This window comes from Streptomonospora sp. PA3 (assembly GCF_009728995.1).
Classification (GTDB): domain Bacteria; phylum Actinomycetota; class Actinomycetes; order Streptosporangiales; family Streptosporangiaceae; genus Streptomonospora.
The window spans coordinates 77,257-306,722 of the sequence record NZ_VTZW01000016.1; the positions used below are offsets into that span (position 1 = coordinate 77,257).

The 229,466-nt window shown below is 73.8% G+C and carries 198 protein-coding genes (2 of these 198 only partly in view); 88 read left to right on the forward strand and 110 right to left on the reverse strand.

Annotation, left to right across the window (positions count from 1 at the left end; genetic code table 11):
* The 4 genes from FZ103_RS16860 to FZ103_RS16875 form a co-directional block, all read right to left on the reverse strand.
* Window positions 1-107, reverse strand: the start of a protein-coding gene (locus FZ103_RS16860) for an ATP/GTP-binding protein (RefSeq protein ID WP_156002920.1). Its footprint begins 484 nt before the window's first position; the window shows 107 of its 591 coding nt (coding positions 1-107); the start codon lies at window positions 105-107; the stop codon falls past the left edge of the window.
* Between the two features lie 34 nt (window positions 108-141).
* Complete coding sequence (locus tag FZ103_RS25605; RefSeq protein ID WP_343233574.1) at window positions 142-633, reverse strand: DUF742 domain-containing protein; 492 nt, start codon at window positions 631-633, stop codon at window positions 142-144.
* A gap of 20 nt (window positions 634-653) precedes the next feature.
* Window positions 654-1,055 carry a roadblock/LC7 domain-containing protein gene (locus FZ103_RS16870; RefSeq protein WP_040275589.1) on the reverse strand — a complete coding sequence of 134 codons (402 nt, stop codon included), beginning with the start codon at window positions 1,053-1,055 and terminating at the stop codon, window positions 654-656.
* A gap of 214 nt (window positions 1,056-1,269) precedes the next feature.
* A complete protein-coding gene (locus tag FZ103_RS16875) occupies window positions 1,270-4,650 on the reverse strand; it encodes a nitrate- and nitrite sensing domain-containing protein (protein WP_343233575.1) in 3,381 nt (1,126 codons plus the stop codon).
* 591 nt (window positions 4,651-5,241) lie between these two features.
* On the opposite strand from FZ103_RS16875, the gene FZ103_RS16880 reads away from it, so the two are divergent.
* Window positions 5,242-6,399 carry a M15 family metallopeptidase gene (locus FZ103_RS16880; protein ID WP_156002468.1) on the forward strand — a complete coding sequence of 386 codons (1,158 nt, stop codon included), beginning with the start codon at window positions 5,242-5,244 and terminating at the stop codon, window positions 6,397-6,399.
* A 78-nt stretch (window positions 6,400-6,477) separates the two neighbouring features.
* Here the strand turns inward: FZ103_RS16880 and FZ103_RS16885 are convergent, their stop codons facing one another.
* From FZ103_RS16885 to FZ103_RS16910, 6 genes are all read right to left on the reverse strand, one after another.
* On the reverse strand, window positions 6,478-7,158 hold the full coding sequence (locus FZ103_RS16885; RefSeq protein ID WP_156002469.1) for a hypothetical protein: 681 nt from the start codon (window positions 7,156-7,158) through the stop codon (window positions 6,478-6,480).
* A gap of 238 nt (window positions 7,159-7,396) precedes the next feature.
* Window positions 7,397-8,419, reverse strand: a complete 1,023-nt coding sequence (locus FZ103_RS16890; RefSeq protein WP_156002470.1) for a LacI family DNA-binding transcriptional regulator — start codon at window positions 8,417-8,419, stop codon at window positions 7,397-7,399.
* A 68-nt stretch (window positions 8,420-8,487) separates the two neighbouring features.
* A complete protein-coding gene (locus FZ103_RS16895; protein WP_186356526.1) occupies window positions 8,488-9,873 on the reverse strand; it encodes a GH1 family beta-glucosidase in 1,386 nt (461 codons plus the stop codon).
* Between the two features lie 65 nt (window positions 9,874-9,938).
* Window positions 9,939-10,763 carry a carbohydrate ABC transporter permease gene (locus FZ103_RS16900; RefSeq protein ID WP_156002471.1) on the reverse strand — a complete coding sequence of 275 codons (825 nt, stop codon included), beginning with the start codon at window positions 10,761-10,763 and terminating at the stop codon, window positions 9,939-9,941.
* 92 nt (window positions 10,764-10,855) lie between these two features.
* The gene (locus FZ103_RS16905) at window positions 10,856-11,752 is read right to left on the reverse strand and encodes a carbohydrate ABC transporter permease (protein WP_156002924.1); all 897 of its coding nucleotides are present in this window, start codon (window positions 11,750-11,752) and stop codon (window positions 10,856-10,858) included.
* A 253-nt stretch (window positions 11,753-12,005) separates the two neighbouring features.
* On the reverse strand, window positions 12,006-13,295 hold the full coding sequence (locus FZ103_RS16910; RefSeq protein ID WP_255430078.1) for an extracellular solute-binding protein: 1,290 nt from the start codon (window positions 13,293-13,295) through the stop codon (window positions 12,006-12,008).
* A gap of 593 nt (window positions 13,296-13,888) precedes the next feature.
* On the opposite strand from FZ103_RS16910, the gene FZ103_RS16915 reads away from it, so the two are divergent.
* Entirely contained in the window at window positions 13,889-14,908 is a 1,020-nt protein-coding gene (locus tag FZ103_RS16915; protein ID WP_186356431.1) for a hypothetical protein, read from the forward strand.
* 7 nt (window positions 14,909-14,915) lie between these two features.
* Here FZ103_RS16915 and FZ103_RS16920 read toward each other — a convergent pair whose 3' ends face one another.
* A complete protein-coding gene (locus FZ103_RS16920; protein WP_156002472.1) occupies window positions 14,916-15,080 on the reverse strand; it encodes a hypothetical protein in 165 nt (54 codons plus the stop codon).
* 565 nt (window positions 15,081-15,645) lie between these two features.
* Between FZ103_RS16920 and FZ103_RS16925 the strand changes: the two genes are divergently transcribed.
* The 4 genes from FZ103_RS16925 (at window position 15,646) to FZ103_RS16940 (ending at window position 21,480) form a co-directional block, all read left to right on the forward strand.
* Entirely contained in the window at window positions 15,646-16,743 is a 1,098-nt protein-coding gene (locus tag FZ103_RS16925; protein ID WP_255430079.1) for a DUF3558 domain-containing protein, read from the forward strand.
* Window positions 16,744-17,232: 489 nt separating this feature from the next.
* A complete protein-coding gene (locus tag FZ103_RS16930; RefSeq protein ID WP_255430080.1) occupies window positions 17,233-18,828 on the forward strand; it encodes a polysaccharide deacetylase family protein in 1,596 nt (531 codons plus the stop codon).
* 313 nt (window positions 18,829-19,141) lie between these two features.
* Complete coding sequence (locus FZ103_RS16935; RefSeq protein ID WP_156002474.1) at window positions 19,142-19,753, forward strand: DUF6461 domain-containing protein; 612 nt, start codon at window positions 19,142-19,144, stop codon at window positions 19,751-19,753.
* A 233-nt stretch (window positions 19,754-19,986) separates the two neighbouring features.
* The gene (locus FZ103_RS16940; RefSeq protein ID WP_156002475.1) at window positions 19,987-21,480 is read left to right on the forward strand and encodes a polysaccharide deacetylase family protein; all 1,494 of its coding nucleotides are present in this window, start codon (window positions 19,987-19,989) and stop codon (window positions 21,478-21,480) included.
* Between the two features lie 64 nt (window positions 21,481-21,544).
* Here FZ103_RS16940 and FZ103_RS16945 read toward each other — a convergent pair whose 3' ends face one another.
* The 3 genes from FZ103_RS16945 to FZ103_RS16955 form a co-directional block, all read right to left on the reverse strand.
* On the reverse strand, window positions 21,545-22,672 hold the full coding sequence (locus FZ103_RS16945) for a quinone-dependent dihydroorotate dehydrogenase (protein WP_186356432.1): 1,128 nt from the start codon (window positions 22,670-22,672) through the stop codon (window positions 21,545-21,547).
* 104 nt (window positions 22,673-22,776) lie between these two features.
* Complete coding sequence (locus FZ103_RS16950; RefSeq protein ID WP_186356433.1) at window positions 22,777-23,706, reverse strand: PAC2 family protein; 930 nt, start codon at window positions 23,704-23,706, stop codon at window positions 22,777-22,779.
* Between the two features lie 433 nt (window positions 23,707-24,139).
* Window positions 24,140-25,900, reverse strand: coding sequence for an ABC-ATPase domain-containing protein (locus FZ103_RS16955; protein WP_156002476.1), 1,761 nt, complete (start codon window positions 25,898-25,900; stop codon window positions 24,140-24,142).
* Window positions 25,901-26,295: 395 nt separating this feature from the next.
* On the opposite strand from FZ103_RS16955, the gene FZ103_RS16960 reads away from it, so the two are divergent.
* Window positions 26,296-27,735 (forward strand): potassium transporter TrkG, encoded by a 1,440-nt coding sequence (locus FZ103_RS16960; RefSeq protein ID WP_156002477.1) that lies wholly within the window; start codon window positions 26,296-26,298, stop codon window positions 27,733-27,735.
* A 176-nt stretch (window positions 27,736-27,911) separates the two neighbouring features.
* Window positions 27,912-29,486: a protein kinase gene (locus FZ103_RS25180; protein WP_255430081.1), complete on the forward strand. Its 1,575-nt coding sequence runs from the start codon at window positions 27,912-27,914 to the stop codon at window positions 29,484-29,486.
* A gap of 15 nt (window positions 29,487-29,501) precedes the next feature.
* On the opposite strand, the gene FZ103_RS16970 is transcribed toward FZ103_RS25180, so the two are convergent.
* The gene (locus FZ103_RS16970; RefSeq protein WP_156002478.1) at window positions 29,502-29,951 is read right to left on the reverse strand and encodes an Lrp/AsnC family transcriptional regulator; all 450 of its coding nucleotides are present in this window, start codon (window positions 29,949-29,951) and stop codon (window positions 29,502-29,504) included.
* Between the two features lie 134 nt (window positions 29,952-30,085).
* Between FZ103_RS16970 and FZ103_RS16975 the strand changes: the two genes are divergently transcribed.
* The 3 genes from FZ103_RS16975 to FZ103_RS16985 are packed head-to-tail and all read left to right on the forward strand — an operon-like array spanning window position 30,086 to window position 33,734.
* A complete protein-coding gene (locus tag FZ103_RS16975) occupies window positions 30,086-31,216 on the forward strand; it encodes a thiamine pyrophosphate-dependent enzyme (RefSeq protein ID WP_156002479.1) in 1,131 nt (376 codons plus the stop codon).
* The gene (locus FZ103_RS16980) at window positions 31,216-32,253 is read left to right on the forward strand and encodes an alpha-ketoacid dehydrogenase subunit beta (RefSeq protein WP_156002480.1); all 1,038 of its coding nucleotides are present in this window, start codon (window positions 31,216-31,218) and stop codon (window positions 32,251-32,253) included. The genes FZ103_RS16975 and FZ103_RS16980 overlap by 1 nt, the downstream gene beginning before the upstream one ends.
* On the forward strand, window positions 32,250-33,734 hold the full coding sequence (locus FZ103_RS16985; RefSeq protein ID WP_156002481.1) for a dihydrolipoamide acetyltransferase family protein: 1,485 nt from the start codon (window positions 32,250-32,252) through the stop codon (window positions 33,732-33,734). Before FZ103_RS16980 ends, FZ103_RS16985 begins: the two co-directional genes overlap by 4 nt.
* Before the next feature lie 106 nt (window positions 33,735-33,840).
* Here FZ103_RS16985 and FZ103_RS16990 read toward each other — a convergent pair whose 3' ends face one another.
* The 3 genes from FZ103_RS16990 to FZ103_RS17000 all read right to left on the reverse strand — a co-directional run bounded on the left by FZ103_RS16990 (window position 33,841) and on the right by FZ103_RS17000 (window position 37,560).
* A complete protein-coding gene (locus FZ103_RS16990; protein WP_186356434.1) occupies window positions 33,841-34,848 on the reverse strand; it encodes a hypothetical protein in 1,008 nt (335 codons plus the stop codon).
* Between the two features lie 508 nt (window positions 34,849-35,356).
* The gene (gene kynU / locus FZ103_RS16995) at window positions 35,357-36,592 is read right to left on the reverse strand and encodes a kynureninase (protein WP_156002482.1); all 1,236 of its coding nucleotides are present in this window, start codon (window positions 36,590-36,592) and stop codon (window positions 35,357-35,359) included.
* Window positions 36,593-36,666: 74 nt separating this feature from the next.
* Entirely contained in the window at window positions 36,667-37,560 is an 894-nt protein-coding gene (locus tag FZ103_RS17000; RefSeq protein ID WP_156002483.1) for a tryptophan 2,3-dioxygenase, read from the reverse strand.
* Window positions 37,561-37,787: 227 nt separating this feature from the next.
* On the opposite strand from FZ103_RS17000, the gene FZ103_RS17005 reads away from it, so the two are divergent.
* Entirely contained in the window at window positions 37,788-38,219 is a 432-nt protein-coding gene (locus FZ103_RS17005; protein ID WP_255430112.1) for an Lrp/AsnC family transcriptional regulator, read from the forward strand.
* A 31-nt stretch (window positions 38,220-38,250) separates the two neighbouring features.
* Here FZ103_RS17005 and FZ103_RS17010 read toward each other — a convergent pair whose 3' ends face one another.
* The 6 genes from FZ103_RS17010 to FZ103_RS17035 form a co-directional block, all read right to left on the reverse strand.
* On the reverse strand, window positions 38,251-39,876 hold the full coding sequence (locus FZ103_RS17010) for a hypothetical protein (RefSeq protein WP_186356435.1): 1,626 nt from the start codon (window positions 39,874-39,876) through the stop codon (window positions 38,251-38,253).
* Window positions 39,873-40,736 carry an ABC transporter ATP-binding protein gene (locus FZ103_RS17015; protein WP_156002485.1) on the reverse strand — a complete coding sequence of 288 codons (864 nt, stop codon included), beginning with the start codon at window positions 40,734-40,736 and terminating at the stop codon, window positions 39,873-39,875. Before FZ103_RS17015 ends, FZ103_RS17010 begins: the two co-directional genes overlap by 4 nt.
* Before the next feature lie 35 nt (window positions 40,737-40,771).
* Window positions 40,772-41,383, reverse strand: a complete 612-nt coding sequence (locus tag FZ103_RS17020; RefSeq protein ID WP_255430082.1) for a TetR family transcriptional regulator — start codon at window positions 41,381-41,383, stop codon at window positions 40,772-40,774.
* Between the two features lie 75 nt (window positions 41,384-41,458).
* A complete protein-coding gene (locus FZ103_RS17025) occupies window positions 41,459-42,214 on the reverse strand; it encodes an ABC transporter permease (RefSeq protein ID WP_255430083.1) in 756 nt (251 codons plus the stop codon).
* A 62-nt stretch (window positions 42,215-42,276) separates the two neighbouring features.
* Entirely contained in the window at window positions 42,277-43,233 is a 957-nt protein-coding gene (locus FZ103_RS17030; protein WP_186356436.1) for an ATP-binding cassette domain-containing protein, read from the reverse strand.
* Window positions 43,234-43,358: 125 nt separating this feature from the next.
* Complete coding sequence (locus tag FZ103_RS17035) at window positions 43,359-43,970, reverse strand: PadR family transcriptional regulator (RefSeq protein ID WP_156002488.1); 612 nt, start codon at window positions 43,968-43,970, stop codon at window positions 43,359-43,361.
* 189 nt (window positions 43,971-44,159) lie between these two features.
* Between FZ103_RS17035 and FZ103_RS17040 the strand changes: the two genes are divergently transcribed.
* Window positions 44,160-44,651, forward strand: a complete 492-nt coding sequence (locus FZ103_RS17040) for a hypothetical protein (protein ID WP_156002489.1) — start codon at window positions 44,160-44,162, stop codon at window positions 44,649-44,651.
* Window positions 44,641-45,285, forward strand: a complete 645-nt coding sequence (locus tag FZ103_RS17045) for a class F sortase (protein ID WP_343233576.1) — start codon at window positions 44,641-44,643, stop codon at window positions 45,283-45,285. The genes FZ103_RS17040 and FZ103_RS17045 overlap by 11 nt, the downstream gene beginning before the upstream one ends.
* Before the next feature lie 285 nt (window positions 45,286-45,570).
* Here the strand turns inward: FZ103_RS17045 and FZ103_RS17050 are convergent, their stop codons facing one another.
* A complete protein-coding gene (locus FZ103_RS17050) occupies window positions 45,571-46,254 on the reverse strand; it encodes a PhzF family phenazine biosynthesis protein (protein ID WP_156002490.1) in 684 nt (227 codons plus the stop codon).
* A 296-nt stretch (window positions 46,255-46,550) separates the two neighbouring features.
* Between FZ103_RS17050 and FZ103_RS17055 the strand changes: the two genes are divergently transcribed.
* Window positions 46,551-46,961, forward strand: coding sequence for a VOC family protein (locus tag FZ103_RS17055; protein ID WP_186356437.1), 411 nt, complete (start codon window positions 46,551-46,553; stop codon window positions 46,959-46,961).
* A 51-nt stretch (window positions 46,962-47,012) separates the two neighbouring features.
* Here the strand turns inward: FZ103_RS17055 and FZ103_RS17060 are convergent, their stop codons facing one another.
* Window positions 47,013-47,783 (reverse strand): DeoR/GlpR family DNA-binding transcription regulator, encoded by a 771-nt coding sequence (locus FZ103_RS17060; RefSeq protein WP_156002491.1) that lies wholly within the window; start codon window positions 47,781-47,783, stop codon window positions 47,013-47,015.
* Between the two features lie 300 nt (window positions 47,784-48,083).
* Between FZ103_RS17060 and FZ103_RS17065 the strand changes: the two genes are divergently transcribed.
* Window positions 48,084-48,857 carry a glycerophosphodiester phosphodiesterase gene (locus FZ103_RS17065; protein WP_156002492.1) on the forward strand — a complete coding sequence of 258 codons (774 nt, stop codon included), beginning with the start codon at window positions 48,084-48,086 and terminating at the stop codon, window positions 48,855-48,857.
* Window positions 48,858-49,106: 249 nt separating this feature from the next.
* Complete coding sequence (locus FZ103_RS17070; protein ID WP_255430084.1) at window positions 49,107-49,727, forward strand: TetR/AcrR family transcriptional regulator; 621 nt, start codon at window positions 49,107-49,109, stop codon at window positions 49,725-49,727.
* Between the two features lie 14 nt (window positions 49,728-49,741).
* On the opposite strand, the gene FZ103_RS17075 is transcribed toward FZ103_RS17070, so the two are convergent.
* From FZ103_RS17075 to FZ103_RS17100, 6 genes are all read right to left on the reverse strand, one after another.
* Window positions 49,742-50,935 (reverse strand): FAD-dependent monooxygenase, encoded by a 1,194-nt coding sequence (locus FZ103_RS17075; protein ID WP_156002494.1) that lies wholly within the window; start codon window positions 50,933-50,935, stop codon window positions 49,742-49,744.
* Window positions 50,932-51,549: a TetR/AcrR family transcriptional regulator gene (locus FZ103_RS17080; protein ID WP_156002495.1), complete on the reverse strand. Its 618-nt coding sequence runs from the start codon at window positions 51,547-51,549 to the stop codon at window positions 50,932-50,934. Before FZ103_RS17080 ends, FZ103_RS17075 begins: the two co-directional genes overlap by 4 nt.
* A 193-nt stretch (window positions 51,550-51,742) precedes the next feature.
* The gene (locus FZ103_RS17085) at window positions 51,743-52,402 is read right to left on the reverse strand and encodes a response regulator transcription factor (RefSeq protein ID WP_186356438.1); all 660 of its coding nucleotides are present in this window, start codon (window positions 52,400-52,402) and stop codon (window positions 51,743-51,745) included.
* Window positions 52,399-53,895 carry a HAMP domain-containing sensor histidine kinase gene (locus FZ103_RS17090; protein ID WP_255430085.1) on the reverse strand — a complete coding sequence of 499 codons (1,497 nt, stop codon included), beginning with the start codon at window positions 53,893-53,895 and terminating at the stop codon, window positions 52,399-52,401. Before FZ103_RS17090 ends, FZ103_RS17085 begins: the two co-directional genes overlap by 4 nt.
* Window positions 53,882-54,211, reverse strand: a complete 330-nt coding sequence (locus tag FZ103_RS17095; protein ID WP_156002496.1) for a hypothetical protein — start codon at window positions 54,209-54,211, stop codon at window positions 53,882-53,884. Before FZ103_RS17095 ends, FZ103_RS17090 begins: the two co-directional genes overlap by 14 nt.
* Before the next feature lie 221 nt (window positions 54,212-54,432).
* The gene (locus tag FZ103_RS17100) at window positions 54,433-54,993 is read right to left on the reverse strand and encodes an ATP-binding protein (RefSeq protein ID WP_156002497.1); all 561 of its coding nucleotides are present in this window, start codon (window positions 54,991-54,993) and stop codon (window positions 54,433-54,435) included.
* Between the two features lie 486 nt (window positions 54,994-55,479).
* On the opposite strand from FZ103_RS17100, the gene FZ103_RS17105 reads away from it, so the two are divergent.
* From FZ103_RS17105 to xylA, 4 genes are all read left to right on the forward strand, one after another.
* Complete coding sequence (locus FZ103_RS17105; protein WP_156002498.1) at window positions 55,480-55,716, forward strand: DUF397 domain-containing protein; 237 nt, start codon at window positions 55,480-55,482, stop codon at window positions 55,714-55,716.
* A 748-nt stretch (window positions 55,717-56,464) separates the two neighbouring features.
* The gene (locus FZ103_RS17110; RefSeq protein ID WP_156002499.1) at window positions 56,465-57,373 is read left to right on the forward strand and encodes a helix-turn-helix transcriptional regulator; all 909 of its coding nucleotides are present in this window, start codon (window positions 56,465-56,467) and stop codon (window positions 57,371-57,373) included.
* A gap of 318 nt (window positions 57,374-57,691) precedes the next feature.
* Window positions 57,692-59,083: a xylulokinase gene (xylB, locus tag FZ103_RS17115; RefSeq protein ID WP_156002500.1), complete on the forward strand. Its 1,392-nt coding sequence runs from the start codon at window positions 57,692-57,694 to the stop codon at window positions 59,081-59,083.
* 71 nt (window positions 59,084-59,154) lie between these two features.
* Window positions 59,155-60,312 carry a xylose isomerase gene (gene xylA / locus FZ103_RS17120; RefSeq protein ID WP_156002501.1) on the forward strand — a complete coding sequence of 386 codons (1,158 nt, stop codon included), beginning with the start codon at window positions 59,155-59,157 and terminating at the stop codon, window positions 60,310-60,312.
* 94 nt (window positions 60,313-60,406) lie between these two features.
* Here xylA and FZ103_RS17125 read toward each other — a convergent pair whose 3' ends face one another.
* Together FZ103_RS17125 and FZ103_RS17130 are read right to left on the reverse strand one after the other, a co-directional pair.
* Window positions 60,407-61,579, reverse strand: coding sequence for an NAD(P)/FAD-dependent oxidoreductase (locus FZ103_RS17125; RefSeq protein WP_156002502.1), 1,173 nt, complete (start codon window positions 61,577-61,579; stop codon window positions 60,407-60,409).
* A complete protein-coding gene (locus FZ103_RS17130; RefSeq protein ID WP_156002503.1) occupies window positions 61,576-61,908 on the reverse strand; it encodes a bifunctional 3-phenylpropionate/cinnamic acid dioxygenase ferredoxin subunit in 333 nt (110 codons plus the stop codon). Before FZ103_RS17130 ends, FZ103_RS17125 begins: the two co-directional genes overlap by 4 nt.
* 362 nt (window positions 61,909-62,270) lie before the next feature.
* Between FZ103_RS17130 and FZ103_RS17135 the strand changes: the two genes are divergently transcribed.
* Genes FZ103_RS17135 through FZ103_RS17145 form a run of 3 tightly spaced genes read left to right on the forward strand, consistent with a single transcriptional unit; the run spans window position 62,271 to window position 67,133 of the window.
* Complete coding sequence (locus FZ103_RS17135; RefSeq protein ID WP_156002504.1) at window positions 62,271-64,766, forward strand: FAD-dependent oxidoreductase; 2,496 nt, start codon at window positions 62,271-62,273, stop codon at window positions 64,764-64,766.
* 34 nt (window positions 64,767-64,800) lie between these two features.
* Window positions 64,801-65,988, forward strand: a complete 1,188-nt coding sequence (gene solA, locus FZ103_RS17140) for an N-methyl-L-tryptophan oxidase (protein WP_156002505.1) — start codon at window positions 64,801-64,803, stop codon at window positions 65,986-65,988.
* Window positions 65,985-67,133, forward strand: coding sequence for an aromatic ring-hydroxylating dioxygenase subunit alpha (locus FZ103_RS17145; RefSeq protein ID WP_156002506.1), 1,149 nt, complete (start codon window positions 65,985-65,987; stop codon window positions 67,131-67,133). Before solA ends, FZ103_RS17145 begins: the two co-directional genes overlap by 4 nt.
* A gap of 49 nt (window positions 67,134-67,182) precedes the next feature.
* On the opposite strand, the gene FZ103_RS17150 is transcribed toward FZ103_RS17145, so the two are convergent.
* Window positions 67,183-68,118 carry a fumarylacetoacetate hydrolase family protein gene (locus FZ103_RS17150; RefSeq protein WP_186356439.1) on the reverse strand — a complete coding sequence of 312 codons (936 nt, stop codon included), beginning with the start codon at window positions 68,116-68,118 and terminating at the stop codon, window positions 67,183-67,185.
* Window positions 68,119-68,385: 267 nt separating this feature from the next.
* The gene (locus FZ103_RS17155) at window positions 68,386-69,195 is read right to left on the reverse strand and encodes an IclR family transcriptional regulator (RefSeq protein ID WP_186356440.1); all 810 of its coding nucleotides are present in this window, start codon (window positions 69,193-69,195) and stop codon (window positions 68,386-68,388) included.
* A gap of 230 nt (window positions 69,196-69,425) precedes the next feature.
* Between FZ103_RS17155 and FZ103_RS17160 the strand changes: the two genes are divergently transcribed.
* Both FZ103_RS17160 and FZ103_RS17165 read left to right on the forward strand, forming a co-directional pair.
* Window positions 69,426-71,162, forward strand: a complete 1,737-nt coding sequence (locus FZ103_RS17160) for an IlvD/Edd family dehydratase (protein ID WP_156002509.1) — start codon at window positions 69,426-69,428, stop codon at window positions 71,160-71,162.
* A gap of 505 nt (window positions 71,163-71,667) precedes the next feature.
* On the forward strand, window positions 71,668-72,438 hold the full coding sequence (locus FZ103_RS17165; protein WP_156002510.1) for an IclR family transcriptional regulator: 771 nt from the start codon (window positions 71,668-71,670) through the stop codon (window positions 72,436-72,438).
* An 88-nt stretch (window positions 72,439-72,526) separates the two neighbouring features.
* Here the strand turns inward: FZ103_RS17165 and FZ103_RS17170 are convergent, their stop codons facing one another.
* Entirely contained in the window at window positions 72,527-73,930 is a 1,404-nt protein-coding gene (locus FZ103_RS17170) for a GntP family permease (RefSeq protein WP_156002511.1), read from the reverse strand.
* A 362-nt stretch (window positions 73,931-74,292) separates the two neighbouring features.
* Between FZ103_RS17170 and FZ103_RS17175 the strand changes: the two genes are divergently transcribed.
* The 3 genes from FZ103_RS17175 (at window position 74,293) to FZ103_RS17185 (ending at window position 77,829) form a co-directional block, all read left to right on the forward strand.
* The gene (locus FZ103_RS17175; RefSeq protein ID WP_156002512.1) at window positions 74,293-75,279 is read left to right on the forward strand and encodes a U32 family peptidase; all 987 of its coding nucleotides are present in this window, start codon (window positions 74,293-74,295) and stop codon (window positions 75,277-75,279) included.
* Between the two features lie 177 nt (window positions 75,280-75,456).
* Window positions 75,457-76,935 carry an aldehyde dehydrogenase (NADP(+)) gene (locus tag FZ103_RS17180; RefSeq protein ID WP_156002513.1) on the forward strand — a complete coding sequence of 493 codons (1,479 nt, stop codon included), beginning with the start codon at window positions 75,457-75,459 and terminating at the stop codon, window positions 76,933-76,935.
* Window positions 76,936-77,103: 168 nt separating this feature from the next.
* A complete protein-coding gene (locus FZ103_RS17185) occupies window positions 77,104-77,829 on the forward strand; it encodes a tyrosine-protein phosphatase (protein ID WP_156002514.1) in 726 nt (241 codons plus the stop codon).
* A 75-nt stretch (window positions 77,830-77,904) separates the two neighbouring features.
* On the opposite strand, the gene FZ103_RS26085 is transcribed toward FZ103_RS17185, so the two are convergent.
* Both FZ103_RS26085 and FZ103_RS17195 read right to left on the reverse strand, forming a co-directional pair.
* A complete protein-coding gene (locus FZ103_RS26085) occupies window positions 77,905-78,654 on the reverse strand; it encodes an IclR family transcriptional regulator (RefSeq protein ID WP_186356441.1) in 750 nt (249 codons plus the stop codon).
* 13 nt (window positions 78,655-78,667) lie between these two features.
* On the reverse strand, window positions 78,668-79,717 hold the full coding sequence (locus tag FZ103_RS17195; protein ID WP_343233577.1) for a sugar kinase: 1,050 nt from the start codon (window positions 79,715-79,717) through the stop codon (window positions 78,668-78,670).
* A 129-nt stretch (window positions 79,718-79,846) separates the two neighbouring features.
* Between FZ103_RS17195 and FZ103_RS17200 the strand changes: the two genes are divergently transcribed.
* From FZ103_RS17200 to FZ103_RS17210, 3 genes are all read left to right on the forward strand, one after another.
* Window positions 79,847-81,118, forward strand: coding sequence for an amidohydrolase/deacetylase family metallohydrolase (locus FZ103_RS17200; protein ID WP_156002515.1), 1,272 nt, complete (start codon window positions 79,847-79,849; stop codon window positions 81,116-81,118).
* Between the two features lie 334 nt (window positions 81,119-81,452).
* Complete coding sequence (locus tag FZ103_RS17205; protein WP_156002516.1) at window positions 81,453-82,784, forward strand: alanine racemase; 1,332 nt, start codon at window positions 81,453-81,455, stop codon at window positions 82,782-82,784.
* 80 nt (window positions 82,785-82,864) lie between these two features.
* Window positions 82,865-83,251 carry a RidA family protein gene (locus FZ103_RS17210; RefSeq protein WP_156002517.1) on the forward strand — a complete coding sequence of 129 codons (387 nt, stop codon included), beginning with the start codon at window positions 82,865-82,867 and terminating at the stop codon, window positions 83,249-83,251.
* 84 nt (window positions 83,252-83,335) lie between these two features.
* Here the strand turns inward: FZ103_RS17210 and FZ103_RS17215 are convergent, their stop codons facing one another.
* Window positions 83,336-83,569, reverse strand: coding sequence for a hypothetical protein (locus tag FZ103_RS17215; protein WP_156002518.1), 234 nt, complete (start codon window positions 83,567-83,569; stop codon window positions 83,336-83,338).
* 276 nt (window positions 83,570-83,845) lie between these two features.
* Between FZ103_RS17215 and FZ103_RS17220 the strand changes: the two genes are divergently transcribed.
* Window positions 83,846-85,384 carry a sodium:solute symporter family protein gene (locus FZ103_RS17220; RefSeq protein ID WP_156002519.1) on the forward strand — a complete coding sequence of 513 codons (1,539 nt, stop codon included), beginning with the start codon at window positions 83,846-83,848 and terminating at the stop codon, window positions 85,382-85,384.
* A gap of 207 nt (window positions 85,385-85,591) precedes the next feature.
* On the opposite strand, the gene FZ103_RS17225 is transcribed toward FZ103_RS17220, so the two are convergent.
* From FZ103_RS17225 to FZ103_RS17235, 3 genes are all read right to left on the reverse strand, one after another.
* On the reverse strand, window positions 85,592-86,560 hold the full coding sequence (locus FZ103_RS17225) for an FkbM family methyltransferase (RefSeq protein ID WP_156002520.1): 969 nt from the start codon (window positions 86,558-86,560) through the stop codon (window positions 85,592-85,594).
* A 129-nt stretch (window positions 86,561-86,689) separates the two neighbouring features.
* Window positions 86,690-86,923 carry a hypothetical protein gene (locus FZ103_RS17230; protein ID WP_156002521.1) on the reverse strand — a complete coding sequence of 78 codons (234 nt, stop codon included), beginning with the start codon at window positions 86,921-86,923 and terminating at the stop codon, window positions 86,690-86,692.
* Window positions 86,924-87,061: 138 nt separating this feature from the next.
* Window positions 87,062-88,003 carry a cyclopropane-fatty-acyl-phospholipid synthase family protein gene (locus FZ103_RS17235; protein WP_156002522.1) on the reverse strand — a complete coding sequence of 314 codons (942 nt, stop codon included), beginning with the start codon at window positions 88,001-88,003 and terminating at the stop codon, window positions 87,062-87,064.
* A 277-nt stretch (window positions 88,004-88,280) separates the two neighbouring features.
* On the opposite strand from FZ103_RS17235, the gene FZ103_RS17240 reads away from it, so the two are divergent.
* Window positions 88,281-89,711, forward strand: coding sequence for a YcaO-like family protein (locus FZ103_RS17240; protein WP_255430086.1), 1,431 nt, complete (start codon window positions 88,281-88,283; stop codon window positions 89,709-89,711).
* 105 nt (window positions 89,712-89,816) lie between these two features.
* Here FZ103_RS17240 and FZ103_RS17245 read toward each other — a convergent pair whose 3' ends face one another.
* The gene (locus FZ103_RS17245) at window positions 89,817-90,650 is read right to left on the reverse strand and encodes a DeoR/GlpR family DNA-binding transcription regulator (RefSeq protein ID WP_156002523.1); all 834 of its coding nucleotides are present in this window, start codon (window positions 90,648-90,650) and stop codon (window positions 89,817-89,819) included.
* Window positions 90,651-91,275: 625 nt separating this feature from the next.
* Here FZ103_RS17245 and FZ103_RS17250 point away from each other — a divergent pair.
* The 6 genes from FZ103_RS17250 to FZ103_RS17275 all read left to right on the forward strand — a co-directional run bounded on the left by FZ103_RS17250 (window position 91,276) and on the right by FZ103_RS17275 (window position 99,583).
* A complete protein-coding gene (locus FZ103_RS17250; RefSeq protein ID WP_186356442.1) occupies window positions 91,276-92,958 on the forward strand; it encodes a sodium:solute symporter family protein in 1,683 nt (560 codons plus the stop codon).
* A 49-nt stretch (window positions 92,959-93,007) separates the two neighbouring features.
* Window positions 93,008-93,283 (forward strand): hypothetical protein, encoded by a 276-nt coding sequence (locus tag FZ103_RS17255; protein ID WP_156002525.1) that lies wholly within the window; start codon window positions 93,008-93,010, stop codon window positions 93,281-93,283.
* Window positions 93,284-93,549: 266 nt separating this feature from the next.
* Window positions 93,550-96,813, forward strand: a complete 3,264-nt coding sequence (gene fdh, locus FZ103_RS17260) for a formate dehydrogenase (RefSeq protein WP_156002526.1) — start codon at window positions 93,550-93,552, stop codon at window positions 96,811-96,813.
* An 81-nt stretch (window positions 96,814-96,894) separates the two neighbouring features.
* Window positions 96,895-97,755: a 4Fe-4S dicluster domain-containing protein gene (locus FZ103_RS17265; RefSeq protein ID WP_255430116.1), complete on the forward strand. Its 861-nt coding sequence runs from the start codon at window positions 96,895-96,897 to the stop codon at window positions 97,753-97,755.
* Complete coding sequence (nrfD, locus tag FZ103_RS17270; RefSeq protein ID WP_156002528.1) at window positions 97,752-98,828, forward strand: NrfD/PsrC family molybdoenzyme membrane anchor subunit; 1,077 nt, start codon at window positions 97,752-97,754, stop codon at window positions 98,826-98,828. Before FZ103_RS17265 ends, nrfD begins: the two co-directional genes overlap by 4 nt.
* A gap of 164 nt (window positions 98,829-98,992) precedes the next feature.
* Window positions 98,993-99,583, forward strand: a complete 591-nt coding sequence (locus FZ103_RS17275; RefSeq protein WP_186356443.1) for a dihydrofolate reductase family protein — start codon at window positions 98,993-98,995, stop codon at window positions 99,581-99,583.
* A 144-nt stretch (window positions 99,584-99,727) separates the two neighbouring features.
* Here the strand turns inward: FZ103_RS17275 and FZ103_RS17280 are convergent, their stop codons facing one another.
* The 9 genes from FZ103_RS17280 to FZ103_RS17320 all read right to left on the reverse strand — a co-directional run bounded on the left by FZ103_RS17280 (window position 99,728) and on the right by FZ103_RS17320 (window position 109,326).
* Window positions 99,728-101,170, reverse strand: a complete 1,443-nt coding sequence (locus FZ103_RS17280) for an NADH-quinone oxidoreductase subunit N (RefSeq protein WP_156002529.1) — start codon at window positions 101,168-101,170, stop codon at window positions 99,728-99,730.
* A 14-nt stretch (window positions 101,171-101,184) separates the two neighbouring features.
* Window positions 101,185-102,714: an NADH-quinone oxidoreductase subunit M gene (locus tag FZ103_RS17285; protein ID WP_186356444.1), complete on the reverse strand. Its 1,530-nt coding sequence runs from the start codon at window positions 102,712-102,714 to the stop codon at window positions 101,185-101,187.
* A gap of 72 nt (window positions 102,715-102,786) precedes the next feature.
* Window positions 102,787-104,667, reverse strand: a complete 1,881-nt coding sequence (locus tag FZ103_RS17290) for a proton-conducting transporter membrane subunit (protein ID WP_156002530.1) — start codon at window positions 104,665-104,667, stop codon at window positions 102,787-102,789.
* 4 nt (window positions 104,668-104,671) lie between these two features.
* Window positions 104,672-104,974 carry an NADH-quinone oxidoreductase subunit K gene (locus FZ103_RS17295; RefSeq protein ID WP_156002531.1) on the reverse strand — a complete coding sequence of 101 codons (303 nt, stop codon included), beginning with the start codon at window positions 104,972-104,974 and terminating at the stop codon, window positions 104,672-104,674.
* A complete protein-coding gene (locus FZ103_RS17300; RefSeq protein WP_156002532.1) occupies window positions 104,974-105,537 on the reverse strand; it encodes an NADH-quinone oxidoreductase subunit J in 564 nt (187 codons plus the stop codon). Before FZ103_RS17300 ends, FZ103_RS17295 begins: the two co-directional genes overlap by 1 nt.
* Before the next feature lie 5 nt (window positions 105,538-105,542).
* Window positions 105,543-106,484 (reverse strand): NADH-quinone oxidoreductase subunit H, encoded by a 942-nt coding sequence (locus FZ103_RS17305; RefSeq protein ID WP_156002533.1) that lies wholly within the window; start codon window positions 106,482-106,484, stop codon window positions 105,543-105,545.
* A complete protein-coding gene (locus FZ103_RS17310; protein WP_156002534.1) occupies window positions 106,477-107,991 on the reverse strand; it encodes a hypothetical protein in 1,515 nt (504 codons plus the stop codon). The genes FZ103_RS17305 and FZ103_RS17310 overlap by 8 nt, the downstream gene beginning before the upstream one ends.
* Window positions 107,982-108,332, reverse strand: a complete 351-nt coding sequence (locus FZ103_RS17315) for an NADH-quinone oxidoreductase subunit A (RefSeq protein ID WP_186356446.1) — start codon at window positions 108,330-108,332, stop codon at window positions 107,982-107,984. The genes FZ103_RS17310 and FZ103_RS17315 overlap by 10 nt, the downstream gene beginning before the upstream one ends.
* A 535-nt stretch (window positions 108,333-108,867) precedes the next feature.
* A complete protein-coding gene (locus tag FZ103_RS17320) occupies window positions 108,868-109,326 on the reverse strand; it encodes a hypothetical protein (RefSeq protein ID WP_222936778.1) in 459 nt (152 codons plus the stop codon).
* A 158-nt stretch (window positions 109,327-109,484) separates the two neighbouring features.
* Here FZ103_RS17320 and FZ103_RS17325 point away from each other — a divergent pair, with 158 nt between their 5' ends.
* Window positions 109,485-110,417, forward strand: coding sequence for a polysaccharide pyruvyl transferase family protein (locus FZ103_RS17325; protein ID WP_156002536.1), 933 nt, complete (start codon window positions 109,485-109,487; stop codon window positions 110,415-110,417).
* Window positions 110,418-110,581: 164 nt separating this feature from the next.
* Entirely contained in the window at window positions 110,582-111,607 is a 1,026-nt protein-coding gene (locus FZ103_RS17330; RefSeq protein WP_156002537.1) for an SDR family oxidoreductase, read from the forward strand.
* A 218-nt stretch (window positions 111,608-111,825) separates the two neighbouring features.
* Here FZ103_RS17330 and FZ103_RS17335 read toward each other — a convergent pair whose 3' ends face one another.
* Window positions 111,826-112,677 (reverse strand): nucleotidyl transferase AbiEii/AbiGii toxin family protein, encoded by an 852-nt coding sequence (locus FZ103_RS17335; protein WP_156002538.1) that lies wholly within the window; start codon window positions 112,675-112,677, stop codon window positions 111,826-111,828.
* Window positions 112,670-113,503, reverse strand: coding sequence for a hypothetical protein (locus FZ103_RS17340; RefSeq protein ID WP_156002539.1), 834 nt, complete (start codon window positions 113,501-113,503; stop codon window positions 112,670-112,672). Before FZ103_RS17340 ends, FZ103_RS17335 begins: the two co-directional genes overlap by 8 nt.
* Before the next feature lie 307 nt (window positions 113,504-113,810).
* Between FZ103_RS17340 and FZ103_RS17345 the strand changes: the two genes are divergently transcribed.
* Together FZ103_RS17345 and FZ103_RS17350 are read left to right on the forward strand one after the other, a co-directional pair.
* Complete coding sequence (locus tag FZ103_RS17345) at window positions 113,811-114,656, forward strand: type IV toxin-antitoxin system AbiEi family antitoxin domain-containing protein (protein ID WP_156002540.1); 846 nt, start codon at window positions 113,811-113,813, stop codon at window positions 114,654-114,656.
* A complete protein-coding gene (locus FZ103_RS17350; protein ID WP_156002541.1) occupies window positions 114,649-115,767 on the forward strand; it encodes a nucleotidyl transferase AbiEii/AbiGii toxin family protein in 1,119 nt (372 codons plus the stop codon). Before FZ103_RS17345 ends, FZ103_RS17350 begins: the two co-directional genes overlap by 8 nt.
* On the opposite strand, the gene FZ103_RS17355 is transcribed toward FZ103_RS17350, so the two are convergent.
* Together FZ103_RS17355 and FZ103_RS17360 are read right to left on the reverse strand one after the other, a co-directional pair.
* Window positions 115,731-116,807, reverse strand: a complete 1,077-nt coding sequence (locus tag FZ103_RS17355; protein ID WP_156002542.1) for a nucleotidyl transferase AbiEii/AbiGii toxin family protein — start codon at window positions 116,805-116,807, stop codon at window positions 115,731-115,733. The two genes, FZ103_RS17350 and FZ103_RS17355, sit on opposite strands and share 37 nt — an antisense overlap.
* A complete protein-coding gene (locus FZ103_RS17360) occupies window positions 116,804-117,652 on the reverse strand; it encodes a type IV toxin-antitoxin system AbiEi family antitoxin domain-containing protein (protein WP_156002543.1) in 849 nt (282 codons plus the stop codon). Before FZ103_RS17360 ends, FZ103_RS17355 begins: the two co-directional genes overlap by 4 nt.
* A gap of 332 nt (window positions 117,653-117,984) precedes the next feature.
* Here FZ103_RS17360 and FZ103_RS17365 point away from each other — a divergent pair, with 332 nt between their 5' ends.
* A complete protein-coding gene (locus tag FZ103_RS17365; protein WP_156002544.1) occupies window positions 117,985-119,085 on the forward strand; it encodes a hypothetical protein in 1,101 nt (366 codons plus the stop codon).
* Entirely contained in the window at window positions 119,066-120,550 is a 1,485-nt protein-coding gene (locus tag FZ103_RS17370; RefSeq protein ID WP_156002545.1) for a glycosyltransferase family 4 protein, read from the forward strand. Before FZ103_RS17365 ends, FZ103_RS17370 begins: the two co-directional genes overlap by 20 nt.
* 168 nt (window positions 120,551-120,718) lie before the next feature.
* On the opposite strand, the gene FZ103_RS17375 is transcribed toward FZ103_RS17370, so the two are convergent.
* From FZ103_RS17375 to FZ103_RS17420, 10 genes are all read right to left on the reverse strand, one after another.
* Entirely contained in the window at window positions 120,719-121,153 is a 435-nt protein-coding gene (locus FZ103_RS17375; RefSeq protein WP_156002546.1) for a DUF4913 domain-containing protein, read from the reverse strand.
* A 110-nt stretch (window positions 121,154-121,263) separates the two neighbouring features.
* Window positions 121,264-122,814, reverse strand: coding sequence for a hypothetical protein (locus tag FZ103_RS17380; protein WP_156002547.1), 1,551 nt, complete (start codon window positions 122,812-122,814; stop codon window positions 121,264-121,266).
* A gap of 191 nt (window positions 122,815-123,005) precedes the next feature.
* A complete protein-coding gene (locus FZ103_RS17385; protein WP_156002548.1) occupies window positions 123,006-124,826 on the reverse strand; it encodes a type IV secretory system conjugative DNA transfer family protein in 1,821 nt (606 codons plus the stop codon).
* A 5-nt stretch (window positions 124,827-124,831) separates the two neighbouring features.
* Window positions 124,832-126,463, reverse strand: coding sequence for a hypothetical protein (locus FZ103_RS17390; protein WP_255430090.1), 1,632 nt, complete (start codon window positions 126,461-126,463; stop codon window positions 124,832-124,834).
* Window positions 126,464-126,489: 26 nt separating this feature from the next.
* Window positions 126,490-127,953: an SCO6880 family protein gene (locus tag FZ103_RS17395; RefSeq protein WP_156002549.1), complete on the reverse strand. Its 1,464-nt coding sequence runs from the start codon at window positions 127,951-127,953 to the stop codon at window positions 126,490-126,492.
* A gap of 50 nt (window positions 127,954-128,003) precedes the next feature.
* Window positions 128,004-130,331 carry a hypothetical protein gene (locus tag FZ103_RS17400; RefSeq protein WP_156002550.1) on the reverse strand — a complete coding sequence of 776 codons (2,328 nt, stop codon included), beginning with the start codon at window positions 130,329-130,331 and terminating at the stop codon, window positions 128,004-128,006.
* A gap of 68 nt (window positions 130,332-130,399) precedes the next feature.
* Complete coding sequence (locus tag FZ103_RS17405; protein WP_156002551.1) at window positions 130,400-130,831, reverse strand: pilin; 432 nt, start codon at window positions 130,829-130,831, stop codon at window positions 130,400-130,402.
* A 70-nt stretch (window positions 130,832-130,901) separates the two neighbouring features.
* Window positions 130,902-131,303: a hypothetical protein gene (locus FZ103_RS17410; protein ID WP_186356447.1), complete on the reverse strand. Its 402-nt coding sequence runs from the start codon at window positions 131,301-131,303 to the stop codon at window positions 130,902-130,904.
* Between the two features lie 135 nt (window positions 131,304-131,438).
* On the reverse strand, window positions 131,439-131,780 hold the full coding sequence (locus tag FZ103_RS25620) for a hypothetical protein (RefSeq protein ID WP_255430091.1): 342 nt from the start codon (window positions 131,778-131,780) through the stop codon (window positions 131,439-131,441).
* The gene (locus tag FZ103_RS17420) at window positions 131,777-132,325 is read right to left on the reverse strand and encodes a hypothetical protein (protein ID WP_343233578.1); all 549 of its coding nucleotides are present in this window, start codon (window positions 132,323-132,325) and stop codon (window positions 131,777-131,779) included. Before FZ103_RS17420 ends, FZ103_RS25620 begins: the two co-directional genes overlap by 4 nt.
* Before the next feature lie 427 nt (window positions 132,326-132,752).
* Between FZ103_RS17420 and FZ103_RS17425 the strand changes: the two genes are divergently transcribed.
* The 6 genes from FZ103_RS17425 to FZ103_RS17450 all read left to right on the forward strand — a co-directional run bounded on the left by FZ103_RS17425 (window position 132,753) and on the right by FZ103_RS17450 (window position 137,093).
* On the forward strand, window positions 132,753-133,346 hold the full coding sequence (locus tag FZ103_RS17425) for a hypothetical protein (protein ID WP_156002552.1): 594 nt from the start codon (window positions 132,753-132,755) through the stop codon (window positions 133,344-133,346).
* Window positions 133,346-134,695 (forward strand): NlpC/P60 family protein, encoded by a 1,350-nt coding sequence (locus tag FZ103_RS17430; protein ID WP_156002553.1) that lies wholly within the window; start codon window positions 133,346-133,348, stop codon window positions 134,693-134,695. The genes FZ103_RS17425 and FZ103_RS17430 overlap by 1 nt, the downstream gene beginning before the upstream one ends.
* A 54-nt stretch (window positions 134,696-134,749) precedes the next feature.
* A complete protein-coding gene (locus FZ103_RS17435) occupies window positions 134,750-135,349 on the forward strand; it encodes a hypothetical protein (protein ID WP_156002554.1) in 600 nt (199 codons plus the stop codon).
* A 100-nt stretch (window positions 135,350-135,449) separates the two neighbouring features.
* Window positions 135,450-136,001, forward strand: coding sequence for a hypothetical protein (locus FZ103_RS17440; protein WP_156002555.1), 552 nt, complete (start codon window positions 135,450-135,452; stop codon window positions 135,999-136,001).
* A 71-nt stretch (window positions 136,002-136,072) separates the two neighbouring features.
* A complete protein-coding gene (locus FZ103_RS17445; RefSeq protein ID WP_156002556.1) occupies window positions 136,073-136,528 on the forward strand; it encodes a hypothetical protein in 456 nt (151 codons plus the stop codon).
* A 97-nt stretch (window positions 136,529-136,625) separates the two neighbouring features.
* A complete protein-coding gene (locus FZ103_RS17450) occupies window positions 136,626-137,093 on the forward strand; it encodes a hypothetical protein (protein ID WP_156002557.1) in 468 nt (155 codons plus the stop codon).
* A gap of 197 nt (window positions 137,094-137,290) precedes the next feature.
* Here FZ103_RS17450 and FZ103_RS17455 read toward each other — a convergent pair whose 3' ends face one another.
* From FZ103_RS17455 to FZ103_RS17475, 5 genes are read right to left on the reverse strand one after another with little or no spacing between them, the layout of a single operon-like run.
* Window positions 137,291-140,179, reverse strand: a complete 2,889-nt coding sequence (locus FZ103_RS17455; RefSeq protein WP_156002558.1) for a hypothetical protein — start codon at window positions 140,177-140,179, stop codon at window positions 137,291-137,293.
* Window positions 140,180-140,196: 17 nt separating this feature from the next.
* Window positions 140,197-142,446: a transglutaminase-like domain-containing protein gene (locus FZ103_RS17460; RefSeq protein WP_156002559.1), complete on the reverse strand. Its 2,250-nt coding sequence runs from the start codon at window positions 142,444-142,446 to the stop codon at window positions 140,197-140,199.
* Window positions 142,434-143,579, reverse strand: a complete 1,146-nt coding sequence (locus FZ103_RS17465; protein WP_156002560.1) for a DUF58 domain-containing protein — start codon at window positions 143,577-143,579, stop codon at window positions 142,434-142,436. The genes FZ103_RS17460 and FZ103_RS17465 overlap by 13 nt, the downstream gene beginning before the upstream one ends.
* Window positions 143,579-144,592: a MoxR family ATPase gene (locus FZ103_RS17470; protein ID WP_343233579.1), complete on the reverse strand. Its 1,014-nt coding sequence runs from the start codon at window positions 144,590-144,592 to the stop codon at window positions 143,579-143,581. Before FZ103_RS17470 ends, FZ103_RS17465 begins: the two co-directional genes overlap by 1 nt.
* A gap of 43 nt (window positions 144,593-144,635) precedes the next feature.
* Window positions 144,636-146,858 (reverse strand): fibronectin type III domain-containing protein, encoded by a 2,223-nt coding sequence (locus FZ103_RS17475; protein WP_156002561.1) that lies wholly within the window; start codon window positions 146,856-146,858, stop codon window positions 144,636-144,638.
* 389 nt (window positions 146,859-147,247) lie between these two features.
* On the opposite strand from FZ103_RS17475, the gene FZ103_RS17480 reads away from it, so the two are divergent.
* The 3 genes from FZ103_RS17480 to FZ103_RS17490 all read left to right on the forward strand — a co-directional run bounded on the left by FZ103_RS17480 (window position 147,248) and on the right by FZ103_RS17490 (window position 151,023).
* A complete protein-coding gene (locus FZ103_RS17480; RefSeq protein WP_186356449.1) occupies window positions 147,248-149,074 on the forward strand; it encodes a glycoside hydrolase family 15 protein in 1,827 nt (608 codons plus the stop codon).
* 135 nt (window positions 149,075-149,209) lie between these two features.
* Complete coding sequence (locus tag FZ103_RS17485; protein ID WP_186356450.1) at window positions 149,210-150,184, forward strand: ATP-binding cassette domain-containing protein; 975 nt, start codon at window positions 149,210-149,212, stop codon at window positions 150,182-150,184.
* Entirely contained in the window at window positions 150,181-151,023 is an 843-nt protein-coding gene (locus tag FZ103_RS17490) for an ABC transporter permease (protein WP_343233580.1), read from the forward strand. The genes FZ103_RS17485 and FZ103_RS17490 overlap by 4 nt, the downstream gene beginning before the upstream one ends.
* A gap of 62 nt (window positions 151,024-151,085) precedes the next feature.
* Here the strand turns inward: FZ103_RS17490 and FZ103_RS17495 are convergent, their stop codons facing one another.
* The 3 genes from FZ103_RS17495 to FZ103_RS17505 all read right to left on the reverse strand — a co-directional run bounded on the left by FZ103_RS17495 (window position 151,086) and on the right by FZ103_RS17505 (window position 154,909).
* On the reverse strand, window positions 151,086-152,381 hold the full coding sequence (locus tag FZ103_RS17495; RefSeq protein ID WP_156002562.1) for an alpha/beta hydrolase: 1,296 nt from the start codon (window positions 152,379-152,381) through the stop codon (window positions 151,086-151,088).
* A gap of 94 nt (window positions 152,382-152,475) precedes the next feature.
* The gene (locus FZ103_RS17500; protein ID WP_186356451.1) at window positions 152,476-153,162 is read right to left on the reverse strand and encodes a response regulator transcription factor; all 687 of its coding nucleotides are present in this window, start codon (window positions 153,160-153,162) and stop codon (window positions 152,476-152,478) included.
* A gap of 88 nt (window positions 153,163-153,250) precedes the next feature.
* Window positions 153,251-154,909 (reverse strand): histidine kinase, encoded by a 1,659-nt coding sequence (locus FZ103_RS17505; protein WP_156002563.1) that lies wholly within the window; start codon window positions 154,907-154,909, stop codon window positions 153,251-153,253.
* A 189-nt stretch (window positions 154,910-155,098) separates the two neighbouring features.
* Here FZ103_RS17505 and FZ103_RS17510 point away from each other — a divergent pair, with 189 nt between their 5' ends.
* Window positions 155,099-156,058 (forward strand): ATP-binding cassette domain-containing protein, encoded by a 960-nt coding sequence (locus FZ103_RS17510; protein ID WP_186356452.1) that lies wholly within the window; start codon window positions 155,099-155,101, stop codon window positions 156,056-156,058.
* Window positions 156,059-156,060: 2 nt separating this feature from the next.
* Window positions 156,061-156,852 (forward strand): ABC transporter permease, encoded by a 792-nt coding sequence (locus FZ103_RS17515; protein ID WP_156002564.1) that lies wholly within the window; start codon window positions 156,061-156,063, stop codon window positions 156,850-156,852.
* Window positions 156,853-157,058: 206 nt separating this feature from the next.
* On the opposite strand, the gene FZ103_RS17520 is transcribed toward FZ103_RS17515, so the two are convergent.
* The 3 genes from FZ103_RS17520 to FZ103_RS17530 all read right to left on the reverse strand — a co-directional run bounded on the left by FZ103_RS17520 (window position 157,059) and on the right by FZ103_RS17530 (window position 160,771).
* The gene (locus FZ103_RS17520; protein ID WP_156002565.1) at window positions 157,059-157,718 is read right to left on the reverse strand and encodes a response regulator transcription factor; all 660 of its coding nucleotides are present in this window, start codon (window positions 157,716-157,718) and stop codon (window positions 157,059-157,061) included.
* Window positions 157,719-157,791: 73 nt separating this feature from the next.
* Window positions 157,792-159,432 carry a sensor histidine kinase gene (locus tag FZ103_RS17525; RefSeq protein WP_156002566.1) on the reverse strand — a complete coding sequence of 547 codons (1,641 nt, stop codon included), beginning with the start codon at window positions 159,430-159,432 and terminating at the stop codon, window positions 157,792-157,794.
* A gap of 97 nt (window positions 159,433-159,529) precedes the next feature.
* Window positions 159,530-160,771: a phosphatidylserine/phosphatidylglycerophosphate/cardiolipin synthase family protein gene (locus tag FZ103_RS17530; RefSeq protein ID WP_156002567.1), complete on the reverse strand. Its 1,242-nt coding sequence runs from the start codon at window positions 160,769-160,771 to the stop codon at window positions 159,530-159,532.
* Between the two features lie 322 nt (window positions 160,772-161,093).
* Here FZ103_RS17530 and FZ103_RS17535 point away from each other — a divergent pair, with 322 nt between their 5' ends.
* From FZ103_RS17535 to FZ103_RS17580, 10 genes are all read left to right on the forward strand, one after another.
* The gene (locus FZ103_RS17535; RefSeq protein WP_156002568.1) at window positions 161,094-161,921 is read left to right on the forward strand and encodes an SAM-dependent methyltransferase; all 828 of its coding nucleotides are present in this window, start codon (window positions 161,094-161,096) and stop codon (window positions 161,919-161,921) included.
* A gap of 148 nt (window positions 161,922-162,069) precedes the next feature.
* Entirely contained in the window at window positions 162,070-163,290 is a 1,221-nt protein-coding gene (locus tag FZ103_RS17540) for an MFS transporter (RefSeq protein ID WP_156002569.1), read from the forward strand.
* A 113-nt stretch (window positions 163,291-163,403) separates the two neighbouring features.
* On the forward strand, window positions 163,404-164,153 hold the full coding sequence (locus FZ103_RS17545; RefSeq protein WP_156002570.1) for a PIG-L deacetylase family protein: 750 nt from the start codon (window positions 163,404-163,406) through the stop codon (window positions 164,151-164,153).
* Between the two features lie 106 nt (window positions 164,154-164,259).
* Window positions 164,260-164,796 carry a YbhB/YbcL family Raf kinase inhibitor-like protein gene (locus FZ103_RS17550; RefSeq protein ID WP_186356453.1) on the forward strand — a complete coding sequence of 179 codons (537 nt, stop codon included), beginning with the start codon at window positions 164,260-164,262 and terminating at the stop codon, window positions 164,794-164,796.
* 117 nt (window positions 164,797-164,913) lie between these two features.
* The gene (locus tag FZ103_RS17555; protein WP_156002572.1) at window positions 164,914-165,555 is read left to right on the forward strand and encodes an HAD family phosphatase; all 642 of its coding nucleotides are present in this window, start codon (window positions 164,914-164,916) and stop codon (window positions 165,553-165,555) included.
* 314 nt (window positions 165,556-165,869) lie between these two features.
* Complete coding sequence (locus tag FZ103_RS17560; RefSeq protein ID WP_156002948.1) at window positions 165,870-166,880, forward strand: ATP-grasp domain-containing protein; 1,011 nt, start codon at window positions 165,870-165,872, stop codon at window positions 166,878-166,880.
* Window positions 166,877-167,803: an inositol monophosphatase family protein gene (locus FZ103_RS17565; protein ID WP_394350114.1), complete on the forward strand. Its 927-nt coding sequence runs from the start codon at window positions 166,877-166,879 to the stop codon at window positions 167,801-167,803. The genes FZ103_RS17560 and FZ103_RS17565 overlap by 4 nt, the downstream gene beginning before the upstream one ends.
* Window positions 167,804-167,806: 3 nt before the next feature.
* On the forward strand, window positions 167,807-168,235 hold the full coding sequence (locus FZ103_RS17570; RefSeq protein WP_156002573.1) for a DUF1707 domain-containing protein: 429 nt from the start codon (window positions 167,807-167,809) through the stop codon (window positions 168,233-168,235).
* A 152-nt stretch (window positions 168,236-168,387) separates the two neighbouring features.
* Window positions 168,388-168,816, forward strand: a complete 429-nt coding sequence (locus FZ103_RS17575) for a DUF1707 domain-containing protein (RefSeq protein WP_156002574.1) — start codon at window positions 168,388-168,390, stop codon at window positions 168,814-168,816.
* A gap of 33 nt (window positions 168,817-168,849) precedes the next feature.
* A complete protein-coding gene (locus FZ103_RS17580) occupies window positions 168,850-169,296 on the forward strand; it encodes a DUF1707 domain-containing protein (RefSeq protein ID WP_156002575.1) in 447 nt (148 codons plus the stop codon).
* A gap of 38 nt (window positions 169,297-169,334) precedes the next feature.
* On the opposite strand, the gene FZ103_RS17585 is transcribed toward FZ103_RS17580, so the two are convergent.
* Complete coding sequence (locus tag FZ103_RS17585) at window positions 169,335-169,832, reverse strand: DUF3145 domain-containing protein (RefSeq protein WP_186356454.1); 498 nt, start codon at window positions 169,830-169,832, stop codon at window positions 169,335-169,337.
* 219 nt (window positions 169,833-170,051) lie between these two features.
* Here FZ103_RS17585 and FZ103_RS17590 point away from each other — a divergent pair, with 219 nt between their 5' ends.
* The 5 genes from FZ103_RS17590 (at window position 170,052) to FZ103_RS17610 (ending at window position 175,947) form a co-directional block, all read left to right on the forward strand.
* Window positions 170,052-170,759, forward strand: coding sequence for a sigma-70 family RNA polymerase sigma factor (locus tag FZ103_RS17590; RefSeq protein WP_186356455.1), 708 nt, complete (start codon window positions 170,052-170,054; stop codon window positions 170,757-170,759).
* Window positions 170,756-171,274, forward strand: coding sequence for a hypothetical protein (locus FZ103_RS17595; RefSeq protein ID WP_156002577.1), 519 nt, complete (start codon window positions 170,756-170,758; stop codon window positions 171,272-171,274). Before FZ103_RS17590 ends, FZ103_RS17595 begins: the two co-directional genes overlap by 4 nt.
* A gap of 978 nt (window positions 171,275-172,252) precedes the next feature.
* Complete coding sequence (locus FZ103_RS17600) at window positions 172,253-174,874, forward strand: CHAT domain-containing protein (RefSeq protein WP_156002578.1); 2,622 nt, start codon at window positions 172,253-172,255, stop codon at window positions 174,872-174,874.
* Between the two features lie 71 nt (window positions 174,875-174,945).
* The gene (locus tag FZ103_RS17605; protein ID WP_156002579.1) at window positions 174,946-175,377 is read left to right on the forward strand and encodes a DUF2203 domain-containing protein; all 432 of its coding nucleotides are present in this window, start codon (window positions 174,946-174,948) and stop codon (window positions 175,375-175,377) included.
* A 90-nt stretch (window positions 175,378-175,467) separates the two neighbouring features.
* Window positions 175,468-175,947 carry a DUF5709 domain-containing protein gene (locus FZ103_RS17610; protein ID WP_156002580.1) on the forward strand — a complete coding sequence of 160 codons (480 nt, stop codon included), beginning with the start codon at window positions 175,468-175,470 and terminating at the stop codon, window positions 175,945-175,947.
* Window positions 175,948-176,083: 136 nt separating this feature from the next.
* Here the strand turns inward: FZ103_RS17610 and FZ103_RS17615 are convergent, their stop codons facing one another.
* The 5 genes from FZ103_RS17615 to FZ103_RS17635 all read right to left on the reverse strand — a co-directional run bounded on the left by FZ103_RS17615 (window position 176,084) and on the right by FZ103_RS17635 (window position 180,167).
* Window positions 176,084-176,737 carry an MBL fold metallo-hydrolase gene (locus FZ103_RS17615; RefSeq protein ID WP_186356456.1) on the reverse strand — a complete coding sequence of 218 codons (654 nt, stop codon included), beginning with the start codon at window positions 176,735-176,737 and terminating at the stop codon, window positions 176,084-176,086.
* A gap of 8 nt (window positions 176,738-176,745) precedes the next feature.
* Window positions 176,746-177,600 (reverse strand): enoyl-CoA hydratase-related protein, encoded by an 855-nt coding sequence (locus FZ103_RS17620; RefSeq protein ID WP_156002582.1) that lies wholly within the window; start codon window positions 177,598-177,600, stop codon window positions 176,746-176,748.
* Window positions 177,601-177,748: 148 nt separating this feature from the next.
* On the reverse strand, window positions 177,749-178,234 hold the full coding sequence (locus FZ103_RS17625) for a peroxiredoxin (RefSeq protein ID WP_186356457.1): 486 nt from the start codon (window positions 178,232-178,234) through the stop codon (window positions 177,749-177,751).
* 72 nt (window positions 178,235-178,306) lie between these two features.
* Window positions 178,307-179,446, reverse strand: a complete 1,140-nt coding sequence (locus tag FZ103_RS17630; RefSeq protein ID WP_343233581.1) for a nucleotide pyrophosphatase/phosphodiesterase family protein — start codon at window positions 179,444-179,446, stop codon at window positions 178,307-178,309.
* Window positions 179,447-179,573: 127 nt separating this feature from the next.
* Window positions 179,574-180,167 carry a DUF5998 family protein gene (locus tag FZ103_RS17635; RefSeq protein WP_156002583.1) on the reverse strand — a complete coding sequence of 198 codons (594 nt, stop codon included), beginning with the start codon at window positions 180,165-180,167 and terminating at the stop codon, window positions 179,574-179,576.
* Window positions 180,168-180,294: 127 nt separating this feature from the next.
* Between FZ103_RS17635 and FZ103_RS24925 the strand changes: the two genes are divergently transcribed.
* The gene (locus FZ103_RS24925; protein WP_186356458.1) at window positions 180,295-180,462 is read left to right on the forward strand and encodes a hypothetical protein; all 168 of its coding nucleotides are present in this window, start codon (window positions 180,295-180,297) and stop codon (window positions 180,460-180,462) included.
* 74 nt (window positions 180,463-180,536) lie between these two features.
* Here the strand turns inward: FZ103_RS24925 and FZ103_RS17640 are convergent, their stop codons facing one another.
* Window positions 180,537-183,260, reverse strand: a complete 2,724-nt coding sequence (locus FZ103_RS17640) for a bifunctional GNAT family N-acetyltransferase/acetate--CoA ligase family protein (RefSeq protein WP_186356459.1) — start codon at window positions 183,258-183,260, stop codon at window positions 180,537-180,539.
* A 230-nt stretch (window positions 183,261-183,490) separates the two neighbouring features.
* On the opposite strand from FZ103_RS17640, the gene FZ103_RS17645 reads away from it, so the two are divergent.
* Window positions 183,491-184,375 (forward strand): sugar kinase, encoded by an 885-nt coding sequence (locus FZ103_RS17645; RefSeq protein WP_394350121.1) that lies wholly within the window; start codon window positions 183,491-183,493, stop codon window positions 184,373-184,375.
* 37 nt (window positions 184,376-184,412) lie between these two features.
* Here FZ103_RS17645 and FZ103_RS17650 read toward each other — a convergent pair whose 3' ends face one another.
* The 8 genes from FZ103_RS17650 to mbhE all read right to left on the reverse strand — a co-directional run bounded on the left by FZ103_RS17650 (window position 184,413) and on the right by mbhE (window position 193,012).
* Window positions 184,413-186,608, reverse strand: a complete 2,196-nt coding sequence (locus FZ103_RS17650) for a RecQ family ATP-dependent DNA helicase (RefSeq protein ID WP_156002587.1) — start codon at window positions 186,606-186,608, stop codon at window positions 184,413-184,415.
* A gap of 70 nt (window positions 186,609-186,678) precedes the next feature.
* Entirely contained in the window at window positions 186,679-187,053 is a 375-nt protein-coding gene (mnhG, locus tag FZ103_RS17655) for a monovalent cation/H(+) antiporter subunit G (protein ID WP_156002589.1), read from the reverse strand.
* Window positions 187,040-187,318 (reverse strand): monovalent cation/H+ antiporter complex subunit F, encoded by a 279-nt coding sequence (locus FZ103_RS17660; RefSeq protein ID WP_186356460.1) that lies wholly within the window; start codon window positions 187,316-187,318, stop codon window positions 187,040-187,042. The genes mnhG and FZ103_RS17660 overlap by 14 nt, the downstream gene beginning before the upstream one ends.
* Window positions 187,315-187,944 (reverse strand): Na+/H+ antiporter subunit E, encoded by a 630-nt coding sequence (locus FZ103_RS17665; protein WP_156002591.1) that lies wholly within the window; start codon window positions 187,942-187,944, stop codon window positions 187,315-187,317. Before FZ103_RS17665 ends, FZ103_RS17660 begins: the two co-directional genes overlap by 4 nt.
* Window positions 187,941-189,467, reverse strand: coding sequence for a Na+/H+ antiporter subunit D (locus FZ103_RS17670; RefSeq protein ID WP_186356461.1), 1,527 nt, complete (start codon window positions 189,465-189,467; stop codon window positions 187,941-187,943). Before FZ103_RS17670 ends, FZ103_RS17665 begins: the two co-directional genes overlap by 4 nt.
* On the reverse strand, window positions 189,464-189,838 hold the full coding sequence (locus tag FZ103_RS17675; protein ID WP_343233582.1) for an NADH-quinone oxidoreductase subunit K: 375 nt from the start codon (window positions 189,836-189,838) through the stop codon (window positions 189,464-189,466). The genes FZ103_RS17670 and FZ103_RS17675 overlap by 4 nt, the downstream gene beginning before the upstream one ends.
* A complete protein-coding gene (locus FZ103_RS17680) occupies window positions 189,835-190,470 on the reverse strand; it encodes an MnhB domain-containing protein (RefSeq protein ID WP_156002593.1) in 636 nt (211 codons plus the stop codon). Before FZ103_RS17680 ends, FZ103_RS17675 begins: the two co-directional genes overlap by 4 nt.
* Window positions 190,460-193,012 carry a hydrogen gas-evolving membrane-bound hydrogenase subunit E gene (gene mbhE, locus FZ103_RS17685; RefSeq protein WP_255430092.1) on the reverse strand — a complete coding sequence of 851 codons (2,553 nt, stop codon included), beginning with the start codon at window positions 193,010-193,012 and terminating at the stop codon, window positions 190,460-190,462. Before mbhE ends, FZ103_RS17680 begins: the two co-directional genes overlap by 11 nt.
* A gap of 783 nt (window positions 193,013-193,795) precedes the next feature.
* Here mbhE and FZ103_RS17690 point away from each other — a divergent pair.
* The 4 genes from FZ103_RS17690 (at window position 193,796) to FZ103_RS17705 (ending at window position 198,562) form a co-directional block, all read left to right on the forward strand.
* The gene (locus tag FZ103_RS17690; protein ID WP_156002595.1) at window positions 193,796-196,288 is read left to right on the forward strand and encodes a DNA topoisomerase (ATP-hydrolyzing) subunit A; all 2,493 of its coding nucleotides are present in this window, start codon (window positions 193,796-193,798) and stop codon (window positions 196,286-196,288) included.
* A gap of 126 nt (window positions 196,289-196,414) precedes the next feature.
* Window positions 196,415-196,918: a carbonic anhydrase gene (locus FZ103_RS17695; protein WP_186356462.1), complete on the forward strand. Its 504-nt coding sequence runs from the start codon at window positions 196,415-196,417 to the stop codon at window positions 196,916-196,918.
* 82 nt (window positions 196,919-197,000) lie between these two features.
* Window positions 197,001-197,327 (forward strand): tetratricopeptide repeat protein, encoded by a 327-nt coding sequence (locus FZ103_RS17700; protein WP_186356463.1) that lies wholly within the window; start codon window positions 197,001-197,003, stop codon window positions 197,325-197,327.
* 110 nt (window positions 197,328-197,437) lie between these two features.
* Window positions 197,438-198,562 carry a PLP-dependent cysteine synthase family protein gene (locus tag FZ103_RS17705; RefSeq protein ID WP_156002597.1) on the forward strand — a complete coding sequence of 375 codons (1,125 nt, stop codon included), beginning with the start codon at window positions 197,438-197,440 and terminating at the stop codon, window positions 198,560-198,562.
* A 39-nt stretch (window positions 198,563-198,601) separates the two neighbouring features.
* Here the strand turns inward: FZ103_RS17705 and FZ103_RS17710 are convergent, their stop codons facing one another.
* Complete coding sequence (locus tag FZ103_RS17710) at window positions 198,602-200,707, reverse strand: DNA topoisomerase IV subunit B (protein ID WP_186356464.1); 2,106 nt, start codon at window positions 200,705-200,707, stop codon at window positions 198,602-198,604.
* A gap of 675 nt (window positions 200,708-201,382) precedes the next feature.
* On the opposite strand from FZ103_RS17710, the gene FZ103_RS17715 reads away from it, so the two are divergent.
* Window positions 201,383-201,613: a hypothetical protein gene (locus FZ103_RS17715; RefSeq protein WP_186356465.1), complete on the forward strand. Its 231-nt coding sequence runs from the start codon at window positions 201,383-201,385 to the stop codon at window positions 201,611-201,613.
* Window positions 201,614-201,740: 127 nt separating this feature from the next.
* Here FZ103_RS17715 and FZ103_RS25625 read toward each other — a convergent pair whose 3' ends face one another.
* Window positions 201,741-202,568, reverse strand: a complete 828-nt coding sequence (locus FZ103_RS25625; RefSeq protein ID WP_186356466.1) for a GNAT family N-acetyltransferase — start codon at window positions 202,566-202,568, stop codon at window positions 201,741-201,743.
* Window positions 202,569-202,840: 272 nt separating this feature from the next.
* On the opposite strand from FZ103_RS25625, the gene yaaA reads away from it, so the two are divergent.
* Complete coding sequence (gene yaaA, locus FZ103_RS17725) at window positions 202,841-203,638, forward strand: peroxide stress protein YaaA (protein WP_156002601.1); 798 nt, start codon at window positions 202,841-202,843, stop codon at window positions 203,636-203,638.
* An 846-nt stretch (window positions 203,639-204,484) separates the two neighbouring features.
* Here the strand turns inward: yaaA and FZ103_RS17730 are convergent.
* Complete coding sequence (locus FZ103_RS17730) at window positions 204,485-206,182, reverse strand: RNA polymerase sigma factor (RefSeq protein WP_343233602.1); 1,698 nt, start codon at window positions 206,180-206,182, stop codon at window positions 204,485-204,487.
* A 414-nt stretch (window positions 206,183-206,596) separates the two neighbouring features.
* Window positions 206,597-208,648 (reverse strand): SpoIIE family protein phosphatase, encoded by a 2,052-nt coding sequence (locus FZ103_RS17735; protein ID WP_156002962.1) that lies wholly within the window; start codon window positions 208,646-208,648, stop codon window positions 206,597-206,599.
* 663 nt (window positions 208,649-209,311) lie between these two features.
* Here FZ103_RS17735 and FZ103_RS17740 point away from each other — a divergent pair.
* Window positions 209,312-209,569 (forward strand): hypothetical protein, encoded by a 258-nt coding sequence (locus tag FZ103_RS17740; RefSeq protein WP_156002603.1) that lies wholly within the window; start codon window positions 209,312-209,314, stop codon window positions 209,567-209,569.
* A 233-nt stretch (window positions 209,570-209,802) separates the two neighbouring features.
* Window positions 209,803-211,350 (forward strand): hypothetical protein, encoded by a 1,548-nt coding sequence (locus tag FZ103_RS17745; RefSeq protein ID WP_156002963.1) that lies wholly within the window; start codon window positions 209,803-209,805, stop codon window positions 211,348-211,350.
* 103 nt (window positions 211,351-211,453) lie between these two features.
* Here FZ103_RS17745 and FZ103_RS17750 read toward each other — a convergent pair whose 3' ends face one another.
* From FZ103_RS17750 to FZ103_RS17765, 4 genes are all read right to left on the reverse strand, one after another.
* Window positions 211,454-212,236 carry a tyrosine-protein phosphatase gene (locus FZ103_RS17750; protein ID WP_186356468.1) on the reverse strand — a complete coding sequence of 261 codons (783 nt, stop codon included), beginning with the start codon at window positions 212,234-212,236 and terminating at the stop codon, window positions 211,454-211,456.
* 292 nt (window positions 212,237-212,528) lie between these two features.
* On the reverse strand, window positions 212,529-213,242 hold the full coding sequence (locus FZ103_RS17755) for a nucleotidyltransferase family protein (protein WP_156002605.1): 714 nt from the start codon (window positions 213,240-213,242) through the stop codon (window positions 212,529-212,531).
* 98 nt (window positions 213,243-213,340) lie between these two features.
* Window positions 213,341-215,773 carry an AAA family ATPase gene (locus FZ103_RS17760; RefSeq protein ID WP_156002607.1) on the reverse strand — a complete coding sequence of 811 codons (2,433 nt, stop codon included), beginning with the start codon at window positions 215,771-215,773 and terminating at the stop codon, window positions 213,341-213,343.
* Window positions 215,774-215,878: 105 nt separating this feature from the next.
* Window positions 215,879-216,547: a ribonuclease HII gene (locus FZ103_RS17765; protein ID WP_186356531.1), complete on the reverse strand. Its 669-nt coding sequence runs from the start codon at window positions 216,545-216,547 to the stop codon at window positions 215,879-215,881.
* Between the two features lie 470 nt (window positions 216,548-217,017).
* On the opposite strand from FZ103_RS17765, the gene FZ103_RS17770 reads away from it, so the two are divergent.
* From FZ103_RS17770 to FZ103_RS17780, 3 genes are all read left to right on the forward strand, one after another.
* Window positions 217,018-217,497, forward strand: a complete 480-nt coding sequence (locus tag FZ103_RS17770) for a histidine kinase (protein WP_156002609.1) — start codon at window positions 217,018-217,020, stop codon at window positions 217,495-217,497.
* A 73-nt stretch (window positions 217,498-217,570) separates the two neighbouring features.
* Window positions 217,571-218,212: a hypothetical protein gene (locus FZ103_RS17775; RefSeq protein ID WP_156002611.1), complete on the forward strand. Its 642-nt coding sequence runs from the start codon at window positions 217,571-217,573 to the stop codon at window positions 218,210-218,212.
* Between the two features lie 256 nt (window positions 218,213-218,468).
* Window positions 218,469-218,660: a hypothetical protein gene (locus FZ103_RS17780; protein ID WP_156002613.1), complete on the forward strand. Its 192-nt coding sequence runs from the start codon at window positions 218,469-218,471 to the stop codon at window positions 218,658-218,660.
* A gap of 125 nt (window positions 218,661-218,785) precedes the next feature.
* On the opposite strand, the gene FZ103_RS17785 is transcribed toward FZ103_RS17780, so the two are convergent.
* The 3 genes from FZ103_RS17785 to FZ103_RS17795 all read right to left on the reverse strand — a co-directional run bounded on the left by FZ103_RS17785 (window position 218,786) and on the right by FZ103_RS17795 (window position 223,154).
* Entirely contained in the window at window positions 218,786-220,228 is a 1,443-nt protein-coding gene (locus tag FZ103_RS17785) for an SPFH domain-containing protein (RefSeq protein ID WP_156002615.1), read from the reverse strand.
* Entirely contained in the window at window positions 220,225-222,024 is a 1,800-nt protein-coding gene (locus FZ103_RS17790) for an SPFH domain-containing protein (RefSeq protein WP_156002617.1), read from the reverse strand. The genes FZ103_RS17785 and FZ103_RS17790 overlap by 4 nt, the downstream gene beginning before the upstream one ends.
* 212 nt (window positions 222,025-222,236) lie before the next feature.
* Window positions 222,237-223,154, reverse strand: coding sequence for a LysR family transcriptional regulator (locus FZ103_RS17795; RefSeq protein WP_343233583.1), 918 nt, complete (start codon window positions 223,152-223,154; stop codon window positions 222,237-222,239).
* Between the two features lie 60 nt (window positions 223,155-223,214).
* Between FZ103_RS17795 and FZ103_RS17800 the strand changes: the two genes are divergently transcribed.
* The 3 genes from FZ103_RS17800 (at window position 223,215) to FZ103_RS17810 (ending at window position 225,674) form a co-directional block, all read left to right on the forward strand.
* Window positions 223,215-224,486, forward strand: coding sequence for an MFS transporter (locus FZ103_RS17800; RefSeq protein WP_156002619.1), 1,272 nt, complete (start codon window positions 223,215-223,217; stop codon window positions 224,484-224,486).
* A gap of 112 nt (window positions 224,487-224,598) precedes the next feature.
* Window positions 224,599-225,237: an NAD(P)-dependent oxidoreductase gene (locus FZ103_RS17805; RefSeq protein WP_156002621.1), complete on the forward strand. Its 639-nt coding sequence runs from the start codon at window positions 224,599-224,601 to the stop codon at window positions 225,235-225,237.
* Between the two features lie 125 nt (window positions 225,238-225,362).
* Window positions 225,363-225,674, forward strand: coding sequence for a hypothetical protein (locus FZ103_RS17810; RefSeq protein WP_156002623.1), 312 nt, complete (start codon window positions 225,363-225,365; stop codon window positions 225,672-225,674).
* 78 nt (window positions 225,675-225,752) lie between these two features.
* Here the strand turns inward: FZ103_RS17810 and FZ103_RS17815 are convergent, their stop codons facing one another.
* From FZ103_RS17815 to FZ103_RS17835, 6 genes are all read right to left on the reverse strand, one after another.
* Window positions 225,753-226,181: a CBS domain-containing protein gene (locus FZ103_RS17815; RefSeq protein WP_156002625.1), complete on the reverse strand. Its 429-nt coding sequence runs from the start codon at window positions 226,179-226,181 to the stop codon at window positions 225,753-225,755.
* 137 nt (window positions 226,182-226,318) lie between these two features.
* Entirely contained in the window at window positions 226,319-227,506 is a 1,188-nt protein-coding gene (locus FZ103_RS17820) for a beta-1,3-glucanase family protein (RefSeq protein ID WP_156002627.1), read from the reverse strand.
* Window positions 227,507-227,809: 303 nt separating this feature from the next.
* On the reverse strand, window positions 227,810-227,932 hold the full coding sequence (locus tag FZ103_RS25630) for a hypothetical protein (RefSeq protein ID WP_255430093.1): 123 nt from the start codon (window positions 227,930-227,932) through the stop codon (window positions 227,810-227,812).
* Window positions 227,929-228,354: a cytotoxic translational repressor of toxin-antitoxin stability system gene (locus FZ103_RS25635; protein WP_186356469.1), complete on the reverse strand. Its 426-nt coding sequence runs from the start codon at window positions 228,352-228,354 to the stop codon at window positions 227,929-227,931. Before FZ103_RS25635 ends, FZ103_RS25630 begins: the two co-directional genes overlap by 4 nt.
* Window positions 228,351-228,767 (reverse strand): prevent-host-death protein, encoded by a 417-nt coding sequence (locus FZ103_RS17830; RefSeq protein ID WP_156002630.1) that lies wholly within the window; start codon window positions 228,765-228,767, stop codon window positions 228,351-228,353. The genes FZ103_RS25635 and FZ103_RS17830 overlap by 4 nt, the downstream gene beginning before the upstream one ends.
* A 164-nt stretch (window positions 228,768-228,931) precedes the next feature.
* A protein-coding gene (locus tag FZ103_RS17835; protein ID WP_156002633.1) for a vitamin B12-dependent ribonucleotide reductase crosses the window boundary here: on the reverse strand, window positions 228,932-229,466 show its 3' portion. 2,303 nt of this gene lie beyond the right edge of the window; 535 of the gene's 2,838 nt are visible here — the last part of the coding sequence; the start codon falls outside the window, past its right edge; it ends in the stop codon at window positions 228,932-228,934.

Here is a 229,466-nt window from a genome sequence, read left to right on the forward strand (position 1 = left end):
GTCATGACCGCCTCGGTAGTCAGCGGCACGATCTCGGAGACGGAGCCGACGAACGTCGTCTTGCCTACACCGAAGCCTCCGGCGACGACGATCTTGACCGACGTCATCGCACTCGCCGCGGCACCGCCCTCGTCGGCCGCGCTAGAGCTTGCGAAGTCCACTGAGCACCCTTTCAAGAAGGTTGGCGTTGGGCCGACTGTCGGTGTTGATCGACGACCTGATCTGCAGCAGTCCCTGTTCGGACATGTCCGCCACGAGCACCCGCGCTACACCGAGCGGGATGCGCAGCAGCGCCGAGATCTCGGCCACGGAACGCCATTCGCGGCACAGGTCGCTGATGGCCTGGCACTCGGGGGTGAGGGTCCCCGATTCGCTGCGCGCCGTGTCCGTCGAGGAGATCAGCGTCTCCAGCGGCAGCTGGGACTTGGGCTTGGTGCGCCCCTTGGTCACAGCGTAGGGGCGGACCAGCGAACTGGGGGAACTGTTGGCCGCCGCCTGGTGGTCGGCGTTGTTCTGGGTTGGTCGTGGAAGATCCGCGCCGCCCGGGCCGACCGCCGGCGGCCTGGGGGCGCCGGCGGGCTGCTGCCCGAACCACGAGGCGCTCCCGGCATCTCGACTGTGAGGTGCCACCACTTCCTCCTGTCGGTGGTGGTTCAGTGGATTCCCGAGGTACGCGCCGCCGGAGTCAGCGCACGCCCCGCCCGTTCGACGAGCAGGGTCATCTCGTAGGCGACCAGGCCGAGGTCGCATTCGGCCGCCGCGAGGACGGCCAGGCAGGAGCCGTCGCTGATCGACATGATCAGCAGCAGCCCGCGTTCCATCTCCACGACCGTCTGCGCGACGGCACCGCCTTCGAAGACCCGGGACGCGCCCTGGGTCAGGCTCGACAGTCCGGAGGCGATGGCGGCCAGCTGATCGGCTCGGTCGGCGGGGAACCCGGTCGAGGAGGCGAGTGGGAGCCCGTCGGAAGAGACGACGATCGCGTGCGCGACATCCGGCACCCGATTTGCGAAGTCAGTGATCAGCCAGTTGAGCTCGTTCACCGGTTGATTCATCTGCTCTCCTGTCCGTTTCGGCCGGGGGATCGACCGCGGCCCGCGGGCCTCTCGTCGGCCGAAGGGGCTCCTGTAGTGACCTTATTCGGTTGCTTGCTGCTGATCGTCACGGGAGGTGCGGATGATGCTAATCCATCGCTGTTCCGTGATATGTCAGGACCCCGCCCCGGTGGTCCGCGGCGAGACGGAGCGCGCCTTACCGTGCCCGCACTGATCACTGGTTCTCCTCGTTCGGCGAATCGCCGATCTGGTTGCGGCCTTCGCGGATCCCGCGCTGGAAGTTCGAGAAGCGGTTTCGGACCCGGTCTGCGGAGCGGGTCGGGACCTGCTTGACGTTCTCCGGCGTGGGAGCCGTTCCGGGCACAAGGTTTGCCTTAGGAACGCGTTTTGGCAAGCCCGAAGAGGTCAATCCGCCCGCGATGGGCTCGGCGGCGGTCTGCGCCGCCTGCCAACCGCGGTCGGCCTCCGATCGCCAGTCGTCCTCGGTGCTGTAGGACTGCGGAGCAGCGGTGTCGGGGGCGTTGGGAGGCTGGTGAGCGCCCTGGGCGCCCTGGTCCTGCTGCATGTGCTGGTCACCCCGGTGCTGCCCCGAGGAGCCGTTGGCGCCCGCCGCCTCGGCCGCGCCGTAACGCGGCGCCGGGCCGTCCGAGTGGCGCTGCTGGAGCCGCTCGGTGCGACCGCCGCGATCGCCTCCGGCGCCCGAATCGGCGCCGAAGCGGGGCAGGGGTCCGGTCTCGGGCTCGGTCGCGGGTCCCCCGCTGCGGCGGCGGAACCAGTTGGACTCTATGGCGTCGAAGATCGGCAGGGTCTCCGAGCCGCTCTCGGGCGAGGGCGGAACGACGGTGTTCTGCCCCGCGCCGGCGCCTCCGTAGCGCCGGGAGAGATAGGCGGTGGAACCGTGGCCCTCGCGGTTCTCGGGCTCGTTCCACTCCGGCCGGCCCGTCTCGGCGCGGGACGGCTGCTGGCGGGAGTCCTCGGGCTGCCCCGTGTAGGGCGGGTGCTGGCCGTTGGCCCCGTTGGCCCAGCCGGCGTCGGCCGGGCCCGACTGCGACGCCCAGGGGTTCGCCGGTTCGGCGGGCAGGGCGAAGGACTGCGTGGGTGTGTCGTGGTCCTGCGCAGGGGAGGCCGGCGGCTGCGGGTTGGGCCGCTGCTCGCGCCAGCGGCGGGTGTCCCAGGCGTCCCACTGCGGCGCGCCGCTGTGGTGGTCGGCGCGCGGCGGCTCGGCTGGCTGGGGCGGCGCCGGGGGCTGCGGCGGGGCGGCGGGCGGCTGCTCGGGAGCGGCCGGGGGCTGCGGCGGCCGGCTGGGCTCGGACTGGGCGGGAGGCAGGTTCCATCCGCTGCCCGCCCACAGGTCCTCGCCGCTGGGCGGGTGCTCGTCGGCGGGCGCGGCCGCGGCGGGCTGGGGGCCGGTGCGGTTGACGCCCGGCTCGCGCTTGGGCAGCTGGGGCTGGGCGGTGTCGCGCCGCTCGCCCCAGACGGAGGGCTCGGGCGGGGCCGGGTTGGCCGCGAACGCGGCGGCGGCTTCGGCGTAGGTGTCGGGCGTGCCCGGGGCCTCCAGGGCCTGCTGCGGCTCCACCGGCGTGATGAGCAGGTCGGGCGGGAAGAGGGCGGTGGCGGTGATGCCGCCGTTGTGGGCCTCGTCCAGGCGCACCCGGATGCCGTGGCGGGCGGCCAGGCGGCTGACCACGAACAAGCCCATGCGGCGGGAGACGCCGACGTCGATGACCGGGGGCTCGGCGAGCCGCTCGTTGATGGCGCGGATCTCCTCGGGCGGCATGCCGATACCGCTGTCGGTGACCTCCACGCGCACGCCGCCGTCCTCCAGGACCTGGGCGGTGACGGCGACCGGGGACTCGCTGGAGGAGAAGGCGGTGGCGTTCTCGACCAGCTCGGCTATGAGGTGGATGACGTCGTTGACCGGGCGGCCCAGCACGGAGATGTGCGAGGGGGCGCGCACGTTGATGCGCTCGTACTCCTCGACCTCGGAGATGGCGCCGCGCAGCACGTCGACCAGCGGCACCGGCTGGGCCCACTTGCGGGTGTTGTCCTGGCCGGAGAGGACCAGCAGGTTCTCGTTGTTGCGCCGCATGCGTGTGGCCAGGTGGTCCAGCTGGAACAGGTCGGAGAGCCGCTCGGAGTCCTGCTCGCCCTGCTCCAGGCCGTCGATCAGGCGCAGCTGGCGTTCCACCAGGGTCTGGCTGCGCCGGGAGAGGTTGACGAACATCGCGTTGACGTTGCTGCGCAGCGCCGCCTCGTCGGAGGCCAGGCGCAGCGCCACGCGGTGGACCTCGTCGAAGGAGCGGGCGACCTCGCCGATCTCGTCGCGGGAGCCCACCTCGATCGGGGCCACCTCGACCTCGCCGGCGGCCGCACTGGACTCCTGCATCCGTGAGATCGCACCGGGCAGGTCCTCCTCGGCGATGCGCAGCGCGCCCTCCCGCAGCGACCGCAGGGGGCGCACCAGGGAGCGCACCACCAGCGACGTCAGCGTGAAGACGGAGATGAGGACGGCCAGGACCAGGATCGATTCGAGGATGGCCCGGTTCAGCGCGCTGGAGCGCAGGGACTCGGCCTGGGCGCGAACGGAGGAGGCCAGGTTCGACTCGATCTCGTTCATCTTGTCCAGGACGACGCCGACGACCTCCTGGTACTCCTGGGGCCTGTCGCCCTCGGTCAGGCCGCTGAGCTGCTGGTCGTCCCGGGCGCGCATGAGGATGCGCAGCCGGGTGGTGGCCATCTGGCTGACCTCCGCGCCGACGAAGGTCTCCTCATACATCTGGCGCTGCTCGGGGGCGGCGTTGTTGCGGAAGTTCTCGCGCTCGTTCTCGAAGGTCGCGCGGCTGTCCTCGATCTCGGAGCGGATGCCCTCGGACATGCTGCCGCGGATGAGCGAGTGCAGCATCAGGGCGCCCTCGTAGGAGAGCTGGTCGCGCGCCTTGGCCACGCCGGTCAGCGCGCGCACGCTGGAGCGCAGCTCGGTGTCGCGCGTGCCCTCGGCGATGGTCTGGCTGAAGTCGGAGAGGGAGTCGAGGACCTGGGAGTACTTGCCGACCATCGGCAGGACGGTCAACCGGGTGTCCTGCACCTCTCCGCGCACCCGCTCCAGGTGGCCGAGGTCGCTCTGCATGTCCTTCAGGCGGAGCGCCGCCAGGTCGCTGCCGGGGTCGCCCAGGCCGTCGATGAGGTTCTGCACCTGCTGCTGGGCCTGGCGGCTCTCCTTGATCTGCTCCTGCAGGGCCGCCAGCGCCTCTTCGGAGCGCTCTTCAAAGTTGGGGTCGTCAGCGATGTAGGCGGCGGCCAGCATGCGCTCGCGGCCCAGCTCGGTCGACAGGTCGACGACGGCCTCGCCCAGCGCGGCGGCCTCCTCGATCCGGTCGTGGGTGACCGTGTTGACGATGCTCTCCGAGATCCGCAGCCCGCCCAGGACCAGAGCGACCGCGGTGGGGATCACGATGAGCGCGATCAACCGGGGGCGCACGCGCCATTCGCGCGGTGCCCACCAGCGCCGCCTGGCCTCCGCCGGCGCGGCGGCGCGGTCGGCCTGCGGCACGCCGGGGGCGGCGCCGCCTCCATCATCTGTCGCTCGTGTCGACACGGACCCTCGCAACCCTTTCGTGTTCACCGCCTCAACCGCCGGATTCCTGATCCCTGTGAGCGGTGCCGGATCCCAATGCGGCCGAAGGGCCTGGATGATTCCGGACGAGCCTGATCGGGCCAACCGCGCGCGGCGGTTCAACGCGGACTAGAGTGGGGATCCGCGTCCGGGCGCGCCCTCAGGGGGAATGAAGAGGCGTTGTGCACCATAAACCAAAAATGGTGCACGTGAGGTTGATAGCGTATCAATCGGCGCAGATGCCAGACCTCCTGCAGACGGTCCCCTACGGCTCCGACCGCGCTGCCCGGCCGCCCCACAGCGCTCTAACCTGGCCGGGCCTTCCTCACCTGCACCGGCAGGGCGGCGTTTCCGGTCTTCCGCAATCCCCCAGATAACTTTTTGGACACACCCCCGACGTTCGGTGAATCGACCACCGCGTCATGTCATCGTTCCTGGTGAGCACCGCGATGTCGGGGGGAGCCACGCGTGCGGCCGGGCCATCAGCACACAGCGGGACGGCGGGGTCGCCGCCGCGGCGGCACCGCGCGGGCGCGGCGGCCGGATCCGGTCGGCACGCGCCCCGGACACCGGATGGCCGGTGCGCTGTGCGTGCTGGTGTGCGCGGGAGCGGTGGCGGTCACCCCCTCCGGAGCCGCCGTGCGCGACCCCGGTCCGCAGGACGCCTACGAGGAGTCCGCGGCCCGGCTCGCGGCCCGCCTGGCCGGCGTGCGCGCCCGCCTGGACGGCCTCTACGCCCGCGCCGACGAGAAGATCCTCGACTACGCCGCGGCCGCCGAGCGACTGGAGGACGCCGAGGAGGAGAGCCGGTCGGCCGCGCTGGCGGCCGAACGCGCCCGCGAGGACGCCGAGGACGCCCGCGAGCAGGCCGCCGACTACGCCGCCGCCGCCTACATGGGCGCCGATCTCAGCGCGGCGCTGGCCTGGGGCTCGGCCGAGGGGCCGCAGGAGGTGCTGGACCGCGGCGCCGGCCTGGCCCTGATCGGCCACCGGCGCGGCAGCGCGGTCCAGGTCGCCGGCGCCGCGCTGAGCGCCGCCGACACCCTCAGCGAGCGCGCCGAGGCGGCCGAGGAGGAGGTCCGCGGCGCCGCCGACGATGCCGCCGACGCCAAGGAGGCCGCGCTGGAGGCCGTCGCCGAGCAGGAGGACGCCCTGGCCGACATCACCGCCGAGCAGTCGCGCGTCGAGCGGAGGCTGGCGCGGGCGCGCGGGGGCATCGGGGCGTCGGAGCAGGAGCGCGATCAGGCACTGGAGCAGGCCGAGACGGCGGCCGGTTCCCCTCGGCCGGGCGGCGCGCACTCCGCCGGGGAGGCGGCCGGCGCCTGCACCGCCTCGGGCGCCGGCGCCCACCCCAACGGGCGCATTCCCGCCTCGGCCCTGTGCCCGCTCCCCCAGGCCGGCGAGATGCTGCGCCCCGACGCCGCGGCCGACTTCATCCGGCTCGACGACGCCTTCCGCGACCGGTTCGGGCGCCCGATGTGCGTGACCGACTCCTACCGGTCCTACCCCGAGCAGGTCCGGCTCTTCCGGGAGAAGGCGGCCGGCATGGCGGCGAGCCCGGGCACCAGCGCCCACGGCCGCGGGACCGCGGTGGACCTGTGCGGCGGGGTCAACCGCCACGGGTCGGCGGAGTACACGTGGATGGCGGCCAACGCCCCCCGCTACGGGTGGCGCAACCCTCCGTGGGCGCAGGGCGGGTTCGAGCCCTGGCACTGGGAGTACACGCGCTGAGCGCTGCGCGCCGGTCTTGCGAACCCCGGCCGGATGCGGACACGGGTGCGGCGCGGCGACCGCGCAAGCGGCGCCTGCTCAGGCGCCCGCGCCCACGCGCAGCTCGAACTCGCCCAGGCGGCCGCCGTCGATGTAGAGCTCCTCGCCGCGCTCCAGCGGCCGGGTGCCCGCCGGCAGCGCGGCGGCGGCGAACCCCTCGCGCATGCTCTCGGCCCAGCCCAGGTCGCCGTCCAGCTCGGCGCGCGCCAGCGCGCTGTCCTCGACGGCGGCCTCCACGACCAGCGGCGAACCGTCGAACTCGTCGTGGGTGACGATGGCCGGTCCCAGGCTCAGTGACACCGGGCTGCCCTCGGGGGTGCGCCACAGGCACGCCGGGGTGTAGCCGGCGTGCCGGCCGTGTCCCCCGAACAGGGCCAGCACGCCGACCGTCGCGGTCAGGGCCGTCGCACCCGACGGCAGCACGACGCCGTCGTCGGTCCCGCGCACCAGCCGGGGATCCAGGCTGGTGCGCTCCCCCTCGACGCTGGCCGGCACCGGCCGCTCCGGGCGCACGGGCGCGCACAGCCGGGTCTCGAACTCCACGATGATCTCCACGGGAGAGGCCAGCGCCTTGTGGTAGGCGTCGGCGAGGCGGTCGCGGCTCTGCTCCAGCAGCTCGGGGACGCTCTGCGCGCCCGGGTAGCCGAAGACGCAGCCGTCGTCGACGACGCCGGAGCGCTCCTCGCCCCCGCTCGGCGAAAGGTAGGTGACCCACCGCATCGAATGCTCCCCTCCCGGCGGCCCGCTGGACCGTTCGGCCCGTTTCCTCCCGGCCTCACGCTATCCCGGCGGCAGGGGTCGCCCGTCCACACGCGCGCGCCCGCGGGGCCGCCCGCGGGCCCTCGATGCCCGGATTCCGTCCTCCGCCGCCGATCTCGTACCCGTGGTCACTGTGAGCGTTCACAAGTGACCACGGGTACAAGATCGTCGCCGCTGGGGCGACGAGTCCCGCCGCGCCCTAGCCGGACTCGCGGACGACCAGGTGGGTGTCGAGGACCTGCTCGCTGAAGTCGGCCTCGCCGGGGATGGCGACGTCGGCGAGGATGCGCGCCATCTCCCCGCCCATGCGCTCGGTGGGCTGGTGCACGCTGCTCAGCGACGGGTCGCTGTGGGAGGCGAAGGAGGAGTTGTCGTAGCCGATGACGGCCACGTCGTCGGGCACCCGCCGGCCCGAGTCGCGCAGCACCTTCAGCGCCGCCAGCGCCATGGGGTCGGAGGCGACGAACACCCCGTCCACGTCGGGCGCGGACTCCAGCAGCCGGCGCATGGCGGCCTCGCCGCTCTCGTAGCTGAAGTCGCCGCGGACGATCTGCGTCGGCGGCGTGGGCAGGCCGCTTTCGCGCATGGCCGCGAGGTAGCCCTCCAGCCGGTCCTCGCCCGCGACCATGTCCGGCGGTCCGGCCACCGTGGCGATGCAGCGCCGCCCCGTGTCGACGAGTCGGCGGGTCGCGGTGCGCGCCCCGCCGACGTTGTCGATGTCGACATAGTGGATGGGGTGGCTCGTCTGCCACGACGGCCGGCCGCCGATCACGCACGGCACCCCCGCCTCGGCCAGCCGGTCCGGCAGGGGGTCGTCGGCGTGCAGCGAGACCAGCAGCACGCCGTCGACGTGGTGGGCGGTCAGGTAGTCGCCGAGCCTGCCGTACTCGTCGGCGGAGCGCACCGTGGTCAGCAGCAGCTGCAGGTCGCGCTCGTTGAGCGTGGCGCTGACGCCCCGCACGACGTGGGCGAAGAACGGCTGGGCGAAAAGGCGGTCGTTGGGTTCGGGCACAACCAGGGCGACCGTGTCCGTGCGCCGGGTGACCAGGGTGCGCGCCGCGTGGTTGGGAACGTAGCCCAGCTCGGCGATCGCCGTGCGCACGGCCTCGCGTGTAGCCGGGCTGACCTGGTCCGACCCGTTGATGACGCGCGAAACGGTGCCCCGCCCGACTCCGGCGCGCATGGCCACCATCTCCAGCGTCGGCCGCCGGACCCCACTCATCGCAACACCTTCCCCGATCCCCGCAGCGGTGGGCGCGGTCGGCGCCCCTCCCAGCATTACATCCCCAATTACCTGGGCAGACCACCCTTGCGCACAACGTCGGCGTACCACCGCCCGCTGTCCTTCACGCGGCGGCGCTGGGTCTCGTAATCGACGTGCACGACACCGAAGCGCTGGGAGTAGCCCCACGCCCACTCGAAATTGTCCAGCAGGGACCAGACGAAGTAGCCCCGCATGGGCACACCCGCCTTCAGCGCCTCGTGCACGATACGCAGGTGGGCGTCGATGTAGGCCACCCGGTCGGGGTCGTGGACCCGGTCGTCGGCGCTGATCTCGTCGTCGTAGGCGGCGCCGTTCTCGTGGACATACATCGGCACGCCGGGGCACTCCGCCGCCAGGCGCACGAGGACCTCGTACATCCCCGTGGCGTCGATCTCCCAGCCGATGCTGGTGCGCGGCAGGCCCTGGCTGACGAAGACGACGTCGTCGCAGCCGACGAAGGCGCCGCTGTCGCCGCCGCTCTCGATGCGGGAGGGGTCCACCCCATCGGCCGTGGCCGAGACCCAGTGGGGGGTGTAGTAGTTGACCCCGAGGTAGTCCAGCGGGGCCGAGATGAGCTCCAGGTCGCCGTCGCGGACGAACCCGAAGTCGCTGATGTCGGCAAGGTCCTCGAGCATGTCGGCCGGGTAGCGCCCCTGGAACAGCGGTCCGGTGAAGATCCGGTTGCGCACCCCGTCGGCGCGGCGGGCCACCGCGACGTCGGCCGGCGAGGTGGTGTAGGGCCGCAGCGTGGTCTGGTTGAGGGTCAGCCCGACACGGCTCTCGCCGCCGCCCTCGCGCAGCACCCCCGCGGCCAGGCCGTGGCCCAGCAGCAGGTGGTGGGCCGCGGCGAGCGCGGCGGCGGGCTCGCGCCGGCCCGGCGCGTGGACCCCGTCGGCGTAGCCGAGGAACGCCACGCACCAGGGTTCGTTGAGCGTCGTCCAGTCGCTGACGCGGTCGCCGAACGCGTCGCGCAGCACCTGGGCGAACTCCGCGAAGCGGAAGGCGGTGTCGCGCGCGGGCCAGCCGCCCTTGTCCTCCAGGGCCTGGGGCAGGTCCCAGTGGTAGAGGGTGGGCCAGGGGGTGATGCCGGCTTCCAGGAGGCCGTCCAGCAGCCGGTCGTAGAAGTCGAGCCCGGCCCGATTCACGGCGCCGCCGCCCTCGGGCAGGACGCGCGGCCAGGCGATGGAGAACCGGTAGTCGCCGATTCCCAGCTCGCGCATGATGTCGATGTCCTCGGCGTAGCGCCGGTAGTGGTCGACAGCGGGCTCTCCGGTGTCGCCGTTGCGCACTTTTCCGGGGGTCGCCGAGAAGGTGTCCCAGATGCTGGGTCCGCGGCCGTCGGCGGTGGTGGCCCCCTCGATCTGGAACGACGCCGTGGACGCGCCCCAGATGAAGCCCTCGGGGAATCGGATCGCGGGTTCGGTGCCGGGGTCGGTGTCGGTTGCCGGATCGACGACGGTGGACACGTGTGATTGGGTCACGCTTTGATCGCACCTTCCATGATGCGCCCGACCAGCTGGCGGCCGAACACGAAGAAAATGATCAACAAGGGGAGAGTCGCGAAGGTCGCGCCGGTGAACATCAGGGCGAAGTCGCGCGCGAAGGCGGACTGGTTGAGCTGCTGGATGGAGAACTGCACCGTGGGGTTCTCCGGTGTCAGCACCGCGAGCGCCCAGATGAACTCGTTCCAGGTCTGCATGAAGGTCAGCAGCCCCAGCACCACCATGGCCGGCCGCAGCGCCGGCAGCACGACGCTCCAGTAGATCCGGAAGGTGGAGCACCCGTCGATGCGGGCCGCCTCCATGAGGTCGTCGGGGATGGTCTGCAGCACGTACTGGCGCATCATGAACACGCCGAAGCCGCTGACCATGAACGGCACGATCACCGCCGGCAGTTCGCCGCGCCAGCCGATCCAGTCCATCAGGATCAGCAGGGGCACCAGCCCGATCTGGACCGGCACCGCCATGGTGATGACGACGGCGACGGTGAAGAACGCACGGCCCTTGAACCGCAGCTTGGCCAGGGCGAAGCCGGCCAGTGAGCAGAAGAACACGACCGAGACCGCCACCGTGGTCGAGGCGATGATCGAGTTCATCATGCCGGTCATGAAGTTGGCGGAGGTGTTCTCGAAGAGCCGGCCGACGTTGTTCAGGAAGTTGCCGCCGGGCACCAGGACGGGCGGGAACTGGGAGGCGGCGGTGGTGGTGCGCGTGGCGACGACGAACATCCACCACAGCGGGAAGACCGACAGGACGAACGTCAGGATCAGCGCGAAGTAGGTCAGCGGTGTCGCCTGGCGCATGCGGCGCAGGCTGCCGCCGGGGCGCCCGCGGGCCGGGCGGCGGCGGTGCCCGGGAGGCCTCGGGGGCGCGGGCGGCTGGGTGGTGGTCGCTGTCATTGCGCCCCCCTGATCCGGCTGGTGAGCCATACGTTGATCAGCCCCATGAACACCACGAGCAGGAAGAGCACCCACGAGACCGCGGCGGCGTAGCCGAAGTTCTGGTAGTTGAACGTCTCCTGGAAGACGAGCATCATCACGGTCTGGAACTGGCCCTGGTTGCCGCCGGCATAGCCCAGGCTCGCGGCGAAAATCGTGGGCTCGGTGAAGAGCTGCATCTGGCCGATGGTGGAGATGATGACGGTGAAGATGATGGTCGGGCGCAGCAGCGGAATGGTGATCTGCACGAACTGCCGCATGCGCGAGGCCCCGTCGAGGTCGGCGGCCTCGTAGACGTCCTTGGGGATCGACTGCATCGCCGCCAGGTAGATCAGCGCGTTGTAGCCGGTCCAGCGCCAGTCGATCATCACCGCGATGGCGGTCCAGGACCAGTAGCGGTCGCCGCGCCAGGCGATGGGATCGAGCCCGATCGCGGTCAGCATCTGGTTGATCAGGCCGAACTGCTCGCCGCCGAAGACCGTGCTGAAGACGATGGCCAGCGCGGCGATGGAGGTGATGTAGGGCAGGATCAGCGTCATCCGGAACACGTTGGCGAAGCGGATCCGGCGGTTGAGCGTGTCCGCCAGCAGCAGGGCCAGCAGGAGCTGGGGGATCACCGCGATGACGAAGATGCCCAGCGTGTTGTAGAGCGCGTTCCAGAATTTCTCGTCGCCGACGAGGCGGACGTAGTTGTCGAGGCCGGCGAAGCCCTCGTTGCCGCCGATGAGGCTCCAGTCGTGCAGGGAGACCCAGACGGTGTAGAGCAGCGGGAACAGCCCGAAGACGCCGAAGAGCAGGAAGAACGGGGCGATGAACAGGTAGGGCGAGGTGCGGATGTCGAGCCTGCTCAACATCTGGCTGCGGCGCGCACGCGCACGCTCCCGCGGGTCGGGAGGACGCGTGCCGGTGCCGTCCGCTCCCCGGCTGGGCGAAGGCGGGGCGCCGTGCTGCACGGACGTCACGTCGCGCTCCTTTCGAATGTCCGGTCGAGGCAGGGTGTGGCTGGTGTGAGCGGGTGGTGCCAGCGTGAAAGGCGGCCCGGCCTGGCGGTGACCGCTCGCGTGGTCACCGCCGGAGGGGAGAGGCCGGGCCGCCGGGTCGGAAGGGTCAGCCTTCGCCGGTGGCGCGCTTGACTTCCTCCAGGGCGGTGTTCCAGCCCTCGTCAGGCGACGCCTGGCCCTGCTCCACGGACTCCAGCGCGGCGCGGAACGCGTCGTCGATGGCCTGGGTGTCGGGACCGTAGTAGACGGGCTCCAGCTCCAGCGCGGTCTCGCTGTAGATCTCGCCCACCGGAGCGTCGTTGAAGTAGGGCCGGGTGAACTCGGTCACCTTCGGGTCCTGCAGCGCCTCGGGGTTGGACGGCAGCACGTTCGCCTCCTCCCAGGCGCTGAGCTGGCCCTCCTTGCTGGTGAGGAACTTCGCCAGCTCGATGGCCATCTCCTGGTTCTCGCCCTGGGCCGGGACCGACAGGAACGAGCCGCCCCAGTTGCCGCCCTCGCCGGGGACGTCGGCGACGTTCCACTGGCCGTTGCCCTCGTCGCCCGCGGTGGACTCGATGTGGCCGAGCATCCACGCGGGGCAGGGCAGGGTGGCGAAGGAGTTGCTCTGGATGCCGGCGTTCCACTCCTCCGACCAGATGGGCAGGCTCGCCGACAGGCCGGCGTCGGCCATCGCGGTCACGGTGTCGTAGGACTCGCGGGTGCTGTCGGTCTGCTCGATGACCAGGTCGCCCTGGCGGTTCTGGTACGGCGCGCCGCCGTGCTGGGCCATCACCGCGCGGAAGTAGGGCTGGATGGTGGAGACGAAGGCGGCGCCGGTCTCGGCCTCCATGAACTTCTCGCCCGTGGAGATGAAGCCCTCCCAGTCGGGCCAGAGCTCGGCGACCTCGGCGGGCTCGGTGGGCAGGTCCGCCTCCTCGAAGAGCGGCACGTTGTAGCACATGCCCATGGACCCGATGTCGGTGCCCAGGCCCAGCAGCTGGCCGTCGGCGCCGTGGCCCTGATCCCACTTCCAGGGCAGGAAGTCCTGCTCCAGCTCGGCGCCGCCGTGGTCGTTGAGGTCCACGAACTGGTCGGGCTGGGCGTAGAACTGGGCGACGTTGGCCTCCTCGACCATCACGACGTCACCCGCGCCGCTGCCCGCGGCGATGTTCTGCTGCAGCTGCTGGGTGTAGTTCGCCACGTCGGTCACGTTTCGCTCTTCGACCGTGACGTTGGGGTGCTCCTCCTCGAACTGCTTGATGCGGGCGTCGTAGCCCGGGACCCCGAAGGTGTCCAGGACGAGATTGATCTGGCCGTCGCCGGATTCTCCGCCGCCGCCGCATGCCGTGGCGAGGAGCAGGGCTCCGCCGCCGATCATCGCGGTGGCCACATTGGCACCGCGCCTGCGCTTGAACATTCTGCGACCCCTTACGTCACACGAGGATTCAAAACCGACTGCGTCCCCGTACCCCCTTTTGGGAGCGCTCCCATAAGAGAATCGGCTCACACTCCCGCAGTCAATGCCCGGACATCACGAAGAAACCCAACCGTTACCGGAAGCGGGCCCCGCAGGCCCCATGCGCCCCTTGCGCCCCATGGGCACCAGCGCGGACACAGCCGGATACGCCCTGGTGACCTGGGGTTTCACAGCACCGTCGGCGGGCGCCCGATCACGCGCCGCCGCCGCGGCGGCGCGGCCGGCCACACATCCCATCCCCCCACGCCCACACCGTGTGACGGATGCCCCGCTCGGGATGCCGGGGGCGCGGCGCGTTGGCCGCCGCGGCCGGTCGCGGCGTTCATAGAATCGATGCGCGGCCCAAGAACGGGCGATCAATTGGCAAACTGGACTAGGTACCCTAATCTGCGACAGGTCAAACACCTGCCTGCTCGCGGGCGCTCGGTGTGCCCCCGCCCCCCGCCACGCGGCCGCGCCCGAGCACGCCACGCACCCGACCGAGAGCGCGCGCCCCCGCCCGATGGCGCAGCGCCAGCCGAGGAGCGACCCACGTGGAGTCCGAACGATCCGACCGTGCGAACGACTTCGCCGACTTCTGGGCGCCCGACCCCCCGTGCCGCCGCCGCCTCGACGACCCCGACGCGCCGCGGCACCGCCTGTCGTCCGCGCTCGCGGCCGCCGCCGTCCTGGCCGCGTGCTCGCTGGTGCCCGGCTCGGCCGGCAGCGCCGCACCGCTCCCGGCCGACCCCAGCCTCTCCGAGCTTCGCGACCGCTCGGAGGCTCTGAGCGATGAGTACCGAGGCGAGCTGCGCGACATGGAGGCCGTGATCGCCGCCGCGGAAGAGGCCGAGGAGCGGGCCGACAACACGCGCGAGCAGGTCGAGGAGGCCCAGAAGCAGGTGCGCCAGTTGGCGGTGGCCAGTTACACCGGCGGCGGCATCGACCCCGCACTGGCGATGTTCGTCGAGGACGACCCGCAGGCCATCATCGACCAGGCGCAGCTGGTCGGCCACCTGTCGGCCACCAACGAGGACAAGGTCGACCAGCTCGAACAGGCCATCGAGCGCGACGAGAAGGCGCAGGCCAACGCCGAAGAGAAGCTGGAGGCCGTCGAGAAGGACCTCGAAGAGCTGGAGAGCCGGCGCGCCGAGGTCCAGGAGATGATCGCCGACTACCCGGTGCAGGAGATGCAGGGCCCCTACAACATCACGCCCCGCACCGAGCAGATGCGCGATCTGGTGATCGAGAAGTTCGGCGAGAGCCCCTCCACCGGCGGTGTGGGCTGCTACCGCCCCAACGGCGGTTGGGTCGTGGGCCAGCACCCGCTGGGCCGCGCCTGCGACTTCATGCTCGACGCCAACGGCCAGATGCCCTCACAGGAGCAGATCGACCGCGGCTGGCGGATCGCCAAGTGGGCGCGCAAGAACGCCGAGCGGCTGGGGATCATGTACGTGATCTACCGCCAGCAGATCTGGGACATCCGCCGCGGGGGCGAGGGCTGGCGCCCGATGGAGGACCGCGGCAGCATCACCCAGAACCACTACGACCACGTGCACGTCTCGATGTTCTAGGGGCGCTTCAGCCTCCGGTCAGCACCGGGGCGTAGAGCACCGACACGCAGCCGCCGAGCAGCATCAGCACCGAGACGATCGCCAGCACGAACACGATCCAGGCCGGTGCCCCGTATCCGCGGCGCCGCGGCTCGGCGGGCGGTGTGGGGCCTGCGGGGTCCGAGGAGGGCATGGCGGGCCTTCCCGCCCCGTGCCGCGCGGGCGCCGGGGCTGTGCCGGTGATCGGGCGAGGTGCTCTCCACGGTAGTCCGCCCCGTCCCGCCGCGCAGGGGGCCGCCCCGCTCGGCGGTTGCGATCGGGCAACGGTGACGCCCGCCCGGCGCGGTGGGGGCACGGCCCGCGCCGTCCGCATCCGGCCGCCGCGGGGCCGGTATCGGACACACGCCCCAGAGCAGGACACGAAACGGCACGTTCCTACCACGAAACGGTGACGATCCGCGGCCGACCGTCCCCCGCCGCCCGGGGCGCGGGCACACTCGGAGGTTAGGATGCGAACCCCGGCCCCTGGACCCGCGCCCCGCCACCCGCGGGAGCGGTCGGCCGCGCTACGGCCGGGGCCGCGGACCACCCGTGCCACCGGCGCGGTCACCACCGGCTCCCGGGATCCGTTCCGAAAGCCGCGCGCGTTCCCCGGCGGCCGCCCCGGCGACCTGGGGCGGCCGCGCGGTGGTGGAACCAGAAGCGCGCCGACGCGCGTCTGAGGGAGCGTTTCGAATTCAGCTGGCGCGAGGGGAGTCATGAGCGACAACGGGCCCTACACACAGCCTCCGCAGTTTCCGGAGGGCGAGGGCGGCTCGGGCGGGCAGCAGCCGCCTTACGGGGGCGGCTACGGCCAGCCCGGACCCGAGCAGGGGGCGCCCGGCCAGCCCTACGGGGGCGGGCCCTATCAGCCGCCGCAGCAGCCCTACCAGCACCAGGGCGGCCCCTACGGCGATCCCTCGGGCGGCCAGCCCGGCTACGGTCCCCCCGGCTACGGCCCCCAGCAGCCCGGCGCCCCCGGCCCTCAGTTCCAGCAGCCGCCCGAGCAGCAGATGTTCGCCGGGGGCGGCCAGCCGCCCTACGGCCCCGGCCCCGGCGGCCCGATGGACCCCGGCTACCCGCCCCCCAAGAAGAGCAACGCCGGACTGTTCGTCGTCATCGGCGGCGGCGCGGTCATCGTCGTCCTGGTGATCGCCGTGCTCGTGGTGCTGCTGCGCAACCCGGCCGAGCAGCCGCCCGTCACCGACCCCACGCACGAGCCCGACGAGACCACGGCGCCCCCGGACGAGCCGAGCGAGGACTCCGGCGAGGAGCAGCAGCAGGCCGACAGCGGCCCGCCCTACGCGCTGCCCGAGGAGCCCTGCTCGGCCATCCCCGAGGACATGCTCGCCGAGTACGGCATCCAGGACGGGAGCAAGAACCTCACCGACTCCTCCTCGTCCTGCAACTGGTACGTCGACGGCGAGGGCGAGACCTACGGCGGGTTCTCGGTCACCTACCAGACCCCCTACGCCGGCTCGGACTCCGTCGAGGGCGCCAAGGAGGAGTTCCAGTCGAACCTGGACTACGCCACCGACGAGGGCAACAGCTACAGCGAGCTGGAGGTCCACAACGAGGAGGAGGCCGACCTCGGCGACGAGGCCGTGCTGGTCTTCTCCACCGAGGTGGTGCTGACCACACAGGACTCGGTGGCCACCATGCTGATCCGCAAGGGCAACATGAACATCGAGGTCCGCTACTCGCTGTCCCCCGGCCTCAACGCCGACAAGGACACCCCGGCGCCGCTGGAGTTCTCCGACGTCGAGTCGATGATGCACGACTTCGGTGAGGAGGCGCTGACCCCCATCGGGGGCTGACGCCGCCCGCGGGGCGCAGCGAAGCACAAGCACAGCAGGGAGGGGGCGGCCCGCGGGCCGCCCCCTCCTTCGCGTGCGTGCGCCCGCACCCGGGCCGCAGGACCGCCGCGGGACCCCGGCGAAACCGGATGTGCGACACACACCGCCGATCCGTGCGCGCCGCGCTCGCGGCTGCAATCATGATCCGGGCCGTCATGGCGCCCGGGGCCTCCCCTGCTCCGCGGGATCTCCCCGGCACCCCCGGCACTCCGACGAGGTCCCGCCGCCCCGCGCACCCCACCCTCGCCCGCGGGCGCCTGTTGGCGAACCTTGTGCGGATGTTGGCCGCGTCATGACGTTTCGTGTCGCCTGACCGGCTGCTTCGCGGATTACCCTCGACCGATGATGGACCGTGTCCGAATCGATATGTCATCCGCGGAAACTGCGCGGATTCCCAGGGCGACAGATCCACCGGCACCCGACATCAGACCCGTGAAGGACGCGCACCCGTTGAAGCACCAGCCCGATGGCTCGCATTCATCAACCCGCCCGCGATCCGGGGAGGCGCTGCGCAGCCGCGCGGCGGCTCTGCGCGCAGCCTCGGCCGCAGCCGCGCTGGCGCTACTGGCGCTCACCGCCTGCTCCGGCGGCGAAGCGGACCCGGCGTCGGCGGGTGCCTCCGCATCTCCATCGCCCTCGCCCGCGCCCACACGCGCCACAGGCAAGCGGGACGAGCTGACAGTCGTCGACACCGCCCACATCCCCGGTCTCAAGGAGCAGACCTCCACCGAGAAGCTGGAGGGAGGTGTCGAGGCCGAGCTGTCGTATCCGCGGATCCCCAAGGCCGGCCCGTTCGCCGACCGGCTCGCCGAGATCACCGAGCAGGAGGCCCGGGACTTCGCGGGCGTCGAGAAGGGGGCGAAGTCCTACTCGGTCGACTGGCAGGTCAGCGCGGCCGGCGGCAACGTCCTGGGCGTGCGCCTCATCCAGCGCGAGAAGGACGACGACGGCGAGCGCACCGGCTACTCCACCTACTGGTACAACACCGAGTCCGGACGCACGTCCTACTCCACCGAACTGCTGGCCGGCCAGCGGCAGCTGGAGAAGTTCGATCGCATGGTCAAGAAGCGGCTGAAGGACACCGGCTCCGTCGACACCGCGTCGCTGCACCCCATCGCCGAACTCTACGACTCCATCGGTTTCAATCCCGACGGCGACATGGTGGTGGAGTTCGACGAGGGCGAGATCGCCCCGGCGAAGAAGGGCCGCGTCCGCGCCGTCGTACCCAAGAAGCAGGTGGAGCCGCTGCTGTCGCCGTTCGGGCAGCGGGCGCAGAAGGCCGCGGTGACGGTCACGCCCGAGTTCGCGATCGACACCGCCGCCAGCGCGCCCAAGGACGGCCCGCCCGAGGGAAGCGTGCCGGGCACCTTCGCCACCGCCGGCGACGACGTCGACTGCCACGATCCCGACTCCAAGTGCATCGCGCTGACCTTCGACGACGGTCCGGGCGCCCGGACACCGGAGCTGCTGGACGCGCTGGCCGAGCACGACGCCAAGGCGACGTTCTTTTTGACCGGCGGCCCGGTGCGCGAGCACCCCGAAACCGTGCGGCGCGAGTACGCCGAGGGCCACGAGCTGGCCAACCACACGGTCCACCACCCGGACCTGACCTCGCTGGGCCACGACGCCGTCGCCGAGGAGCTGGAGACCGTCACCGAGCTCGTGCGGCGCGAGACGGGCTACAGCATGGATCTGATGCGCCCGCCCTACGGCGCCACCGACGGCGGCGTCGCCGAGGTCACCGAGAAGCTGGGCCAGGCGCAGATCCTGTGGAGCATCGACACCAACGACTGGCGCGACCACGACGCGGGGCTGGTCAGCGACCGCGCCGTCGAGCGCGCCCGGCCAGGGTCCATCGTGCTGATGCACGACATCCACGGCACCACCGTCGACGCCGTGCCCGAGATCCTCAAGCGGCTGAGCGACAAGGGTTACACCATGGTCACGGTGTCGCAACTGCTCGGCGAGACCGAGCCCGGCAGGAAGTACCTCAACGGCCATCCGAAGCAGCCCGAGGCCTCGCCCTCGGCCGGCCCGTCGGACTGATACACCGGCGTGAGCTGGGCGCCCGCCGCCGCGGGCGGCTGCTCGGCGGCGTCGCCGACCGCGATTGGGCGCGGGGTGTCCCCGGTGCGGGGCACCCCGCGCTCGCGCGTAGGCTGGTGCGCCGTGGCACAGGGATGCCCCTGGGAAAGCCGACGAGGCCGGTTACCCGCACAGGGGCTGCCGAACCGTCCCGCCTTGTCCTCAACCGGCCCGCTTGACAAGCCGCCGTGGGGGAACGCGAAGGTTGAGGCGGTCGTTCCCGACGACGTGAGCAGCCACCACAGCGTGCCCCGTGGACGTGAAGGGAATTCCGATGGCCGTTGCGTTGGCCCGTGACTACGCCTGGTTGCGGGAGACTCAGCCGGACCTCGCCGAAGCCTACTGCCTCTCCTACGTCCGAGGCCTGAGCAAGGCCGCCGCCCTGGGCCGGCTCGGCGTCGCCGAGCGCGACCTGCGCTGCCTGCCCATCGCCGAAGCCGTCGAAGCCGCCCTGTGCTGCTCGGAGGACCGCCCCCCGATGACGGTCCACGCGCTGTCCGTGGGCGGCTGGACCGTCATCGTCGAGCCCACCGGCTGCCGGGCGACCCGGCCGGAGTGCTACCGCGCGCTCTCGGCCGAGACCGAACTGGTGTCGGTGCGGGTGCTGATGGACCACCGCTACGAGTTCCGCTGGGTGATCGACGGCGTGCTGCAGACGTTCTTCGACGCCCGCACCCCGCAGGTGCGCCGCGGCACCCGCCCCGACGCGCTGGAGGCGCAGATGAGCGCCGTGGGCCTGGGCGGCACGGTCGGCGAGACCGATCCCGGGGCCGCAGTGCTGGCGCTCGCCGACAGGGTGACGGGTGTGCGCATCCGCTCCTCCCACCTGGCAGGCCCCCTGCTGGGCGCCGAACTCGACTCGGCACTGCCCTTGGCGCCGCGCTGACCCGCAACAGCGCCGGCGGGCGAACCGGCGCAGGGCCGACGCCCCAGCCGCCGCCGCGTTGACCTGCCGCGATCGCTGACCTGTTCCGGACACCTCGCGCGTCGCCGTTCTTCCCGGCCGCCCGATGGCCTACGTTGCTGGCATACGCGCCGACGCGGCCCGGGCCCGGCGGGGACGCCAGCGACCGCCCGGACCGCCGCGGCGCTTCCGGCAACGTGGAAGGAACCCGGGCGATGCCTCCAGCCGCTGTCGGAGCCGCGCCGACGAGCAGGCCCGCCCGCGGCCGACTGCTGGTCTGCGCCGCCGCGCTGGCCGCGGCGGCCGGCTGCAACGCACTGGCGCCGCCCGCCGCCCTGCCCACCGCGTTCACCTCCTTCGCCGCCGACAACGTGCCCGGCCTCGCCGAGCACCGCTTCGGCGCCGGCCTCAGCGGCGACGGGTTCACGGTGCGCGCGTCGGTGCCCGAGATCCCCGGTGCCCGCCCGCTCACCGAGCGCCTCACCCGGATCGTCGAGCGCGAGGCCGCCGACTTCCGCAGCGCCTATGACGAGGCCGAGCGGCTGGAGGTCGACTGGGAGCTGACCGCCGCGGGCCGGGGCGTCGTCGGCGTGCGGCTGATCCGCACCGAGGTCGACCACCGCGGCCGCCACGACGCCTACTCCACCTACTACTACGACGCCGGCACCGGTCACACCGCCTACTCCACCGAGCTGCTGGCCGGCGACGCCGCGCTGCGCGAGCTGGACCGGCTCGTCGCCGCGGCCCTGGAGCGCACCGGTGCCGACCCGTCCGGGATCCACCCGGGATACCGGCTCTACGACTCCATCGGCTTCAACCGCGGCGGCGATCTCGTCGTGGAGTTCGACGCGGGGCGGGCCGCGCCCGTCGGCGAGGGCCGCGTCGCCGCCGTGGTCGCCGCCGCCGACGCCCGGCCGCTGCTGTCGGAACTGGGTGAACGGGTGCGGGGCGCCTCGGGCCTGGAGCCCCACGCGTTCTCGGTGGAGGCCCCCGACCAGGACGCCGCTCCGCAGAGCCCGGACATCCCCGGCTCCTCCCCCGGGGGCGGCGACCACGAGTGCGGGGCCGAGACCACCTGCGTGGCCCTCACCTTCGACGACGGGCCGAGCGAGCAGACCGCGCGGGTGCTGGAGGTGCTGGCCGAGCACGACGCCACGGCCACGTTCTTCCTGTCGGGCAACGAGATACGCAACCGGCCCGCGCTGGTGGGCCGCGCGTGGGCGGCGGGCCACGGCATCGGCAGCCACGGCGAGACCCACGAGTCGTTCACGAAGCTGACCCCCGCGGAGATCGACGCCGAACTCGACACCGTCGACGCGCTGATCCGCCGCGAGACCGGCACGGCGGTCGGCATCCTGCGGCCGCCGTTCGGCCGCACCGGCGCGAAGGTCGCCGAGGTCGCCGCCGAGCACGGCCAGGCCCAGATCGTCTGGGACACCGACTCCGAGGACTGGACCGGGATCGGCGCCGCGGAGATCGCCGCCAACGTCACCGACTACACCCCGCCCAACGGCCTGGTGCTGATGCACGACGGCGAGCGGGCCACGGTAGAGGCGCTGCCGCGGATCCTGGAGCACTTCGAGGAGCGGGGCTGGACCACGGTGACCGTCTCCGACCTGCTCGGCGACATCGAGCCGGGCGGGCTCTACTACACCGCGGACCCGGTGGCCAACGCCGAGTGCATCCGCCTGGAGGGCTGCCCGCTGTGAACGCGGCGGCCCGGCCCGGCCGCCCGGACACCCCCGGCCGCGTCGGCGGCGCCCTCGCGCGGGGTCACCGGGACGGGGCGGCGGGCAGCGGCGCGTCGGCGCCCACCGCGTCGGCGACCGAAGCGTAGCCGGCCGCGCGCACCAGCCGCGCAAGTCCGCGGTGCATGCGGTGCGGCCACAGGGGGCCGCCGTAGACCAGGCCGGTGTAGCCCTGGACGAGGGTGGCCCCGGCGCGGATGCGCGCCCAGGCGTCCTCGGGTGTGGAGATCCCGCCGACCGCGATGAGCAGCAGCCGGTCCCCGGCGCGGGCGCGCAGCCGGCGCAGCACCTCCAGGGACCGCCGCCGCAGCGGTGCTCCGGACAGACCGCCGGCTCCGGCCGCCGCGATCTCGTCGGCGGGGCTGCGCAGGCCCTCGCGCGAGATCGTGGTGTTGGTGGCGACGACGCCGTCCAGGCCGAGCTCGACGGCGAGGTCGGCGACGGCGTCGACGTCCTCGTCGGCGAGATCGGGGGCGATCTTGACCAGGAGCGGCAGCGTGCCGCGGCCGGCGCCGTCGAGGGCGGTTCGGACCTCGCGCAGCAGCGGACGCAGCCGCTCCACCGCCTGCAGGTCGCGCAGTCCGGGGGTGTTGGGCGAGCTGACGTTGACCACCAGGTAGTCGGCGAAGGGGGCCAGCCGGCGGGCGCTCTCGGCGTAGTCGGCCGCCGCCTCGGCCTCGGGGACGGCCTTGGTCTTGCCGATGTTGGCGCCGATCACCGGGCGCTCGCCGCCGCGCCGGGTGCGCAGCGCCCGCAGGTGGTCGGCGGCGACGACCGAGCCGTGGTTGTTGAACCCCATGCGGTTGACGATCGCGGAGTCGGCGGTGAGCCGGAACAGGCGGGGCCGGGGGTTGCCGGGCTGGGGGTGGGCGGTCACGGTGCCGACCTCGACGTGGCCGAAGCCCAGCGCCGTCAGGCCCGGCACACCCTCGGCGTTCTTGTCGAAGCCGGCCGCCAGCCCCAGCGGGCCCGGCAGCTCCCGGCCGAAGGCCCGCACGGCCAGCTCCGGGCGGCGCGGGGCCAGCACAGCGCGCGCGGCCTCGCAGGCGCCGGGCACGGCGGCGAGGCCGCGCAGGGCGCCGAAGCTGATCCGGTGGATGGACTCGGCGTCGGTGCGCCGCAGCACTGCGGAGAAGAGGAACTGGTAGAGCACGGGCCTTCCGGGTTCGTCAGCGGTGGTGGGTCCGGGCCCCGCCGGGCCCGGACGCTCGGATGCGGGCGGCCTCAGCGGACGCGGGCCCGCCGGATGGGGCGGCCTCAGCCCTCGCCGCGCTCGCGGTCGGCGAGGAACCGCTCCAGTTCGGCGCCGAGCTCGTCGGCGGTGGGCAGGTCGGTACCGTCCTCGCCGAACAGCGGGCGCTCGGCGCCGGATTCGCCGGCGCTCTCGCGGGCCGCCATGAAGTCGTCGTACTGCTGCTCCAGGTTGGCGACGACGCGCTGGACCTCCTCGGAGGCCTGGACCTGCTGCTCGATCTCGCCGTCGGTCTCGCGGGCCGCCTCCTCCAGCCGGCCGCCGGGCAGCGCGAGCCCGGTGGCGCCGGAGACGAACTCCAGCGCGGCGATCGCGGCCCGGGGGTACTCCGACTGGGCGAGATAGCTGGGCACGTGCACCGCGTAGCCGAGCGCGTCGTGCCCGGACTCCCCCAGCCGGAACTCCAGCAGGGCGGCGGCGCTGGCGGGCACGTTGACGCGGCCGATCCAGGGGGTGTGGCCCGACACCAGCTCGGCGCGGGTGGCGTGGGCGGTGGCGGTGGTGGGCCGGGTGTGCGGCACGGCCATCGGGATGCCCTGCACGCCGACGGTGAGGTCGATCGAGAGGTGCTCGACGAGATCGCGCACCGCCTCCGCGAAGGCCTCCCACTCGTGGTCGGGTTCGAGCCCGTACAGCAGCAGGAACGGCGTGCCCTCGGTGTCGTGCATGCGATACAGCGACAGCTTGGGCGGGGAGTACTCGGTGTAGGCGTTCTCGACGAAGGTCAGCACGGGTCGGCGGGCGCGGTAGTCGAGGAGCCGGTCGACGTCGAAGGCGGCGATCTCCTCGGCTTCGAACGCGGCGAACAGCGCCTCTGCGGCCTGGCGGCCGACGCTGCCGGCGTCCACGAACCCGTCGAGAACGACCAGCATCGCCCTCCCGGCGGCTTCCTCGGCGCCGGGTCGGAGCTGGTAGAGGTCAGCGTGGTCACGCACCTGGAAGGGTCTCCATTCGCACACGGATGGCGGGGTGGCCGGCGCGCGGCTGCTTCCTGCGCGCACGGATGCGCTGCCCAGAATAGTCGAGCGCGAGCGGCTCGCCCGCGATGCCCGGTCGCGCACCGGCAAGCGGGAAACGAGCGACTGAGCGAGGATGGAAGACGGCGCCTCCAAGCACCCCGCAGGACCACGGGAAACCCGAGCCACTACGTGCCGTTGACGAAGTCGGGTACCACAGAGGTTGCGGCAATGGGGCTGAAATGCGCGAAGCGCCCGCTACGCGAGACGCACCCATTGCCGCAGCCCCGAGGGTGGCCGCCCCCAGTGGTCCCCGGTGGGTTCTTGGAAAACCGCGCCCCCGCCGTTCCTGAACACGGCCCAAGCGAGGAGGGAAGTCGGCGCCCCAAAGCGCCCCGCAGGCCTGCGGGAGTCAGCCCGAGCGCAGGACGCGCAGGGTGCGCAGCCGGTTGAGCGCCGCGGCGATCTCCTGGCGCCGCGGCAGGACGTAGTCGCCCGCGTAGCCGCGGCCCAGCGCCGTCACCCCGTCGTCGCCCAGCCGCTCCTCCAGGGCGTCCAGGGCCTGGGTCAGCGTCCTGCCGCCGCCCAGCAGGCCGTCCTCGGCGAGCAGGCGCATGGCCAGGCCCACACCGATGATCTGGCCGGGGTCGACCAGCTGGGCGAGGTTGCGCACGTCGATCTCGTTCTCGCCGAAGGTGAGCACGTCCATGTCGCGGCGCTTGATGCGGGAGCGGCCGCGGGCGGTGGCGTCCACCGAGCGGGCGTCGATCACGCGGTCGGCGGGCGCGGCGAAGTCGGCGTCGGTGCGTTCGGAGGCCAGTTCGCGGGCGCGCTCGGTCACGTCGTAGGGGCGGTACCCGTCGAGCATGATCACCTGGTCGGCGACGTCGAAGTAGTCGCCGCTGCCGCCCATGACCAGTACCGTCGAGACGCCGTGGTCGCGCCGCAGCGGGCGGACGAGGTCGACGAAGGGCGTCAGCGGCTCCCGGTCGCCGTGCACCAGGCGCTGCATCCGGGCGTCGCGGATCATCAGGTTGGTGGCCGTGGTGTCCTCGTCGATGAGCAGTGTCCGCGACCCGGCTTCCAGCGCCTCGGCGATGTTGGCGGCCTGTGAGGTGGAGCCCGAGGCGTTCTCGGTGGAGAAGTCGGAGGTGTCGGCGCCGGTGGGCAGGTTGCGCACGAACGCGCTGATGTCGGTGCGCTCGACCTGGCGGCCCTCCTCGGCGCGGATCTTGACCGCGTCGGCGCGCGAGACCACGAATTCGCGGCCGTCGCCGGGCACGTGGTCGTAGACGCCACGCTCCAGGGCGTGCAGCAGGGTGGACTTGCCGTGGAAGCCGCCGCCGACGATGAGGGTGATGCCCTCGGGGATACCCAGGCCGCTGACCTCGCCGGCGTGGGGCAGCTCGACGGTGGCGCGCAGGGTCTCCGGCGACCGGAAGGGGACGGCGCTGCCCTGCATGGGCAGGTCGCTGACGCCGCTGCGGCGCGGCAGCACCGACCCGTCGGCGACGAAGGCCACCAGGCCCAGCTCGGCCAGCTTGCCGCGCAGCGCGCAGGTGTCCTCGACGGTGTCGGCGAAGGCGGTGGCCTCGGCGTCGTCCAGCGAGGGCCAGCGCAGCGCGTCGACCATGTCGGGCAGCCGCTCGCACAGTTCGCGCTCGGCGGTGCGGCCGTCGATGCGGCGGCCGTGGCCGGGCATCTCGATGCCCAGTCGCAGCAGCACCTCGCCGTCGCGGATCTGGCAGGCGGCGCGGTCCAGGACCTCCTGGCCCCCGGAGTCGATGCGCAGCCGCGCGCCCTTGAGCTCGCGGTAGGCGCGGCGCACCAGGTAGTCGGCGGTGGCCCGGCGGCGCACCGGCGCGTGCCAGGCGGAGTCGGGCAACTCGGCGACCTCGGCGGGGATGCGCACGGCCACGCGGGACGGCGGCGCGAAGGGGTCGGACTGCACCCGCTCCACGGTGAGCGTGAAGTCGGGGAAGCTCCAGTCGCCGGTGAGGGACTTGTAGCGGCCGTAGGAGGAGCCGTCCATCCGGCGCAGCTCCTCGGCCAGCCGGGCGTCGTCGCGGCGACCGCGGATCTCGGGCTGCTCGCGGTGGCCGCCCGGCCCGCCGCGCCGCTCCGGTCGTCCTGAGCCCTGGCGGCGCTCCCTGCCCCCGTACCGTCCAGGCATCGGTCGGATCCCTCCTGCGTCCGTCGTCTCTGCTCGCTGCTGCGGGCCCTCCGCGCGTCCGGGCCGAGCCGGTCGCCCGCCCCGCCGCGGTCCGGCCGGCAGCGGACCGCTACCCCGGCGGTACGGCCCGCATCCGTGCCGGGCGGGCCTGTGCCCGACACCACGCCGATCGGCCACCCGGGCGTCGGCCGCCCCGCTGCGGGAGTGGTTGAGTGTGCTCTGGGGTGCCCGCGGGCCACCGGCCGGCTCGCGGCGCGCGCCGGCGGTCGGGGCCGCCCGCCAACCCTAACGCCCAGGTGGCGGCACACGGCCGCCCGGCGCCGAAGCCGCGGCCGCCGCGCCGCCCGGCGAGGGGACGGCGCCTCGCAGGAGAACGAGGGAAAGCACGTGGAACGTTGGTAGAGCACAGGTCCGAGGCCGGAGACCGGTCGCGGTGGTCGCGGTTGGCGCGCTGGCGGCGCCGCCGGGCCGCGGCGCTGCGGCCGCGGCTGCGCCGACTGGTCTCGTGGGGCAAGCCGCCGCAGCTGACCGCGGGCGCCTTCGGCGTCACCATCGCGCTGGGCACCGCGCTGCTGTGGCTGCCGGCCTCGACTGCGGAGGGGGTCGCCCCCGCGTTCGTCACGGCCCTGTTCACCGCCACCTCGGCGGTGTGCGTGACCGGACTGATCGTGGTCGACACCCCGGGCTACTGGTCGGGGTTCGGCGAGGGTCTCGTCCTCGCCCTGATCCAGGTCGGCGGGCTGGGGATCATGTCCCTGGCGACGGTGCTGAGCCTGCTGGTCACCCGCAGGCTGAGGCTGGCGATGCAGGTGCGCGCGGGCTCGGAGACCCGCAGCCTGACGCTGGGCGAGGTGCGCCAGCTGGTCACGGGGATCGTGCTGGTCAGCGCCGCCTGCGAGGCGGTGCTGGCGGCGGTGCTCAGCGTGCGGCTGTGGGCGGGCTACGGCGAACCGGCGGGCCGGGCACTCCACCTCGGCGTCTTCCACGCGGTCTCGGCCTTCAACAACGCGGGGTTCGCGCTGTACTCCGACAGCCTCGAACGCTTCGCCACCGACCCGTGGATCACGGTGCCCGTCGCCGTCGGCGTCGTCGCGGGCGGCCTCGGCTTCCCGGTGTGGGTGGAGCTGTGGCGCCACGCCCGCCGCAGGCGGGAGCAGCACCACTGGTCCCTGCACGCCAAGCTCACCCTGGCGACCACGGCGGTCCTGCTGGTCGTCGGGTTCGCGGCCTTCCTGCTGCTGGAGTGGGACAATCCCAAGACCATGGGCCCGCTGGACGTGCCGGGCAAGCTGCTCACCGCCTTCTTCCAGGCGGTCATGCCGCGCACCGCCGGGTTCAACACGCTGCCGTTCGGCGACATGCACAGCCAGACCCTGTTCGTCACCGACATGCTGATGTTCGTGGGCGGCGGGAGCGCGGGCACGGCCGGGGGAATCAAGGTGACCACCTTCGCCCTGCTGGCATTCATCATCTACACCAACATCCGCGGCGAGTCGAGCGTGCACATCGCGGGCCGGCGCCTGAGCACGGGAGTGGCCGAGCAGGCCATCACGGTGCTGACGCTGGCCATCGGCCTGGTGTTCCTCTCCACCTTCTGCCTGCTCGTACTCACCACTTTCGCGCTGGACCGGATCCTCTTCGAGGCGGTCTCGGCGTTCTCCACCGTGGGTCTGTCGACGGGCATCACCGCCGACCTGCCCCCGGCCGGCGAGCTGATCCTGGTCTTCCTGATGTTCACCGGTCGCATCGGGCCCATCACCCTGGCCTCGGCGCTGGCGCTGCGCACCAGGGTGCGCCGGTTCGAGCTGCCCGACGAGCGCCCGATCGTGGGCTGAGGACTCGGACGATTCAGGCGTCCCGCGGGCATCGATCGCATAACGGCGGGTTTCCCACCGAACCGGTGGCGACCGGTATACGTCATATGCTCGGCGGGCACGCGGCGGCGGGGGCACGTGCCGCCGACGGCGGTGGCAGAGCAGCACGAGGGGGACCGATGCCGGCAGGCCGGCCATTGCACGCAGGCGATCCCAGTACCGTCGGCGCCTACCGGCTGACCGGCAGGCTCGGCCACGGCGGGCAGGGCGTGGTCTACCTGGGCACCGCGCCCGGCGGTACCGAGGTGGCGGTGAAGGTGCTCAGCGCCGAGTGGGCGCAGGACCCCGGCTTCCGGCGGAGGTTCGAGCGCGAGGCGCAGGCCGCGCAGCGGGTGGCCTCCTTCTGCACGGCCCAGGTGCTCGACGCCGCCTTCGACGTCGCCCAGCCCTACATCGTCAGCGAGTACGTGGCGGGGCCCTCCCTCAAGGAGGAGGTCGAGGCCGCGGGCCCGCGGTCGGGCAGCGAGCTGCACCGGCTGGCCGTGGCGACCGCGACGGCGCTGGTGGCGGTGCACGAGGCGGGGATCGTCCACCGCGACTTCAAACCGGCCAACGTGCTGATGGCGGCGGAGGGGCCGCGCGTCATCGACTTCGGGATCGCCCAGACCGGCGACGCCACCGTCGCCCAGACCCAGTCGGCGATCGGCACGCCCGGCTACATGGCGCCCGAGCAGATCGCCGGCGAGCCGGTGAGCCCGGCCACCGACGTCTTCTCCTGGGGTGCGGTGATGGTGTTCGCGGCGACCGGGCGCGCCCCCTTCCCCGGCGACTCGCCGCACGCCGTCGCCCACCGGGTCATGACGGCCGAGCCAGACCTGGCCGGCATGGCCGAGCCCTGGCTCTCCATCGCCCAGCGGTGCCTGGCCAAGGATCCGGCGCAGCGGCCCGCCTCCGACGAGCTGCTGATGCGGCTGCTGGGCCGGCGCGATCCCGCGGGCGAAGCCACCGATCCCGGCGCGCCGACCGTGCACGCCGGAGCCGGGGGACCGCACGCGCGGACCGCCCTGCAGGCCGCCGCTCCCCTGGCGGGCGGTGCGGCCGCCACCGCGCCGGAGGGGCCGCCCGCCTCCGGAGCCGAGACCGGCGGCGCCGGCCGGTCGGCCCGCGGGCGCCTGGCCGTGATCGGCGCGGGGGTGGCGCTGCTGCTGGTCCTGGGCGCGGGCGGCTACGCCGCGTGGGCGACGCGCTCCCCCGGCCCCGATCCCTCCGCCCACGACGCCGACCCGCCCGCCGGCGTGGCCGTGGGAGAGAGCCCGTCGCCGTCGGACCCGCCCGCCGGCCCGTCGCCGAGCGCGCGGCCGAGCCCCTCGGCGGCGGCCCAGGCCCAGGCGCAGCTGAAGGTGTCGCCGTCGCCCTCCCCGTCGGCCTCGCCCTCGGCGGAGGAGGACAAGGTCGTCTTCTCCGCCCCCTTCGCCGGGCACTGGGTGGGCCGGGGCACGTTCCCGGACGGGACCGAGCGCGGCTACGACCTGGTCATCGAGCAGGGCAGCGCGACCGCCGGCCTCACCACCACCGACGGGGCCTGCACCTGGAGCTTCACCCTCTTCCGGACCAACAACAAGGGCGGCTTCGACGGATCGATGACCACCGGTCCCGGCTGCGGCCCGCACAAGGGCGGCGGATTCTGGATCGACGGCGGCCGGCTGGTGGTCATGCTGTGGGGCGAAGAGGGCAACTTCAAGTCGCACTTCTTCTGGCTGGACCGCGCCTGAGGCGCGCGGCGCCGCTCAGGCGGGTCCGCGCAGGGCGGGCTCGTCGAGGATGAACATAGTCTGGGTGCTGCGGACCTCGGGGATCCGCTGCAGGCGCTCCAGCACGAACGTGCGCAGGGCGGCGGCGTCGGCGACGCGCACCAGCAGCAGCAGGTCGACGTCGCCGGAGACGAGCGCGGCGTGGTCGACCTCGGGGATGTCGCTGAGGTAGTCGCGGAAGCGCTCCCAGGAGTGCTGCTCGATGCGCACCGACACGTAGGCCGCCAGGCCGTTGCCGTACTTCTCGTGGTCGATGACCGCCGTGAAGCCCCGGATGACGCCGTTGGAGCGCAGCCGGTCGAGCCGGGCGTAGGCGTTGGCGCGCGAGATGTGCGCCTGTTCGGCCACCGCGCGGATGGACATGCGGCCGTCGGCCCGCAGCAGGTCGATGATGGCGTGGTCGACGTCGTCCAGGGCCGCAGCCATGTGTCTCACCTCACACCGGGGCAGGTGCCGCCCGGCGAGACGAATCCGTCCGCACGGCCCGATCGGCCGACAATCCGTCTCCGTTGGGCGGCGCTTTATGGACATTATGCGGCATTCGGCCGCATATTCAGACCATGACGACCAGCGACGCACCGCCCGTTGCGGCTCCTTTCCTGCCCTCGCTGGAGCCCATCCGGCTCATCGACGAGGAGGGCCGCCGCACCGCGGACTCCGCGCGGGGCGGATTCGACCTTCCCGGCCCCGACACGCTGCTGGCGCTGCTGCGCGCCATGGTCGTCGGGCGCCGCTTCGACGCCCAGGCCGGTGCGCTGGCCAAGCAGGGCCGGCTGGCGGTCTACCCCTCCAGCCGCGGCCAGGAGGCCTGCCAGGTCGGCGGCGTCCTCGCCCTCGCCGAGCAGGACTGGCTGTTTCCCACCTACCGCGACTGCGTCTCCCTGGTCACCCGCGGCGTCGACCCGGTCGAGGTGCTGACCCTGCTGCGCGGCGACTGGCACTGCGGCTACGACCCCAAGACGCACCGCTGCGCGCCGCAGTGCACGCCCCTGGCGACCAACGCCTCGCACGCGGTCGGATTGACCTACGCCGCCCGCCGCAAGGGCTCCGACACCGCGGCACTGGTGCTGATGGGCGACGGCGCGACCAGCGAGGGCGACGCCCACGAGGCCTACAACTTCGCGGCGGTGTGGAACGCGCCGGTCGTCTTCCTGGTCCAGAACAACCAGTGGGCGATCAGCGTGCCGCTGCACCGGCAGACGGCGGCGCCGACGCTCGCGCACAAGGCCGTCGGCTACGGCATGCGCGGCTACCACGTCGACGGCAACGACGCCGCCGCAGTGCACGCGGTCGTCTCCCGCGCGCTGGCCGCGGCCCGCGCCGGCGGCGGCCCCGCGCTGATCGAGGCGCGCACCTACCGGATGGAGCCCCACACCAACTCCGACGCACCCCAGCGCTACCGCGACGACGCCGAGGTGGAGCACTGGCGGCGCCGCGACCCGCTGGCGCGGCTGGAGGCGCTGCTGCGCAGCGAGGACCGCATCGACGACGCGCGGATGGCGGAGTTCGGCGCCCGGGCCGACCGGCTGGCCGAATCGGTGCGCGAGCGCCTCGCCCGACCGCCCCGGCGCGCGGCCGACGAGCTGTTCGCCCACGTCTACGCCGAGCCCACCCCGCAGCTGCGCCGCCAGCGCGAGGCGGTGCGTGCCGCCCGGGCCCGCGCCGACCACGTCGGGAACGGAGGCCGGTGATGGCGCGCGTGACCCTGGCCCAGGCGCTCAACCAGGCGCTGCGCGACTCCCTGGCCGCCGACCCCGAGGTGGTCGTCTACGGCGAGGACGTCGGCCCGCTGGGCGGGGTGTTCCGGGTGACCGACGGCCTCTTCGCCGAGTTCGGCGAGGACCGCTGCTTCGACTCACCGCTGGCCGAGTCGGGGATCGCCGGCACAGCGGTGGGCATGGCCATGTACGGCCGCCGGCCCGTGGTGGAGATGCAGTTCGACGCCTTCGCCTACCCCGCCTTCCAGCAGGTGGTCTCGCACGTGGCGAAGATGCGCAACCGCACCCGCGGCAACGTGGAGCTCCCGCTTGTCATCCGCATCCCCTACGGCGGCGGCATCGGCGCCGTGGAGCACCACGGCGACTCCTCGGAGGCCTATTACGCGCACACTCCGGGGCTGCGGGTGGTCACCCCCGCCACCGTGGCCGACGGCTACTCCATGCTGCGCGAGGCCGTGGAGTCCCCCGACCCGGTGGTGTTCCTGGAGCCCAAGCGCCGCTACTGGTCGAGCGAGGACGTCGAACTGCCCGTGCGCACCGCTCCGATGGACCGCGCGGTCGTGCGGCGCGAGGGCGGGGACCTGACGGTGATCGCCTACGGCCCCACGGTCGACACCGCGCTGCTGGCCGCCGAGGCGGCCGCCGAGGAGGGCTACGACGCCGAGGTGGTCGACCTGCGCAGCCTTTCGCCCTTCGACGACGAGACGGTGACCGCGTCGGTGCGCCGCACCGGCCGCGCGCTGGTCGTCCACGAGGCGCCGGGGTTCGCCGGCTACGGCGGCGAGGTGGCCGCGCGCGTCACCGAGCAGTGCTTCCACTACCTGGAGGCGCCGGTGCTGCGGGTGTGCGGCCTGGACATCCCCTACCCGCCGCCGCACCTGGAGGAGCATCACCTGCCCGGCGTGGACCGCATCCTCGACGCGATCGACCGGCTGCAGTGGGAGTCGGCGTGGGTTCCCGACACCCGGCCGGTGCAGGCGCCCCAGGCGCGTGCGGGGGTGGGAGCATGAGCGGGCCGGACGGCACTCCGGTGCGCAGCTTCCTGCTGCCGGACCTGGGCGAGGGGCTGGCCGACGCCGAGATCGTGGCGTGGCTGGTCGACGTGGGCGACGCGGTGGCGGTGGACCAGCCGGTGGCCGAGGTCGAGACCGCCAAGGCGGCGGTGCAGGTGCCCTGCCCCTTCGCCGGAACCGTCGCCGCGCTGCACGGATCGCCGGGTGACACCGTGGCCGTGGGGTCCCCCCTGGTAAGCGTGCGCACCGCGGCCGAGGAGCCCGGCGCCGCCGGCGCCGACGCGCCCCGCGAGAGCGCTGCCGCCGCGGAGGCCCGCGGCGGACCGCCGCCCGAGGCCCGGGCCGTGCCGGAGGCGTCCGGATCCAACGGCGCCGCCGGATCGGGAGCGGTCCTGGTGGGTTTCGGCACGCGCCCCGAAGGCCCGTCCCGCCGTCGCCCCCCACGGCGGGACGCCGTGCAGGAGGGGCCGCGGACAACGGCGTCCGCGGCGCCTCCTCCACGTTCTGCGCACCCGCCGGCCGGGCCCGGCCGCAAGGCGCCGGTGGTCTCGCCGCTGGTGCGCCGCATCGCGCGCCAGCACGGCATCGACGCCGCCGCGCTGGCCGGCAGCGGCGAAGGCGGGCTGGTGCTGCGGCGCGACGTGGAGGCGGCCGTCGCCGCGGCCGGCGCGCCCGCGGACGCCGCGCCCGCGGACGCCGCGCCCGCGAACGCCGGGCCCGCCGGTGCCGCTGACACGCAGCCTGCGGGTCCGCGCGGCGGTGGTGACTCCGGCGGGTCCAACGCCGACGGCGAGCGCATCGCCCTGTCGGCTCCGCATCGGGAGATGGCCCGGCGAATGGCCAGGTCCCGGCGGGAGATCCCCGAGGCGACGGTGTGGGTCGACGCCGACGCCACCGGCCTGCTGGAGCTGCGTTCGGCGCTGAACGAGGCCGATCCCCAGCGGCCGGTGAGCATCCTGGCGCTGCTGGCCCGCTTCTGCGTCCTGGGGCTGGCCCGCCACCCCGCGTTGAACTCCCGCTTCGATCCCGAGCGCGAGGAGCTGGTCCGACCGCGCGGTGTGGACCTGGGCTTCGCCGCGCAGACGCAGCGCGGGCTCGTCGTGCCGGTGGTGCGGGCCGCCCACACGCTGACCACCAGGCAGCTGGCCGCCGAGCTCGGCGCGCTCACCGAGCGCGCCCGCGCGGGCTCGCTGGCCCCCGCGGAGCTGGCCGGCGGCACCTTCACGGTGAACAACTACGGGGTCTTCGGCGTCGACGGGGCCGCGGCGGTCATCAACCACCCCGAGTCGGCGATCGCGGGCATGGGCCGCATCGTCGAGCGGGCCTGGGCCAGTGGCGGGGAACTCGCGGTGCGCCCGGTCACCGAGCTGACGCTGGCCTTCGATCACCGGGTCTGCGACGGCGCGGAGGCGGGCGCGTTCCTGCGCTTCGTCGCCGACTGCGTGGAACGCCCGGCGCTCCTGCTCGGCGACATGTGAGCCGGCCGCAGACGACGCGGCGGCCGCGCCCCCGCATGCCGGTTTCGGCATACGGGGGCGCGGCCGCGGGAGCCGGGAGGTCCGGATCCGGGTTGCCCGGCCCGGGTTACTCCTGGCCGCCGCGCGGGGAACCGCGCTCCCGCACGGCGCGGGCCGCACGCTCCCAGTAACCGCCGGCGGCCGACTTCGCCTCGGCCCAGGAGCCGGGGATGCGCTCACGCACGCTCTGCACGGTCTCGCGCATGCCCGCGGCGCTCAGCAGGGAGGACGAGCGGTGGGCGCCCGCGTAGTCCACGGCGCGGCTGCGCCGCGCGAACAGCAGGGCGACCAGCAGCGCGGGCACGATGGCCAGGGTGAGCACCCCGGCCGCCAGGGGCAGGTCGTTGCCCGCCAGCGAGATGCCGGAGACGTCGTTGGCCGCGGTCTCGGCGGTCAGGCCCTTGCCGGAGCCGCCGTCGCCGCTGTCGCCGCCCGAGGCGGCGCCGGACTGCCCGTCCTCGGCGGCCTGCTCGCTCTGCGAGCCGTCGTCGGCGGAGTCCTCGGCCTTCTGCTGCGCGGACTTCTCGTCCTCGCCGCCGTCCGCGCTCTCCTCGGATGCGGCCTGCTCGGAGGAGTCCTGCTCGGAGGACTCCTCCGGCTGCTGCTTCTGGTCACCGCCGTCCTTGGCGGAGGCGGGGACCGGCTGGACGGCCTCGCCGTCGCAGACCTCCGAGCCGCTCATGGGCTGGGGCGCGCCGGGCGTGCCCGCGCCGTCGCCCCACTCGGTGATGTAGTACTCGACGTCGATGTGGCCCTGGCCGCTGGCGACGGTGTAGCTGGAGTCGTTCCAGCTCGATCCGACGAGCTCGGCGAAGGTCTTGCCGTCGAGGTCGAGGAGGACGTCGCAGTTCTCGGCCGGGAAGCCGGGCCCGCGGTCGCCGATGAAGAACTCCGCCTTCTTGCCGTTGTACTCGACGTATCCCTCGGTGCCCAGGGGCCAGCTCGGGCTGGCCGCCATGCCCTTCTGCATGGGCTTGCCCGAAGCGGGAGCGCCTGTGTCGCCGTTGATGCCGGAACCGTCGTCCCAGAAGTAGGACGCCTTTACTTCGCCATACTGGATGGGGTCAGAACTCATAAGAAACGCAAACCCAATTCGACAGAGCAGGACCGAGCGAGGCCGCTCAGGCACGGCGGGACCGGCCTTGCGGACATGCCGGTGGCAGGGGCGTCCGAAGGCAGGGAGTGCCTGGTGGGGTCTCCTGACTGGATGGCCAGGAGCGGCGGGATCGCTGGCCGCCGTCGAAGGACGGCGCACCGGGGCAGGCGCTGGATGCGCGGCCCAGCCCGCAAGAGGTCGGGGGCCTCTCTTCCCCGGGGTCAGATTCCGGGGCTCGGCATCGGCTGACCTGAAAGGTAATGAGCAGGTCACGAACCGATCACGAAGGACTGTAGCCCACGAAAAAGTCAAACGCCACAAGCGCAAGCGTAAAACCGCAGATCAGAGCGGGTGCCGCAGCCGCCTGCGCGATACGGAACCCCCATGTGCGCTGGTTTCTCGGACTTTAAACAGCAAAAAATATGGCACCCGTCACAGTTAGACGGGTGCCGGATCCGGGGAGCCCTTCGCGGACGCGGCGCAGCGGTCAGGTCACCGCTCGTGCCACGGCAAAGCGTGGGTCACGCCACTCCCCGCTGTGAACCACGTCCACCAGGGCGGTGGCCGCGTCGAAGACGTCGGCATAGCGCAGGTAAAGCGGCGCGAACCCGAACCGCAGGATGTCGGGCGCGCGGAAATCGCCCACCACGCCGCGCTCGATCAGCGCCTGGACCATCGCATAGCCCTGTGGATGGCGCAGCGACACCTGGCTGCCGCGCCGCTCGGCCGCGCGGGGAGTCGCCAACTCCAATCCGGCGGGCTCGGTCAGCTCGATGAACAGCTCGGTCAGGGCCAGGCTCTTCGCGCGCAGCAGGTCCAGGTCCACCTCCTGCCACAGTTCCAGCGACGCGTCCAGCGCGGCCGCGGCCACCACCGGCTGGGAGCCGCTGAGGAACCGGCTGGCGCCTTCGGCGGGTGCGTAGCCGTCGGCGAAGTCGAACGGGCGGGCGTGGCCGTGCCAGCCGGTCAGGGGCTGGCGCGCGGCGGCGTGGTGGCGTGCGGCGGCGAAGATGAACGCCGGCGCGCCCGGCCCGGCGTTGAGGTACTTGTAGGTGCAGCCCACGGCGAAGTCGGCGCCGCAGTCGGCCAGGCGCACGGGCAGCGCGCCGACGCTGTGGCACAGGTCCCACACCACCAGCGCGCCGTTTGCGTGGGCCAGTCGAGTGATCTCCGCCATGTCGCGCAGGGCCCCGGTGCGGTAGTCGACATGGCTGAGCAGCGCGACGGCGACGTCGCCCGCCGCCAGCGCGCCGGCCAGCGCGGCCCGGTTGTCGGCGTCGACCCGGCGCTCGACCGCGCCCATGATTTCGGTCACACCCTCGGTGATGTAGAGGTCGGTGGGAAAATTGCCCGCCTCCCCCAGCACGACGTCGCGCCCGGGATTCAGCCGCAGCGCCGCGACCAGCGTCTTGAACAGGTTGGCGGAGGTGCCGTCGCCCACGACCACCTCGTGGGGCGCGGCACCCACCAGTGGGGCGAGGCGGGCGCCGAGCGTGCGCGGCTTTTCCCACCAGCCGGCCTCGTTCCAGCTCGCGATGAGCCGCCGGCCCCATTCGTGCTCGACGGTCTGGGCGATGCGGCCCGGCGTCTGCGCCGGAAGGGCCCCGAGCGAGTTGCCGTCGAGGTAGACGAGGCCCTCGGGCAGCAGGAACCGTCCGCGGAAGGAGCCCAGCGGGTCCTCGTCGTCGCGGCGGACGCAGTCGGGTCGGGTGACGGATGTCATGTGTGCAGCCTTCCAGAGCCGGACGGAGGATGTGCGAGGCGGGCCGCCGACGGTCCTTCCCGCCGCCGGCGCCCTCAGACTCCGTTGCGCAGCGACCACAGTTCGGGGAACACGTCCTGCTCGGCGTTTCGGGCCAGCCAGTCCAGCCCGCTGGAGCCGCCCGTGCCGGGCTTGGCGCCGATGGTCCGCTTCACCGCGATCAGGTGCAGCTGCCGCCAGCGCGTGACGCGCTCGGCGGTGTCCAGCAGTGCCTCGGCCAGCAGCAGCAGGTCGTTGTCCGGGCGGTCGTCGGCGTAGACCTCGGCCCAGGCGCGCTCCACGCGGGGGTCGGGCCGGTAGGGGCGGCGCCAGTCGCGCTCGGCCGCCTCGTCGGGAACCGGCAGACCGCGGCGGTGCAGCAGCCGCAGTGCCGCGTCGTAGAGCCCGGGTTCGGCCAGCGTGCGCTCCAGTTCGGCGTGGAGTGCGGGCAGCCCGCGATGCGCCCGGGCCATCCCCGCGGACTTGTTGCCCAGCAGGAACTCCAGCTGCCGGTAACCGATCGACTGCACCCCTGAGGCCACGCCCAGCGCGTCGCGGAACCGCGCGAACTCGGTGGGGGTCAGCGTGGACAGCAGCGCCCACGACTCGTTGAGCACGTCCTGGGCTCCGGTGCCGCGGCGCAGCGCCGCCAGGGCCGCCGCGGTGTCGCCGGCCTCCAGGGCGTCCCGGGCGGCCCTCCAGTGGCGGCGGATCAGGTCGAACAGCAGCTCCATCACCTGCGAGCCGATGATGAAGGAGTACTCGGCCGGCTCGCCGGTGCGCGGCTGCTGGAGGCTCAGCAGCGTCTCGGCGCGCACGTAGTCGGCGTAAGCGTGCTCCTGATGCTCCTCACCGCCGAGCACCGGGCAGGTCTGCGGTGCGCCGGCGTCCTCCGCCGACCCGTCTCGGGCCGCGGTACGCCCGTGGTCGTAGGACGCGGTCGTCGCCATCGTTCTCGCACCTCACTTGTACGTCTCCGGGTGATCGCCTTCAGCATGCGCCAGGTGATGCCGCATACTGAATGGCCGGTGCTTGCCGATCAGCCCGCCATGCTTAACATCTGCAACGGATGCACCGTGGCGGGTTCACGGACGCAAAGTGTGCGATCTTGGCCCGGACATGGGTTTCGCGTGGCCTCCGCCCGCCCCGGGCGCGGCCCGAAAGGAGGACGGCCGTGCTGGACTCCGTCGACCGGCGGATCCTCGCCGAACTGCAGGACGACGCCCGGCTGTCCTACAACGAGCTGTCGCGCCGGGTGAACCTGTCGGCGCCCGCGGTGGCCGAGCGCGTACGGCGGCTCCAGGACTCCGGCGTGATCACCGGATACCACGCCCACGTCGATCCGGCCGCCGCCGGGCTGCCGGTGACCGCGCTGGTGCGCATGGAGTGCTTCGGCCCTTTGTGCCTGCTGCGCGACGAGCAGGCCATGGAGATGCCCGAGATCCTGCAGCTGCACCGCGTCACCGGCGACGCCTGCTGCGTGCTGCTGGTCGCGGTGGCCTCCATGGCCCACTTCGAGAAGATCATCGACCGGCTGGCCGAACACGGCCGCCCCTCCAGCACGATGGTGCTCTCCAGCGCCCACACCTGGCGGCCCGTGCGCCCGTGACCGCGCCGGGCACCGCGGGCGCCGGAGGGGATCAGCCCCCCGAACCCAGCCGCCGGAAGGTGCGGCGGACCAGCCAGGCACCGGCGAGCGCGGCCTCTGCCAGGCCCGCGGCCAGGCCCGCCGGCCAGGGGGCGGCGCCGTAGCCCGGCAGCACGGCCACCGGCCAGAACAGCGGGAGCGGCGCCGCCGCCCACACCGCCCGTGCGGGCAGCCACCACACCGCGACCGGAAGCAGCGTGAAGACCGCACCGGCGGCCTTGATCAGCACCAGGGCCGCGACCTTGGACGGGGCGAAGGCGGTGGTGGCCAGCACGAGCAGCGGCGCCTGGAGCGCGGCCAGCGCCAGGGCCGCCACCAGCGCGGGCACCCGGTCGGCCGGGACTTCGCCCGCCAGCCCCGACAGCGGAACCGCCGCGGCCAGTCCCGCACCCGCCGCCGCCCCGGCCGCCGCCAGCCGGTAGGCCAGGTAGCGGCCCAGACCCAGCGGCGAGACGCGCAGCAGCGGCAGCGTGCCGTCGTCTGCGTCCTCGACCGTGCGCAGGGCGGCGATGGCGCCGATCATCAGCGGCACGTGCAGCACCACCAGCGCGGCCAGCAGCACCGGGCCGATGGCGCCGGCGTCCAGCCCGTAGCGGTCGGCCAGGAAGCCGCGCGCCGGCGGATAGCCCCAGCGCAGCAGCAACGCCACTACGGCCGGCCCCAGCAGCATCGCGCTCAGCATCGGATCCCGCAGCAGACCGCGCAGGTCGATGCGGGCCAGGCCCGCGACCGCCCCGCCGCGCGGCCGGGCGGTCGCGGCCCCTGCTCGGGCGGGCGCACCCGCGCGCGGCACCCCCGCAGGGACCGCGTCCGGCACCGCGGGGTTGGGCGCGGTGTTCGCCGCCGCCCGACCCGGTTCCCCGGCGGGCGGCGCCGCCGTCTCGGGCGCCACCGCCCGGCAGGCGAGGAGGACGGCGCCCGCCGCGCAGGCGAGCAGGTACAGCGCCGCCGGCGCCAGCACCCAGAACCCGGGCGCGGCGTGCGGCAGCAGCCCGGCACGGATCAGCTCGGCGCCGCCCGTCGTGGGCACGGCGAACAGCAGCGGGTGCTCCACGGCGCCGGAGACGCGCGCCGCCGGTGCCGCCACCAGCGGCGCGACCAGCGGCAGCCGGGTGAACAGCACGCCGACCCCCTGCGCACCGCCGCAGGCCGCCAGCGCCAGTGCCACCAGCAGCAGCGACAGCAGCGACACCCCCAGCAACGCCGGCGGCAGCGCCGCGAGCGCGGCGGCCGAGCGCTCCCGCGCGGCCGCGAGGGTCAGCGGGACGGCCATCCCCGCGGAAAGCGCGGTCAGCACCGCCGTCCTGGCCGTGATGTACTCGATCGGCCGCAGCGGGGTCACCGCCAGCAGCGCACGGCCGCCCTCGGCCCGCTCGAAGAGCACCAGCACGACCGCGAAGAGCACTCCGAATCCGGCCGTGTCGACGATCAGCAGGTGGACCGCCGCCGTCGGCGCCCAGGCGGCCGGGACCGCGGCGAGGACCGCGGTCCACAGCACAGCGAGCGCCGCCGCGGCGGCCGGCACCCCGTGGCGCAGCTGCACCCGCCACTCCAGGGCCGGCGCCGCTACCGCGCGCGGCGCAGCGGTGCGGCGCCGGGCCGCGCGAACGCCGGTCACAGCCGGGACCGGGTGACAGTGGCGAACACGTCGTCCAGCGACGCCTCGCGCGTGTGCACCGTCTCGACCGCGCCGCGGGCGAGCAGGTCGGCCAGCCGGGAATCGGCGGCGAGCCGGTCCAGGGGCAGCTCGGCGGAGTCCAGCCGCCCGCCGATGCGGTACTCCACCCGCACGCCGGGCCGCCCGTAGCGGAGCTTGAAGGCGCGCGGCGAATCCACCGCCGCGATGCGCCCGCCCACGACGAAGGCGACCCGGTCGCACAGCCGGTCGGCGGTGGCCATGTCGTGGGTCGTCAGGAACACGGTGGCGCCCCGGCGCGCCTGGTCGCGGATCACCTCGCGCAGGGCGGCGGCGTGCACGGGGTCCTGGCCGCCGGTGGGCTCGTCCAGAAACAGCAGGTCGGGCCGGTGGATCAGGGCCCGGGCCAGGTTGAGTCGCATGCGCATGCCCTTGGAGAAGCCGTCGACGCGCCGGTCGGCGACCGCGCCGAGGTCCACCAGGTCCAGCAGTTCGCCCACGGGCAGCGCCGGGCGGCGGTACAGCCGGGCGACGGCGGCGAGGTTCTCCGCGGCGGTGAGCTTGCCGAACGCGGCCGGAAGCTCGAAGCCCACGCCGATCCGCTCGTAGTACTCCGCTCCCCAGGCGTGCAGCGGGCGGCCGAACACGCTCGCGCTGCCTCCGTAGCCGCGCAGCAGGCGGGTGAGGACCCGCTGCACCGTCGACTTGCCCGCGCCGCTGGGGCCGAGGAAGCCGAACACCTCGCCGGAGGCGACGGTGAAGGTCATCCCGGCCACGGCGTCGGACTCGGCGCCGCGGTAGCGCACCCGCAGGTCCGCCGCGTCGATCACCGGTCGGTCCATGTCAGTCCGCCTCTCCGGGCGCCGCCGCCCGCGGCTCAGCGCAGCTCCGTGCGCAGATGGTCGAACGCCTCGTCGACGATCGCGGGCAGGTCGCCGCGGCCGCCGTCGCGCTCCCAGGCGGTGATGGCCGTGGTCAGCACGGCCAGGCACGCCGCAGCGACGACGCGGACCCGCATCGGCGCCTCGGCCGAATCGCCGGTGCCCGCCAGCGCCCGCTCCAGCAGGGCCTGGGTGCCCAGCAGCTGCTCCCACAGCCGTGCCCGCAGCGGCGGCGCGCTGAGCACCAGCCGCACCCGAGCCAGCAGCGCGTCGCGGTCGGCGGCGTAGACGGCGGCCAGCCCCTCCCCCACGGCGTTGCGCACCCGCTCGATGAGGTCCTCCGACTCCGGACGCCTGCGCAGCGCCTCCTCCAGCAGGGGGTCGTACTCGTCGCCGAGCACGACGTCCTCCTTGGTGGGGAAGTACCGGAAGAAGGTGGTGTGCGAGACGCCCGCGGCCGCGGCGATCCGGGCGACGGTGGTGGCCTCGTAGCCCTGTTCGCCGAACAGCCGCAGCGCCTCCTGCTGGATCCGCGCGCGGGTGCGCGCCTTCTTCAGCTCCCGCCAGTCGCCGCCCATGCCCGCCTCCGCGATGTTAGTCGCTAACATGTTAGCGGCTAACACGGAAGAGCGGTACCCGCGCGCCGATCGCCCGGTGGCCGCATCGCCCTCGCTTCGCGCGCTTCAGGCCGCCAGGCGGCGCATGAGGCGGGTGCCCAGCGCGAGGGCGACGACTGCCACGGCGAGAGCCACGCCGGAGCCGAGCAGCACCGAGGGGTCGCCGAAGTCGCCGGCGAAGAGTGCGCGCTCGGCGTCGACCACGTGGCTCAGTGGGTTGATGCGCGAGAGGGTGTACAGCCAGGTCGGCGCCAGCTCCATCGGCAGCAGGATGCCGGACAGCAGGATCAGCGGCATGGTCGTCGTCTGCAGGATGGCCGGGAAGACGAACTCCTGCTTCACCGACATCGCCAGCATGTACGACAGCGTGCCCAGGCCCACGCCCATGACCAGCAGCACCAGCAGCCCCGCGGCCGCGCCCAGCGGCGACACCCGCAGCCCGAAGGGGATGACGAGCAGCAGGATGGCCGTCGACTGGACGAGCAGGATCGCGATGTCGCGCATGACCCGCCCCAGGAGCAGGGCGACGCGGCTCACGGGGGCGGCCAGCAGCCGCTCGTGGGCGCCGCTGCGCAGTTCGGGCAGCAGGCCGAAGCCCGCGAAGGAGGTGCCGAACAGCGCGAGCATCGCCAGCACACCGGGCACGAACCAGTCCAGCGAGTTCCGGCCCATCGCGCCGGGCATGCCCGACAGCAGCGGCGCGAACAGCGCGAGGTAGAGCACCGGCTGGAGCAGGCTGAAGCCCAGGCCGGTGACCGGATTGTGCAGGGTGGGGCGCAGCTGCCGGAGGAAAACCAGCCAGGTGTCGCGCAGCAGGGGCATCACGGGCGTTCCTTTCGGGGCATGGGAGGCGGGTGCGGTCGGCGCGGGGGCGGGGCCGGGGCTCATCGGTCGCTCTCGCGCAGGCTGCGCCCGGTCAGGGTGAGGAAGACGTCGTCCAGCGAGGGGCGGTGCACCTGCACGGTGCGCAACTCCAGTCCGCGGGCGTCGACGGCGCGCAGGACCTCGGGCAGGACCGCGTCGCCGCGCTCGACGCGCATCCGCACCGCGGCGCCCGCGGTGTCCACCGAGTGCGCCGAGGGCACCGCCTCGACGACGGCCGCCGCGGCGCGGGCGTCCTCCTCCGAGGCGGTCTCCAGGAGCACCAGGTCGCCCGACACCTTGCCCTTGAGCTCGTCGGGCGTGCCGTCGGCGATGACCGATCCGTGGTCGATGACGATCACGCGCTCGGCGACGTCGTCGGCCTCGTCCAGGTAGTGGGTGGTGAGCACGATGGTGGTTGCGTATGCCTCGCGCAGCCGGGCGATGTGCGCCCAGAGGTTGGCGCGGCTGTGCGGGTCGAGGCCGGTGGAGGGCTCGTCGAGGAAGAGCAGTTCGGGCCGGTGGATCAGGCCCATGGCGATGTCCAGCCGCCGCTGCTGGCCTCCGGAGAGGTGGGCGGCCTCGCGCCGGTCCAGCCCTTCCAGCTCCAGCTCGGCCATCAGCTCATCCGCGCGCGAGCGCGCCTCGGCCTTGCCCAAGCCGTAGAGCCGGCCCTGGTTGACCAGCTCGTCGCCGACGTACTGGCCCGCTCCCGCGGCGTGGCCCTGGCCGACGTAGCCGATGCGCCGCCGCACGCCGCGCGGGTCGGCGACCACGTCGCGCCCCGCGACGACGGCGCTGCCGGAGGTGGGCAGCAGCAGCGTGGTCAGCATGCGCAGGGTGGTGGACTTGCCGGCTCCGTTTGGCCCCAGAAACGCGACGAGCTCACCCGCCTCCACGTCGAGGTCGAGGCAGCGCACCGCCTCGACGGGGCCGGATTTGGTGGTGAACGTCCGTGCGAGGTCACGGGTGTGGATCACGGTATTCCCTGGGATCGATCCGGTAATCAAATTTGAACACTGTCCATCATCGCGGCCCGGCACACTGCGGTCAAACGGGATTTTCGCGGCGGTCCCGCCTCCGGCCCGGGCGGCGGGGCGCCCGCTCAGCGCTGCGCCGACTCGATCGGGCCGGGCTCGCCGAAGGCCGTCCACTCCTCCTCGCCGGCCATGGTGTAAGCGCCGTTCTCCAGGCGTGCGACCAGTTCGCGGGTGTAGCCCACCGCCGCGTCCCCGGCCACGATCCAGGACCGGAACAGCTCCCATACGTGCTCCGGTTTGTCATCGGAGGCGGGCCCGTCCCCCAGCATCGACCGGAGGTTCTGCTGCTCGGCTTCGAGCCGGGCGAGGCGGAACCGCAGCAGTCTGATCACCCGGTCCCGGGGCTGGCACGTCAGGAACGCGATTCCGGAGCCGAAGAACTCCGGCTTGGCGGAGGCGTCCGACAGTGCCTTGTTCAATAGGCGGACGAACTCGTCCTCGCCGCTCTCGGTCAGCTCGAACAGGGTGCGCTCCGGCCCTTCGCCGCTCTCCTCGACCCCGGCGCTGCGCAGCATCCCGTTCTTCAGCAGCTGGCGGAGCGCGTGGTAGACCGATCCGGGCTTGACGTTGGCCCACTGCTCGGCGCCCCAGCTCAGCAGTTCGCGCCGCACCTGGTAGCCGTGCGCCCGACCGGAGAAGCGCACCACTCCCAGCACCAGCAACCGCGTCGCCGACATCACCACTCCGCCCTGCTCGCCGCATCGCCTCGGTTCGAGGGTAGACCGCTCCCCAGACGGCGGGCGTGTGCGGCCGTTTCCCGTGGAATCGAAAGGCAGCAATCCGCCGACACTCACAACGGTGCGTGACGATACCTCACCTAATGTGACAACGTGCAGGTATCCGACGTGCGGCGAGGGGAACACGACATGCGACTCCTGGTGACGACCGGCCTCGCGGCGAGCGCGCTCGCGCTGGGCGCCGCACCCGCGGCGGCCGCAGCCGAGATCGAGATCATCCCTGCCACGGCCGCTCCCGGCGACTCCATCACTCTGCGCGCCTCGTGCGAGGGCCCGGCCGAACGGCTGGAGTTCACCTCCCAGGCGTTCCAGGGCGTACCCTCGGCCGACCTCGTCGACGCCGAAGGGGCCGTGCCCGTCGTGGTGGCACCGGGTACGCCTCCGGGCGTCTACAGCGTGCTGGGCGAGTGCGTCGGCGGCACCGCCGCCGAGACACGCGAAGGCGAGTTCACGGTGGTGCGCGGACCGCTCACACCGACTCCGCTGGGGGCACCCCAGACCGGGGGCGGCGGCGCCGAGCCGGGATTGCGCCCTCCGCTGCTCGCCGCGGCCGGGGCGGGGCTGCTGGCTCTGGGCGGCGCGGCGGCCGCCGCGAGCGGGCTGACCCGCCGTGCACGCTAGAACAGCCGCGCACGGACTGGTCTGCGCGCTCGCCGCGGCGGCGCTGCTGCTGTCGGTCCCGGCGGCGTCGGCGCTCACCCGCTCCGCCGGCGGAGCCGAACCTGCGCCGGCGCCTCCCGCGCCCGCGCCGCTGCAGCACGCGCCCGGCCCGCAGGCGCCCGGCGATGCCACGCCCGCCGCGGAGCCGGCGCCGGTGCGGATCGCAGCCGAGGCCATCGGCCTGCGGGCGCAGGTGGTCCCGATCGGACTCGACCGCGACGGCACCCTGGACGAACCGCCGCTGGAGCGCACGCGGGTGGCGGGCTGGTACCGGGGCGGCGCCGTCCCCGGCGAGCCGGGTCCGGCCGTGATCGTCGGCCACCGCGACACCCGCGCCGGGCCGTCGGTGTTCCACCGGCTGGGCGAACTGGTGCCCGGCGACACCGTGCGCATCGGGCGCGCCGACGGCTCGACCGCGCTGTTCCGGGTGCGGCGCACCGAGCGGGTGGACAAGGACCGCTTCCCCGCCGCGGAGGTCTACGGCGCCCTGGACCGCGCCGCCCTGCGGCTGGTCACCTGCGCGGAGCCCTTCGACCCCGCATCGGGGCACTACGAGCGCAACCTGATCGTCTACGGGCGCCTGGTGCGCGGCTGAGAACGGAGGCGCTTCGCGCCACGTACTTATCCAGAGCCAGCTTGCCGCCGAGCGGAGGTGCACCAGTGCTTCGGAGACCCGCCACCGGTGGCACGGCTCCACCTGGGAAGAACTTCGTGCGCTCGGCGGCAAGCAAGCAGGTGACGCGCAGCGTCTCCGTTGGGGCGGTGGCGGGCTGACGGGCGGGCGGACCGCGCTTCGCGGGGCGCACCCATTGCCGCAGCCTCGATGGTGACCGCCCCGGGTGGTACCCGGTGGGTTCCTGCATGGAGTGCGATCAACGATTTAGGGCAGGCGGTACTCGCGGGTGTCCAGCAGTGCGCAGCGCCCGCCGACCTCGACGGTTCCCTCTGGCCCGGGGCGCACGTCGATGCGCGAGCCGACGCCCTGGTGGACCGTCAGCGGGCGGCCGAGCTGCTGCCCCAGCCGCAGCGCCGCAGCGCCGGTGGCCTCGTCCTCGGCGATGCCCATCTCGTCGGGGAACACCCGGACCCGCACGTGCCCGGCCGCCTCGTCCTGCCAGGCCCACACGTGCAGGTCGACGCCCTTCTCGCCGCCCTGGAGGGCGTCCACCTCCGCCGGGGAGGCCAGCTGGCGGGTGTCGAAGACCGGCGCGAGGCCGGGGTCGGCGCGGATCCACACGCGCTCGCCCTCGGCCCAGGTGGGGACCGGTCCCGCCGGCGGGTTCAGCACGCCGGCCGGCGAGCCCTGCTCGGCCAGCAGCCACGCCGTCCCCACGAGCGGGTGGCCGGCCAGCGGCAGCTCGATCGCGGGCGTATGGATGCGCAGGCGCGCGCCGTCGGGCTCCTCCACGAAGACGGTCTCGGCGAAGCCGAGGTCGGCGGCGATGCGCTGCCGGGTGCTGTCGGGCAGTCCGGGCGCCTCCAGGAAGACCCCCAGTCCGTTGCCGCCGGTTCCGCCGTCTCCCAGGAAGACGGTGACGACGTGCAGTGTGGTGCTCGCGCTCATGGCGGCCACTCTGCCAGGGCCTGGCGGCGGCGGGCACCCGGCCCGTTGTTGACGCGGTCTTGATGTGGGGGGACTCACAGCGTGCCGCCGGCGGCCGCGCGCAGGCCCGCGAATCCCACCGCAGCGGCCTTGTGCGCCGGCGCCCTCTCGGACGCGCCGCAGCAGAGCCCGATCCGTCCCGTTAAGCGTGCATTAACAAGTCCTTGCAGACCCCGGTGACCCGCGTATTCTCAAGAATCGTGCTAACGCTGTTCCCTCCCCGCAGACGGACACTGGACCGCCGGAAAGAGGTCTCCGTGCCTCGAGTGACCGGGCTCGCGCACATCACCCTGTCGGTGCGCGACCGCGACGCCAGCATCGAGTTCTACCGCACCGTCCTCGGGTTCAAGGAGTACAAGACCCGCGACGGCAAGCAATGGCTGCTCACCGAGTGTCGGCACCCCTCGGGGGTCGTCCTGGGCTTCATCCAGCACAGGGACCAGTTCAAGGCGACCTTCGACCACCGACGGACGGGCATGGACCATGTGTCCTTCCAGGTCAGCAGCCTCGGCGAGCTCGACTACTGGGAAGAGCGGCTCACCGACCTCGACATCGACCACTCGCCTGTCGTGCACTCCGACAACGGCTCCATGATCCAGTTCTCCGATCCCGACGGCATCCAGCTGGAGCTGTTCTGCCCGGCCGAGCTGGGCAGCGACGAGGCCTGAGCCGCCACACGGCTCCGCACGGCCGCAGGCGGTCGGCTCCCCGTCCCGCGCTCACTCCGGGGAGACCAACTCCAGCCGCACGTCCTGGGCCCGGATCTCGTCGGCCGCCGACTGCGGCAGCCGGTCGTCGGTGATGATCAGATCGAACTCCTCCAGGCGCGCCACCCGGAACGTCCCGAACTTGCCGTACTTCGTGCTGTCCACGGTGAGCACGCTCTTGGAGGCCACGCGCAGCAGCTGCTGCTTGGCCACCACCTTCGCCTCCGAGGGCGTCGTGGAACCCCGTTCCACATCCCAGGAGCTGCTGGCGACGAACGCGATGTCGACGTTGACCTTGCTCAGAAAGTCGGCGGTGAACTGCCCCACCGAGGAGTGATCGGCGTGGGAGACGAGGCCGCCGGTGTGGATGAGTTCGATGTTGGGATACTCCATCAGGTGGCCGACCACGTTGAAGTCGTTGGTGACCACCGTCAGTCCGACCTTCTCGGTGAGCATCGGGACCATCTGCAGCGACGTGGTGCCCGCGTCGAGGAAGATGGTGAAGTTCTCCCGCACCAGCTGGGCCGCCGCACGGGTGATCGCGCGCTTGGCCGGGACCTCCAGTTGGGCCTTGGCCAGGTAGGAGGGCTCGCTCTTGAGCCGGGCGGCGAGGCGGACTCCGCCGGTGACCGAGAGCACCTTGCCGTCGTTCTCCAGCGCCTGGATGTCGCGCCGCACCGTCATGTGCGAGACGGACAGCATCGAGGTGAGCTCGTTGATGCTCAGCACGTGCCGTTCCTGCAGGAGCTTGAGGATGTGCTCGCGGCGCTGGTCGGGGATCATCTTTCGCCTTCGCCAGTCGTGGACGGGACGCGTCGTCCGCAGCGGCGGACACGCGGGCTTACCACAGAAGTCTCCCAGTCCGCCAGAGCGCGGCGCAGCCCGCCCCGCGTGTTGGGCGCGGGGCACCCGGCGCGGTGGGCGGCCGTCCGGCTCCTGGTCGGACGCCCGCGATGTGTTCGCGGTACAGCCGAATCGATTCGGCCGGAGCGAGTCGGCCCACGTAAGCGCGCCCGCTTTGGCACCGTGGACCTAGTCCGGCGGACGTCCGCCGCCGGCACCACGGGGCCTGGGGGCTGATCCATGACGCTGGCGACCGCCCTGCGGGGCGATACATCCCGCTTCCGCGAGAACACGCTGCCCGCGATCCGCTCGGCCATCGCGGCCGGCGCCGACGCGCTCGCCGTCGACCTGTGCACGACGTCCGACGGCCACGTCGTCGTGGTCCGCGAACGCGGCTTGGAGGACGACCGCGCACTGACGCGCCACGGGCGCCGCCCCGCCCTGGCCGAGCTCGCGGCGCTGGACACCGACGTGGAGCAGCGCGTTCCCACGTTCATGGAGGTGCTGGCCGAGGCCGCCACGGGGGTGGCGCACTGCTCGCTGCTGTGCGAGGTCGCCGACGTCGAGACCGCGGTGGCGGCCGATGCCGTGGTCGGCGAGCACGGCATGGGCGAACGCGTGTGCTACACGGGCACGGTCGACACGCTGCGCGCGGCGCGCGCGAAACTGCCCCACGTGCGGATGGCGCTGTCCTGGGCACAGCCCGACCTGCCGGCGCCCGACGTCTGGGAGGACGTGCGGCCCGAGGTCTACGGCACCGACTACCGTCTGCTCACCCGGGAGCTGGTGCTGGAGATCCAGCGCCACGGCTACGCCGTCGCCGCCTGGACGGTCGACGACTTCCCGGAAATGGTGCGGGTGGCGGGAATGGGGGTGGACTCCATCGTCACCTCCAACATCGGAGAACTGGTGAACCTGACCCGCTACAAGGACCCGTCGAGCGATACCGGACCGGAGGAAATCCCGCGCCCGACTCCGGAGCGCGGCGGCGGCCTGCACTCGAAAGAGAATTGAATTCACTTCATTTCGGTTCCGGTGCAGAGCCGCGGGCACACCGTTTTCCCGCCTACGCGTCCAGCCGAAACACGCGGCCCCCTCGCTCCCCGCGCGTCACCGCCCACCGCCCGCGACCGGGACTCTCCGCGTAGCGGATTTTCTCTGAAACGTCCCCGGAATGTCGCTATCCTCGAATAGGCCGATGGCGCGTTCGTCGGCGCACCCCTCGACTACGCCCCGCCCGGGGCCGGCGATGCAGAGATGATCATGACGGCGGACCTTTCCCATCCCGAAGCGCAGACCTTCGATCGCGCGCTCAGCACGGCGGCGGGCGTGCTCGCCCGCCGCGGACTGCACGGATTGAACACGGCCTCCGTCGCGCAAGAGGTCGCCGCCGCAACCGGACTCGATCCCGCCGCCTTCCGCAGAGCCTTTCCCACCCGGCTCGACCTGGCCTACGCGATCGCGCTGCACTCGGCGCACGCGCTGGTGCGCGACCAGCTCGCCGACGACGGGCCCGGCACCCCTCAGGAGCGGATGGAGCGCCTGGTGCGGCGCCACATCCGGCACTGCCGCGATCACCGCACCGAAGAGGACGTGCGCCGCACCGTGCTGCCCGCGCTGCGCGCCGTCCATCCCGGCCGCCACCGCGAGCTCGCCGACGTCCGCCTGGCCTACCGCGAGCACCTGCGCGGGCTCATCGCCGAGGGCGCCGAGCAGGGCGTCTTCCCGGTCTCCAGCGCCGGCGCCGCGGCCGCGACCGTGCTGGAGGCCCTGGAGTCGGTGGTGAGCTGGTACGACCCCGACGACGGCCTGTCCGAGGCCGAGCTCGGCGACGTCTACACCGACCTGATCATCCACCACCACCTCGGCAGTCCGCGGGCCTGACCCGCGCAACCCCGTCAGCCGCGGCGGCCGCTTCGCGCCGCCGAGGGCTTGGGCAGCACGACGGGCTTGCCGGTGAGCGAGCCGGCGATGTAGCGGTCCACCCCGGGCACCACCGACAGGCGCAGCGCGACCCGCCGCACCCACAGCATCCAGCGGGTGTCGGGCAGGAAGACGCGCGCCCCCCTGCGCCCCACGTGCTGCTTCTCGTCGGCCACCGGGTGCCATTCGCGCTCGTAGCGGCGCAGCGCGGCCTCGACCGTCTCCTCGGCGGCGAGCGCCTCGGCCAGCACATGGGCCCCGGCGACCGCCAGCGAGGCGCCCATCCCCGCCAGCAGCGAGACCGCCTGGCAGGAGTCGCCGAGCAGGGTGACGCGGCCGCGGCTCCACTCGGGCATGCGGATCTGGGAGACCTGGTCGTAGTAGATCTCGTCGGCGGGCGGGCAGGCCTCCAGCGCCCGCGGGACGACCCAGCCCAGCGAACCGTAGACCTCGCGCAGCGTGGTCTGGATGTCGGCGGGAGGGGTGGGATCGGGCGTGCGGTGGACGGCGAACGCGGCCACCCGCCCGCCGCGCAGCGCGTAGAAGCCCATCAGCCGGTCCACGCTGTCGGTGAGCCGGAACCCCTCGCCGATCTCGGCGCGCACCCGCGAGTCGGTGAAGACGTAGGCGGCGGTGTGGAACCCGAGGTAGCGGATGAAGCGCTCCTCGTCGCCGAAGACCATCGCGCGCACCCGGGAGTGGATGCCGTCGGCGCCCACGAGGAGGTCGGCCTCCAGCTCGCTGCCGTCGGTCAGCCGCAGCCCCACCCCGTCGGAGCGGTTGTCGATCGCCTCGATGCTGGTGGAATAGCGCAGGTCGACGCGGTCTGAGAGCTGCTCGCGCAGCCCCTGCTCCAGGTCGGGCCGCATGATGCTGAACAGGCGGCCACCCACGGCACGGGCGAACTTGTCGTAGTCCAGACCGGCGCGCTTGCGCCCCTTGGCGTCGACGTAGGCGGCCTCGTCCACACGATGGCTGAGTTCGTGCAGGCGCGGCAGGACGCCCATGGCCTCCGCGGCGTCGTAGCCGGGGCCGAAGAAGTCGATCATGTAGCCCTGGGGCCGCGGACCGGGCGCCTTCTCCAGCACGACCACCTCGAAACCGAGGACGTCGAGGCGCTGGGCGAGGGCGAGCCCGGCGATACCGGCTCCGCAGACGGCGATTCTCATGACGGTTCACCTGTGCCTTCCGTGTGGTCGTTGCCGCGCCCGCCGGCGGCGGGCGCGAGGATGCGGCCCAGGACCGGCGCGACGTCGGCTCCCGTCGTCCCGGGGCTCAGCGGCCGGTGCAGCAGCACTCCGTCGATCGCGGCCGCCAGCACCGCGGCCGTCGTCTCCGGGTCGGCGGTGCCGTGGCGGGCCAGCCGATCGGCCAGTCGCGCCCGGAAATGGGCCAGCAGCGCCGAGATCTCCTCCCGCAGGGCGCTGTCGCGGGTCGAGGCCAGATAGGTCTCGACGAACAGCAGCGACGCCGGATCCAGACCCGTGTGCGCGTCCAGTTCGCCGAGCACCGCCTCCAGCGCGTGCTGCGGAGTGGCGGCTCCGTCGAGCAGTTCGGGGATTCGGGCCAGGTAGTCGCGCATGGCGCCGATGGCCGCCTCGGAGAGCAGCGCCTGCACCGAGGAGAAGTGGTAGTGCACCAGCCCCGGGGTGACGCCGGCGCGCTCGGCGAGCATGCGGGTGCTGACCGCCGTCCAGCCGTGCTCGGCGATGAGCTCGCAGGCCACGGCGAGCAGTCTGCGGCGCACTTCGCGGCCGCGCTGCGCTGTGGTGGGTCGGGCCATGGATCCTCCTGCCGGCCCGAAAGCGGGCCGCTTGGTCCGCCGCGTGCGCCGGCGGGCCGGCGTGCCCATCTGCTGGGCAGTCGCTCTGGTCGATCGTATTGGTCGTTCGCCCAAAAAGTACCACACACGTCGGCCCCGCGCCGCGGGGTTTCGACGGGGAACGGCGCGCCGGGGCGGTGCGGCCCCGGCGGTCTCACCCGGACAGGCGGTATCCCATCCCGCGCACCGTCTCGATGCGCTCGGCGCCGAGCTTCTTGCGCAGGGCGCGGATGTAGACGTCGACGACGTTGGAGCCGGGGTCGTAGTCGTAGCCCCACACGTGGGAGAGGATCTGCTGGCGCGAGAGCACCTGGTCGCGGTGCCGCAGCAGCAGCTCCAGCAGCGCGAACTCGCGGGCGGTGAGATCGGCGGTGCCCCGGTCGGTGGCCGCCCGGCGGGTGCGCAGGTCCAGGGTGAGCCCGCCCGCGGAGAGCGAGGACGGCTCCGGGCCCCGGTCGGTGCGGATGCGCAGCCGGACGCGGGCGAGCAGCTCCTCGAAGCGGAAGGGCTTGGTCATGTAGTCGTCGGCGCCGTTCTCCAGTCCGCTGACGGTGTCGTCGACCCCGTCGCGCGCGGTCAGGAAGATCACCGGAAGCCGCGCGCCTTTGGCTCGCACCTTCCGCAGCACGGTGAAGCCGTCCTCGTCGGGTAGCCCGATGTCGAGCACCATGAGGTCGAACTCTCCGGTGAGGGCGTAGCCGACCGCGTCGGCGCCGGTGTCGACGACCGTCACCGCGTAGCCGTTGGCGCTGAGTCCTTTGCGCACGAACGCGGCGATGCGGTCTTCGTCCTCGGCGATGAGGATCCGGCTCACGGGTGCTCCCTCCTCGGGCCGGCGGGCAGCGTCAGGGTGAACACCGCCCCCTGGCCGGGGGCCGAGTGCACGGCGGCCCGGCCGTGGTGCGCATCGGCGATGGCGCGCACGATGGCCAGGCCCAGCCCCGCGCCCGGCCTGCCCGCCGAGGCCGAGCCGCGGGAGAAGCGCTCGAAGATCCGCTCGTGCTCCTCCGGGGGGATACCCGGTCCCGAATCGGCGACCCACAGGGTGGCCGAGCCGTCGGGCGACATCGCCGAGCCGATGCGGATCGTGTCGCCGGGTCGGGTGTGCCGCACGGCGTTGGAGGCGAGCTGGACCATGGCCTGGGTGATCAGCTGGGGATCGGCCAGGACGGCGCCCTCGGCGACGTGCTCCAGGCGCCAGTCTCGCTCGCCCAGCGCCCGCACCTTGGCCTCGATGTCGCCGGTCAGCTCGGCGAGCCAGACCTCCTCGGGCCGGACGAAGTCGGGGCGCTGCGCCTTGGCCAGCAGCAGCAGGTCCTCGACGATGCGCGCCATGCGGTCCAGCTCGTCGGTGACCAGCCGCACCACCTCGCGCCGCTCGTCGGGGTCGTCGCCCATCAGCTCCAGGTGGCCGCGCACGATGGTGATGGGGGTGCGCAGTTCGTGGCCCGCGTCGTCGACGAACCGGCGCTGGGTGGAGAACGCCTGCTCCAGCCGGTCGAGCATGCCGTTGAACTGCTCGGCCAGGGCCGCGATGTCGTCGTTGCCGGTGACCTCGATGCGCCGGGTGAGGTCCTCTTCGCTGATCTGTGCGGCCGCCTGGCGCACGAGCCGGACGGGGGCGAGGATGCGGCCGGCGACCCACCAGGCGGCCGCGCCCGCGAGCACCAGGCCCGCCGTGCTGACCAGGAGCAGCGTGCGCATGGTGCGGTGCACGCCGGCCATCTCGGGTTCGACGAAGTAGCCGATGACGAACCAGCCCCCGGGGCTGCCGGAGCCCGCGCGCGGCTCCACGCGGATCTTGTGCCAGCGCAGCGGCCCGGCGGGGGTCTGCTCCTGCCCGCTGCCCGCTCGGGTGGTGAGGATGCGGGCGCGCAGCCGGTCGTCGGCGGAGACGTCGTAGTGCGGTTCCTGCGCCTGCCGGACGCGGCCGGTGGCGGCGCCCGCGCCGGGCGCCTCGTCGACGTGGCCGAAGATGATCTCGTCGGCGTCGGGGTGCTGGTCGATGATGTGGGCGCGCAGCGCGCTGTGCACGTCGGCGATCGGCTCCCCGCTCCGGCGGTCGTGGCCCTTGGCGGCGAAGCGGTGGAACTCGTCGATCTCCTGGGCCAGGGCCGTGTCGATGCGCGCGTGGGCGTCGCTGCGCAGGGTCTGCCAGGTCACCAGGTTCACCAGCGCGAGCACGCCGAACATCAGCAGCACCACCCAGACCATGATGCGCAGGCGGGCGGGCATGCTCCGCCGGGGAGCGGGAGGGGGCACGACGGGGATGGGGGCGGTGTCGCGGGTCGCGTCAGTCGTCGTCATCGCCGTCCGCGCCGTCGTCGTCATCGCCTGCGTCGTCGCCGTCGTCCGCGTCGTCGTCACCGGCTCCGTCGTCGCCGTCGTCACCGGTGACGGGCGAGGGCGGCGCCACGACCCCGCCCGACGGCGAGGGCCGGGGCCCGGTGCTCTGCGCGGGGCCGGGCGAGGACGGGGCGGTGTCGGGGGACTCGCCGATGGTGACTCGTTCGGCCGGCGGCGAGGAGGCCTCCTCCCGGCCCCAGGCCCAGGCGAACGCCGCGCCCACGAGCACGGCAAGCACGACGGCGGCGATCGCGGCGGTCCGGTACAGCGGGTTCATGGCTTTGAGACTGCCTGATCGGCGCGGCGAGCGACATGAAACGCGGATGAGAATCCGCTCATCTGCGCCGCGGCGCATTCGGCCGCGCGGCCGAATGCGCCGGAGGCGCGCCCGCACGCGCCGTGTTGGCGGGAGCGGGCGGCAAAAGAAGCGGGCGCCGCCGCCGAGACCGGCGGCGGCGCCCTATCCGGAAGGGCGAGGGGTTGATCGGGTGGTGCCCCTCAGGGCGCGTCGGGAATGGAGAACGCCGCCCAGACCACCTTTCCCTGCCCGTCGAGGATGTTCCAGCCCCAGTCGGAGCTGTAGGAGTCGATGAGGCGCAGGCCGCGCCCGCCTTCGCCGAAGCCCTCGGGCTCGCCCATCACCGGCGCCACCAGGCTCGGGTCGAAGACCATGCAGGTGAGTTCCCCGTCGCCGCGGACCATCCCGAACTGGATCGACCACTCCGAGAGCATCGCGGTCTCCACCGGCGCGGCGTGCCGGCAGGCGTTGGTGACCAGCTCCGAGACGACCAGGCGCAAGTCGCAGGAGAGGCGCTCCAGCCCCCAGTCCTCCAGCACGCCGGCGGCGAAGTCGCGGGCCCTTTTGACCGACGCGGGGTGGAAGCCCAGCCCGCACACCGCGGTGATGGGCCGGATGAAGTGGTCCCCTACGGGCAGCGGCGCCAGGGACAGGCCTTGCCATCCCCCCGGCACGTCGCCGACACGGGCCGACGGAACTCGGCCGCTCCCGGACTCCAGGAAGAGGCCACCGGCTCTGAAGTGGGCAGAGTGCGCAGTCATCGCGCTCCTTGCGCTGTCGGGCTCGCACCGTACGGGTCCACTTGCATCCTTCTCGGTCGTCGCTTACAGACGTAAGCACGAATGCATGTGCAAAACGCAGTCTAGTGAGAAGAACGCCGCGTGTCCCCCCCGTAGTCCTTCGTTATGAAAACTTAAGCGAACCACACGAACGCCTGTACGTCCCACCCTGCGCATTCATCACGTCTGTGCAGCACACAGCATCGCACCTGACCGCTACAGCGAATGCCTCCGTTCAGCAGGGGAAGCGGAGACCCGAATCCGACTCGGTGGTTGCGGACGAAGGTCCCCATACGCGCATAGTGGAGCGAAACGCCCCATCATGGACTCTTTGCCGGTTATCGCCGCAGTTAACATGGTTTACTGACGCAAGCACCCCTGCAAGCACATATGCACGTGCATCATGTAGTCTGCGCGCGAGTCGCGGATGATCTTGGTATCGCGACAGGACCGAAAGAGAGAGCACAGATGCAGCAGACCTACAACGGCATCCCCGCCAGCAGTCTCAGGGGCGCCGTGTGGCGCAAGTCCGAGCTCAGCAACCCGAGCGGCAACTGCGTGGAGGTCGCCCGCCTTCCCGACGGCGCGATCGCGATGCGCAACTCGCGCCACCCCCACGGTCCCGCTCTGATCTACACGCCGGCGGAGATGACTGCCTTCGTCCGCGGAGCCAAGCAGGGCGAGTTCGATCACCTGCTCGACTGAGACGCCTGCGAGCGTAGGCGGCCCGGCGCGGGTGGCCCGCAGCGCGACCGGATCCGAGGATGGGACGGTCCGCGCTCCCAGAACCGCCCCCGCCCCACATTGACCCCCGTGACGCCTCCGGGGATGGCCGGGCCGGCCTGGACCCCTCCAGCGGACACCGCTCCCTCCGCCTCCCACTCTCGACGGCGACGCCCCGCAACCCCGCCTCCTCCCCGGCGAAGACGTCTGCGCCCCCTCCCGTCACTCCCCGCCGCCCCAACGGAGACGCTGCGCGCACCTGCCCGCCCGTCACCCGCCGCCGCCCCAACGGAGACGCTCCGCGCACCTGCCCGCCCGTCACCCGCCGCCGCCCCAACGGAGACGCTCCGCGTCACCTGTCTGTTTCTTCGCACTCCCGATGACCTTTCGCGCGCGCACGCGCGCGAGGGAGTGGCGAGCGCTTCCGGTGGTAACAGCGCAATCAGCGGCCCTCGCGCATATCTTCACGGAAATCCGTGGCTCTTTCGGCAATGGCATCGCAATTCAATGGATTCTGCGGCAACAGACCCCCATCGGCCCGGCAGGCCGCCGCTCCGGCGCATGCCGGCGGGCCGCCGAGATCATCACGGATCCGTCTTCGCCTGCTCACAGCGTGTGCACCTAACAGCGTTCGGTGACGATACCGAGCGTGCACGGCCTTCTGCGGCAATTGCCGTAAGGGCCGCTATTCTGATTCACTGGCTCGGTCAGCTGCTCTCGGAGGGGCAAAATGGAGATAGCGCGGCCGGATGAGGACACTCCTCCCGCGAATGTACTCGCCCAGTCCCGGGGCGGGCCCACTGTGTTGCGCATCCTGCTCGGGACCCAGTTGCGGCGGCTGCGCACGGCCAAGGGCATCAGCCGCGAGGACGCCGGCTACGAGATCCGCGCGTCGCACGCCAAGATCAGCCGGCTGGAACTGGGTCAGGTCAGCTTCAAGGAGCGCGACGTCGCCGACCTGCTCTCCCTCTACGGCGTCGAGGACCCCGAGGAGCGGAGCACGTTGCTCTCCCTGGCGCGCCAGGCCAACAACCCCGGCTGGTGGCACAAGTACAGCGACGTCCTGCCCAGCTGGTTCGAGGTCTACGTCGGCCTGGAAGAGGCCGCCTCGATCATCCGCACTTATGAACTGCAGTTCGTGCCGGGCCTGCTGCAGGCCGAGGAGTACGCCCGCGCAGTGATCATGCTGGGGCACGGCAACGCCCCCGTCGACGAGATCGACCGCCGGGTGCATCTGCGCATGACCCGCCAGGAGCGCCTGACCGGCCCCAACGCCCCGCGGCTGTGGGCCGTGGTGGACGAGGCCGCACTGCGCCGACCGCTGGGCGGCACCCACGCCATGCGCGCGCAGCTGGAGCACCTCATCGAGATGGCCACGCTGCCCAACGTCACACTGCAGATCGTGCCTTTCGCGCGAGGCGGGCACGCCGCGGCGGGCGGCCCGTTCAGCATCCTGCGGTTCACCGGCGCCGACCTGCCCGACGTCGTCTACCTGGAGCAGCTGACCAGCTCGGTCTACTTCGACAAGCCCGAGGAGACCGACCACTATATGGCGGTCATGGACCGGCTCTGCCTGGAGGCCGCCCCGGCCTCGGAGACGCCCCGCTACCTGCGGCGCATCCTCGACGACCTCGGCTGACGCCGCCTTTCGGCGGAGGGATGCCGGGCGCCCCGCCCAGGGCAGGCCCTCCGCCGCTCGGCGCGCCCGGTGCCGCCCGCAGCGCGGCGGCGGCCGACACCGTCCTCGGGCTCGCGCCTCGTGGCGGCGACGCCCCACGGCCGCCTCGGCGCGGCCGGTCACCAGCGTCTTTCTTCTCATGACGGGATTGACTTCTAGTTAGTCCGGAGACCAAACTAATCCCACCGCGGTGTGCGCCGGTTCCCATGCCGACCCAGCGCGCAGACCCCTTCCCCCATCCCGATCACCCCAGATCACGACGCGCTTGGAGGTCCGACGATGCTGGTCGCGGGAGTGGACTCGTCCACCCAGGGCACCAAGATCATGGTGCGCGACGCGGAGACCGGACTGCTGGTGCGCAACGCCAAGGCGTCCCACCCCGACGGCACCGAGATCGACCCGCGGCACTGGTGGGACGCCCTGATGCAGGCCTGCGGCGACGGCCTGCTGGACGGTGTCGCCGCCATCGGCGTCGGCGCCCAGCAGCACGGCATGGTCGCCCTCGACGGCGCCGGAGAGGTCGTGCGCCCGGCCCTGCTGTGGAACGACACCCGATCCGCCGGCGCCGCCCAGGACCTCATCCGCGAACTCGGCGGCCCGGCCGAATGGGCGCAGGCGGTCGGCAGCGTCCCCGTGGCCAGCCTGACCGTCACCAAGCTGCGCTGGCTGGCCGAGCACGAGCCCGACAACGCCGCCCGGACCCAACAGGTCATGCTCCCCCACGACTGGCTGACCTGGCGGCTGCGCGGCGGTACCGACCCCGTCACCGACCGCGGCGACGCCTCGGGCACCGGCTACTTCGACACCGCGCAGGGCACCTACCGCCCCGACCTGCTGCGCATGGCGTTCGGCCGGGACCTGAGCGTGCCCCGCGTGGCCCGGCCCGCGGAGAACGCCGGTCCGGTGCAGGTGCCGGGCCTGCCCGAGATCGGCGCCGTCGCACCGGGTACCGGCGACAACATGGCCGCGGCCCTGGGACTGGAGGCCCGCCCCGGCGACGTCGTCGTGTCGCTGGGGACCTCGGGCACCGCCTTCGCGGTCTCCGACAAGCCCGTCGCCGACGCCTCCGGTCTGGTGACCGGGTTCGCCGACGCCACCGGCCGGTTCCTGCCGCTGGTGGCCACCCTGAACGCGGCCCGCGTCCTCGACGCCGGCGCGCGGATGCTCGGCGTCGACCTGGAGGAGTTCGGCCGCCTGGCCCTCTCGGCGCCCGCCGGTGCCGAAGGGCTGACGCTGCTGCCCTACCTCGACGGCGAGCGCACCCCCAACCTGCCCGACGCGACCGGCCGCCTCGACGGCATGACGCGGGCCAACCTCCACCCCGCCGCCATAGCCCGCGCGTTCGTCGAGGGCATGCTGTGCGGGCTGGCCGACGCCGTGGACGCGCTGACCGCCCAGGACGTGCCCGTCCACCGCGTGCTGCTGATCGGCGGCGCCGCCCGCTCGGCGGCGGTGCGCACGATCGCGCCCCAGATCCTGGGCCGGCCGGTCGTCGTGCCCCCACCGGGCGAATACGTCGCCGACGGCGCGGCGCGCCAGGCCGCCTGGGTGCTCGCGGGCACCCCCGAGCCGCCGGAGTGGTCCGGGCCCGGCAGCGCGGAGGTCTACGAGGCCGACCCCACTCCGGACGTGCGCGAGCGCTACGCCCGCGCGCGCTCCGCCGTCGCCTGACCGGCGCCGGCGAAGACCCGCTACGGGGACCGGATCCGCTCCCCGAGCCGATATTGAGCGAGGACTCGACAATGAACGACTACCAGCCCGTCCGCGAGGACAAGTTCACCTTCGGCCTGTGGACGGTGGGGTGGCGCGGCGTCAACACCTTCGGCGAGCCGGTGCGCCCGGTGCTGGACGCCGTCGACGCCGTCCGCCGCCTCTCCGACCTGGGTGCCTACGGGATCACCTTCCACGACGACGACCTCATCCCGCCCGGCAGCGGCGCCTCGGCCCGCGACCAGATCCTCAAGCGCTTCCGCGGCGCCCTGGAGGACACCGGTCTGGCGGTGCCGATGGTCACCACCAACCTGTTCGCCCACCCGGTGTTCCGCGACGGCGGGTTCACCTCCAACAGCCGCGACGTGCGCCGCTACGCCATCCGCAAGGTCATCCGCAACATCGACCTGGCGGCGGAGATGGGCGCGCAGACCTACGTGTGCTGGAACGGCCAGGACGGCGCCGAGTCCGAGGCCGGCAAGGACGACCGCGCCCAGCTCGATCGGCTGCGGGAGGCCATGAACATCCTCTGCGCCTACGTGCGCGAGCAGGGCTACGATATGCGGTTCGCGCTGGAGCCCAAGCCCAACGAGCCGCGCGGCGACGTTCTGCTGCCGACCGTGGGCCACGCGCTGGCGTTCATCAACGAGCTCGACCACCCCGAGATGGTGGGAGTCAACCCCGAGGTCGGCCACGAGCAGATGGCCGGGCTGAACTTCGCCCACGGCGTCGCCCAGGCGCTGTGGCACGGCAAGCTCTACCACATCGACCTCAACGGGCAGCGGGGCGTGAAGTTCGACCAGGACCTGCGCTTCGGCGCCGGCGACCTGAGGGAGGCGTTCTTCCTCGTCGACCTGCTGGAGAACGCCGGATACACCGGGTCGCGGCAGTTCGACTTCAAGCCGCCGCGGACCGAGGACATGGAGGGCGTGTGGGCCTCGGCCGCGGGCTGCATGCGCAACTACCTGATCCTGCGGGAGAAGTCCAAGGCGTTCCGCGCCGACCCCGAGGTGCAGGCGGCCCTGGAGGCCTCGCGCGTGGGTGAGCTGTCGGTGCCCACGCTCGCCCAGGGCGAGTCGCTCTCCGACCTGATGTCGGAGGAGCTGGACCTGGCTTCGGCGGGCGAGCGCGGCTACCACTTCGAACGCCTGGACCAGCTGGCGCTGGACCACCTGATGGGCGTGCGCTGACCGACACCGCTCCCCGACCCCCCGCCGCCGCCGGCCGGGTCTCCCCCTCCGGCCGGCGGCGGCCTCCCCTGCGTACGCAGCTCCGGGCGGCGGCTTACACCGGGGCCGCCGCCCGGCCAATCCCGCGGCGCAGCCGAGTGAACGTTCGCGGCCGGTTCACGGCCGCCGCGGCGGTCGGCTCGCCGCCGCGTTCGTAGACCGCCGCGAACGAGCGCTCGGCGAACGATCCCTCCACGATCCGCACCTCGTCGCCCGGCCGGACCTCTCCGGCGAACTGCAGGCGCATCCCGTACTGGTCGGACCAGAAATAGGGAGTGCGCCGGTACTCGCGGACGGTGCGCCCGGCGAGCAGGTTGGCGGCCGCCACAACCGGCTGCTCGGTCGCGCTGGTCCAGTGCTCGGCCCGCGCGCTCGCGCCGTCGGCTCCGCGCAGCCGCGCCACGTCGCCTACGGCGGCGACTCCTCCGGCGGCGGTGAGCAGGCCGGTGTCGCAGACGACGCCGTCGTCCAGCTCCAGGCCCGAGCCGCGCAGCCAGTCGGTGTTGGGCCGTGCTCCGATGCCCATGACCACCACGTCGGCCTGCACGACGGTGCCGTCGGCGAGTTCGACGCCGGTGACCCTTTCGCGCCCGCGCAGGCCGCGGACGGGGACGCCGCACAGCAGCCGTACGCCGTTGTCGGCGTGCAGTCCGGCGCATGCGCCGGCGACCTGCGGGCCCAGCACGGGCTCCAGCGGCGTGCCGAGGGCCTCGACGACGGTCGTCTCCAGACCCAGCGCCGAACAGGCCGAGGCGATCTCGGCGCCGATGAACGAGCCGCCGATGACGGCCACCGCCGGCGCGCCGGCGGTGAGGTCGGCACGCAGCGCGTCGGCGTCGGCCAGGCTGCGCAGGACGTGGACCCCGGCCATCCCGGCGCTGCCCGGAAGCCGCCTGGGCGCGGCGCCGGTGGCGGCCACGACCGCATCGGCGGCGACCTCGGTGCCGTCGGAGAGCGCGACGGCGCGCCGGGTCCGGTCGAGGCCGACGGCGCGCACGCCCAGCCGCCAGTCGATCTCCAGGCGTGCCTCGTCGTCGGCGTCGAGCAGGGCGATGTCGGCGGCCCCGACCTTGCCCAGCAGGTACTCCTTGGACAGCGGCGGGCGGTCGTAGGGCGGGCGGGCCTCGTCGCCGACGACGGTCAGGCGCCCCTCGAAGCCCTGGTCGCGCAGCGCGCGTGCGGTCTCCAGGCCGGCCAGGGACGCGCCGACCACCGCCACGGCCCTCATGCCGCGCCCTCGGCGACGCGTTCGGCGGCGGTGGCGTGGATGTAGACGCCGCCGTCGTCGGCCACCGTGACCGGGTAGGTGCGCACCGGGCGCTTGGCGGGCAGGCAGCTGGGTTCTCCGGTGCGCAGGTCGAAGGCCGACTCATGCAGCGGGCATTCGATGAAGCAGCCCTCCAGCCAGCCGTCGGAGAGCGATGCGTTCTGGTGGGTGCAGGTGTCGTCGACGGCGTAGATCTCGCCGTCGGCGTTGAACAGCGCGATGGGAACGTCGGCCATCACCCGCAGCGACTCCCCCTGGGGCAGGTCTTCCAGGTGGCAGGCATAGATCATGGCGAGCTCCTCCTCTCGGTGCGGACGAAGATGTGCTGTTCTGCTCTGCCGCGCCGGCGCGCGCAGGCCGAGGTGGCAAGCGATGGGATCCGCGGCGCAGGAACCCGCTGCAGACGACCCTGAAGATCAAATGTCCCCTAATGCGCAACGGAGCGCCTATCACGCAACAGTCTCGACCGCCCTCCCAGGCGCCGTCAAGGCCTCAGAAAATCCCTACTGATCAGCAACTTCCGCGAAATATTGATTAACGCTCGGGTGCTTGACGCGGGGGTCCCACCGGTTCCAGCCTGTTGAACATCACGCAGTTCGGTGCATGATGCGCAACCTGCTTTCGCCTGGTCGCCCGCCGCTAAGGGGAGCCCATGAGTACCGCCGCCGCTGCCGGACCACCGCCCCGCACCCGTTCCGCCCCGCACCCGCGCGTCGTCGTCATCGGCGCGGGAATCGTCGGCTGCGCCCTGGCCGACGAGCTCACCAGCCGGGGGTGGACCGATGTCACCGTCCTCGAACAGGGTCCGCTCTTCGCCACCGGCGGGTCCAGCTCGCACGCGCCGGGCCTGGTGTTCTCCACCAACCCGTCCAGGACCATGAGCGCCTTCGCCACCTACACCGTGGCCAAGTACTCGCGGCTGGAGCTGGACGGCCGGTGGTGCTTCCGCGCCGTGGGCGGGCTGGAGGTGGCCACCGCGCCCGAGCGCCTGCACGACCTCCGGCGCAAGCTGGGCCTGGCGCGCTCCTGGGGTATCCGCGCCGAGCTGGTGGGCCCCGAGGAGTGCGCGCGGATGTGGCCGATGCTGGACGCCGACCGGGTCCTGGGGGGTCTGCACACCCCCGACGACGGGCTGGCCAAGGCGGTGCGCGCAGGCGAGGCCCAGGCCCGCGCGGCCATGGCCCGCGGCGCGGTCTTCCTGGACCACCACACCGTCGTGGGCATCGACCGCGACGGCGGCCGCGTGCGGGGCGTGGTGACCGACCGCGGCACCTTCCCCGCCGACATCGCGGTCTCGGCCGCCGGGTTCTGGGGTCCGGCCATCGGGCGCATGGCCGGGGTCGAGGTCCCGCTGCTGCCGATGGCCCACCAGTACGCCTACACCGCTCCCGTCGAGGGCGTGGACAACCCGCCCGATCTGGAGGCCCGCCGCCCGCTACTGCGCCACCAGGACCGCGACCTCTACTTCCGCGAGCACGGCGACCGCATCGGGATCGGCTCCTACGCCCACCGCCCGATGCCGGTGCGCCTGGACGACATCGCCGAGCCGGGTGCCGAGGCGGCCGCACCGATGCCGTCGATGCTGGAGTTCACCGCCGCCGACTTCGAACCGAGCTGGCGCGACAGCGTCGAGCTGCTGCCGGAGCTGGCCGAGTCCAAGGTCGAGGAGGGCTTCAACGGCGTCTTCTCCTTCACGCCCGACGGCATGCCGCTGCTGGGCGAGTCGCGGCGGCTGCGCGGCTTCTGGCTGGCCGAGGCCGTCTGGGTCACCCACTCGGCGGGCGCGGCCAAGGCGGTGGCCGAGTGGATGACGCAGGGCCGCACCACCACCGACGTCCACGAGTGCGACGTGCACCGGTTCGAGGAGGCCCAGCTCTCGCCCGCCTACGTCGCCGACCGCGGCAGGCAGAGCTTCGTCGAGGTCTACGACGTCGTCCACCCGCAGCAGCCCATGGAGCACCCGCGCCCGCTGCGCACCGCCCCCTTCTACCAGCGCCAGCGCGAGCTGGAGGCGTTCTTCCTGGAGGGCGGCGGCTGGGAGCGGCCGCACTGGTACGGAGCCAACGCGCCCCTGGTGCGCCCCGAGGACGAGGCGGCGGTGGGCGACGCCTGGGCCGGCCGCTACCACTCGCCGATCGTCTGCGCCGAGGCCCGCGCCACCCGCGAGGGCGTCGCGCTGTACGACATGACGCCCCTGAAGCGCCTGGAGGTCAGCGGACCCGGCGCGCTGGAGTTCCTGCAGCGCATGACGACCAACCAGCTCGACCGCAAGCCCGGTTCGGTCGCCTACACGCTGCTGCTGGACCCCGGCGGCGGGGTGCGCAGCGACTTGACGGTGACCCGGCTGGACGAGGACTCCTTCCAGGTCGGGGTCAGCAGCAACCTGGACGTGGACTGGCTCACCGCCCACCTGCCCGGCGACGGCTCGGTCGTGCTGCGCGAGACGACACCGGGCACCTGCTGCATCGGCGTGTGGGGGCCGCTGGCCCGCGACCTGGTGCAACCGCTGAGCGGCGACGACCTCTCCCACGAGGGCTTCGGGTTCTTCAAGGCCCGGCGCGTCCACATCGGCCACGTGCCGGTGCTCGCGCTGCGGGTCTCCTACGTCGGCGAACTGGGCTGGGAGCTCTACACCGGTGCCGATCTGGGCCTGCGGCTGTGGGACACGCTGTGGGAGGCCGGCAGCGGCCTCGGCGCGGTCGCGGCCGGGCGCGGCGCCTTCAACAGCCTGCGGCTGGAGAAGGGCTACCGGCTGGCCGGCACCGACATGACCACCGAGCACGATCCCTACGAGGCCGGCCTGGGCTTCGCCGTGCGGCTGGACAAGGGCGACTTCGTCGGCCGGGACGCCGCCGCGGCCGCCGCCGAGCGCGAGCCGCGGCGCCGGCTGAGCTGCCTGACCCTGGACGATCCGGCCCACGCCGTCATGGGCCGCGAGCCCGTACTGGTCGGCGGGGTACCGGCCGGCTACGTCACCAGCGCCGCCTACAGCACCACGCTCGGCCGCACGATCGCCTACGCCTGGCTGCCCGCCGAGGCCGCCCGCCCCGGCACCGCGGTGCGGGTGGAGTACTTCGGCGAAGCGCTGGCCGCCACCGTGGCGACCGAGCCCCTGGTCGACCCCGAAATGGCCCGCATCCGCCGCTGAGGCCGTGTTCCGCCGCCCCGAGGAGGCACCGACCATGGACCGCTCCTACGACGCCGCCGTCATCGGACTCGGCGCGATGGGCAGCGCCGCCGCCTACCACCTGGCCGCGCGCGGGCAGCGCGTGCTCGGCCTGGAGCGCTTCGGCCCCGCCCACGACCGGGGATCCAGCCACGGCGGGTCCCGCATCATCCGCCAGGCCTACTTCGAGCACCCCGACTACGTCCCGCTGCTGCTGCGCGCCTACGAACTGTGGGAAGCGCTGGAGCACGACTCCGGCGCGGACCTGCTGACGTGCACCGGCGCACTGATGATCGGCCGGCCCGAGTCCCGCACCGTCGCCGGCAGCCGGGCCTCGGCCCGGCGGTGGGGGCTGCCGCACGAGATGCTGGACGCCGCGGAGATCCGCCGGCGCTACCCCACTCTGGCGCCGCGCCCCGACGAGGTCGCCCTGTACGAGGCGCGCGGCGGGTTCGTCCGGCCCGAGGCGGCGGTGGCCGCGCACATCGGCCTGGCCGAGCGCGCAGGGGCCGACCTGCGCTTCGGCGAACCCGCCGAGACCTGGACCGCGCTTCCCGGCGGCGACGGGGTGCGCATCACCACCGCCGACGGCGCCTACACCGCCGGCCGGCTGGTGGTGTGCCCGGGTGCCTGGGCTCCGCGGCTGCTGGCCGACCTGGGCGTGGCCTTCACCGTCGAGCGCCAGGTGCAGTACTGGTTCGCGCCGCGCGGCGGTACCGCGCCCTTCGCGCCCGAGCGCCACCCGGTCTATGTCTGGGAGGACCCGCCCGGCGTGCAGATCTACGGCTTCCCCGCCTACGAGGGGCCCGAGGGCGGGGTCAAGACCGCGTTCTTCCGGCGCGGCCGCCCCTGCACGCCCGAGACCCTGGACCGCGCGATCCACCCCGAGGAGATCGCGGCCATCACCGCCCACCTGGAGCAGCGCGTGCCCGATCTGCCCGGCCGGTTCCTGCGCGGCGCCGCCTGCATGTACACCACCACCGCCGACGAGCATTTCGTGGTCGCCGTCCACCCCGAGCACCCCCAGGTGACCGTGGCCTGCGGATTCTCCGGGCACGGCTTCAAGTTCACCCCGGTGATCGGGGAGATCGCCGCCGACCTGGCGATGACGGGGACGACCGCGCATCCCATCGGCCTGTTCGACCCGCGGCCGCGGCGGGCCGCGGCCGAGCGCCCCGCGGCCCGGCAGGAGGTGCCCCGATGACCGCGACCGATCCGAGCACCGCCGCTGCCGCGCCCGCCGAACTGCTGGCCACCCTGCCCGGCCGCTACTACACCGATCCCGCGGTGTTCGCCCGGGAGCAGGAGCGCATCTTCGAGGCCCGGTGGTTCTGCGCGGTGCGCAGCGCCGACCTGGCCCGGCCGGGCGCCTTCCGCACGGCCGCGGTGGGCAGGGAGAGCGTGCTCGTCTGCCGCAACCGCTCCGGCGAGGTGCGGGCGTTCCTCAACGTGTGCCGGCACCGCGGCGCGCGGCTGTGCACGGCCGAGTCCGGCGAGGTGCGGCGCTCGCTGCAGTGCCCCTACCACGCCTGGACCTACGACCTGGACGGGCGCCTGGCCGCCGCGCCCAACATGGCCGACATGCCCGGCGTCGACCGCCGGGAGCGCGGCCTGATCGGGGTGCACGTCGCCGAGTGGCTGGGCTATGTGTGGGTGTGCCTGGCCGACGATCCGCCGTCGTTCGAGGAGACGGTGCGGCAGGCGGTGGCGGCCCGCCTCGGCGACGAGCACGCCGTGGAGCGCTACGGCGTCGCAGAGCTGGCCCTGGGCAGGCGCGTCTCCTACGACGTGGCCGCCAACTGGAAGCTGGTCATCGAGAACTTCATGGAGTGCTACCACTGCGGCACCATCCACCCCGAGCTGACCGACGTGCTCCCGGAGTTCGCCGAGGGGTACGCGGCCCAGTACTACGTGGGCCACGGCGCGGAGTTCGGCGAAGGCGTCGCCGGGTTCACCGTCGACGGCGGCGCCGGGTTCGGCCGCCTCGACGGGCTCGCCGAGGAGCAGGACCGGCGCTACTACGCCGTCACGGTGCCGCCGCAGGTGTTCGTGAACCTGGTGCCCGACCACGTGATCGTGCACCGGATGTTCCCGCTGGCGCCCGACCGCACCCTGATCGAATGCGACTGGCTCTACAGCCCCGACGTGGTGTACTCGGGCGTCGACCTGTCGCGCTCGGTGGAGCTGTTCGACCGCGTCAACCGCCAGGACTTCGCCGCCTGCGAGCGCTGCCAGCCGGCGATGTCCTCGCGCGCCTACCGGGACGGGGGCGTACTGGTGCCCGTCGAGCACCACATCGCCGCGTTCCACACCTGGGTCGGCGAGCTGCTGGGCGAGGCGGTGCCCTGAGCGGCGGAAGCGGGGGCGGGGCGGCGGCCCGGCAGAAGACCGCCGCCCCTTACTCCGGCGCCGGAACGCCGGGGTGGCGCAGGGCCGGGCGGGTGCGGGAGTCGACCAGCCAGTCCAGGGCGCGCTGTCCGCGCACCACCGTGTTGCGCAGGGCGCCGACGCCGGTGATCGCGATGTCCACGACGTCGCCCTCCTGCAGCGTGAAGTCCATCCCGGGCACGATCCCGGTCCCGGTGGCCAGCACGGCGCCGTCGGGGAAGGGGTAGCAGTCGAACAGCCAGGACACCAGTTCCTCGGGCTTGCGCCGCAGAGCGGCCAGGGCGACTTCGCCCGAGAACGCCTCGTCGCCGCCGCGCAGCACGCTCATCCGCACGTGGCCGGCGCTCAGGTCGCCCGCCTCCCAGGCGGGGACGATGAAGGCGCTCAGCGCGCAGCCGCCCGCGTAGATCTTGGCCTGGGGGAGGTAGAGGGCGTTCTCGCCCTCGATGGAGCGGGAGCTGACGTCGTCGCAGATCCCGTATCCCACGATTTCGCCGTGGGCGTTGGCGTAGAGGGCGAGCTCGGGTTCGGGCACGTCCAGGCTGGAGTCGGCGCGGATGCCGATCGGCTCGCCGTCGGTGACCACCCGCCAGGCCACCGACTTGAAGAACAGCTCGGGGCGGACGGCGCCGTAGACGCGGTCGTAGAGGTCGGCGCTGTCGCTCTCCTCGCCGCGGGCCTGGCGGGAGCGCTCGTAGGTCACGCCGCCGGCCCACACCTCCGTGCCGCCGTCGATCGGGGGCAGCGGGGTCGTCTCGTCCAGCCGTGCGGCGGGCCGCTGCTCCGCGGCGGCCGCGGCCAGCTCCCGGATCTCGCTCAGCGGCCGGCGCAGCAGGTCGGCCATGTCGCGCACCCCCGGGAGCGGACGCACCGCGCCCTCCTCTTCGTCGCCGAGCCCCACGCGCACGCGTCCCTCGGCGTCGGCGAAACGGAGAATCCCGCCCACTGTTCGCATCCTTCCCTCGCGCTTCGTTCAACATGTAGAACGACGAACTCTATGTTGAACGTAGCATCGAACAGGCCCCCGCGTACATCGCCGCGGGGCAGGGATTTGACCTGCGCCACAGTCGCGGCTTAACGTCCCTTTCATCATGCTGACTATCGTTCCACGGACTGAACGCAGGAGGCCGGGGCGCTGCCGGGCCCGGTCCCGGCGCGGACCGCGCCGGTGACGGAGCCCGTCGCGCGCAGCAGGCGGCGGACCGGTGCCGCGCTAGCGGATCTCGGGCGCACCCAGCCGGGCGCCGAGGTCGCGGGCGAGGTCGCGCAGCCGCTGCGCGCGCTCTCGGCGCCGGTCGGCCGCGGCGCCGGTGGCCGGCCCGGTGAAGCTGACGGCCGCCGCCTGCCCGCGGGCGGCGGTGCCGGGGACCGTCGCCGCCAGGCACAGCAGGCCCTCCAGCGTCTCCTCCGCGTCCAGGGCGTAGCCGCGCTCGCGGACGGCGGCGAGGTCCCGCCGCAGTTCCGCGGGCTCGGTGATGGAGTTGGCGGTCAGGCGGGGCAGCGGACCCGACGCCTCCAGTCGCAGGGCCAGCTCCTGCGGCGGCAGCTCGGCCAGCATGGCCTTGCCCGTGGCGGTGGTCGTGGCGGGCAGCGGGCGGCCGATCTGCGAGGCCAGCACCACCGGGTGCCGGCCGTCGCGCCGGGCGAGGTAGACGACCTCCAGGCCGCTCTCGCCCAGGACCGCCAACTGCACCGTCTCCTCCCGGGAGCCGCCGTGCTCGCGGCAGACGTCGTGGAACTCGCGGACGATGTCGACGCCGGCCAGATAGGCCTCGGCGTAGCCGACGAGGCGGCGGCCCAGCCCGAACCCCTCGGGCGTGCGGCGCAGCATCCCCGCCTCCACCAGCGCGTTGCAGATGTTGGAGACCGAGGACTTGGCCAGACCCAGGTCGCGGGCCAGCTCCGCCAGCGAGGCCGCCTGGCCGCGCCGCTCGGCGAGCAGGTCGAGGATGGCCGCCGCCCGCGTCACCGCCGGCGCCAGCGAGCGGTCGCGCCGCTCCGCCGTCCCGTTCTCCACCCGCACACCGGCCTCCCGGATCCGTCCGCTCGCCGGGGCGGCACCCGCCGTTCCACCACCCCGCTCCGGATTCAACATACTGAACGGCACGCCCGGGCGCACACCGCGCCGCCGCACAGCGCGCCCCGCTGCGCGCTCCCCCGCCAGGCGGCCGCGCCCGGCCGCGGGCGCCCCCGTCCACCGGTCCCCCCGCCGGTCTCCCCCGTCCGCCACGACACCGCAGAGGAGTGCCAGCAATGACCAGCACCGAGGAGAACGGATCGGCCCGACGCAGCACGCACTGGTTCGGTGCGCGCGGCCGGTCGGGGATGCTCTACCGGTCCTGGATGCGCAACCAGGGATTCAGCGACGAGGTCTTCGACGGCCGCCCGGTCATCGGGATCGCCGTCTCCGGATCGGAGCTGGCGCCCTGCAACGCCCACCTGACCCGCATCGCCGAGTCGGTCAAACGCGGCGTGTGGCAGGCCGGCGGCTTCCCGCTGGAGTTCCCCGTCATGGCCCTCGGCGAGACCGTGCTGCGGCCCACCGCCATGCTCTACCGCAACCTGCTGGCCATGGAGGCCGAGGAGCTGATGCGCGCCAACCCCCTGGACGGGGTCGTGCTGCTCTCCGGCTGCGACAAGACCACCCCCGGCCTGCTGATGGCCGCGGCCAGCACCGACCTGCCCGCGCTGATGATCACCGGCGGGCCGATGCTCAACGGCAAGTTCCGCGGCGAGGACATCGGCTCGGGCACCCACGTGTGGAAGTTCGAGGAGGAGGTGCGGGCCGGGCGCATGACCGAGGCGGACTGCGCCTTCGCCGAGTCGTGCATGTCGCGCTCCAACGGCCACTGCATGACGATGGGCACCGCCTCCACCATGGCCTGCATGGCCGAAGCGCTGGGCATGCAGCCGCCCTACGCCGCCACCTGGCCGGCGGTGGACGCCCGCCGCTACGCGGCCGCCCAGCGCTCGGGGCGGCGCATCGTGGAGATGGTCGAGCAGGACGTGCGGCCCTCCTCGATCATGACCCGCGAGGCGTTCGAGAACGCGATCCGCGTCAACGCCGCCATCGGCGGGTCCACCAACGCCGTGATCCACCTGCTGGCGATCGCCGGGCGGCTGGGCGTGGAGCTGAGCCTGGACGACTTCGACACGCTTGCGCGGGATGTGCCCACGCTGCTGGACCTGATGCCCAGCGGCCGGTTCCTGATGGAGGACTTCTGCTATGCGGGCGGCCTGCCCGCCGTGGTCGCCGAGCTGGGCGACCTGCTGCACACCGACGCGCCCACGGTCACCGGCGAGCCCATCGGCGCGGCCGCGCGCACGGCCGAGTGCCACGACCGCGAGGTCATCCGCTCCATCGACGACCCCTTCCAGCCGGCGGGGACCGGCACCGCGGTGCTGCGCGGCAACCTCGCCCCCTCCGGCGCGGTGGTCAAGCAGTCGGCGGCCAGCCCGCACCTGCTCGTACACCGCGGGCGGGCGCGGGTCTTCGAGTCGCCCGAGGAGTACTACGCGGTGGCCGAGGACCCCGACCTCGACGTCGACGCCGACACCGTGCTGGTGCTGCGCAACTGCGGCCCGGCCGGCTACCCGGGCATGCCCGAGGTCAGCAACGTCGCCCTGCCGTCCAAGCTGCTGGCCCAGGGGGTGAGCGACATGGTGCGCATCTGCGACGGGCGCATGTCGGGCACCGCCTACGGCACCGTGGTGCTGCACACCGCGCCCGAGGCCGCCGTCGGCGGGCCGCTGGCGCTGGTGCGCGACGGCGACGAGATCAGCCTCGACGTCCCGGCGCGCTCGCTGACGCTGCACGTCGACGACGCCGAACTGGAGCGCCGACGCGCGGAGTGGACACCGCCGCGGCCGCACTCCGACCGCGGGTGGGTCCGGCTCTACTGCGAGCGCGTGCTGCAGGCAGACCGCGGCGCCGACCTGGACTTCCTCGTCGGATCCAGCGGCCACGAGGTCCCGCGCGAGTCGCACTAGGTCGTGTTCGAAAGGCGGGGGGTCGCCCGCTTTCCAGGAACCCACCGAGTACCACCTGGGGCGGCCACCCACGGGGTTGCGGCAATGGGCGCGGACCGCGTAGCGCGCTCGCAGCTTGCCGCCGAGCGCACGCTGAACGTGTCAGGTGGAGCCGCCACCGGTGGCGGGCCTCCGAAACAAAGGTGCACCGCCGCTCGGCGGCAAGCCGGCTCTGAATGAGTACGTGGCGCGAAGCGCCTCCGTTGGGGCGGTGGCGGGTGACGGGCGGGATTCGCGCATCACAGCCCCATTGCCGCAACCGCTGTGGTGACCGGCTTTTTGAACACGACGTAGCCCCGGGCGGGTCGCCGGCGGAGCCGCGGGCTCCCGGGCCTTCCCGGTCGGCGTGTGCGCGGTGGCTGACGACGCCGCGTACCCCCGGCGTGCGGGACCGCGCTCGCGCCCGCGCGGCCACCGGCCGGTAGCCTTGGGCACGTTCCGAGTGCTCAGGGAGGACCCCACGCCCATGGCCCGCCGCACACCCGCCCTCCTGCGCGCCCTGGACATCCTGGAACTGTTCACCGACGGGCGGGAATCGGTCAGCGCGCCGGAGGTCGTCGAGGAGCTGGACCTGCCCCGCACCACGGTGCACGAGCTCCTGCACACCCTCGTCGACCGGCAGTACCTCAGCGCCCACCCCGAGATCCCCGGCCGCTACCGGCTCGGACTGCAGTTGTTCCGGCTGGGCAGCGCCTACGCCGAGGGCCTGGACACCGCGCGCACCGGCCAGCAGATCGCCCGCGAGCTGGTGGCGGCCTGCAACGAGACCTCGCATGTGGCGGTCCTCGACGACGTCTCCATCGTCTACATCGCCAAGGTCGACAGCTCGCATGCGGTGCGCATGGTCTCCACGCTGGGCGGGCGCATCCCGGCCCACTGCACCGCGCTGGGCAAGGTGCTGCTTTCGGCGCTGCCCGAGCACGAGCTGCGCGCGCGGTTCGCGCGGACGCCGCCCGAGCCGATGACGCCGCGCAGCATCACCGACCTGCCCGCGCTGCTGGAGGAGCTGGCGCGGGTGCGGGAGGCGGGCACGGCGGTGGAGATCTGCGAGTCCAACCCCGACGTGTGCTGCGTGGCGGCGCCCGTACGCGACCGCACCGATCAGGTGGTGGCGGCGGTGAGCGTCTCGGTGCCGCTGCACCGCTGGTCCGACGAGCGCCGCACGGAGCTGGAGGAGCTGGTGGCCGAAGGCGCGCGCCGCTTCTCGGCGGCCCTGGGCGGACGCGCCCGCACCTGAGCCCCGACACGCCGCGGGGCTCCCGCGCGCCCCTGTGCGCGAGAGCCCCGGTCGGCGCCGGTGAGCGGACCGGCGGGCGTCCCCGGCGTCAGAACACCAGTGCCGACCCGGCGTAGAGCAGGCACACCAGCGCGAAGGCCATCACGCCCACGGCGGTGGCCTGGACCGTCCAGGTGCGCAGGGTGGTCTTGGTGTCCATCTCCAAAAAGCCGCGCACCAGCCAGAAGCCGGAGTCGTTGACGTGGGAGAGCACGATCCCGCCGGCGCACATGGCCAGCACGATCAGCGCCAGCTCGAACTGGTTGTGCCCTCCGGCCGCCTCCACGGCCGGGGCCAGCAGGCCGGCCGCGGTCGTCGTCGCCACCGTGGCCGACCCCTGGGCGACACGCATCACCACGGCGATCAGGAACGCGGCGACGAGCAGCGGCAGCCCCATCGCGTCCAGCCCGTCGGCCAGCGCGTCGCCGATCTTGCTCTCGGCCATGACGGTGCCGAACATGCCGCCGGCGCCGGTGAGCAGGATGATCGTGCAGACGGGCGCCAGCGCCCGGTCGATGAGGCGCTCCAGCGACGCCCCGTCGTTGCGGCGCCGCCAGCCCAGCAGGTACAGCGCGGCCAGGACGGTGATCAGCAGCGCCGCCGGGGTCTCGCCGAGGGCCTGCAGCGACTGAACCCACAGCGCCTTCTTTGCGACGGCTCCCGCCGCGGCGAGGGTCTCCAGTCCGGTGTTGACGAAGATCAGCACGACCGGGAGCAGCAGCAGGAACAGCAGCACCGGCATGCGGGGCGGCGCGGGGCGGTCCTCGGCGGCGTCCTCGTCGGCGCCGGGAGCACCCAGCAGCGCGGGGACGGGCACGAAGTGGCGGGCGCCCAGCCATCGGCCGAGCAGGTAGCCGCTGACATACCAGGACGGCAGCGCCACCAGCAGGCCGGTGAGCACCACGACGCCCATGTCCGCGCCGACCAGTTGGGTGGCGGCCACGGGGCCTGGGTGCGGCGGCAGCAGCGCGTGCATGGCCAGGAACGCGCCGGTGGCGGGCAGGGCCGCCAGCAGGACCGAACCGCCCATGCGCCGGGCGACCGAGAAGATGATCGGCAGCATCACCACGAAGGCGGCGTCCAGGAAGATCGGGAAGCCGAAGAGCAGCGACGCGACGCTCAGCGCCAGCGGCGCCCGCCGCTCGCCGAAGAGGCGGGTGAGGCCGTCGCAGAGCACCTGCGCGCCGCCGGAGACCTCGATGAGCCGGCCGAGGATCGCGCCGAATCCGATCAGCAGCACGACTTCGCCGAGTGTGGAGCCCAGGCCGCCGATGAGCAGCGGTACGAGTTCGCCGGGAGGGGTTCCGGTGGCCAGCGCGGTCGCGGCGCTGACGAGGATCAGCGCGAGGACGGCGTGCAGGCGCACCCTGATGATCAAAAAGAGCAGGGTGGCGATGGAGAGCACGGCGATGGCCAGCAGCCACGCCATGGGGAGGTTCGCAGTGTCTGCCATGGATGGGGACCTGTTCGAGGGCTGGTGACAGGGAGGCGGCGCGCCGCGGGGCCGGGGCGGCCGCGGGGGTCCGGGGGCACGGGGGCACCGCCGGTCGCGGGAGGCGTCTCCAGGACGCCCCGTTCGATATTTCGTACGATGTCTGTTATTTCGTCACCTTAGAGTCGGCGTGTGCACCAGGTCAACCCGGGGGGTGGCGTGGCTCACGGCATGCCCCCTCCCGGCGGCCGCCGTTGACCGGCTCGGACCGGGCTCGTAGAGTTCGCGAGACGAAATAGAGAACGACGTTCGAAATACAGAACACGACTCCGCAGCACGGGCCGCGCACCGTAGCCGCGGACCCCGAACCCGTGAGGACCCCCATGACCGATTCCGCGCCGCCTGCGGCAGACGGCCGCCGGGCGCTCGACGCCCTGGGCCTGCCCGGGATCGACGCCGAACCGCCCGCCTCCCCGCTGGCCTTCCCCGACGGGGGCGCCTGGCGCCTGGAGATCCCCAGCGTCGAAGGACCCCGCGTGCTGAACGCGGTGCTGAACGCCGCCGACGAGTGGGACGTGCCCGTCCACCGCGTCTCCCAGGGGTCGGGCGTGGGCATGCTGACCGACGGCGAGATCACCGAGATGGTCCAGGCGTGCGCACAGGCCGGCATCGAGCTGTGCCTGTTCGCCCGCCCCGGCGCGAACTGGGACATCGGCGCGGCCCGCGACAGCGCGGCCGGGTCGGTCTCCTCCCGCAGCCGGGGCACCGCCCAGCTCGCGGCGGGGGTGGCCGAGGCCGAGCGCGCCGCGGCGCTGGGCGTCCGCAGCCTGCTCGTGGCCGACGAGGGCCTGCTGTGGGTGCTGCACAGCATGCGTTCCCGCGGCGATCTGCCCGCCGACCTCCAGCTCAAGGTCTCGGTGATGGCCGGACCGGTCAACCCGGCGGCCCTGGCGGTCCAGGAGCACCTGGGCGCCGACACGGTCAACGTGCCCTCCGATCTGACTCTTCACCAGCTGGCGGAGCTGCGCGCGGCCAGCCCGGTGACCCTGGACTTCTATGTCGAGGCGCCGGACAACGTCGGCGGGTTCGTCCGCCATCACGAGATCGCCGGGATCGTCCGCGCGGCGGCGCCGGTCTACGTCAAGTTCGGGCTGCGCAACGCACCCGACGTCTACCCGTCGGGCGAGCAGCTCGGCGCGGTGGCGGCGGCCTCGGCCCGCGAGCGCGTCCGGCGCGCGCGCCTGGGTCTGGACGTGCTCGCGCGCACGCCGGAGGCGCCGCCGATGTCTCCCCTGGGCCGGCGCGAACAGCCGCAGGCCGCGCGCTTCACCCCGCCCGGCTTCTCCGGGGGGCGCGGTGCCTCCGCCTGAGGCGGCCGCGGCCGAATGGGGGCGGCATGGTGGGGAAGGGGATGCGCGTGTCCGCTCGGCGGTCCGCGCCCGCACGTCGCGAGCGGCCCGGCCGGCCCGGTGCCGGCAGGTCGCCCACGTGGTAGGACAAGAGCGGAAAGCGCTTACTGACCGCACGCCAACGCGAGGAAGCAGACGATGACCCAGACCGGTATTCGCGACACCACCGAGGCGGAGCTGGACCGCGTCCTGGAGTCGGCGGCGCAGGCCGCCGAGTCCTTCGGTGCGCTGCCGCCGAGCAGGCGCGCCGCCATGCTGCGCGCCGTCGGCGACGCCGTCGACGCCGCGGCCGCGGAACTCGTCCCCGTCGCCCAGCGCGAGAGCCGCCTGCCCGAGGCCCGGCTCAAGGGGGAGCTGGCCCGCACCACCTTCCAGCTGCGGCTGTTCGCCGATGTGCTGGAGGACGGCGGCTACCTGGAGGCCACCATCGACCACCCCGACCCCGACTGGCCGGTGGGCCCCCGCCCCGACCTGCGCCGCATCCTGGAGCCGCTGGGCCCGGTGGTGGTCTTCGGCGCCAGCAACTTCCCCTTCGCCTTCAGCGTCATCGGCGGCGACAGCGCCTCCGCCCTGGCCGGGGGCAACCCCGTCGTCGTCAAGGCCCACCCCGGCCACCCGGAGCTTTCGGTGCGCACCGGGGAGATCGTCGCCGCCGCGCTGCGGCAGGCGGGTGCGCCCGAGGGCGTCTTCGCCGTCGTGCTGGGCCAGGAGACCGGGCGCCGCGCGGTGCTGCACCCGCTGACCCGCGCGGTCGGGTTCACCGGCTCGATCCCGGGCGGGCGGGCGCTGCACGACCTGGCCGCCGGCCGGCCCGACCCCATCCCCTTCTACGGGGAGCTGGGCAGTCTCAACCCCGTCTTCGTGACCCGCGAGGCCGCGGGCGCGCGCCGCGACGAGATCCTCGGCGGCTACGTCGACTCCTTCACCTTGGGCACCGGACAGTTCTGCACCAAGCCGGGCGTGCTGCTGCTGCCGGAGGACACCGCGATCGACTCCCTGGTCGAGGCCGTGCGGGGACGGGCGGGGGCGCCGATGCTCAACGAGCGGATCGAGAGCGGGTTCGCCGACGGCTACCGAGCGCTGGCCGACCACGACGCCGTCGAGGTGCTCGTGGAGGGCGGCCCGCAGGAGGCCGACGGCCGGACGGTGTGGACTCCGTCGCTCGTGCGCACCACGGCCAAGCGGTTCCTGGAGCACTCCGCGGAGCTGCTGGAGGAGCGATTCGGCCCGGTGTCGCTGGTGGTCTCCTACTCCGACCCGGACGAGGCGCTCAACGTCGCCGACGTCCTGCCGGGCCAGCTCACCGCCACGGTCCACGGCGAGGAGGCCGACGAGCAGGCGGGCCCGCTGCTGGACCGCCTGCGCCGCCGCGCGGGCCGCGTACTGTGGAACGGCTGGCCCACCGGGGTTTCGGTCACCCACGCCATGCACCACGGCGGTCCGTACCCCGCCACGACGTCGGTCCTGCACACCTCGGTCGGCAGCACCGCCATCCGCCGCTTCCTGCGCCCGGTCTGCTACCAGCAGGTCCCCCAGCACCACCTGCCCGAGGCCCTGCGCGACGGCAACCCGCTCGGCATCCCCCGCCGAGTCGACGGAGAGCTCCGGCTGCCCTGACGATCCCCCGAAGGGCAGGCGCGGCCGCACCCGGAACTCCCCGGGCGCGGCCGCGGCCCTTCCCCGCGCCCGCCTCGGCCGCGGCCTTCCAGCAGCGCGGCTGCCCCGGCCCCGCCTCCCCCGTCAACGCGGTTGCGGGCGCCGGAGCGTCCGCGCGATGCTGCGCGCATGCACGACGCCAGGCGGGTCGACTGGGACGGGTTCCACAACGCGCGGGACCTCGGAGGGCTGCCCACGCTCTGCGGCGGCACCACGCGGTTCGGCTCCCTCTTCCGGGCGGCGGCCCCGGGCTTCGCCACCGCCGAGGGCTGGCGGCAGGCCCGCGAGGCCGGGATCCGCACCGTCGTGGACCTGCGCCGCCCCGACGAGATCCGGCAGCTCGCCGCCGCTCCCCCACCCGGCGTGGACCGCGTGGAGGTGGACCTCGACGACGCCGCCGACACCGCGTTCTGGGACCGGGTCCGCGCCGCCGGGGCGGCTCCGTCCAATCCCCTCTACTACCGGCTCTTCCTGGAGCACAAGGCCGAGCGCTGCGCCGCCGCGGCCACCGCGCTCGCCCGTGCCGCGCCCGGCGGCGTGCTGTTCCACTGCGCGGCCGGGCGCGACCGCACCGGGCTGGTCGCCATTCTGCTGCTGGCGCTGGCCGGGGTCGGATCCGAGGCGATCGCCGACGACTACGAGCAGTCGACTGCGGGGCTGCGTCCGCTGCACGCCGCGCTGGGGCGCGCGGACGACGCGCCCGCGATCGCGGCGGCGCTCGCCGAGCGCGGCACCACACCGCGCGAGACCGTCCTGGACGTCCGCTCCGGGATCGACGCCCCGAGCTGTCTGCGCGGCGGCGGGATGGCCGAGGCCGACATCGCGGCGCTGCGGTCCCGGCTGTCGGCCGGATGACGGGCCGAGCACGGGCGATACGGGGGCGCGGAGCCCACGATGACCGCGGGCGGGAGGTCGGCGCGGAGCACGGCCTCAGCCTCTGCCGCTCCACCCCAGTTCCTCGCTGATCGCGGCGGCGGTCTGCAGCAGGCCGGGGACGAGGTCGAGCAGCTGCGCGCGGTCGAGGACCAGGTTGGGGGCCGAGACCGAGACCGCCGCGGTGGCCGTGCCGGAGGCGTCGCGGACCGGGGCGGCGATGCAGTGGATGAACTCCTCGTGCTCGAAGTCGTCGAGCGCCCATCCCCGCTCGGCGACCTCGGCGAGGTCGGCGGCCAGCTCCTCGCGGGTCGTGCGGGTGCTGGGGGTGCAGCGGTCGTAGGGGGGCTCACCCAGCAGCACGTCCCGCTCCTCCTGGGGCATCCCGGCCAGCACCGCCTTGCCCACGCCCGTGGCGTGCAGCGGGGCCGGGGCGCCGATCCGGGAGTACATGCGCACCGCGTGCCGCGACTCCACCTTGTCCAGATAGACCATGGCGCGGCCTTCGCGCGCCGCCAGGTGGACGGTGTGCCCGCAGGCCGCGCCGAGGTCGCGGATGTGGCCGGCGGCGGCGGCGCGGATGTCGAGCCCTTCGAGCGCGACCTGCGCGAGGCTGGTCATGCGCGGCCCGATCCGGTAGCGGCCGTCGTCCATGCGCCGTACGAAGTGCTCCTCCTCCAGCGTGCGCAGCAGGCGCAGCGACGTGGTGCGGTGCACGTCCAGCCGCCGCCCCAGTTCGCTGATTGTGGCCGGCCCGGAGGCCAGCTCGACCAGGATCTGCAGGGCGCGCTCCACACTGCTGGACACCGTGGCCGCCTCCTTACTCGTCGGCTCGCGCTTGCGCCGCCCGCGCGGCGCCGGCCCGCCCGCCGGGCCGCCGGGACCGCGCTCCGCCGCCCCGGGAGGACCCGTCGGCGGTGTCCGTGCGCGGCGGGATGTCGGCGGGCACCCGCAGCGCCGCCCCCGCCAGCCGAGCGCCTTCGGCCAGGCACTCCGGCACCTGTGCGCCGGTCAGCAGCCCATGCAGCACGCCCGCCGCGAACGCGTCGCCCGCGCCGGTGGGCTCGACGACGGCGACCTCGGGCGCGGGCTGGAACCAGCTTTCGCTCCCGCGGAAGGCCGTGGCGCCGCGGGCCCCCTGTTTGACGACCACCAGGTCGGGGCCGTCGGCCAGGATTCCGCGGACGTCACCGGGGTCGGCGGCGCCCCACAGCGCAGCCGCCTCGTCCAGTCCGCAGAAGACGATATCGGCGCGCCGGGCCGCCTGCAGCACCAGCTCCGCCTCAGCGGGCCCGTGCAGGGCGGGCCGGTAGTTGACGTCGAAGCTGCGCAGGGTGCCGGGTACCGCGCCGTCGAGCAGGCCGTCCACCAGGTCGCGGCAGTCCGCCGAGAGCACGGCGGTGATCCCGGTGGTGTGCACCAGCCGGGGCTTCTCGGCGCGGACCCGCGCGGCGTCGGTGCCGCACAGGGCCGAGGCGGCCGAGCCGGTGCGGTAGTAGCGCACGCGTGTGCCTCCGGCGCCGTCGGACTCCTTGACGTAGAGGCCGGTGGGGCGGGCCGGATCGGTGCGCGCCTCGCAGCGCACCCCTTCGGCCGAGAGCCGCGCCAGCACGTGGCGGCCGAACGCGTCGTCGCCCACCGCGCTGTGCCAGGCCACCCGGTGCCCGGCCCGCGCCAGGTAGACGGCGACGTTGGACTCGGCGCCCCCGATCTCCAGCCGGAAGGCGGGCGCGGCGCCCCGGGCATCGACACTGCCGGGCTCGGGCGCAGCCGGATCGGGCACCAGCAGCGCCATGGTCTCGCCGACGCACACCACCTCGGCCCCGCCGCCGGGGGCGGCCTCCGCACCCGGCCCGTCCTCACTGCTCACGCGGGACCTCCCCGTCCGCTCCGACTCGGCGGCGTATTGACCGTTGTCTCGCCGGAATGCTAAGCACTTGCTGACACATACGCAACAGTGCTGCACACAGTGCAGCACGATACGTCTCGGAGGCCCGGAATGTGGGACCTGCTGGTGCGCGGGGGCCGCGTCGTCGACCCCGCCTCCGGGCTGGACGCGGTCGCCGACGTCGCCGTGCGCGACGGGCGCATCGCCGAGGTGCGGCCGCACGAGCGCGGTGCGGGCCTTGCGGCCGAGGATGCCGCCGAGGTCGCCGACGCCGCCGGCCGCCTGGTCACCCCCGGCCTGGTCGACCTGCACACCCACGTCTGGCACGGGGCCACCTACTGGGGCCTCGACCCCGATCCGATCGCCTGGCGGACCGGGGTCACCACCTGGGTCGACGCCGGATCCGCCGGCGCCTACAGCATGGACGGCCTGCGGCGCTTCGCGGCCGAGCTCGCACGGGTGCGCGTGCACGCGCTGATCAACGTGTCGGCGCTGGGGCTGGTGGCCGAGACCGGCGAGCACCACAACCTGGACAACCTGGACGTCGACACCGCGGTCGCCGTCGCCGCGCGCCACGGCGGGTTCGTCCGCGGAGTCAAGGCCCGCATCGACGCCCGCACGGTCGGCCGGCACGGCCTGGAGCCGCTGCGCCGCGCCGCCGCGCTCGCCCGCCGCCTGGATCGCCCCCTGATGGTGCACGTGGGCTACGGCCCGCCGACGATCGCCGACATCGCACCGCTGCTGGCCGAGGGCGACATCCTCACCCACTGCGCCTCGGGCTGCCCCACCGACCTGGTCGCCGACGGGCGCCTCACCGCCCCGGCGCGCCGAGCCCTCGACGCCGGCGCCGTCTTCGACCTCGGCCACGGCTCGGGGGCGCTGGCCTTCGACGTGCTGGAGGCGGAACTGGCCGAGGGGGTGCGCCCGGTCGCCTCCTCCGACCTGCACGCGCGCTCGGTGCACGGGCCGGCCTTCGACCTGCCGACCGTGATGGCCAAGCTCGTGGCCGCGGGCGCCGGCCTGCCCGAGGCGATCGCGGCCGCCACCGTGCGCCCCGCCCGCGCCCTCGGCCTCGACGCGGGCACGCTGGCGCCCGGAGCGGCCGCCGACATCGCCGTCTTCGATGCCGAAGAGGGCCGCTTCCCGGTCGTCGACGTGCACGGCAGCGTGCGCGAGTCGCCCGTGCGCCTGACCAACACGGCCACCTACGTGGACGGCCGCCTGCTCCCACCGTGCGCCGCCGAGCCCCCGCCGCCGTGGATCCCGCTCAGCGGCTCCCAGCGCCGCGCCGAGGAGGACCGCGTCGGCGCCACCCGCTCCGCGGTCCGCCGCCTGGAGTCCCCCGAGGACTTCGACGAGCCGTTCCCCCGGGCGGGCTCATGAGGGCCGCGACCCGGCTGCGGCCGTGCGCGAACCCGCGGAGGCGGCCCCGCCCTCCGGCAGGGCGGCGAGCCGCCCGCCGGGCGGCGCGGGGGAGCCGCCGCCCACCGGAGACCCCGCGCGCCGCAAGCCCGCTTCGGCACCGCCGGGCGCACGGCGCACCGCCGCACCGGGCCCGTCCACCGGGCACCCGCCCCTCGCCCGCCCCCGGCATCCGCCGCGCGATCGGCTCGCCGATTCCGCGGGCACACCCACGCACGCCCGATCACCTCGCCGCGAAGGGAGGGAGCGGCCGCCGTCCCCGCACCGCCGGACCGGCCGGCGCGCCGCGCACCCGATGACCGACCCCGCATCCGCTTCCGCGCCGCCGAGCGGTCCGGCCTCGGCCCTGGCCGGCTCCGGACTGCCCGCCGAGGCGCTGGCCGCGCTCGACGCCGAACCGGTCGAGGCCCGCTCCCTGCCCGAGAGCCCGACCAGCGCGGCCCGCGTCCGCGCCGCCGGGCTGCACCGCGCCGACCTGTGGCTGCCCGCGGTGGTGCTGCACGAAGACGCGCTGCGCCACAACCTGGACCGCTTCGCCCGCTGGTGCGCCGAGCACGGCGCCGACCTGGCCCCGCACGGCAAGACGACGATGTCCCCGCACCTGTGGTCGGCGCAGCTGGACCGCGGCGCCTGGGGACTGACCGCCGCCACCGCGGCCCAGGCCCGCGTCATGCGCCGGTTCGGGGCGGACCGGGTCGTGATCGCCAACGAGGTGGTCGAGCCGGGCCAGCTCGCCTGGCTCGCCGACGCACTGGCCGACCCCGGTTTCACCCCCGTGTGCCTGGTCGACTCCGTGGCAGGCGTGGAGGCGATGGAGGCCGCGCTGTCGGCGGCGCCGCGCCCGCTGCCGGTGCTGCTGGAGCTGGGGGTGGCCGGACGCCGCACCGGGGTCCGCGACCCAAAGGACGCGCTCGCCCTCGCCCGCCGGGTGGCCGGCAGCACACGCCTGCGACTCGCGGGGGTCGAGGGCTTCGAGGGCGTGTTCCCCCAGCGCCGCGACGGCGACGCGCCCGAGCGCGCCCGCGCGTGGCTGGCGGCCCTCGCCGCGTTCGCGGCCCGCGCCGACCGCGAAGGGCTGTTCGCCGACGCCGATGAGGTGATCGTCACCGCGGGCGGCAGCTCCTACCCGGACCTGGCGGCCGAGGCGCTGGCGTCGCTGCCCGAGCTGTCCCGCCCGCTGCGGCCGGTAGTCCGCTCGGGCTGCTACCTCACCCACGACGACCTGTTCATGGAGCGCGCCTCCCCGCTGCGCAGCGGCGCCGACCCCGATCCGCTGCGGCCGGCGCTGACCTGCTACGCCCGCGTGCTGTCGTGCCCGGAGCCGGGCCGGGCGCTGGTGGGCGCCGGAAAGCGCGACGCCTCCTTCGACATCGACCTGCCCCGCGTCCGCGCGGTGCTGCGCGAGGGCGAGCGCATGCCGGTGGAGGGCGGGGTGCGCGTGGTCGAACTCAACGACCACCACGCCTTCCTGGACGTGGACGCGACCGCGGGCCGGGCGGCGCCGCGAGTCGGCGACGTGGTGGAGCTGGGCCTGTCCCACCCCTGCACCGTCTTCGACAAGTGGCCGCTGATCCCGGTGCTCGACGCCCACGACCGGGTCGTCGACGCCGTCCGCACCCTGTTCTGACCCGCGCGTGCCGGTCGCGGGCACCGCCCGGCGGCCGGTCCGCGCCGCCCGCATCCCGACGAGAGAAAGGTCCATCAGCCATGGCCAAGCGAGTGATCCACGCACCCGAGGCCGCCCCTCCCGGCGGCCCCTACTCCCACGCCGTCGTCGCCGGCGACTTCGTCTTCCTTGCCGGGGCGACCCCGCACCGCCGGGACCGCTCCGTGGTCGAGGGGCCCTTCGCCGAGCAGGCCCGCGCCACCTTCGACAACCTCGCCGCGGTCGCCGCGGCGTCGGGGGCGAGTCTGGCCGACGCGGTGCGGGTCGGCGTCTACCTGCGCGACCTGGGCGACTTCGCCGAGATGAACGAACTGTTCGCCGAGTACTTCGGCAGCGAGCCGCCGGCCCGCACCACGCTCCAGGCCGACCTGCCCGGTTTCGCCATCGAGGTCGACGCGGTGCTCTACCGGCCCGCCGAGTCGTCCTAGCCGCCTCGTGCCGAGCGCTCGGCCGCCCCGCCCCGCCTTTGCAGCCCGCGGGGCGGCGGCGGGGCGGACGGGGGCCTCGGCGCGCTAGCTCCAGGTGTCGGGGTGGAACAGTGCGGCGGCGACCAGCAGAAGCAGGCACACGGCCGTGAAGCGGGTGCTGCCGTGCACGAACGCCCGCGTTCGGGGGTTCCCGCGCAGGCTCGTCCGTCTCGGCACGATCCCGGGCTTGATCACCACCGCGGTGAACAGCGCTGCGAAGACCACCAGCAGCACGATCAGGAATATCCGCTCGGCGTCCACGACGGTGCTCCGTTCCACGTCGGCTCCCCGTAACCGCGGGCTGCGGCGCGGGGCCTCGCACCGCCAGACGCACCCGCCGGGGCCCCGGTTCCCTCGGAGCCGATCCGCGGCGGCACCCGCCGCTTGCACCCCGATCCCGCCGTCCCACCGACGCACCACCGTCCCCCTGCGATGCGGGACGCCCTACCGGGCCTTCCCGGTGCGGTCTTGCACCGCAGCACGCCGCGTCCGCGCGGCTTCCCTGACCCCCTTCCCCGGCCGCCGCGGCCGGGCTTCCGGCAACGGAGACAGACCATGAACGACGGCAGTCCCGTATACCTCATCGCCTTCATCGGCGCCCTCGTCGTCATGCTGGGCATCGGCGTGTGGGTCGCCCGCCGCACCAGCAGCGGCGAGGACTTCCTGCTGGCCGGGCGCAAGCTCGGCACTCCCCTCCTGATGGGCACGACCCTGGCCACCCTGGTCGGCACCGGCTCCAGCCTCGGCGCGGTGGGCTTCGCCTACGAGAACGGCTGGGCCGGCGCCCTCTACGGCATCGGCGGCGCCGCCGGGGTCATCGGCCTGATCTGGCTCTTCTCCGATGTGCGCCGGCACGGCTTCATGACCTTCGCCGAGGAGCTGAGCTTCTACTTCGGCGCCAACCGCCTGATCAAGGGCGTGGTGTCGATCATCATGCTGCTGGCGTCGGTGGGGTGGCTCGGCGCGCACATCATGGGCGGGGCGCTCTACCTGTCCTACCTCACCGGCATGGAGCCCACCCTCGCCAAGATCGTCGTCGCGCTCGGCTTCGGGCTCTACACCGTCATCGGCGGCTACCTCGCCGTGGTGGTGACCGACGCGCTGCAGGGCACGATCCTGTTCGTCGGCTTCACGGTGCTGGCCGCGGTCGCCTTCGTGCAGGCCGGCGGGTTCAGCGGAATCGAACAGGGCGCGTCCGCGGAGGCGACCTCCATGCTGGGGATCGAGGGCCTGGGTGTGCTGCCCGCCATCTCGCTGGCGCTGGTCATCGCGGTCGGGGTGCTCGCCACCCCGTCCTACCGCCAGCGCATCTACTCGGCGGCCGACGTGGGCACTGTGCGGCGCAGCTTCGGGCTGGCCGCGCTGCTGTTCGCCGTCTTCGCCGTGCTGCCGGCCGTCGCGGGACTGGCGGCGCACGCCATCGAGCCCGGCCTGGAGAACCCGGACACCGCCTTCCCCATGCTGGCGACCACGGTGTTCCCCGTGTGGCTGGGCGCGTTCCTGCTGATCGCGGGCCTGTCTGCGACGATGTCCTCCGGCGACTCCGACGCGGTCGCGGGGGTGACGATCCTGCTGCGCGACGTGGTGCAGCTGGTCACCGGCCGGCTGCCGCAGGCCGAGCACATGGTGCGCTACTCGCGGATCGCGCTGGTGTGCGTGCTCGCTCTGGCGCTGGCGGGGGCGCTGATCGCCGACACCATCATCGAGTACATCACCATGATGATCTCGACGGTGCTCACCGGCCTGCTGGTGGCCTCGCTGCTGGGCAAGTTCTGGCGGCGGTCGACCTGGCAGGGCGGGCTGGCCGCCATGATCGGCGGTTCGGCGACGTCGCTGGCGGTGCAGAACATCGCGGCCTGGACGGAGTTCTGGGGCAACCCGGTGATCCCGTCGCTGGTGGTGGCGCTGGCGGCCGGGGTGCTGGTCAGCCTGGTCACACCGCGGTCCACCGTCACCCGCGAGGAGGCGCTGCGCCTGCTGGCCGAGGAGCGCGCCGCCCTGGACGTGGGCACGCACCTGCGCGCGGCCGACACCGCCGGCGCCGACGCGGCTGACGGCGGCGCCGAGACGGAGCCGCCGGGGCCGCGGACCTAGCCGGTCCGCGGTTGAGAACGGCGGGGGCGCCGCTTCCCGGGAACCCGCCGGGTACCGCCTTCTTGAACACGACGTAGCCGCCCGGCGCACGCCGCTGCAGCGCCCTCGCCGGTCTCGCAGGCGGGGGCGTGAGCGCGGCCGCGGCGTCGGGGGCGTCGGCTGGGGATGGAGTGCCGCGTCCGGCGGCGGGGGCCGCCACCGCTCGAACTATTCGGGCAGCGAGTCCGCGCGCACCATCACGCAGTCGAACTCCAGCACGCGCCCGGTGGCCTGCTCGCGGGTCACCGGGAACATGCCGGTGATCTCGAAGCCGTCGTCCTCGTAGACGGTGATCGCCTCCTGCATTCGGGGCATGCCCTCGTAGATCTGCATGAGGGCGACCTCGGACTGCAGGCCCACGAGATCGGCGGTGCGCGCGCCCGCGCCGGCGAAGGCTTCGAGGTCGTAGCCCTGGGTGTCGAGCTTGAGGTAGGGGCGGGGATCGTCGATGCCCTTGAGCGCCTCGTCCATGACCGCGTCGAGCCGGCGCACGGCGATCTCCTCGGCGGCGGTCTTGCGGAACCGCTTGTAGCGCCGGGTGCCGAACTCGCTGGGCCCTAGCAGCGAACTCATCGATCCCTGCACCACGTTGATGGTGTCGACGCGCTCCTCGCGGCCCAGCGCGCAGGGGTAGACCCACCAGTCGGGATCGTCGGCGGCGGCTTCGCGGAGCTTCTCGGCGATGGCGGAGACCGGCTCGAAGGAGACGATCCGCCCGGTGTAGCCGTGCTTGCGCAGCCGGCGCGCGTACTGCCCGACGTTGGCCCCCACGTCGAAGACGCAGTTGACCCGGTAGTCCCGCAGCAGCGACGCCACATGCCGTTCGGCCAGGTAGTCGTGTGCGGCCTTGTGCATGTGCCATTCGCCCTCGGCGTCCTGGTCGTCGGCGACCAGCAGGTGGGAGTCGGGCCCGAAGGGCACCACGCGCCGCGGCCTGCGGGCGGACTTGCCGATCGCCCGGGACAGCGCTTTGGCGAAGGGGTCTCTGTTGCGGCTGACCAGCCAGGAGGTGGGACCGATGCGGGAGACGCGGTAGGCGTCGCGGCGCGACAGCAGCGCGGTTCCCGGTTCGAGGTTGCGCACGTGGATGTTGGCCCTGGGGAGAGCGTCGAGAATGCGTCGCTTCAGCGTTGGCATGCTTCCCAGCGTACTCTCAGCGTATTCTCAGGAAATAAAAAAGCTCGGGAAATCCGCTGGTCCCGCTGGAGCACCGCACGCACACCCCGGTCCGGCGGCGGGGCGCTTCGCCGCGGTCGGGCGCCATGCTCACGCGGTGTCCGGCCACAGCACCCGCCACAGGAGGACCACGAGCATCACCGCCGCCGTGACGCGGTAGATCCACAGCACGATCGGGCCCATGCGCGGCATCCGCTCCACCGCGCGGCGGTGCGTCCGGTGCAGCACCAGCTTCGGCTTGACCACCACTGCGGTCAGACCGGCGACGAACGGCAGCAACAGCAGGTTCATGGGGTCGGTGAGCTCGTTGGTGAGCGCGTCCATCACGGGTTCTCCGTTCGTGTCAGATGTATCGGGGCGTGACACGAGCGTTCTGCCGGACATAGACGCGTGCGCCCCGCCGCCGGTTCCGCCGGGGCCGCCGACATCCGCGCGCCGGCGGGCGCGCCGCTGCCGCCGGGCTCACGGCGGCGTGTGCTCGGGGGCGCGGGCCAGTACCGCGGCCACCGGCTGATCGGCGGCCTCGGGGCGGCGCACACCGGTGAACCCCGCATCGCGCAACCGCTGCGCCGCCTCCTCGGGCGTCCAGGTGGTGATTCCGGCACGGGCCATGCGCCAGCGCGCCAGCGCCTGGCCGAGAGGGTCGCGCTGCGCGGCGGTGCCGTCCTGGAGCACGGTCGCGGCGATGAGCGTGCCGCCGGGGCGCAGCGCCGCGCGCAACCGCGGCAGCGCCTCCAGCGCGGCCTCCGGTTCGAGCACCGCCAGCGGCAGCCACGCCAGGTCGTACTCCGCGGAGCCGGCGATCCCGGCGGCGTCCGCGCACTGCACCCGGACCCGTCCGCCCAGACCGCCGCTGGCGATGCGCTCGGCGGCGAGGCCGAGGACGTGCGGGTCGCGGTCCAGACCGACCGCGCTGGAGCCGGGGACGCGCACGGCCACCGTCGCGGCGATCGCGGCGGTGCCGGTGCCGATGTCGAGAAAACGCAGTCCCGGCGAGGCGAGCAGCTCTCGCAGACCGGAGTCGGCACCGGCCAGGGCGTCCAGCAGCGCGGCGAAGCGCCGGCCGGACTCGTCGCCCTCCTCGCGCAGTTCGGCGTCGCTGTGGGATCCGGTCGGCGCGGGCAGCCCTTCGGCCGCGTCGGCGGCCCAGCGCAGCATGCGGCCGATCCGGCCGGACAGCCCGGCCCCGCCGGCGCCGCGCCCCCGGCTCAGCGCCCGGTACTCCGGGAGCAGCCGCCAGGCGCCCTCGGCCTGCTCGGCGAATCCGGCGGCGGCCAGGGCCGCGCCCAGTTCGGGGTCGAGCGGGTCGCCGGTGTCTGCGGCGCGGGCGAGCGCCGCCAGCACCCACGCACCGCGGAGCAGGTCGTCGACGCGGCCGGCGGTATCGGCGTCGGTGGAGGACATGCCGGGAGTCTGCCATGCCCGCTACCGCTCGGCCGCCTGATCCCGGGGCCGGCCGACGGGTGCGGCAAAGATCGCCGGATCCGGCCAAAGGGGTGACACTGCGACCCGGTTCAGCTACAAAAGGTTGACATTGAGGCTGAATCGGTCTCAATCGCCGAACACTCTGTGGAGTCGAACATGGCCTGTGTTGCTTACGAGTGGAACGTCACCCTCGACCACGCCGACGACCTCGACGACGCCGTACGGGAGCTCGACGAGGCCGCGGAAGAGTAGTCCCTTGCCGCGGTCCGAATGGATCGCCGCGCCCGTCCGGCCGGTGGGCAGCCGACCGGGCGGGCGCGGGGAGCCCGGCCCGGAGTGGGCCGGAGCCGGCGAGCGCGAGCTGCCGCTGGCCGGCGCCGAGCGGCAGGCCCTCGCCGACATCGCGGCCCTGGGCTGGCGGGCGCGCCACCGTATCCTGGACGCCGATCAGCCCACCGCGGCCCAGTGCGAGCTGCGCTACGGCGACGGCTCCGAGGTCCCCTACGGTCTGGGCGCCGGCAAGGGCCCCTTGGCCGCGGCGCGGGTGGGCGCGCACTTCGAGGCCCTGGAGCACGCGCTGAGCGGCCCGGTGTCCCTCGACGGGCTGGCCGTCGCGTGCCGCCGCGCCGCCGAGCTGACCGGCGGGCCGTTCCGGTCGGACCGCGCGGTCAGCGGCCTGGCCGCCCGGCCCGACGCGCGCGTGGCCTGCCTGGACTACGAGCCGCTGGACGGCGGGGCGCCGTTCGCCGCCCCGCTGTACCTGTGGGCGCCCTGGTATCCGGTCTCCACAGCGGCCATGGCGCGGCGGCGCGCGGCGCTGGGCGACACCGCCGCCTACCGCCCGCTGGTCGCCTACACCGTCAACACCGGCTGCGCCATCGGCGCCACGGCCGAGGAGGCGCTGCTGCACGCGCTCAACGAGTGGGCCGAGCGCGACGCCTTCTCCCTGTTCCTGCTGTGCTCGGTCTACGACCGCGGACCCATGCCGGGGCGCATCGACCCCGCAGCGCTGCCGGACTCCTCGGCGGGCCTGCTGGGACGCGCCCGCGACCTGGTGGGCGCCGACGTCGCGCTGCTGGACCTCACCACCGACCTGGGCATCCCCGTGGTCATGGCCTACTGCCCCGGCCTGGGCGGCGGTTCCGCGCGCTACTACGCCTTGGGCGCCTCGCTGTCGGGCCGGATCGCCGTCGAACGGGCGCTCACCGAGTTCGTCCAGGGCGAGCTGCTGGCCCGGGTGGTCGCCGACCGGGCGGCGCGCGGCACCCCTGCGCAGCCGCGGCGGGGCGAGCACCCCTCCTTCGACGAGGTGGTGGCCGAGCACGACACCGCATCGGCGGTGCGCGAGCGGCTGAGCGGGCACCCGCGGCTGCTCGCCTGCGCCCAGCTGGACTTCGCCGACCGCGTCGCCGAGGCCGCGCCGGTCGGGCCGCCGGGCGAGGCGGTGCCCGAGGGCACCGGCGTGGCCGCACAGCGCGCGGCGGCGGTGGAGCGGATCGCGGCCGCCGGCCACCGCGTCGGCTTCCACACGCTGCGCCGCCTGGAACTGGGCACCACCCTGGTACAGGTGCAGTGCCCCGGGCTGGAGCGCTTCCACCAGGTGACCAACGGTCATGTGGCACTGCCGGGGACGCGGGGCCGCGCCCACCGCCGCCGCGGTCGGCCGACCGGCGCCGCCGCGGACTGAGCCCTCGGCTCCGCGCGGCCCCCGCCCGGGGCGGTCTGCGGCTCCGACCGCGGCGAGCCGCGCGGACGGCGACCCGGCGAGGTTCTCCTCCCCGGCGGAGGAGCCTTACCCCCGGCGGCTCGGCGGGACCGGCCCCGCCCCGCCCGGCGCCGGGCCGTCGCCGGCGGGCTCGTCGGCGATGACCAGTCCGCCCACCCGCTCGGAGAGCAGCCGGCGGGCCTCCTCGCCCAAGCCGGAGTCGGTGACGAGCACGTCGCAGCGCTCCAGCGGCGCGATGGTGCTCAGGCCGACCGTCGCCCACTTGGTGTGGTCGGCCACGACCACCAGCTTGCGTGCGGCCTCCACCAGCGCCTGGTCGGTCTCGCCCTCCATGAGGTTGGGGGTGGTCAGCCCGGCCCGGTCGTCCATGCCGTGCACGCCCAGCAGGAGCGTGTCCAGGTGCAGGCTGCGCACCGCGGCGACGGCCAGCGGGCCCACGAGCGCGTCGGAGGGGGTGCGGAACCCGCCGGTCAGCACGACGGTGTGGTCGGAGCGCGCGGAGCGGTAGAAGACGTCGGCCACGCGCAGGCAGTTGGTGACGACCGTCAGGCCGGGGACGTCGCACAGGTGGTGGGCGACCGCGCAGGTGGTGGTGCCCGCGGACAGGCCGATGGCGCTGTCGGGCTCGACCAGCCGGGCGGCGGCGCGGGCGATGGCCTGCTTCTCGGCCTCCTGGCGGGTGGAGTTGGCCTCGAATCCGGGTTCCTCGGTGCTGTGCCGGTGGGGGGCCACGGCGCCGCCGTGGACCTTGCGCACCAGGCCGCGCGCCTCCAGCGTGTCGAGGTCGCGCCGCACCGTCATGTCGGAGACGTCGAGGCTCTCGACGAGCTCGGTGACGCGGACTCCGCCGGATCTCCGCACCTGTTCGATGATCAGTGCCTGTCGCTGCGCGGCCAGCATGCGTCCCCCGTCGCGAGCGGGTCGCACGGCCCGCCGGCGCGGGTCCGGACCGCCCGCGGCGCACCGCGGAGCCGCACGACCGTGTTGGAAAGTGTTCGGATAATAGCGACATACCGCACATCCGTGTCAAGACACCGACCGGCCAGTCGGACCGTTCGCCCTTGCTCCCGCCCTGCTGGGGATGCGTGTGCCCAGGACCGCAGGGGCGTGTCAAATCGGGGTTGCGGAACGGCCCGTGGGACGCTTGACACACCCGGGGCCGCGCAGGAGAGTCGCACCGAATGTGCGTTGATGTTCGATTTCGTGAGAAATTGACGCAGTACCGGTAGTACCCCGCACGACAAAACGCAGAGGGATCGGGGTAGGGGCCCGGTCGTCCATCCGTCCCGCTCCACCGCAGCGGCGAGGCGGGCGCCGGCCGCGACACCGCGCCCCGCCCGCGCCCGCGGCCGCCGGTGGCTCGCGGGCACCGCCCCCGATGCCGTGCAGCGCACCGCCCGCGGTGCCGGACGGGGGCGCCGGGCGCCGAAGCGCCGCCCGGCGCCCCGGGCCGGTCCGCGGCCGGTGCGCTCGCGGCAGCAACCCCCATTGGGAGGACCATCGTGTTCAGAGAGGACTGGCCGAAGTGATCGCCCTAGCACAAGAGCAACTGCGGCTGGACGCCAATGCCCTCGACTACGGCCTGCTCGCGCTGTACTTCGTGTTCGTGCTGGGCATCGGCTTCCTCGCCAAGCGCTCGGTCTCGACCAGCCTTGACTTCTTCCTGTCCGGGCGGTCCCTGCCGGCCTGGGTGACGGGTCTGGCCTTCATCGCGGCCAACCTGGGCGCCATCGAGATCATCGGCATGTCGGCCAACGGCGCCCGCTACGGCATGGCGACCATGCACTACTTCTGGGTCGGCGCCGTACCGGCGATGCTGTTCCTGGGCCTGGTGATGATGCCGTTCTACTACGGCTCCAAGGTCCGCAGCGTCCCCGAGTTCATGAACCGCCGCTTCGGCAAGGCGGCCCACCTGGTCAACGGCATCAGCTTCGCCGTCGCCCAGATCCTGATCGCCGGCATCAACCTGTTCCTGCTCGCCACCATCGTCGACGCGCTGCTGGGCTGGCCGCTGTGGCTGTCGCTGGTGGTCGCCGCCGCCATCGTGCTCAGCTACATCACGCTGGGCGGGCTCTCCGCGGCCATCTACAACGAGGTGCTGCAGTTCTTCGTCATCGTGGCCGCGCTGCTGCCCCTGACCCTGGCCGGGCTGAACCGCGTCGGCGGCTGGTCGGGCCTGGTCGACGAGCTCTCCCAGACGGACCTGGGCGCGGAGCAGGCCTCGACGTGGCCGGGCAACGCGCTCACCGGCTTCGAGAGCGACATCCTCAGCGTGTTCGGCATCGTCTTCGGCCTGGGTTTCGTCCTGGCCTTCGGCTACTGGACGACCAACTTCGTCGAGGTGCAGCGCGCCATGGCGTCCAAGAGCATGTCGGCGGCCATGCGCACCCCCATCATCGGCGCCTTCCCGAAGCTGTTGATCCCCTTCATCGTCGTCATCCCCGGCATGATCGCGGGTGTGACCGCCTCGGAGATGGTCGCGCTCAAGGCCGGGGAGAACACCAACGTCACCTACAACGACGCCATCCTGCTGCTCATGCGCGACCTGCTGCCCAACGGCCTGCTCGGCATCGCGCTCGCCGGGCTGCTGGCGTCGTTCATGGCGGGCATGGCGGCCAACCTCAGCTCGTTCAACACGGTGTTCACCTACGACATCTGGCAGTCCTACATCGTGAAGGACCGGCCCGACAGCTACTACCTGAACATGGGCCGCTGGGTGACCATGGGCGCCACCGTGGCGGCCGTGGGCACCGCCTACATCGCCTCGGGCTACTCCAACCTGATGGACTACCTGCAGCAGCTGTTCTCGTTCTTCAACGCACCGCTGTTCGCGACGTTCATCCTCGGCATGTACTGGAAGCGGATGACCCCGCACGCGGGCTGGAGCGGCCTGGTCTGCGGCACCGCCGCGGCGATCGTGGTGTTCGTCCTGGGCGAGACCGGCGTGCTCGGCCTGTCGGCCCAGGGAGCGAGCTTCGTCGGCGCCGGCGCGGCCTTCGTGGTGGACATCATCGTCAGCGTCGTGGTCACCATGTTCACCCGGCCCAAGCCCGACTCCGAGCTCGTGGGACTGGTGCACTCGCTGACCCCGCGCGAGCAGCGCCGCCCCTCGCACAGCGGCGAGGACGCGGGCTGGTACCGCCGTCCGGCGCTGCTCGCGGCCATCGTCGCGGTGATCACCATCGCCCTGAACATCATCTTCGCCTGACCGGACGAAGGGCAGAGATGCGCAGAAACGCTGCCAAGGAGGCAATCCGATGAGTGCTGACAGCCCCGGAGGGGGAGGGCGCCAACGCGCCAAGGCCTTCGACGTCCGGACGATCATCGCGCTGCTGTTCGTCATCTACGGCGCGGTCCTGGTCGTGATGGGCTTCGTGCAGCCCGCCGACGAGGCCAGGCAGGCGGGCACCAACCTGAACCTGTGGTCGGGCCTGGGCATGCTCGCCTTCAGCGCGGCGATGGGCGGCTGGGTGCTGCTCAAACCGCTGAAGGTGCCGGAGAACCAGGAAGGCGGGCAGGGACCGCAGAGCTGACCCCGCCGCCCCCTCGCCGGGCGCCCCGGCGCCCGAGCCGACCCCGCCGCCGCCCGGCGGCCGACCGCTCCAGCGGAACCGGCCGCCGGGCGGCTTTTTCGCGCCCGTCGGGCACCCGCACCGGCCGCCCGACGGGTGCTGCCGGCGCCTATGGGCGGTGTTTGCCTCCCGAGGGGCGGGGTAGCGGCCGGTCGCCCCAACGAGCACGGCGGTCGCATCCGCGTGCCCGTCGGCCCGACCAGTGCGTTGCAAGCAGAGGAGAGGCGATGGGCGTTCGCACGCTGATCGAGTCATGGCCGGTCTACCGGCAGCTGACCGGAGACGACCGATCCGGCCGCGGTGCAGCGGCCAAGTCCGCGGGCAGCCACAAGCTGCGGGCGCGTACGGCCGAGGCCGACCGGGTCGTGAAGTCGGTCTGCCCCTACTGCGCGGTCGGCTGCGCGCAGAACATCTACGTCCGCGACGAGCAGATCGTGCAGATCGAGGGCGACCCCGACTCGCCCGTCAACCGGGGCCGGCTGTGCCCCAAGGGCTCGGCCAGTATGCAGCTCACCACGGGGTCCTCGCGTGAGCACCAGGTGCTGTACCGGCCCCCGCACGCCTCCGACTGGCAGGAGATCGACCTGTGGGAGGCCATGCACATGGTCGCCGACCGGGTGCTGGAGGCCCGCCGCGAGGGCTGGCAGGAGGAAGAGAACGGGGCACGGACCTCGCGAACCATGGGCATCGCCAGCCTCGGCGGCGCCGTGCTGGACAACGAGGAGAACTACCTCATCAAGAAGCTGCTGACCGCGCTGGGCGTGGTGCAGATCGACAACCAGGCGCGGGTGTGCCACAGCTCGACCGTGGCGGGGCTGGGCACCTCGTTCGGCCGCGGCGGCGCCACCACGTTCATGCAGGACCAGCAGAACGCCGACTGCATCGTCATCGAGGGCTCCAACTACGCCGAGGCCCACCCCGTCGGGTTCCAGTGGGTCATGGAGGCCAAGGCCCGCGGCGCCGTGGTCATCCACGTCGACCCGCACTTCAGCCGCACCAGCGCACTGGCCGACATGCACGTGCCCATCCGCGCCGGCACCGACATCGCCTTCCTCGGCGCCATCATCAACCGCGTCATCAACGAGGAGAAGTACTTCAAGGAGTACCTGCTCAACTTCACCAACGCGGCCACCATCGTCAACGAGGAGTTCCGCGACACCGAGGACCTCGACGGGCTGTTCTCCGGCTTCGACGAGGACGCCCGCACCTACGAGGTGAGCAGGTGGCGCTACGAGGGCGCCGACATCGCGCCGGCCTCCGGCAAGCGCGACCAGCTCTTCGAGGAGCGCGTCTCCAAGGAGCACGAGCGCTCGCGCCACAGCTGGGGCGGAGCCCGCCCCGAGCAGCAGGGCTCGGGCGGCGCACCGGTGGGCGGCACTCCCGAAGTCGACCCCACGCTCGAGCATCCGCGGTGCGTGCTCCAGATCCTCAAGCGCCACTACTCCCGCTACACCCCGGAGATGGTCGAGCAGATCTGCGGGATCCCCCAGGACGTCTTCAACCGGGTGGCCGACCACCTGATCGAGAACTCCGGGCGCGACCGCACCTCGGTGTTCTGCTACGCGGTGGGCTGGACCCAGCACACCGTGGGCGCCCAGTACATCCGCACGGCCTCGATCCTGCAGCTGCTGCTGGGCAACATCGGCCGGCCGGGCGGGGGCATCCAGGCGCTGCGCGGCCACGCCAGCATCCAGGGCTCCAGCGACGTGCCCACCCTGTTCAACCTGCTGCCGGGCTACATCCCCATGCCCCACGTGCACGCGGAGGAGACGCTCGACGACTTCATCATCGGCGACGCCGCGGTCAAGGGCTTCTGGTCGAACATGGACGCCTACCTCATCAGCCTGCTCAAGGCCTGGTGGGGGGACCACGCCACCGAGGACAACGAGTACGCCTTCCAGTACCTGCCGCGCATCAGCGGCTCGCACAGCACCTACGACACCGTCATGGAGCAGCTGCGCGGTGTGTGCAAGGGCTACTTCCTGATGGGCGAGAACCCCGCGGTGGGATCGGCCAACGCCCGCGCGCAGCGGCTGGGCATGGCCAACCTGGACTGGCTGGTGGTGCGCGACTTCTCCCAGATCGAAAGCGCGACCTGGTGGAAGGACGGGCCGGAGATCGAGTCGGGCGAGATGCGCACCGAGGACATCGGCACCGAGGTGTTCTTCTTCCCCGCGGCCGCCCACACCGAGAAGTCGGGCACGTTCACCAACACCAACCGGATGCTGCAGTGGCACCAGAAGGCGGTGAACCCCCGGGGCGACGCCCGCAGCGACCTGTGGTTCATGTACCACCTGGGCCGCATCATCAAGGAGAAGCTGGCCGGCTCCACCGACCCGCGCGACCGCCCCGTTCTCCATCTGACCTGGGACTACCCGCTGGAGGAGGGCGACGAGCCCGACGCGGCCGCCGTGCTGGCCGAGATCAACGGCTACGGGCCCGACGGCGAGCACCTCGACGACTACACCCAGCTGAAGAACGACGGCTCGACCAGCTGCGGCTGCTGGATCTACTGCGGCGTCTACGCCGAGGGCGTCAACCAGGCCGCCCGCCGCAAGCCGCACACCGAGCAGGACTGGGTCGGCTCGGAGTGGGCGTGGGCCTGGCCCAGCAACCGGCGCGTCCTCTACAACCGTGCCTCGGCCGACGCCGACGGCGTCCCGTGGAGCGACCGCAAGGCGCTGGTGTGGTGGGACGAGGAGCAGCAGAAGTGGACCGGGCACGACGTCCCCGACTTCGAGGCCGACAAGCGCCCCGACTACGTGCCGCCGAAGGACGCGTCGGGGGTGGAGGCGCTCAGCGGCACCGACGCCTTCATCATGCAGGGCGACGGCAAGGGGTGGCTCTACGCCCCGGCCGGGCTGGCCGACGGGCCCATGCCGACCCACTACGAGCCGCAGGACTCGCCGTTCGAGAACCTGCTCTACGGCCACGGCCGCAACCCGGTCCGCCTGGTCTACCCGCACCCGGAGAACCGATACCACCCCGATCCCGGAACGCCGCAGGCGTCGGTGTTCCCCTACGTGGCGACCACCTACCGGCTCACCGAGCACTTCACCGCGGGCGGGATGAGCCGGTGGACGCCCTATCTGGCCGAGCTGCAGCCGGAGTTCTTCTGCGAGGTCTCTCCCGAGCTGGCCCGCGAGCGCGGCCTGACCCACGGCGACTGGGCCACCATCGTCTCGGCACGCAACGCGATCGAGGCGCGGGTGCTGGTCACCGACCGCATGGTGCCGCTGCGGGTGCACGACCGCACCGTGCACCAGATCGGCATGCCCTACCACTGGGGCCCCAACGGCTACAGCACGGGCGACGCCTTCAACGAACTCTCCTCGATCGCGCTCGACCCCAACGTGCACATCCAGGAGGTCAAGGCGCTGACAGTGGACATCCGCCCGGGGCGGCGCCCGCGCGGGCCGGCTCGCCGCGAGCTGGTCCTGGAGTACCAGGGGTGCGCCGGCATCGACGACCGGACCGGAACGGAGGTGTGAGCGATGGCCTTGGACGAGCAGTCCGGTGTGCGCACGGGCGTGCCCGAGAGCGCCGCGGGGCCCGAGGACGACCGCCCGCGCATGGGCTTCTTCACCGACACCAGCGTGTGCATCGGCTGCAAGGCCTGCGAGGTCGCCTGCAAGGAATGGAACATGGTGCCCGAGGACGGGCTCGACTTCACGGCCATGTCCTTCGACAACAGCGGCGGGCTGGGCGCCGACACCTGGCGCCACGTGGCCTTCATCGAGCAGCGGGCGCCCCTGGGCGCGCAGGAGACGAACGTGGGCCGGCCTCCGGGCACGCCCGACCCGGTCGATCTGGGCATGCCCTCCTTCGAACTGCCGGGCTCGGCGACCGGCGAGGACGAGCGCGGCGAGTTCCGCTGGCTGATGTCCTCCGACGTGTGCAAGCACTGCACGCACGCCGCCTGCCTGGACGTGTGCCCCACCGGATCGCTGTTTCGCACCGAGTACGGGACGGTGGTGGTGCAGGAGGACATCTGCAACGGGTGCGGCTACTGCGTGCCCGCCTGCCCCTACGGCGTGATCGACCAGCGCAAGGACGACGGCCGGGTGTGGAAGTGCACGCTGTGCTACGACCGGCTCGGCGAGGGGATGGAGCCGGCGTGCGCCAAGGCGTGCCCGACCGACTCCATCCAGTACGGCGACCTGGACGAACTGCGCGAGCGGGCCGACGAGCGGCTGCGCAGCCTGCACGAGGCCGGCATCGAGTCCGCGCAGCTCTACGGCCGCGACCCCGACGACGGGGTCGGCGGCGACGGCGCGTTCTTCCTGCTGCTGGACGAGCCCGAGGTCTACGGGCTGCCGCCGGACCCGGTGGTGACCACCCGCGACCTGCCGTCGATGTGGCGCCACGCGGGCGTCGCGGCGGCGGCGCTGCTGGCCGGAATCACCGCGACGTTCATCGGGGGGCGGCGTTGAGCACATCGGACGTGACCAAAGAGGGCATCCGCGGCGCCAAGCCCGACCGCGAGGCGATCACCGGCGCGGTCTCGACCCTGGACGGCCACCGGCCCGAGCGGCCGACCGCGCGCCGGCCCGGCGGCGGCGCCGAGTTCCGCTCCTATTACAACCAGCCGGTGCTCAACCAGATCACCTGGGAGCCGCTCGACATCGCCGGCTACCTGTTCCTGGGCGGCCTGGCCGGCGCGTCCTCGGTCCTGGCGGCCGGCGCCGACCTGACGGGGCGCCCGGATCTGGCCCGGCCGCTGCGCTACACCGCGCTCGCGGCCGTCTCCGGCTCGGTCGCGGCGCTCGTCCACGATCTGGGCCGCCCGGAGCGGTTCGTGAACATGCTGCGGGTCATGAAGTGGACCTCGCCGATGAGCGTGGGCTCCTGGATCCTGGCGGGCTACGGACCGCTGGCGGGCGCGGCGGCGGTCTCGCAGGCCACCGGGGTGCTGCCGGGGCTGGGCCGCCTGGCCGGGCTGGGCGCCGGCGCGCTCGGCCCGGCCGTGGCCGCCTACACCGCGCCGCTGATCTGCAACACCGCGGTGCCCGCCTGGCACGACGGCTACCGCGAGATGCCGTTCGTGTTCGTGGGCTCGGGCGCGGCGGCGGCCGGCGGCATGGGCATGATCGCGGCGCCCGTGGCCCAGGCGGGCCCGGCCCGGCGCGCGGGCATCGCCGGCGCGGTGCTGGAGAACGCCGCCGTGACGGTGCTGGAGAAGCGCATGGGCATGGTCGCCGAGCCCTACAAGGAAGGGCGCGGCGGCATGCTGATGCGCGCCGCCAAGGCGCTGACCATCACAGGAGCGGTGGGCGCGCTGGCGGGCGGCCGCAGCCGGACGGTATCGGCGATCGCGGGCGCGGCCCTGGTGGCCGGATCGGCCTGCACCCGGTTCGGGATCTTCAAGGCGGGCCAGCAGTCGGCGGCCGATCCCAAGTACACCGTGATCCCGCAGCGGCAGCGCCTGCGCGACCGGGAGGCGGCCGAACAGGACGGCGCCGGCGGCCCCGCGCCGAGCGGGCAGGACGCCTCGACCGACTCCTGACCTGCTGTTTCGACCGCCCCGGGCCTACCGCGCGCCCGGGGCGGTCTGCTGTGCGCACGGGCCGCCGCAAGGACGTTTCGGGAAATCCCGCGCGGCGGCGATGAGTTCTTGTGGCCGCCGCGGTCTAAGCTCCCAGAAACACCGACAGGTTGGGAGCAGGGATCGTGCGCATCGTACTCAGCGACTTCATGAGCCTCGACGGCGTCGTGCAGGCACCCGGCGGCGCCGAGGAGGACACCGACGGCGGTTTCGCCCACGGCGGCTGGTCCATGCCCTACTTCGACGCCGACGCCATGGGCTCCTTCATCGGCGGCGCCATGGAGACCACCACCGGGCTGCTCTTCGGCCGCCGCACCTGGCAGATCATGGCCGACGCCTGGCCCGAGCGCGCGGGCGACCCGTTCGCCGACCACATGAACTCGGTCCCCAAGTACGTCGCCTCCCGGACGCTGACCTCCGCGGACATGCGGTGGAACTCCACCCTGCTGCCCGCCGACGACGTCTTCGGCGCCGTCGACCGGCTGCGCAAGGAGGGCGAGGGCGACATCCACGTGATGGGCAGTTCGGACTTCGCCCGGCAGCTCGTGGCGCGCGACCTCGTCGACGAGTACCGGGTGATGATCGAGCCGATCCTGCTGGGCGGCGGCAAGCGGATCTTCCCCGACGACGGCCGGGCGCGCCCGCTGCGCCTGGTCTCCACCCAGACCGCGTCCACCGGGGTGCTGCTGTGCACCTACCGGCCCGCGGGCGAGTAGCCCGTCGCGGCGGACGGCTCGGCCGGGGCGGACGGCGGCCCCGGCCCTGGCCGTCTGCTCTGGGACGATCCCCGCGATCCGTTCCGGATTCGGTGAAAGTCCCCGTGGCGGGCTGAGCCGCGGGCGGTGCTCCCCGCCCGCGGCTCAGCCAGCCAGTGCCCCGCTGGCCAGCCAGTCCAGGACCGGGCCCGCCGCCACGCCCAGCACCAGGGTCAGAGCCGCCGCGCAGACCGCCACGGCCGTACTCCACCGCCCGGCCGCGCCCAGGGCGGCGCCCGCGACCTCGTCCGCCTCGTCGTCCCCGCCCGCGGGGCGGAACAGCGGCAGGATCCAGCGCAGGTAGTAGAACAGGCTGGCCACGGTCATCACGGCGGCCAGCACCACCAGCCACACCATCCCGGCGTCGAAGGCGGCGGTGAACACGGTGAGCTTGCCGACGAACACCGCGGTCGGCGGGGTGCCGACCAGGCCGAGCAGGCACACCACCAGGCTGAGCGCGAGCCAGGGGCGGCGGCCGAACAGCCCGCGCCACTGGGCGAGCCGCCGCGCCTCGGGCAGAGCGCACACCGCGGCGAACGCGCCGATGTTGGTGACGGTGTAGGCCATCAGGTAGTACAGCAGTCCCGGCAGCGCCTCCTGGGCCCGGCCGTAGGCCGCCACGGCCATCAGCAGGAACCCCACCTGGCCGATGGTGGAGTAGGCGAGCAGCCGCCGGACGCCGTCCTGGCCGAAGGCGGCGAGGTTGCCCAGCACCATGGTGGCCGCCGCCGCGGCGGCCACCAGCAGCGACCAGTTCCCCGCCGCCTCCAGCGGGAGCCCGGCCCCGATCCGGTAGGCCGCCACCAGGGCGCCGATCTTGGGCACGGTGGTGATGAACGCCGCGACGGGCGCGGGCGCGCCCTCGGTCGCATCAGGCACCCAGAAGTGCGCGGGGACCGCGCCGGCCTTGAACAGCAGCGCCGCCAGCACCGCGATCGCGCCCGCGCCCGCGGCCGCACGCGGTGCCTCGACCAGTCCCACGGCCAGCAGCGGATACCCGGTGGCGCCGCCCGCGGCCAGCAGCACCGTGGTCCCGCCCAGCAGTACCACGCTGAACAGGGCGCCCATGAGGAAGTACTTCAGGCCCGCCTCGGTGCCGGGGGCGTCCTTGGCGAAGGCCACCATGGCATAGAGCGGGATGCTCGCCAGCAGGTAGCCCATCGCCAGCACGAGCAGCCCGTTCGCGCCGGCCAGCACCAGCGAGCCCGCGGCCGCCAGCAGCAGCAGGACATAGGCCTCGGTCTCGCGGCGGTCGCCGGCGAGGCCGTCGGAGCCGGCCAGCAGCACCAGGCCCGTGGCGACCAGAACGGCGGCGCGTGCGGCGTGCAGTCCGATGTCGACGGCGTAGGAACCCGACGCGGCGGTGTGGGCCGGGCCGGCGGCATCGGCGGCGGTGGCCGCCAGCCCTGCGGCGACGGCGGCGAGCGCGAGCGCGCGCACGACCCACTGCCTGCGGCGCGGCAGCCAACTGCCCAGCAGCAGGCCGGCGACCGCGGCGAAGGCCAGGGCGGCCTCCGGCAGCAGGGACGTCATCGTCGTGGTGGTCATGGCCGCTCCCCCGCTTACCGCAGCACCAGTTCGGCCACCGCGGCGGCCGCCGGCGCGACGACGTCGAGCAGGGTGCGCGGCAGCACCCCGATGAGCACGGACAGCACCAGCAGCGGTACGATCGCCGCGCTCTCCGCGGGGCGCAGATCCCCGAAGGCGGTACCCGGAGGCAGGCGCCGGCGGCCCAGCAGCAGCCGCTGCATCGCGCGCAGCAGCAGCGCGGCGGTGATGAGGATGCCGGGCAGCGCGAAGGCGGTGGGAATCGGGGCCAGACCCAGGCCGCCGGTGAACACCTGGAACTCGGCGATGAAGCCGGACAGTCCCGGCAGCCCCAGCGAACCGAACGCGGCCACCGCCAGCACGGCGGCGAAACGCGGGGCGGCCCCCGCCAGTCCGCTGTAGGCGCCCATGTCGTAGACCCCGCCGCGCGCGTGCAGGACCCCCGCGAGCAGGAACAGGGCACCGGTGAGCAGGCCGTGGCTGACCAGTTGCACCGCGGCCCCGCTGACGGCGAGTTGGGCCGCCTGCGGCGCGGTTCCCGCCGCCGCCGTGCCGGCGGCGCCCAGGCCCAGCACCACATAGCCCATGTGGTTGACCGAGGTGTAGGCGACCATGCGCTTGAAGTCGTGCTGGGCCAGGGCCACCAGCGCGCCGTAGAGGACCGAGGCGGCGCCGAGGGCGGCGATGCCCGGCGCCCACGCGCGCCAGGCATCCGGAAGGATCGGCAGTGCGATGCGCGCGAAGCCGTAGGCGCCCATCTTCAGCAGCACCCCCGCCAGGATCGCCGATCCGGCGGCGGGCGCGTCGGTGTGCGCGGGCGGCAGCCAGGTGTGGAACGGCGCGAGGGGCGTCTTCACCGCCAGACCGACGCCGATGGCCAGCAGCACGGCCCCGCCCGCGACCGCGCGGCCGTCCAACGGGGTCTGGCCCGCCAGCTCGACCATGTCGAAGGTGTGCGGGTCCGCGGCGAGGTAGAGGCCGATGAACCCCACCAGCAGTGCCAGCGAGCCGACGAAGGTGTAGAGGAAGAACCGCAGCGCCGAGCGCGCGGGGTCGCCGTGGCCCCATCCGGCGATGACGAAGTACATCAGCGCGATGGACAGGTCGAAGAAGACGAAGAACAGCAGCAGGTCCAAGGCGGCGAACAGGCCGGTCGAAACCGTCTGCAGCGCCAGGAACAGGGCCGCGTAGCCGCGCGGCCGCTCTTGGCGCGCCCGCAGCGAGTACACCGCGCAGGCCAGGAACAGCACGGCGGTCATCGCGATCAGCGGGAGGGAGAGCCCGTCGACGCCGATGTGGTAGCCGGAGCCGATGCTGGGGATCCACTCCAGGTCGGTCTCGTAGGCGAGCGGCCCGGCGAACCCGGGCGCGCCCTCACCCGAGCCGCGTCCGCCCGTGTAGCCGCTCCACAGCACGCCGACCAGCACCAACTCGACGCCTGCGGCGGCGACCCAGGTGGTCTGCACGGCCCGGGGGGTGAGCCGGGGCAGCGCGATCAGCACACCTGCGGCCAGCAGCGGTAGGAAGACGACGACGGAAAGCACGGATCACCTCGGCAGCATGTTCGCGGTCACGGCCGGAAACGGCCCGAAGGGGCGCGGGCGCCACACCATGGCTCACATCACCGCACTTGCGACGACGAAGACCAGCGCGGCCGCGGCGAGGACGGCGACCGCCTGGGCGTAGTACTGGTGGAGCAGCCCGGTCTGGGGGCGGCGCGCCTGCGCGCCCAGGTTCCGGACGCCGGCGGCGAGCGCCGTGACGGCCGCGTCGACCGCCGGTTCCACACGCCGGCCCAGCGCACCGGCCAGGAGCGGGACGCCGGCCGCGGCCCCCGTGACAGCGCGGTCCAGCACCCGGTCGTCGAAGGCCGCCAGGCCCCGTGCCGCCGCGAGCACCGGTACCGCGACGGCCGCCCGCGCCGCCCGCTCCAGGCCGAGCCACGCGCGCAGCGCGCGCACGCCCCGCCGCTCCGCCGCGGGAACGCCGCGCCGGGTGCCGGCCAGTGCCACAGCGCCGAGCACGGCCACCGCGATCAGCGCGGACAGGGCCATCTGCACGGGGCCGGGAGCGGGCGCGTTCGGGTGGCCGAGCATGACCGCCCACCAGTGGTGGACGCTCGGCAGCGCCAGCGCGCCCAGGACCGCCGCGGCGGCGGCGAGCCCGACCAGGGGCAGCCGCACGGCGGCGCCGACGCCCGGGGCCGCGGTGGAGGAGGCGGACGCCTCGTGCCGCGCCGAGGGCGCCGGGCGGCCCCACGCCGCTGCCAGCGCAACCCCCGCATACCCCGCGGCCAGCGCCGATGCGGCGAGCCCCGCGGTGTGCAGTCCGGGCAGGTGCGCGGCCGCCAGCACCAGGTCCTTGGCCGCCCACAGCGACAGCGGCGGGATGCCGCCGAGCGCGAGCGCGCCGATGGCGAAGCAGGCCCCCGCCACCGGGTGCCTGCGTGCGGCGCCGCGCAGCCGCCCGAGGTCCTGCGTGCCCAGCCGGACCAGCCAGACGCCGGCGACCAGGAACAGCAGGCTCTTGGCGGCGGCGTGCGCGGCGAACTGGGCGGCTCCGCCCGACACGCCGCCGACTCCGGCGGCGAGCACGACGAAACCGAGCTGGGCGCTGGTCGATGCGGCCAGCAGTTGCTTGAGGTCGCGTTGGGCGCAGGCCACCGCACCCATCACCAGGGCGGTCAGCGCGCCGAGGTAGGCGGCGGCGCCGGCGGCCCAGCCCGCCGCCGCGAGCGCCGGCTGGACGCGTAGCAGCAGGTACCCGCCGGCGGCCACCATCGTCGCCGAGTGCAGCAGCGCCGAGACGGGGCTGGGACCGTCCATCGCGCGCGAGAGCCAGAACGCGAAGGGAAGCTGGGCGGACTTGCCCGCGGCCGCGACCAGCAGCCCGCCGGCGGCCACGTGGTCCCAGGGTGCGCTCAGCCCGGCGAGCTCGCTCAGGTCCAGGTTGTGTGCGCCGCCGGCCAGCGCGGCTCCGGCGGCGGCGTACATACCCAGATCGGCGGTGCGGGTGGTGAGGAACGCGACGGCCGCCGAGGATCCGGTGCGCGGTTCGCGCCAGTGGAAGGCGATCAGGCCGTAGGAGACGGCCCCCATGACCTCCCAGGCCATGAGCAGGGTGAGCAGGTCGGTGGCCATGACGGTGGCGAGCATGGCCGCGGCGAAGACGAGCAGCAGCCCGTAGTAACGGGAGCGGCCGCCTTCGCCCTCGCGCTCGCCCCAGGAGAAGACGGCCACGGCGGCGAAGACGGCCGCCAGGGTGCAGACCCCGACCGCGGCCAGGCCGTCCACGGCCAGCCCGAACCCGATGCCGGGCAGTCCCGGCGCCGTCGCCGCCAGCCGGTGCAGGACCGCCGGCACCGCGACGGCGGCCAGGACGGCGGCGACCGCGACCGCGGCGGGCGCGGCGGCCCGTTCCGCCCGGTTCCCTCCCGTCAGCACCAGCGCGCCCGCGGCGGCGGGCAGGCCGACGAGGATCCAGATCAGCGCGTCCATCGGCTCAGCCCCGCAGATCGCCGGCGGAGTCGGTCACGTCCACGTCGCGGGCGCGGAAGATCGCGATCGCCGCCGCGAAGCCCATGGCCATCTCCACGGCCATGGCGAGCATCGCGACCAGCACGAGCACCTGCCCGTCGGGCAGCTGCGGCGAGGTGTGGAACCAGACGGCCGCGGCGGCGACCATGACCGCGTTGATCATCAGCTCCAGGCCCATCATGACCATGACGACGGACTGCTGGCTCAGCGCACCGTAGAGGCCGACGGCCAGCAGCGCGGCGGCCAGCAGCAGAAACGCTTCGAGCATCACCGGCCCACACCCCCGCGGATCGGATCGTCGGGCCGGCCGCGCAGGTCGTCGCCGTAGCGGTCGTAGCGGCCGCGGCCGGTGGCCAGCACCACCCCGGCGACCATGGTCGCGAACAGGACCAGGCCGGCGACCATCATCACCATCATGTGCCCGCCCATGATCGCCTTGCCGAGCTGCAGCGTGGGATCGGCGGGCGGCGGCGGGGCGGGCTCGCGCGGCCAGGGGACCAGCAGCGCGCCCGCGGCCAGGACGCAGAAGACCGCGCCGGAGATCGCCAGGGCGCCCTTGTTGTTGTGCACCATGGTCATCGGCATGAGCCCGGCCGGGTTCATCATGAACATGATCATGAAGACGGCCATCACCACCATCTCCATGGTCATCATCAGCACGATCAGCACGCCGAGGTAGGCCAGGTCCAGCAGCAGCACCGGCACGGCGGTGAAGACGAAGGACGCCAGCAGCGCGAAGGTCGCCCGCGCCATGGAGTCCACCCGGAACACCGCGACGGCGGCGGCGACCGCGGCCAGCGCGCAGACGACGAAGACGGCCCACTCTGCCATGGCGATCACATCCAGCCGGCGACGACGAACACGGACACCGCCAGCGCCTGCAGCAGCACCAGCGGGAGGAGCACCACCCAGCCCACCTCGGCGAAGCGGTCCATGCGCACCGCCGGCAGCCGGCTTCCGGCCCACACCAGCAGCGCGAGGACCGCGGCGGCCTTGACCGCGGACCACAGCCAGCCGGGCAGCAGGGGGCCGGAGCCCCCGCCGAGGAACAGCGGCACGGCCATCGCCGCGGCGGCGGCCAGCATCAGGTGGCGCCCGGCCAGCAGCACCAGCCGGTCGGCTCCGGTCGGCTCGGCGGCGGCTCCGCCGGCGATGTCGGCGCCCAGCGGCTGGTCGAAGGGCGGCCAGAAGGACATCGCCAGCGTCGAGACCAGGTAGACGGCGAAGGCGACGGGCATCACGAGGGCGAACCACAGCCCCTGCTGGGCGGCGGCGATCTCGCCGACCCGCAGTGATCCGGCGCCCAGCGCCGCGGTGGTCAGGGCGAACATGTGCGGCAGCTCGTAGGAGAGGCCCTGGATGAGGAACCGGTATCCCCCGACCAGCCCCCAGACCGAGTTCGCGCCCCAGCCGGCCGTCCACACCCCGGCCCACAGCAGGACCTCCATGGCGTTGAACCACACGACGCCGATGGACAGGTCGGTGACCGACCGCCCGCCCAGGGGCACGACCAGTGCGGCCATCACCGCCGCCACGGGCACCGTGGCGACGCCCAGGCGCCGCAGCAGGGTGTCGGCCCCGGGGACCGTGCGCGGGCGGCGCAGCAGCAGCCCGGCGGCCTCGCGCGCCGGTGCGGTCAGCGCCGCGGCCGCCGGGGCGCCGGAAGCGCGGGCCGCCAGAACCGCGGATCCGGCCGCCGCGGCGTAGGCCAGCGCGGCCAGGAGCATCGGGGCGGCGAGCAGGCCCCACCAGTGCACGTAGTCGGCGGAGTCAGTCATGAGCGGCCTCGGGCAGGTAGGCGGCGAGGGCCTCCACGTCGGGGTCGAACGAGGCGACGATGAGCCGTACGGCGGCCAGGTCCTGCCCGACGAGCATGCCGGGCAGCACCGCCAATGCGGCCCGCGCGCATTCGGCGCGCTCCCGGCCCAGGCGCGGCAGGGGCCCGGCGGGCGCGGGGGTGCCGTCGGCGGTCTCGGGCAGCAGCACGGCGGCGATCTCGTCGAGCCACCGGGAGACGCGCGCCGCCACGTCGCCGCGCAGGCGCTCGGGCGGGCCGGCGGACGGGTCGTGCGGGAGGCCGGCCGGCGCCGGTCCGAGGCCGCGCAGCGACCACCAGAGCAGCCGCGACCCGCGCACCCGCCGCAGCCAGCGGGTGAACCGCGGCCGCCCGGCCGCCGGGGCGGCGGGCACGAGCAGTGTGTCGCGCAGCAGGCGCCCGGTCCCTGCGGCGGCCGGCCAGCCGGCGACGTCGAGGAACCGCTGGAGCGAGTCGGCGGCCGCGGCCGCGCGGAACCGCAGGGCGGCGGGGCCGGGGACCTCGTGGGCGTCGTCGTCCCAGTACACGGCGACGTCTTCGGGCGCGAGCGGCAGCGTGGAGACGTCGGCCTCCTGGACCACGTCGCCCTGCACGGTCAGCGCCGCGGTCAGTCCGCAGGGCCAGTCCGCCTGCACGGGGCCGATGGCGATGTGGAGCCGGTCCAGCCGCAGGCCGTCGCGGTCGTCCCCGCGGTCGGTCATCGTCATCCCGCCGGGAAGCTCCATGCCGCCGTGGTCGTGGCCGCCGTGGCCGCCCTCGTCCTGGCCGCCGCCCTCGTGGTCGTCGTGACCGCCGCCTTGGTGGCCGTCCTCGTGGTCGTCGTGGCCGGCGCCCTGGTGGCCGTCGTTGCCGCCGCCTTCCCGGCCGCCCTCGTGGTCGTGGTGGCCGGCGCCCTGGTGGCCGTCATGGCCCAAGCCGCCGTCGCCGTGCGAGCGTTCGCCGCCGTCCTCGCCGCTGCCGCCGGCACCGCCCCGGTCGGACTCCCCCTGTGAGCCGCGCGGGCCCTGCCCGCCGCGCCGCTCGTGCTCGTCCGGACCGTCCTGAGCGTCCTGTTCATCCTGCCCGTCCTGCTCTTCCTGCCCGTCCTGCTCTTCCTGCGCGTGGTCCTCGCCGCCGGCGGCCGCGGGTCGGGTCTGCGCCGACCGGCGCTGGGCGGGCAGGTCCAGCAGCACGGAGCGCGCTTCGTCGATGCGGGCGGCGGCCTCCTCGGCCGAGCGGACCCGGACGCGTGCACGCGGCTCGCCGAACTGGTCCCAGACGCGCTCCGCCGCCTCGTCGACGCCCGATCCCTCGGGCCCGCACACCACCAGGGTGTCGGCCTCGCCAGGGCTCAGCGCGCGGCGCAGGCCGCGTTCGCGCAGCACCCGCTCCACGGCCAGGCGCGAGCCGGTACCGCCCACCGCCGCCACCACCAGCGGCCTGGGCGGCGACACCCGCGCCAGCCACCGCGCGACGCCCGTCAGGTCCACCGGAAGGCCCCCTCCCGCCATGCGTAGACGACGGCGACCAGCAGCACGGCCAGGAAGCCGAACATCTCGGCGACGGCGTGCACCCCCTTCTCCGCGACGACGAGCACCCACGGGTACATGAAGACCATCTCCATGTCGAAGGCGAGGAAGAGCAGCGTCACCGCGTACCAGCGCACGTGGAAGCGGGAGACCGGGTGCTCGGTGACGGGCACGCCGGCCATGTAGGGCTCGCGCGACAGCGGTCCGCCCCCGATCCGTACCGCGGCGGCGGCCCCGTAGACGCCGAGCACACCGGCCGCGGCGATCGCGAACAACGCGAGCGCGGGCCAGAAGGAGTCCACCGGGCGCACCTCCCGTCGGTTCGGCGGTCCGTCTCGACACACGCGGCCGGGGGGCCGGCCGCTCCCGTGCGCCAGTCGCCGCTAACCGCGTTCGGCCCCGTTTATCCCCCCGACCGCGGCCGGCTGCGTCCTGATTATGAACGGCCGGGGCGCCGCTTCCCAGGAACCCACCGGGTACCCCCCGGGGCGGGTACCACCGAGGCTGCGGCAATGGGCGCGGTTCGCGAAGCGTGTCTGGCAGCTTGCCGCCGAGCGGCGGTGCAGGTTTCGCTGGGGCCGGTCACCGGCTGTGGGCTCCGACTGAAGGGCGCGGCGTGCGCTCGGCGGCAAGCTGGCGCACAGCGCTACGCGCATCACAGCCCCATTGCCGCAGCAGACCCCCTCGCCAACCGTGGGCGCAGAATGTGGGCCAAACCCCCTCGCCAACCGTGGGCGCAGAATGTGGGCCAAACCCCCTCGCCAACCGTGGGCGCAGAGCGTGGGCCAAACCCCCTCGCCAACCGTGGGGTTTCGGCCGGGCCGGTATGTCCCGGGCTCACTCCAGATCGCGGTGCTCCTCGATGCGCCGGGCGAGGCTCATCTCGACCGCCGCGACCAGCAGGTACACCAGCGAGGCGGCGAAGCCGCCCACCACCCAGCCCGCGGTCGGGGGGATCACCAGCGCGACGAGCGCCGCGGCGCCCACCGCGGAGAGGATCGAGCCGAAGTTCAGCGAACTGCCGAGGGCGATGACCTTCGTGGCCTCGTCCTCCCGCAGCGACCTGCGGTACATCCGCGTCGCGAGGGCCTCGACGGCCGCGAAGCTCAAGGCGGCGCCCAGCATGAAGAGGAACACCTGGCCGGCGCCCGGGCTGCCGTTGATCGCCGTCAGTACCGCCAGCGCTCCCGTGATCATCACCGAGTACCCGTAGGCCCCGGAGTTGTTGCGCAGCGCCAATCGCAGTTCGCGCAGCAGCAGGACGCTGTTGTCGTCGGACTTCCGCTGTGCGGCCACCGTGTCCCTCCCCCTGGGTCCCCGCCTGCCGTGGATCCGGCCAGCCTAGAAGAGACGCCCCCGCAGGCACCGCATTCGGACGCCCGGCCGCGGCCCGCGCCCCGGAGCGGTCGCAACCGGCACATCTACCTTGCCGCCGCGTGGGTAGCAGGGCGGCCATGCGAGCACTGGTTACAGGCTGGTTCGGTTTCCTGCACGGCGAGGCGACCGCCGGCGACGTGGGCGCGGCGGCCACCGTCAGCGCCGCCCTGGACGAGGCGGGCGTGCCCCACGACATCGGCCGCAGCCCCAACACCCGCATCGACGGCCCGGTCCTGGACGACCTGGACCCCGAGGACTACGACCGACTGATCTTCGTCTGCGGACCGGCCCACGGGTGGCAGGTGCGCGAGCTGCACACGCGCTTCGCGCACTGCCACCGGACCGCGGTGGGGGTCTCGGTCGTCGACCCGGCCGACGACGCGGTGCGCGGCTTCCACACCGTGATCGCGCGCGACGGTCCTGTTCCCGCCCCGCGGCCCGACCTGGCGGCCGCGGCACCCCTGGGCCCGGCGGTGCCAGTGGTCGGCGTGGCCCGGGCGCCCGACCAGCCCGAGTACGGCGGCCGGCGGGACCACGACCTCCTGCACGGCGAGCTCGAACGCTGGCTGACGGCCAAGGACTGCGCCCGGGTGCCGCTGGACACCCGGCTGGACGTCGCCGAATGGGGGCACTGCGCCACCTACCCCCAGTTCGACGCCCTGGTCCGCCGCGTGGACCTGGTCGTCACGACCCGGCTGCACGGCCTGGTCCTGGCGCTGCGCAACGGCGTGCCCGCCATCGCCGTCGATCCCGTCGCCGGAGGCGCCAAGGTGAGTGCGCAGGCGCGGGCCCTGGGATGGCCTGCGGTGGCGGTGCGCGACGCGGACGGCGATACCGCCGCGTTCCGCGACCGGCTGGACGCACTGTGGGACTGGTGCCGCTCCCCGGCCGCCCGGGCCCGGACGGGGTGGGCGGCGGCGACCGCGCGCGAGCGCGCGCCGCTGATCGACGACCTGCTCGCGTCCCTGCCCCGCAGCGGCACGCTGTCGGAGTCGCTGCAGGGCGTGTGACCGCCCGGCGCGCCTTCCGGCATAGCCGGCCGCGCGCCGGGTAGCGGCCGCAGGCAGCAGGCGCCGCGGCGCACGGCGGGCGCGCCTGGGCGGGGCCGGCGCACGCCCGCCGCGGTCGGCGGCGGCCCGAGAGGACCGCGACGACGAGCGAGGGGTAGACGGCGATGGCTGAGCGATCCAGGGTCGTGGTGATCACCGGGGCGAGCGGCGGCGTCGGCCGCGCGACCGCCCGGGAGTTCGCTGCGCGCGGCGACCGGGTGGCGCTGCTGGCCCGCGGCGAGGAGGGACTCGCCGGCGCCGCCGAGGACGTCCGCCAAGCGGGCGGCACCCCGTTGGAGATCCCCGTCGACGTGGCCGACTTCCAGGCCGTGGACGCCGCGGCCGAGCGCGTCGAGAACGAGCTCGGCCCGATCGACGTGTGGGTCAACGACGCCTTCACCGGCGTGTTCGCTCCCGTCAGCGAGATCGGGCCCGAGGAGTTCCGCCGCGTGACCGAGGTGACCTACCTGGGCTATGTGTACGGCACCAAGGCCGCGCTGGCGCGGATGCTGCCCCGCGACCGCGGCGCGATCGTCCAGGTCGGGTCGGCGCTGGCCTACCGCGGCATCCCGCTGCAGTCGGCCTACTGCGCCGCCAAGCACGCGATCCTGGGGTTCCACGAGTCGCTGCGCACCGAACTGCTGCACGACGGGGCCGGGGTGGCGACCACGATGGTGCAGCTGCCCGCGGTCAACACCCCGCAGTTCGAGTGGGTGCGCTCGCGGCTGCCCCGGCACGCCCAGCCGGTGCCGCCGATCTACCAGCCGGAGGTCGCCGCGCGCGCCATCGTCCGCGCCGCCGACCGTCCGCGGCCGCGCGAGTACTGGGTCGGCGGGGGCGCGGTGCAGACGATCCTGGGCAACCGACTCGCTCCGGGCGTGCTCGACCGCATGCTCGCCCGCTCGGGATACGCCTCGCAGCAGGTCGACAAGCCCTACCCCAGGGGCCGGATGGACAACCTGTGGGAGCCCGCCGACAAGTCCGGGGAGCACGACTTCGGGGCGCATGGCTCCTTCGACGAACGCGGCCGGGCGGTGAGCGTCCAGCAATGGGCCTCGCGGCGCAGCGGCCGCCTCACCGCGGCGGCGATCACCACCGGCGCCGCCGCAGCCACCGCGACCTGGCGCCTGCTGCGCAGGAGGCGGGGGTAGGGCCGCGCCCGCGGGGCCGCTGCGGGCACCGGGCCGTGCGGCACGGCGCGCCGATCAAGGGGAGGGCGGCACCGATCATCTGCTTCGGCCGGGGTTGCGGCCCTCGGTCGGGCCGTCGGTGCGATTGGCGGCCGAGCGGGGCGAGGGCCGCACAACCGCATCGGCCCGCGACCCCGACCCCCTCCCCGGAACCGCCCCATGCGGATGGTCCAACGCCGTCATATCCGCCCCCACCCGCTGCGCCGCACCCGCGCCAGACCGCTCCCCCGCACGCGCCACCCACCGCCCGCGCCGCGGATCCCAATCGGCCTGCGGCGCCTCCGCCCCCAGCAGCGGATCCAAAAACCGCTGCGCAGCCGGAACAGCCGTCTCCAACGACTTGTAAGCCAACCCCGGAGGGCGTGGGTCTCGGGGCCCTCCCAGGGCACGCGGTCGGCGATGAAGAGCAGGTCCACCAGGTCCTGAGGCCGGACGGAAGGGCCGCCCTGCCAGAACCGGCTGAAGATGCCCGACACCTTGTGGCCGAGCGTGTCGGCGAGGGAGATCATCCGCAGCTTGGGGTTCTCCCGCGGGTGACCCGAGGCGTGGATGTGCCGGGGGAAGTCCGCGATCTCCGGCGGCCTGCGCAGCGGGCGCCCTTCTGGAAGGAGTGTGTCGGTGTCGATGTTCATCAGCTCGATGTCGCCGCAGAACACGGTGTGGCCGATGCGCGCCCATCCGTAGGGCTCGTAGGCCTCGGTGTCGTGAGGGACGAAGCGGAGGTGGTCGCCGTAATCGCGTTCCATCGCGCTGTTGTAGTCGGCCACGTTCTGCGCGACCGAGCCGGCCGATGTGCGGACGAGGTCGACATCGGCGGTCGAGCGCGCGTCGGGCCAGCGCGCCAGAGCGGTCTGCCCGCCCTTGATCATCCACGTGTCCGGTTGGGCGTCGAAGAGGCGGACCATGACCCGCTGGAGCACCCATTGCTGCATTTCCGCCTCGTGCGTGGTGCCCCGCTGGCGGGCGTGCTCCCGGACCCGGTCGTTGAGCTCCCGCCAGAAGGGGGCGAAGGAGCCGCCGCCGTCAGCCATCCGCTTCCGCCCTTCCGACGATCTGCGCGGCGACCTGCCGCGCGAAGCCCGGGTCGCGGACCAGCACCGCCTCAACGGCGCCGTTGCGGGCGCGGGTCAGCCCGCGTCTGACCTCCTCGACCCGGTCGGGCCGGCGAAGCGACGCGTATCCGCGACGGTTGCGCGGCGGCAGCGCCGAGGCGGGCAGTCCGCCGAGGAGGTGCTCCGCGAACGAGGGACCGTCCGGAGGCAGGTCGTAGAGCGCGGCGTCGGGGGCCAGATCGGCGTAGAGGGTGCCCAGGTCGACAAGGTCCCGGCGCGCCGCGTCGGCCACGACCCGGCCCACCTCCTCAGCGGCCGTTCGGCTGCGCACGAGGTCGACGATGGTGCGGTGCGGCGCGGTGACCGGGATGCCGTCGCTGATGACGACGTCCTCGGGGCCGAGTGCGGCCCGATGCACCGCCACGGCGCGCGGTGTCTCCAGATCCGCGTCGCCCGGTGCGGTGAACGAGAGGGTCGCACCGGCCATCGCCCCCAGGCCGAGGAAGCGGGCCGCGGAGTGGTGCGAGAGGACGGCGTCGTCGTGCGCCGCGGAGGGCCGCTCCCAGGCGAAGTCGCCCGGTCGCAACGCGAGCCAGGCGGCCCGCATCGAGGCTCGCTGGAACGAGAGCGGGGAGACCGCGAGCTGGTACACGGACCAGTCGTGCTCCCATATCAGGCCGGCGTCGGCGAGGCGGCCGAGATCGGCCGGGCCTGCCCCCGCCCGCTCCGCCTGCGCCGCGGTGAGGAGCCCTTGCTGAGCGCCCGCCGCCACCGAAACGTGGTAAAAGGATTCTGCCCAGGTCACCGCCACACCCTAATCGCCGGAACGCGGAATCGCGGAAGCACCCGGATGATTGCCGGAGCATAGGCCGGCGGGCGCGCCGCCCCCGCTGGGACGCGAACCTCCGCTGTGCCGCCCGGTGAATGCGGGGGCACCCGACCGCGAACGGAGTGAAGGCTATCTGCCGCTTACGCGAGAACATGAGAATGGAACGACCCGCCTCACCTATTCGTATTTCCGGATTGTGTGAATATTATCCATGCCGAGAAATCAGTGGGCAGCGGCCGCTGAATCGGCGTGACACCCCTTCGCGACGAGGAAGTCATCCCTGATGAACCCGCAAGTATCGATGTCCGCGTTCAAGGCGCTCTCGGAGGCCGCCGCGCGGCAGAGCGGCCTGGTCACCGCCGGCCAGGCTCGGCGCATCGGGATAAGCTCCGCGGAACGCGACGCCCTGGTCGACGCCGGCCTGCTGATCCGCCCGGGCTGGTCCGTCTACCAGGTCGTCGGCACCGAGTCCGCGCCCTGGTACATGTACAAGTACGCGGCGTGGCTGGCTCTGGACGAGGACGCCTTCGCCTGGGAGCGGCCCTCGGCTCCGGGCGAGGACGCCGTCGTCTCCCACGAGACCGCCTGCGAGGCGCTCGGTATCACCGGCCCCGCTTCGCGGGAGCTGGTGTTCACCGCGCCGGACCCGCGGAGCGCCCCGCCGGGAGTGCGCGTGCGCAGGGCCGTGCTCGGCGCCGACGAGATCCAGGTGGTCGGGCGGTTGCCGGTGACCACCCCCCACCGCACGCTGGTCGACCTGGTCCGGGACTGGAACGACGCGGACGACCTGCGCCGCGCCTTCTCCGACGCGGTCCGCAAGGACCTCGTCGACCTCCTCCGCCTGCACCTCGACCTGGTGCCGCTGGCCGACGAGTACGGCTTCCCGGCAGAGGGCGGGCGGTTCGTGGACTACTTCCTCACCCGCGTCGGGATCGCCTCGCTCCCGCTCCGCAATCTGGTCGGCTACGTCGAGCTCAAGTGGCCGCAACGGGTCGCGGCGGTGCGGACGGCGCTGACGGAGGGGCTGCGGGAAGCGGGCGATCCCGGCGGCGCCCTCCTCGCCGAGGACGAGGCGTTCGGCCGCGAGATCGCGGCGCAGGTGGTCGGGCGGGCCGCGGCCGATGAGTGACGCGTTCGATCCGGCGGAGGAGTTCTGGCGGGCGCTGCAGGACAGCGCACGGGACGCGGCCGAGGCCAACGGCACATCGCCGTCGGAGGAGATCACCGACCACGTCTACAACCGGCTGATCGCGCGCGTCTTCACCGCCGGGGCCGACGGCTGGATGACCGACGGCGGCCGCTCCCTGGTCCTCCGCTATCCCGGATCCCGGACTACGACGGACCTCGACGTATCCTCCACCGCGGAGGGCGGCAGGGACCGGGTGGTCGCCGACTTCCTCCGAGCAGCGAGCACCGACCTCGGCGACTTCGTGCGGTTCGAGGTCGCCTCGACCGAGACGTTCACGACTCCGCCGGGGGCGCAGGTGGACTTCGCCGTCACCTGCGGAGGCAAACCGGTCGACGGCATCAGCGTCGACATCGTCCTCTCCCCTCCGCTTTCCGGCGCTCCCGATACGCGACCGCTGCCTCCGCCGCTGGTCAGCGTCGGTACCGCGGTACGGGACCCCGGGGTTCGGGTGCGTCCCCTGCTGGACCAGATGGCCAACAAGATCGGCGGACTGTTCATCCACTGGGACGGTCTGCCCCCGACCCGGGCCAAGGACTTGGCGGACATCCTCCTCATGGCCGCCAACGAGGACTTCTCCGGCCGCGAGCTGCACCGGGCCACGCACACGGAGTTCGCCCGCATCAGAGAGCGCGGGAACATCCTGCACGTCCCGCCGCGGTTCGAGGTCCCCGACGCATCGTGGGAGCAGCGCTACGCCAAGGCGGTCTCACGCGTTCCGGGCTGCCCCCAGCGGACGCTGGACGAAGCGCTTCCGGTGGCGCGGGCCTTGCTCGATCCGCTGCTGCGGGCGGATCCGCCCGATGCCGACTGGGACCACCGGCGCGGCCGGTGGGTCGGCCCGGCGGAGGACGCCACACGCGCGGCCCCGAGGGCGCAATGGCGCTCGGGCGCCGACGTGGTCGCCCTGGACACGCCCTCACCAGGGCTCCCCCGTCCCGCCTCCCCCCGTCCCGAAGGGCTTCCCGAAGCGGCGGAGCGGCACCGCCCGCCCCGCCGGCCCCAGGATCCGCCGCGTCAGCCGGGCGACCCGCCGCGTCGGCCCCGCCGCTGAGCGGAGCCGAGGCCCTCGGTCGGGCCGTCGGTGCGATTGGCGGCCGAGCGGGGCGAGGGCCGCACAACCGCATCGGCCCGCGACCCCGACCCCCTCCCCGGAACCGCCCCATGCGGATGGTCCAACGCCGTCATATCCGCCCCCACCCGCTGCGCCGCACCCGCGCCAGACCGCTCCCCCGCACGCGCCACCCACCGCCCGCGCCGCGGATCCCAATCGGCCTGCGGCGCCTCCGCCCCCAGCAGCGGATCCAAAAACCGCTGCGCAGCCGGAACAGCCGTCTCCAACGACTTGTAAGCCAACCCCGGATGCTCCGGCATCCGCAACCGACCGTACTCGGCGCGCTGGTAGGCGACCTCCTCTTGCAGGATGGCGTGCATGTCCGGCCCGTCCAGGTGCAGCCGATCGGCGAGGAACAGGGTGTCGACCATGTCCTGCACGCGAAACGGCGGAGCGCCGTCCCGGGACATCATGTGCATCCCGGTGATCTTGTGCAGCAGCACGTCCCGCGGGTCCAGCATGCGCAGGGTCGGGTTCTCCCGCGCGTCGCCCGACGCGTGGATGTGCTCGGGGAAGGGGACGTTCTTCAGCGGCTTCCACCGCGGACGGCGATCGGGTAGCGCCGCGTCGGTCTGCACCTCCATCAGTGGCCTGTCGCCGAGGTAGGCGGTGTGCAGCAACCGCGCTGCCCTGCCGGTGTCCATGATGCTGTTGTCGATCTCGCCGGGCACGAAGCGCAGGTGGTCGCCGTAGTCCTGCTCCAGCGCGGTGTTGTAGCGCTCGGCCATGACCGCGGCGGGGACCTCGTCGGTGGCGGAGAGGTCCACGTCGCCGGTCGCGCGGGCGTCGGGCCAGTGCGCCAGCTGGATCTGGCCGCCTTTGACGGTCCAGGCATCGGGCTGGGTGTCGAAGAGGCGGACCATGACGCGCTGGAGCACCCACTGCCGCAGTTCGTCCTGCGGCGAGGTGCCGCGGGTCCGCGCGTGCTCGCGCACCCGCTCGTTCAGGTCGCGCCAGAATGAGGAAAAGGTGTCGGTCATCGGCGGTCACTCCGAGCGGTGATCTCCGCGGCGATGCCGCGGACGAGGTCGGGATCGCGGGCGAGCACCGCGGCGTCGGAGTCCGCCGCGCGCTCGGCGGCCGCCGCTCGCAGCAGGTCCTCCACTTCGGCCACCCGGGAGGGGAAACGGAGCCGTGCCAGTCCGCGCGCGTTTCGCTGCGAGAGCGAGGAAAGGGGCACGGAGTCGGCGGCCTCGCCCAGGAAGTGGTCGACGAAGGCTGCTCCGTCGGCGGCGAAGCCGAACCGCTCCGCCAGTGGGGCGAGATCGGTGTGCAGGGCCCCGATGTCCACCAGGTCGCCTCGGAGCGCGGCGAGCAGCACGCCGCCGACCTCGTCGTGGGCGGTCCCACCGCGGATCAGGTCGAGGACGGTGCGGTGGGCGGTGGTGACCGGAACCCCCGATTCGCGGGTGACTTCGTCGGGGGCGAGGGGCGCGGCGCGCACCGTGGTGCCCGCCGGCGCCGCCCGCTCCTCGGGTGCGGTGAAGACCAGGCCCGCTTGCGATGGGGCCCCCAGGCGCAGCAGCCGCGCCGCCGAGTGGTGGGAGAGCACGGCGTCCTCGTGCGGTGCCGCGGGGCGCTCCCAGGCGAAGCGGTCCGGGGAGAGAGCCAGCCAGGCGGCATAGGGGTGAGCGGCGATCGGGTCGGGCTGGCCGGCCGACAGTTGGAAGACCGCTGTGTCGATTTCGAGGACCAGCCCGGATTCACCGAAGCGGTCGAGGGCGGCTGCGGGCACGCCCACCCGAGCCGCCTGGGCGGCCGTGACGAAACCGAGCTGACGCGCAGCTACGGCGGTCAACTCATAGTAGGACGTTTCCCAATTCATTTCTCCAGAATAATGGTGGCGGCTGGGCGGCCGGAAGCGGTGGGCTCGTGATACCGCATACTCGCATTCGCTGACTTCCGGTCGGCGGGCGGACCGCCGGCGGGAACCCTGAGAACACTTTCACACGAGAATCCGACCCACCTTTTCACGTTCGGCGACATGGGCCGCACTCGCCGATTCCGTGGAACCCGGACGCGGTCGCAGGCGTCGAATTGACCGGGAGGCGCACCGCGTTTTCACTCCGCTCGATCCTGCGCTTGGGACGCGGGAAGGAAAAATGCGCACCGCCGGATGCCGTGCTTTCGAATGCCGCACGAAGAAACAGAGGGAGTATGACCACCGAGACCGACCTCACCGAGAGCCACCGCAGGCTCTACTCGGCGTCGGCCCGCATGCTGCTGGCGCAGGTCGACCCGGTCTGGCGCGGAGACTTCTGGCCGCCGGAACGCGCCCGTTCCTGGCGCGAGCTGGAGACGCGCCTGGCCGCCGTTCCGACCGGGGCCGGGAAGCCGCCCGACCCCGTCGATCCCGCCTGCCGACTCGCCTCCCGGCGCACCCCCGCGGACGGCCCGATCGGCTTCGCCGCGGCGGTCCGCGCGTGGGAGGCGCGACTCGACACGGACCCCGGACCGGGCCGCACCTATGACGGGGCCCCGTCCGGCCGGGGCGTGGTCCTCGACGCCGCCTGGCAGAGCGCGGTACTGGAGCTGCTGGCCGAACTCGGCCGGCGCGTGGCGCCCGGCCGCCCCGGCTATACCGTTGCGCAGGACGCCGCAGGGCTCGCCCAAGCGGTGCTGGAGACGGCCGAGGCCCTCCGGGCCCCGCTCACCGCCGTGGGGATCGGCGCGAACGCCGCCGGCTCCCCGCGACCGCCGGACGGTGAGCCCGAGCCCGCGCCCGGGGACGAGGTGACCGAGGCGGACCACTCCGGACTGCGCGAGGCGGCCCGGGCGGCGCTGCGCACGGTACCCAGCCGCGCCGACGCCGAGCGGGGCGACTTCTCGATCCGGGTCGCGGTCTGCGACGCCGCCGCCGACCTGGCCCGGATCGACAGGGGTGAGGACGCCCCGGCGTGGCGGGAGGCGTTCGCGGGAGTCGATCCGGCCCGGCATCTCGTCCGCGCCTACCACTGGGGTCCCGGCGAGCAACGACCGCTGCCCTTCGCTGAGCGCGCCGATGAGCTGCGTGTCCTCCAGGCGGACTACCCCCCGCCGCGGCTTCTCGATCCGCAGGATCCGCCGCCCGATGTGCTCGGGGAGAGCGGCGGTCGCGCCGCGCTCTCCCCCGAGACCGCCCTCGTCGCCGCCGAACTGCTGGAGGAGTTGGCCGCCCGGCTGGCACCCGGAACCCGCGTCGGCACCATGCACTTCGCCGCCTATCCGCTCCACCTGTTCCTGAGAGGACGGTTCCAGCGTGCCTTCACTGCCGACTGACGGCGGCTTGGGAGCGGGAACGCCGCTGGAGGTCCTGGTGGTGTCCGACGTCAGCGGCCGTGCCAGCAACGCGGGCGGAGTCCCGGTCGCCGCCGGTGCGCTCACCGAGGCCCTCGCCGGACTGCCCGACGCCAACGTCACACTGCTCACCGCCGGGGACACCGAGCCGCACGGCGACGCGCGCATAGTGAGCGTCCCCCGCGACCCCGACATCAGATGGGCGTCGCAGCAGCTCCAGGAGATGCCTCCCAACAGCGCTCCGGAGGATGTTCCGGGGATGCCCTCGCGGGCGGAGTGGCGACCGGACATCGTCATCGGGCACTCGCGGTTCTCCGGGCCGGCCGCACTCGCCGTCCGGAAGCACTGGTACCCGGAGGCGAAGCTCTGCCACGTCGTGCACATGCCCGTCCAGCGCTACGCCGAGATCCAGGGGCGTCCGAAGGAGGTGCAGGAGACGCTGGTCGGGCTGGAGCGGGCGGTGCTGGCCGAGGCCGACCTCGCCGTGGGCGTCGGCAAGCTGCTCACCGACGTCGGCCGCGCCATGGCGGCGGAGAACCCGCGCCAGCCGGCCTTCCACGAGCTGCTGCCGGGCTCGGACGTCTCCGGACCCGCGGTCCGACCGCCCCTCGGCGACACGTTCAACATCCTGTTCACCGGAAGGGTCAACGACGACATCAAGGGCTACGACCATCTGCTGGATGTGGTCAGCGAACTGCGGGACCGCGGCTTCGACGTCCGACTGCGCGTACGCGGCGTCCCGGAGCCCTACGTCGATGCGGAGCGCCGGCGCGCCGCCGACCGATTGGGGGAGGCGGGGGTCGCCGTCATCCTTCCCTACACCTCCGACCTCGCCGAACTGGCCGAGGACTACGCGGTATCGCACGCCGCCGTCCTGCCGTCGCTGATCGAGGGCTTCGGCCTGGTCGCCCTGGATGCCGCAAAAGCCGGCCTGGTGACCAAGTCCGCCCGCGAATCCGGTGTCGCGGAACTCTTCCTCGACACCCGGGTCCCGGGAGCCGAACACATAGGCCGCTCGTTCGTCGTACCCGATCTCGGACTCGACCGGGGAGCGCGGGTCGCGGTCTGGGTGGAGGACCTCATCCACACGATCCGCAACTACGAGGAGGATTCGGCCGCCGCGGCACGGTTGGGAGCCGAACTGCGGAACAACTACACCTGGCCCTATGCCGCCGTCGGGATGGCCAGGGCGGTCCGCAACCTCGCTCACGACCCGCACGCGCACACCGTGCAGGGACCGAAGGGGGTCCTGCTCGACGGGGACGGGCGGCGGCTGCTCCCGCCGGGAGCGCACGGCGCCGCCCCCGGCCGGGGTTTCGACGGCGTGGACTTCCCACGCGGGCTCGCCGACTCGCCCGGCCCGCAGGCGAGGGGCGCAGGGGCGGCCGCACCGAAGAGCGGCGCCCGGTGGCCGCCCGGTCAGCAGCCCCACCGCCGGGGCAGATGAGCCGGCCCCGATCCGCCCCGCGGCACACCGCCGCGGGGCGGTCGGCCGTCGCGGTCGGCGGCGCAGGCGGCCTTGCGCGTCCGCTGCCTCGGAAGCCGGCCGGTCGGCTGCGGCCGGCCGCGGCCGCAGCCCAGGGGACGCCGCCCCGGGCGCGGCCGGGGCCCGGGATCACCACTCGTTTTCGAACCAGCCCTCCGGGGCCGGGTCGGCCGGGAGGGGGCGGGGGTCCTGGTGGCGGCGGGAGGTGCATTCGCGGAAAGGGCCGGAATCGGCCAGCAGGAACGACATCTGGTAGTCCAGGTGGTCGCGGTACCACACCGCCATTCCCGTCCCCGGTTCCCAGCGCAGCACCTCCCAGGCGTGCCACAGGGCGTGGAAGCGCGAAACCGCCTCGGGGTGGCGCCACCATTCCTTGCACCACCGGAACTGCCCGCCTTCGGCCCGGGTGTACATGGGCAGGAACCGGTAGGTGACGAACTCCTCGACGTTGCGGAACACCGGGGTGTGCTGCGTGGTGCCGGATTCGGGATAGGCGTCGTATTCGCGTTCTCCGCCGTTTCCGGCGGTCGGCGTGTCCGCGGTGGTCTCGGGGGTGGTGGTCATCGTTGCCGTCCTTTCGCTGTCTTTCTGCCGTGCCGGCCGGCGCTTGGCCGCTCCGCCGCTTCGCTGATCTCCTGCCGCACCGCCTACCGCTGCGCTGCTCTGCCGCGCCGTCACATCGACCGCGAGCCGGTGCGCTCCTTCGTCTGCTCGTTCGCGCGCCGGTTGGCGCGGTACTTGCCGCCCAGCGTCGCCAGGCCCGCCGGCGGGTCGAGGGCCCCCTCCTGCGCGAAGTCCGCGGTCGTGAAATCCCGGTGGCCCGGCAGCTCGCCGGCCTCGACCGCCTCCACCAGGCCGGACGCCGGGTGGGCGGCCGCCGTCGTGTCGGCGGCGAGGACGACGGCGCCCTCCCGGGCGCGCTCGTCCTGCTGGGACCGGACGGGCGGCTCCTCTCCCCCGCCCGTGTCGCCGTCGGCGACGACAAGGCGGGAGCCGGGGTCGAACGGGTGACCGGTGGAGGCCCGGGAGATCGCGGTGTAGGCCGGGACCGGGTGCTCGCCCTGCTCCAGCCGCCGCCGGTACTCCTCGTCCAGTTCGGGGTTGGCCGCGGCCAGGTGCTCGCCGAAGCTGTTCAGGGCCTCCTCCGCCTCGTCGGCGTAGCGCATCGCCCGCTCTTGGCCGCGCAAGGCGTTGAAGCTCCACGACTCCACCAGGTCGCGGATCTGGCGGTCGTCGCGGTCCCGCAGCGCCTGCGGGTTCTCCAGCACCCGCTCCCAGGCCTCGGGCAGGGTGAGCGGGCGGCCGTCCTCATGGCCGCGGGCGGGGTCGTCGGCGTGCACCATGGCGGCCTCGACCGCGCTGATGCGGTCCAGCTCCCCCGACTGCAGGTCGTGGTGGTCGACGGCCAGCGCCTGGCCGATGACGTTGCGCCGGTAGCTTTCGTAGACCAGCGGCTCCCACCGGGCGAGGAGCCCCTCGATCGCCCGGCGCACGTCCGCGGACTCGCGCTCCAGTGACGCGATGGCGCTCAGCCACGCGCCGTTGAGCATGGCCCGCTCCTCGTCGCCGGGCGGGGTCGCCGGGTCCCAGGCGGCGAAGCGCGCCCAGGAGCCCTGCGCGGGCTCGCCGGCGTCCACGCCCGACCTGGCGGCGATGTCGGGGTTGGCCGCCGCGTGGCGCCAGGCGTCGGCGAAGTCGCCGTCGAACCCGAGGGTTTCGGTCCACTCCCGGCTCACCCGGTCGATCAGCTCGTCTTGGCGCTTGGGCAGCGCCAGCGCGGCCGCCACGTCGGTGTGCTCGATCGAGGCGAGCACCCGGTCGACGGCTCCGTCGCCGCCGGGTCCGGCGATCCCGCGCCGGACGTCGTCGGGGGTGTCGGGGTTGGCCGCGATGGCCGCCTTGACGCGTCCCGTCAGCTCGCGGTCGCCGGCGTGGTCGCGGGCGGTGCGCGCGATCCGGACGTCGCGGTTGTTGGCGGGGGTGCGGTTGGTCGGGTGCACGACCCGGTTGCCCTCTTCCGCGTTCTTGGCCGCCCGGTTGCGGCGTGCCCGCGCCAGCACGGCGCCGGCCACCATCACACCCTGCCCGGTCAGCCGCACCGCCTTGCGGCTGGTGCGGGAATTGGCGCGCAGGAACGCCATGAGGGACTCCATGACGGCCTCGCCGATGGCCGAGGGCGTCTGGTGGAGCTGGTCGGCGACCGAGCCGCCCACACTCCCGCGCACGTCGGTACTGTCGAATCGCGGCTGCCGCTGACCGGAGTCTCCTCGGTCGGGGGCCCGGTCGGGTCCGCGATCCGGGGCCCGGTCCGCGGACCGCTGTTCCTCACTCATGCTCTGCTCCACTCCTCTCGGCGGCCGCCGCGTGCGGCGCGGCGAATGCGCCGCCCGCTGCGGGCGGACCCGCCAGCCACGGCCTATGCGTCCTTGCTGTCGACGGCGGCGTACCTGCGCTGGGCGCCCTCGGTCACCGAGGACTCGGCCCGGGCGATCTCAGCACTGATCGCCCCGGCGTCGGGGCCCGTGTACCAGGGGCACATCTTCAGCAGCGTCGCCTGGGCCGCGGTGGCGAACATCAGCGCCTCGCCCTTGCCGATGCGGCGGATGTCGGCGCCCTCCATGACCTCCTGGCGGCGCAGCTGCACCGAGTGGTTGCCCTTGCCGTCGCCGTAGCTGAAGGAGGTCGTGGACACGTCGTGCTGCCCGATGAGCTTGGACAGCGCCTCCACGATCTTCTGGTCGTCCAGGCCGGCGCCGAAGAGCTTGACGGTGGCGGCCGACCACATGGCCTCCATCCCGTTCTCCGTCCAGACACGCACGCCCTGGCGGTAGCTCTGCAGGATGGTGACGGGCACGATCCCCCGGGACCCCAGGTGGGAGTAGAGGTCGGGCAGGTCGGCGATCTTGCAGATGTTGGCGGCCTCGTCGAGGACCGCGACCAGCGGCGGGTCCAGGCGGCCGCCCATGCCCTCCGAGGCCTCCTCGGCGGTGATGAAAACGGCGTCGGTCATCGCGGCGATGAGCGGGGCGGAGGCCGCGCGCGACTTGCTCAGCAGGTGCAGCGTCTGCCGGGAGCGCACGAACTCCCGCGGGTCGAACTCGTCCATGCCGGTGTCCGCCGGCGGGGTCACCCACTCCATGATCTCGGGGTCGTCCAGGCAGCGGGCGGCGGTCCGCGCGGTGGTGAAGATGCCGTCGCGGGTCTCGCTGACGATGTTCTGCGTCTCGCGCAGCGCCTCGGCGTAGGCGGTGAACCCGTGGTCGAACAGGATCTCGATGGGACGCGGCTGCTTGGCGTCGTGCAGCCACTCCCCCACCCGGGCCAGCGACTCCCCGGACAGCGCAGCGGCCAGCATGAGCTGGGACAGCAGCGCCTTGGCGGCCGGGCCCCACATGTCCTTCTTGGAATCGTCGTCGTCGATGGTCAGCACGAAGTGGCTGGCCAGGCGGTAGGCGTCCTCGACCGTGCGCACATGGCGCAGCGGGTTCCACCAGAACTCCTGCTTCTGGTGGGTGATGTGCTGGGGGTCGAACAGCCACACGCGCTCGCCGGTGCGCTGCTCCCGCAGCGCCGCCGTCGCCGACCACACGTCGCCCTTGTTGCTGGTCGCCAGGGCGGGCCCGGGGGCGTTGAGGACGTAGGGGATGGCCAGCGCCGTGGTCTTGCCGGCCCGCGGCGCCATGTAGGCCAGGACCGTGTCCTCCCAGGACGCGAACAGCCTGGGTCCGGACCGCCCGTTGGGCATCTTCACCTCGCCCAGCGTGAGCCCGACGTCGCGCTCCCCGAGCGCCTTGTGCGGGCCGCTGAGCGTGGTCTTGCGCAGCCGCAGCGCCTTCTGCGCGGCCGCGGGGCGCGACAGCTCGCCCACGTCCTCGTTGCCGACGTTCAGCACCGCGACCGGGTCGCCCTCGCTGCCCAGCCGCGTGCGCAGCGCCACCAGGCCCCTCCGGCCGGCCCAGCCCAGACCCGCGGCCATGGCGGCGCAGAACGCCGCGACCACGGGCGTGGGCGTGCCCGGCCAGGCCCTGGCGGTATCACCGGTGACCAGCCACAGCACCCACCGGGCGCTAAACGGCGCGACCTCCCCGGGGGTGACCAGCGCGGCCAGCCACGCCGCCACCCACACCAGCCCCACGAGCCCGACCACGCCCCACAGCGCGAGCACCACCAGCAGCGGGGGTGTCCCCGCCGCCATGGCGCCGCCGCGCGGCTGGAACTTGTCCGACTGCCATGCCATGCCTCTCATACCCTGTTCACCGCCTGATCGGTGTCGTAGAGGTGGAACTCGTCGCCTGTGAGGGTCATCTGCACCGGAATGCCCAGCCGCTCGGCACCGGTCTTGATCAGATAGCGGCCCCGCCCCGGGTGCAGGGTGCCGGGCTGCCAGGAGTCCGGGGAGGACCAGGAGGACACCAGGCCCTGCTCCGGTTCGGTCAGCGGGGTGATCTGGTTGACCCGCGACAGCTCCCGCGGCGGCAGACCGGCCAGGATGGTGATGGCCGAGCGGTCCACGAACCCGCGCGCCTTGGCCCGGTCCTCCTCGTTGGCCAGCGCCTCCAGGTCGCTGAGGGAGTGGGTGACCATCACCGAGGCCATGCCCTTGCTGCGGTTGAGCCGGGTGAGCGAGTCGGCGTACTCGACCAGGCCGGGTGCTCCGCGCAGCGCCCGCCACAGCTCGTCCATCACCCCGATGTAGGAGCGCGGGGCCATCACGCCCTGCTCGGCGAGCATCCCCAGCGCGTCGACCATGCCGAACCCGTAGCTCCAGGTGCACAGCATCGCCGCGGTAAGCAGCTTGTCGCCGGCCGCCCCGACCCGCGAGATGTCCACGCTGATGCCCGGCGCGTTGAGGTCGACGGGGTTGGTCGTGGGTCCGTCGAACACGCCCGCGAGCGAGCCCGTGCACAGCAGACGCAGGGTGAAGACCAGGTCGTCGACGCGCTCGTCGTAGCGGTCGCCGGAGCCGCCGGCGCGGGCCAGCGCGCGCAGTCCGTCGGGCCCTTCCTCGATGACCCGCAGCACGTCGGGCACGGTGGGCTGCACGCCCGCGCCCAGCCGCTCGTCGAGCAGGTCCACCGCCGCGCCGAGCACGACCTCCTCGGCGTTGCTGATGCGGTCCTCGCGCACCAGCGTGCACAGCGCCATCAGCAGCGAGATCCGGCGCGAGCGCACCTCCCAGCGCAGCTGGGCGCGCTCGTCGGGGCCCAGCAGCTCCAGCGACGACCCCAGGGGGCCGGAGTCCAGCGGGTTGATGCGGTCCATGCCGCGGCCGATCTCGACGACCTGGCCGCCGAGGTAGCGGATGAGGTTGGTGTAGTCGGGCTTGGTGTCACCCAGCACGATGGCGCGGGTGCCGAACGCCACGGCGCCGGTCACCAGGCGTTTGACCAGGGTGGACTTGCCGGTTCCGGGCTGGCCGAGCACGAAGCAGCCGGGGTTGGTGACCAGGCCCGCGCGCAGCCACGCCAGCGGGTCCAGGCACACGACCTCGCCGGAGAGCAGGTCGCGTCCGATGGGCGTGCCCACCGACGGCGGCTTGCTGCTGGTCACGAACGGGAACAGGCCGCAGGCCTGGGCGGTGGTGGCCTGGTACTCGGGCACGTGCGGGATGTTGACCGAGCCGCCGCCGTCGCGGTGCGCCCAGCCCATCGTCGGAGGCAGCGGGCCCAGGCCGGCGTCGTCGGCTCCCTCCTCACCGGCCGAGCGGCCGCGCCGGCGCCCGCGGTCGGGGTGGGAGGCACCGCGCGCCGCGGCACGCTGCGCCCGGTGCTCGCTCTTCAGCCGCGCGCGCCGCCGGCGGCGTTCGGCCCGGCCGCCGGGTCCGGGCGGGGCGATCGGCTGCTCGGTCGCAGCGGTGTCGGTGCTGGTTGCCATCGGCTGTCTCCTGGCTCTCGGCTCGTTCAGTTGCGCTGCGCGAGGTAGGGCGGGCAGACCCCGAGCGGCAGGGTGGTGGCGAAGGCGACGTCCTGGCTGCCCCACGCGCGCCGCAGGCGGATGCGGGAGGTCTCGGCCGAGGACTCGGTGTGGGAGACGGCGCGGTCGAGCTCGTCGGGGTCCTCGACGGTGACGGAGGCGTAGAGGCTCATCTGCACGAGTCCCGCGCCGAGCGTCTCCTCCTGGGCGGCCTGGCGGGCGTAGGCGAGGTCCTGGCTGTCGCGGGCGCTGACGCGGTGGCGCAGCCGGGCCGACATCTCGCTCTTGTACTGCGCAGCGGTGTTCTGCCCCTCCAGCGCCCGCGCCGCCGAGGAGGCGGGCCAGTGGCGGAACAGCAGCGTGGTGCGCTTGGTCCAGCGCGTGGGTGTGAGCAGCTGGGACAGGACGGTGCTGGTGACGTGGGTGCGCGGCGCCTGCTGCCAGATCCAGGCCACGCTGGTGCCGCTGTCGTGGATGTAGCGGTCGTGCAGCGTTTCGGCGGCGATGGGGCCCGCCTCGGACCAGTCGCCGGTCGCGATCGCGCCGCCGGACTCCAGCGCCTGCGCGACGGCGCCGCGTGCGGCGGGGTCGTAGGCGCTGCGAACCGTCGCGACGATCTCCTCGGGCCGGGCGCGGCCGATGACGCTGACGCCGCAGCCGCCGAGCCCGTTCTCGATCTGGTTGAGGAGGTTGTTCAGCTCGGCGGCCGCCTCCAGCCGCCCCTTGGGCGGCGTCGGGAACCTGCGCGGGTCGAAGGTGATCGATATGCGGGTCTCCACCTGGGCGCTGACGGCGGGGGCCAGTGAGACGAGCTCGCCCAGGATGCGGCGCGCCGCCTGCGGAGACTGCGGGTCGACCGACGCGGCGACGTGGTCGCGCAGGGTGTCGCCGGGGTCGGGGCTGGACTCCACGGTGACCGAGATCCAGGGGACCCAGGGCATGTAGCCGAACCCGGCCAGCCAGTTGTGCCAGTTGGCCACCCAGGTGTCGACGTCGCCGCTCTCGGCCAGCCACACCGAGTTGGAGGAGACCTTCAGGGTGGCGGTCATGTGCCCCAGCCGCCTGTTCCAGGCGATGCCGAATCGGCCGCCGCGGCCGTCCTCGGCGGAGAGCAGCGTGATGGGCGCCAGCACCCCCGGCAGCTGGAAGGCGCGCGGGTGCTCGACCAGGACGCCGGCGCGGTAGCGGGTGCGTCCGCGCACGGTGGCCCACCACCACCGCAGCCGGGTGAGGACGAACCCGAGCAGCGAGGTGCCCTGGACCGGCACGAGCGCGATGCCGAAGACCACCACGAGCGGAGGCACCAGGTAGGCGGCGTAGCGCTGGTCGAAGAAGGCCACCAGCATGAGCACGATGAGGCAGCCCATCAGGATCATGGTGGGGGTGAAGCCCAGCCCCAGCAGGCCGATGCTGCGCTTGCGGCGCCACCCGCCGTAGGTCCGCAGTGTCATGTGTCCCGTCCTCGGTGTGGATCGTGCGTGTCCTGTGTCGGCGGTCCGCGCTACAGCGCCCCGGACGGGGGCTGGTCGGCGTCGGTTCCGGCGGCACCGTCGGCGACGGTGCCGGAGCCGGGGTCGGTGGAGGCCGGCGCGTCTGCGGCCGGCGCGGAGTTCGGCGGGGCGGATACGGGTACCGCGGCGCCGGAGGGGCCCGCCGGGCCGGGCGCGCCCGCCGAGCCGGAGCCGGCTTCGCCGGGCTGGGCCGCTCCCGAGGGCGTCGGCGCCGCCGTGGACGTGGGCGCCGCGGCGGACGAGCCGCCGGAGGGGGTGGCAGGGGTGCCGCCCGCGGACGCCGTCACCGCCGACCCGTGGCCGGGGGTCCCCGCGCCTGATGGCGTGGGAGCGCCGCCGCCGGATCCGGCTCCGCCGCTGTAGGAGGCCGACTGGACATTCTGGCCGGGTCGGCCGGCACCCGAGGGGGTCGGCGCGCCCCCCGTCGAGCCGGGGGCCGCCGTACCGCCGGGTTGGCCGGCACCCGAGGGGGTGGCGGCCGTGGTCGGGACCGAGGCACCGCCGGAGTAGGTGCCGCCCGCGGAGGCCGTCGACGCCGATCCGGTTCCGCCGCTGTAGGACGCGGACTGGACGTTGTGGCCCGGCTGGCCGGCGCCCGAAGGTGTGGGCACCGCCTGCCCGCCCGAGTCACCCGAACCGCCGCTCTGCAGGTCGCCGCTGCCACCCGCGGCGACCGGCGTCGCCGAGAACTGGCCCGGCTGGCCGGCACCCGAAGGCGTGGGCACCGCCTGCCCGCCCGAGTCACCCGAACCGCCGCTCTGCAGGTCGCCGCTGCCACCCGCGGCGACCGGCGTCGCCGAGAACTGGCCCGGCTGGCCGGCACCGGAGGGGGTGGCCGCCGTGGAGGCGGAATCGGTGACCCCCGTTCCGCCGGCGCCGGGCACGGAGCCCGTCGCCATCGCGGCACCGCTGGGGCTTCCCGTCCCGCCCGCTGTGCTCACCGTGCCCGAGGCCCCCGCGGCCCCCGACGCGCCGCCGCCGGACCCGCCCGAGTGGGACACGGAGGCGACCGACGCGCCGCCGGCCGTCGTCGCGCCGGCGCCGGAGGGCAGTGCGGACTCACCGGACCCGCTCTGCCCCTGGCTGTCCGTGCCCGGATTGTCCTGCGCCGAGTCGTACCGGCCCTGGCCGGCCTGTGAGTCCGAGCCGGTGTCGCCCGCGCCGCCGGGAGCGGAGCCGCCGCTGCCGCCTCCGGTTCCGCCGCCCGCTCCGGCGGTCTCCATCCCTGCTCCGCCCGCGCCGGCTCCGGCGCTGACCGCGGTCGTCGCGGCGCCCGTGGCGAGTCCTCCTCCGCCGCCTCCGCCCCCGGTCGTGGAGGCGGCGGAGACGGTGGAGGCCGAGGGCAGCGACTGGTCGACGGAGGCGGCGCGGGTTCCGGCGCCGTGGGAGGCCGTGCTCGCTCCGAAGATCCCGCCACCGGTGGAGCCCGGGACGCCCGACGACTGCCCTCCGCCGGACGCGGCGCCCGCACCGGCACCGGCGCCGAAGGCCATCGCCCCGCCGGTGAGCTTGGTGGCCATGCTGCCCAGCAGGCTCCACAGCATCGGCAGCGCACCGGTGGCCATGAGGATCACCGCCACGCCCACGAAGTACTGGAAGGTGCCGTCGGGGTCGTTCTCGGTCTCGGAGAAGAAGATGAACCCCAGCGCGTAGATGAGCACGATGACCGGCTTGTACAGAATGGAGCCGATCAGCCAGCCCATGATCTTGGAGAAGATGTTGGTGCCGGGTCCGGGCAGCATCGCCGCACCCGCGGCCAGCGGCAGCACGGCGGCGCAGATGTAGACGACGCCCTGGGTGTAGAAGAGCGCGACGATCTGGATGACCGCGCCGACGACCACGGCGATGCCGACGAGCACGCTCAGCAGCAGGCGGAAGGGGTTGCCGCCCTCGCCGTCGGTGACTCCCCCGATCGCGGGCGGCTCGGAGAGCTTTTCGCCCAGGTCGCTGCTGAAACTCCGCGCGACACCGGTGTCGAGCAGGTAGAGGGCCAGGGAGTCGCAGAAGTCGACGAGGGCCTGGATGATGAAGACCCCTGCGAATGTGGTGAACACCAGCACCAGCAGCGCTTTGACGGTGTCCATCATCGGATCCACCCGCCGATGCCACAGCAGGCGGACGGCCGCCACCAGCAGGCCGGCGGTGGCCAGCAGGGTGACCAGGGGGAAGACCAGGTCCTGGAAGCTGGAGATGCCGGTGCTCTGGGCGAGGTCGTCGTTGTTGTCCACCGCCGGGTTGTCCCAGAGGATGTCGAAGATTCCCCCGATGGCGGGCTGGATCAGCTCGCCGACGTCTTGTGAGATCTGCTCAAGGGACATGGCACTTCCTGCTCAGGGCTCGGTGCGGGTGCTGGGAAGGGAGTTGCGGGGAGGCGGGCGCGGGCGGATCAGACCCGCACGTCTTCGCCGCCACCACCGCCGTCGTCGCCGCCGTTTCCATCGCCGCTGCCACCGTCGCCGCCGTTGCCGGGAGGATCCGGGGCCTGTTCGCGCGTGTACTCGACCCACCTGGTCTGACCGTCGCCGCCTTCGGCGCCGCCCCCCTGGAGCAGCAGCGCGATGATCGGGGCGGCGACCATCAGCAGCACGATGCCCAGGAGCACCCACGGCAGCTCGCCCATGCCGCGCGCGGCGATCCACGGGTCGCCGGTGAAGTTGGCCTGCACCATCTTCCCGGCGATGATCAGCAATGCGATTACCGCGATCGCGGCGCCCAGGCCCATGACCCAGCCGAGGATCGTGTTTCCGCACGGGACCCACTGGTCCGCGCCCTCCTGGCAGGCGCGTGCGGCCAGCGTGTGGACCGGTCGGTCGTTCATGGCATCACCTGAGCGCTCGGCGGTGCGGAGGTGTCGGAGGCTTGCTGTACGGGGGTCTGGGCGCGCGGCATCAGACGGTCCCGGTGAATTCGGGATCGGGTTCGTAGGTCGGCATCGGGACGGGCCCGTCATCGCGGGCCGGCGGGCTCAGCAGCATCATGACCACCGAGACGGCGACGAGCATGAGGAAGATCCCCATGAACGTCCACAGCAGGCCGCCCACGCCTTCTGCGGCGAGATCCGAGCGGCCGCTCTTGCCGACGACCATCTTCCCGGCGCAGTAGAGGACGCCGATGATCCCGATGACCGCGACGATGCCGCGGCCCCAGGCGAACATCTGGTCCAGGGCCGGCAGCACCTGGCTGGGCAGCTGCGGCTGCGGGTTCCAGGTCAGCGGCAGCGGGGCAGCGGCCTCGACCGCTCGCTGGGCGGCTTGGTGGACCGCGATGGAGGTGTGCAGCAGGGCGTTCACGCCGTCCTCCGCGCTGGTTGCAGTGGGTCAGGGCCGACGGCGGGGCGCACGGCCGCCGGCGCGGGCGTCATCGCACGTACCGGTGCACGCGCGTGATCACCGGGTCCGGCCGGTCGCCGTGCCCCGTCGCGCGGGTCATGCCTCCGCGGCCGGCAGCAGCAGGGTGATCGCCGGAATCGCGATGAGCATCAGGGAGATCCCCAGAATCGTCCAGACAAGACCGCCGACGCCTTCGGCCGCCAGGTCGGACCGGCCGAACTTGCCCACGGCCATCTTTCCGGCGCAGAACAGCACGCCGATGACCCCGATGACGACGACGACCCCCCTTCCCCACATGAAGAGGGTGTCGATGGAGTTCATCGCGCCCGAGGGGATCTGGATTCCCTCTCCCCAGTCATAGCCCTTCAACGGGGTGTTGGTCAGCGGAATCATGGCCACCGACTGCGCCTTCACATAACCCGCCAGCAAAAGGTTCATACCTCTACTCCTCGCTCCTGCGTGCCCATAACCGGGAAACCACTCGTTGTGCACGCCGACCGGATCCTGGACAGCGCCCGCTCGACCTTCTTCGGCAGGTCGACCCTTGCGACGTCGGCGGCGTCGGCGTAGCGGATTCCGGCCGCGAACGGCAGCCGGACGATCTCGCCGACCCTGTCCTCGATCAGCCGGAGCCGGGCCGCGGCCTCGCGGGGTTCGGGCCCCGACCCGTCCGCGACGACCACCAGGCAGGCGATCGCCGCACCGGACTCGGCGACGCCCGTCACCGCCTCGACCGCCCGCGCCGACGCGGGTGCGCTGTCACGCGCCACCAGCACCAGCGGTCGGCCGAACGTCTCGATGCGCCGCGTTCCGGACTCGTAGCCGCCCAGGTCCCACGGCGTGCCCAGCAGCGCCGCCAGCGTCGTGGCGCCGGCTCCGCCGTGGCAGCCCAGGACGACCGCGTCCACCGCCGGCGCCTCTGCCGCCGGTGCGCCGCGGGCGCCGGGCTCGCGGCCCAGTCGCCGACCGAGTTCCACGGCCACGTCGCTCCCCTTTCGTTCCGGCCGCTGTTCGCGGGTCTCCTGAGATCACCTGCGACGGATTCCTGCTCCCGTCGTCATCCGCGATAGACGGACCCCCGCTTTCCGCGGTTCCGCTTTTCCGAGAAATTTTTTCGAGCCGACGCCCACCTGCGTGAATCCCGACTACCCGTTCTCCGCGCGGACGCACGCGCGCGCGACAGACGCAGCGGATCGGCGGACGGTTCCCGTGAATCCATCGAAATCCGTGTCCGGCTGCGGACACCTTTCCGCGGAACCCGGCCCGCCCTTCCGGGGGTCCGATGTGTCCGCGAAACCGGATCCGGAAGAACGGCTGCGCGAATTCGGCGGCCGACCACTCCGGACAAGGAAAACGAAGAACGCGCACCGTTTTTCGCACACCCGTGAGAAGTGCGGCAGAAAGGCGACCGTGAACGACGTCAACCAGAGTTCCCGGCGGATCGCGCTCGCCGCGGCCGCGGTGATCGTCATCGTGCTCGGCGCCGGCTTCGCCGTGACCCGGCTGACCTCCGGCGGGGCGGAACCCGCGGCCCCCGGCGGCGCGGACGGGGGCGCCGCCGGCCAGGGAGGCGGCGCAGGCGGGTTCGACGTGACCGCGCTGCTGCCCGATTCCGAGGGCGAACTGCAGGAGGCCGCCGGGGTCGCGCGCGAGTTCGCCACCGCCTACTTCGGCGGCGGCGCCGACCGGACCGCGCGGCTGGAGGAGCTGGCCGTGCCGGGCTATGCCGATGCGCTGGCGCAGGAGGGTGCGGCTCCGCCGGTCCAGGGCGAGCCGGTCCCGCCGGTCGCCACCGGCGGGACCGAGGCCGAGGTGCGGGCGGAGGTCACCGGCATCCGCGACCTGGCGAAAGGCAGCGTCACCTACGTGGTCCGCGCCGACGTCGCCGTTCCGGGCGGCGCCGAGCACCGCTTCGAGTACGCGGCCACGCTCGCCGAGGAGGGCGGCGACTGGCGGGTGAGCGGCTTCTACGACGCGGCGCTGGGCGATTCCGGGGCGCGCTGATGGGCGCGACCGATCGGCGGGCGCACACGGGGCGGGGCCGGCAACGCGCGGCGGGGCTCGGACGGGCTCTGCGCGCCGGGCTCGCCGGACGGCGCCGGGTGCGGCTGAGCGACATCGGCCGCAGCACGCTGTCCTACAGCCTGGGCGCGAGCCTGTTCATGGGCTCGGCCCTGGTCGTCGTCAGCGGCCCGGAGATCTTCGACTACCTGGGGTTCGGGGGCGGTGCGGGCGGCGGCTGCTCGACGTCGCTGGGCGGCTACACCGGCGAGGCCTCCGACGACTCCATCCCGGAGAACTTCCTAAAGCACGCGCGCGAGGCGGGCGACAAGTTCAACGTCCCCTGGGAGTACGTGGCCGGCCTGTCCTGGCGCGAGACCAACCACGGGCGCATCCCCGACAACGCCACCTACCCCGGACTCGGCCGGTTGCCGACGGGCATCGTCTACGGCACGGCCAATCCCGCCGGCGCGGCCGGTCCCCTCCAGTTCGGCATCAAGCACCCCGACACCGGCAAGACCGGAGGGCCGCTGGGCGACGCCCAGAACACCTGGGGCGGCGAGGCCGACCAGCCCGCGTCCGAGCGCACCGCTCCGCCGGGCAGCAACGGCCAGTGGTTCGGCATCGACGGCAACGGCGACGGACGGGTCAACGTCTGGGACCCCGCCGACGCCGTGCACTCGGCCGCGGGCTTCCTCCGCCACTTCATGGACCGCGGCCACAGCATCGAGTGGGCCGTCGGCCGCTACCACGGCTCCGGGGCGGGCGGCGCCTACCAGCAGGCGGTCAGCGCGAAGGCGGCGCAGTACCGCGGCGGCGACTTCACCGTCGCACCGCCCAACGGCACCCAGACCGACTGCTCCGACGGCGCCCTGAACGGCACGGCGATCGAGAAGGTGCTGCAGTACGCCCGCAACCAGCGCGGCAAGCCCTACATCTGGGGCGGGATCGGGCCAACCGGCTACGACTGCTCGGGCCTGCTCTGGCAGGCCTACAAGGCCGCAGGGCTGCCGCAGCGCTACGTCGACCACCGCTGGACGACGAACACCATGTACACGATGTCCGCCGCCAAGGAGGTGACCTGGGACTCGGTCCGCCCCGGCGACATGATCCTGACCGGCCGCAACAGCGCCGGCATGCCGACCCACGTGTCCATGGTCACCGCACTGCGCGACGGGCGGCCGATGGTGATCGAGGCCTACAGCTCCAGCGTCGCCCGTTCGGCCCAGATCCACGAGCACGAGTACGACTCCGGCGTGTGGAGCCAACCGGAGTTCCGCAGGATCATCCGCGTCAGCCACCTGTTCCCCGCCGACGACTCCGCCGAGGAGGACCCCGTTGACCAGGCGTGAACGCGATCCCCGGCCGCCGCGGCACCCCGCCGCCCAACGATCCCGGGAGGCAGCGTGAGAACCCCCTTCCTCAGTCGCGATCGGCTGGCGGTGGCCATGATCGTGGCCCTGCTCGCCCTGGTGGCGGCCTTCGCGGCCACCAGGATCGGCGGCGAGCCGCAGGCGGGCGCGCCGCGGCCCCAGGAGTCGGGCGGTGCCGCGGCGCCGATGAGCGCGCTGATGCCCGTATCCGATCGGGAGTTCCGGCGGGCGGTGGAGGCGGCCGCCGAGCACGGTCGCCTGATGGGCACCTTCGACCCCGCCGGAGGCGGGGAGGCCTACTTCGACCGGCTGCGTACCACGGCCGACACCGCCTACGCCGGCAATCTGGACGTCGAGGGCGCGGCGGCGTTCAGCGTGCACCGCCGGCTGGCCGAGCACGGCCGGCCGACCGAGGGCAGGGCCCGGGCCCGGGTCGCGCCGATGGTCAGCGCCGAGGCGGTCACCGTCGAGCTCGCGCTCACCGCCGAAGCGGCGGGAGGAGGCGGGGGCGGCGAGGTGCTGGAGCTGGGCACCTACCACGTCTCGCTGCGCCGCGACGGCGGCGACTGGCTCGTCATGGGGGTCAGCGACACCGCGGACATCGACGCGATGCGCGGCGAAGGGCTGATCTGAGGTGGCCGCGCAACGGCGTGCCCGCACCCGGCGGCGGCCGCGCGGATCGGACGCCGGCCGGGCCTCGCTGGGGGCCGGCCTCACCCTCGGATTCGCCGCGGTGTTCGCGACCGCGGTCGGCGTCCAGGCGGTCGACAGCTACGGGGCGGGCGCCGGCGGCGGTTCCTACGGCGACCGCGCCGAGCAGGTCGGCTACAGGGCGGGGGACATCGAGCCCGGCGGCGCCCTGGTCGACTGCGGCGCGGCGGGCCGGGTCACCGAGCTGACCTGCCGCGGCTACAAGGCCACGCTCGCGGCCTTCCCCGTGTTCGACAAGCCGGGCTGGCGGGGCTGCTACCGGGCCGGGCCACCCGACCACGGCACCGGCATGGCCTGCGACTTCATGACCAACGTCGCCGGCAGCAGCGGCACCGCCCGGCAGAACGCGGTCGGGTTCGAGCTGTCGCGCTGGCTGATGCGCAACCACCAGCGGATGGGCGTGAAGTACGTGATCTGGCACCAGCGGATCTGGGAGCCGACGGACGGCGACCCGGTCTGCGTGGACGAGACCGACGCCGACTCCTTCGCGCAGAGCTGCTGGCACCTGATGGAGGACCGCGGCAGCAACACTCAGAACCACTACGACCACGTGCACGTTTCCTTCCGCTACTGACGGCGCCGCCAAGCCCCTCCGGCACACCGGAGGTCCCCCTGCACGACGAGACACGAAGGAAAGGAGGACCCATGCCCATTCCATTCCTCGCCGCCGCCGGAATAGCCATCGGCGGGGCGATCGCGGGCGCGGTCACCGACAAGGCGGTCGACTGGGCCGCCGAGGAGATGACCGATGACGACGAGGAGCAGCAGGAGCAGTCCGCCGATTCGGGCGGCGAGAACTCGATCATGGACGCTCTGGGCAGCTGGGGGCCCCTCGGGGCCGTCGCCGGGCTGCTCGTGGCCGCGATCCAGGCACTGGCCGACGCCGACGACCAGAGCCGGGGGGACGTCCGCTACGCCGGGCGGGACATGAGCCTGAACGGGCCGGCGAACACCCCGGAGAGAAAGCCCGACGTCCACTACGTCGGCAACGAGCTCGGCCACGGCGCGATGATCCCGGACGGCTTCAGCCCCGTGACGGCCGCCTACTCCGGCGACGACAAGGGGCTGGCGCTGCAGGAAGCCCAAGTCCAGACCCTCTGACCGGCGACCGCGTGGTCGAAAGGAGACGTTCCCGCGGCGATCGGCGCAGCCGGCCGCGGCCAGACAAGTCCACGAGGAAGGCCATGAGGAGATCCGCATGGTGACACCCGCGCAGTCAGCGCCCAACATTCTCGACGAGTTGAACCAGCCTTACCGGAACCCGCGCTACGACCGCGAGTACGACAACGCCTTCCCGGCGGTGAGCAACACCGACGGGTCCATCGTGCAGGCCGACACGGTGAACTCCGATTTCTCCGGGAACATCGTCCAGGTCAAGAAGGGCGGCAACAAGGACAAGGGAAACGACGACAGCAACGGCAACAACGACGACCGCAGGAACAACGGCAACACCTACCGGTTCGACAACGACCTCGAATACCAGGACGGCCGGGGCCAAGGCCAGGGCCAGGGTGCCGCCGGCGGCGGGTTGGAGCTGACCTGGGGCAACCCCCTGGGTCTCGTGGGCCAGCTGATGGAGATGTCCTCCGGCCCGGGCGGCGGACCGGAAACGCCCACGGACTCGCCGAGCGGCCACCGCACCGTGCGCGTGGGCAGGAGGCGCTGATCCGCCCATAGCAGCGATCGCCGGCCCCGGCCCGGGGCACACCGCCCGCCAGGCGGACCGCGTCCCGGGCCGGGGCCTTCGCGCGGGTACCGGTGGGCACGGCGGCGACGCCGCTGCGGACCCCTCCTGCGGCCGCCGCCGGGGCCGCGGCCCGCGAGCAGCGGCGGGCGCGGCGGGCGCCGAAGCCGCGAGCAGACTCAGACGTCGCTCGCCCGCTGCGTGCAGACGTTCTCGGACGGCGCCACCTCGTCCACGCTGAGGACCGCCATGACGGTGAAGCAGTAGTCGAACGAGGGGTTGAGTCCGGTGATCGTGATCCGCGTGGACAGCCGCTCCCCTTCGGCGAGCGTGGAGGGCGCGGTGCCCACCGGTCCACCGACCACGTGGTATGAGGCGCGGCCCGAGGTGTTGTCGGTCCAGGCCAGGCTGACGGTGTCGCCCTCGTCCGCGACGATCCGCACGCCCGTGGGCGCCAGCGCCGGGTTCTCCGACGCATGCGGAGGAAGGGACGGCGGTACCGGCGACGACTCGCGGTCCCGGGGCTGCGCGGTGGGATCCGGCGCGGCCTGACCGCCGGGCGTACCCGAGCTCATCCACCACGCCACTCCCAGTGCGGTCCCGCCCACGATGGCGACGGCGATGCCTGCGGCGAGCACGGCCGTGACGAGCACCCGGGCGAAGGCGAAGCGGTCGCCGCCGGAGGACTCTCCGTTCGGCGGAGCCTCGGGATGGCGGGGGCCGCCGCCGTCTCCCCCGTGGTCCGGACCGCCGTCCGGCGCCGCGGGCATCGCGGTTTCGGCGCCGTGATGCCGCGCGGGGGCCTCGGGCAAGCCGCCGGCGGCGCCCGAAGCGGCGGGCCCGGTGCCGCCGGATCGGTCCCCGCCTTCGGCCCCGAACCCGGCGACGGGGGGATCCTGCGCAGTCCCGTTCGCTCCCGCGCCCGGTGGGTCCGCGGTGGCCCCGCCGGGCTCGCGGACCGGAGCTGTCGCGTCGGCGGGTCCGAAGCCCCCGGCCGCGACGCGACCGGAACCGGTGGAGTCCGCGCCGAACCCGTCGCCGGCACCGCCCGATCCGCCGGACGGCGACTCGCCGGCCCCTTCGCCGTCGGCGGCACCGGAGACATCCGCCGCGCCACCGCCTCGCGCGTCCGGCTCCGGGACCGCATCCGCGGCGGCCTCGGCCTCACCGCCGAGAGGACCGCCCCAAGGCGGCTCGCCCGGCCGGACTCCGCCTTCCGCAGCGGCGCCCTCGCGGACCTCGGACTGCGGCGGCGCCTGTCCGGCGTTCGCGGCCGGGCCCTCTTCGGCACCCGCGGCGGCGGGGCCCGCCACGCCCTCCTCCGACGACGGCGCTCCCCCCGCGGCCACCGCCGGTTCCTCGGCTCCGGCGGTGCCGGACCCGCCCGGCGCCGTCCACGCCGCTCCGGCATCGCCCGCGGACGCTCCGCTCGGCCGGTTCCACCAGGCGTCCGCGAAGGGGTCGGCCGAGGTGTTCCCGTCGTCGGCCGCGGCGGCCGAACGGTCCGCGAAGGCGGTCGGTTCGGCGCTCCGGCCGGTCCTCTGCGGCTCGGCGTCGGCGACCGGGGCGTGCGCGGGTTCGGCCGGGAACGCTTCCTCATCCCGCGCCCGCACGTCCGGATCACTTGGGAGGACCCGGGCGTCCTGCCGGGGCGCAGCACCGCCCGCCGGTTCCACAGCCCCGGGTTCTCCGGCGGTATCGGCGGGAGCTTCCGGCTCCGGCCGCCCGGCCGCCGAACCGGGCGCCGCGCCGCCCTCGGGAGCCTCGGGCCCAACGCCGCCGTCCACCGCGCGGACAGGCCAGGGGTCCCCGGCGCCGACCTCCTCCGCCGCACCGTCTTCGAGGTCCCGGCCCGCAAGACCTCGATCGGGCCGCGCCTCGTGCGCATCCGGTACGGGAGCCGCCGTGTCCGATTCCTCGGCCCACCCGGCTCCGGAGTCCGAGGCGCCCACGTGCCCCCCGGACTCGCCCGACCCGGCCGCCTGATCCGGCTCCGCGGCGACGGCCGCGGCGTCCGCGGCACCGTTCTCGGCGCCGGCGTCCGGCGCGGGCGCTCCGCTGCTCTCGGGCCGCGTCCGAGGCTCGCGGGCGGAGGCCGCATCCGGCTCCGGCCCCGCCTCGTCCCGATGGGCCACACCCGCAGCCTCCTCCGGTGCGGTGCGCGGTGCGACCGCCGGCTCGGCGTGTGCGGGCTCGCGGGCTCCCCGCTCATGGTCCGCAGCGCCGCCCCCGCCGCCGTCCGCATCCCCCGCATCCCCCGCGGGCCCGGCAGGCGCGTCGGCCGCGGCATCCCCGCCCGGCTCCCCGGAGCCGCCCGGCGCCGCGCGCCCGACCGCGGCCTCGAGCGCGCGGGCGAACGCGCGGGCGTCGGCCGGTCGCTGCGCCGGATCCTCGGCCAGCGCGGTTTCCAGCAGATCGACGAGCGCAGGCGGCGTCCCGGCGGGCGCGGGGCCCGGAGGAACGGCCCCCCGCAGGCGTTCGCGGGAGGCGTCCGCTCCGGAGTCCGGACCGTCCTCGTCGCCGCCGGAGCCGTGCGGCGGGCGGCCCGTCAGCAGGGTCCACAGCGCCGCCGCCAGGAGGTAGACGTCCGAGCGGGGCGACTGGCGGCCGCCGGCGAAGGCCTCGGGCGCCGTTTCCGCCGCCGGGCGCGCGTCGGGCACCAGCGGCGGGAACGGCGCCCCCTCCGGCTGCCCGGCGGCCCTGCCGGAAGCGAGTTCGGCGCCGGCCCCCCGCAGCAGCAGCCGGTGGAGACCGATGTCGCCGTGGACCATGCCCGCCTCGTGCAGCGGCTCCAGCTCGGCGGCGATCTCCAGGCCCACGGCGGCGACGCGCTCCGGGGCGAGCGGCCCCTCCCGCTCGACCAGGGCCGCGTAGGAGTCCGGCGGCTCCTCGCGCCACAGCGCGTACGGGGACTCGGCGCCGCTGCCGTCCTCGTGCAGCACACGCACCAGGACGGCCTCGCCGGTCCGCTCGGACCGCGCATGGTAGAGCCGCCAGCGCTCGGTCTCGCGCAGGAGACCGGTGATGCGGTAGCCCGGCACCTCCGGCGCGGACTCGTCGGCCGCCATCGTCTGCCCCTCCTTCTCTACCACTCGCGCCAGAACAGCGGTCGCGGATCCAGCCACCAACTCCAGCGCCGCGTCCTCGGCTGCCCCGCGCGCAGGTCCCGCACGTATTCGCGCACCTCGGCGGCGGCCCGTCCGGCCCGCTCCTTGGACACGCTCCGCGTCGGGCCGAAGGCGAGGTCGTTGACGCAGCGGTGCAGCGAGCGCAGCCGGCGCATGCCGCCCTGTTTCGGGTCCGCGCCCGCGGCCGCCCGGATCACCGTGGTGACCGTGCTGCCGGAGACGCCGCCGGTGCCCGCCAGCCGCAGGTTCTCGCGCAGCTCTCGCCACGCGCCCAGGACCGTCTCGACGGGCGGGCGCCCGGCCGCCAGGCGCCGGCGCGAGCGGAGTGTCCGCAGGAGGAGGACGAGCAGGACCGCGCCCGCCGCGCCCGCCGCCGCCGCTCCGGGCGCGAGCCACACGCGGGCCGGGTCGCCGCCTTGCCGGGCGGCCGCATCGGCCGCGGGAGCCCAGTCCGCACCGTCCGGTCGGCCGACCGAGTGCAGACCGCTGTCCTGGGCCCCGACGGCGGCCGGCTCTTCGGGATCCCCGCCCTCTTCGCGGCCGCCCGGCGTGACGTCGAAGGGCACCCACCCGACTCCGGAGAAGTAGACCTCGCCCCAGGCGATGGCGTCGCCGGTGGTCACGGTGGCGGTGCCGTCCTCGCCGCGCCCGCCGGGCCCGAAGCCGACGACGACGCGGCTGGGCAGTCCGGCCGCGCGGGCCAGGACGGCGAAAGCGCTGGCGAACTGCTCGGAGGTGCCGCCTCCGCCCTGCCTGCCGGGTTCGACCAGCAGGCGCCGCAGGTCGGCGAGCCCGTGACCGCTGGGCGCCCGGGGATCGAAGGTGTAGCCGGTGCGGAGATAGCGCGCCAGCCGCACGGCGTGGTCGTAGGGTTCTCCGTCGGCGGAGGCCTGCGCCGCTATGCCGATGATCTCCTCCGGCACGTCCTCGGGCAGGCGGCGGTACTGGTCGAACGCCGCCGACCGGGGCACGTCGCGCCCGGTCAGCGTGCCGGCGCGCCACTGGGCGACGTCGCCGCTGACCGTGTAGGCGAGCCCTTCGGCGCCGTCGCGCGCGAGCACCGCGGTCCCCGACGCGGCGTCGAACGCCGCTCCCGGCGCGTCCAGCGACCGGGGCGCGCCGACGACGGGCAGCCAGGGGCCCGGCAGGCCGGTGAGGGTGATGCCGACCTCCTGGCGGGTGGCGTGCGGCGGGGCCGGGTCGGGGGCGGGCAGCACGCGGCCGGTGGTGCGGTAGCGGCTCTCGGGCAGCCAGGTGGTGCCGGTGAAGTCGGCCAGGGCCACCCAGCGCAGCACGTTGGCGCGGTTGCTCTCGACCTCCAGCAGCGGGGTGTCGGGGTGCGCCGCCCAGACGGACAGGTAGCCCAGCGGGTTGGGCGCGGCCTCGGGCACCGCATGCGGGCGCAGCCCGGCGCGCGGGTCGAGCGGCCGCGCCTGCCAGGTCGCGAACACGGCGGGCGCGGCGGTTGCGGCGATGGCGCACACCGCGACGCACGCGCCCGCGCGCAGCGCCCAGCGGCCGGCGCCTCCGCCCCGGCCGGTGCGCGCCGGCGCCGCTTCGGCGGAGAACCCGGGTGCGGCGACGGTGCCGGGGACCGCGGCCGCCGAGGAGACCGCGAGCAGCAGCCCCGCCGAAGCGGCGAGCAGGGCGGCGGCCCACAGCGCGGCGGAGGCCGAGGCGCTCAGCGCGGTGCCGCCGGTCAGCAGCAGCACCCCGGGCAGCAGCGCGGTCAGCGGCCGGCCGGTGGACCAGGCGACGGCGGCGACGGCCCCGCCCAGCCAGGTCGCCAGGGCGGGCAGCAGCAGCGTGTCCACCATGACCGGCAGCGGCGGCACGCTGCCGAGGATGCGCGCGCCGGCGTTGGGCAGCGCGGCCAGGACGTCGGCGAGCGGGTCCCCCCGGGTGCCCGGCGCCGCCAGCGCCAGCAGGAGGGTTCCCGCCAGGGCCGCGGCGGCGCCGGTGAGCAGCGCGGCGGAGTGCGAGAGCCGCCGGAGCAGCAGCAGGGTCAGCACGACCGCCGCCGGCGCCCAGGGCACCAGGGCCAGGGCGGCTCCCAGCGGCGAGGCGTAGCCGGGCGCGGCGGCGACGGCTCCGGCCGCGCAGGCCGCGGCCGCGGCTCCCGCGCCCGCCCGCAACAGGGCGCGCGAGCGTCCCCGGTCCCCGGCCCAGACCAGGTCGGCGGAACGGCGCAGCGTCAGCGTGTCCATGGCGCCTCGTTCCACGCCGCGCGGAACTCCGCCGCCGACCGCGCCACCACCGGGGCCACGCCGGCGACCGGTTCGGGGGCGGGCGCCGGGCCGACCTGGGCGGCTACGCGGCGGTGCGCCGTCTCGCCGGCGGCCGCGAACGGGCGCAGGTCGGCCGCCGACAGCCGCGACCCGATCAGCACGGCGGCGCCGCCGACCGGTCCGTCGCCCAGGGCGCGCACCCGTGCGGGCAGGTCCGCGCCCGGCACGGGGACGGCCGCCGCGAGGAGGTCGAGCATGGCGGACAGGCCGAGCCTGCCGTGGGCCGCGGCACCGCTGGCGAGCGTGAGGGTGCAGGAGACCCGATGGTGCAGCGCGGTGGCCGCGACGCAGGCGGCGGCCTCGGCGGCGGCGTCCAGGCCTTCGGCGTCCTGGGTCTCCGCGCGGTCGTCGAGCAGCACCACCAGGCGGGTCTGGGAGGTGTCGGAGTACTGGCGCACCAGCAGCCGGCCGGCGCGCGCCGTGCGGCGCCAGTGCACGTGGCGGATGTCGTCGCCGGGGGTGTAGTCGCGCAGGCCGCGGAACGTCTGCGTGCCGCTGCGGCCGTTGTCCAGGCCGCCCTCGGGTGCGGTCTCGGCGCCGGCGGGCAGCGCCCGCAGCCGCTCCCAGCGCGGGTGCACGCACAGCCGGCGGGTGCCGCCCGCGCTCGCACCGGCCGAGGCCAGACCGAGCGGGTCGGTGCCGCTTACCTGCAGCGGCCCGAGTTCGATCACGCCGCGGCGGGCCGGGGTGAGGCGGTAGCCGGCGCGCAGGGCGGAACCTCCGCGGGCCGGTGCGGCGGCGCCGAGGTCGAGCCGGCCGGAGCCGGAGTCCTGGCCGATCCGCTCGGTGAGCAGCACCGGTCCGCGCATCCGGTCGGCCTCGACGACCACGGACACCTCGACGTCGTCGCCGGGTGCGGCGCGCTCGACGGGCACCGCCCGGTGCGCCCGGACGCCGGCGGGCCGGCGCCACAGGGCCACCAGCGCCGCCCAGGCGACGGCGGCCGCGGCCAGCGCGCCCAGCAGCACCAGGGCACGGTACTGCAGCAGTGCGCCCGCGGCCACCAGCACCAGCGCGGCCGCGGCGACGGTCCATCCCCGCTGAGTGGGCATCAGCCGCCCACCACAGCATCGGGCTGGGGAGCGGCGACCTGCCGCAGCACCTCGGCGAGCAATTCCGCCGGGTCGGCGCCGCCGACCTGCGCTTCGGGGGTGAGCACGAGGCGGTGCGCCCACACCGGCGCGGCCAGGCGCTCGACGTCCTCGGGGATGACGTAGGCGCGCCCGAGCGCGAGCGCGAGATGGCGGGCGGCGTGGGCCAGGGCGGCGGTGGCGCGGGGCGACAGGCCCAGGCGCAGCCGCGGGTGGCGGCGCGTGGCTTCGGCGACGGCGCGGATGTAGGCGTAGACGGCGTCTGCGACGTGCACCCGCTCGCCCGCCGCGCGCAGCCGCTCCAGCCCGGCGGCGTCGGCGGCGGGCCGCAGGGTGTCCGGGTCGGGCAGGCCGGTGCGCCGCATGATCGCGATTTCGGCCTCCTCGTCCGGGTAGCCCAGCGACAGCCGCATCAGGAACCTGTCGAGCTGCGCCTCGGGCAGGGGGTAGGTGCCGTCGAACTCCACCGGGTTCTGCGTGGCCACGATCAGGAACGGGTCGGGGGCGACGTAGCGGACCCCGTCGACGGTGACGAGGCGCTCCTCCATGACCTCCAGCAGCGCCGCCTGGGTCTTGGGCGCTGCGCGGTTGATCTCGTCGGCGACGACGACGTTGGCGAAGACCGGTCCGGGCTGGAAGTCGAAGTGGCCGCTGGACTGGTTGAACACGTTGACACCGGTGAGGTCGGCCGGCAGCAGGTCGGGGGTGAACTGCACGCGGCGGTGCTCACCGCCGACGGACGCGGCGAGCGCCCTCGCCAGCCGGGTCTTGCCCACACCGGGGACGTCCTCCAGCAGCAGGTGCCCCTGGCACAGCAGTGCCACGACGGCCATGCGCACGGTGTCGGCGCCGCCGAGGACCGCCGATCCGGCGGTGTTGGCCAGCGCGGTGATCGCGGCGGCGTGCTCGGATGCCTCGGCCGAGGAGAGCGTGCCGCGGCCTGCGGTGTCGTCGGTGCTCGTGGTGGTGGTCACTGGCTCGTCCCTCGGTCGTTCGTCCGGTCTGCTCCGACCGGTGTCAGCTGGCTCGGCAGGCGGATCTGCCCTGGTCGTCGGGTGTGCTCGGCAGGCTGGTGTTGCCTTGGGAGTCGACGGCGCGCACCGCGAAGGCGTTGCAGCCGCCGGCGTCGCCGTAGACGGTGCTGAGGTAGGGCTCGCCGCCGACGGTCACCGGTTCCCCCGCGGGCACGCTCCGCTCCTCCAGCCCGGGTGCGGACGGTTCGACGACGTACTCGGCGGCGCCCTCCACGGGGCTCCAGTAGACGTTGACGCCGCCCTGCTCGGTGACCGCGGACCAGACGTCCTCGGGCCCGTCCAGGAACGGCAGGGCGACGGGTGCGGCCTCCGACGGCGCCCCGCGTACGCCGTCCTCGCCGCGGGCGGCGACGGAGAAGGTGTAGGTCTGCCCCGCGGCCAGCCCGGTGAGCTCGATATCGGTGCCGTCGGTGGAGCGCACGACCACGCCGCCGGCCGCCGACTCGGCGGAGACGACGTAGTCGCGGGCGTCGGGGACCGCGTCCCAGTCGAGTTCGGCGGTGTGCGCGCCGGTGGCTTCGGCGGAGACCCCCTCGGGGGCGGGCGGCGCGTCGCCGACGGCGACCTCGGGCGAGGCGGCGGCCGCGCTGTAGCCGTAGGCGTTGACGGCCTGGACCTCGAACCGGTAGGGGCCCTCGTCCTCCAGTCCGGGCAGCAGCACGCTGGTCCGGTCTCCGGGCACGGTGGTGCTGCCGTCCTCCCAGCTGACGACGTACTCGGTGACGGGCGCGGCGGAGTAGGACGGCTGCCAGGAGACCGTCACGCCGTCCTCGTCCACCGATGCCGACACGGGGACCGGCGCGCCGGGCGGCGTGCCCGCGGAGGTCTGGCCGCTGTCCTGGTAGGCGCCGCCGAGCGGGTCGGTTCCGGCGCCGCCGGGATCGGCCGGGGCGGCGGGGGGCGCCGACGGCTCGGGCAGCGCCGGACCGGTGCCGGGCTCGGGCTCGGTGCCGGGGTCGACGTCGGGGGGCGGCGGCGCCGGTCCGCCCTGGCCCTGGCCCTGCCCCTGCTGCGGCGGGCCGGTGCCCGGGTCCCCGGCTCCGGCGCCGCCGTCGCCGTCGCCGGGTGCGGGCGAGGCGGCGGGGCCGCCCGGTCCGGGCGGCGCGCCGGTGTCGACCTCGGAGGGCGCGCCCGAGGGGCCGATGACCAGGGCGGTACCGGACTCGGGTGCGTTGACGAACAGGAAGCCTTCGCGCACCTCCAGGCCGAGCGGGCCGGCGGCGTCCTCCAGCTTGATCGACTCGGCTTCAGTGCCGTCGGACTCGAACACCCGCACCCGGCCGCCGTCTCCGGGCAGGTACACGCGTCCCTCGTAGGGCACGGCGACGCCGGAGCCGACGTCGCCGGCGTCGAGCACGCTCGGCGTGCCGCCGTCGTGCGGGCCGGGCAGGGCCAGCACGCGGCCGGCGCCGGGCAGGGTGACGGCGACCAGGTCGCCCGGTGTGCGCGGCGGCAGTGCGGCGTCGGCGAGGTCGACCGGGGACTCGGTTTCGGCGGTCTCGCCGTGGCGTACCTCGACGATGGTGTCGTCGGAGCGGTTGGCGATCAGGGGGCCCTGGTCGCGCACCGTCATGGCGAACTCGTCGCCCGGGTCGGCGACCTCGGCGGTCTCGACGGAGCGCGCGCTGCCCTCGCCGACCCGGATCCCGGTGACAGTGCCCTGGCTGGGCGAGCCGACCCACAGGGTGCCGTTCGCGTCGAACCTGCCGCCCGCCAGGGGGGCGGGCAGTTTCAGCGCCTCGCCGGTGGCGGTGAGCGTCGCCGGGTCCACCGCGCGGACCTCGCCGGCCTCGCGGTCGACGATGACGCCGCGGCCGCCGTCGAGCGCCACCGTGAGATCTGCTTGTGGGCTCAGGTCGGCGCGGCCGGAGAACGCGAGCGTGGCCAGGTCGATGGAGGTCATGCGGCCGGTGTCGAGGTCGTGCAGGATGAGGTGGTCGTCGGTCTGGGTGATGCGCACGTCGTGCCCGGCGGACTCGGGCACCCTGGTGACGAGGTCGACCCGCCCGTCGTGCGGGTTGGTGCGGGCCACCTGGCCTTCGGGGCTGTTCCACAGCCATACGTTGCCGTCGGCGAGCCGTACCGCCTGGCCGAGGGCTCCGGCGCCCAGCAGGGTGCACCCGAGAGCGGCCGCCAGCGCCAGCGCCGTCCCGGCGAACGCGGACCGCCGCGCCAGTGCCCATGCCGCGATGATGCGCCTGCGCACGGTCTCACATTCCCCTTCCCGGTTCGCGCCCCCGCAGTGGTCGCGGCCGCGCCGTCGGGCGGCGCGGTCGGCGGGAAATTCGACCCGATAGTACGGAGAATCCGGCCGCCGCGCACCCGGAGCGGGAGGCCCGGAGCCCGCCGCGGGGTCCGCCGATCCGCCCGCTGTGCCGCGGACGACCGCCCCTACGACGGCCGATCGCGGGGTACGGTTCCGCTCTCCGGGGCAGCGGGCCCGGGTGAGGGGTGGAGGAGGTGGCCGGTACCGGCCGCCCCCGCTGCGGGCCGCGCGCACGGGTGCCGCCGGGCACGCTAGGCGGCCGGGTCTGGGGGGAATGCTGGTGTTGGAAGGCCGCGACGCCGAAGAACCATGGAAGGAGGATCGCCCGAGTGCCACTTCGCATCGAGGACTATGCGTTGATCGGCGACACCCAGACCGCGGCGCTGATCGGCAACAACGGGAGCGTCGACTGGCTGTGCCTGCCGCGCTTCGACTCCGGTTCCTGCTTCGCCGAACTGCTGGGCGAGCCCTCCAACGGCTACTGGAGCATCGCCCCGACCGGCGATCACCGGCTGCTGGGGCGCCGCTACCGCCCCGACAGCCTGGTGCTGGAGACCGAGTTCGGCACCGACGACGGAGCCGTGCGCATCACCGACTGCATGCCGGTCCGCGACGAGCACCCCGACCTCGTCCGCCGCGTCGAAGGGCTGCGGGGCCGGGTCAGGATGCGCTCGGAGGCGCTCGTGCGGCCCGACTACGGCGACATCGTCCCCTGGACCCGCAAGTACGGGCGCCGCCTGCACTACGTCGCCGGGCCCGACACCCTCTACCTGGACTCCGATGTGGAGTTCGACCTCGGCGACCACAGCTGCCCCCGGACGGAGTTCACCGTCGGCGAGGGCGAGCACGTCGACTTCCGCCTCGCGTGGGTCTCCTCGCGGGCGCCCGCGCCCGAGCGCGTCGACGTCGGCCGAGCCATCGAACGCACCGACGCCTGGTGGCGCGAGTGGGCCGAGCGCTGCCATTACCGGGGCCCCTACCGCGACCAGGTGGTGCGCTCGCTGATCACTCTCAAAGCACTCACCTTCTCCCCCAGCGGCGGCACGGTCGCTGCGCCCACCACCTCCCTGCCCGAGCACCTGGGCGGGGTGCGCAACTGGGACTACCGCTTCTGCTGGATCCGCGACGCCACGTTCACCCTGCTGGCGCTGATGAACTCCGGCTACGACGAAGAGGCCGCCGAGTGGCGCGAGTGGGTGCTGCGCGCGGTGGCCGGCGAGCCCGCGCAGATGCGGATCATGTACGGCATCGAAGGCGAGCGGCGCCTGCCCGAGATGGAGCTGGACTGGCTGGCGGGCTATGCCGGCTCGCGCCCGGTGCGCATCGGCAACCAGGCGTCGCGGCACTGGCAGCTGGACGTCTACGGCGAACTGATGGACGCGCTGCACCAGGCCCGCCTCACCGGTATCCCGCCCGACGAGTCCGCCTGGGAGCTGCAGCGCGCGCTCATGGAGTTCCTGGAGAAGCACTGGCGCGATCCCGACCACGGGATCTGGGAGGTGCGCGGGCCGCCGCGGCAGTTCACCCACTCCAAGATGATGGCCTGGACCGCCGCCGACCGCGCCGTCAAGGCGGTCGAGGAGTTCGGCCTGGAGGGCCCGGTCGACCGGTGGCGGCGGCTGCGCCAGGAGATCTCCGACGACGTGTGCGAGAAGGGCTTCGATTCCCGGCGCGGCGCGTTCACGCAGTACTACGGCTCCTCGTCGCTGGATGCGTCGCTGCTGCTGATGTCCACGGTGGGGTTCCTGCCGGCCGACGACGAGCGGATGACGGGAACGGTCAAGGCGATCCGCGCCGAACTGGAGCAGGACGGGTTCGTGCAGCGCTACTCCATGGGCAGTCAGAGCCGCGAGGTCGACGCGCTGCCGCCGGGCGAGGGCGCGTTCCTGCCGTGCTCGTTCTGGCTGGCCGACAATCTGATCATGCAGGGCCGCGTCGACGAGGGGCGCGAGCTGTTCGAGCGGATGCTGGACCTGTGCAACGACGTGGGACTGCTCTCCGAGGAGTACTCCCTGTCGACCGGACGGCTGCTCGGCAACTACCCGCAGGCGCTCTCCCACATCGCGCTGGTCAACACCGCCATCCACCTTCAGCACCCCGACGGGCCCATCGAGCAGCGCGCCGAGTCCCGGCCGGCCGACTCCGAGTGGGAGTGAGCCGGCCGCGGGCCGCCGGCGGCCCGCGGGTATGCCGTTGGGCATAGCCGGGCGGCGACGAACCGCCGATGCGCTCGCGGGGTGAGCGCGCCTAGCGTCGCTTGTCGCAGGACGACACCGACGAGAGGCGCGAGTGTGCTGACGGTACGCCATCTGACCAAGCGCTACGGCGGGACGACCGCCGTCGACGACCTCACCTTCGAGGTCCCGCCCGGCCGGGTGACCGGGTTCCTCGGGCCCAACGGAGCGGGCAAGTCGACCACGATGCGGGTGCTGCTGGGCCTGGACCGGCCGACCTGCGGGGAGGCCCTGGTCGGCGGCCGCCCCTACGCAGCGATCCCCGAGCCGGCGCGCGAAGTCGGCGCGCTGCTGGACGCCTCGGCGGTGCATCCCGGACGCAGCGCCCGCGCACACCTGCTCGCCCTGGCGCGCGGCAGCGGGGTGGCGCGCACACGCGTCGCGGAGGTGCTGGAGGCGGTGGGGCTGGCGGAGGCGGCCCGCAAGCGCATCGGCGGGTTCTCGCTGGGAATGCGCCAGCGGCTGGGCATCGCCGGCGCGCTGCTGGGCGATCCCGCGGCCCTGGTGTTCGACGAACCGGTCAACGGGCTGGACATGGACGGTGTGCTGTGGGTGCGCAGGCTGGTGCGCGACCTCGCCGGCGAGGGCCGCACCGTCTTCGTCTCCAGCCACCTGATGAGCGAGATGCAGCTGGTGGCCGACCACCTGGTGGTCGTCGCCGCCGGGCGGCTGCTGGTCGACGCGCCGATGGACGAGGTGATCGCGGCGTGGTCGCACACGCGGACCGCGGTGCGCACGCCCGACGCCGCCCTGCTGGCGGAGCGGTTGGGCGCGGCGCGCGCCGGCGGGGACCGCGCCCCGGAGGTGGAGGTGGAACCCGGCGCGGGCGGCGAGCTGCTGGTCCGCGGCCTCACGCCCGAACAGGTGGGCGACGTCGCCCACGCCGCCGGGGTGCGGGTGCACACCCTCTACCGCGAGGAGGCGTCGCTGGAGCGGGCCTACCTCGAACTCACCGAGACCGCCGAGGAGTTCGCGGCCGGGGCGAGCGACCGCCCCGGCCGCGCCACCGCGGCAGCGAAGGAGCACGCGTGATCGCCGCATCCCCACCTCCCGCCCGGACCGCCGCCCATGCCCCGGTTCCGGCGCCGTCGACGCCCCGGGTGCTGGCCCGGGCCCTGGCCATGGAGTGGACCAAGCTCGCCTCGCTGCGCTCGACCTGGTGGTGCCTGGGCCTGGGCGCGGCCGGGATGGCGGCCTTCGCGCTGCTGATGGGCGTCTCCACGGCCGACCGGTTCGCCGAGGACCCCGTCGCCGCCGGCGAGTTCTCCTACGCGCGGCTGACCTCCCAGGGCGTGTTCTACCTGGTCCAGTTCGCGGTGCTCACGCTCGCGGCGCTGGCGGCGACCGGCGAGTACGCCACCCGCGCCATCACCACGACGCTGCAGGCGGTGCCCAGGCGGGGCGTGGTCCTCGCGGCGCGCTCCGCGGTCGCCGCCGGCCTGGCCTTCGCGGCGGGCGCGGGCATGACGGCGCTGGGTATCGGGGTGCTGTGGGGCGTCGTCGGGTCCTACGCGCCGCTGGATGCCGGCTACGCGCTGGGCACGGTGCTGGGTGCGGGGGCGTGCATGGCGGTGCTGGCCGTACTGTTCGTCGGGTTGGGGACCGCGATGCGCGGCACGGCCGGCACCATCGGCGCCGGCTTCCTGCTGCTGCTGGGGATTCCGCTGGTGCTTCAGCTCAGCGGGCTGCAGGAGCTGAACGACGCGGCCGCCTACCTGCCCGGTGCGGCCGCGATCGAGGTCTACGCCGCCGGAGACGTCGGCTTCTACACGGCGCCGCACGACGGCCCGATCAACATCGTCACCGTGCTCGGCTGGGCCGCGGCCGCGCAGATCGCCGGCTACACCGAGCTGCGCGTCCGCGACGCCTGATCGCAGCCCCGCGCGGCCCGGCCCGCCTGCGCCCGGGCCGCGCCGTGCGGCCGCGAAGCGGATCACTCCCGCCGGTGGACGAGCTCAACCGCGGTGTGCCGCGCAGACGGCCCGTCGAGCAGCGGCCGCTCCCGGCCGCGCAGGTACTCGTCGAAGAACGCCGCAAGGTAGGCGCGCTGCGCCGCGACGCTGTCCCCGCTGTCGCCGGTGCCTACGGAGGCGGCGACGCGGTCCTGCCACGCGCGGCCGCGGGGGTCCAGCCGCGCCTCGATCTGCGCGGCGGTCCACCGGGTGTCGATGAAGCTCATGTGCTCGCCGCGGGCGAGGTAGAGCTCGACGTACGGGCCGGTGGAGTTCTCGCGGAACATCCGCCAGTCCGGGGAGTGCTCGCTGGTGTGCGGCCGGGGCGGCACCCCCGACGTGCCGGCGCCCATGATCATGAAGGGCCGGTCGACGCCTTCGACGGCGGCGTCGGCCCACGTGCCGTCGCCGACGTGGTAGGCCATGCTGCCGTCGAGGCCGGCGCCGGCGTCGATGCGGTCGTCTCCGAGCATCGCCTCGGCCGTGGTGAGCCCCCCGGCGGAGTGGCCGAACATGCCGATCGCCGACAGGTCCAGGGCGGCGCCGAGGCCCTGGGGCAGCGGGTGCCCGCCCGCGGCCGGGTCGCCGCCATCGGCGATGTGCTCCAGGGTGTCCAGGACGAAGCCCGTGTCGGCGACGCGCGTGGCGACCGCGGTCCGGTAGGCGTCCGCGCCGAGTTCGGGGGCGGACTCCCGGAGGATGCGCCCGCTGGGCAGCTCGACGGCCTCGGCCTCGTAGGGGTGGTCCATGGCGACCACCGCATAGCCCCGGCTCGCCAGCTCCTCCAGTTGCGCGGTGGCCTGGTACCGGGACTGGTTGAACCCGTGGGAGTACAGCAGGACGGGCAGTCTCCCGGCCCCCCGGGCCACGTCGGCGCCGATGCGCGCGTTGGCCGCCGAACCGGCGAAGTCCACCGAGCCGCGGGACAGGCCGGCCTGCTCCAGCCGTCCGGCCATGACGTCGGCGACGGCGCCGGACATGTAGGGCGCGCGCTCGCCTCCGCCCTCCTCGGCCGGGTACCAGACCGAGACCATGAGGTCCCGCTGCTCGGCGTCCTCCACCCAGGGGTGGCCGCGGCTCTCGTCGACCAGGTGCCAATCGGCGCGGCCGACCGCGTAGGGTCCGGTGGGTTCGGGCGGGCGCAGCAGGATCGGGTCGGGTCCGGTGACGGCCGCGAGGGCGCCGGGGGTCGCGCAGCAGGCGGCGAGGACGGCGGCGGCAGCGGTGTAGGCGGCCGCGCGGCGGCGGGCCGGGGAGGATGCTTGTGATGTCGGCATGCCCGGAATCCTCGCCCCGGGCCGGGCGCGCGCGCATGGACCGCAGGTCGGCCGCCGGCTATCCCTTTGGGCATAGCGGACGGGGCATCGGGGGTCACTCGGCGGCGGAGAAGGGCCCGCCCGCGACGAGGCCGGCCTCGTAGGCGAGGATCGCGGCCTGCACGCGGTTGCGCACGTCCAGCTTGGCCAGGATGGACCCGACGTGCACCTTGACCGTGCCGGGGACGATCCCCAGCCGCCGGGCGATCTCCTCGTTGGACAGGCCCTCCCCGATGAGGGCCAGGACGCCGCGCTCGCGGTCCGAGAGGCGGGCGGTCCGCTCGCGGGCGAGCGCGCCGCGCGACATCCGGCCGCCGGTGCCGCTGCCGGCGAGTTCGGTGATCAGCCGGTGGGCGACCTCCGGGGAGAGGCAGGCGCCGCCCGCGGCCACGGCGTGCAGCCCGGCGACCAGGTCTCGCGGGTCGCCCGTCTTGAGCACGAACCCGCTCGCGCCGCTGCTCAGCGCCCGCGCGATGTAGGCGTCCTCGGAGAAGGTGGTCAGGATGACGACGGCCGTGCCGGGGTGGTGCGCGGTGATGGCGGCGGTGGCCTCCAGTCCGCCGGTGCCGGGCATCTGCACGTCGAGCAGCGCGATGTCGGGGCGGTGCTCGGCGACCAGCGCGACGGCCTCGGCGCCGTCGGCGGCCTCGCCGACCACGTCGATACCGGGGTCGGCGGCGAGGATGGCGCGCATGCCGGCGCGGACCATCGTCTCGTCGTCGGCCAGCACGATGCGGATCACCGGCACGCCTCCTTCCCTCGCGCCCGGGCGCGCGACCGCGGGCAGCCTATCGGGGCCCACCCGCTGCGGGCGGGCGCTGCGCGGCCGCTCATGTGCGGACGATCGTGTCCTTGGCCGCCAGCCGCCCGCCGGAGAAGCACAACCGGTAGACCGGCGGCAGCCCGTTCTCCCACTCCACCAGGTAGAAGCGGCACGTCGAACCGGCCGGCGCCGGCGGCGGGTCGGCCACCTCGCGCGCCGGATAGTCGAAGCGGGGCAGCACGCGTTCGACGGCGGCGCGGTCCTGCCCCACGCTCAGCCGCGCGTAGTCGTCCGCGGGTAGCACCGAGTTGGCCCCGACGTACCAGAGCGCCGCGAACCCGGCCGCGACGGTACCCCCGGCCAGTCCCGCCGGGACCGCCAGCGCCGTCACGAGCCACCGCCGGGCGCTGCGGCGCGCCGCCCGCAGTCGGCGGGCGGTCTCCGTCCCGCCGGGCGCGGCGGCGGGCGGCTCCCCGCCGGCGTCGGGAATGCGCGCGGAGACGGTGAACCCGCGTGCCTCGCCGCCGACCGCCCCGGCACCGTCGTCTCCGCCGGGGTGCGCCCCCGCGCCGGCGCTGAAGCCGCCGCCCATGCCTTCCACGAGCGAGCGCAGTCCCGCCAGACCGGTGCCGCCGCCGGTCTCGGGTGCGCGCGGGGCGCCGCCGGCGCCTCCGCTGTCCGCCACCTCGACGGTGGTGGCGTCCCGTGCGCGGGCCACGCGCACGGTCACCGCGGCTCCGGGGGCGTACCGGGCCGCGTTGGTCAGCGCCTCCTGGACGACGCGGTGCACCGCCCGGCCGGCCGGCGATGCGGGATCGGGGTCGGGGCCCTCGCGCAGCAGCCGCACATCCAGCCCCGCGCGCACCGCCCGGTCGACCAGCGCCGCGGCGTCCTCGGCGACCGCCGCCGGCTCCCCCGGTTCCGGCTGCTGCGCGTCCTGACGCAGCATTCCGATGATCTCGCGCAGGCGCAGCGTCGCCCCGTGCGCGGCCGTACGCAGCGCGGCGGCCTCCTCGCGGGCGCCGCCCTCGTGCGCCATCTCCAGCGCGGCGGCGCGCACCGCGATCAGCGCCAGCTCATGCCCCAGGGAGTCGTGCATCTCGGTGGCGATGCGGGAGCGCTCGCGCAGCCGGGCGCGTTCGGCGTCCAGCTCGCGGGCGCGCTCCATCCGCTCGGCGATCGCCCAGCCGGCGGTGCGCAGCTCGGCGTGGCGCCGCCAGTAGCGGCCCGCCAGCCAGGGGGCGACCACGACCGCCGCCAGCACCGCGACGCTCCCGGCCCAGTCGGTGAGGCCGGAGAGCGCCTCGCGGAGGTCGCCCATGCGGACCCACGTCAGGCCGAGGACCGCCAGAGTGGCCAGCGCAGCGGCGGAGCACATCGCGACCACGGGAGCGTTCTGCTCGCGGCGCCGCCCGGCGGAGAAGGCCAGCACCGCGCAGGGCACCAGGTAGGCCGCGAGCATGGTCGAGGCGGGCGTGAGGGCGATGACGGCGGCCTGGACGACCGCCGCCCCCAGCGCCAGGCCGAGCGCGGTGAAGGGCCGCCGGCGCCGCAGCGCGAAGGCGGCTGCGAGCAGCACCGCCATGGCCGCGGTCTCGGCGGCGGGCGCGGCGCGCACGTCGGACGCCTCAAGGGCGATCAGCCCCGCGCAGCATCCCCACAGCACGGCGTCGCCCGCCGCGCGCCGCCCCGGCACCAGTCTCCGGCGTGTCCACCGCTCCCGCATACCCGCCAGCGTAGGGTGCGCCCTCCCTTTTCGGCCCCTGCGCGGGCGCACCGCCGCGGATCCCCGCCGCACGTCGTGGGCCCCTACTGCCGAAAGTCGGTGCCGGCGGGTGCCGTTCGCGCACTGCCCGGCCCGGCCGCCGGTTCCTAGTGTCGGCGGCGTACTCGAAACCAGAACGAGGAGACCGCCGTGATAAGCCTGCGGGAACTGACCAAACGCTACGGGGACAAGGTGGTGGTGGACCGGCTCTCCGTCGAGCTCGCCCCCGGTAAGGTGACCGGATTCCTCGGCCCCAACGGGGCGGGGAAGTCGACGACGATGCGCATGGTGCTGGGGCTGGACCGCCCCACGGCCGGCCGGGCGCTGGTCGACGGCGTGCCCTACGCACAGCTGCGCCACCCCATGCGCCGGGTCGGCGCGCTGCTGGACGCCAAGGCCGTGCACCCCGGCCGCACCGCCCGCAACCACCTCACCGCGATGGCGCGCAGCAACGGGATCCCGCTGCGCCGCGTCGGCGAGGTGCTGGAGACCGTGGGCCTGGCGGAGGTCGCCGATCGCCGGGCCGGAAAGTTCTCGCTGGGCATGGGCCAGCGGCTGGGCATCGCCGGCGCGCTGCTGGGCGATCCGGACATCCTGATGTTCGACGAGCCCGTCAACGGCCTCGACCCCGACGGCGTCCGGTGGGTCCGCGGGCTGATGCGGTCGCTGGCGGCCGAGGGCCGCACCGTGTTCGTCTCCAGCCATCTGATGAGCGAGATGCAGACGACGGCCGACCACCTGGTGGTCATCGGCAAGGGCCGGCTTATCGCCGACGCCCCGATCGCCGAGCTCATCGACGCCAGTTCCCTGACGGCGGTGCGGGTGCGCACTCCCCAGCCCGACGAGCTGGAGCAGCAGCTGCTGGTGGCCGGGATGCGGGTGGAGCGCCGCGGCGGCGACGAGCTGATCGTGACGGGCGGGGACCTGGACCGCGTCGGCGGTGTGGCCTACCAGGCCGGCGTGCGGATCAACGAACTCAGCCCGCGCGCGGCGTCGCTGGAGCAGGCCTACATGGAGCTGACGGCCTCCAGCGTGGAGTTCGCGGCCCCCGCGGCGCCCGGCGCCGGCGGGGATTCGGCGGCCGGTATCGGCGAGAAGGAGCGGGTGTGACCATGGCAGCGACGACACACGAGCGGCGCCCCGCGCCGCGGCAGGCCGCGGGCGGCGGGCTGCCCGGCGCCATCGCGGCGGAGTGGACCAAGCTGTGGGGCCTGCGCTCGACCTGGCTGTGCCTGGCCGTGGCGGTGCTGGCCACCGGAGGCACGGCGCTGCTGGCTGCGCTGGCGCTGAACGCCGGCGACAGCACCGAGACCCTGCCCGTCAACGCGCTGGCGACCACGTCTGTGCTGCTGAGCCAGTTCGCGCTGGTGGCCGTGGCCGCGCTGACGGTGACCGGCGAGTACGCGACCGGAGCGATGCGCACCACCCTGACGACGGTGCCCGACCGCGCCCGCATGCTGCTGGCCAAGGCCGCGGTCCTGGCGGTCGCGGTGTCGGTGACGGGGCTGGTGGCCGGCGCGTCGTCCATCGCCGCGACCGCGGGGGTGTTCGGCGACGCCGCGGTCTTCGAGACGGCCTACGTGGTGCACGGCACCGTGGGAACCGCCGGCTACCTGCTGGCCGTCTCGCTGTTCACGCTGGGCCTGGGCCTGGTGATGCGCAGCACGGCGGGCGCCATCACCACCGCCGTCGCGGTGCTGATGGCGATCCCGATGATCAGCCAGATGATCGGCGACGAGACGGTCACGCGGATCGTGGACCACCTGCCCGCCACGGCCGGGATGCCGCTGATGATCGGCGTGGACAACCCCTACGGCTGGGGCACCGGCGCGCTGCTGCTGGCCGGCTGGGCCGCGCTGGCGCTGGCCGCGGGCTATGCCGTGCTGAGCAGGCGCGACGCCTGAGCAGCGGCAGCCGAACACATCTGCCGGCGGTCCGCCTCGCGGGAGGCGGACCGCCGATGCGTGCGCCCGCGCAGCGCCGCCAGGGCATCCCGCATGGCTCCGCCGGTCCGCGCGAGCGGGCCGGCGGGCCGGCGAGAAGGCAGCGGTCGCCGCCCGTGCATGCGCCCCGCGGCCCGCGAGGACGTCGGACGCGCCCCAGCCCGGAATCAGGCTCCGGTGTCGACCAGGCCGGCCTCGTAGGCGAGGATCGCCGCCTGCACGCGGTTGCGCATGTCCAGCCGGTTCAGGATCGCGCTGACGTAGCTCTTGACCGTGCCCTCCACCAGGTAAAGGCGGCGGGCGATCTCGGCGTTGGACAGCCCTTCCCCCACCAGCGCCAGCACGTCGCGTTCGCGCTCGGTCAGCTCCGCGACGCGGGCGCGGGCATCGGCGCCGCGGCCCATCCGGCCGCCGCTGAGCTCGTCGATGACATGGCGGGCCACCCGCGGCGCCAGGTAGGCGGCGCCGTCGGCGACCGCGTGCACCCCCGCGAGCAGCTCGCGGGGGTCTCCCGCCTTGAGCAGGAAGCCCGCCGCGCCCTCGCTCAGCGCGCGGGAGATGTAGGCGTCCTCGTCGAAGGTGGTCAGGATGACCACGGCGGTCGGGAGCCGCTCGCGGCGGATCTCGGCGGCCGCGCTGAGCCCGTCGAGGCGGGGCATGCGGATGTCGATGAGTGCCACGTCGGGGCGGTGCGAGCGGGTCAGCTCGATGGCCTCGCGGCCGTCGGCGGCCTCGGCCACCACCTCGATCCCCGCGTCGGTGTCCAGGATGGCCCGCACGCCCGCCCGGATCATCGCCTCGTCGTCGGCCAGCAGCACCCGGGTCATCGGGGCCCACGTCCTTTCCTCCACCGGATCTCCCGTTCGCGCCCGCCTCGCCGCGGGGCCCGACGCCGGGCCCTCACGCCTCGGCGTCCGGGTAGGGGCCCAGCTCCGGCAGCGACTCCTTGGACACCAGCTCGCCGCCGCCGAAGCACAGGCGGTAGATGCTGTAGTCGCCGGTGGGAAGACCGGTGCCGGAGCGGTAGTAGCGGCAGTCGTAGCGGTCGGCCGCGGCGCTGGTGTCGTCGGCGTATTCGTACTCCCGCCAGGGCAGCAGCGGCTCGACCTCCTCCTGCGGGGTTCCCACGCGCAGAGCCGCGTACTCGGCGGGGTCCAAGGTCGTGGCGGCCAGGCGCAGGTAGGTGCTGGCTCCGGCGGCGCCGATCGCCAGAGCCACCAGCAGCACGCCCGCGACGGCCATCCGCACCGTGCGCCGGCGCAGCCGGCGCCCCGCGGCGCGCCGGTGCTCGTCGGCCGCGGGCGGTCCGCCGGCCTCCTCGGCGCCGGGCGCGGCGGCTCGGGCGCCCTCGGCCGGGAAGCGCGCGGTGACCGCGAACCCCTCGCCGCGCTCGCCGGCCTCCAGCGTGCCCCCGGCCAGCCGTACCCGTTCGCCGAGCCCGATGAGACCGCTTCCGCCGCCGGCGGCGTCGCGCCCGCGGGACGGCTCCCAGCGCGGCGCGCCGTTGGAAACCGTGACGGCGACCTCGCCTGCCGGGCGCTCCAGCCGGATGCGCACCGGCGCGCCGGGCGCGTGCCGGGTGGCGTTGGTCAGCCCCTCCTGGACGACCCGGTAGGCGGCCCGGTCGACCATGGGTGCGATGCCCTCCCAGGTCCCGGAGCGCTCCAGCACCACGTCGACGCCGGAGCGGCGGGCGCGTTCGACCACCTCGGCGATCCCCTCGCCGGCGGGCGCGGTCGGCGCGGCCTGACCGGACTCGCGCAGCACGCCGACGATCTCGCGCAGCCGCTCGGTGGCCGCCGTGGCGCTTTCGCGCAGCTCCCCCGCCGCGGCGCGGTGCCGCTCCGCCATGTCGGAGGCCAGCTCCAGGGCTCCGGCCCGCAGCGCGATCAGGCTGAGCTCGTGGCCCAGCGAGTCGTGCATGTCCTGGGCGATGCGCGAACGCTCCCGCAACCGCGCCTCCTCGGCGGCGATGCGCTGCTCGCGCTCCAGCCGGCGCGCCCGTTCCCAGCCTGCCTCGTCGAGGTTCCTGCGCTGGCGCCGGTAGCTGCCGACCATCCACGGCAGGACGATGCTGAACACGTAGGTGATCAGCATCCCCGGTACGTCCAGCGCCAGTTCCGGCGCTGCGATCACCACCGCGCTCAGCCAGACGGCGCCCGCCGCGCACGCCGCCGCCGCCGGCCACACCCGGGCGTCCCGCCGGCCCAGCAGGTAGCACAGCACGGTGACGGCGAACGCCGCCCCGGGAGCCATCAGCTCCGCAACCACCAGCGCCAGCACGGCGGCGGCCAGCGGATAGGGGCGGCTCAGCGCGACCGCGGCGGCCAGCAGGGCCATCGTGGCGGCCGCATCCAGGGGCGACTCCACGACCGCGGACTCGACTCCGTCGAGGGCCGCCGCCAGCCCCATCAGCACCGGTACGCACAGCACGGCCCACAGCAGCAGGTCGAGGGCGACGGTGCGGGGAGTCGGACGGCCGCTGAGCGGACGCAGCAGCTCGCCGCCCGCGCGCGCGGCGGCCGCACCCGGCTGTCTCATGCCGCCGACGGTACCGCGCCCGCAGTGGGCCCCGGCACTGCCGAAAGTGGTGGCCGCCCCTGGTCGCAGGTGCCGTGCCGAGCGCAGAAGGCGCCGCTCACAGCAGCGGGCGCAGCGGCATCAGCAGCGACTCGCACAGCTTCGCCACCAGGGGGCGCCCCGCCCACTCCTGTGGGGTGAGCCGCCGGGCGTTGGTGGAGTCCTTGGCGAAGACGCGCTCCAGGTGCGCTGCCAGGTCGGGGTCGAAGACCTCGATGTTGATCTCGTAGTTGCCCGTGAGGCTGAGGCGGTCGACGTTGGCGGTGCCGATCGTCGACCAGCGCCCGTCGATGGTGGCGGTCTTGGCGTGCACCATGGCGTTCTGGTACAGGCACAGCTTCACGCCGCCGCGCAGCAGTTCGCCGTAGAAGCCGCGCGATATCCAGTCGGCCACGACGTGGTTGGAGGTCTCGGGCATGAGGATCCGCACGTCGACGCCGCGCCGGGCCGCGTCGATCAGGGCGTGCAGGATCTCCTTGTCGGGGATGAAGTAGGCCTGGGTGATGTAGATGTGCTCGCGCGCCCTGTCGATGGCCTCCAGGTACATGCCGCGGATGGGGTAGATCAGCAGCTCGGGCACGTTGCGGTGGGCGCGGATCGCCGGGGACCACTCCGGGGTGCCGGTGTCGGCGATGCGCGGCTGGTCCTCGCCGCACAGCATGTTCCAGAAGTCGCGGAAGGCGTTCTCCAGTTCCCACACCGCCGGACCCGCCAGGCGCAGGTGGGTGTCGCGCCACTGCGTGGCGTAGACGGAACCGACGTTGTAGCCGCCGACGAAGCCGACCTCGCCGTCGACGGTGAGGATCTTGCGGTGGGCGCGTCCGGATTTGCGGATGTCCAGCAGCAGGATGCCCGGCCGCAGCAGCGGATAGGCCAGGACGTGGATGCCGGGCGGGAACCGGAAGAACTTACGGGGAACGACCAGGTTGGCGAAGGAGTCGTAGAGGAAGTAGACCTCGACGCCGCGGTCTGCCGCCTCGATCAGCGCCCGCTTGAACCGGCGCCCGGTGGCGTCGCCCTTGACGATGAAGGACTCGAACATGATGCGGTGGCGGGCGCCGCGGATCGCCTCCAGCATGTCGCGGTAGAGGTCCTCGCCGTAGGTGTAGACGGTGAACTCGCTCGCCCCCACCGGCACGGTCTTGGGCGGTGTGCGGGGGAAGTCGGCGCGCCGGGGGCGGACCCGCTTGCGCCACTGGTTGACGGCGACGAGGCCGATGACCACGGCGAGCTGGGTGCCCAGGAAGCCCAGCAGCCCGCGCAGGAGCACGGTGGCCACCGACAGGCGTTTTCGCGGCATCGTGCTGTCTCCAGTCCGGGTTCCCCCTGTCCCGCGCCGGCGGGCGGCCGGTGCGCGACGTCCGGCGGCAGGCGGTGTCGATCGCGGCATTGTGGACCATTAACCGTATCGCGGCCGGTTGACGCGCGGCGGGACGGACTTCCGCGCGCCCCGCACGGGGCGGCACCGGTCGCGGCGCCGCGGCGGGCTCGCATCCGCCCGGCCCTCCGTCGACGGCCGCTGCGGCGCCGACAGCCGGACGGGCCGCGCCGGAGGCGTCCCCCATCCGCCCGAATGCCCCGCCATCGTAGAATGCCGGAAAAGTCCGATAGAGAGCTGAACCATGAGCCACTCCCCCGGCGCCGGCGGCGCGTCCTCCACCGACCGGCCCGAACTCGACACGTCGGTGCCGCACTCGGCGCGGGTGTGGAACCACTGGCTGGGCGGCAAGGACAACTACGCCGTCGACCGCGAGGTCGGCGAGCAACTGCGCGCGATGATGCCCGACGTGATCGTCAGCGCCCGCGCCGACCGGGAGTTCCTGCAGCGTGCGGTGACCTACCTGGTCCGCGAGGCCGGCCTCCGCCAGTTCCTCGACCTGGGCACCGGCCTGCCGACCGCGGACAACACCCACGAGGTCGCCCAGCGCCTGGCGCCCGAGAGCAGGGTCGTCTACGTCGACAACGACCCGCTGGTGCTCGTGCACGCCCAGGCCCTGCTGGTGGGTACGCCCGAGGGCGCCACCGACTACGTCAGCGCCGACGTCCACGACCCGGGGACCGTACTGCGCGAGGCGGCCCGGACGCTGGACTTCACGCGGCCGGTCGGGCTGATGATGCTGGGCATCCTCAACTACGTCATCGGCGCCGACGAGGCGCGCTCCATCGTCGGCGAGCTGATGGGCGCGCTGCCCTCGGGCAGCCACCTGGTGATCGGCCACCCCACAGCCGACTACGACCCCGAGGGCATGGCCGAGCTGCTGCGGATCTGGAACTCGGCCAACCCGGCCGAGATGCGGGCGCGCAACCGCACGGAGGTCGCCGCTCTCCTCGACGGCCTGGAGCCACTGGAGCCGGGAGTCGTCCCCGCCTCGCGCTGGCGGCCTACCGCGGGCACGCTCTACGCCGACCGCGACGTCTCCCAGCTGTGCGCGGTGGCGCGCAAGCCCTGAGGCGGCGGCCGGTCCTGCCGATAAGCCCGTGCGCCCCGGCCCCGCCCGCGCTAGCCTTGCCGGTATGCAGAAGCGACATTGATCCGCGCCCGAATCCCGGCTCGCCCGCAGGCTCTACGCCTACACGTTCCTGGAGGACCTCGTCCTCCTGTACCCGGTCTACGCGCTGCTGTTCGCCGACACCGGCCTCGGTCCCGCGCAGATCTCCTCGCTGTTCGTGCTGTGGTCGGCGACCGGGATCCTGCTGGAGGTCCCCTCCGGCGTGCTGGCCGACCTCTGCTCGCGCCGCGCCCTTGCGGCCCTGGGGCCGCTGCTGGGCGCGGCCGGCTTCGCGCTGTGCACCTTCGCGCCCGCCTACCCCGCCTTCGCCGCGGGTTTCGTGCTCTGGGGCGCCGGCTCGGCGATGCGCTCGGGCGCGCTGGAAGCGCTGGTCTACACCGAACTCGTCCGCATCGGCGCCCGCCGCAGCCCGCGCGGCGGCCCCGCCGCCACCGCGCCGACGTCCGCCGAGGCGGGTGCGCCGCGCCGCGCCGCGTGGGTGTCGCAGACCTACACCCGCCTCATCGGGCGCTCCCGCGCCGCCGCCACCACGGGCGTGATGGCCGCCTCGGTCCTGGCGGTGCCCGTGCTCGCCTGGGGCGGCTACACAGCGGCCGGGACCGCGAGCGTACTGGCGGCCCTGCTGTGCGCGCTGGCCGGCCGGGCGCTGCCGACCGGAGGCGACCGCGAGCGCGGGGCCCGGCACCGCGACCGGGCATCGGGCGGGCACGGCGGCGGCGCGATGCGTTCGCTGCGCACAGCCGCCGCCTCGGCGCTGGCGGTGGGCGGCGGCGCCCTGGCCGAGGTCCGCGGCTCCCGGTCCGCGCGCCGGGCCCTCCTGCTGCTCGCCGGGCTGATCGGCGTCTCCGGGGCCATGGACGAGTACGTCCCCCTCCTGGCGCGTTCGGCCGGGCTGGGCACACCCGCCGTCCCGCTGGCCCTGCTGGCGGTATCGGCCGGCGCCGTCGTCGGCGGCTGGCTCGCCGGGCGCCATACCCGGCTCTTGGCACCGGCGCTGGCGGTCGCCGCCGGCTGCATGGCCGCAGGCGCGCTCGCGGGCCGGCCCGCCGGTCTGCTGCTGCTGGCGGTGTCCCTCGGTGTGACCGAGTGGGCGGGGGCGGCGGCCGAGGCCAGACTGCAGGACAGCGTGGGCGAGGACGCGCGGGCGACCGTCTCCTCGTTGGCCGGCTTGGGCACCGAGGCGGTGACCGTGCTGACCTTCGCGGCCTACGCGCTGGGATCGGTGTGGCTGGGGCCCGCGGCTCTGTTCGCCCTGGCCTCGCTCGCATTCCTGGCGGCGGCCGGGGCCCTGCGCCGCGGAAGGGGGTGACCGCAACCGGACGGCGGGGGGTCGGGGCGGAATCGAACAGGGGCGGGGGATGCTGTTCAGGGCGCGGGGCAGTCGCCACGGCAGGCCCGAAGCGCACGGAGAGGAGAGCGTCCATGCCCGAGGGGAACGAGCCGCCTTCCGACGGCGCCCACACCAGCGGAATCGAGCGGGTGCTGGTCGTCATGGCCCATCCCGACGACGTCGACTTCGGCTGCGCGGGGACGGTCGCGCTGTGGACCGGCGCCGGCGTGGAGGTCGTCTACCTGATGGTGACCGACGGCGAGGCGGGCGGCGACGAGCGGACTCAGGACGGCGAGGCCATGGCCGAGCTGCGGCGCAGCGAGCAGCGCAAGGCGGCCGCGGCCGTGGGTGTGCACGACGTCCGCTTCCTGGGCTACCCGGACGGCCGGGTGCTGCCCACGCTGGAGCTGCGCCGCGACATCGCCCGGGTGATCCGCCTGGTCCGGCCCCAGCGCGTGGTCATCCCCAGCCCCGAACGGGACTGGGCGCACATCGCCCCCAGCCACCCCGATCACCTGGCCACCGGCGAAGCCGGGATCAACGCGGTCTACCCCGACGCCCGCAACCCCCACGCCCACCCGGAGCTGCTCACCGAGGAGGGACTGGAGCCCTGGAAGGTCCCCCAGGTGTGGCTGGTCCACGGCCCCTCGCCCGACCGGTTCTGCGACATCACCGACGTCTACGACCGCAAGCTGGCCGCGCTGTCCTGCCACGCCAGCCAGATCGGCGACGTCGAGGAGCTGGCCGGGATGCTGCGCCCCTGGCTCACCCAGAACGCGGCCGCGGGAGGGCTGCCCGAGGGCCGGCTGGCCGAGTCGTTCCGACACGTCGACACCCGTTAGCGGATGCCGGGCTCACACGGTAATGCTGGGGTAGCCCAATCCCTTGGGTAGCAGCAGGCGCGGGGCAATCGCCCCGGCTCGACACGACCACTCCAGGAGGACCGACGTGGCACAGCCGCCATCTCCCTACGAATTCCTGCCCGCCGTCCCGACGTTCAGCGTGACCAGCAGCGACGTCGCCGACGGGCAGACGCTGCCCGCAGCGCAGGTCAGCGGCATCATGGGCGCGGGAGGCGAGGACGTCTCGCCGCACCTGTCCTGGAGCGGCTTCCCTGAGGCCACCCGCAGCTTCGCCGTCACCTGCTTCGACCCCGACGCCCCCACGGCCAGCGGTTTCTGGCACTGGGTCGTCTGCGACATCCCCGCGAACGTCACCGAGCTGCCCGCCGGCGCCGGCGACGAGTCCGGCTCGGGCCTGCCCGCCCAAGCGCTGACTCTGCGCAACGACGCCGGCTCCCGCCGCTACATCGGTGCCGCACCCCCTGGGGGCCACGGGCCGCACCGATACATGTTCGCGGTGCACGCGGTGGACGTGGAGTCGCTGGGCATCGACGAGACCGCCTCGCCCGCCTTCCTCGGCTTCAACCTGTTCTTCCACGCGATCGGGCGCGCCGTCATCACGCCCGTCTACGAGCAGAAGTAGGCGAGGCGAAGGCGGCGGAAGCCGGGCGCGCGCCCGGCTTCCGCCGCCTCGGCGGCGCTCCGGCTGGCATAGCATGCGTGCGAACCGCGAGGACGCACACCTGGGAGGGGGCCAGGCATGGGAACCGCAAGCCCGGACATCGACGCCGTGGTGTTCGACTTCGGTGCAGTCATCTCCCGCACGCCCCCGCCCGAGGACAGGGCGCGGATCGAGGCGCTGGCCGGTGTGCCGGCCGAGGACCTGTGGGCGGCCTACTGGAGCGAGCGCCGGGCCTATGACCGCGGAATCGGCGCAGCGGAGTACTGGGGCCGCATCGCCCGGCGGGTGGGCGCCGATTGGAGCACCGCCACGCTGCACGGGCTGTGGGCGCTGGACGTGGGCTCCTGGCTGCACGTCCGCGAGGACACCACCCGCATCCTGGACCTGCTGGCCGAGCGCGGGGTGCGCACGGCGCTGCTGTCCAACGCGCCCCTGGACATCGCCGGCGCGCTGCGCCGCTCGCCGGTGACGGCGGGCTTCGAGGCGCTGTTCTTCAGCTGCGACCTGGGCGTGTGCAAGCCCGAGTCCGGCATCTACGAGCACGTGCTGGGCGCGCTGGGCACCGCACCGGAGCGCACCGCCTTCGTCGACGACCGCGAGGAGAACGTGCTCGCGGCCAAGCGCCTGGGCATCGTCGCCCACCACTTCTCGGGCGACGGCGACCTGGAGCCCTTCCTGGCCGGCCACGGCCTCATCGGCGCCCGACCCGCCGCCGGCTAGGCCGTGTTTGGTGGATCACTGTCCTACTGCGCGGCTGCGCCTAGTGCGACACGCCGCGGGCGCGTCCGGTCCCCCTGCGCTGCGGCGCCGTTCGGTTGTCCGGGGAACCGGAACCGGCCACCAGCGGTTCGGGAGCGGGTCGGCGGTCTAGGCTCGGTGCGACGGATCACTTTAGGCCGTGTTTGGGGGGTCCGTCCCGCCGCGGGCGCGGTGCGGCCGGGCCGCACCCCGCGCCCCAGCAGTCCCGAGCCGATAGCGCCAACGCCCGACCGCAACGGAAAGGTCCATCGGTGTCCGCTGCACAAGAGCCCCGCATGCCCACCGTCGTCGTCACCACCGCAGGCGCTCCCCAGACCCCCGGAACCATCCAGCACCTCCAGCGGCAGGGCTACCGCGTTGTGGCCACCGACATCGACCCCGCGGCCCCCGGCCTGTACCTGGCCGACCAGGGCTACCTCGTGCCGGCCGGCGGCGGCGACTCCTTCCTGCCCGAGATCCGCGGCATCTGCCTCAAGGAGGGCGCCGCCGCCCTGGTCCCGCTGGTCGACGAGGAGCTGGTGGCGGTCTCCCGGCTCGCCGACGACGGTATAGCGGTCGTGCTGCCGCGACCGGGGTTCGTGGCGGACTGCCTGGACAAGTACACCCTGATGCGCCGCCTCGCCGACGCGGGGCTGCCCGTGCCGCGCACCCGGCTGGCCGCGGAGTGGACCGGGCCGCCCGATCAGCCCCTCATCGTGAAGCCGCGTTCGGGGCGCGGCAGCCGGGGCGTCGTGCGCCTGGGAGCCGCGCACGGGCTGGGCGCGCTGCTGGCGGAGTCGGACCGCCCCGCCGCCGACCTCATCGCCCAGGAGGAGGTCGCGGGCACCGAGTTCACCGTCTCGGTGGTGGCCTGGCGCGACGGCGCGGTGCAGGCGGTGGTGCCCAAGGAGGTCGTCCTCAAGCGCGGCGTCACCAAGTACGCCGTGACGCGCCGCCACGCGCGCATCGCCGAGGTCTGCCGCGCTGTCCAGCAGGAACTGCGCGCCGACGGCCCGTTCAACGTCCAGCTCGCCCTGGACGCCGACGGCGAGCCGCGCATCTTCGAGATCAACCCGCGCTTCTCCTCCACGTCGCCGCTGACGCTGGCCGCCGGCGTCGACGAGGTCGGCGGGCTGCTGCGTCAGGCCACCGCCGGCGGGCCGCACCTGGCCGACGACTGGCGCGAAGGCGTGGTCATGGTGCGCAGGTGGGCCGACGAGTTCGTCGACGAGGGGCGCTTCACCGCCTCCGGCCTCAGCCCGGCCACGGCCGCCCCGATCGAGCCGGCCGTGGGCGTCGGCCCGTGACCGGCGCACCGCGCGCACGGGCCGACGCGGCGACCGCCGCCCTGCTGGCCGGCGCCGAGCGCGCCGTCCGCGAGGTCGGGGCGCTGCTGCGCCGCCGGCGCGCCGACCCCGCCGCATCCGCGGGCGTCTGGGAGGGCGACCAGTTCAAGGCCCGCGCCGATGCGATGGCGCACGAGGAGCTGAGCACGCGGCTGGCCCGCATCGAGCCGGGCGTGCCCGTGCTCAGCGAGGAGGACCCGGCCGGACGCGGCGGGCGGCGGCCGCGGCGCTACTGGCTGATCGACCCGATCGACGGCACCGCCAGCTACGCCCACGGGTTCGCCGGCTACGTCACCCAGGCCGCGCTCGTCGCCGACGCCCGGCCCGTGGTCGCCGCCGTCTGCGTGCCCGAGGCCGGCCGCTGCTACACGGCCGCGCGCGGCCTGGGCGCGGCCGCCGGCGGCGCGCGCCTGCGGGTGGCGCCGCCGGCGTCGGGCGCCGGGGTGCTCACCGACAACACCCCTGAGCCGCGCGGCATCGCCCGGGCCGTCTACGAGCGCTTCGGCTGCCGCGGCTACCTGGAGTCGGGCAGCATCGGGCTCAAGCTGTGCCGCATCGCCGACGGGGGCGCTCACCTGTTCGTCAAGGACGTCGCGGTGCGCGACTGGGACGTGGCGGCGCCCGCGCTGGTGCTGGAGGAGGCCGGCGGCGCGCTGGTGCGCCTGGACGGCAGCGGCTTCGACTACACCGGCGGCTTCGAGGGCACCGGTGTCATCGGCGCGGCCGACGCGGCAACCTGCGCCGCCGTCGCCGCGTGGCACCGCGGGCGCGCCGCGCATGCGACTCAGGAGGGAGGCGCGGCGCGGGAAAACGGGACGAAAGGGGGATCCCCGGCCGGGTCCGCCGCGTCTAAGCTGGAAACACCTGCTCGGGAGGGGGCGTGACAGTTGAGCGCAGATCTCACACCACGCGGTGACCTCCGTGCCTCGGACGCCGATCGCGACGCCGTCGCACGCCGACTCGCCACCGCGCTCTCGGAAGGGCGGCTGGACCTCCAGGAGTACCAGGGCCGGCTCGACTCCGCGATGGGCGCCGTCACGGTGGGCGAACTCGCGCCGCTGACGGCGGACATCCCCGACCCGGACGCACCCGCCGACGGCCCCGTCGACCTCGCCGACACCGGCAAGCGCCACGCCCCGCCGGCGAGGCGGCGCAGCGACGGGTGGCGCACCTGGGCGGGCGCAGCGGTGGTCATGATCGGCATCTGGCTGTTCACCAGCATCGCCTCGGCCGACTTCCAGCCGTTCTGGCCGCTGCTTCCGCTGGGGATCTGGGCGGCGGTGCTCGCGTCCTCGTCGGGCGGCTGCCGCCGCTGATACCCGGGGGCTTGGGCCCGCCGGCGCATCGCCCTGCCCCCTGCCGGGCGCTAAGCCGCTTTTCTCCGGCGCGTGCGCGGCGTATCGTGAAAGTCCCATCATCGTGCGGCAGGGGGTGGGCATTGGACGACGAACGCGTCCCGGAAAGCCGGATGCGCGCTTCGGACGCCGACCGCGATGCCTGCGCCGAACGTCTCGCCACCGCGCTCCAAGAAGGCCGACTCGACCTCGCCGAGTACGAACGCCGGTTGGACGAGGCGATGAGCGCCGTGGTCATCGGGCAGCTGCGGACGCTGACCGCGGACCTTCCGGAGCCTCCACCGCCGGCCGAACGCGACGTCGGCGAGCCCGCGGCCGTGGGCGCCGGCCGCGCCGCCCTGGTATCGCCGTGGAAAGACTGGGTAGACGAGTGGCGATGGTGGCTCGGCGGCGCCGTCATCATGACCGCTATCTGGGGCGTCACCAGCATCATGGGCGGCGACCTGGTGCCGTACTGGCCCCTGGTGCCGCTGGGGATCTGGGCCGCGATCCTGGTCGCCGCCGCCATCTGGCCCGACGAAAGCTCCGGGTCACGCAGATGAGCGTCACCACTCCGGGTGGAGGGATCGACGAGCATGGACGATCAACAGTTGCCCCCCGACCAGATGCGGGCAGCCGATTCCGACCGCGATGCCTGCGCCGAACGCCTGGCCATCGCTCTGAAGGAAGGGCGACTGGACCTCGAGGAGTACCAGGACCGCCTTAACACCGCCATGCGCGCCAAGACCATGGGAGAGCTGTGGCCGCTCACCCGCGACCTCCCGGAGCCGCCCGCGGTCCCCGAGCCGGCCGAGCTTCCCGCGCACAGCGGCAGGCACGGCAGCCCGGAGTGGCGCGAGCGGCTGGAGCCCTGGAGGGGGCTGGCCGCGATGTCGGTGATCCTGATCGGGATCTGGGGCGTCACCAGCATCATCGCCACCGAGCCGCTGCTGTTCTGGCCCATGATCCCCATCGGGTTCATGTTCCTGTTCACCCTGGCCGGCGCGATCGCCGGCAACCCCGGCGAACGGCACCGTGACTGACGCCGACGCCGATGCCCGGGCCGTATCCCGGCGCCGGCTCAGCCCGCCGCGTGCAGCCAGCGCACAGGGGCGCCGTCGCCCGCGTAGCGGAACGGCTCCAGCTCCTCGTCCCACACCCGGCCGGTGAGCCGGTCGAGCTCGGCGTGGAGGTCGACGCCCTCTTGAGCCTGGGCGCGCTCCATGGCGTTGCGCAGGCGGGACTCGGAGATCATCACCTCGCCCGCGGCGCTGGTGACGGCGGTGAAGATGCCCAAGGTAGGCGTGTAGCTGTACCGGACGCCGTCACAGCCGGGAGTGGCCTCCTCGGTGACCTCGTAGCGCAGCTTCTGCCAACCGTTGAGTGCCGATGCGATGGCACCCGAGGTGCCCGGAGCCCCCTGCCAGTTCAGCTCGGCGCGGTGAGCGCCGGGAGCCGCGGGTTGGGCACTCCAGTCGAGTTTCACAGGCACGCCAACCACACCCGCGACCGCCCACTCGACGTGTGGGCACAGCGCCGCAGGCGCGGAGTGGACGTACAAGACGCCACGTGCGGACACCGAACCTCCTGATACGAACGAGTGCGCTTCCCCGACGCCCTCGTACCCGAAGAGGAGCTGTCCGTCCTGGATTTTCCTGCCACCCTATTGTGCCCCATCGGCACCATCGGCACCAGGTCCACCATGATCGGATCCGGTGTTTCCCCCGCTTCCCCTCAGACGAGCGGCTACTGTTGCCGTGCGCGCGAGGCGGGAGCTGAGAGTCTACTGGGGGTGCAGGTGGCTGACCAGTCCTACGCCGAGGTCTCGACGGGCGAGCTGGTGAAGCGCGCATTGAGCGACGACGGCACGGCGTGGGAGGCGCTGATCGACAGATTCGCCGTGCGGGTGCGCGCCGTCGTACGCAGCCACGGACTGTCCCCGCATGACGCTCAGGACGCCGAACAGACCGTGTGGTCGAACCTGGCCGAGCACCTCTCCCGCATCCGCACCCCGGAAAGCGTCGGCCCCTGGCTCGCGACCACTACCCAGCGCGAGTGCGGCAAACTGCGGCGGCTGGCCCGGCGCGCCCCGCCCTCCGCCCCCGAGCGGCTGGACTCCGTCGACCACCGCAGCCCCGAGGCCCTCGCCATGGCCGCCGAGCGGGACCGCCTGGTGCGCAGCGCCATCGCGGCCCTGCACGAACCCGACCGGACGGTGGCGGTGCTGGAGCTGCACGCCCCGCGCTCGCCGGCGGCCGACGTCGCCGAGTTCGCGGGTCTCTGCGTCGACGAGGTCGCGGCGGTCCGGCGCCGCGTCCGGCGGCGGCTGCAGCGCATGCTCGTCGAGCAGGGGTACGGGGCCGAACCCGCGGCGGACGCGCGTCCCCGCCCCGACACCGGCCGGAAACCGCCGGGGGGCGAAGCGGCCCGCGGCGGCGGTGCGGGGCGGCGCCGCCGACCGGACGCGGCGGCAGGGCCGGACCGGCGCCAGGAGGGATCAGCATGAAGGGCAGCGACAGCGCAGGCCGGCTCCGCCGTCCCGGCCGCGCCGAGGAGGAGGGCGAGCCCGCTGTGGACCGCCTCATCGCGGAGTTGGAGGCCGAGCACGGGCCGTACGGGCCGGTGGGCGGCGCGGTGCGCGCGGCGGCCCGAGCGGCCTACGCGGCGCGCCGCGACGACGCGGTGCTGACCGAGATCGGCGACGACTCCGTATCCGCCGCGCACACACGCGTCCGCGACTCCGCCGTCCTCGCCGGAGAACCCCGCTACCTGCGCTTCGACGCTCCGCAGGCGAGCGTGGGCCTGGAGGTCACCGTGCTCGACGAGGACCGCCTGCTGGTCGGCCGCATCGACCCGCCCGGCCCCACCGAGGCCGAGATCCGCACCGCGCAGGGCAGCGCCTGGACCCCCGTCGACGAGCACGGCGCCTTCGTCGCCCCCGCCGTCCCCGCCGGCCCGATCAGCCTCGTCCTCCACCACCCCGACGACCGCCCGGTGGCCACCCCCTGGCTCACGATCTGAGCGCCCGGGTGGGGCGTTCTGGCGTCGAGGAGCGAGGGTCGAGGGTGGCGCGGAAGCCTTGTGAGCGATCACAAGTGACCACAGGTACAAGATCGGCGCCCCTTAGGCGCCTGATGCGGGGTTTCTGATCTCCGATGCCCCGGTTTGTCCGCTTGGGTGCCGCACCGCACCCCGCCCTCGGCGGCGACACCGGGGCACGGAAGTCGGACATAGGTGACCTATAAGGCGACGGTGGGGCGACGAGATGCGCTGCGCGATCGCGCGGGTGGCCTCCGGCCGCGGGTCGGGCGATCCGGTGTGCCGTTTGATCCGGATTTGCCCGGAGTGCGGGGGCACCGACGCGGCCCGCGCGACCCGAACCGGCGATGATCATGGCGTTTGTACCGGAATCCGCGTCCGAAGCGCTACATCCGCGCACCTCGTGGCGCCCCGGCCGCCCCCTGCGCCACCACAGGCGTGGCATTTCAGGACAGACCGCCCTCGACATGTTGCGCATCCCGGAAGATTCGGCGGGCCGGTGCACCGCGTGACAACACCGCGCGCCAACCGCGGGGTTCGTCGCCCCACCCGAAGCGATATGTCCCGGATCTCCCCGGTCCGGCAACCGCCCGCGCACTGACCGCCGGCCGGACCCGCCGCTGAACCGTCGCCGCCCTCGCCGGACGCCGCACCGGCGAGCCCCCGGACCGATCCGCGCGGGCTGAGCCACCCCCGCCCCTGCTGCTGGAACCGGGGATTGGGGCGGTCCCCGCGACGCGGTTCCGGCTGCGACGTCAGCGGGCGGGATGTCTGCTTGGCGGTGGTGCGTCCCACGCCCTTACCGGGGCGAATCCGGCAGGCCCGTCCTTCGCACTACACAACCGGGTAACCGGGTCCGTACCGTCGGTCTCGCTGCGCACCGGAGTCGGCGGGCGGCGACCGGTCTCCCCTCCCCCTTCCGCGGCGCGCTCCCGCACCGACGGCGAAAGGCACTCCCCCATGGCCCCTGGGCGACTCGACGGCGTCCGCCACCCGGTGACACTCGTCGCGCAAGATCCCCGCCTGGCTCGGCGCCGCGCCGAGCAGGTCCTCGATGCCCCCTGCGACCCGACGACCCGCTCGATCGCCCTGCGGATGCTCGGCGCGGCCCGTCGCGAACTCGGCGATCCCGCCGCGGGCGAGCGCCTGCTGCGCCAATCGGCCGCCGTCGCGGCCCGCGCGGGCGACGCCGAGCACGCGGCCCACGCCCGCGCCTCCCGGCTGGGCGTGCTCGCCCTGCGCGGCAGCGGCGGCCTGGCCGCCGCCGCGCTGGCCCGGTTGAGCGCCGACACCGGTTCGGCCCGCGCCATGGTGGCGACCCACCACGGGGTGGCCGCCGCCCAGCAGGGCCGGTTCACCGCGGCGATCGCCGGCTTCGACGCCGCCCTGGCCCTGCTCGACGGCGATGCGGACGGGCACCTGCTGCCGGGGGTGCTGAGCAATCGCGGGCTCGCCCTGATGTACGCCGGCCGGCTGGAGGAGTCCGCCGCGGACCTGGCCGGCGCCCTGCGCCGCGCGGGTGAGGGCGGGCAGGATTCGCTGCGCGGCGTCGCGCTGCAGAACCTCGGCTGCCTGGCGGTGCGCACCGGCGACCTCGCCCGCGCCATCTCGTGCTTCTCCGCGGCCGAACGCCTGGTGCCGCCGCAGCGGCTCCTTTCCCTGCACCTGGATCACGCCGATGCGCTGGTGGCGGCGGGGATGCACCGCGAGGCGGCCCGGCTGCTGGGCGGGCTGTCGGCCGCCGCCGCAGGCGGCGACCGCCCCGTCGCCGATGCCGTGACCGCGGGGCTGCTGCAGGCCAAGGTGCGTCTGGCACGCGGCGACACCGGCGGCGCGCGCGGCCTCGCCCGGCGATTGCGCCGCGGCTTTCCGGCCGATTCGCTGTGGGCCGAGCTCGCCCGGCTGCTGGAGTGGTCCGCCCACCACAGCGCGGTGCCCCTGCAGCGGTCCGGGCCGCCGCGCCTCGTCCGGCCCACCGGGGCACGCGGACGCCGGGCGGCCGAACACCGCGCTACCGCCGACGCCCGGACCGAACCGGCCGGCCCGCCTTCCCGCGCCGACCGCGCGTCTCGGCGCGGGCCCGGGGACGACCCGCCGCCCGCATGGGCCGAGACCGGCTGCGCGGCCACCGCGGAAACCGCGACGGCGCTGGCCCACTGCGTGCACAGCGCCCCGGTCGCATCGCCGTCGGCCACACTGCCCGGCGCAGACGAAACCGCGGCGCTGCGCGCCCTGGCCCGCGGCGACCACCGGGCGGCCCGCGGGCAGCTCCTCCACCGCCCCGGCCGACTGCGCCCTGCGCGGCACCTGGAGCTGCTCGTGCACGCCCGCGCCCATCGGCGGGAGGTGGCCGCGGCGGGCGCGCGGCGGGCGCTGCGCGAGGGCGACGCGGCCGCGGCGCTGGAGTGGGTGGAGTTCGCGGCGGCCCCGACCGCTCCGCCGGGCCCGTGCCGCAACCGCGCGTGGCTGGACCTGCTCGACCGCTGCCGGACGGCGCATCTCCGAGCCGGCGTCGACCCGGCCGCGCGGCGCGAGCTGTCCGCGATCGCCGACGGCCTCGGCGTCGCCCAGTGGCACGCCGAGTGCATGACGGCCGACGAGGGCGCGGACACGGGTTGGGACCTCCCCGCGGGCGCAGCGCTGGCCGAGCATCTGGCGGGCCGCGCGTTCGTCCGCTACATCCGCGTCCACGGAGCCGACGCCGCGATCACCGTCGTCGACGGCAGGACGCGGGTGCATCCGCTCCCGCCGGCGGCCGCGGTCGAGGACGCCGCGGCCAAACTGGCCTACGCGGCCCGCGCCCGGGTCCTGGCCGGTGAGCGCCGCCGGGGCGCGGGCGACGGCGTCGCACCGGCGGCCGAGCTGGTCGAGCGCCTGCTGGTCGCCCCCCTGGCCGAGGCGGTCGGGGACCGCCCGCTGGTGGTGGTGCCGGCGCCCTCGGCGCAGGCGCTGCCGTGGGGCCTGCTGCCGAGGATGCGGGGACGCGAGGTCAGCGTCGTACCGTCCGGCCGCGCGTGGCTGGCCCGCCGGGGCGCTCGGCGGCGCGGCGGCGATCCGGCGCCGCCGCGCACGCTCCTCGTCGCGGGCGAGGCCCCCGATGGGGCTGCCGGGGAGATCCGCTGCCTGGAGTCGGTGTATCCGCAGGCGGCGGTGCTGCGGGGACCGCAGGTGCGGGTGGCGGAGGTGCTGCGCGGTCTGGAGCGTGCCGACACCGCCCATCTGGCCGCGCACGGCTCGGCGTCGGCGCAGAACCCGATGCTCGCGGGCGTGCTGCTGGCGGACGGACCGCTGTTCGCCTACGACGTCGAGCGCCTGTCACGGGTACCGCGGGTGACCGTCCTGTCCTCGTGCTGGGTGGGCGGCTCGGTCCCGGCCGCCTCCGGGGCGCCGCTGGGGATGGCCGCGTCCCTGCTGGCGATGGGCGCGGAGGTGGTGGTCGCCGGGGTGCTGCCGGTCAGCGACCACGGCATCGCCGCCGCCATGCCGGCCTTCCACGCGGCGCTGCGCGCGGGCGCGCCCCCGGCGCGCGCCGTGGCCGACCATCTCGCCGAAGCGGGCTTCATCTGCTACGGAGCGGGCTGAGAGTGCTGCGCCGCGGTTTCGGCGCGCACCTCCCGGACACGGGCCCGGATCGCATGGTCTAGCGTGCGGATATGGACCACGATGCCGCACCTCCTCCCGTCGACCCGTTCGCCGGCGGCTCCGGGGAGCCGCGCCTGTTCACACTGGCCGAGGCGCGCGACCTCATGCCGCAGGTGCACCGCAAGGCCGATGAGCTCGTCACCCTGCGCGCGGACCTCGCCGAACTCGCCGCCGACCTCAGCGGCGGCGAGTCGGCGCTGGGCGGACGCGCCGAGCTGAAGGCGGCCGAGGCCCGGTTGACCGAGCTGCAGAGCTGGTTCATGGACAACGGCATCGAGGTCAAGGGGATCGCTCCGCTGCTCATCGATTTCCCCGCCCTGCTCGACGGCGTCTCGGTGCGGCTGTGCTGGCTCGAAGGCGAGCCCGAGCTCGCCTGGTACCACCGCACCGACCTCGGCTTCGTCGCCCGGCGCCCGCTGCCCGAGCAGACGTCGCCGTTCTAAGGGGCCGGTCCGGCCGCGCGGCCGGTGTGCGCTGCGGCGCCCCTGCTCAGCGGGCGATTAGACCACCCGGCGCGGGGATAGTGGACGCGCATGAGTGAGAACCATCCCGAGGAGAACGACGTTCCGGAGGACCCGGTCAACGAGACCGCCGCGGACTGGGAGGAGGCCGGTCTGCCCGCGCAGGAGGACACCACCGAGGACCAGCCGCTGCCGGGCCGGGTGCCGACTGCGATCGACGAGAGCGGATCGACCGGCACGGAGAAGGAGTCGGGGGTTCCGCTCGAAGAGTCCGGGGAGCCCTTGGACGAGGCGCTCGCCCGCGAGGAGCCCGACGTCCCCGGCGCTCTGGGCAGCACGGCGCGTACGGCCGACGAGTTTCCGCCGCCGGGGCCGGAGAACGAGACCGGCGGGGTGCGTCCGGTCCAGCCCGACGACGGCGTCCGGGAGGACGACGAGGGCACCATGATCGCCCGCGACCCCGGCGTCGACCGCCAGGCCTACAGCGCGGAGGAGAGCGCGGTCCACGAGGAGGACGAGCCTCCCGACACCGAGGAGACCGAGCTGCCCTAGGCCCGGTGCCGTTCGGCTCGCCGCGGGGCGGGTGCGGCCGCGGCCGGCAGGTCTCGCGGATCGAAGCGCTGTGCGCGGGAGCCCCGCCGGGTTCCGGCGGGGCCGGAACCCGGCGGCAGGGTGCCGCCCGAACCCGCTACCAGCCGCGGGCGCGCCACTCGGGGAGGCTGGGGCGTTCGGCGCCGAGCGTGGTGTCCTTGCCGTGGCCGGGGTAGACCCACGTCTGGTCGTCGAGGACCGCGAACACGCGCTCCTCGACGTCGGTGATCAGCGACTGGAAGTCCGCGGGGTTGGTGGTCTTGCCGACTCCTCCGGGGAACAGGCTGTCGCCGGTGAACAGGTGGGTGCGGCCGCCGGGCTCGTCGTAGCGGAGCGCGATCGAGCCGGGCGTGTGTCCGCGCAGGTGGACGACCCGGAGCTCGGACTCCCCCACGGGGATGCGGGAGCCGTCCTCGACGGGCTCGTCGACCGAGACCGGCAGGTCCTCGGCGTCGTCGGGGTGGGCCACGGTGCGCGCGCCCGTGGTGCCGACGACCTCGGCCAGTGCGCCCCAGTGGTCGGGATGGCGGTGGGTGGTGATGGCGCGGGCCAGGCCGCCCTCGCCGATGAGTTCGAGGATGCGGTCGGCCTCGGCGGCCGCGTCGATGAGCACCGCCTCGCCGGTGCGGCGGCACCGGAGCAGGTAGGCGTTGTTGTCCATGGGGCCCACAGCGAGCTTGCTGATGGTGAGCTCGGGCAGTTCACGTACGTCGGCGGGTCCGCCGACCCGCGTATCTCCTGAGTAAGTCACGTCGTCCATTACAGCACCCAACTCGGGGATCTCTTCTCCAGGAATGCCGCGCGGCCCTCGGCCGCGTCCTCGCCGGCGAAGTACTCGGCGGAGATCTCGCCCATGCGGGCGAACTCGGCGGTGCGCTGCTCCGGCGGGACGGCGCCGGCGCGCGCCAGCAGTCCCTTGGTCGCGTTCAGCGCCCGCGGCGCCGCGCGGCGGAGGCCGTCCAGGACCGCCTCGGTGGCCGAGTCGAGGTCGTCGCGGGGGACCGCGGAGGTCACCAGGCCCGCCGCGGCCGCCGTTTGGGCGTCGAAGGTCTCGCCGGTCAGGAAGTAGCGGGCGAGTTGGCGGTCGTGCATCCGCGCGGCGACGGGCACCGAGATGATCGCCGGGACGACGCCGATGCGGACCTCGCTGAAGGCGAAGGTGGCGTCCTCGGGGGCGACCGCGATGTCGGCGGCGGCGACCAGTCCGATCCCGCCCGCGCGTGCGGAGCCGTTGAGCTTGGCGACCACCGGTTTGGGCGCGTCCATGACCGCGGAGAAGAGCTCGGGCATGCCCGGCGCCGATACCGGCGGCGGATTGCCGGCCCGCTCGGCGGCGACCTCCTTGAGGTCGGCGCCCGCGCAGAAGGCGGGCCCCTCGCCCGTGAGCAGCACCGCGCGCACGGAGTCGTCCGCCATCGCCGCCGCCAGTTCGGCGGCGAGCCCGGCGCGCAGGCGCGCCGAGAGGGCGTTGCGGTTGGCCGGGGAGTCCAGGGTGATTACGGCTATCCCCCGCTCGGTGGTGCGGCGCACCGGCGGCCGGGGCTCGTCGGCCGCGCCGCCGCCCGCGCTCCGGGCGGCGGCCTGCGCCGATGCGCCGTCGTACTGCTCCGCCATGTCTCGGCGGCCCCTTTCCTTGTTCTCGCGGTTCTCGCGCATTCCGCGGTGTTGCCGGTTCCGTGGTCGTCTCTGTGGCGGCGGCCGGGCGCGCGGTGCGGCGGGTCCGCCGCGCGGGGGCGTCACCCGATCCGGTCCGCCGGAACTCTCACCCGCCGCGCTCGCCCGTGCTGCGGCGCAGGTCCCGCAATGCCCGCAGGGCGCCGTCGGCGTGGACCTGCATGCGCAGTTCGCTGCGGACGACGTGCACGATGCGCCGGTCGGTACCGATGACGAACGTGGCGCGGCGGGTCGGCGACAGCGCGGCCAGCGGGCCGCCGCGGCGGACGCCGTAGCTGCGCGCGACGGCGCCGTCGGGGTCGGACAGCAGTGGGAAGTCGAAGGCGTTCTTGTCGGCGAAGGCGCGCTGGGTGTCGACCGCGTCGGCGCTGACGCCCACACGCCGCGCCCCCAGTTCGGCGAACTCCGCGGCGAGGTCGCGGAAGCGGCAGCTCTCGGCCGTGCAGCCGGGGGTCATGGCCGCCGGGTAGAAGAACAGCGCGACCGGCCCCTCGGCCAGGAATCCGCTCAAGGTGCGGGCGGTGCCGTCCTGGTCGGGCAGCTCGAAGTCGGGGGCGGGGTCTCCGATGTCCACGCCAGCCACCTTAGATCCTCGGCCCGGTCGACTGAAGCGGCTCCTGGAGCGGCTGTGGACAGGCCCGCGCCTTCAGGCCGCGGTGGCGACCCGCAGGAGCGGCACGCGCAGTTCGGCGGCGGTCAGCGAGCCGTGGTGGCCGACGAGCGTGCTCAGCGTGCGTTCGGACTCGGGCGCGACCAGGGCGGTGGCCCCGCGCGCCAGGGCGATGACGTCGCCGATCCGCGGCCGCACCGCGTCGTCGACCTCCCCGAACAGGCCCCGGGCCAGCGCCTCGTCGCGGGTGAGGACCAGGGCGCGCTCGCCCAGGAGCTCGCGCCAGGCGTCGGCGACGTCGGAGGCGGCGCCCTCGCGGGTGTAGACCTGCCGGGCGCGCGGTTCGCCCGCGCGCAGGCGCACCCCCGCGTTGAACGCGGGTTCGGTCTCGATGTCGATGCGGGTCTGGGGCGCGGTGTCGACCATGCCGTGGTCGGCGGTGATGTAGAGGGCGGTGTCGGGCGGCAGGGAGTCGGCGATCTGCTCGGCGAGACGGTCGACGTAGCCCAGGTGCAGCCGCCAGTACGGGGAGTCGACGCCGCAGACGTGGCCGAAGGAGTCCAGGTCGGAATGGTAGACGAAGGCCAGGACCCGGTCGTCGCCGGCCAGCGCCTCGCCGGCGCGCACGGCCAGCTCGGTGATGCTGTCGGCGCCGACGTAGCGGCTGCCGCGCGCGGAGGCGCGGCTCAGCCCGCTGCCCCGGTAGGCGTCGGCGGCGATGTAGGCGGTGCGCACGCCCGCGCGCTCGGCGCGCTCATAGGCGGTGGCGTGCGGTTGCCAGTCCTCCGGAACGATCTCGGGGTCGCCCCACCGCAGCTGGTTCAGCAGGCGCTCGGTGCCGGGGATGGCCACCTGGTAGCCGACGACGCCGTGGTGGCCGGGCGCCAGACCGGTGCCCACGGTGGTGAGGCTGGTGGCGGTGGTCGTGGGGCACCCGGCGGCGATGGGGCGGCCGGAGTCCAGCAGCCCGGCCAGGAAGGGGGCGTGCGCCCGGTTCTCGCGCAGCAGTTCCCAGCCCATGCCGTCGACGAGCAGTACGCAAGCTCGCCGCGTGGGCGGCAGCCCCAGCGGGTCGGGCTCGCCGGGCACACCCAGCGACGCCAGGACCGAGGGGGTCAGCGCTGCCAGCGACGCGTCGTAGCGGGGAGCGTCGAGGTCGTCGATCTCTGCGGGCACGGGCGGTCGCCTCTCGCTGGTCGCCTGCTTGCCGGGGCGGCGGCCGGGCGCCCGGCCGCCGGTCCTCGCGCGGATCGCCGATCGGGCCGGGCGGGCCCGGCGGCCGCGCACGTCCGCGCGTTCGCGGTCAGGTGCCGGTGGCCTCGCACAGCACGTCGGTGAAGTGGATCAGATTGGCCACGGAGTCGGAGCCGTCGGCGGTCTGGCTGACCCGCACGGTCAGCGGCTCGGCGGTGATGGCGCCGGTGTAGCCGTGGTCGAGCTCGCAGGACTCGTCGTTGCAGGAGGCCGGCTCCAGGTCGATGTTGGCGATCGCCCCGGGGCTCACGCCGAGCCCGATGCTCAGCACGGCCTCGTTGGGCAGGGTGCCGGGCACGTAGTTGGCGGGATCGGAGACCACGCGGGTGAGCGCCACCGACTGGATGTTGCCCAGCCGGATGGCGTCGGTGGTGGTGGATGCGTGCGGGCGGCTCCCCGCTTCGGCGGGCGGGTGTTCGTCGGTGTGGCAGACCAGGAGCCGGGTCGGGGTCAGCAGCAGCACGGTGATGTGCCGCCGCATCTCCAGAGCGGGGTCGAAGGTGGCCTCATGGTGCACCACGAAGGCCTCGGCCTCCTCGTCGCCGAGCGCTGTGGCGAGAGCGTCGATGACCAGGGCCGGGTAGTAGCCGCTGCGCTCGATCTCCGAGCGCCAGTCGGTGGAGACGGCACGCGTTTTCCTCATGCTTCCATCCTGCCTTCTCCTCAGGACGGATCGCACCCGCATGCCGCGGTGGATCGCGGGCCGCCCGGCCTCCGCGCCGCGGGCCGGGGAGGTGGAAAGCCCGGCGATAGCGGGTAGTCCTCGTGGCATGTACGCAACCGTGCCTCCCGTACCGGCACCTCCCGAGCCCGGCGGCCCGCCGCTGCCCGAGCCGGGGCCGCTGCCGCCCGACCCCGATCCGGATCCCGAGCCCGGCCCGGGTCCGGGGCCCGGGCCGCTGCCGCCCGATCCGGAGCCCCAGCCCGAACCGGCCTGACCCGGCCCGGCCGGGCCGGCGGAGGGCTCCGTACGCGGCCCGGCGCCCGCCGGCGGCCCTTCCGCGGCACCCTGCTAGAACGTCACGTTGCGCAGCCGCCGCGGCCCGGAGTCCAGGCGCCGGTCGGGCGGCTCCCGCAGCCACACGCGGGCCCCCAGCACATGGGCGCCCGTGGAGTTGACGATCACCGGGTCCAGCTCGATGTGGGCGACCTCGGGGAAGGCGTCGACCAGCCGGGAGACCCGTACCAGTGTCTCCTCCAGCGCCTCGACGTCGGGCTGCTCGGCCAGGCTGGTGGCGCCCGCGGGCAGGCCGAACAGCAGCGGCGCCGCGCGCACCGCGTGCACCAGGTCGGAGGCGTCGGTGTCGGTGAGCGGGGCCAGCCGGAACGCGCGGTCGTCGAGCAGTTCCGCGGTCACGTCGGCCAGTCCGAAACCGACGACCGAGCCGAACGAGAGGTTCTCGCCCGCACGGATGACCGTGGGCACGCCCGGGACGACCATGGGCTGCACGACCAGCCTGGCGTCGGACCCGAGGCGGTCGTCGAGCGCGGTGAAGGCGCCGGCCACGTCGCCGGCCGAGTACAGGTCGGCGCGGATGCCGCTGCCGCCCGCACGCAGCCGCAGGTCGGGGGCGTTGGCCTTGAGCACCACCGGGTAGCCCAGCCGCTCAGCGGCCTCCACCGCCTCCTGCTCGCTGTGCACCGGGATGTAGGGCACCGCGTCGATGCCGTAGCACGACAGCAGCGCATAGGCGGTCTCACGGTCGGCGGCCGACTCCTCACTGCCCACGGGCTCACTGGTGAACCAGACGGTCTGGCTGTCCTGCGCCGAATCGCTCTTGGCCAGCGCCTCGTCCACGATGGCCCTGGCCCGCGCGCCGTCGATGTCGGCCAGTTCGGGGTGGCGGCCGCTCTCGCGCCGGCGCCACAGCGCATAGCGGGTGGCGTGCGCCAGGGCGCGCACGGCGTCCTCGGGTGCGGGGTAGGAGGGGATGGACCCCGCGGCGGTCTCGCCGTTCTCGCCGATCTGCCGCAGTTCGGCGGGCAGCCCCTGGTAGCCGAGGTAGGTGGTGACGATCGGTTTGTCCGCGGCGGCGGCCTTGGCCCGCATGACCTCGGCGACGTCGTCGGAGATGGGCGTGAGCGCGGGGATGAACACCACAACCACGGCGTCCACGCCGTCGTCGGCCAGCGCGGCGGTCAGCGCCCGGTCGAAGTCCTCGGCGGTGGCGCTGGGGCCCAGGGCCACCGGATCGCGGGGCTTGAGGCCCTGGCGCAAGCAGGCGTCCTTGACCAGCAGGCCCAGCGAGTCGGAGTTGCCGACGATGCCCACCTTGGGGCCGGCGGGCAGCGGCTGGTAGGCGAAGAGCTGGGCGACGTCGAACATCTGGGTGATGTCGTCCACGCGCACCACCCCGGCCTGCTCGAACAGCGAGGTGACCGCGTAGTCGGGCAGCGAGAGCGCTCCGGCCGCGTGCCCGCTGGGCACGCCCTGGGACGAGCCGCCGCTGCGCACGGCCACCACCGGCTTCTGCTTGGCCAGCCGGCGGGCCAGGCGGGTGAACTTGCGCGGGTTGCCCAGCGACTCCAGGTACTGCAGCACGACCTTGGTGGCGGGGTCCTCCTGCCAGTACTGCACGAGGTCGTTTCCGGAGACGTCGGCCCGGTTGCCCGCCGAGACGAAGGTCGACAGGCCCATGCCGCGCTCGGCGACGCGCTGCAGGATCGCGCGGCCCAGCGCACCGGACTGGGAGAAGAACCCGATGGGCCCGCGCGGCGGCACGTAGGGCGCGAGGGTGGCGTTGAGGGAGACCTCCGGGTCGGTGTTGGCGATGCCCAGGCAGTTGGGGCCGATCACGCGCATCCCGGCGGCGCGCGCGGTCGTCACCAGCCGGTCCTGGCGCTCGCGGCCCTCGGGCCCGGCCTCGCCGAATCCGGAGCTGACCACGACCAGCCCGTGCACGCCCTTCTGCGCGCACTCCTCGACCACGTCGGTGACCATGTCGGCGCGCACGGCCACCACCGCGAGGTCCACCGAGTCGGGCACGTCGAGGATGCCGGCGTAGGCGCGCACGCCCGCGACCGCCTTGGCCGTGGGGTGCACGGGGTAGACCGGCCCCTGGAAGTCGCCGGCCAGCAGGTTGCGCAGCACCGACTGGCCGATGGTGTGGGCGGTGCGGCTGGCGCCGATGACCGCGACCGAACCGGGGAAGAGCAGCCGCGCGATGGAGCGGGACTCGGCGCGCTGCTCGCGGGCGCGCATGACCTCCTGGGCGTCGTGGGTGGGCTCCAGATCCAGGGTGAGGCGGATGACGCCCTCGTCGAAGGACTGCTGGGCGGTGTACCCGGCCTCGCGGAACACGTTGGTCATGCGCCGGTTCTCCGGCAGCACGTCGGCGATGAAGCGGCGCACGCCCCGCTCCAGAGCGGCCGCGGCGATGTGCTCCAGCAGCACCGAGGCGAGCCCGCGGCCCTGGTGGGCGTCCTCGACGACGAAGGCGACCTCGGCCTCGTCGGGGGCCACCTTGTCGTAGCGCACCACCGCCACCATGACGTCGGAGATGGTGGCGATCAGCGCCACGCGGTTGTCGTAGTCGACGTTGGTGAAGCGCTCCACGTCGCGCGCGGAGAGCTTGGGGTAGGGCGCGAAGAAGCGGTAGTAGATGGTCTCCGGCGACAGGCGGCTGTGGAAGGCGCGCAGCAGCTCGGCGTCGTCGGGGGTGATCGGGCGCAGGTGCGCGGTGCCGCCGTCGGTGAGTACGACGTCAGCTTCCCAGTGGTTCGGGTATGACTGCACGGTTTGAGCCTATTCGAGTCGTCGCGGGTGTGACGGGACTCACCCGCCCCGCCGTCGATTCGGACTTTCGGGCAGCCGGTCCGATATCACGCAGCTCTGCCACTTCGTTACACGACGTCTCCCTCTAACCTGTTAACGTCTGTCAGCACACAGGCTCTTCGGGCATGATCGCGCACAGTCCCCCATATCGGGACCGCAAGGTGGTGGGCAAGGCAATGGCACGAGTGGTCGTGATCGGCGATCTCATGACCGACAGCGTCGCACGGGCGTTCTACCCTCTCGCGCGCGGAAGCGACACCCCCGCATCCGTGCTCACCTACGGCGGCGGTTCGGGCGCGAACGTGGCCGCGTGGCTGGCCATGGAGGGCGTCGACACCATCTTCGTGGGCCGCCGCGGCTCCGACATCACCGGCCGCACCCGCGAGATGGAGCTGATGGGCTACGGGGTCGACTCCCGGCTCGTCATGGACCCCGAGCGGGCCACCGGCACCTGCGTGGTCATGATCACCCACAAGGGCGACCGCACCATGCTCAGCGACCCCGGCGCCAACGCCCGCCTCCAGCCCGAGGACCTGCCGCGCGACGTCTTCGGCCCCGACGGCCACCTGCACGTCTCCGGGTTCACGCTGATCAACCCCGATTCCCGGCGCGCCGCCCGGATGGCGCTGCGGATGGCGCGGGAGTCCGGGATGTCGATCTCGGTGGACGGCGGATCCCACGCCCCGCTGGAGCGCGCGGGAGCCGAGAACTTCCTGGACTGGACCAACGGTGCCCGGCTGCTGTTCGCCAACACCCGCCAGGCCAAGGTGCTGACCGGCCGCGAGGAGCCGGAGGCGGCGGCCAAGGTGCTCACCGCCTGGTACCCCAACGTCGTCATCAAGCTCGGCGACGAGGGCGCGCTGTGGGCCTCCAAGACCCGCGACGACCTGGAGACCGCACCGGCCGAGCCCGTCGAGCCCTCCCCCGGATCCATCGGCGCCGGGGACGCGTTCATCGCCGGCTTCCTGCCGTCCTGGCTGGCCGGCAAGCACCCCAAGGACTCCCTCATCCGCGCCCAGGCCCTGGCCGCCCGCGCCCTCCACCAGCCCGGCGCCCGCCCCGACCTGGGCGACTGACACACCCTGCGCTACCCGGCGCGCCGACCGGCAGGGCTCAACTCTTGGCCGCCAGGACCAGCGGCAGGACCTCCTCGGCGCCCGCCTCCTTGAGCAGGCGGGCGGCGACCGCCAGGGTCCAGCCGGTGTCGGTGTGGTCGTCGACCAGCAGCACCGGGCCGTCCAGGCGCTGCACGGCGGCGGCCGCCTGCGGCGGGAGCGCGAGGGCGCGTTGGACCTGGGCCAACCGCTGGGCGCTGTTGCGGCGGCGCGGGCCGGGCCCCGACTCGGGGTCGGCGTAGGCCAGACCGCCCACCGGGGCCAGGCGCCCCACCTCGCACAGGCGGCGGGACAGGTCGGCGATCAGGCGGGGGCGGGTGAGCGAGGGCAGGGCGACGACGCCCGCGGGGCGGCGCCGCCAGGGCCAGGCGGCGAGCACGTCGACGACGCCCTGGAACACGCGGTCGTCCACCGGCTCGTCGGGCGAGTCCGGTCCCAGCAGCCGCCGCAGTTCGGTGCCCCAGCCGATGTCGGTGAGCCGCGCCAGCGCCCGCCCCTCGGCCGCCTGCTGCTCGGGGCGGATCCTGCCCGAGAGCTCGACGCCGAGCGCGGACATCCCCGAGGGCCACTGCTTGCGGGGCGCCACGGCCACGCCCGGGCGGTCCAGGTGGCGGGCCGCGGCGTCGCGGTCCTCGGGTGCGACCGACGCGGAGAACGGGGACCCCGCGCAGTTGTCGCACCGCCCGCACGGCCGGGCCTGGGGGTCGTCGAGCTGGCGCCGCAGGAAGTCCATGCGGCACGAGCCGGTGGCGATGTAGTCGAGCATGGCCCGCTGCTCGCGCTCGCGCGCCGCGGCGACTGCGGCGTACCGCTCGGCGTCGTAGGTCCACGGCTGCCCCGTGGCGACCCAGCCGCCGCGCACCCGGCGCACCGCGCCGTCGACGTCGAGGACCTTGAGCATCTGCTCCAGCCGACTGCGCCCCAGGTCGACGCGGGTCTCCAGACGCGGCAGCGAGACCGGCTCCCCGGCCTCGGCGAGCACCGCCAGCGCGTGGCGCACGGTCTCCTCGGCCGGGAACGCCAGCGAGGCGAAGTAGGACCAGATCTCGCGGTCCTCCCGGCCGGGCAGCAGCACGGCCTCGGCGCGCTCCAGGCCGCGCCCGGCGCGACCGACCTGCTGGTAGTAGGAGATCGGCGACTGCGGCGCGCCCAGGTGCACGACGAAGCCGAGGTCGGGCTTGTCGAAGCCCATGCCCAGTGCGCTGGTGGCCACCAGCGCCTTGGTGCGGTTGGCCAGCAGGTCGTCCTCGGCGCGGCGGCGCTCGTCGGGGTCGGTCTGACCGGTGTAGGCGCGCACGTCGTAGCCGCGTTCGGCCAGGAAGGCGGCGGTGTCCTCGGCCGCGGCGACGGTGAGGGCGTAGACGATGCCCGAGCCCGGCAGCTCGGCCAGGTGGCGGGCCAGCCAGCTCCAGCGGGCGGGGGTGTCGGGCAGTTCGACCACCGAAAGGCGCAGGCTCGCGCGGTCCAGTTCCCCGCGCAGCACGAGGGTGGCGGCGCCGTCGCCGGTCTCCAGCTGCTCGGCGACGTCGTGGGTGACCCGGCCGTTGGCGGTGGCGGTGGTGGCCAGCACCGGGGTGTGCGGCGGCAGGCCGCGCAGCAGGGTGCGGATGCGGCGGTAGTCGGGGCGGAAGTCGTGGCCCCAGTCGGAGATGCAGTGGGCCTCGTCGACGACGAGCAGTCCGGCGCCCGCGGCGAGCCGGGGCAGCACCCGGTCGCGGAAGTCGGGGTTGTTCAGCCGTTCGGGGCTGACCAGCAGTACGTCGACCTCGCCCGCGGTGATCTCGGTGTAGACCGCCTCCCAGTCGTCCAGGTTGGCGCTGTTGATCGTGCGGGCGCGGATGCCGGCGCGCTCGGCGGCGGCGATCTGGTTGCGCATCAGGGCCAGCAGCGGGGAGACGATGACAGTGGGGCCCGCGCCTCGGGCCCGCAGCAGCGCCGTGGCCACGAAGTACACCGCCGACTTGCCCCAGCCGGTGCGCTGCACGACCAGGGCGCGGCGGCGCTCGGCGACCAGGGCGCGCACGGCGCTCCACTGGTCCTCGCGCAGCCGCGCGGACTCCCCCGCCAGGGCGCGCAGGCGCTCCTCGGCCGCCTCGCGCAGCGCGGCCTCGGCGGCGGGATCGGCCGATGCCGGGGCCGGGTCGGCAGCGGAGTGCGCGGGCGGGTGCGGCCCGGAGTGGGCAGAGGTCACCATGGGTCCTTGCTACCAGAAGCGGCGGTCGGCGGGCCGCGCTCCTCCACAGGCGCGGGCCGCGGGCCGCCGCCTACTCCGGCCCCCGGCCGCCGTCGCCGCGGCCCTGCCGGGAGCGCTCGACCGCGTCGGCCAGCTCGTCGGCGATCAGGTGCTCGGCGCTGATCTCGCCGCGGCTGTAGGCCACACGCCCCAGGGTCTGGGCGAGGACGGGCACGGTGAGGAACTGGAACAGCGCGGCCAGACCCAGCCATGCGGCCACCCGGATGTCGGGCAGCTGGAAGGCCGTGCCCGCCAGGATCAGCACCAGGGCGACGGTGTCGGGCTTGGTGGCCGCGTGCACCCGCCCCAGCAGCGTGGGAAAGCGCACCAGCCCGACCGTGCCGACGAAGGCGAACGCCGCCCCCAGCGGCAGCAGCACGGCGGTGGCGATGTCAGCCGCGGTCATGGGCCCTCCTCTCCGCGAAGCGGGCGGCGGTCAGTGTGCCGACGAACCCCAGCAGGGCGAAGGTGATCACCAGTCCGATGTAGGCGGGATCGCCCCGCAGCCCCACCTCGACCGCGATGAAGCTCACCAGCAGTACCGACGTGGCGTTGAGGCACACCAGCCGGTCCATCACCGAGGGCCCGCGCACGAGCCGGTACAGCGTCAGCAGCACCGCCGCCCCCAGCAGGGCGAAGGTGGCGGTGTAGGCGTAGTCCAGGACGTTCACGGGGTCTCCTCCTCGGATGCGCGCAGCTGCCGCTCCTCCTGCTCGAACTCCTCGATGTCGCGCAGGGTGCCGAACGCGCGGACGAACAGCTCCTCGGTGCGCCGCACCTGGCGGCGCAGCTGGCGCACCGCCCGCTCCGAGGCGACCGGCGTGCCGTGCACGTAGATCACGCCCTCCTCCCGGTTCAGCTCGATCACCAGGCTGCCGGTGATCAGGGAGAGCCCGCCGATGACCATGGCCAGCAGCAGGTCGGAGTCGGTGCGCAGGGGAACCGAGACGATGGCGCCGCGCATCCGCCCGGGCCGCCACAGCGCGTGGAAGGCCACCCGCAGGCTGGAGCCGACCATCTCCACCGCGATGTGCGCGCACAGCAGGAGTGCGTGCACCGGTCGGAAGCGCAGCCGCACGGGCAGGTGCGGCAGCCGCGCCGCCGCATAGCACCCGCCCGCCACGGCGGCGCCGGCCAGCAGCGTGCCCGGGCTCGCGTCGCCCCACAGGATCGCCCACATGACCGTCAGCCACACGCCCATGGCCATGCGCCCCAGCACCCGCTGGGGGACGGTGCGCACCGGGTCGGTGGCGGTGCGGGGCGGCGACGCGCCGCCGGGTCCGGGTCGCGCGGTCATCGTGCCCCCTCCCCCAGCACGGCCTCGATGTAGGCCGAGCCGTTGAGCAGGTCGTGCGCCGCGACGAAGGCGAGCTCCGACAGCGGACCGGCCGCGGCCGCCACGGCGAGCCCGGCGGCGACCATCACGCCGGTCATGGTCGCCATGACCCGCAGGCCCCCCAGGTGGGAGCCGCGCTTGAGGCGTTCGCGGGCCTCGACCATGTCGGGCATCGGCGTCCCCCAGAAGCCGCGCACCCACACCCGGAAGACGGCGATGACGGTCAGCAGGCTGGTGGCCACCCCGGCGGCGAGGGCGGTGTAGACGGGCCAGCCGCCGGCGCCCACCGCCGCCTGGAACAGGGCGGCCTTGGCCACGAACCCCGACATCGGCGGCAGCCCCGCCAGGCTCATCGCGGGCAGGAAGAAGTACACCGACAGCACCGGCGAGACGGTGTTGAGGCCGCGCATGGCGCGCAGCGAGCTGTGCCCGACGTACTGCCGGATCAGCCCGTTGACCAGGAACAGGCCGGCCTGCACGACGATGTGGTGCACCAGGTAGACGATCACGCCCGCCAGGCCGGCCACCGAGTTCAGCCCGAGTCCGAAGATCATGAAACCGATGTGGCTGACCAGCGCGAAGGACATCAGCCGGTTGATGTCGTCCTGCACCATCGCGCCGAAGATGCCCACGACCATGGTCGCCACGGCGATGCAGAGCAGCACCGCGGTGATGTCGTCGCGCCCGAACAGCAGGGTCTGGGTGCGGATGATCGCGTAGACGGCGACCTTGGTCAGCAGGGCCGCGAAGATGGCCGAGATGCGGGTGATGGCCACGGGGTAGCTGTCGGGCAGCCAGAAGTGCATGGGCACCAGCGCGGCCTTGATGCCGAAGACCACCAGGAACAGCAGCGCCAGCACCATGCGCAGCTCTTCGGGTGCCGAACCCAGCTTCACCGCGACGTCGGCCAGGTTCACCGTGCCCGTCAGACCGTAGACCAGCGCGATCCCGGTCAGGAACAGGATGGAGGAGGTCAGGCTGACGACGGTGTAGATCATGCTGGCCCGCACCCGGGCGCGGGTGGGAGCCTGGGTGATCAGCGCGTAGCTGGCCGTCAGCATCATCTCGAAGCCGACGAACAGGTTGAACAGGTCGCCGGCCAGGAAGCTCAGGCACACCCCCGCCGTCAGCACCAGGTAGATGGGGTGGAAGACCTGCGGCATGGCGCGGCTGAGGCCCGCGATGTCCTGGCCGATCGCGAACAGCTGCACCACCAGCAGCACGACCGCCGAGACCGCCAGCATCAGCGCCGAGAGCGGATCGGCGACCACCGTGATGCCCAGCGGCGCCCGCCAGGCCCCGGCCTGGCCGGCGAGGACCGTGCCGTCGGCGGTGGCCCGCAGCAGCAGGCCGGTGACGGCGACCACCGCGGCCAGCGCGGCCACCGCCACACCCTGCTGCAGGCGCGGGGCGCGGCGCATCAGCAGCGCGGCCGCGGCGCCCAGCAGCGGTACCACCACCGGCACGGCCAGCAGCACGTTCACGACTGGTCCTCCGGCTCCGAGAGCCGCCCGATGCGGCGGTCCTCCAGGTCGGCGGGGACCTCGTCGTTGGCGTCACCCAGCCACACCCGGTAGGCCAGCGCGAGCAGGAAGGTGGTCACCCCGAACGTGATGACGATGGCGGTCAGCGCCATCGCCTGCGGCAGCGGGTCGGAGATGGCGCCCTCCTTGCCCGTCAGCAGGGGCGGCAGGGTGATGGCGCGGTCGGTCAGCATCAGCGAGAGGTTGGCGGCGTGGCCCAGGATGACGATGCCGAAGACCACGCGCATCAGGGAGCGCTGAAGCAGCAGGTAGAAGCCGGTGGAGTAGAGGACGGCCACGGCGGCGACCATCAGGAGCCCGGGCGCGGTCACTGCGCGCCCCCTTCCCGGCCCGCTGCGCCGCGCCGGCGGCGGTCGCGGACCTCCTCTTCCTCGGCCTCCATGCGCGCGCCGAGAGCGGCGACGACGGAGAGCACCAGACCGACGACGATGAGGAACACCCCCGATTCGAAGAGCAGGTAGCTGGCGAACTTCACCTTGCCGAACACGGGCAGATGGGCGGTGTAGCTGTAGACCTTCAGTACGGGGTGGCCGGCCAGCAGCGGCGCGGCGGCGGTGCCGCAGGCCACCAGGAGTCCCGCGGCGAGCAGGGTGTTGGGGCGCAGCGGCATGCCGGCCGCGAGCTCGTGGCGGCCGCCGGCGATGTAGCGCAGCACGTAGGCCATGCTGGCCACGAGTCCGCCCGCGAACCCGCCGCCGGGCCGGTCGTGGCCGGACACCAGCAGGAACACCGCGAAGGTGAGGATGGCCGGGGTCAGCAGCCGCGCGGCGACCTCCAGCAGCACCGACCGCGGGCCGAACGCCGGCCGGACTCCGGTGCTCAGCCACCGCTCGCGGGGCGCCTCCCAGTTCTCCGGCGGGGCGCCGCTGCGGTCGGCGCGGCCCCATTCGCCCTCGGCGCGGCCCGGCGCGGGCCGGCCGGGGGCGGCGTCGTCATCGGTCATCGTCGCTCCCCTCGTCTGCGTCCGCGCCGCCGGCCTCGCGGGCGGGGTCCTGCCCGGACGGTTCGGCACCGAGGGACTCGGGTCCGGCCGGGTGGCGCGGGAGCGCGAGCGCACCCGTGCCGGGCGGTTCCGGATCCTCCTCGTCGGATCTGCGGTCCTTCGGCGCCTCGGCCGCGTTCTCCGCGGCGGGCTCGTCGACGACCCGGTCGCGCCGGTTCAGCAGCACCAGCGAGGCCACCGCGACCGCCGCCGTCGCCACCACGACGACCTCCCCCAGCGTGTCCAGGGCGCGGAAGTCGGCGATGATCATGTTGACGAGGTTGCTGCCGCCGGCCTTCTTGGCCAGGTCGGTGTAGCCGGTGGAGATCGGGGGATGGGTGCGCGCCGCCGTCATCAGCCACAGCGAGACCGCGATGAAGGTGCCGGCCGCCGTGCACAGCAGCACGGTCAACCGCTTGGGCCAGCCGTCGGGGCGCACGCTGAAGGTGGTGGGCAGCCGCCGCAGCACGAAGACCAGGATGATGGTGGTCAGCGTCTCGACCAGCACCAGGGTGAGCGCGAGGTCGGGCGCGCCGTGCAGCACGAACAGGCCGGCCATGCCGAACCCGAGCACACTGAGCAGGATCAGCGCGGGGAAGCGGCGGTGCTCGCGCAGGGTGGCGATGGAGGTGACGACGATGACCGCCGCCACCACCAGTTCCAGGGGGTTGTTCCACAGCCGCAGCCCTTCGCCGGGGCCGGGCACGTCGATGCCGCCGGTGGCCAGCCCGGCCGCCAGCCGGGCCCCCGGCAGCACCAGGATGGTGGCGAGGATGATCCCCAGGTACACCGGCAGGGAGCCGCTCTGGGTGCGCCGGGTGACGCTCAGCGCCGCGGTGTAGACCCCGTGGACGAACATGTGGTAGCCGTACTCGGCGTCGGGCCAGCGCGGCATCGCGTTCTGCAGGCGGCCGACGGCCCTACGCCGGAGGAACATCAGCACGCCGGCGGCCACCACCAGGGCGGTCACCAGCAGCGTCGGGGTCAGCCCGTGCCACAGCGCCAGGTGGTAGGGCTTGGGGCCCGCGGGAAGGGCGTGCGCATAGCCCTGGGCGAGGCCGTCGACGGCCCAGGGGATCACGCCCAGGACCAGGCTCGCCGCCGAGAGCGCCACCGGGGCGGCGGCGAACGGCGCCGCAGGGGGTTCGCTCGGGCGCTCGGCGACCGTGGACTTGTCGGAGAAGGCGCCCCACACGAACCGGGCGCTGTAGGCGAAGGTCAGCACGGAGCCCACCGCCACTCCCGCCAGCACCGCCCAGGCCGCGGCCGCCGGCGGCGCCGGGGCCGCGCTCGGCATGAACGCCTCCAGCGCCGCCTCCTTGGCGGGGAACCCGATCAGCGGCGGCAGCCCGGCCATGGACGCCGCGGCCAGGCCGGCGGCCGCCGCCAGGACGGGCATGCGCCGCCCCAGCCCGCTGAGCCGGCTGATGCTGCGCGTGCCGGTCTGGTGGTCGATGATGCCGACGACGAGGAACAGCGCCGACTTGAACAGCCCGTGGGCGAGGAGCACGCCGATCATGGCGGTGGCGGCCACCTGGGTCCCGGCTCCGCCGAGCAGGGTGAGGAACCCCAGCTGGCTGACGGTGCCGTAGGCCAGCAGCAGTTTGAGATCGTCCTGGCGCAGCGCCCGCCATCCGCCCACGACCATGGTGGCCAGGCCCACGCTCAGTACCAGCACCTGCCACGCGCCCGCCTCGGCGAAGCCGGGGGCCAGCCGGGCGACGAGGTAGACGCCGCCCTTGACCATGGCCGCGGCGTGCAGGTAGGCGCTGACCGGAGTCGGCGCGATCATCGCGCCGGGCAGCCAGAAGTGCAGCGGCACCTGGGCGGACTTGGCGAACGCGCCCACCAGGACCAGCACCAGCGCCGCCGTCAGCCACGGCCCGCCCTCCGGCGGGTCGGCCACCAGGCCGGAGATGCTGTAGTCCCCCGCCGCCGCGCCCAGCATGATGAACCCGATCAGCATCAGCAGCCCGGTCCCGGTGGTGGTGACCAGCGCCTGGGTGGCCGCACGCCGCGCGTGCTCCTTGCGGTCGTCGTGGCCCACCAGCAGGAAGGAGGTGATCGAGGTCAGCTCCCAGAACACATACAGCGCGAAGAGGTTGTCGGTGGTGACCACGCCGAGCATGGAGCCGGCGAACAGCACCATGATCGCGGCGAGCCGGCCCAGGCCGCGCTCGCCGGCGTGGAAGTAGGCGGCGCAGTAGCCGAAGATGACGGCGCCCACCCCGCTGACCAGCAGCACCATGGCCAGGGCGAGGGCGTCCACGCGGAAGTCAAGCCCGATGCCCAGGGCCGGCGCCCAGGGGATCGACGCCTGCGGCGGCGACCCGGCGAGGATCCGCGGGACGCCGGCCAGCGCCCACACCGCCGCCGCGGCCGGCGGCAGCGCCGCGAGCAGGAAGACCCGGGCGCCGAATCGCCCGGCGAGCGGCGGCAGCAGCACCGCGACCGCGGCGTGCAGCACGAGAATGGCAGGCAGCAGCATGGGCACGTCGTTCATCGTCGGTCGGCCCGGCGGCGGACCGCCGCCGGGCGGCGGCCGGGCCGTGCCGGCGGGGCGTGCGGGATGGGCAGGGCTGCGAGGGCGGTCGTCGAAGGCCCCGGAGGCGTCCGGCGAGCCGGGGGCGCCCGGTACGCCTCAGAGGCTAGGCCGTGTTTGGTGGGTCCGTCCGTAGCGAGCGGCGCACTCGTGTGCGCCCCGCGCCCGATCGCGCGAAGCGCCGCCCCGGTGCGGGGCGCCGCCATAGGGACCAGTGCCGCTCTCGCAAGGCCGAGGAAGGAGTCAGGGTGGTCCCCTGTCGACTGTCCCTGACAGGCGGCTTCGCCATGATGCCTGTCAGGGGCCCAGAGAACGCAGCGAGAGCGTGCTGGGGCGCCGCGCAGTAGGACCGTGATCCACCAAACACGGCCGAGCTCCGGCCCCCGCCACCGCTTTGGCTGCCCGGGGAACGGGTGTACCATCCGCCGCCTCCCATCGCCTCGACCGGCTTCGCACGGCACCTGGCGCACACAATCCGACCTGCGCATACGCGTGCCGCGCCGCATCGGCCGCCGCGCGCCTTCCCGTCGGCGGCGTGGCTCTTCTCACCCGCGCCTATCCGCGTTTCCGCCGCCCGAACCACCGCCCCGCCACACACCGTGAGCATCGTCGCCACGGCGCCGGTCCCGAAGCCCTCGGGCAACCCCGTTCCCCCGCATCTTAACGGGATCCTAACGCGGCGCCGCGCCCGGGGGCGGGGGGACTGGTTCGCGATGGTCTGCGCGGCGGGCCAGAATTACCGGCATGGCCCGTACAACCTCCTCTCCACCACCCGAGGACCTCGCTGAGAAGATCATCGACATCGACGTCTCCGAGGAGATGCGCGGCAGCTTCCTGGAGTACGCCTACTCGGTGATCTATCAGCGCGCCCTGCCGGACGCCCGCGACGGGATGAAGCCGGTCCAGCGGCGCATCCTCTACCAGATGAACGAGATGGGGCTGCGCCCCGACCGCGCCCACGTCAAGTGTGCCCGCGTGGTCGGCGAGGTGATGGGCAAGCTGCACCCGCACGGCGACTCCGCCATCTACGACGCCATGGTGCGGATGAGCCAGCCCTTCGCGATGCGGGTGCCGCTCGTCGACGGGCACGGCAACTTCGGTTCGCTGGGCGGCGACGACGCCCCGGCGGCCATGCGCTACACCGAGGCCCGCCTGGCGCGCTCCGCCCAGCTGCTGGTGACCTCGCTGGACGAGAACGTCGTCGACTTCCACCCCAACTACGACGGCCAGGAGAGCGAACCCGAGGTCCTGCCCGCGGCCTTCCCCAACCTGCTGGTCAACGGCGCGTCCGGGATCGCCGTGGGCATGGCGACCAACATGGTCCCGCACAACCTCGGCGAGGTCATCGCGGCGGCACGCCACCTGCTGGCCCACCCCGACGCCTCGCTGGAGGACCTGCTGGGGTTCGTGCCGGGCCCCGATCTGCCCACCGGCGGCACGATCGTGGGGCTCGACGGCATCCGCGACGCCTACCGGAAGGGGCGCGGCAGCTTCCGCACCCGCGCCACCGTCAGCGTCGAGAAGGTCTCCCCCCGCCGCACCGGCCTGGTGGTGACCGAGCTGCCCTACAACGTGGGGCCCGAGAAGGTCGTCAGCCGCATCAAGGAGCTGGTGCAGAACAAGAAGCTGCAGGGCATCAGCGACCTCAAGGACCTCACCGACCGCAACCAGGGCCTGCGCCTGGTCATCGAGCTGAAGAACGGCTTCAACCCCGAGGCGGTGCTGGAGGAGCTCTACCGGCTGACGCCGATGGAGGAGAGCTTCGGCATCAACAACGTCGCCCTGGTCGACGGCCAGCCCCGCACCATGGGCCTGCGCGACCTGCTCCAGGTGTTCGTCGACCACCGCCTCGACGTGGTCCGGCGCCGCTGCGAGCACCGCCGCGCCAAGCGCGAGGAGCGGCTGCACCTGGTGGCCGGGCTGCTGGTCGCCCTGCTCAACATCGACGATGTCATCGCGCTGATCCGCGACTCCGAGGACACCGCCCAGGCCCGCGAGCGCCTGATGTCGACCTTCGAGCTGTCCGACACCCAGGCCCGCTACATCCTCGACACCCCGCTGCGCCGCCTGACCAAGTACGACCGGCTGGAGCTGGAGAACGAGCGCGACCGGCTGAACAAGGACATCGAGGAGCTGACCGCGATCCTGGAGTCCGATTCCAAGCTGCGCCGCCTGGTCTCCAAGGAGCTGGGCGAGGTGGCCAAGGACTACGCCACCCCGCGGCGCACCGTGCTGCAGGAGAGCTCGGGCGAGACCCGCAGCGCCTCCATCCCGCTGGAGATGGCCGACCGGCCCTGCCACGTCCTCCTCAGCGCCACCGGCCTGCTGGGCCGCAGCTCGGGCCCGCAGGTGCCGCCGATGCACGAGGGGCTGCGCACCCAGCACGACGCCGTGGCCGCGTCGGTGCCCGCCACCTCCCGCGGCGACGTCGCCCTCATCACCGACATCGGACGGGCCATCCGCGTGCCGGTGGTGGAGCTGCCCGAGCTGCCCGACGACGCGACGGATTCGCCGCCGCAGGCCCACGGGCTGCCCGTCGCGGAGTTCGTCGCCCTGGACGAGGACGAGCACGTCGTGTCGGTCGCGGCCCTCGACGACGACGGCCCCGGCATCGCGGTGGGCACCGCCCAGGGCGTGGTCAAGCGGGTGACCTCGGAGTCTCCGCCCAACAAGGACGACTTCGAGATCATCAACCTGCGCGAAGGCGACCGGGTCGTGGGCGCCGCCCAGCTGGCCACCGGCGAGGACGACCTCGTCTTCGTCACCACCGAGGGGCAGCTGCTGCGGTTCTCCGCCGAGACCGTCCGCCCCCAGGGCCGCCCCGCCGGAGGGGTGACCGGTGTGCGGCTGCCCGAGGGCGCGCGGGCACTGTGGTTCGGCGCGGTCGCGGTGCCCGAGGACACCGTGGTCCTCACCGTGGCCGGGAGCTCCCAAGCCCAAGAGCTGCCCGGCACGGCCGGGGGTTCGGCCAAGGTCACCCCGTTCGAGGCGTTCCCCGCCAAGGGCCGCGCCACCGGCGGCGTGCGCTGCCAGCGTTTCCTCAAGGGCGAGGACAGACTGGTGCTGGCCTGGGTGGGCCGGGCGCCGGCCCGCGCGAGCCGGGCCGACGGCGGCCCGATCCGGCTGCCCGACCTCGACGAGCGCCGCGACGGCTCGGGCGAGCCGCTGCCGCGGGCCATCGCCGTGGTCGGCACCGGCCGCACCGACACCGGACTCGCCTCCGCGGCCACCGGCTGAGCGCGCCGTCCCGACCGCAATCCGGCGCCGCCGCGGGCGGGCGCCCGCGTCCGCACGGGCGCGCCCCGCGGCGGCGCCCTCCGCAGCGCCCGCCGCGCTGCGGGCCGACACCTCCGGGAGGATCCTGTGAGCAACGCCTTCGACGACCTCTTCGCCGCCAACGCCGACTACGCCGCCGACTTCGCCCTGAGCGGGCTGGCGCCCCGCGCCGCACGCGGCCTCGCACTGGTGACCTGCATGGACTCGCGGATCGAGCCGCTGCAGACGCTCGGGCTCAAGCCCGGCGACGCCAAGATCCTGCGCAACGCCGGCGCCCGGGTCACCGACGACACGCTGCGCACGCTGGTGCTGGCCGCCTACCTGCTGGAGGTCGACCGGGTGCTGGTCATGCCGCACACCCGGTGCAAGATGGCCTCGGTCTCCGGCGACGACGAGGTCCACGACCTCATCGAGCGCGAGCACGGGGTGGACACGCGCAGCCTGGAGTTCGGCACCGACAACGACCAGCTCGGCGCCCTGCGCCACGACCTGGAGCGCATCCGCCACCATCCGCTGCTGCCGGACGGCCTGCCGGTGGCCGGAGCCCTCTACGACGTCGACACCGGCCGCGTGGAGCCCGTCGACGCATAGCTCCCCGACGTGTGAGGCGCGCCGTCGTCGGGAATAGGACATTCCGCTTCGGGGTTGTGGTGCCCGACGAAGGGAGTGCCCTGTGAAGGAGACGACCTACGAGACGTTCAGCCGCGGCAAAATGTACTTCGACCTGGGCGACTACATCGAGGCCGCCCGCATTCTGAGGCCCATCGCCGAAGACGAGCCGGGCAGCCGGTCGATCCTGGAACTGCTGGGCCGCTCCTATTTCCACTCGGCACAGCTGGCCAAGGCCGAGGAGACCTTCCGGCGCATCATCGAGCTGGACCCCTGCGACAGCTGGGCCCACATCGCCTTGGCGCGCTCCCTGGAGCGCCAGAGCCGCGACGACGAAGCCGCCCCCTACCGGCGGATGCACGCCGCCATGTCCGGCGGCTCGCTGGACTGACCCAACCGCCCCGCGGCGGGCGGGGCGCACCGCGCATCGAGGGGCTCTCCCACCTGCGGAGAGCCCCTCGGCGCGTCTCGGCGGGGCGGCCGAGCGATAAGGTCGCGACCATGACCGCACCGGACGAGGATCCCAACTGGCCCTGCGTGGAAGGCCCGTCCCAGCGCGCCCGCGCGTGGGTGGACGAGGCGGTCCGCAAGGTGGTCGCCGACGCCAACCGCTCGGCGGACACCCACCTGCACGCCTTCCCGCTGCCGCCGGAGTGGGGCATCGACCTCTACCTCAAGGACGAGTCCGTCCACCCCACCGGCAGCCTCAAGCACCGGCTGGCACGGTCGCTGTTCCTCTACGCCCTGGCCAACGGCTGGATCGGCGAGGACACCACCATCGTGGAGGCCAGCTCCGGCTCCACGGCGGTATCCGAGGCCTACTTCGCCCGGCTGCTCGGGCTGGACTTCGTCACCGTGATGCCCCGCAAGACCAGCCCGGAGAAGATCGCGCTCATCGAACGCTACGGCGGCAGGTGCCACTACGTGGACGTGCCCGTGGAGATGTACAGCGAGGCCGAGCGGCTGGCCGCCGAGACCGGCGGCCACTACATGGACCAGTTCACCTACGCCGAGCGGGCCACCGACTGGCGCGGCAACAACAACATCGCCGAGTCGATCTTCGAGCAGCTGGCCATGGAGCGCCACCCCGTGCCCGAATGGATCGTCGTGGGCGCCGGCACCGGCGGGACCTCGGCCACGATCGGGCGCTACCTGCGCTACCGCCGGCACGGCACTCGGCTGGCGGTGGTCGACCCGGAGAACTCGGCGTTCTTCCCCGGCTGGGTCACCGGGGCGAGCGACTACGCCACCGGCATGCCCTCGCGCATCGAGGGGATCGGGCGGCCGCGGATGGAGCCCAGCTTCGTGCCCTCGGTCATCGATCTGATGGTGCCCGTGCCCGACGCCGCCAGCATCGCCGCGATGCGCCACCTCAACACGGTCACCGGGCTCAGCGCGGGCGGCTCGACCGGCACGAACATGTGGGGCGTGTGGCACCTGGTCGCCCGCATGCTGCGCGAGGGATGCCGCGGCAGCGTCGTCACGCTGATCTGCGACGGCGGCGAGCGCTACCGGCACAGCTACTACGACGACGCCTGGGTGGCCGAGCGCGGCATGGACCCCGCGCCCTACACGGCGGCGGTGGAGCACTTCCTGGCGAGCGGGGAGTGGAACCCGCCCGGGTGATCTGCGCCCGCCCCACCCGCGGGCGCGCCGCGGGCGGGCTCAGGTGTCGATGCGGCTGGCGTCGAGCTCCTGGGCGCCCTGGCTGATGAACTCGCGCCGCGGCGCGACCTCGTTGCCCATCAGCAGGTCGAAGACCTTCGCGGCCTCCTCGGCGTGCTCGACCCGGATGCGGCGCAGCGTGCGGTGGCGGGGGTCCATGGTGGTCTCGGCGAGCTGGTCGGCGTCCATCTCGCCCAGGCCCTTGTAGCGCTGCACGGGCTCCTTCCAGCTCAGACCCTTCTTCTCCAGCTCCAGCAGTCGCCGCTGCAGCTCGGCGTCGGTGTAGGTGTAGATGTAGCGGTCCTCAGGCTTGGCGCCGCGCTTCTTGCGGACGTTGGTCAGCTCGATGCGGTGCAGCGGCGGCACGGCGGCGTAGACCCGGCCGGCCTCCAGCATCGGGCGCATGTAGCGGTAGAACAGCGTCAGCAGCAGGCAGCGGATGTGGGCGCCGTCGACGTCGGCGTCGGCCATGATGATGACCCGGCCGTAGCGGGCGGCGTCGATGTCGAAGGTGCGCCCCGACCCGGCCCCGATGACCTGGAGGATCGCCGCGCATTCGGCGTTCTTCAGCATGTCCGAGACCGAGGACTTCTGCACGTTGAGGATCTTGCCGCGGATGGGCAGCAGCGCCTGGAACTCCGAGTCGCGCGCGAGTTTGGCCGTGCCCAGCGCGGAGTCGCCCTCGACGATGAACAGCTCGCTGCGGTCGAGGCCCTCGCTGCGGCAGTCGACCAGCTTGGCGGGCAGCGCGGAGCTCTCCAGCGCGTTCTTGCGCCGCTGGGTCTCGCGCTGCTGGCGGGCGGCGATGCGCGCCTTGGCGGCGTTGACCGCCTTCTCCAGCACCGTGCGCGCCTGCTGCTTCTCGCCGCGGCGCGTGGAGGCCAGAAACGCCCGCAGCTCCTTGCCGACGACCTGGGAGACGATGCGCGAGGCAGCCGACGTGCCCAGGATCTCCTTGGTCTGGCCCTCGAACTGGGGCTCGGGCAGCCGCACGGTCACCACGGCGGTCAGCCCTTCGAGCACGTCCTCCTTGGTGACCGGGTCGTCCTTGTCCTTGAGCAGCTTGCTCGCGCGCAGCTGGTCGTTGACCACCCGGACCAGCGCCCGCTCGAACCCGGTCATGTGCGTGCCGCCCTTGGGGGTGGCGATGACGTTGACGAAGGAGCGCACCGTGGTCTCGTAGCCGGTGCCCCAGCGCAGCGCGATGTCGACCTCGAGCCGGCGGTCGACGTCGGTGGGGGTCATGTGGCCCTGCTCGTCGAGCACGGGGACGGTCTCGGTGAAGTGGCCCGAGCCCTGGATGCGCAGCACGTCGTTGAGGGCGTCGTCGGGGGCCAGGTAGGTGCAGAACTCCCCGATCCCGCCGTCGAAGCGGAACTCCTCCTCGTAGGTGCCCTCCTCCGGGTAGCGCTCGTCGCGCACCGCGATGGCCAGCCCCGGGATCAGGAACGCCGTCTGGCGGGCGCGGTCCAGCAGCGAGTCGCGGGTGACGTCGGCGTCCTTGAGGAAGATCTGGCGGTCGGGCCAGAACCGGATGCGGGTGCCGGTGACCTTCTTGGCCACCCGGCGGACCTGCTCCAGCCCGGAGCCGGGGGTGAAAGGGGCGTCGGGGCCGTCGCCGTCGAAGCGGCCGGGGATGCCCCTGCGGAAGCTCATGGCGTGGGTGTGGCCCTGGCGGTCGACCTCGACGTCCAGGCGTCCGGAGAGCGCGTTGACGACCGAGGCGCCGACGCCGTGCAGGCCGCCGGAGGCGGTGTAGGAGCCCGAGCCGAACTTGCCGCCGGCGTGCAGCTTGGTCATGACCAGCTCCACACCGGTGAGGCCGGAGCGGGGTTCGGCGTCGACGGGGATGCCGCGGCCGTTGTCGCGGACCTCGACCGAGCCGTCGCCGTAGAGCACGACGTCGATGCGGGTGCAGAAGCCGCCGAGCGCCTCGTCGACGGAGTTGTCGATGATCTCCCACATGCAATGGGTCAGGCCGCGGCTGTCCGTGGACCCGATGTACATGCCGGGGCGCTTGCGGACCGCCTCAAGTCCCTCAAGGACCGAAAGATGCCGCGCGGAGTAGTCTTCGGGCTCGTCGACGGCTGCGGTTAGGGCGGTCACGTGGGGCTCTCCTGCGTTCGAAGGACGCCGACCGGCGCACGCGGCGCGCGGGCGTGCGCTGGACGTGGGCGGACAGGGGGCAGATGCGTCGCCGCTAGCTTGACGCACCGGTGTGACAGGAATGCGGCGCCGCCGCCCGCACCGAGCGGTCGGCCACGGCTCGCCGGGGCGGCCGCGAGGCCGCGGGCGGCACCCGGCCGATCGCTCCGCCGCGGGGTGAGGCGCGCCGGCGGCGTGCGGTTCACCCGACCGCAGCGGGACGGTCGCCTGTTCATCACGAGCACACCACGCGCGAGATTACCACCTCGGTTTCCGCGGACTCCGCCGCCTCACCGGGGTTCCGGCACTGCGGCGCGGGGTCGGACACCCGCCGCAGCGCGTTCGCATCGCGCACACGACCCCGCGCGGGCGGGGGCGGACCCCCGCGCGGCCCCGGCGCCGGACCCCGGTCGGCCAAGCCGGGGTCTGCTATGAGTAGGGTGACCCCCATCACCATCGACCACAATGCGAGGACCTGCTTTGCCACGTAAGCGGCGGGAACGCCCGCTACGCCCCCAATCCGGGGGCCGGGACCGGCCGATTCCGCTGTCGGCGTACAAAGGGGCTGGTTGGGAAGCTCTTGGTCCGGTTAGATGTTGTGCAGAGTGACTAGCGCCGAGTATTGAGGAAGGCGAAGTGACTGGAACCCTTGCCCCCACCCAGCCGCTGACGGCTGCTGACCGTTGCGACCGTTGTGGTGCGCAGGCGTACGTCCGAGTGGTTCTCAACTCCGGTGGCGAACTGCTGTTCTGCGCGCATCACATGCGTGAGCATGACGATTCGATCCGCAAGATCGCCTCGGAGATCCAGGACGAGACCAGCCGACTGCAAGAGACGCCGGCCACGTCCGCCGATGAGGAGCGTTAGTTCAATACGACAGGCCTGCGGCGGCGGCCCTCCCCCCGGGAGGGCCGCCGCCGTTTTCGGCTCTGGTGCGGCCCGGCCCCACTCCGCCGCGTAACACGGCGCCTCCGCACGCGCCCGCCCGGAGTGCTCACTCCGCGGCCCGCGGTGAGAACCGGCGGCGCGCCCAGGCTCTCATCGCCTGGTCCTCCTCGTTCCGCTCGGCCGCGATCGCCGCGTACTCCGCCTCCAGGGCCTCCTCCCGGATCGTTCCGGGGCCCACCCGGTAGCCGTAGGAGCACTCGTAGGTGAATCCCGCCCGCGAGTACACCCGCCGGGCCGCCGGGTTGTCCTCCTCCACCAGCAGGTACGACCGCGCCGCGCCCTTGTCGCGGGCCCAGCGCAGCAGTGCCTCCAACACGGCGCCGGCCAGTCCGCGGCCGCGCTCGGCCGGGCGGGTGGCCATGGCGAACACGCCGGCCCACTCCCCGCTCACCACGACGCACCCCCGTGAGGCACCCGAGCGCTCCAGGGCGTAGCCCGCCGCGGGAATGCGGTCCAGGATGCGGTGCAGCGCCGGAACGCGCTCGGGACCCTGCCCTGCGGCCGACCACAGCTTTCGCCAGGCCCCGTCGGGCCGGGGTGCCACGGCCACATCGCCGCCGCCGGGGACCGGCGGGCGCTCCCCCAGGTCGCGCACCATCACCATCGCGGCGCGCTGCACGCCGTAGCCGCGCCGGGCCAGGCGCTCGTCGAGGTCGTCGTCGCCCGGCCAGATCTGCACGCAGGGCTCCAGGCCCCGCTCGCGGTAGAAGTCCTCGACCGCCTCGACCGGCGCGCCGGGTTCCAGGCACACCGCCGAGTTCGCGCGCCGCGTCACCCCCTCGCTGAAGGACAGCCGCCAGCCCGAGCGCACCTCGACCTCGGCGGCGGGCCAGTCCGCCGCAACCCGCTGCGCCCACCACGCCCCTGACCGCACCCGCGCCTCCCGCCGATCGGCTCCGCTTCCCCTTCCCGCCGGTCCGCGTCCGCGAATCGGCAGGAGCCCACGCTACGGCGCGCACCGGCGGAGGGCCACGGGAATTCGGGAAGTCCGGCGGCGCCGGCCGAGGGCGGTTTGCGCCATGCGGATCGGCGTGCGCGGGGCGAACACGCAAGCGTCCTATTCTGGTCTCCGGGCCGATGCGGCGGACCGATCCCGCCTTGGCCCTCACCTGCCTGATTCCTGTCCGCGATCCGGGAAGAGTCCGCATGCTGATCCTGCTGCCGCCGTCCGAGGGCAAGGCCGTGCACGGAGACGGGCCGCCGGTGGACGCGGGGGCGCTGGCCCTGCCGGAGGTCGCGCAGGCGCGGGAGGCGGTGCTGGAGCGACTGCAGGAGCTGTGCCGCGGACCCGAGGAGGCGGCGCGCGAGGTACTGGGGCTGTCGGCGGCCCAGGGCGAGGCCGTGCGGCGCAACCGGGCGCTGGCCGACGCGCCGACGCTGCGCGCCGCCGACCTCTACACCGGCGTGCTCTACGACCGCCTCGCCCTGCCCGGCCTGCTGGACTCCCCCGCCGCCGGCCGCGCCGCGGAGTCGGTGCTGATCTTCTCCGGGCTGTGGGGCGTGCTCGCCCCCGGCGACCGGGTGCCGCCCTACCGGCTGTCGATGGGTGTGCGGCTGCCGGGCGTGGGACCGCTGGGAGCGTTCTGGCGCGCCCAGCTCAGCGACCTGCTGGACAAGCGCGCCGAGGGCCGGGTGGTGGTCGACTGCCGGTCCGCTGCCTACACCGCCGCGTGGCGCCCCGGCGGCGCGGCCGCCGAGCGCACCGTCTCGGTGCGGGTGCTGCGCGAGACCGGCACCGGCGCGGCGGCGAAACGCGGTGTCGTCAGCCACATGGCCAAGGCCGCCCGCGGTACGATCGCCCACAGCCTGCTGGCCGAGGGCGCGGACCCGCGCACGCCCGCTGAGGTCGCCGAGGCGCTCAACGGCCTCGGCTACACCGCCGAGCTGCGCGCGCCCGAGCGCCGCGGCCGGCCGTGGACGCTGGACGTGATCGAGCGCGCTTAGGCCGTGTTTAAGAACAGCGGGGGCGCTGGCTTTCCAGGAACCCACCGGGCACCACCCGGTGCGGGCACCATCGAGTTGCGGCAATGGGTGCGCCTCGCGTAGCGCGAGCACAGCTTGCCGCCGAGCGCACGGCGCACTTTTTGTGCTGGAGTCCCGCCATCGATGGTGCGGTTCCACCTGCGAAGAACTGCGTGCGCTCGGCGGCAAGCTGGCGTCAGCGCTTCGCGCAACCCAGCCCCATTGCCGCAACCTCCTGTGGTGACCGACTTCTTAAACAGGACGTAGGCCGCGCCCTTCTCTGCCCCGGTCGCAGGAGCCGGACGGGCGAGGTCCGCTCCGGCCGCCGCAAGATATAACGAACTGGTCTCAGCGCTTTATCTCGGCCATACACGGCGCCCGGCATGATTGTCGGCGTCGGATGAGGAAGTTGTGCGCAAGCGGACGCATGGCCCCGGAGCTCCCCGGGAAGTCGCCACGAGAACGGGGAGTCGGCCGCAGGCCGGCGTCGCGGATGCGTTCCGGGCCGGTCCCCGTGGTCAGGAGGGACCGGCCCGGCCGACAGCCGAAGGGCGCGCTCCTCGGCGGCAGCCCCTCTTGCCGTCCGCGCCCGCCTCGAACGCCGACCGGCCGCAGGAGGACCGCATCGGCGCCCACGACGCACGAACGACACGGAGCATGGACCACGCCACACGACATCCAGCAGCGGCGCCGCCTGCGCCGAACCGCCGCCCACGCGGGCGCGCGGCCCGGTGCGCGCCGCAGCGGCGCGCGCACCGGGGCACACCGGTCTCGGGGCGCCGGTGGGCGTGCCGGTCGGGTGCGCAGCGCGGGTACGCCGCGGCGGACTCAGTCGAGGTAGTCGCGCAGCACCTGGGAACGCGACGGGTGGCGCAGCTTCGACATGGTCTTACTCTCTATCTGCCGGATGCGCTCGCGCGTCACACCGTAGACCTTCCCGATCTCGTCGAGGGTCTTGGGCTGGCCGTCGGTGAGACCGAAGCGCATCGAGACCACGCCGGCCTCGCGCTCGGACAGGGTGTCCAGCACCGAGTGCAGCTGCTCCTGCAGCAGGGTGAAGCTGACGGCCTCGCCCGGCTGGATCGCCTCGGAGTCCTCGATGAGGTCCCCGAACTCGGAGTCGCCGTCCTCGCCCAGCGGGGTGTGCAGCGAGATCGGCTCGCGCCCGTACTTCTGCACCTCGACGACCTTCTCGGGGGTCATGTCGAGTTCCTTGGCCAGCTCCTCGGGCGTCGGCTCGCGGCCCAGGTCCTGCAGCATCTGGCGCTGCACCCGCGCCAGCTTGTTGATGACCTCGACCATGTGCACCGGGATGCGGATGGTGCGCGCCTGGTCGGCCATCGCCCTGGTGATCGCCTGGCGGATCCACCACGTGGCGTAGGTGGAGAACTTGAAGCCCTTGGTGTAGTCGAACTTCTCGACCGCGCGGATCAGGCCCAGGTTGCCCTCCTGGATGAGGTCCAGGAACAGCATGCCGCGGCCGGTGTAGCGCTTGGCCAGCGAGACGACCAGGCGCAGGTTCGCCTCAAGCAGGTGCTTCTTGGCCCTGCCGCCGTCCTCGGCGATCCACTCCAGCTCGTCGCGGAACTCCTGGGTGAGCGAGTCGCCCTCGTCGGCGAGCTTCTCCTCGGCGAACAGGCCGGCCTCGATGCGCTTGGCGAGTTCGACCTCCTGCTCGGCGTTGAGCAGCGCGACGTTTCCTATCTGCTTCAGGTAGTCCTTGACCGGGTCGGCGGTGGCGCCGGCGGCCACGACCTGGGCGGCGGGGGCGTCGTCGTCATCGTCGTAGAGGACGAACGCCTCGTCCTCGGAGGTGTTGGCCGCGGCCTTCTCCGGGATGCCGACGGACTCGGGCTTGACCCCGGAGCCGGCGACCGGCCCCTCGGCGGGCGCGAGGCGGTCGTCGGGGTCCTCGACGAGCTCCAGCTCGACGCCGGTCTCCTCGAAGTCGTCGTCGGTCGCCTCGAGCTCCAGGTCCTGGTCCTCGGCGACCTCCAGCCCGGTGTCCTCGTCCTGGTCGGCCTTCCCCTCGGACTGGGCGGGCCCGGTCGCGGGGGCGGCGGCCGCCGGGGCGGCGGAGTCCGCACCCTCGGCGGTCTTGGCCGCGGACTTGGCCTTGGTCTTCTTGGTGCCGGCGGCGGACTTGGCCGTGGAGCCGGCGGCGCTCTTGCGAGCCGGCTTGGGGGCCGGCTCGGCGCTCGCCGCGGCGTCCTCGTCGGGCCGGGCCTCCTGGACCGCGGCCGCGCGCTTCTTCGGCGCGGTCGCGGCGGCGGCCGGCGAGGCGGAGTCGACGACCGCCGTGACGGTGTCGGTCTGCTCCTGGGCCGCAGCGGCACGCTTGGCCTTGGGGGCGGTCTCGGCGGGCTTCTTGGGGGCCTCGCGCTTGCGGCGCGCAGCGGACTTGCGGCGCGACGGCGCGGACTCCTCGGCACCCACGACCAGGGTCACGCCCTCTTTGGTCAGGCTGCGAAGCACGGCCTGGGCCTGCGACATGGGAATGTCGGCCTCTTCAAAGGCACGGCGCACGTCCTCGGGCTCAAGGTACCCCTGGGACCGCCCACGCTCGATCAACTGCTGGATGACGGGCTCGTGCAGCGAGTCCGGCTGCTTAGAGCGGGTCGAACTGGCAGGTGACACAAACACCTCTCGAACGGACGTGTGGCGAGATTGCTGGACCCGGCGGCCCTATGAGCCGCGAGGGGAGAGCCGCGCCCCCTCCTCGCTCCTGCCCGGGATCATCCCCGCCTGGCCGACGGGGACACCGACTTGTTTTCAGCGTATGCGCCCTCTCTAGCGTTTGGGCACATCCGCCCAGTAGGATTTTCCCGCTCTGTGCGCGGATCCAACCCCACCGTCGGGTCCTCGAACCCACCCCCCGCCGGAGCGGGGCTGATGGCTCCTCCACCTTAGGCAAAGTGTCGGACTTCTTCGTACGGTCTCCTACTCCGGTGCGCTCTCGATCACCGGAAGGTGGACGGCGAGCAGCGTGACGTCGTCGTCCTGCTCATACCCTGCGAGCATGCCCTCAACAAGGTACTGGAGCATGTGCTGTGGATCGCCCACCACCTCCGGCCGCGCCTGGGATGCTACGGTGACCAGCTCGTCGAGACCGGAGGCGACTGCACGCTTTCGGTTCTCAACAAGTCCATCGGAATAGAGCACCACGGTGTTACCGGGCTGGACGAAAAACTTGTGGTGGCCCCGCTCGGAACTGATTCCCAGCGGAGTGTCGGGTTCGGTCTCCAGCAGCCAGGGACCGGCGCGCTCGGTGACAACCAGCGGCGGCAGGTGCCCGGCGTTGCTCAGGTCGATCTGGCCGGTCTCGGGGTCGAGTACGAAGTAGACCAGCGTGGTGACCTGGTCGGCGGCCTCGGTGGCGTCGAACATCCGGTCCAGGCCGGTGAGCACGTCGGCGGGCTCGGGCATGCTGAAGGCCAGCGCGCGCAGCGCGTTGCGCACCCGGCTCATGCCCGTGGCCGCCTTGATGCCCTTGCCCATGACGTCGCCGAGGACGCCGGCGATGCGGCCGTCGGGCAGCGGGAACGCGTCGTACCAGTCTCCGCCGACCTGCACGTGCTGGGTGCCCGAGCGGTAGAACGCCTGCATCCGGATGCCCTTGACCTTGGGCAGGTCCTCGGGCAGCAGGCTGGTCTGCAGCGCCTCGGCCGTGCGGTGCTCGCGCTCGAAGAGCTTGGCCCGCTCCAGGGCCAGGGCGCACTGGCCGGCGAGGGCCTCCAGGAAGACCTTCTCCTCGTCGGAGATGTCGCGGGTGGCGGAGAAGGTGAAGCGCAGCGCGCCGATGGGCTGGCCGGCGCTGAGCAGGGGCAGGGCGACCCAGGCGCGCTCGTCGGTGGAGCGCAGGAACTCCAGCGCCTCGGGCTCGGCCTCGTCCTCCAGCAGCGCCCGCAGCTCGGCGGGGTTGCCGGCGATGAACGGCCGGCGCTCGCGGACCGCGAACTCCATGGTCGCCGGGCAGTCGGTGACCGGGCGGGCGCCGGAGCGGGCGACGGGGTCGTCGCTGAGCATGTGCAGCCGCAGGTCGTCGCGGTCGAGCTCGCCCACCGTGGTGGAGTCGGCGCCCACGGCCGACTGGCCGATCTCCGCCATGGCCTGGACGACCTCGCCCACCGTCAGCGCCTCGGCGAGGTCGGCGGTCGCCTTCTGCAGCCGCACGGTGCGCAGCGCGGCCTCGCCCAGCTGCTGGGTGAGGCGCTGGCGCATGTCGTCGGCCTCGTGCTGGGTGGTGATGTCGCTGTGCGCGCCCACCCACTCCATCAGCGCTTCGCCGCGCATGATGGGCACCGCCCGCGAGCGGTAGTAGCGGAAGTCGCCGGACTGGGTGCGCACCCGGAAGATCTCGTCGAAGGTGGTGCGGTCGGCGACCGCGTCGTTCCAGGCGCGCTCGACCTGGCCGCGGTCGTCGGGGTGGGCGGCGTCGAGCCAGCCGCGGCCCAGGTACTGCTCGGCGGTCTGGCCGGTGATGGTGCGCCACTGCGGGCAGTCCTCGCGCACCTCTCCGTCGGCGTCGGCGGTCCACACGACCTGGTTGGTGGCGGTGAGCAGGGACCGGTAGCGCTCCTCGGTACGCCGCAGCGCGACCTCGGCCCGATGGCGGTCGGAGAGGTCGACGGCGATCAGCGCCACTCCGTCGACCGCGCCGTCGCTGCGGGCGGGGTACCAGGCCAGCGACCACTGCCGCTGCTCGCCGGTGCCGTCGGGCTCGCCGCCGGCGAGGCGGTGGTCGCTGTTGACCACGCCCTCCCCGGCGAGGACTGCGGAGATCGCCGCCTCGTGCGCGTCGGCGTCGGCCGCCGGCAGCACGTCGGCGGGGGTGCGGCCGCGGCACTGGGCCTCGTCGATCCCGTAGATCGCGGCCAGGGCCCGGTTCACCCGCTGGAACCTGCCCGCCTGGTCGAAGAAGGCGAACCCGATCGGGGCCTCCCGCAGCAGCGTCTCCAGCAGGGCGGAGTCGACGGGGCCCAGTTCGGACATGCGAGGGGGCGGGACGGACGTCTCGGTGCTCAACAATGACACCTCCGGGGTCCTTTCCCCCGTTCGAGGGGACTCGCCTGGGCGAGCGCCAGAAGCTTAACCAATGCGGGCCGGGCACCTGTGGAGGTGGAGGCCGCCGGCGTCCACGTCCCACCGGTCCACCGGTGGTCGCGCCGATCACTCCCTATCGTCCATGACACACCGGCGACATGCGATCCCTGCCGTGAAATCCCGCGCGGGGCCGAGCCGGGACCGCCACCGCATCAGCATAGGCCACAACCGCATCGACTCGCCGAGACGGGGGACAGCGGAAAGTCAGCGGCCATAGCGGATGGTAAATAATACGCCGAAGCGTCCATCGTAGGCTCGTGTCCGCCGTTTCGGACGGCCTTTTCCGAATCAGTTGCTGTTTGCGCTGGCTAAAGCCGTGAAATCCGATCTGCACCCTACGCCGTCCGGTGTCCGAAACGGGGCCGCAACATCGCCCGCAGCATCGCTGCCGCTCCCCGGTCTTCGTCGGTACAGCTCGCGCACACACCGCTCCAGCGCCGCGCAAAACCTCGTTAAGGCCGCCCGTTGGAGGGGTTGACACCCCGCCACAACGAAGTGAAATGGATTGTGGTCGCCGTCCAGACCAAAGCCAGCGAGGGGGCGTGAGCGAGGATGCTGCAAACGTATCCAGTGGGTGATCTGCAACGTATCGCCGGGCGGCTGCACGACGAGTTCGCCGCCCTGTCCCACCGATGCGTCGAACGCTGTGTCCACGACACCTGGAAGTGCGCCGAGCACCTCGGTTACCGGGTGACCCCCGGACTGGTGGAGCGCGTCGCACGCGAACACCTGCAGGCCATGGTCAAGTCCGCGCCGCCATCCGGGCTCATCGCACCGCCGCGGACCCACGGCCACGACAGGCTGGCCTGACCGGCCGCTCCGCCCTCCTCCCGCACCGCCCCGCCCCGCGCCCCCGGCGCGGGGCGGCGGGCGTGTGCGCCCCCGCCGCCCCGGGCGCACGGGCCGCGAGCCCCCGCGCCCGCGGAGATCACCGCCGACACCCGGGCCGGCGCCGCGCGTGCCCTAGGCTCTGTGGGGTGTCCGTACCGCCCCACTCAGACCAGCCGGACCCGGGTCCCATGCCAGACGCCGTCTTCGCCGAGATGCTGCGCGCAGCGCGCACGCTGCTCGCCACCCGCCAGCCTCTCGACGCCGAGATCGGCGTCAGCGAGATGCTCGGGTCGTGGTGGGGCCGCCGCGTACCGGGCGTCGACGTCGAGCGCCTGCTGGGCGAGGGACTGGTGGCCCACGCCGAGGCCTCCGGCTCCGCGGCGGGCCTGGCGCTGCTCACCGGGATCGCGGTTCTGGGCACCACCGTGCACCAGCGCGAGCTGGCCGAAAAAGGTGCCGCGACCCTCGCCGAACGCGGTGTCGCCCGCCCCGTCTGGGCCGACCTGATCGGGCGCGCCCGCCCCGTGGCCGCCTACGTCTCCGGCAGCCGCTTCGGCGACACCGACGACATCATCACCACGTTCCGCTACGACGGCCGAGAACCGGACTCCGCCGCCGGGGAGCACGCCCTGATCGCCGTCGTCGACCACAACAGCGGCGGCATGCTGCGCGACGCCTGGGTCACCACCAAGGTCGACCGCCTGCTGGAGCACTGCCGCGCCCAGGCCGAGGGCGGCGACCCCATGGCGACCTTCACCCAGATCCGCCTGGAGCGCGCCCGCCTGCTGCTGGAGAGCGCCGTCCAGCACACCGACCGGGCCATCGCGGCCAACGCGGGCGGACCCGGCGTCACCGACGGCTCGCCGGCCGCCCACCACGCCCTGATCCGGTCCCGCATCCGCGCCCTGCCGCGCCAGGCCGCGGGCCAGAGCCGGTCCGCGCGCAGCCGCGACCGGCGGGCGATGCTGGCGGCGCGGTTCCTCGCCTCCGACGCCGCCGCCGAACTCTCCGACTCCTACGCCGCCAGCCGCTGCGTCGACCACATCATCGCCTACGGCTGCGACGCGGATGCCGACCGGCCGCTGCGGGTCAGCCCCCGCAAGATCGAGGCGTTCCTGCTGAGATGGCTGACGCGCCGGGTCATCCTGCTGCCCGAGGAGCACGAGGCGATGCCGCACGTGCTGGCCGCCTGGATCCGCTGGGCGGGGCCGCGCCACGGGCTGCCCGAGGTCGCCGTCAACGCGACACTGGACGCGCTGTGGGAGTCCATCTCCGCCTTCACCACCTCCTACCTCGACGTCTCGGCCTCCTTCGGCCTCCCGCCCGAGGTGGTTCGGCGCCTGCTGCCCGACGGCGACCTCTCGGCGCTGCCGCGCCGGATGTTCGCCTTCCCCCTGCTGACCAGTGACCTGCTCGCCGAGTCCGAGGCCGAGTTCGACCCCGCCACCCGCGAGGGCCGGCGCGCCCTGCTGCGCCTGGACCACTTCGGCGAGTACGCCGCCCCCGCCGGGCACCGCGGCAAGCACTCCACCGGCGCTCGGGAGCCGGCCGCCGACCCGGCCGCCACCGAGGAGGCGCTGGACGCTCACGAGCGGCTGGCCGAACGCCTGTGGAAGGGCGATCCGCCGGAGCTGTGGAGCGCCGCCGAACGCCTGCTCGACCGCGGACACGAGCGCCCGGTGGTGCTGCGCATGCTGATGGAGGTCCTGGAGGACGCCGAGCACGGCGAAGACGTCGCGGCCCGCCTGGACGGCCTGTAGGCGGCGCCGCCCCGCCGCCCCGGAATTGCGGCACCGGCGCCGCACCCGGTGCCGCCGCGAGCGTTCGCGGCGGCCGGCACCGGCTCACCGCCGCGCCCCGCGGCTAGTCCAGCAGGCGGCCGCGCAGGGCGTCGATGGTGGGCCGATCCAGCCCCAGGCCGTCGCGGACGTAGTCCTCGAAGGAGCCGAAGACCCGCTCCACCTCGGCGTAGGCCTCCTCCAGGTAGGTGTTGCGGCACTCCACCATCGGCCGGACCAGCTCGAAGTCCACGCCCGAGCGCTCGCAGACGCCTTGCATCGCCTCGCGCAGCGGGCCCAGCCGCTCGTTGCTGGCGAGGTAGTCGGCGAAGACGGCCTCGCGCGGCACGCCCAGGGTCTCCAGCACCAGCGCCGCCGCCCACCCGGTGCGGTCCTTGCCGGCCGTGCAGTGAACCACCGTCGCGCCGGCGCCCGCGGCCAGGCGCCGCACCATCTCGGCGTAGCCGGCGCGGGCGTCCTCGGCGCTGACGAGGATCCGGTTGACCTCGTGCATGAAGCGGGTGGCGCCGCCGTCGCCGAAGACGGTCTCGGCCCGGGCGGGGTCGGTCAGCACCTCGACCAGGTCGGCGCCGGTGGAGTGGTCGCCCTGCACGTCCAGCACCACGTAGTCGGCGCCCTCGGGCAGCCGGTCGGCGCCGTTCTCCCGCTCGAAGACTGTGCGCAGGTCGATGACCTGGCGGACGCCCAGGTCCTGCAGCGCGCGCAGGTCCGCCGCGTCGAGCCGGTTCAGGGCGTCGGAGCGGTAGGCGACGCCCGGGCGGACGCGCCCGCCGCCGCGTGTGGCGTGCCCGCCGAGGTCGCGGAAGTTGGGCGCGGTGGACAGCAGCACCTGAGCTTGATCGGTCACGAGCGCGACGATACCCGCCCGGCCTCGGAGGACGTCCACGGCTACCGCCGGCCGGGGGGCCGGCCCCGCCAGCTTCCACACCCGCCGCCGTTCAGGGGGGCCGGCCCCGCCAGCTTCCGCACCCACCGCTGTCCAGGGCGGGAGCTGCGGCAATGGGGCTGTAATGCGCTAAGCGCACCCAATGAACGCACCCATTGCCGCAGCCGCAGTGGTTCCCGACCCCGGACTATTCCCGGAGGGTTCCTGGAGGCGCCTCAGCTACCGACTACGCGCGCACTATGACGAACACACCTCAACCGCGCAGGGCCGGGATCTGCTCGCCGGCCTCCTTGACGTCCTTGACCGTGTCCACGCCGCGCCAGAACCCGCTGATCCGGTAGCCGAATAGGCGCCCCTCGGCGGCCAGGTCGGGGAAGGTGGAGGACTCGTGGTCGCCCTTCTCGGGCAGCAGCCCGGTGACCGCGCGCTCGAAGACGTAGACGCCGGCGTTGATCCAGAACGGCAGCATCGGGCTCTGCGTGAACCCCTCGATGGCGCCGTCGTCGGTGACGTCGACGATGCCCCAACTGGTCTGGTACTGGGCCAGCGCGAGGGTGGCCATGCCGCCCTTGCCCCGGTGGAACTCGGTGAACTCGTCCAGCGGGAACCAGGTCAGCACGTCGCCGTTGAGGGCGAAGTAGGGGTCGGCGGACTCGTGCAGTCCCGAGGCCGCGTAGCGCAGCGCCCCGCCGCGCCCCAGCGGCTCGTCCTCAACCAGCAGGGTGATCTCCGGGCCTCCCGGGCGCCCTTCCAGGTACTCGCGCAGCACCTCGGCCTTGTATCCGCAGGAGACCACCACGTGCTCGACGCCGTGCCCGGCGAGCCACTCCAACTGGTAGTCGACGATGGGGCGCCCGGCGACCTCGACCATCGCCTTGGGGCGGGTGTCGGTGTAGGGGCGCAGCCGGGTCGCCTGGCCTCCGGCGAGGATGACCGCCTGGCTTACGGGGGCGTTGGGTCCACTCATGGCCGGGACACTAGCAGCAGGCGCACGCCGCCTCGCCCGGGCGTGTGCGCCCGCTCGAAGGCGGCAGCGCGCCCCGGCCCGCCGTCGCGCGGACGCCCTCAGCGCTGGGTGACCTCCTCGTAGGCCTGGCGGACATCGGCGCTGGTCACCAGCGTGAGATCCGCGGCGGTGGCGCTGTCGCCCAGCTCCTCGGCGACCCGCACGTCGCGGTGGGAGCAGGCCTTCTCGAACAGGGAGCGGGCGAAGCGGCCGTTGCCCAGCTCGTCGATCCATCCCGAGTCGCACACGTAGCCGAAGATGCGCCGCAGGTCCTCGCGGGCCGAGTCGTCGAAGGCGTCGCCGGTGCCCTCGGCCACGGTCTCGGCGATGGCGGTCAGCTCCTCGGGGGTGTAGCTGGGGAACGCGATCCGGATGTTGAAGCGCGAGGCCAGGCCCGCGTTGCTGGCCAGGAACCGGTCCATCTCGGCGGGGTAGCCGGCGAGCACGACCACCAGCCGGTCGCGGTCGTCCTCGGCGCGCTTGAGCAGCGTCTGCACCGCCTCGGAGCCGAAGGCGTCGCCCCCGCCGTAGCCGGGGTTGTGCAGCGCGTAGGCCTCGTCGACGAACAGCACCCCGCCCAGCGCCCGGTCCACCAGCTTGCCGGTCTTGATCGCGGTGGCGCCCAGGTGCTCCCCCACCAGGTCGGAGCGCTGGGCCTCGACCACGTCGGCGCGGCTGAGCAGGCCCAGGGCGGCGAACACCCGGCCCAGGATGCGGGCGACGGACGTCTTGCCGGTGCCCGGAGGCCCGGAGAAGACGAAGTGCCGCATCGGCGGGTGGTTGCGCAGGCCCTGCTCCTCGCGCAGCTTGGCCATCTGCAGCTGGGCCACCAGCGAGCGCACCTGCCGCTTGACCGGATCCAGCCCGATCATGGCGTCCAGCTCGGCCAGGGCCTCGTCGATGTCGGGCGCCTCTCCGAAACCCGGCAGGTGGGCGGTGAGGTCGTCGAAGGCGGCGGCGATGTCGGGCGCGCGCACCGTCACCAGCTCCTGGGGATCGGGCGGATGCGCCTGGCCGCCCGAGGTGACCACCCGCACGTCGCGCGCCTCGGCCGCCTTCTCGACCAGGGAGCGCACGAAGCGGCCGTTGCCCAGATCGTCGATGGCGCCCCGCTGCACCGCCTGCTCGAAGCGGCGGCGCAGCGCGGGCTCGGCTTCGGCGTCGAGGAGGTCGCCGCGCTGCTCGAACAGGAACGCGGCGATGCGCCGCAGTTCGTCGGCGGTGTAGCTGGGAAAGGTGATGCGGGTGGCGAAGCGCGAGGCCAGCCCCGGGTTGGAGGCCAGGAACCGGTCCATCTCCGCCTCGTAGCCGGCCAGGATGATCACCACCCGGTCGCGGTCGTCCTCGGCGCGCTTGAGCAGCGTCTGCACCGCCTCGTTGCCGAACCGGTCCGGCTGGCCGTCGCCGTCGTTGACCAGCGCGTAGGCCTCGTCGACGAACAGCACCCCGCCCAGCGCCCGGTCCACCAGCTCGTTGGTCTTGATCGCGGTGGCGCCCAGGTACTCCCCCACCAGGTCGGCCCGCTGCGCCTCGACCACCCGCGGCGTCGGCAGCAGCCCGAAGGAGTGGAAGATGGTGGCCAGCGTCCGGGCGACGCTGGTCTTGCCGGTGCCCGGGGGCCCCGAGAAGACCAGGTGGCGCAGCGGCCGGTCCACCGCATACCCCGCGTCCGCGCGCAGCCGGGCGGCCTCGATGGAGGCGGCGATCGCGCGGACCTGCTGCTTGACCGGGTCCAGGCCGATCATGTTCTCCAGTTCGGCCAGCGCCTCGTCGACCGGGACGGGGGCCGTCTCCTCGCCGCCGTCCTGGTCCGCGCGGGTGCGCCCGCCCTCGGCTGCGCGCTGGCGCGCCTGCGCGCCGGGCGCTGGCGCGGCGCCGCGCGGCGTGCTCCCGCGTGCGGGCGGGGGCGCACCCAGATCGCTCATCGTGCGGCGCAGCCGGTAGGCCGCCAGCACCCGCCACAGCAGCGCGAGCCCCGCTCCCCCGTAGGCGCACAGCACCCCGAGCGCGGCCGGCGCCGACCCGGCGAGCATGCCCGCCAGCGCCGTGCCCAGTCCCAGGATCAGCGCCACCAGCAGCGCCACCAGGGTCGTGTGCCAGACGGGGAAGGCGGTGATCCGGGCGGCCGCCAGCGACACCAGCAGCGGCAGCAGCGGCAGGAGCAGCAGCACCGAGGCGTCGGCCACCCTGATGGGGATGAGGAACAGGGAGTAGGCCAGCACCACCCAGGCGATGCTGATCAGCGCGGTGGCCACGGCGTCGGAGGAGCGCATCAGCGCCGCGAAGACGAGCAGGGCGGCTGCGGCGGCGCCCACGGTCGCCACCACCGGGACTCCCAGCAGCAGCGCCGCCACGGCGAGTGCGGCCACCACCGCCAGGCCCGCGACCAGTCGGGAGCGCAGCGGGTAGCCGTAGTAGCGGGCCCGTAAGCGGTTCAGGGCAGAGGCGCGCTGCGGCGGCCCCGTGGTGCGGGAGCGTTCTTCGCGCGGCATCCTCCGTGTCCCTTCCTTGCTAGCGGGTCCTATATTGCCGCCGAACGCGGGCTTTCATAAGGAGCTGCGCCCCGCGGCAGATCCGGCGTGTCGCGCACGGAGGGGCTACAGCAGGGGCAGTTGGCCGCCGGGATCGGGGCGGGGCTTGCGCAGATGCCGCCATTCGGGCAGGTCGTCCAGATAGGACCAGGTCATCCGGTGGTGGGGGGTGGGTCCGCGCTCGGCCAGGGCGGCGCGGTGGACGGGCGAGGGGTAGCCGACGCAGGTGTCGAAGCCGTAGTCGGGGAAGTCGGGGTGCAGGCCGGCCATGAACGCGTCGCGGTGCACCTTGGCCAGCACCGAGGCGGCGGCCACGGCGACGCAGGAGGAGTCGGCCTGGATCCGGGTGCGCACCCGCCAGGGCGCGCCCAGGTAGTCGTGCTTGCCGTCGAGGACGACGGCGTCGGGCGTCGGGGCCAGCCGCTCCAGGGCGCGGGTGGCGGCCAGCCGCAGGGCGCGTGTCATACCCAGTTCGTCGATCTCCCCGGGATCGGCGCTGCCGATGGCGTGGTCGCGCACCCACTCCCGCACCTGCTCGGCCATGGCGGTGCGGCGCTGCCGGGCGATCCGCTTGGAGTCGGTCAGGCCCTCGGGCGGCGGTGTGCCGTCGGCCACCGCGGCGCACACCACGACCGGGCCCGCCCATGCACCGCGCCCCACTTCGTCGACTCCGGCGACGCACACGGCGCCGTCGGCGCGGAGTTCGCGCTCCAGGTCATAGGTGGGCGCGGCGATGCCGGAGTCAGCGGCCGCGGCGGGGGCGGCCGCCGGCGCGGGGGTCGAGGAGGTCTCAGCCACGGCCCAAGCCTAGGGGTTCGGCGCCCGCCGACACACCTTTGCGGGCGCAGCCGGCGGGGGTTTTCGGGGGGCCGCCGCGTGTTACGCACCGCTGCGCCCCGTCGCCGTCGGTAGTTTCCGCATGACCGCAAGCCGCCGAGGAAGGACCCATGGGGCCGAGCACACCACACCGCGCGGCGCCGCCGGCACGCACCGGCGCGCACGCCGCCCCCGCCTCCCCGCCGACCGCAGAGGCGCCCCCGGCCGCGCGAAGGAACGCGGCGCCGCCCGGACCGACGAGCGAGGAAGCGAGGACCCGAGCGGGTGTGCGGGGCGCGGCGCCGAGCGAGGAGGGAAGACGGCGAATCCAAGCGCCCCGCACACCCGCGGAAACCGCTCGCCGCGCATGCGCCGCCGTTCGGGCGGCGGTGCTGGACGTCGCGGCGCTGGGCGCGCGGATCTCCGCGGGCTGGATCACCGCATCCGGTGCCCTGGAGGCGCTGAGCGGCGGCCCGCGCGCCGACGCGGCGGCCGGTGCGGTCCTGCTGTGCGCGGCGGCGTTCGCTGTCGGGCTGGCCGCGCGGCTGTCGGGGGCGGTCCTGGCGGCGGCGATACTGGCGACGGCGACGCTGGCGGCCGTGCCGGCGCCCGCGGCGGTGCTCCCGGCGGGCACCGCGGCGCCGTGGTGGATCGCGCTGGCCGCGCTGTGCCTGCTCGGGGCCGTGCTGCCTGGCCGGCTCTCCGCCGATGCGCTGCTGGCGCGCCGGCGCAGGCGCAGGCGGCACCGCATGCGCGGCTCCGCCTCAGCCGGCGGGGAGCGGGCCCGGACCGCGCGGCGGCCCGAGGAGGCGCCGCCGCTCCCCTATCCTGGTGTCGGGGCCGCCCTGAAGCGGCCCTCCCGCATCTGACCCGCTGTCGCCGGAGGCCTCGTCCACCCCTCTGGCCGGTGCGCGTCACGGACCTGGAGGGGAAGATCCGCGCATGTCCGCCGCCGAAGAGGGCTCGGTCGCGAAGCTCATCGAGATCGCCCACCCGCCGACCCCGCGGCAACGGCTCGCCTCCTGGGCCTCCCGGCCTCCCGGGCGGCTTTACATCCCGGCGTGCGTGATCGTCGGGCTGGTCCTGCTGTATGAGGAGAGCGTGCCCGGCGGGCACCTGCCCAGCTTCGTGATCGGGATCGGCGGCGGCGCGCTCCTGGCCGCGATGGGGGCGCTGCGACTGGGCATCGCGGTGAGCATCGCGCGCCCGATGATCGCCCGGTACTGGCTGCGCTGGATCACGGCTCCGCTGATCGCCGCCGCGGCCATCGTGCTGTCGGTGAGCGACGTCCCGCTGCAGGCGCGGGTGGAGACATCGGCCCAGGAGCTGCGGGCCGTGGGCCACACCGCGCACTCCGCCACCACGGCGCCCCTGGACACCTGGGCGGGGCTGTACCCGCTGAAGTCGGTGTCGGTCACCGACGACGGCGTCACGCGCTACACCGTGCGCGGCGCCGGACTGCTGGGCGCCTCCGGACTCGCCTACAGCAGCGACCCCCTGCCCACCGACGTGTTCGTCAAGGGGCACGGCGGCACGGTCTACGAGCACATCTCAGGGCCCTGGTACTCCTGGACGGAGTACTGACCTCCCCCTTCCCCGCGCAGACGCGCACGCGGACCCGGTAGCGGCGGGGCGCAGCGCCTCCGTCCCGGCCGGTCCGCGCCCGGCGGGCGAGCGCCGCGGCCCGGTGGCGCCTTCCCGCCGCAGCGGTTCCCCGCCCGGCCGTGGCCCTCCTCACCCCCCCGGGTTTCCCGATTCGGGGGCCGGGCCTCACTCCGCTTTTATCCGAGATCGGTAGACAGGGATGCGACAGGGCTTCTCCTAGGGACGGGGGATTGCGATGAACGAGTTCATGACGACACTGCACCTGCGCATCTACGACGCCGTCAGCGCGCTCCAGCAGGCGCGGGAGCGGGGCGACGAGGACCTGTGCCTGGTGCAGGCGGGCGAACTCGAGGACCTCGTGGAGATCGCGGCCCGGCACGGCGTCGACATCGACTGCGGCTACGGCGAACTGGCCCACGCGGCATGAGCGGGTGCGCGGGGCCCGTCGAACGGGGGCGGTCCCGCGCACCGAGGTCACCCGCACGGCGGTGAGCGCACGAACAAGGGGGAGGCGGACCGCCTCCCCCTTGTCATGCGCCTGCGGCCCGGCCGCTACCGGTTCCGGCGGCCCCGGCGGCCGCCGCCCTGGTTCTGGGCCTGCTCGGCGGCCTGCTGACCGCGCTCGGCGGCCGATGTCACCGCGCCCTGGATCTGCTGGAAGGCGTCGGACGCCGCCTCCGCGGCGTCACCGGCCTCGCCCGAACCCACGGCCCGGCGCACGCCGTTACCCCGGTCGCGCCGTCCCGAACCCAGGTCGGGCAGCAGCTGCGCCAGCAGCAGCGTCGACAGCGCCGACGCGTCGCCGCTCTGGCCGTCGGTGCGCACCACCACCGGCTGCGGCGCGTGCTCGGCGAGGGTCGCGCCCACGTCCAGGCGGCGCCGGGCCAGCTCGTAGCGCAGCACCGCGCGGTTGTCGCGGTAGGAGGTCGCCAGGCGGCGCTGGGCCTTCGCCTCGTTCTGCGCCGCCACCAGGTCCGACCGGCCGCGCGTCTCGATCTCGTAGCGCACGCGCTGCGCCTCGGTCTCCTGCTCCTCCAGCATCTGCGCGACGTCCTTGCGGGCCTTGTTCAGCGCCGCGTTGACCTCGACGATCTTGGCGTCGCGGGTCTTCTTGGACCGCTCGATGTCCATGAGCAGGGTGTCGATGCGCCGCTTGCGGGTCAGCTCCCACTCCTGCTCGTAGGCGACCATCTCCTTGGCGACCCGCTCGCGGGTGGCCAGGTGCTGCTGGTACTGGTTGGGCAGCTGCACATCGGGGATGTTGCAGCCCATGATGCGCACCCCGTAGCGGCTGAGCTGGCGGTTGAGCAGCTCCTGCATGTCGGCCACGTCCGAGCCGCGCAGGTCGTAGGCGCTCTCGGTGTGCACCATCCGGCTGCGCTGGCGGATGGCGTCCTGCACCGCGTTGGACAGCACCAGGTCGAAGTTGCTGGCGCCGATGCTGCGCACGAACGCCACCGCGTCGGTGATCCGGAACTTCAGGAAGAACTCGATCGACTTCAGCGGCACGTTCTCGTGCGTGGGGCAGGCCAGCACGGGCGCGGTGTAGGGGATCTCGGTGGAGATGTCCACCACGAAGTCCACCCGCGACCACGGGTGCCACAGGTAGTGCCGCCCCGGGTCGAGCTGGCCCACGACCGCGCCGTACTTGGTCAGCACGCCGACGGTGCCCTGCTCGATCTCCACGATGGAGGAGCGCCACCACCACAGCAGGCCCAGCATCAGCGCGACCAGCGCCACCGCGAACGCCGGGATCGCCGCCCAGGACAGCAGGACCCCGCCGAACACGCCGAGCAGCAGCGCACTCAGCAGCAGGTACAGGGAGAACCACACGAGCATGGTCCACCGCAGGCCGCGGCTGTCGCGCGGGATGACCACGGGCACCAGGGCGCCCTGGTCGCCGCCGCGCAGCAGGCGCGCGATGTCGTTCCAGGAGGCCAGCGCCTCCTTGATGCTGGAGCCGCCGGTGCCCGGCTCGGGCTGCTGCTGGCTCATCGGTTACCTCCCTCGTCCGTGCCGGGCTGCTGCGGCCACGGCGGCGCGGGAGGGCCGCCCGGCGAGGGGAACTCCTCCGGATAGGCCGCCTGCCACTGGGCCTGGTCGGGTGCCGCGGCACCGGGTGCGGCCTGCGCGGAGCCGGCGCCCGGGGCCTGCGGCGAACCGTCGCCGGCCTCGCCCGCCACCGAGCTGATCCGCTCGTCGATGCTTTCGTCGCTGACCGACTGGCGGATCTCCTCGATGCGGTCGGCGTTGGGCACCTCGTCGGGCTCGGGCGCCTCGACCGTCTCCTGCTCCTCCTCCAGCAGCCGGCTGATCTCGGCCTCGCGCTCGGAGATGCGCTCGGAGATCTCGTGCAGGCGCTCGCGGATGGCGGACATGTCCTCATCGGAGAACAGGCTCGACTCCGCCTCGCCGATGATGCTCTGCGCCACCTGCAGGAAGTCCACGCTGGTCTCGTCGCCGCCGCCGATGTGCAGCACCTGCGGGAGGCTGTCGGCGACCGACTCCAGCTTGTCCAGCAGGTCCTGCTGGTAGCGGTAGTTGAGGATCTCGGGCGCCTCGGCGGCGCTGACCGCGCGGATGTCCAGGGCCTGGGCCTCCAGCAGCGCGGCGTTGGCGTTGGCCGTGCTCTCGGCCTCGACGAAGCGCTGCCTGGCCTGGGCGCGCGCCCGGTTGGTCTCGCGCTCCAGCGCGGTGTCCATCTGCGCCTGGTACTGGGCGATGTCGGCCTGGATCGCCGACAAGGTCTCATTGAGCGAGGCCAGCTCCTTGTTCAGGTCGCCCTCGTTCTGCTCCTTGCGCAGCTGGAGCTCGTACTCGTAGGTGTAGGCCTCCTTGGCCACGCGCACCATCTCCGGCGCGGCCAGGTCCATGCGGTACTCCTTGCTGGAGGGCTCCGCGTGGGTGATGTTGGCGTTGGTCAGCCGCACCGCCGGCAGGAACTGCTGGTTGAGCTGATCCAGCAGCTGAGCCGTGTTCTCGCCGACCATGTCGTAGATGGCCGAGGCCTGCTGGTCGTAGATCAGGCTGCGGGTGACCTCGCTGACGGCGTTGTTCAGCTTCTCCTGGAAGCCCTGCACGGCGCCGAGCACGAAGATGAACTGCTCGGGGTCCTCGATCTTGAACTGCACGAAGAGGTCGATCGAGGCGTTGACGCCGCTCTTGGTCGGGGCCTCGCGGATCGGCGCGTTGAACGGGTACTCGCGGGTGGTGTTGACGATGTAGGAGACCCGCTTCCACGGGTTTAGCAGGGTGACGCGGCCGGGGCCCACGATCTGCTCCAGCTTGCCGAACCGGGTGATCAGCGCCGCGCAGCCGTCGGGCACCATGACCATGCCCTGGCGCCACCACATGAACGCGGCGAAGGCCGCGAGCACCACCCAGAAATGCACGCCGAAGAAGGGGTTCAGCAGCGGCCCGGTGGCGATGGAGATGGGGAACGTCACGATCTGGCCGACGACGCCCACGATCAGCAGCAGGATCACCGGCAGCATGGCGGTGAAGGTGCGGCCGCGGGGGATCACCATCGGGCAGATGACGTGCACGGGGCCGCCGGAGCCGCGCTCGAAGGAGCTGCGGTTCAGCGCCTCGCCGGCGTTGTTGAGGGAGGTGGTCTGCTGCTCGATGCGGGTCCCCACCGAGGCACCCTGGTCGCGGGCGGCGAGGAAGTCGCCCGGATCGAGGCCGAACCCCTCCGCCGCCTCGCCGAGCGCGTCGGACACCGCCTCACGTGGGTCGCCACCCTGGGCGATCGAGGAGGCGGCTCCGCGCACCGTCTGCGCGAAGGACATAGGTATCGACTCCTTGCTGGTTGCGGAACTGCGGATTCGACGCGGGCATCGCCTCTGCGGTTCCGCGGCTCCTGCTGAGAGTGCAGGCATCGTCCCACATCGCAAGCGATGCGACGGTGGCCGGACGATATACATCCTGCATCCATGCTTCCGATCCGTGACCGGAAGCGGCCAACGGGGGCGCGCCGCTGACCTGCACGGCGCCGACGGAGCTAGGACCCCTCGTCCCCGCTGTCGCCCCCGGGCCCCGCGCCCAGCGCCGACAGCAGCGCGGCGGCGGGCGGGGCGGGCCGGAAGCGGCTCCACACCAGGTACTCCACCCGCGTGGGGGCGTCGCGGATGCGCACGGTGCACAGGTCCGGCAGCTCGGCCACGTAGGCGGCGGGCAGCAGGCTGATCCCCAGTCCCTCGCGCACCAGGCGGGCGATGAGGTCGACGGCGGTCGCCTCGAACGCCACCTCGCGGCGGACCCCCGCCGCGGCGAATGCCTCGTCGGACTGCGCGCGGCCCGCGCCGCCCGCCGTGAAGTCGACGAACGTCTCCTCGGCGAGCTCGCGCAGGTCCACCTCGGAGCGCCCCTCCAACCAGTGCCCCGGAGCGGCCACCGCCACGTGGTCGCCGCGGGCGAGTTCGCGGCTGCGCACACCTTCGGGCCGTCCGCTGCTGGCGAGGCCGATGAACGCCAGGTCCAGGGCGCCCTGGGCGACCTGCTCGGTCAGCCACGCGCTGCCGCCCACCCGCAGGGTGATCCGCACCCGCGGGTGCCGCGCGCGGTAGTCGCGCAGGAGAGCGGGCAGGTCCACCGCCGCCACCGTGGGGATGGCGCCGACGGTCAGCTTGCCGCGGACCTCGCCCGCCGCGGCCGCGACCTCCGCGCGCGCCCGTTCGGCCGCGTCCAGGGCCTGGTGCGCGGCGGGCAGGAACGCCTCGCCCGCCGGGGTGAGCCGCACCCGCCGGCTCGTCCTGTCGAACAGCCGGGCGCCGAGCTCGCGTTCCAGCCGCGCGATCTGGTGGCTCAGCGCCGACTGCACCACCAGGCAGCGCTCGGCGGCGCGGGTGAAGTTGCCCGTCTCGGCGACGGCCACGACGTAGCGCATCTGCTGCAGGTCCATGGACCGATCTTCGTTCACGATCGATCTGATGACAAACATGTGTTGGACTCATTGATTCCGCGCACCGAGGGTGAAGCCATGGCGAACACTCTTCGGCGCCCACGGCGCACGCGATCGGCGGACGATCCCCCCGCGGACACCGGCACCGGGGTCGGCACCGGTCTGCTGCTGCTGATGTCGGCCGCCACCGGACTCGCGGTGGCGGGAAACTACGTCGCCCAGCCCTTGCTGGAGGTCATCGGCCGCGAGCTGGGGCTGAGCACCGTGACCGCCGGTCTGGTGGTCACCGCCGCCCAGGTGGGCTATGCGCTCGGCCTGATCCTGGTGCTGCCGCTGGGCGACCTGCTGGAACGCCGCGGGCTGGCGGTCGGACTGCTCGTGGCGACAGCCGGCTTTCTGCTGGTCGCCGGGGCGGCGCCGAACGGGGCGGTGCTGCTGGCGGGCACCCTGCTGACCGCCCTCACCTCGGTCGCGGCCCAGGTGCTGGTGCCGTTCGCGGTCGCGCTGGCCGAGCCCGAGCGCCGGGGCCGGGTGGTGGGCACCGTCATGACCGGGCTGCTGCTGGGCGGGTTGCTGGCGCGCACGGCCTCGGGTGCGCTGGCCGAGCTGAGCGGCTGGCGCACCGTCTACTGGGTCGACGCGGTCCTGGTGCTGGCGGTCGCACTGCTGCTCTGGCGCAGGCTGCCCCGGCTGCGCACCGGAGTGAACGCGGCCTACCCCGCGCTGCTGGCCTCGACCCTGGCGCTGTTCCGCCACGAGCCTGTGCTGCGGTGGCGAGCAGGGATCGGCGCGCTGTCGATGGCGTCGTTCAACGTGCTGTGGACGGCCGTCGCGTTCCTGCTCGCGGGCCCGGGTTACGGCTGGTCGGAGGCAGCCATCGGCCTGTTCGGACTCGTGGGCGTCGCCGGCGCGCTGACCACACCGTTCGCGGGCCGACTGGCCGACCGCGGGCTGGTCCAGGCCGTCTCCGGGACGGGCACCGCGATGCTCGCGGTGTCGTGGATCGCCATCGGCGCGGGCGGCGGCTCGCTCGGCTGGCTGCTCGGCGGGACGCTGGTGCTCAACGTCGCCCAGTACGCGGTGCTCAACGGCAACCAGAACGTCATCTACGCACTGCGGCCCGAGATCCGCAACCGGCTCAACTCGGCGTTCATGACCGCGTTCTTCGCGGGCGGCGCGGCCGGGTCGGCCCTGGCCGCGGTGGTGTGGGCGAGCGCCGGGTGGACGGGCGTCAGCGTCCTCGGCGGGACGTTGGCCGCCGGGACCTTCGCCCTGTGGGCGCTGGAGCGCGCCGCCGCCCGGTCCGCCCGCTCCGCGCGCGGCCCCGCCGATGCGCGGAGCGAGCGCTGACCCCGCGGCCCGGCGCGGCCTCCCGGTCCTCGTCGCCCCGACGACCCGGACCGCTCCACGCCACCTCGATCTCCGTTCCCCCTCGGACCTGTTCACGGAAAGGACCGCACCCATGCGAATCACCGTCTTCGGAGCTGCCGGAACCGTCGGCGGGCACACGGTCGCCGAGGCGCTCGACCGCGGACACAGCGTCACGGCGGTAGTCCGCAGCGCCGCGCGCACCGCGGACCTGCCGGACCGCGCTCGGGCACGGGTCGGCGACGCCGCCGACCCGGCCGACGTCGCCGAGCTGAGCCGCGGCGGCGACGTCGTGATCAGCGCGACCCGGCCCGCGCCCGGCCGCGAGCACGAACTCGCTGCGACCGCGGAGTCCCTGCTGGAGGGCACCGCGCGCACCGGCGTCCGGCTGCTGCTGGTCGGCGGCGCCGCCACGCTCGCCGTCCCGGGTACGGGCGGCACCGCCGTCGTCGACGAGCCCGGCTTCCCCGAGGAGCTGCGCCCGATCGCCCACGCCTGCGCCGACCAGCTCGCCGTCTGCCGCCGCGACGTCGCCGCGGACTGGACCTATCTGAGCCCGCCGGCCCTGCTGGATGCGGGCGAGCGGACGGGCCGCTACCGGCTCGGCGGCGACGAACTGCTCGTCGGCGCCGACGGGGCCTCGCGTATCTCCGCCGCCGACCTGGCGGTGGTGCTGCTGGACGAGGCCGAGCATCCCCGGCATCGCCGGATGAGGTTCACCGCCGCCTACTGAGGCGTCCGCGGCACACCGGCCACCCGGCGCCGGGTTCGAGCCGAGCGGCGGTAGCGTCGTCTCGGGAGCGCGGGCCGCGTCGAGCCGACGGCCCGCGGACAACGCCACACGAGGGGAGACGCACGATGGCCTCGGTCCCCAGCAGCCTGCTCACCACGGCCGGCCTGATCGGCGGCTACAGCGTCGCGCGCGCCACCGGAAACCGGCAGCTGGGCGGCGCGGTCCTGGCCGCCTGCGGCGCGGCGGCGTTCGCGAGCTGGCGGCGCAGCGCCGGGCTGCCCGCGGCTGCGGCGCTGTCGGCGGTGTACACGGGGGCCTTCGGCCTGTCGCACCCGCTGGCCAAGAGGCTGGGGGCGTGGCCGTCGGTGCTGGCCGTGACCGCGGCGACCGGCGCCGCCGCCCACGTGGTCGCCGACCGGCGGCGCGGCCGAGCCTGACGGGCGCCGCCGCGTGTCCCGGCGCGGGCCGGGACACGCGGCCCCGCTCCGGGCGCGGGGCCACGCCCGGAGCGGGGCTCAGCCCTGGGTGATGTAGGCCTCCAGCTGGCGGCGGTCCTGCTCCAGTTGGCTGATGCGGCTTTTGACCACGTCGCCGATGCTGACGATGCCCACGAGCTCCTCGCCGTCGAGCACGGGCACGTGGCGGATGCGGTTCTCGGTCATCACCACGGTGAGCGTGTCGTCGGTGTCCTCGGTCGCGCATGTGACGACGTCGGCGGTCATGATGTCGGAGACCGGGGCCTCCAGGAGCGCGGCGCCGCGCTCCTGCAGCGCCCGCACGATGTCGCGCTCGGAGGCCACGCCCACCACCCTGCCGTCGCGCATCACCACCACGGCACCGATGTTGTGCCGGGCCAGCCGCGCCAGCAGCCCGGCCACCGACTCCTCGGGGCTGACGGCCACGACGCCCGAGCCCTTCCCGCGCAGTATCTCAGCGATCAGCATGCCGGCCACCTTCCAAAGGGGTGACCAAGAGTTACCCGCCGAGCACGCCGGCTAATCCGCGTCCCGTGCCCGGCGGGCGAGAGAGCGCTCTCTCGCCCGCCGGAGGTGTGCCCGGTAGAAGCGGCGGACCCGGGGGCCTAGAACGGCGTCAGCGTGACCTCGAAGGAGGCGGGCGCGTGGTCCTGGATGTAGGACGCGAACCCCGAGACGTCGTCGAAGGCGAACCCGTAGGCCTTGCCGTCCTCGGTCGCCTCGTGGAACACCGCAGCGTACTTGTTGGTGATGTCGGCGTTGTAGAAGGCCGCGGGATCGGTGACGGGATGGTCGGCGGTGTCCAGCAGCGTCGACCGGTTGAGCGCCGCACCCAGAATCGCCGCCACCGGGCCCTTGAGGCCGTCGTTGGGGGCGTGCAGCGCGCCGTCGCAGAAGAACACGTCCCGGGTCGAGGGCTTGTCGAATGCGCCCACTCCCCCGTCGAAGGCCAGCCGCCCCGACCCGTCGACACGGCCGGTGAACGTGCCCTGGTTCGTGGTGATCCGCAGATCCCTGCCGCTGTAGCGCGACCACACTCGGTCGATGTAGGGGGCGTAGTAGTCGCGGGAGAAGCGGCCGGTGTCGATCCCGTGGCCCGGCGCGATCACCCGGCGGCGGTCGCCGACCACAAGCGGGGAGTAGTCGGAATCCGCCAGCAGAGTGTCGAAGACCAGGTCGCGCCCGCCCGGCTTGAGCCGGCCGGTCGACTGGTCTCGCTCCCCGCTGAGCGCGATCGCCAACGGAACGCTGAACTGGTCGACCATCGTGGTGTTGCAGTACATGCCGGTGTCGTCGTGGGTGAACTCCACGGTGTCGTGCAGCACCGAGAAGTTGGGGTCGGACTCCACCCAGCCGGCCGGGTACGCCAGCGCCGGATTGCCGTTGCCGTCCTCGACCGCCTTGAAGCGCAGCTTGTCCTCCAGCGCGATGTAGATGCGCCCCGACATGAACGGCAGCGTCAGACCGCCCGCCTCGCTCAGCGGGATCGAGTAGTCGGTGAAGCCGCCGTCGGTGTTGTCGGAGAGCTGCACGGGGGCGAACGTGCCGTCGGGCCGCACGCGGCCCTGCCTGCCGGTGGCGGTGTCGGTGCCCACGATGTAGAGCCGCACCGCGCTGTCGGCGTAGCCGCTCTCGTTGGCGAAGGAGACCGGCAGCGCTCCGGCGGAGGCCGCCTGCTCGCCCGCGGTCAGCTTGGCGCCGCTGCTGGAGGCCCCGCACGCGGCCGTGCCCAGCAGCGGAGCGGCCAGTGCGGCGCCCCCGGCGCCGCGCAGGAACGAACGTCGATCGATCATCACAGGTTCCTCTCTGGGGGGTGCGGGCGAGTGGACGGTGCGTCCCTCCGTGCGCACGCAACGGAACCGGCCACAAGCGCACGGCACCACCCGCGGACCGGAAGCGGCACCTCTGCCGCTCCCTTTCGGTAAACAACCCTTCCCGTTGCGTGACGCCCGATGCTAGAGAGGCCCCGACCGGATGCGCAAGGAACCCAGGTAACAGCGGCACGCGCACCCCTGCGCGCTCCAGCACGTGCCGAGAACCCCCGCACAAACCGAGAGCGGGGCACCCCGGCGCCCCGCTCCAGTCGAACCATCCCGCTACTCGGCGTCCGGCCACGCAGTCTCGGCCTCGGCCACCGCCTCGTCCGGCACCGGCCCGTACCACGCCTCCAGCAGCGCCGCGAGCTCCGCGGATTCCGGCTCGCTGCCCGTCCCGCTCACTCCCCCTCCATCCAGTACCGCTGCAACCGGGCCACGGCCGCCTCCTTGTCCATCGCGGCGACCTCGGCCTCCGCCAGCCCGACCTTCGAGATGAGCAGGTGCACGAGATCGGCGGGCAGCGCCTCCGCCGGCGCCGCCGGCGCCCCCCGATCCGGCACGGTCCCGTCGCGGACGCAGGTCCAGAACACCGATTCGTCCACGCACAACTGGTCGCGCAGAATGTGCGCCCACAGGCGTTCTCCGTAGTCCGTCCTGTCGACGGGATGGGAGATCCGGGTCCGCAGGACGCGGCCGTCCGGTAGTCCCAGTTCGTAGGTGACGTGATGGGTTCCGGCGGCACCGCGGGCACCGCGCACCCCGCGCCACCCCTCGATCTCGCAGAACCGCTCGTGGTCCTTGCGCGTGGGAGTCGGTCGGCTCACGGCACCTCGCCCACCAGCCAGCCGCGCAACTGCTCGTCGTCGCTGAGAGCGACCAGCTGCACCAGCCCCCAGTTCTCCGCGTGGTTGGGAGAGTCGAGCAGGCGGTCCTGCCAGTCCTCGGCGTATTCGCGCAGCGCACCGATCATCTCCGAGACGGCCTCGTCGAACGTGGCGCCGTCCGCGGCGACGGGCAGCCCCGGGATGAAGACGGACCACCCGCCGGCTTCGGGGACCACTTGAGCACGGGACGGGCTGACCGAAGCGAGGTAGTGGCGCAGCCGTTCGACGTCCACGACGGCCGTCATCGCCGAATCACGTCTCACCGTCGCGACACGCCCTCTCTCGGCCGCATCCAGTAGGGCCTTCAGATGCGCCCGGGCATCGGTGTAGCTGTCGTAGTGAACGGCGGACATGGCGGCACCTCCATCGGGACGTGCCTCCATGCTAGCCGGGAAAGTACGTCACGTACATCAAGTACGGCGAACCCTTGCCGCCCGGACACGACGAAACCGGCGGCGGCCCGGTCTGGTTCGGGCCGCCGCCGGCTGTCGGGATCCCCTCGCGGGGACGGGCGCGGCTAGCTGCAGCCGCTGGTGGAGCCGCAGCCCTCGCAGGCGTAGCAGCTGCCCGACGGGCGCATCTTGGTGCCGCAGGTGACGCACAGCGGCGCGTCGGCGACGAAGCCCTGGCTGCGCTCGACCAGCTCGGTGGTCGTGTGCGGCTCGTCGCGCTCGTCGCCGGCCGACTCCGCGGTCTGCCGGTGCTCCTCGGCCTCCCGCTCCGCCGGGGTCAGCGGCGCCGACTGGGCGTAGGACTCCACCTGGGCCGCCACCTGCGCCGGGTCCTCCCCGTTGGCCTGGGCGCGGCGCTCCTCAGCCGAGAGGACGCCCAGCGCGGCGCGCTCCTCATAGGGCAGGTAGTCCAGCGCCAGGCGGCGGAAGATGTAGTCGACCACCGACTGGGCCATGCGGATGTCGGGGTCGTCGGTCATCCCCGCCGGGTCGAAGCGCATGTTGGTGAACTTCTCGACGTAGGTCTCCAGCGGGACCCCGTACTGCAGGGCGATGGAGATCGCGATCGAGAAGGCGTCCATGACCCCGGCCAGCGTGGAG

Coding starts and splice junctions, on each gene's coding strand:
- FZ103_RS16870 (WP_040275589.1), bottom strand. CDS start 1,055: ATGAATCAACCGGTGAACGAGCTCAACTGGCTGATCACTGACTTCGCA.
- FZ103_RS16880 (WP_156002468.1), top strand. CDS start 5,242: ATGGCCGGTGCGCTGTGCGTGCTGGTGTGCGCGGGAGCGGTGGCGGTC.
- FZ103_RS16885 (WP_156002469.1), bottom strand. CDS start 7,158: ATGCGGTGGGTCACCTACCTTTCGCCGAGCGGGGGCGAGGAGCGCTCC.
- FZ103_RS16890 (WP_156002470.1), bottom strand. CDS start 8,419: ATGAGTGGGGTCCGGCGGCCGACGCTGGAGATGGTGGCCATGCGCGCC.
- FZ103_RS16900 (WP_156002471.1), bottom strand. CDS start 10,763: ATGCGCCAGGCGACACCGCTGACCTACTTCGCGCTGATCCTGACGTTC.
- FZ103_RS16905 (WP_156002924.1), bottom strand. CDS start 11,752: ATGTTGAGCAGGCTCGACATCCGCACCTCGCCCTACCTGTTCATCGCC.
- FZ103_RS16910 (WP_255430078.1), bottom strand. CDS start 13,295: ATGTTCAAGCGCAGGCGCGGTGCCAATGTGGCCACCGCGATGATCGGC.
- FZ103_RS16920 (WP_156002472.1), bottom strand. CDS start 15,080: ATGCCCTCCTCGGACCCCGCAGGCCCCACACCGCCCGCCGAGCCGCGG.
- FZ103_RS16925 (WP_255430079.1), top strand. CDS start 15,646: ATGAGCGACAACGGGCCCTACACACAGCCTCCGCAGTTTCCGGAGGGC.
- FZ103_RS16935 (WP_156002474.1), top strand. CDS start 19,142: ATGGCCGTTGCGTTGGCCCGTGACTACGCCTGGTTGCGGGAGACTCAG.
- FZ103_RS16940 (WP_156002475.1), top strand. CDS start 19,987: ATGCCTCCAGCCGCTGTCGGAGCCGCGCCGACGAGCAGGCCCGCCCGC.
- FZ103_RS16955 (WP_156002476.1), bottom strand. CDS start 25,900: ATGCCTGGACGGTACGGGGGCAGGGAGCGCCGCCAGGGCTCAGGACGA.
- FZ103_RS16970 (WP_156002478.1), bottom strand. CDS start 29,951: ATGGCTGCGGCCCTGGACGACGTCGACCACGCCATCATCGACCTGCTG.
- FZ103_RS16975 (WP_156002479.1), top strand. CDS start 30,086: ATGACGACCAGCGACGCACCGCCCGTTGCGGCTCCTTTCCTGCCCTCG.
- FZ103_RS16980 (WP_156002480.1), top strand. CDS start 31,216: ATGGCGCGCGTGACCCTGGCCCAGGCGCTCAACCAGGCGCTGCGCGAC.
- FZ103_RS16985 (WP_156002481.1), top strand. CDS start 32,250: ATGAGCGGGCCGGACGGCACTCCGGTGCGCAGCTTCCTGCTGCCGGAC.
- FZ103_RS16990 (WP_186356434.1), bottom strand. CDS start 34,848: ATGAGTTCTGACCCCATCCAGTATGGCGAAGTAAAGGCGTCCTACTTC.
- kynU (WP_156002482.1), bottom strand. CDS start 36,592: ATGACATCCGTCACCCGACCCGACTGCGTCCGCCGCGACGACGAGGAC.
- FZ103_RS17000 (WP_156002483.1), bottom strand. CDS start 37,560: ATGGCGACGACCGCGTCCTACGACCACGGGCGTACCGCGGCCCGAGAC.
- FZ103_RS17015 (WP_156002485.1), bottom strand. CDS start 40,736: ATGGACCGACCGGTGATCGACGCGGCGGACCTGCGGGTGCGCTACCGC.
- FZ103_RS17020 (WP_255430082.1), bottom strand. CDS start 41,383: ATGTTAGCGACTAACATCGCGGAGGCGGGCATGGGCGGCGACTGGCGG.
- FZ103_RS17025 (WP_255430083.1), bottom strand. CDS start 42,214: ATGCCCCTGCTGCGCGACACCTGGCTGGTTTTCCTCCGGCAGCTGCGC.
- FZ103_RS17035 (WP_156002488.1), bottom strand. CDS start 43,970: ATGTCGGCGACGCGGTTGCTGGTGCTGGGAGTGGTGCGCTTCTCCGGT.
- FZ103_RS17040 (WP_156002489.1), top strand. CDS start 44,160: ATGCGACTCCTGGTGACGACCGGCCTCGCGGCGAGCGCGCTCGCGCTG.
- FZ103_RS17050 (WP_156002490.1), bottom strand. CDS start 46,254: ATGAGCGCGAGCACCACACTGCACGTCGTCACCGTCTTCCTGGGAGAC.
- FZ103_RS17060 (WP_156002491.1), bottom strand. CDS start 47,783: ATGATCCCCGACCAGCGCCGCGAGCACATCCTCAAGCTCCTGCAGGAA.
- FZ103_RS17065 (WP_156002492.1), top strand. CDS start 48,084: ATGACGCTGGCGACCGCCCTGCGGGGCGATACATCCCGCTTCCGCGAG.
- FZ103_RS17070 (WP_255430084.1), top strand. CDS start 49,107: ATGACGGCGGACCTTTCCCATCCCGAAGCGCAGACCTTCGATCGCGCG.
- FZ103_RS17075 (WP_156002494.1), bottom strand. CDS start 50,935: ATGAGAATCGCCGTCTGCGGAGCCGGTATCGCCGGGCTCGCCCTCGCC.
- FZ103_RS17080 (WP_156002495.1), bottom strand. CDS start 51,549: ATGGCCCGACCCACCACAGCGCAGCGCGGCCGCGAAGTGCGCCGCAGA.
- FZ103_RS17090 (WP_255430085.1), bottom strand. CDS start 53,895: ATGACGACGACTGACGCGACCCGCGACACCGCCCCCATCCCCGTCGTG.
- FZ103_RS17095 (WP_156002496.1), bottom strand. CDS start 54,211: ATGAACCCGCTGTACCGGACCGCCGCGATCGCCGCCGTCGTGCTTGCC.
- FZ103_RS17100 (WP_156002497.1), bottom strand. CDS start 54,993: ATGACTGCGCACTCTGCCCACTTCAGAGCCGGTGGCCTCTTCCTGGAG.
- FZ103_RS17105 (WP_156002498.1), top strand. CDS start 55,480: ATGCAGCAGACCTACAACGGCATCCCCGCCAGCAGTCTCAGGGGCGCC.
- FZ103_RS17110 (WP_156002499.1), top strand. CDS start 56,465: ATGGAGATAGCGCGGCCGGATGAGGACACTCCTCCCGCGAATGTACTC.
- xylB (WP_156002500.1), top strand. CDS start 57,692: ATGCTGGTCGCGGGAGTGGACTCGTCCACCCAGGGCACCAAGATCATG.
- xylA (WP_156002501.1), top strand. CDS start 59,155: ATGAACGACTACCAGCCCGTCCGCGAGGACAAGTTCACCTTCGGCCTG.
- FZ103_RS17125 (WP_156002502.1), bottom strand. CDS start 61,579: ATGAGGGCCGTGGCGGTGGTCGGCGCGTCCCTGGCCGGCCTGGAGACC.
- FZ103_RS17130 (WP_156002503.1), bottom strand. CDS start 61,908: ATGATCTATGCCTGCCACCTGGAAGACCTGCCCCAGGGGGAGTCGCTG.
- FZ103_RS17135 (WP_156002504.1), top strand. CDS start 62,271: ATGAGTACCGCCGCCGCTGCCGGACCACCGCCCCGCACCCGTTCCGCC.
- solA (WP_156002505.1), top strand. CDS start 64,801: ATGGACCGCTCCTACGACGCCGCCGTCATCGGACTCGGCGCGATGGGC.
- FZ103_RS17145 (WP_156002506.1), top strand. CDS start 65,985: ATGACCGCGACCGATCCGAGCACCGCCGCTGCCGCGCCCGCCGAACTG.
- FZ103_RS17160 (WP_156002509.1), top strand. CDS start 69,426: ATGACCAGCACCGAGGAGAACGGATCGGCCCGACGCAGCACGCACTGG.
- FZ103_RS17165 (WP_156002510.1), top strand. CDS start 71,668: ATGGCCCGCCGCACACCCGCCCTCCTGCGCGCCCTGGACATCCTGGAA.
- FZ103_RS17170 (WP_156002511.1), bottom strand. CDS start 73,930: ATGGCAGACACTGCGAACCTCCCCATGGCGTGGCTGCTGGCCATCGCC.
- FZ103_RS17175 (WP_156002512.1), top strand. CDS start 74,293: ATGACCGATTCCGCGCCGCCTGCGGCAGACGGCCGCCGGGCGCTCGAC.
- FZ103_RS17180 (WP_156002513.1), top strand. CDS start 75,457: ATGACCCAGACCGGTATTCGCGACACCACCGAGGCGGAGCTGGACCGC.
- FZ103_RS17185 (WP_156002514.1), top strand. CDS start 77,104: ATGCACGACGCCAGGCGGGTCGACTGGGACGGGTTCCACAACGCGCGG.
- FZ103_RS17200 (WP_156002515.1), top strand. CDS start 79,847: ATGTGGGACCTGCTGGTGCGCGGGGGCCGCGTCGTCGACCCCGCCTCC.
- FZ103_RS17205 (WP_156002516.1), top strand. CDS start 81,453: ATGACCGACCCCGCATCCGCTTCCGCGCCGCCGAGCGGTCCGGCCTCG.
- FZ103_RS17210 (WP_156002517.1), top strand. CDS start 82,865: ATGGCCAAGCGAGTGATCCACGCACCCGAGGCCGCCCCTCCCGGCGGC.
- FZ103_RS17220 (WP_156002519.1), top strand. CDS start 83,846: ATGAACGACGGCAGTCCCGTATACCTCATCGCCTTCATCGGCGCCCTC.
- FZ103_RS17225 (WP_156002520.1), bottom strand. CDS start 86,560: ATGCCAACGCTGAAGCGACGCATTCTCGACGCTCTCCCCAGGGCCAAC.
- FZ103_RS17230 (WP_156002521.1), bottom strand. CDS start 86,923: ATGGACGCGCTCACCAACGAGCTCACCGACCCCATGAACCTGCTGTTG.
- FZ103_RS17235 (WP_156002522.1), bottom strand. CDS start 88,003: ATGTCCTCCACCGACGCCGATACCGCCGGCCGCGTCGACGACCTGCTC.
- FZ103_RS17245 (WP_156002523.1), bottom strand. CDS start 90,650: ATGCTGGCCGCGCAGCGACAGGCACTGATCATCGAACAGGTGCGGAGA.
- FZ103_RS17255 (WP_156002525.1), top strand. CDS start 93,008: ATGAGTGCTGACAGCCCCGGAGGGGGAGGGCGCCAACGCGCCAAGGCC.
- fdh (WP_156002526.1), top strand. CDS start 93,550: ATGGGCGTTCGCACGCTGATCGAGTCATGGCCGGTCTACCGGCAGCTG.
- FZ103_RS17265 (WP_255430116.1), top strand. CDS start 96,895: ATGGGCTTCTTCACCGACACCAGCGTGTGCATCGGCTGCAAGGCCTGC.
- FZ103_RS17280 (WP_156002529.1), bottom strand. CDS start 101,170: ATGACCACCACGACGATGACGTCCCTGCTGCCGGAGGCCGCCCTGGCC.
- FZ103_RS17290 (WP_156002530.1), bottom strand. CDS start 104,667: ATGGACGCGCTGATCTGGATCCTCGTCGGCCTGCCCGCCGCCGCGGGC.
- FZ103_RS17295 (WP_156002531.1), bottom strand. CDS start 104,974: ATGCTCGAAGCGTTTCTGCTGCTGGCCGCCGCGCTGCTGGCCGTCGGC.
- FZ103_RS17300 (WP_156002532.1), bottom strand. CDS start 105,537: ATGGCAGAGTGGGCCGTCTTCGTCGTCTGCGCGCTGGCCGCGGTCGCC.
- FZ103_RS17305 (WP_156002533.1), bottom strand. CDS start 106,484: ATGACTGACTCCGCCGACTACGTGCACTGGTGGGGCCTGCTCGCCGCC.
- FZ103_RS17325 (WP_156002536.1), top strand. CDS start 109,485: ATGCGAGCACTGGTTACAGGCTGGTTCGGTTTCCTGCACGGCGAGGCG.
- FZ103_RS17330 (WP_156002537.1), top strand. CDS start 110,582: ATGGCTGAGCGATCCAGGGTCGTGGTGATCACCGGGGCGAGCGGCGGC.
- FZ103_RS17335 (WP_156002538.1), bottom strand. CDS start 112,677: ATGGCTGACGGCGGCGGCTCCTTCGCCCCCTTCTGGCGGGAGCTCAAC.
- FZ103_RS17345 (WP_156002540.1), top strand. CDS start 113,811: ATGAACCCGCAAGTATCGATGTCCGCGTTCAAGGCGCTCTCGGAGGCC.
- FZ103_RS17350 (WP_156002541.1), top strand. CDS start 114,649: ATGAGTGACGCGTTCGATCCGGCGGAGGAGTTCTGGCGGGCGCTGCAG.
- FZ103_RS17355 (WP_156002542.1), bottom strand. CDS start 116,807: ATGACCGACACCTTTTCCTCATTCTGGCGCGACCTGAACGAGCGGGTG.
- FZ103_RS17360 (WP_156002543.1), bottom strand. CDS start 117,652: ATGAATTGGGAAACGTCCTACTATGAGTTGACCGCCGTAGCTGCGCGT.
- FZ103_RS17365 (WP_156002544.1), top strand. CDS start 117,985: ATGACCACCGAGACCGACCTCACCGAGAGCCACCGCAGGCTCTACTCG.
- FZ103_RS17375 (WP_156002546.1), bottom strand. CDS start 121,153: ATGACCACCACCCCCGAGACCACCGCGGACACGCCGACCGCCGGAAAC.
- FZ103_RS17385 (WP_156002548.1), bottom strand. CDS start 124,826: ATGGCATGGCAGTCGGACAAGTTCCAGCCGCGCGGCGGCGCCATGGCG.
- FZ103_RS17390 (WP_255430090.1), bottom strand. CDS start 126,463: ATGGCAACCAGCACCGACACCGCTGCGACCGAGCAGCCGATCGCCCCG.
- FZ103_RS17395 (WP_156002549.1), bottom strand. CDS start 127,953: ATGACACTGCGGACCTACGGCGGGTGGCGCCGCAAGCGCAGCATCGGC.
- FZ103_RS17400 (WP_156002550.1), bottom strand. CDS start 130,331: ATGTCCCTTGAGCAGATCTCACAAGACGTCGGCGAGCTGATCCAGCCC.
- FZ103_RS17405 (WP_156002551.1), bottom strand. CDS start 130,831: ATGAACGACCGACCGGTCCACACGCTGGCCGCACGCGCCTGCCAGGAG.
- FZ103_RS25620 (WP_255430091.1), bottom strand. CDS start 131,780: ATGAACCTTTTGCTGGCGGGTTATGTGAAGGCGCAGTCGGTGGCCATG.
- FZ103_RS17430 (WP_156002553.1), top strand. CDS start 133,346: ATGGGCGCGACCGATCGGCGGGCGCACACGGGGCGGGGCCGGCAACGC.
- FZ103_RS17445 (WP_156002556.1), top strand. CDS start 136,073: ATGCCCATTCCATTCCTCGCCGCCGCCGGAATAGCCATCGGCGGGGCG.
- FZ103_RS17450 (WP_156002557.1), top strand. CDS start 136,626: ATGGTGACACCCGCGCAGTCAGCGCCCAACATTCTCGACGAGTTGAAC.
- FZ103_RS17455 (WP_156002558.1), bottom strand. CDS start 140,179: ATGGCGGCCGACGAGTCCGCGCCGGAGGTGCCGGGCTACCGCATCACC.
- FZ103_RS17460 (WP_156002559.1), bottom strand. CDS start 142,446: ATGGACACGCTGACGCTGCGCCGTTCCGCCGACCTGGTCTGGGCCGGG.
- FZ103_RS17465 (WP_156002560.1), bottom strand. CDS start 143,579: ATGCCCACTCAGCGGGGATGGACCGTCGCCGCGGCCGCGCTGGTGCTG.
- FZ103_RS17495 (WP_156002562.1), bottom strand. CDS start 152,381: ATGCCGACATCACAAGCATCCTCCCCGGCCCGCCGCCGCGCGGCCGCC.
- FZ103_RS17505 (WP_156002563.1), bottom strand. CDS start 154,909: ATGCGGGAGCGGTGGACACGCCGGAGACTGGTGCCGGGGCGGCGCGCG.
- FZ103_RS17515 (WP_156002564.1), top strand. CDS start 156,061: ATGGCAGCGACGACACACGAGCGGCGCCCCGCGCCGCGGCAGGCCGCG.
- FZ103_RS17520 (WP_156002565.1), bottom strand. CDS start 157,718: ATGACCCGGGTGCTGCTGGCCGACGACGAGGCGATGATCCGGGCGGGC.
- FZ103_RS17525 (WP_156002566.1), bottom strand. CDS start 159,432: ATGAGACAGCCGGGTGCGGCCGCCGCGCGCGCGGGCGGCGAGCTGCTG.
- FZ103_RS17530 (WP_156002567.1), bottom strand. CDS start 160,771: ATGCCGCGAAAACGCCTGTCGGTGGCCACCGTGCTCCTGCGCGGGCTG.
- FZ103_RS17535 (WP_156002568.1), top strand. CDS start 161,094: ATGAGCCACTCCCCCGGCGCCGGCGGCGCGTCCTCCACCGACCGGCCC.
- FZ103_RS17545 (WP_156002570.1), top strand. CDS start 163,404: ATGCCCGAGGGGAACGAGCCGCCTTCCGACGGCGCCCACACCAGCGGA.
- FZ103_RS17555 (WP_156002572.1), top strand. CDS start 164,914: ATGGGAACCGCAAGCCCGGACATCGACGCCGTGGTGTTCGACTTCGGT.
- FZ103_RS17560 (WP_156002948.1), top strand. CDS start 165,870: ATGCCCACCGTCGTCGTCACCACCGCAGGCGCTCCCCAGACCCCCGGA.
- FZ103_RS17575 (WP_156002574.1), top strand. CDS start 168,388: ATGCGCGCTTCGGACGCCGACCGCGATGCCTGCGCCGAACGTCTCGCC.
- FZ103_RS17580 (WP_156002575.1), top strand. CDS start 168,850: ATGGACGATCAACAGTTGCCCCCCGACCAGATGCGGGCAGCCGATTCC.
- FZ103_RS17595 (WP_156002577.1), top strand. CDS start 170,756: ATGAAGGGCAGCGACAGCGCAGGCCGGCTCCGCCGTCCCGGCCGCGCC.
- FZ103_RS17600 (WP_156002578.1), top strand. CDS start 172,253: ATGGCCCCTGGGCGACTCGACGGCGTCCGCCACCCGGTGACACTCGTC.
- FZ103_RS17605 (WP_156002579.1), top strand. CDS start 174,946: ATGGACCACGATGCCGCACCTCCTCCCGTCGACCCGTTCGCCGGCGGC.
- FZ103_RS17610 (WP_156002580.1), top strand. CDS start 175,468: ATGAGTGAGAACCATCCCGAGGAGAACGACGTTCCGGAGGACCCGGTC.
- FZ103_RS17620 (WP_156002582.1), bottom strand. CDS start 177,600: ATGGCGGAGCAGTACGACGGCGCATCGGCGCAGGCCGCCGCCCGGAGC.
- FZ103_RS17635 (WP_156002583.1), bottom strand. CDS start 180,167: ATGAGGAAAACGCGTGCCGTCTCCACCGACTGGCGCTCGGAGATCGAG.
- FZ103_RS24925 (WP_186356458.1), top strand. CDS start 180,295: ATGTACGCAACCGTGCCTCCCGTACCGGCACCTCCCGAGCCCGGCGGC.
- FZ103_RS17650 (WP_156002587.1), bottom strand. CDS start 186,608: ATGGTGACCTCTGCCCACTCCGGGCCGCACCCGCCCGCGCACTCCGCT.
- mnhG (WP_156002589.1), bottom strand. CDS start 187,053: ATGACCGCGGCTGACATCGCCACCGCCGTGCTGCTGCCGCTGGGGGCG.
- FZ103_RS17665 (WP_156002591.1), bottom strand. CDS start 187,944: ATGACCGCGCGACCCGGACCCGGCGGCGCGTCGCCGCCCCGCACCGCC.
- FZ103_RS17680 (WP_156002593.1), bottom strand. CDS start 190,470: ATGACCGATGACGACGCCGCCCCCGGCCGGCCCGCGCCGGGCCGCGCC.
- mbhE (WP_255430092.1), bottom strand. CDS start 193,012: ATGAACGACGTGCCCATGCTGCTGCCTGCCATTCTCGTGCTGCACGCC.
- FZ103_RS17690 (WP_156002595.1), top strand. CDS start 193,796: ATGGCCCGTACAACCTCCTCTCCACCACCCGAGGACCTCGCTGAGAAG.
- FZ103_RS17705 (WP_156002597.1), top strand. CDS start 197,438: ATGACCGCACCGGACGAGGATCCCAACTGGCCCTGCGTGGAAGGCCCG.
- yaaA (WP_156002601.1), top strand. CDS start 202,841: ATGCTGATCCTGCTGCCGCCGTCCGAGGGCAAGGCCGTGCACGGAGAC.
- FZ103_RS17735 (WP_156002962.1), bottom strand. CDS start 208,648: ATGTCCGAACTGGGCCCCGTCGACTCCGCCCTGCTGGAGACGCTGCTG.
- FZ103_RS17740 (WP_156002603.1), top strand. CDS start 209,312: ATGCTGCAAACGTATCCAGTGGGTGATCTGCAACGTATCGCCGGGCGG.
- FZ103_RS17745 (WP_156002963.1), top strand. CDS start 209,803: ATGCTGCGCGCAGCGCGCACGCTGCTCGCCACCCGCCAGCCTCTCGAC.
- FZ103_RS17755 (WP_156002605.1), bottom strand. CDS start 213,242: ATGAGTGGACCCAACGCCCCCGTAAGCCAGGCGGTCATCCTCGCCGGA.
- FZ103_RS17760 (WP_156002607.1), bottom strand. CDS start 215,773: ATGCCGCGCGAAGAACGCTCCCGCACCACGGGGCCGCCGCAGCGCGCC.
- FZ103_RS17775 (WP_156002611.1), top strand. CDS start 217,571: ATGTCCGCCGCCGAAGAGGGCTCGGTCGCGAAGCTCATCGAGATCGCC.
- FZ103_RS17780 (WP_156002613.1), top strand. CDS start 218,469: ATGAACGAGTTCATGACGACACTGCACCTGCGCATCTACGACGCCGTC.
- FZ103_RS17785 (WP_156002615.1), bottom strand. CDS start 220,228: ATGAGCCAGCAGCAGCCCGAGCCGGGCACCGGCGGCTCCAGCATCAAG.
- FZ103_RS17790 (WP_156002617.1), bottom strand. CDS start 222,024: ATGTCCTTCGCGCAGACGGTGCGCGGAGCCGCCTCCTCGATCGCCCAG.
- FZ103_RS17800 (WP_156002619.1), top strand. CDS start 223,215: ATGGCGAACACTCTTCGGCGCCCACGGCGCACGCGATCGGCGGACGAT.
- FZ103_RS17805 (WP_156002621.1), top strand. CDS start 224,599: ATGCGAATCACCGTCTTCGGAGCTGCCGGAACCGTCGGCGGGCACACG.
- FZ103_RS17810 (WP_156002623.1), top strand. CDS start 225,363: ATGGCCTCGGTCCCCAGCAGCCTGCTCACCACGGCCGGCCTGATCGGC.
- FZ103_RS17815 (WP_156002625.1), bottom strand. CDS start 226,181: ATGCTGATCGCTGAGATACTGCGCGGGAAGGGCTCGGGCGTCGTGGCC.
- FZ103_RS17820 (WP_156002627.1), bottom strand. CDS start 227,506: ATGATCGATCGACGTTCGTTCCTGCGCGGCGCCGGGGGCGCCGCACTG.
- FZ103_RS17830 (WP_156002630.1), bottom strand. CDS start 228,767: ATGTCCGCCGTTCACTACGACAGCTACACCGATGCCCGGGCGCATCTG.